Source organism: Curtobacterium sp. PhB25 (assembly GCF_004365375.1).
Taxonomy (GTDB): Bacteria; Actinomycetota; Actinomycetes; order Actinomycetales; family Microbacteriaceae; genus Curtobacterium.
The window spans coordinates 56,138-279,458 of the sequence record NZ_SODR01000004.1 but is presented as its reverse complement, the minus strand read 5'-3'; the positions used below and the strand labels follow the sequence as shown (position 1 = coordinate 279,458).

At 71.3% G+C, this 223,321-nt stretch carries 223 protein-coding genes, 3 tRNA genes and 2 pseudogenes (1 of these 228 only partly in view); 116 read left to right on the top strand and 112 right to left on the bottom strand.

Features of this window, described 5'->3' with window-relative positions:
* Nucleotides 1-109: 109 nt before the first annotated feature.
* From EDF51_RS10230 to EDF51_RS10215, 4 genes are all read left to right on the top strand, one after another.
* The gene (locus tag EDF51_RS10230) at nt 110-619 is read left to right on the top strand and encodes a hypothetical protein (protein WP_134194752.1); all 510 of its coding nucleotides are present in this window, start codon (nt 110-112) and stop codon (nt 617-619) included.
* A gap of 108 nt (nt 620-727) precedes the next feature.
* On the top strand, nt 728-1,327 hold the full coding sequence (locus EDF51_RS10225) for a DUF305 domain-containing protein (protein ID WP_134194750.1): 600 nt from the start codon (nt 728-730) through the stop codon (nt 1,325-1,327).
* A 100-nt stretch (nt 1,328-1,427) separates the two neighbouring features.
* Entirely contained in the window at nt 1,428-2,624 is a 1,197-nt protein-coding gene (locus EDF51_RS10220) for a permease (protein ID WP_208321837.1), read from the top strand.
* A 155-nt stretch (nt 2,625-2,779) separates the two neighbouring features.
* Nucleotides 2,780-3,361, top strand: coding sequence for a recombinase family protein (locus tag EDF51_RS10215; protein WP_134194747.1), 582 nt, complete (start codon nt 2,780-2,782; stop codon nt 3,359-3,361).
* Nucleotides 3,362-3,404: 43 nt separating this feature from the next.
* Here EDF51_RS10215 and EDF51_RS10210 read toward each other — a convergent pair whose 3' ends face one another.
* Complete coding sequence (locus EDF51_RS10210; protein WP_243837119.1) at nt 3,405-3,776, bottom strand: hypothetical protein; 372 nt, start codon at nt 3,774-3,776, stop codon at nt 3,405-3,407.
* Nucleotides 3,777-3,778: 2 nt separating this feature from the next.
* Nucleotides 3,779-4,516 carry a DUF433 domain-containing protein gene (locus EDF51_RS10205; RefSeq protein WP_131846574.1) on the bottom strand — a complete coding sequence of 246 codons (738 nt, stop codon included), beginning with the start codon at nt 4,514-4,516 and terminating at the stop codon, nt 3,779-3,781.
* 123 nt (nt 4,517-4,639) lie between these two features.
* On the opposite strand from EDF51_RS10205, the gene EDF51_RS10200 reads away from it, so the two are divergent.
* Entirely contained in the window at nt 4,640-5,398 is a 759-nt protein-coding gene (locus EDF51_RS10200) for a glycoside hydrolase family 16 protein (protein ID WP_134194743.1), read from the top strand.
* Nucleotides 5,399-5,409: 11 nt separating this feature from the next.
* On the opposite strand, the gene EDF51_RS10195 is transcribed toward EDF51_RS10200, so the two are convergent.
* From EDF51_RS10195 to EDF51_RS10180, 4 genes are all read right to left on the bottom strand, one after another.
* Nucleotides 5,410-5,724 carry an antibiotic biosynthesis monooxygenase family protein gene (locus tag EDF51_RS10195; RefSeq protein WP_134194741.1) on the bottom strand — a complete coding sequence of 105 codons (315 nt, stop codon included), beginning with the start codon at nt 5,722-5,724 and terminating at the stop codon, nt 5,410-5,412.
* Between the two features lie 80 nt (nt 5,725-5,804).
* Nucleotides 5,805-6,689, bottom strand: a complete 885-nt coding sequence (locus tag EDF51_RS10190; RefSeq protein ID WP_134194739.1) for a biotin-dependent carboxyltransferase family protein — start codon at nt 6,687-6,689, stop codon at nt 5,805-5,807.
* On the bottom strand, nt 6,686-7,318 hold the full coding sequence (locus EDF51_RS10185) for an allophanate hydrolase subunit 1 (protein WP_134194737.1): 633 nt from the start codon (nt 7,316-7,318) through the stop codon (nt 6,686-6,688). Before EDF51_RS10185 ends, EDF51_RS10190 begins: the two co-directional genes overlap by 4 nt.
* On the bottom strand, nt 7,315-8,076 hold the full coding sequence (locus EDF51_RS10180) for a 5-oxoprolinase subunit PxpA (protein WP_134194735.1): 762 nt from the start codon (nt 8,074-8,076) through the stop codon (nt 7,315-7,317). Before EDF51_RS10180 ends, EDF51_RS10185 begins: the two co-directional genes overlap by 4 nt.
* 172 nt (nt 8,077-8,248) lie before the next feature.
* Here EDF51_RS10180 and EDF51_RS10175 point away from each other — a divergent pair, with 172 nt between their 5' ends.
* Nucleotides 8,249-8,431: a hypothetical protein gene (locus tag EDF51_RS10175; protein ID WP_111086656.1), complete on the top strand. Its 183-nt coding sequence runs from the start codon at nt 8,249-8,251 to the stop codon at nt 8,429-8,431.
* A 178-nt stretch (nt 8,432-8,609) separates the two neighbouring features.
* On the opposite strand, the gene EDF51_RS10170 is transcribed toward EDF51_RS10175, so the two are convergent.
* Nucleotides 8,610-9,194: a TetR/AcrR family transcriptional regulator gene (locus EDF51_RS10170; RefSeq protein WP_134194733.1), complete on the bottom strand. Its 585-nt coding sequence runs from the start codon at nt 9,192-9,194 to the stop codon at nt 8,610-8,612.
* Between the two features lie 132 nt (nt 9,195-9,326).
* Here EDF51_RS10170 and EDF51_RS10165 point away from each other — a divergent pair, with 132 nt between their 5' ends.
* From EDF51_RS10165 to EDF51_RS10155, 3 genes are all read left to right on the top strand, one after another.
* A complete protein-coding gene (locus EDF51_RS10165) occupies nt 9,327-10,691 on the top strand; it encodes an MFS transporter (RefSeq protein WP_134194731.1) in 1,365 nt (454 codons plus the stop codon).
* Between the two features lie 99 nt (nt 10,692-10,790).
* On the top strand, nt 10,791-11,624 hold the full coding sequence (locus tag EDF51_RS10160) for a sugar phosphate isomerase/epimerase (RefSeq protein ID WP_134194729.1): 834 nt from the start codon (nt 10,791-10,793) through the stop codon (nt 11,622-11,624).
* Nucleotides 11,621-12,772 carry a Gfo/Idh/MocA family oxidoreductase gene (locus tag EDF51_RS10155; protein ID WP_134194727.1) on the top strand — a complete coding sequence of 384 codons (1,152 nt, stop codon included), beginning with the start codon at nt 11,621-11,623 and terminating at the stop codon, nt 12,770-12,772. Before EDF51_RS10160 ends, EDF51_RS10155 begins: the two co-directional genes overlap by 4 nt.
* A 102-nt stretch (nt 12,773-12,874) precedes the next feature.
* On the opposite strand, the pseudogene EDF51_RS20165 reads toward EDF51_RS10155, so the two are convergent.
* The 4 genes and pseudogenes from EDF51_RS20165 to EDF51_RS10140 all read right to left on the bottom strand — a co-directional run.
* A pseudogene (locus EDF51_RS20165) lies at nt 12,875-12,997 on the bottom strand (DivIVA domain-containing protein); the annotation flags it as partial.
* 36 nt (nt 12,998-13,033) lie between these two features.
* Nucleotides 13,034-13,129: pseudogene (locus EDF51_RS20160) on the bottom strand (DivIVA domain-containing protein); the annotation flags it as partial.
* Between the two features lie 75 nt (nt 13,130-13,204).
* Nucleotides 13,205-13,549 carry a hypothetical protein gene (locus EDF51_RS10145; protein WP_123939340.1) on the bottom strand — a complete coding sequence of 115 codons (345 nt, stop codon included), beginning with the start codon at nt 13,547-13,549 and terminating at the stop codon, nt 13,205-13,207.
* A gap of 146 nt (nt 13,550-13,695) precedes the next feature.
* On the bottom strand, nt 13,696-14,526 hold the full coding sequence (locus EDF51_RS10140) for an alpha/beta hydrolase fold domain-containing protein (RefSeq protein WP_134194725.1): 831 nt from the start codon (nt 14,524-14,526) through the stop codon (nt 13,696-13,698).
* A gap of 64 nt (nt 14,527-14,590) precedes the next feature.
* Here EDF51_RS10140 and EDF51_RS10135 point away from each other — a divergent pair, with 64 nt between their 5' ends.
* Nucleotides 14,591-15,199 carry an LppP/LprE family lipoprotein gene (locus EDF51_RS10135; protein WP_166673523.1) on the top strand — a complete coding sequence of 203 codons (609 nt, stop codon included), beginning with the start codon at nt 14,591-14,593 and terminating at the stop codon, nt 15,197-15,199.
* Here EDF51_RS10135 and EDF51_RS10130 read toward each other — a convergent pair.
* Together EDF51_RS10130 and EDF51_RS10125 are read right to left on the bottom strand one after the other, a co-directional pair.
* Nucleotides 15,190-15,855 carry a hypothetical protein gene (locus EDF51_RS10130; protein ID WP_134194721.1) on the bottom strand — a complete coding sequence of 222 codons (666 nt, stop codon included), beginning with the start codon at nt 15,853-15,855 and terminating at the stop codon, nt 15,190-15,192. The genes EDF51_RS10135 and EDF51_RS10130 overlap by 10 nt on opposite strands.
* The gene (locus tag EDF51_RS10125) at nt 15,852-16,535 is read right to left on the bottom strand and encodes a hypothetical protein (protein WP_134194719.1); all 684 of its coding nucleotides are present in this window, start codon (nt 16,533-16,535) and stop codon (nt 15,852-15,854) included. The genes EDF51_RS10130 and EDF51_RS10125 overlap by 4 nt, the downstream gene beginning before the upstream one ends.
* Nucleotides 16,536-16,592: 57 nt before the next feature.
* Here EDF51_RS10125 and EDF51_RS10120 point away from each other — a divergent pair, with 57 nt between their 5' ends.
* From EDF51_RS10120 to EDF51_RS10110, 3 genes are all read left to right on the top strand, one after another.
* Nucleotides 16,593-17,624 (top strand): putative sulfate exporter family transporter, encoded by a 1,032-nt coding sequence (locus EDF51_RS10120; protein WP_134194717.1) that lies wholly within the window; start codon nt 16,593-16,595, stop codon nt 17,622-17,624.
* A 93-nt stretch (nt 17,625-17,717) separates the two neighbouring features.
* Entirely contained in the window at nt 17,718-18,329 is a 612-nt protein-coding gene (locus EDF51_RS10115) for a hypothetical protein (RefSeq protein ID WP_134194715.1), read from the top strand.
* Nucleotides 18,329-18,559, top strand: coding sequence for a helix-turn-helix transcriptional regulator (locus EDF51_RS10110; protein ID WP_123291745.1), 231 nt, complete (start codon nt 18,329-18,331; stop codon nt 18,557-18,559). Before EDF51_RS10115 ends, EDF51_RS10110 begins: the two co-directional genes overlap by 1 nt.
* Nucleotides 18,560-18,637: 78 nt before the next feature.
* Here the strand turns inward: EDF51_RS10110 and EDF51_RS10105 are convergent, their stop codons facing one another.
* The 7 genes from EDF51_RS10105 to EDF51_RS10075 all read right to left on the bottom strand — a co-directional run bounded on the left by EDF51_RS10105 (nt 18,638) and on the right by EDF51_RS10075 (nt 25,226).
* A complete protein-coding gene (locus EDF51_RS10105) occupies nt 18,638-19,714 on the bottom strand; it encodes an ABC transporter permease (RefSeq protein WP_111086644.1) in 1,077 nt (358 codons plus the stop codon).
* Nucleotides 19,711-20,592 carry an ATP-binding cassette domain-containing protein gene (locus EDF51_RS10100; RefSeq protein WP_123939333.1) on the bottom strand — a complete coding sequence of 294 codons (882 nt, stop codon included), beginning with the start codon at nt 20,590-20,592 and terminating at the stop codon, nt 19,711-19,713. Before EDF51_RS10100 ends, EDF51_RS10105 begins: the two co-directional genes overlap by 4 nt.
* A 373-nt stretch (nt 20,593-20,965) precedes the next feature.
* Nucleotides 20,966-21,670 carry a response regulator transcription factor gene (locus EDF51_RS10095; RefSeq protein WP_134194713.1) on the bottom strand — a complete coding sequence of 235 codons (705 nt, stop codon included), beginning with the start codon at nt 21,668-21,670 and terminating at the stop codon, nt 20,966-20,968.
* Nucleotides 21,652-22,926 carry a sensor histidine kinase gene (locus EDF51_RS10090; protein ID WP_243834009.1) on the bottom strand — a complete coding sequence of 425 codons (1,275 nt, stop codon included), beginning with the start codon at nt 22,924-22,926 and terminating at the stop codon, nt 21,652-21,654. The genes EDF51_RS10095 and EDF51_RS10090 overlap by 19 nt, the downstream gene beginning before the upstream one ends.
* A 10-nt stretch (nt 22,927-22,936) precedes the next feature.
* On the bottom strand, nt 22,937-23,611 hold the full coding sequence (locus EDF51_RS10085) for a peroxiredoxin-like family protein (RefSeq protein WP_131880360.1): 675 nt from the start codon (nt 23,609-23,611) through the stop codon (nt 22,937-22,939).
* A 92-nt stretch (nt 23,612-23,703) separates the two neighbouring features.
* Nucleotides 23,704-24,006 (bottom strand): hypothetical protein, encoded by a 303-nt coding sequence (locus tag EDF51_RS20310; protein ID WP_243837113.1) that lies wholly within the window; start codon nt 24,004-24,006, stop codon nt 23,704-23,706.
* On the bottom strand, nt 24,003-25,226 hold the full coding sequence (locus EDF51_RS10075) for an MFS transporter (RefSeq protein ID WP_165932390.1): 1,224 nt from the start codon (nt 25,224-25,226) through the stop codon (nt 24,003-24,005). The genes EDF51_RS20310 and EDF51_RS10075 overlap by 4 nt, the downstream gene beginning before the upstream one ends.
* 53 nt (nt 25,227-25,279) lie before the next feature.
* On the opposite strand from EDF51_RS10075, the gene EDF51_RS10070 reads away from it, so the two are divergent.
* Nucleotides 25,280-25,840, top strand: a complete 561-nt coding sequence (locus tag EDF51_RS10070; protein ID WP_131880366.1) for a TetR/AcrR family transcriptional regulator — start codon at nt 25,280-25,282, stop codon at nt 25,838-25,840.
* 119 nt (nt 25,841-25,959) lie between these two features.
* Nucleotides 25,960-26,853 carry a hypothetical protein gene (locus EDF51_RS10065; RefSeq protein WP_207913263.1) on the top strand — a complete coding sequence of 298 codons (894 nt, stop codon included), beginning with the start codon at nt 25,960-25,962 and terminating at the stop codon, nt 26,851-26,853.
* A gap of 118 nt (nt 26,854-26,971) precedes the next feature.
* Here EDF51_RS10065 and EDF51_RS10060 read toward each other — a convergent pair whose 3' ends face one another.
* Genes EDF51_RS10060 through EDF51_RS10050 form a run of 3 tightly spaced genes read right to left on the bottom strand, consistent with a single transcriptional unit; the run spans nt 26,972 to nt 28,593 of the window.
* Nucleotides 26,972-27,454 (bottom strand): RimK/LysX family protein, encoded by a 483-nt coding sequence (locus tag EDF51_RS10060; RefSeq protein ID WP_123939327.1) that lies wholly within the window; start codon nt 27,452-27,454, stop codon nt 26,972-26,974.
* A 33-nt stretch (nt 27,455-27,487) separates the two neighbouring features.
* Entirely contained in the window at nt 27,488-28,120 is a 633-nt protein-coding gene (locus EDF51_RS10055) for an RES family NAD+ phosphorylase (RefSeq protein ID WP_134194711.1), read from the bottom strand.
* Nucleotides 28,117-28,593 (bottom strand): hypothetical protein, encoded by a 477-nt coding sequence (locus EDF51_RS10050; RefSeq protein WP_133937731.1) that lies wholly within the window; start codon nt 28,591-28,593, stop codon nt 28,117-28,119. The genes EDF51_RS10055 and EDF51_RS10050 overlap by 4 nt, the downstream gene beginning before the upstream one ends.
* A gap of 347 nt (nt 28,594-28,940) precedes the next feature.
* Between EDF51_RS10050 and rimK the strand changes: the two genes are divergently transcribed.
* Genes rimK through EDF51_RS10030 form a run of 4 tightly spaced genes read left to right on the top strand, consistent with a single transcriptional unit; the run spans nt 28,941 to nt 34,973 of the window.
* Nucleotides 28,941-30,119 carry a 30S ribosomal protein S6--L-glutamate ligase gene (gene rimK / locus EDF51_RS10045; RefSeq protein ID WP_123291758.1) on the top strand — a complete coding sequence of 393 codons (1,179 nt, stop codon included), beginning with the start codon at nt 28,941-28,943 and terminating at the stop codon, nt 30,117-30,119.
* 53 nt (nt 30,120-30,172) lie between these two features.
* Nucleotides 30,173-31,279, top strand: a complete 1,107-nt coding sequence (locus tag EDF51_RS10040) for a 3-oxoacyl-ACP synthase III (protein ID WP_111084764.1) — start codon at nt 30,173-30,175, stop codon at nt 31,277-31,279.
* Nucleotides 31,276-33,990 carry an alpha/beta fold hydrolase gene (locus EDF51_RS10035; RefSeq protein ID WP_243837112.1) on the top strand — a complete coding sequence of 905 codons (2,715 nt, stop codon included), beginning with the start codon at nt 31,276-31,278 and terminating at the stop codon, nt 33,988-33,990. Before EDF51_RS10040 ends, EDF51_RS10035 begins: the two co-directional genes overlap by 4 nt.
* Nucleotides 33,987-34,973, top strand: coding sequence for an NAD-dependent epimerase/dehydratase family protein (locus EDF51_RS10030; protein WP_134194709.1), 987 nt, complete (start codon nt 33,987-33,989; stop codon nt 34,971-34,973). Before EDF51_RS10035 ends, EDF51_RS10030 begins: the two co-directional genes overlap by 4 nt.
* Here EDF51_RS10030 and EDF51_RS10025 read toward each other — a convergent pair.
* The 11 genes from EDF51_RS10025 to EDF51_RS09975 all read right to left on the bottom strand — a co-directional run bounded on the left by EDF51_RS10025 (nt 34,949) and on the right by EDF51_RS09975 (nt 41,209).
* Complete coding sequence (locus EDF51_RS10025; protein WP_243837111.1) at nt 34,949-35,599, bottom strand: gamma-glutamylcyclotransferase family protein; 651 nt, start codon at nt 35,597-35,599, stop codon at nt 34,949-34,951. The two genes, EDF51_RS10030 and EDF51_RS10025, sit on opposite strands and share 25 nt — an antisense overlap.
* Before the next feature lie 73 nt (nt 35,600-35,672).
* Nucleotides 35,673-35,852, bottom strand: coding sequence for a hypothetical protein (locus tag EDF51_RS10020; RefSeq protein WP_134194707.1), 180 nt, complete (start codon nt 35,850-35,852; stop codon nt 35,673-35,675).
* A 38-nt stretch (nt 35,853-35,890) separates the two neighbouring features.
* Nucleotides 35,891-36,307, bottom strand: coding sequence for an MFS transporter permease (locus EDF51_RS10015; RefSeq protein WP_123291760.1), 417 nt, complete (start codon nt 36,305-36,307; stop codon nt 35,891-35,893).
* Nucleotides 36,304-37,374, bottom strand: a complete 1,071-nt coding sequence (locus EDF51_RS10010) for an Asp23/Gls24 family envelope stress response protein (RefSeq protein WP_134194705.1) — start codon at nt 37,372-37,374, stop codon at nt 36,304-36,306. The genes EDF51_RS10015 and EDF51_RS10010 overlap by 4 nt, the downstream gene beginning before the upstream one ends.
* 76 nt (nt 37,375-37,450) lie before the next feature.
* On the bottom strand, nt 37,451-37,624 hold the full coding sequence (locus EDF51_RS10005) for a CsbD family protein (protein ID WP_111084759.1): 174 nt from the start codon (nt 37,622-37,624) through the stop codon (nt 37,451-37,453).
* A gap of 99 nt (nt 37,625-37,723) precedes the next feature.
* On the bottom strand, nt 37,724-38,287 hold the full coding sequence (locus tag EDF51_RS10000) for a hypothetical protein (protein WP_134194703.1): 564 nt from the start codon (nt 38,285-38,287) through the stop codon (nt 37,724-37,726).
* Complete coding sequence (locus EDF51_RS09995) at nt 38,284-38,859, bottom strand: DUF6286 domain-containing protein (RefSeq protein ID WP_111084757.1); 576 nt, start codon at nt 38,857-38,859, stop codon at nt 38,284-38,286. Before EDF51_RS09995 ends, EDF51_RS10000 begins: the two co-directional genes overlap by 4 nt.
* A 9-nt stretch (nt 38,860-38,868) precedes the next feature.
* Nucleotides 38,869-39,186 carry a hypothetical protein gene (locus EDF51_RS09990; RefSeq protein WP_123291765.1) on the bottom strand — a complete coding sequence of 106 codons (318 nt, stop codon included), beginning with the start codon at nt 39,184-39,186 and terminating at the stop codon, nt 38,869-38,871.
* Complete coding sequence (locus tag EDF51_RS09985) at nt 39,183-39,374, bottom strand: DUF2273 domain-containing protein (protein ID WP_134194701.1); 192 nt, start codon at nt 39,372-39,374, stop codon at nt 39,183-39,185. Before EDF51_RS09985 ends, EDF51_RS09990 begins: the two co-directional genes overlap by 4 nt.
* On the bottom strand, nt 39,371-39,838 hold the full coding sequence (locus EDF51_RS09980; RefSeq protein ID WP_134194699.1) for an Asp23/Gls24 family envelope stress response protein: 468 nt from the start codon (nt 39,836-39,838) through the stop codon (nt 39,371-39,373). The genes EDF51_RS09985 and EDF51_RS09980 overlap by 4 nt, the downstream gene beginning before the upstream one ends.
* A gap of 162 nt (nt 39,839-40,000) precedes the next feature.
* Complete coding sequence (locus EDF51_RS09975) at nt 40,001-41,209, bottom strand: AraC family transcriptional regulator (RefSeq protein WP_134194697.1); 1,209 nt, start codon at nt 41,207-41,209, stop codon at nt 40,001-40,003.
* A 114-nt stretch (nt 41,210-41,323) separates the two neighbouring features.
* Between EDF51_RS09975 and EDF51_RS09970 the strand changes: the two genes are divergently transcribed.
* The 4 genes from EDF51_RS09970 to pgi all read left to right on the top strand — a co-directional run bounded on the left by EDF51_RS09970 (nt 41,324) and on the right by pgi (nt 45,991).
* A complete protein-coding gene (locus EDF51_RS09970) occupies nt 41,324-41,614 on the top strand; it encodes a metal-sensitive transcriptional regulator (protein WP_111084793.1) in 291 nt (96 codons plus the stop codon).
* Between the two features lie 65 nt (nt 41,615-41,679).
* Nucleotides 41,680-41,868 (top strand): heavy-metal-associated domain-containing protein, encoded by a 189-nt coding sequence (locus EDF51_RS09965; RefSeq protein ID WP_123338494.1) that lies wholly within the window; start codon nt 41,680-41,682, stop codon nt 41,866-41,868.
* Nucleotides 41,865-44,102 (top strand): heavy metal translocating P-type ATPase, encoded by a 2,238-nt coding sequence (locus EDF51_RS09960; RefSeq protein WP_134194695.1) that lies wholly within the window; start codon nt 41,865-41,867, stop codon nt 44,100-44,102. The genes EDF51_RS09965 and EDF51_RS09960 overlap by 4 nt, the downstream gene beginning before the upstream one ends.
* Before the next feature lie 167 nt (nt 44,103-44,269).
* Nucleotides 44,270-45,991: a glucose-6-phosphate isomerase gene (gene pgi, locus EDF51_RS09955; RefSeq protein WP_123938439.1), complete on the top strand. Its 1,722-nt coding sequence runs from the start codon at nt 44,270-44,272 to the stop codon at nt 45,989-45,991.
* 188 nt (nt 45,992-46,179) lie between these two features.
* Here the strand turns inward: pgi and EDF51_RS09950 are convergent, their stop codons facing one another.
* Nucleotides 46,180-47,079, bottom strand: a complete 900-nt coding sequence (locus EDF51_RS09950; RefSeq protein ID WP_134194693.1) for a LysM domain-containing protein — start codon at nt 47,077-47,079, stop codon at nt 46,180-46,182.
* Between the two features lie 140 nt (nt 47,080-47,219).
* Between EDF51_RS09950 and EDF51_RS09945 the strand changes: the two genes are divergently transcribed.
* The 4 genes from EDF51_RS09945 (at nt 47,220) to EDF51_RS09930 (ending at nt 50,764) form a co-directional block, all read left to right on the top strand.
* Nucleotides 47,220-47,774, top strand: coding sequence for a hypothetical protein (locus EDF51_RS09945; protein ID WP_131846617.1), 555 nt, complete (start codon nt 47,220-47,222; stop codon nt 47,772-47,774).
* The gene (locus EDF51_RS09940) at nt 47,771-48,574 is read left to right on the top strand and encodes a zeta toxin family protein (RefSeq protein WP_123338485.1); all 804 of its coding nucleotides are present in this window, start codon (nt 47,771-47,773) and stop codon (nt 48,572-48,574) included. The genes EDF51_RS09945 and EDF51_RS09940 overlap by 4 nt, the downstream gene beginning before the upstream one ends.
* Nucleotides 48,575-48,614: 40 nt before the next feature.
* Nucleotides 48,615-49,148: a hypothetical protein gene (locus EDF51_RS09935; protein WP_134194691.1), complete on the top strand. Its 534-nt coding sequence runs from the start codon at nt 48,615-48,617 to the stop codon at nt 49,146-49,148.
* A 158-nt stretch (nt 49,149-49,306) separates the two neighbouring features.
* On the top strand, nt 49,307-50,764 hold the full coding sequence (locus EDF51_RS09930) for a sugar porter family MFS transporter (RefSeq protein ID WP_134194689.1): 1,458 nt from the start codon (nt 49,307-49,309) through the stop codon (nt 50,762-50,764).
* A gap of 91 nt (nt 50,765-50,855) precedes the next feature.
* Here the strand turns inward: EDF51_RS09930 and EDF51_RS09925 are convergent, their stop codons facing one another.
* Genes EDF51_RS09925 through EDF51_RS09915 form a run of 3 tightly spaced genes read right to left on the bottom strand, consistent with a single transcriptional unit; the run spans nt 50,856 to nt 52,774 of the window.
* Nucleotides 50,856-51,830 (bottom strand): zinc-binding dehydrogenase, encoded by a 975-nt coding sequence (locus EDF51_RS09925; protein ID WP_166673188.1) that lies wholly within the window; start codon nt 51,828-51,830, stop codon nt 50,856-50,858.
* 26 nt (nt 51,831-51,856) lie between these two features.
* On the bottom strand, nt 51,857-52,279 hold the full coding sequence (locus EDF51_RS09920; protein ID WP_133937705.1) for an organic hydroperoxide resistance protein: 423 nt from the start codon (nt 52,277-52,279) through the stop codon (nt 51,857-51,859).
* 21 nt (nt 52,280-52,300) lie between these two features.
* A complete protein-coding gene (locus EDF51_RS09915) occupies nt 52,301-52,774 on the bottom strand; it encodes a MarR family transcriptional regulator (protein ID WP_185020884.1) in 474 nt (157 codons plus the stop codon).
* An 81-nt stretch (nt 52,775-52,855) separates the two neighbouring features.
* On the opposite strand from EDF51_RS09915, the gene mvk reads away from it, so the two are divergent.
* From mvk to EDF51_RS09890, 5 genes are read left to right on the top strand one after another with little or no spacing between them, the layout of a single operon-like run.
* Nucleotides 52,856-53,851: a mevalonate kinase gene (gene mvk, locus EDF51_RS09910; RefSeq protein WP_134194687.1), complete on the top strand. Its 996-nt coding sequence runs from the start codon at nt 52,856-52,858 to the stop codon at nt 53,849-53,851.
* Nucleotides 53,851-54,876, top strand: a complete 1,026-nt coding sequence (mvaD, locus tag EDF51_RS09905; protein ID WP_243837110.1) for a diphosphomevalonate decarboxylase — start codon at nt 53,851-53,853, stop codon at nt 54,874-54,876. Before mvk ends, mvaD begins: the two co-directional genes overlap by 1 nt.
* Nucleotides 54,873-55,955, top strand: coding sequence for a phosphomevalonate kinase (locus tag EDF51_RS09900; RefSeq protein WP_134194683.1), 1,083 nt, complete (start codon nt 54,873-54,875; stop codon nt 55,953-55,955). The genes mvaD and EDF51_RS09900 overlap by 4 nt, the downstream gene beginning before the upstream one ends.
* Nucleotides 55,948-57,012 carry a hydroxymethylglutaryl-CoA reductase gene (locus EDF51_RS09895; RefSeq protein ID WP_134194681.1) on the top strand — a complete coding sequence of 355 codons (1,065 nt, stop codon included), beginning with the start codon at nt 55,948-55,950 and terminating at the stop codon, nt 57,010-57,012. The genes EDF51_RS09900 and EDF51_RS09895 overlap by 8 nt, the downstream gene beginning before the upstream one ends.
* Complete coding sequence (locus EDF51_RS09890) at nt 57,009-58,169, top strand: hydroxymethylglutaryl-CoA synthase (protein ID WP_134194679.1); 1,161 nt, start codon at nt 57,009-57,011, stop codon at nt 58,167-58,169. Before EDF51_RS09895 ends, EDF51_RS09890 begins: the two co-directional genes overlap by 4 nt.
* A gap of 133 nt (nt 58,170-58,302) precedes the next feature.
* Here EDF51_RS09890 and EDF51_RS09885 read toward each other — a convergent pair whose 3' ends face one another.
* Nucleotides 58,303-59,286 (bottom strand): SRPBCC family protein, encoded by a 984-nt coding sequence (locus tag EDF51_RS09885; RefSeq protein ID WP_134194677.1) that lies wholly within the window; start codon nt 59,284-59,286, stop codon nt 58,303-58,305.
* A 120-nt stretch (nt 59,287-59,406) separates the two neighbouring features.
* Here EDF51_RS09885 and EDF51_RS09880 point away from each other — a divergent pair, with 120 nt between their 5' ends.
* The 4 genes from EDF51_RS09880 to EDF51_RS09865 are packed head-to-tail and all read left to right on the top strand — an operon-like array spanning nt 59,407 to nt 62,384.
* The gene (locus EDF51_RS09880) at nt 59,407-59,874 is read left to right on the top strand and encodes a hypothetical protein (RefSeq protein WP_134194675.1); all 468 of its coding nucleotides are present in this window, start codon (nt 59,407-59,409) and stop codon (nt 59,872-59,874) included.
* Nucleotides 59,874-60,779: a hypothetical protein gene (locus EDF51_RS09875; protein WP_134194673.1), complete on the top strand. Its 906-nt coding sequence runs from the start codon at nt 59,874-59,876 to the stop codon at nt 60,777-60,779. Before EDF51_RS09880 ends, EDF51_RS09875 begins: the two co-directional genes overlap by 1 nt.
* Nucleotides 60,780-60,783: 4 nt before the next feature.
* The gene (locus EDF51_RS09870; RefSeq protein WP_134194671.1) at nt 60,784-61,980 is read left to right on the top strand and encodes an alpha/beta fold hydrolase; all 1,197 of its coding nucleotides are present in this window, start codon (nt 60,784-60,786) and stop codon (nt 61,978-61,980) included.
* A gap of 8 nt (nt 61,981-61,988) precedes the next feature.
* Entirely contained in the window at nt 61,989-62,384 is a 396-nt protein-coding gene (locus tag EDF51_RS09865) for an ATP-dependent DNA ligase (protein WP_123291787.1), read from the top strand.
* Nucleotides 62,385-62,782: 398 nt separating this feature from the next.
* Here EDF51_RS09865 and EDF51_RS09860 read toward each other — a convergent pair whose 3' ends face one another.
* From EDF51_RS09860 to EDF51_RS09850, 3 genes are all read right to left on the bottom strand, one after another.
* The gene (locus EDF51_RS09860; RefSeq protein ID WP_134194669.1) at nt 62,783-64,573 is read right to left on the bottom strand and encodes a sulfite reductase subunit alpha; all 1,791 of its coding nucleotides are present in this window, start codon (nt 64,571-64,573) and stop codon (nt 62,783-62,785) included.
* The gene (locus tag EDF51_RS09855; RefSeq protein ID WP_134194667.1) at nt 64,570-70,137 is read right to left on the bottom strand and encodes a glutamate synthase-related protein; all 5,568 of its coding nucleotides are present in this window, start codon (nt 70,135-70,137) and stop codon (nt 64,570-64,572) included. The genes EDF51_RS09860 and EDF51_RS09855 overlap by 4 nt, the downstream gene beginning before the upstream one ends.
* A 341-nt stretch (nt 70,138-70,478) precedes the next feature.
* Nucleotides 70,479-71,765, bottom strand: coding sequence for a bifunctional glycosyltransferase family 2/GtrA family protein (locus tag EDF51_RS09850; protein ID WP_243837109.1), 1,287 nt, complete (start codon nt 71,763-71,765; stop codon nt 70,479-70,481).
* Between the two features lie 131 nt (nt 71,766-71,896).
* Between EDF51_RS09850 and EDF51_RS20155 the strand changes: the two genes are divergently transcribed.
* Complete coding sequence (locus tag EDF51_RS20155; RefSeq protein WP_134194663.1) at nt 71,897-72,727, top strand: helix-turn-helix transcriptional regulator; 831 nt, start codon at nt 71,897-71,899, stop codon at nt 72,725-72,727.
* Nucleotides 72,728-72,766: 39 nt separating this feature from the next.
* Here EDF51_RS20155 and EDF51_RS09840 read toward each other — a convergent pair whose 3' ends face one another.
* The 9 genes from EDF51_RS09840 to EDF51_RS09800 form a co-directional block, all read right to left on the bottom strand.
* A complete protein-coding gene (locus EDF51_RS09840; protein ID WP_111084734.1) occupies nt 72,767-73,255 on the bottom strand; it encodes a hypothetical protein in 489 nt (162 codons plus the stop codon).
* 273 nt (nt 73,256-73,528) lie between these two features.
* Nucleotides 73,529-73,798 carry a hypothetical protein gene (locus EDF51_RS09835; protein ID WP_134194661.1) on the bottom strand — a complete coding sequence of 90 codons (270 nt, stop codon included), beginning with the start codon at nt 73,796-73,798 and terminating at the stop codon, nt 73,529-73,531.
* 108 nt (nt 73,799-73,906) lie between these two features.
* Nucleotides 73,907-75,493, bottom strand: coding sequence for a HAMP domain-containing sensor histidine kinase (locus EDF51_RS09830; protein ID WP_134194659.1), 1,587 nt, complete (start codon nt 75,491-75,493; stop codon nt 73,907-73,909).
* Nucleotides 75,490-76,212: a response regulator transcription factor gene (locus EDF51_RS09825; protein ID WP_123339010.1), complete on the bottom strand. Its 723-nt coding sequence runs from the start codon at nt 76,210-76,212 to the stop codon at nt 75,490-75,492. Before EDF51_RS09825 ends, EDF51_RS09830 begins: the two co-directional genes overlap by 4 nt.
* A 35-nt stretch (nt 76,213-76,247) precedes the next feature.
* Nucleotides 76,248-78,401, bottom strand: coding sequence for a glycosyltransferase family 39 protein (locus EDF51_RS09820; RefSeq protein WP_243837108.1), 2,154 nt, complete (start codon nt 78,399-78,401; stop codon nt 76,248-76,250).
* 318 nt (nt 78,402-78,719) lie between these two features.
* Nucleotides 78,720-79,532 carry a fructosamine kinase family protein gene (locus EDF51_RS09815; RefSeq protein ID WP_131880415.1) on the bottom strand — a complete coding sequence of 271 codons (813 nt, stop codon included), beginning with the start codon at nt 79,530-79,532 and terminating at the stop codon, nt 78,720-78,722.
* A gap of 45 nt (nt 79,533-79,577) precedes the next feature.
* Nucleotides 79,578-80,144, bottom strand: coding sequence for a PIN domain-containing protein (locus EDF51_RS09810; RefSeq protein ID WP_243837118.1), 567 nt, complete (start codon nt 80,142-80,144; stop codon nt 79,578-79,580).
* Nucleotides 80,145-80,172: 28 nt separating this feature from the next.
* Entirely contained in the window at nt 80,173-80,607 is a 435-nt protein-coding gene (locus EDF51_RS20305) for an excisionase family DNA-binding protein (protein ID WP_243650073.1), read from the bottom strand.
* A gap of 74 nt (nt 80,608-80,681) precedes the next feature.
* Nucleotides 80,682-81,530, bottom strand: a complete 849-nt coding sequence (locus EDF51_RS09800; protein ID WP_131846637.1) for a LysR family transcriptional regulator — start codon at nt 81,528-81,530, stop codon at nt 80,682-80,684.
* A 71-nt stretch (nt 81,531-81,601) separates the two neighbouring features.
* Between EDF51_RS09800 and EDF51_RS09795 the strand changes: the two genes are divergently transcribed.
* Entirely contained in the window at nt 81,602-82,525 is a 924-nt protein-coding gene (locus tag EDF51_RS09795) for a DMT family transporter (protein WP_134194655.1), read from the top strand.
* A complete protein-coding gene (locus EDF51_RS09790) occupies nt 82,522-83,391 on the top strand; it encodes a UbiA family prenyltransferase (protein WP_243837107.1) in 870 nt (289 codons plus the stop codon). Before EDF51_RS09795 ends, EDF51_RS09790 begins: the two co-directional genes overlap by 4 nt.
* 30 nt (nt 83,392-83,421) lie before the next feature.
* Here the strand turns inward: EDF51_RS09790 and EDF51_RS09785 are convergent, their stop codons facing one another.
* Together EDF51_RS09785 and EDF51_RS09780 are read right to left on the bottom strand one after the other, a co-directional pair.
* Nucleotides 83,422-84,603 (bottom strand): NAD(P)/FAD-dependent oxidoreductase, encoded by a 1,182-nt coding sequence (locus EDF51_RS09785; RefSeq protein WP_131880421.1) that lies wholly within the window; start codon nt 84,601-84,603, stop codon nt 83,422-83,424.
* Between the two features lie 35 nt (nt 84,604-84,638).
* Nucleotides 84,639-85,211 carry a TetR/AcrR family transcriptional regulator gene (locus EDF51_RS09780; protein WP_131880423.1) on the bottom strand — a complete coding sequence of 191 codons (573 nt, stop codon included), beginning with the start codon at nt 85,209-85,211 and terminating at the stop codon, nt 84,639-84,641.
* Nucleotides 85,212-85,320: 109 nt separating this feature from the next.
* On the opposite strand from EDF51_RS09780, the gene EDF51_RS09775 reads away from it, so the two are divergent.
* The gene (locus EDF51_RS09775) at nt 85,321-86,226 is read left to right on the top strand and encodes an SDR family oxidoreductase (protein WP_131880425.1); all 906 of its coding nucleotides are present in this window, start codon (nt 85,321-85,323) and stop codon (nt 86,224-86,226) included.
* Between the two features lie 265 nt (nt 86,227-86,491).
* Here the strand turns inward: EDF51_RS09775 and EDF51_RS09770 are convergent, their stop codons facing one another.
* The 3 genes from EDF51_RS09770 to EDF51_RS09760 all read right to left on the bottom strand — a co-directional run bounded on the left by EDF51_RS09770 (nt 86,492) and on the right by EDF51_RS09760 (nt 88,980).
* Nucleotides 86,492-87,826 carry an NAD(P)/FAD-dependent oxidoreductase gene (locus EDF51_RS09770; protein WP_243837106.1) on the bottom strand — a complete coding sequence of 445 codons (1,335 nt, stop codon included), beginning with the start codon at nt 87,824-87,826 and terminating at the stop codon, nt 86,492-86,494.
* A 67-nt stretch (nt 87,827-87,893) separates the two neighbouring features.
* A complete protein-coding gene (locus tag EDF51_RS09765; protein ID WP_131846644.1) occupies nt 87,894-88,442 on the bottom strand; it encodes a dihydrofolate reductase family protein in 549 nt (182 codons plus the stop codon).
* A 19-nt stretch (nt 88,443-88,461) separates the two neighbouring features.
* Nucleotides 88,462-88,980 (bottom strand): hypothetical protein, encoded by a 519-nt coding sequence (locus EDF51_RS09760; RefSeq protein WP_134194653.1) that lies wholly within the window; start codon nt 88,978-88,980, stop codon nt 88,462-88,464.
* An 83-nt stretch (nt 88,981-89,063) separates the two neighbouring features.
* Here EDF51_RS09760 and EDF51_RS09755 point away from each other — a divergent pair, with 83 nt between their 5' ends.
* Nucleotides 89,064-89,837 carry an alpha/beta fold hydrolase gene (locus tag EDF51_RS09755; protein ID WP_134194651.1) on the top strand — a complete coding sequence of 258 codons (774 nt, stop codon included), beginning with the start codon at nt 89,064-89,066 and terminating at the stop codon, nt 89,835-89,837.
* On the top strand, nt 89,834-90,565 hold the full coding sequence (locus EDF51_RS09750) for an alpha/beta hydrolase (RefSeq protein ID WP_347876522.1): 732 nt from the start codon (nt 89,834-89,836) through the stop codon (nt 90,563-90,565). The genes EDF51_RS09755 and EDF51_RS09750 overlap by 4 nt, the downstream gene beginning before the upstream one ends.
* Before the next feature lie 184 nt (nt 90,566-90,749).
* On the opposite strand, the gene EDF51_RS09745 is transcribed toward EDF51_RS09750, so the two are convergent.
* Nucleotides 90,750-91,136 carry a VOC family protein gene (locus EDF51_RS09745; protein ID WP_243837105.1) on the bottom strand — a complete coding sequence of 129 codons (387 nt, stop codon included), beginning with the start codon at nt 91,134-91,136 and terminating at the stop codon, nt 90,750-90,752.
* A gap of 61 nt (nt 91,137-91,197) precedes the next feature.
* The gene (locus EDF51_RS09740) at nt 91,198-92,205 is read right to left on the bottom strand and encodes a LacI family DNA-binding transcriptional regulator (RefSeq protein WP_131846648.1); all 1,008 of its coding nucleotides are present in this window, start codon (nt 92,203-92,205) and stop codon (nt 91,198-91,200) included.
* A 164-nt stretch (nt 92,206-92,369) separates the two neighbouring features.
* Between EDF51_RS09740 and EDF51_RS09735 the strand changes: the two genes are divergently transcribed.
* Genes EDF51_RS09735 through EDF51_RS09725 form a run of 3 tightly spaced genes read left to right on the top strand, consistent with a single transcriptional unit; the run spans nt 92,370 to nt 95,910 of the window.
* Nucleotides 92,370-93,359: an ABC transporter permease subunit gene (locus EDF51_RS09735; protein ID WP_243650079.1), complete on the top strand. Its 990-nt coding sequence runs from the start codon at nt 92,370-92,372 to the stop codon at nt 93,357-93,359.
* Nucleotides 93,356-94,282, top strand: coding sequence for a carbohydrate ABC transporter permease (locus tag EDF51_RS09730; protein ID WP_123291805.1), 927 nt, complete (start codon nt 93,356-93,358; stop codon nt 94,280-94,282). Before EDF51_RS09735 ends, EDF51_RS09730 begins: the two co-directional genes overlap by 4 nt.
* Before the next feature lie 5 nt (nt 94,283-94,287).
* Nucleotides 94,288-95,910 carry a hypothetical protein gene (locus tag EDF51_RS09725; RefSeq protein WP_134194649.1) on the top strand — a complete coding sequence of 541 codons (1,623 nt, stop codon included), beginning with the start codon at nt 94,288-94,290 and terminating at the stop codon, nt 95,908-95,910.
* 157 nt (nt 95,911-96,067) lie between these two features.
* On the opposite strand, the gene EDF51_RS09720 is transcribed toward EDF51_RS09725, so the two are convergent.
* The 9 genes from EDF51_RS09720 to EDF51_RS09680 form a co-directional block, all read right to left on the bottom strand.
* Nucleotides 96,068-96,721, bottom strand: coding sequence for a CatA-like O-acetyltransferase (locus tag EDF51_RS09720; RefSeq protein ID WP_134194647.1), 654 nt, complete (start codon nt 96,719-96,721; stop codon nt 96,068-96,070).
* On the bottom strand, nt 96,718-97,410 hold the full coding sequence (locus EDF51_RS09715; protein ID WP_166673521.1) for a maleylpyruvate isomerase family mycothiol-dependent enzyme: 693 nt from the start codon (nt 97,408-97,410) through the stop codon (nt 96,718-96,720). The genes EDF51_RS09720 and EDF51_RS09715 overlap by 4 nt, the downstream gene beginning before the upstream one ends.
* A gap of 60 nt (nt 97,411-97,470) precedes the next feature.
* Nucleotides 97,471-97,839 carry a VOC family protein gene (locus tag EDF51_RS09710; protein ID WP_134194643.1) on the bottom strand — a complete coding sequence of 123 codons (369 nt, stop codon included), beginning with the start codon at nt 97,837-97,839 and terminating at the stop codon, nt 97,471-97,473.
* Between the two features lie 19 nt (nt 97,840-97,858).
* Nucleotides 97,859-101,716 (bottom strand): ATP-dependent RNA helicase HrpA, encoded by a 3,858-nt coding sequence (gene hrpA, locus EDF51_RS09705; protein WP_134194641.1) that lies wholly within the window; start codon nt 101,714-101,716, stop codon nt 97,859-97,861.
* Nucleotides 101,717-101,734: 18 nt separating this feature from the next.
* Nucleotides 101,735-103,579, bottom strand: coding sequence for a DUF255 domain-containing protein (locus EDF51_RS09700; RefSeq protein ID WP_134194639.1), 1,845 nt, complete (start codon nt 103,577-103,579; stop codon nt 101,735-101,737).
* A gap of 91 nt (nt 103,580-103,670) precedes the next feature.
* Entirely contained in the window at nt 103,671-104,201 is a 531-nt protein-coding gene (locus EDF51_RS09695; RefSeq protein ID WP_134194637.1) for an ATPase, read from the bottom strand.
* 11 nt (nt 104,202-104,212) lie between these two features.
* Complete coding sequence (locus EDF51_RS09690) at nt 104,213-105,280, bottom strand: NAD-dependent epimerase/dehydratase family protein (protein WP_134194635.1); 1,068 nt, start codon at nt 105,278-105,280, stop codon at nt 104,213-104,215.
* 58 nt (nt 105,281-105,338) lie between these two features.
* The gene (locus EDF51_RS09685; protein ID WP_166673520.1) at nt 105,339-106,211 is read right to left on the bottom strand and encodes a rhodanese-like domain-containing protein; all 873 of its coding nucleotides are present in this window, start codon (nt 106,209-106,211) and stop codon (nt 105,339-105,341) included.
* A gap of 158 nt (nt 106,212-106,369) precedes the next feature.
* Nucleotides 106,370-107,911 carry an MFS transporter gene (locus tag EDF51_RS09680; RefSeq protein ID WP_123291813.1) on the bottom strand — a complete coding sequence of 514 codons (1,542 nt, stop codon included), beginning with the start codon at nt 107,909-107,911 and terminating at the stop codon, nt 106,370-106,372.
* A 169-nt stretch (nt 107,912-108,080) separates the two neighbouring features.
* On the opposite strand from EDF51_RS09680, the gene EDF51_RS09675 reads away from it, so the two are divergent.
* Entirely contained in the window at nt 108,081-108,743 is a 663-nt protein-coding gene (locus EDF51_RS09675) for a TetR/AcrR family transcriptional regulator (protein WP_159574131.1), read from the top strand.
* A 130-nt stretch (nt 108,744-108,873) separates the two neighbouring features.
* On the opposite strand, the gene EDF51_RS09670 is transcribed toward EDF51_RS09675, so the two are convergent.
* Complete coding sequence (locus EDF51_RS09670) at nt 108,874-110,505, bottom strand: phospholipid carrier-dependent glycosyltransferase (protein ID WP_134194629.1); 1,632 nt, start codon at nt 110,503-110,505, stop codon at nt 108,874-108,876.
* 66 nt (nt 110,506-110,571) lie between these two features.
* Here EDF51_RS09670 and rsmI point away from each other — a divergent pair, with 66 nt between their 5' ends.
* From rsmI to EDF51_RS09635, 7 genes are all read left to right on the top strand, one after another.
* Nucleotides 110,572-111,393 (top strand): 16S rRNA (cytidine(1402)-2'-O)-methyltransferase, encoded by an 822-nt coding sequence (gene rsmI, locus EDF51_RS09665; protein ID WP_123292295.1) that lies wholly within the window; start codon nt 110,572-110,574, stop codon nt 111,391-111,393.
* A gap of 134 nt (nt 111,394-111,527) precedes the next feature.
* Nucleotides 111,528-113,105, top strand: coding sequence for a methionine--tRNA ligase (metG, locus tag EDF51_RS09660; RefSeq protein ID WP_134194627.1), 1,578 nt, complete (start codon nt 111,528-111,530; stop codon nt 113,103-113,105).
* On the top strand, nt 113,102-114,010 hold the full coding sequence (locus EDF51_RS09655; RefSeq protein ID WP_134194625.1) for a TatD family hydrolase: 909 nt from the start codon (nt 113,102-113,104) through the stop codon (nt 114,008-114,010). Before metG ends, EDF51_RS09655 begins: the two co-directional genes overlap by 4 nt.
* Nucleotides 114,010-114,861: a 16S rRNA (adenine(1518)-N(6)/adenine(1519)-N(6))-dimethyltransferase RsmA gene (rsmA, locus tag EDF51_RS09650; RefSeq protein ID WP_131846663.1), complete on the top strand. Its 852-nt coding sequence runs from the start codon at nt 114,010-114,012 to the stop codon at nt 114,859-114,861. The genes EDF51_RS09655 and rsmA overlap by 1 nt, the downstream gene beginning before the upstream one ends.
* Nucleotides 114,862-115,228: 367 nt before the next feature.
* Nucleotides 115,229-115,762, top strand: a complete 534-nt coding sequence (locus EDF51_RS09645; RefSeq protein ID WP_166673519.1) for a PIN domain-containing protein — start codon at nt 115,229-115,231, stop codon at nt 115,760-115,762.
* A gap of 37 nt (nt 115,763-115,799) precedes the next feature.
* Entirely contained in the window at nt 115,800-116,339 is a 540-nt protein-coding gene (locus tag EDF51_RS19855; protein WP_166673518.1) for a hypothetical protein, read from the top strand.
* Nucleotides 116,340-116,391: 52 nt separating this feature from the next.
* Nucleotides 116,392-116,829: a hypothetical protein gene (locus tag EDF51_RS09635; RefSeq protein ID WP_134194619.1), complete on the top strand. Its 438-nt coding sequence runs from the start codon at nt 116,392-116,394 to the stop codon at nt 116,827-116,829.
* A gap of 11 nt (nt 116,830-116,840) precedes the next feature.
* Here EDF51_RS09635 and EDF51_RS09630 read toward each other — a convergent pair whose 3' ends face one another.
* On the bottom strand, nt 116,841-117,581 hold the full coding sequence (locus tag EDF51_RS09630; protein ID WP_132099861.1) for an SDR family NAD(P)-dependent oxidoreductase: 741 nt from the start codon (nt 117,579-117,581) through the stop codon (nt 116,841-116,843).
* 102 nt (nt 117,582-117,683) lie between these two features.
* On the opposite strand from EDF51_RS09630, the gene EDF51_RS09625 reads away from it, so the two are divergent.
* The 5 genes from EDF51_RS09625 to EDF51_RS09605 all read left to right on the top strand — a co-directional run bounded on the left by EDF51_RS09625 (nt 117,684) and on the right by EDF51_RS09605 (nt 123,105).
* Complete coding sequence (locus EDF51_RS09625; RefSeq protein ID WP_111084701.1) at nt 117,684-118,526, top strand: helix-turn-helix transcriptional regulator; 843 nt, start codon at nt 117,684-117,686, stop codon at nt 118,524-118,526.
* Nucleotides 118,527-118,705: 179 nt separating this feature from the next.
* Nucleotides 118,706-119,695, top strand: a complete 990-nt coding sequence (locus EDF51_RS09620; RefSeq protein WP_134194617.1) for an alpha-L-glutamate ligase — start codon at nt 118,706-118,708, stop codon at nt 119,693-119,695.
* A 108-nt stretch (nt 119,696-119,803) separates the two neighbouring features.
* Nucleotides 119,804-120,856 (top strand): LLM class flavin-dependent oxidoreductase, encoded by a 1,053-nt coding sequence (locus EDF51_RS09615; protein ID WP_134194615.1) that lies wholly within the window; start codon nt 119,804-119,806, stop codon nt 120,854-120,856.
* Nucleotides 120,856-122,163 carry a PLP-dependent transferase gene (locus EDF51_RS09610; protein ID WP_134194613.1) on the top strand — a complete coding sequence of 436 codons (1,308 nt, stop codon included), beginning with the start codon at nt 120,856-120,858 and terminating at the stop codon, nt 122,161-122,163. The genes EDF51_RS09615 and EDF51_RS09610 overlap by 1 nt, the downstream gene beginning before the upstream one ends.
* 9 nt (nt 122,164-122,172) lie before the next feature.
* Complete coding sequence (locus tag EDF51_RS09605; protein WP_111084697.1) at nt 122,173-123,105, top strand: 4-(cytidine 5'-diphospho)-2-C-methyl-D-erythritol kinase; 933 nt, start codon at nt 122,173-122,175, stop codon at nt 123,103-123,105.
* A gap of 48 nt (nt 123,106-123,153) precedes the next feature.
* Here the strand turns inward: EDF51_RS09605 and EDF51_RS09600 are convergent, their stop codons facing one another.
* Complete coding sequence (locus EDF51_RS09600; RefSeq protein WP_134194611.1) at nt 123,154-124,806, bottom strand: glycosyltransferase family 39 protein; 1,653 nt, start codon at nt 124,804-124,806, stop codon at nt 123,154-123,156.
* Between the two features lie 95 nt (nt 124,807-124,901).
* Between EDF51_RS09600 and EDF51_RS09595 the strand changes: the two genes are divergently transcribed.
* From EDF51_RS09595 to EDF51_RS09570, 6 genes are read left to right on the top strand one after another with little or no spacing between them, the layout of a single operon-like run.
* Nucleotides 124,902-125,972, top strand: a complete 1,071-nt coding sequence (locus EDF51_RS09595) for a HesA/MoeB/ThiF family protein (protein ID WP_166673517.1) — start codon at nt 124,902-124,904, stop codon at nt 125,970-125,972.
* Nucleotides 125,973-126,024: 52 nt separating this feature from the next.
* A complete protein-coding gene (locus EDF51_RS09590; RefSeq protein ID WP_134194607.1) occupies nt 126,025-126,441 on the top strand; it encodes a TOBE domain-containing protein in 417 nt (138 codons plus the stop codon).
* Complete coding sequence (modA, locus tag EDF51_RS09585) at nt 126,438-127,247, top strand: molybdate ABC transporter substrate-binding protein (protein WP_132099865.1); 810 nt, start codon at nt 126,438-126,440, stop codon at nt 127,245-127,247. Before EDF51_RS09590 ends, modA begins: the two co-directional genes overlap by 4 nt.
* A 3-nt stretch (nt 127,248-127,250) precedes the next feature.
* A complete protein-coding gene (locus EDF51_RS09580; protein ID WP_134194605.1) occupies nt 127,251-128,051 on the top strand; it encodes an ABC transporter permease in 801 nt (266 codons plus the stop codon).
* Nucleotides 128,048-129,073 carry an ABC transporter ATP-binding protein gene (locus EDF51_RS09575; RefSeq protein WP_134194603.1) on the top strand — a complete coding sequence of 342 codons (1,026 nt, stop codon included), beginning with the start codon at nt 128,048-128,050 and terminating at the stop codon, nt 129,071-129,073. The genes EDF51_RS09580 and EDF51_RS09575 overlap by 4 nt, the downstream gene beginning before the upstream one ends.
* 12 nt (nt 129,074-129,085) lie before the next feature.
* The gene (locus tag EDF51_RS09570) at nt 129,086-130,186 is read left to right on the top strand and encodes an ionic transporter y4hA (protein WP_131880481.1); all 1,101 of its coding nucleotides are present in this window, start codon (nt 129,086-129,088) and stop codon (nt 130,184-130,186) included.
* 287 nt (nt 130,187-130,473) lie between these two features.
* On the opposite strand, the gene EDF51_RS09565 is transcribed toward EDF51_RS09570, so the two are convergent.
* Genes EDF51_RS09565 through EDF51_RS09555 form a run of 3 tightly spaced genes read right to left on the bottom strand, consistent with a single transcriptional unit; the run spans nt 130,474 to nt 133,208 of the window.
* On the bottom strand, nt 130,474-130,713 hold the full coding sequence (locus EDF51_RS09565) for a MoaD/ThiS family protein (protein WP_123291834.1): 240 nt from the start codon (nt 130,711-130,713) through the stop codon (nt 130,474-130,476).
* Between the two features lie 3 nt (nt 130,714-130,716).
* Nucleotides 130,717-131,763: a GTP 3',8-cyclase MoaA gene (gene moaA / locus EDF51_RS09560; protein ID WP_134194601.1), complete on the bottom strand. Its 1,047-nt coding sequence runs from the start codon at nt 131,761-131,763 to the stop codon at nt 130,717-130,719.
* Between the two features lie 5 nt (nt 131,764-131,768).
* On the bottom strand, nt 131,769-133,208 hold the full coding sequence (locus EDF51_RS09555; RefSeq protein ID WP_134194599.1) for a glycosyltransferase family 87 protein: 1,440 nt from the start codon (nt 133,206-133,208) through the stop codon (nt 131,769-131,771).
* Between the two features lie 21 nt (nt 133,209-133,229).
* Here EDF51_RS09555 and EDF51_RS09550 point away from each other — a divergent pair, with 21 nt between their 5' ends.
* The 4 genes from EDF51_RS09550 to pheA all read left to right on the top strand — a co-directional run bounded on the left by EDF51_RS09550 (nt 133,230) and on the right by pheA (nt 136,663).
* Entirely contained in the window at nt 133,230-134,621 is a 1,392-nt protein-coding gene (locus tag EDF51_RS09550) for a molybdopterin-dependent oxidoreductase (protein ID WP_208321834.1), read from the top strand.
* The gene (locus tag EDF51_RS09545) at nt 134,618-135,067 is read left to right on the top strand and encodes a hypothetical protein (protein ID WP_134194597.1); all 450 of its coding nucleotides are present in this window, start codon (nt 134,618-134,620) and stop codon (nt 135,065-135,067) included. Before EDF51_RS09550 ends, EDF51_RS09545 begins: the two co-directional genes overlap by 4 nt.
* A 28-nt stretch (nt 135,068-135,095) precedes the next feature.
* A complete protein-coding gene (locus tag EDF51_RS09540; protein WP_131921471.1) occupies nt 135,096-135,641 on the top strand; it encodes a MarR family transcriptional regulator in 546 nt (181 codons plus the stop codon).
* Nucleotides 135,642-135,706: 65 nt separating this feature from the next.
* A complete protein-coding gene (pheA, locus tag EDF51_RS09535; RefSeq protein WP_123338582.1) occupies nt 135,707-136,663 on the top strand; it encodes a prephenate dehydratase in 957 nt (318 codons plus the stop codon).
* 324 nt (nt 136,664-136,987) lie between these two features.
* Here the strand turns inward: pheA and EDF51_RS09530 are convergent, their stop codons facing one another.
* On the bottom strand, nt 136,988-138,064 hold the full coding sequence (locus tag EDF51_RS09530) for a diacylglycerol kinase family protein (protein WP_134194595.1): 1,077 nt from the start codon (nt 138,062-138,064) through the stop codon (nt 136,988-136,990).
* Nucleotides 138,065-138,136: 72 nt separating this feature from the next.
* Between EDF51_RS09530 and serS the strand changes: the two genes are divergently transcribed.
* The 5 genes from serS to EDF51_RS09505 all read left to right on the top strand — a co-directional run bounded on the left by serS (nt 138,137) and on the right by EDF51_RS09505 (nt 141,537).
* On the top strand, nt 138,137-139,399 hold the full coding sequence (gene serS / locus EDF51_RS09525) for a serine--tRNA ligase (protein WP_134194593.1): 1,263 nt from the start codon (nt 138,137-138,139) through the stop codon (nt 139,397-139,399).
* Nucleotides 139,396-140,259, top strand: coding sequence for an HAD-IIB family hydrolase (locus tag EDF51_RS09520; RefSeq protein ID WP_134194591.1), 864 nt, complete (start codon nt 139,396-139,398; stop codon nt 140,257-140,259). Before serS ends, EDF51_RS09520 begins: the two co-directional genes overlap by 4 nt.
* An 88-nt stretch (nt 140,260-140,347) precedes the next feature.
* A tRNA-Ser gene (locus EDF51_RS09515) sits at nt 140,348-140,435 on the top strand.
* A complete protein-coding gene (locus EDF51_RS09510; RefSeq protein ID WP_134194589.1) occupies nt 140,435-140,977 on the top strand; it encodes a GNAT family protein in 543 nt (180 codons plus the stop codon). The genes EDF51_RS09515 and EDF51_RS09510 overlap by 1 nt, the downstream gene beginning before the upstream one ends.
* Complete coding sequence (locus tag EDF51_RS09505; protein ID WP_134194587.1) at nt 140,974-141,537, top strand: GrpB family protein; 564 nt, start codon at nt 140,974-140,976, stop codon at nt 141,535-141,537. Before EDF51_RS09510 ends, EDF51_RS09505 begins: the two co-directional genes overlap by 4 nt.
* A 6-nt stretch (nt 141,538-141,543) precedes the next feature.
* Here the strand turns inward: EDF51_RS09505 and EDF51_RS09500 are convergent, their stop codons facing one another.
* The 3 genes from EDF51_RS09500 to EDF51_RS09490 form a co-directional block, all read right to left on the bottom strand.
* Entirely contained in the window at nt 141,544-142,125 is a 582-nt protein-coding gene (locus EDF51_RS09500) for a DUF6036 family nucleotidyltransferase (protein WP_123291845.1), read from the bottom strand.
* The gene (locus tag EDF51_RS09495) at nt 142,122-142,535 is read right to left on the bottom strand and encodes a hypothetical protein (RefSeq protein ID WP_133937657.1); all 414 of its coding nucleotides are present in this window, start codon (nt 142,533-142,535) and stop codon (nt 142,122-142,124) included. The genes EDF51_RS09500 and EDF51_RS09495 overlap by 4 nt, the downstream gene beginning before the upstream one ends.
* Before the next feature lie 101 nt (nt 142,536-142,636).
* Nucleotides 142,637-143,332: an SDR family oxidoreductase gene (locus tag EDF51_RS09490; RefSeq protein WP_134194585.1), complete on the bottom strand. Its 696-nt coding sequence runs from the start codon at nt 143,330-143,332 to the stop codon at nt 142,637-142,639.
* An 85-nt stretch (nt 143,333-143,417) separates the two neighbouring features.
* Between EDF51_RS09490 and EDF51_RS09485 the strand changes: the two genes are divergently transcribed.
* Entirely contained in the window at nt 143,418-143,873 is a 456-nt protein-coding gene (locus EDF51_RS09485) for a helix-turn-helix domain-containing protein (RefSeq protein WP_131846686.1), read from the top strand.
* Nucleotides 143,874-143,930: 57 nt separating this feature from the next.
* Here the strand turns inward: EDF51_RS09485 and EDF51_RS09480 are convergent, their stop codons facing one another.
* Entirely contained in the window at nt 143,931-144,944 is a 1,014-nt protein-coding gene (locus EDF51_RS09480; protein WP_243837104.1) for a LacI family DNA-binding transcriptional regulator, read from the bottom strand.
* Nucleotides 144,945-145,018: 74 nt separating this feature from the next.
* Nucleotides 145,019-146,254, bottom strand: coding sequence for a Gfo/Idh/MocA family oxidoreductase (locus tag EDF51_RS09475; protein ID WP_134194851.1), 1,236 nt, complete (start codon nt 146,252-146,254; stop codon nt 145,019-145,021).
* 197 nt (nt 146,255-146,451) lie between these two features.
* On the opposite strand from EDF51_RS09475, the gene EDF51_RS09470 reads away from it, so the two are divergent.
* The 4 genes from EDF51_RS09470 to EDF51_RS09455 all read left to right on the top strand — a co-directional run bounded on the left by EDF51_RS09470 (nt 146,452) and on the right by EDF51_RS09455 (nt 150,507).
* A complete protein-coding gene (locus EDF51_RS09470) occupies nt 146,452-147,429 on the top strand; it encodes a sugar ABC transporter permease (RefSeq protein WP_228506149.1) in 978 nt (325 codons plus the stop codon).
* Between the two features lie 15 nt (nt 147,430-147,444).
* On the top strand, nt 147,445-148,386 hold the full coding sequence (locus EDF51_RS09465) for a carbohydrate ABC transporter permease (RefSeq protein WP_123291849.1): 942 nt from the start codon (nt 147,445-147,447) through the stop codon (nt 148,384-148,386).
* 27 nt (nt 148,387-148,413) lie between these two features.
* The gene (locus tag EDF51_RS09460) at nt 148,414-149,787 is read left to right on the top strand and encodes a sugar ABC transporter substrate-binding protein (protein WP_134194581.1); all 1,374 of its coding nucleotides are present in this window, start codon (nt 148,414-148,416) and stop codon (nt 149,785-149,787) included.
* An 87-nt stretch (nt 149,788-149,874) separates the two neighbouring features.
* On the top strand, nt 149,875-150,507 hold the full coding sequence (locus EDF51_RS09455; RefSeq protein ID WP_134194579.1) for a ScbR family autoregulator-binding transcription factor: 633 nt from the start codon (nt 149,875-149,877) through the stop codon (nt 150,505-150,507).
* Here the strand turns inward: EDF51_RS09455 and EDF51_RS09450 are convergent.
* Nucleotides 150,470-150,898, bottom strand: coding sequence for a BLUF domain-containing protein (locus tag EDF51_RS09450; RefSeq protein ID WP_123338593.1), 429 nt, complete (start codon nt 150,896-150,898; stop codon nt 150,470-150,472). The two genes, EDF51_RS09455 and EDF51_RS09450, sit on opposite strands and share 38 nt — an antisense overlap.
* A 62-nt stretch (nt 150,899-150,960) precedes the next feature.
* Nucleotides 150,961-152,106 carry an AI-2E family transporter gene (locus EDF51_RS09445; protein WP_131846688.1) on the bottom strand — a complete coding sequence of 382 codons (1,146 nt, stop codon included), beginning with the start codon at nt 152,104-152,106 and terminating at the stop codon, nt 150,961-150,963.
* A 137-nt stretch (nt 152,107-152,243) separates the two neighbouring features.
* Here EDF51_RS09445 and EDF51_RS09440 point away from each other — a divergent pair, with 137 nt between their 5' ends.
* Entirely contained in the window at nt 152,244-152,885 is a 642-nt protein-coding gene (locus EDF51_RS09440; protein WP_131846689.1) for a hypothetical protein, read from the top strand.
* Here EDF51_RS09440 and EDF51_RS09435 read toward each other — a convergent pair.
* Complete coding sequence (locus tag EDF51_RS09435) at nt 152,814-154,106, bottom strand: MFS transporter (protein WP_131846690.1); 1,293 nt, start codon at nt 154,104-154,106, stop codon at nt 152,814-152,816. The genes EDF51_RS09440 and EDF51_RS09435 overlap by 72 nt on opposite strands.
* A gap of 80 nt (nt 154,107-154,186) precedes the next feature.
* Between EDF51_RS09435 and EDF51_RS09430 the strand changes: the two genes are divergently transcribed.
* From EDF51_RS09430 to EDF51_RS09420, 3 genes are read left to right on the top strand one after another with little or no spacing between them, the layout of a single operon-like run.
* A complete protein-coding gene (locus tag EDF51_RS09430) occupies nt 154,187-154,909 on the top strand; it encodes an MSMEG_4193 family putative phosphomutase (RefSeq protein ID WP_131846691.1) in 723 nt (240 codons plus the stop codon).
* A 33-nt stretch (nt 154,910-154,942) separates the two neighbouring features.
* Complete coding sequence (locus tag EDF51_RS09425; protein WP_123291859.1) at nt 154,943-155,470, top strand: DUF3090 domain-containing protein; 528 nt, start codon at nt 154,943-154,945, stop codon at nt 155,468-155,470.
* Nucleotides 155,467-156,225, top strand: a complete 759-nt coding sequence (locus tag EDF51_RS09420; protein ID WP_131846692.1) for an SCO1664 family protein — start codon at nt 155,467-155,469, stop codon at nt 156,223-156,225. Before EDF51_RS09425 ends, EDF51_RS09420 begins: the two co-directional genes overlap by 4 nt.
* Before the next feature lie 344 nt (nt 156,226-156,569).
* Here the strand turns inward: EDF51_RS09420 and EDF51_RS09415 are convergent, their stop codons facing one another.
* Both EDF51_RS09415 and EDF51_RS09410 read right to left on the bottom strand, forming a co-directional pair.
* The gene (locus tag EDF51_RS09415; protein ID WP_134194577.1) at nt 156,570-158,570 is read right to left on the bottom strand and encodes a VWA domain-containing protein; all 2,001 of its coding nucleotides are present in this window, start codon (nt 158,568-158,570) and stop codon (nt 156,570-156,572) included.
* Nucleotides 158,563-159,948 carry an AAA family ATPase gene (locus EDF51_RS09410; RefSeq protein WP_123291862.1) on the bottom strand — a complete coding sequence of 462 codons (1,386 nt, stop codon included), beginning with the start codon at nt 159,946-159,948 and terminating at the stop codon, nt 158,563-158,565. The genes EDF51_RS09415 and EDF51_RS09410 overlap by 8 nt, the downstream gene beginning before the upstream one ends.
* Nucleotides 159,949-160,168: 220 nt before the next feature.
* Between EDF51_RS09410 and EDF51_RS09405 the strand changes: the two genes are divergently transcribed.
* The 4 genes from EDF51_RS09405 (at nt 160,169) to EDF51_RS09390 (ending at nt 164,504) form a co-directional block, all read left to right on the top strand.
* Nucleotides 160,169-161,623: an MFS transporter gene (locus EDF51_RS09405; RefSeq protein WP_347876521.1), complete on the top strand. Its 1,455-nt coding sequence runs from the start codon at nt 160,169-160,171 to the stop codon at nt 161,621-161,623.
* 170 nt (nt 161,624-161,793) lie between these two features.
* Nucleotides 161,794-162,474: a GntR family transcriptional regulator gene (locus EDF51_RS09400; RefSeq protein WP_123938362.1), complete on the top strand. Its 681-nt coding sequence runs from the start codon at nt 161,794-161,796 to the stop codon at nt 162,472-162,474.
* A gap of 170 nt (nt 162,475-162,644) precedes the next feature.
* Nucleotides 162,645-163,958, top strand: a complete 1,314-nt coding sequence (locus EDF51_RS09395) for an LCP family protein (protein WP_134194575.1) — start codon at nt 162,645-162,647, stop codon at nt 163,956-163,958.
* Nucleotides 163,959-164,415: 457 nt separating this feature from the next.
* A tRNA-Ser gene (locus tag EDF51_RS09390) sits at nt 164,416-164,504 on the top strand.
* A 141-nt stretch (nt 164,505-164,645) separates the two neighbouring features.
* Here the strand turns inward: EDF51_RS09390 and EDF51_RS09385 are convergent.
* Entirely contained in the window at nt 164,646-165,842 is a 1,197-nt protein-coding gene (locus EDF51_RS09385) for an MFS transporter (protein WP_134194573.1), read from the bottom strand.
* Nucleotides 165,843-166,000: 158 nt separating this feature from the next.
* Between EDF51_RS09385 and EDF51_RS09380 the strand changes: the two genes are divergently transcribed.
* Nucleotides 166,001-166,450, top strand: coding sequence for a MarR family transcriptional regulator (locus EDF51_RS09380; protein WP_134194571.1), 450 nt, complete (start codon nt 166,001-166,003; stop codon nt 166,448-166,450).
* Nucleotides 166,451-166,514: 64 nt separating this feature from the next.
* On the opposite strand, the gene EDF51_RS09375 is transcribed toward EDF51_RS09380, so the two are convergent.
* A complete protein-coding gene (locus tag EDF51_RS09375) occupies nt 166,515-167,510 on the bottom strand; it encodes a LacI family DNA-binding transcriptional regulator (protein ID WP_123291869.1) in 996 nt (331 codons plus the stop codon).
* 98 nt (nt 167,511-167,608) lie between these two features.
* Between EDF51_RS09375 and EDF51_RS09370 the strand changes: the two genes are divergently transcribed.
* From EDF51_RS09370 to EDF51_RS09350, 5 genes are all read left to right on the top strand, one after another.
* Nucleotides 167,609-168,829 (top strand): Gfo/Idh/MocA family oxidoreductase, encoded by a 1,221-nt coding sequence (locus EDF51_RS09370; protein WP_123673881.1) that lies wholly within the window; start codon nt 167,609-167,611, stop codon nt 168,827-168,829.
* Nucleotides 168,826-169,830, top strand: coding sequence for a sugar phosphate isomerase/epimerase (locus EDF51_RS09365; protein ID WP_134194569.1), 1,005 nt, complete (start codon nt 168,826-168,828; stop codon nt 169,828-169,830). Before EDF51_RS09370 ends, EDF51_RS09365 begins: the two co-directional genes overlap by 4 nt.
* A 172-nt stretch (nt 169,831-170,002) precedes the next feature.
* Nucleotides 170,003-170,995, top strand: a complete 993-nt coding sequence (locus tag EDF51_RS09360) for a MoxR family ATPase (protein ID WP_235035938.1) — start codon at nt 170,003-170,005, stop codon at nt 170,993-170,995.
* A complete protein-coding gene (locus EDF51_RS09355) occupies nt 170,995-172,326 on the top strand; it encodes a DUF58 domain-containing protein (protein WP_123673877.1) in 1,332 nt (443 codons plus the stop codon). Before EDF51_RS09360 ends, EDF51_RS09355 begins: the two co-directional genes overlap by 1 nt.
* Nucleotides 172,323-174,668, top strand: coding sequence for a DUF3488 and transglutaminase-like domain-containing protein (locus tag EDF51_RS09350; protein ID WP_134194567.1), 2,346 nt, complete (start codon nt 172,323-172,325; stop codon nt 174,666-174,668). The genes EDF51_RS09355 and EDF51_RS09350 overlap by 4 nt, the downstream gene beginning before the upstream one ends.
* Nucleotides 174,669-174,799: 131 nt before the next feature.
* Here EDF51_RS09350 and EDF51_RS20150 read toward each other — a convergent pair whose 3' ends face one another.
* Nucleotides 174,800-175,408: a TetR/AcrR family transcriptional regulator gene (locus tag EDF51_RS20150; protein ID WP_159573171.1), complete on the bottom strand. Its 609-nt coding sequence runs from the start codon at nt 175,406-175,408 to the stop codon at nt 174,800-174,802.
* A 273-nt stretch (nt 175,409-175,681) separates the two neighbouring features.
* Complete coding sequence (locus tag EDF51_RS09340) at nt 175,682-176,467, bottom strand: trimeric intracellular cation channel family protein (protein ID WP_123291876.1); 786 nt, start codon at nt 176,465-176,467, stop codon at nt 175,682-175,684.
* Nucleotides 176,468-176,536: 69 nt separating this feature from the next.
* On the opposite strand from EDF51_RS09340, the gene efeU reads away from it, so the two are divergent.
* From efeU to efeB, 3 genes are read left to right on the top strand one after another with little or no spacing between them, the layout of a single operon-like run.
* Nucleotides 176,537-178,132: an iron uptake transporter permease EfeU gene (gene efeU / locus EDF51_RS09335; RefSeq protein ID WP_134194565.1), complete on the top strand. Its 1,596-nt coding sequence runs from the start codon at nt 176,537-176,539 to the stop codon at nt 178,130-178,132.
* Nucleotides 178,119-179,339, top strand: a complete 1,221-nt coding sequence (efeO, locus tag EDF51_RS09330) for an iron uptake system protein EfeO (RefSeq protein ID WP_123291878.1) — start codon at nt 178,119-178,121, stop codon at nt 179,337-179,339. Before efeU ends, efeO begins: the two co-directional genes overlap by 14 nt.
* On the top strand, nt 179,336-180,637 hold the full coding sequence (efeB, locus tag EDF51_RS09325) for an iron uptake transporter deferrochelatase/peroxidase subunit (protein WP_134194563.1): 1,302 nt from the start codon (nt 179,336-179,338) through the stop codon (nt 180,635-180,637). Before efeO ends, efeB begins: the two co-directional genes overlap by 4 nt.
* Before the next feature lie 329 nt (nt 180,638-180,966).
* Here efeB and EDF51_RS09320 read toward each other — a convergent pair whose 3' ends face one another.
* The 3 genes from EDF51_RS09320 to EDF51_RS09310 all read right to left on the bottom strand — a co-directional run bounded on the left by EDF51_RS09320 (nt 180,967) and on the right by EDF51_RS09310 (nt 185,477).
* Complete coding sequence (locus EDF51_RS09320) at nt 180,967-183,321, bottom strand: bifunctional UDP-sugar hydrolase/5'-nucleotidase (RefSeq protein ID WP_134194561.1); 2,355 nt, start codon at nt 183,319-183,321, stop codon at nt 180,967-180,969.
* Between the two features lie 66 nt (nt 183,322-183,387).
* Nucleotides 183,388-184,323 (bottom strand): sugar phosphate isomerase/epimerase, encoded by a 936-nt coding sequence (locus EDF51_RS09315; protein WP_134194559.1) that lies wholly within the window; start codon nt 184,321-184,323, stop codon nt 183,388-183,390.
* The gene (locus tag EDF51_RS09310; RefSeq protein WP_166673516.1) at nt 184,320-185,477 is read right to left on the bottom strand and encodes a Gfo/Idh/MocA family oxidoreductase; all 1,158 of its coding nucleotides are present in this window, start codon (nt 185,475-185,477) and stop codon (nt 184,320-184,322) included. Before EDF51_RS09310 ends, EDF51_RS09315 begins: the two co-directional genes overlap by 4 nt.
* A gap of 76 nt (nt 185,478-185,553) precedes the next feature.
* Between EDF51_RS09310 and EDF51_RS09305 the strand changes: the two genes are divergently transcribed.
* From EDF51_RS09305 to EDF51_RS09295, 3 genes are all read left to right on the top strand, one after another.
* Entirely contained in the window at nt 185,554-186,975 is a 1,422-nt protein-coding gene (locus tag EDF51_RS09305) for a glucose-6-phosphate dehydrogenase (protein WP_111086205.1), read from the top strand.
* A 28-nt stretch (nt 186,976-187,003) separates the two neighbouring features.
* Nucleotides 187,004-187,789, top strand: a complete 786-nt coding sequence (locus EDF51_RS09300) for a dienelactone hydrolase family protein (RefSeq protein ID WP_134194557.1) — start codon at nt 187,004-187,006, stop codon at nt 187,787-187,789.
* A 110-nt stretch (nt 187,790-187,899) separates the two neighbouring features.
* Nucleotides 187,900-187,972 (top strand) — tRNA-Arg (locus tag EDF51_RS09295).
* Between the two features lie 97 nt (nt 187,973-188,069).
* Here the strand turns inward: EDF51_RS09295 and EDF51_RS19850 are convergent.
* On the bottom strand, nt 188,070-188,228 hold the full coding sequence (locus EDF51_RS19850) for a hypothetical protein (RefSeq protein WP_166673515.1): 159 nt from the start codon (nt 188,226-188,228) through the stop codon (nt 188,070-188,072).
* A 36-nt stretch (nt 188,229-188,264) separates the two neighbouring features.
* Between EDF51_RS19850 and EDF51_RS09290 the strand changes: the two genes are divergently transcribed.
* A complete protein-coding gene (locus EDF51_RS09290; RefSeq protein WP_243837103.1) occupies nt 188,265-188,639 on the top strand; it encodes an HIT family protein in 375 nt (124 codons plus the stop codon).
* A gap of 64 nt (nt 188,640-188,703) precedes the next feature.
* Here EDF51_RS09290 and EDF51_RS09285 read toward each other — a convergent pair whose 3' ends face one another.
* From EDF51_RS09285 to EDF51_RS09255, 7 genes are all read right to left on the bottom strand, one after another.
* Nucleotides 188,704-189,027, bottom strand: coding sequence for a DUF4190 domain-containing protein (locus tag EDF51_RS09285; protein ID WP_165901079.1), 324 nt, complete (start codon nt 189,025-189,027; stop codon nt 188,704-188,706).
* Nucleotides 189,028-189,284: 257 nt separating this feature from the next.
* Nucleotides 189,285-191,411 carry an acyltransferase family protein gene (locus tag EDF51_RS09280; protein ID WP_134194553.1) on the bottom strand — a complete coding sequence of 709 codons (2,127 nt, stop codon included), beginning with the start codon at nt 191,409-191,411 and terminating at the stop codon, nt 189,285-189,287.
* Between the two features lie 238 nt (nt 191,412-191,649).
* Nucleotides 191,650-192,741, bottom strand: a complete 1,092-nt coding sequence (locus EDF51_RS09275; protein WP_131880555.1) for an alkene reductase — start codon at nt 192,739-192,741, stop codon at nt 191,650-191,652.
* A gap of 41 nt (nt 192,742-192,782) precedes the next feature.
* A complete protein-coding gene (locus EDF51_RS09270; RefSeq protein ID WP_208321833.1) occupies nt 192,783-192,995 on the bottom strand; it encodes a hypothetical protein in 213 nt (70 codons plus the stop codon).
* Nucleotides 192,996-193,047: 52 nt separating this feature from the next.
* The gene (locus tag EDF51_RS09265; protein WP_111086213.1) at nt 193,048-193,488 is read right to left on the bottom strand and encodes a MarR family transcriptional regulator; all 441 of its coding nucleotides are present in this window, start codon (nt 193,486-193,488) and stop codon (nt 193,048-193,050) included.
* A gap of 300 nt (nt 193,489-193,788) precedes the next feature.
* A complete protein-coding gene (locus EDF51_RS09260) occupies nt 193,789-196,446 on the bottom strand; it encodes an MMPL family transporter (protein WP_134194549.1) in 2,658 nt (885 codons plus the stop codon).
* A gap of 75 nt (nt 196,447-196,521) precedes the next feature.
* Nucleotides 196,522-197,160, bottom strand: coding sequence for a TetR/AcrR family transcriptional regulator (locus EDF51_RS09255; RefSeq protein WP_165901448.1), 639 nt, complete (start codon nt 197,158-197,160; stop codon nt 196,522-196,524).
* Nucleotides 197,161-197,344: 184 nt separating this feature from the next.
* On the opposite strand from EDF51_RS09255, the gene EDF51_RS09250 reads away from it, so the two are divergent.
* The 6 genes from EDF51_RS09250 to EDF51_RS19845 all read left to right on the top strand — a co-directional run bounded on the left by EDF51_RS09250 (nt 197,345) and on the right by EDF51_RS19845 (nt 202,317).
* The gene (locus EDF51_RS09250; RefSeq protein ID WP_132099921.1) at nt 197,345-198,826 is read left to right on the top strand and encodes a mannitol dehydrogenase family protein; all 1,482 of its coding nucleotides are present in this window, start codon (nt 197,345-197,347) and stop codon (nt 198,824-198,826) included.
* 108 nt (nt 198,827-198,934) lie between these two features.
* Nucleotides 198,935-199,642 carry a YafY family protein gene (locus tag EDF51_RS09245; RefSeq protein WP_132099922.1) on the top strand — a complete coding sequence of 236 codons (708 nt, stop codon included), beginning with the start codon at nt 198,935-198,937 and terminating at the stop codon, nt 199,640-199,642.
* A gap of 107 nt (nt 199,643-199,749) precedes the next feature.
* Complete coding sequence (locus EDF51_RS09240; protein ID WP_132099923.1) at nt 199,750-200,121, top strand: VOC family protein; 372 nt, start codon at nt 199,750-199,752, stop codon at nt 200,119-200,121.
* Between the two features lie 38 nt (nt 200,122-200,159).
* The gene (locus tag EDF51_RS09235; protein ID WP_132099924.1) at nt 200,160-200,888 is read left to right on the top strand and encodes an alpha/beta hydrolase; all 729 of its coding nucleotides are present in this window, start codon (nt 200,160-200,162) and stop codon (nt 200,886-200,888) included.
* Nucleotides 200,885-201,736 carry an MBL fold metallo-hydrolase gene (locus EDF51_RS09230; protein ID WP_132099925.1) on the top strand — a complete coding sequence of 284 codons (852 nt, stop codon included), beginning with the start codon at nt 200,885-200,887 and terminating at the stop codon, nt 201,734-201,736. The genes EDF51_RS09235 and EDF51_RS09230 overlap by 4 nt, the downstream gene beginning before the upstream one ends.
* Nucleotides 201,733-202,317 carry a TetR family transcriptional regulator gene (locus tag EDF51_RS19845; RefSeq protein ID WP_165918780.1) on the top strand — a complete coding sequence of 195 codons (585 nt, stop codon included), beginning with the start codon at nt 201,733-201,735 and terminating at the stop codon, nt 202,315-202,317. The genes EDF51_RS09230 and EDF51_RS19845 overlap by 4 nt, the downstream gene beginning before the upstream one ends.
* A gap of 172 nt (nt 202,318-202,489) precedes the next feature.
* Here EDF51_RS19845 and EDF51_RS09220 read toward each other — a convergent pair whose 3' ends face one another.
* Both EDF51_RS09220 and EDF51_RS09215 read right to left on the bottom strand, forming a co-directional pair.
* Nucleotides 202,490-203,056, bottom strand: coding sequence for a GNAT family N-acetyltransferase (locus tag EDF51_RS09220; protein WP_132099927.1), 567 nt, complete (start codon nt 203,054-203,056; stop codon nt 202,490-202,492).
* A gap of 9 nt (nt 203,057-203,065) precedes the next feature.
* The gene (locus tag EDF51_RS09215; protein WP_132099928.1) at nt 203,066-204,061 is read right to left on the bottom strand and encodes an alpha/beta hydrolase; all 996 of its coding nucleotides are present in this window, start codon (nt 204,059-204,061) and stop codon (nt 203,066-203,068) included.
* A gap of 113 nt (nt 204,062-204,174) precedes the next feature.
* Between EDF51_RS09215 and EDF51_RS09210 the strand changes: the two genes are divergently transcribed.
* From EDF51_RS09210 to EDF51_RS09195, 4 genes are read left to right on the top strand one after another with little or no spacing between them, the layout of a single operon-like run.
* Complete coding sequence (locus tag EDF51_RS09210) at nt 204,175-205,086, top strand: ABC transporter ATP-binding protein (RefSeq protein WP_132099929.1); 912 nt, start codon at nt 204,175-204,177, stop codon at nt 205,084-205,086.
* On the top strand, nt 205,083-205,949 hold the full coding sequence (locus tag EDF51_RS09205; RefSeq protein ID WP_166673514.1) for an ABC transporter permease subunit: 867 nt from the start codon (nt 205,083-205,085) through the stop codon (nt 205,947-205,949). The genes EDF51_RS09210 and EDF51_RS09205 overlap by 4 nt, the downstream gene beginning before the upstream one ends.
* Nucleotides 205,946-207,232 (top strand): histidine kinase, encoded by a 1,287-nt coding sequence (locus tag EDF51_RS09200; RefSeq protein WP_165918782.1) that lies wholly within the window; start codon nt 205,946-205,948, stop codon nt 207,230-207,232. The genes EDF51_RS09205 and EDF51_RS09200 overlap by 4 nt, the downstream gene beginning before the upstream one ends.
* Nucleotides 207,229-207,885: a response regulator transcription factor gene (locus tag EDF51_RS09195; protein ID WP_132099932.1), complete on the top strand. Its 657-nt coding sequence runs from the start codon at nt 207,229-207,231 to the stop codon at nt 207,883-207,885. The genes EDF51_RS09200 and EDF51_RS09195 overlap by 4 nt, the downstream gene beginning before the upstream one ends.
* Here EDF51_RS09195 and EDF51_RS09190 read toward each other — a convergent pair.
* On the bottom strand, nt 207,882-208,070 hold the full coding sequence (locus tag EDF51_RS09190) for a hypothetical protein (RefSeq protein WP_132099933.1): 189 nt from the start codon (nt 208,068-208,070) through the stop codon (nt 207,882-207,884). The genes EDF51_RS09195 and EDF51_RS09190 overlap by 4 nt on opposite strands.
* Before the next feature lie 82 nt (nt 208,071-208,152).
* Here EDF51_RS09190 and EDF51_RS09185 point away from each other — a divergent pair, with 82 nt between their 5' ends.
* Entirely contained in the window at nt 208,153-208,998 is an 846-nt protein-coding gene (locus EDF51_RS09185; RefSeq protein WP_132099934.1) for a pentapeptide repeat-containing protein, read from the top strand.
* Nucleotides 208,999-209,004: 6 nt separating this feature from the next.
* On the opposite strand, the gene EDF51_RS09180 is transcribed toward EDF51_RS09185, so the two are convergent.
* Nucleotides 209,005-209,934: an NADP-dependent oxidoreductase gene (locus EDF51_RS09180; protein ID WP_207906667.1), complete on the bottom strand. Its 930-nt coding sequence runs from the start codon at nt 209,932-209,934 to the stop codon at nt 209,005-209,007.
* 92 nt (nt 209,935-210,026) lie between these two features.
* On the opposite strand from EDF51_RS09180, the gene EDF51_RS09175 reads away from it, so the two are divergent.
* Together EDF51_RS09175 and EDF51_RS09170 are read left to right on the top strand one after the other, a co-directional pair.
* A complete protein-coding gene (locus tag EDF51_RS09175; RefSeq protein ID WP_132099935.1) occupies nt 210,027-210,533 on the top strand; it encodes a MarR family transcriptional regulator in 507 nt (168 codons plus the stop codon).
* Nucleotides 210,530-210,778 (top strand): hypothetical protein, encoded by a 249-nt coding sequence (locus tag EDF51_RS09170; RefSeq protein WP_131846747.1) that lies wholly within the window; start codon nt 210,530-210,532, stop codon nt 210,776-210,778. Before EDF51_RS09175 ends, EDF51_RS09170 begins: the two co-directional genes overlap by 4 nt.
* A gap of 4 nt (nt 210,779-210,782) precedes the next feature.
* On the opposite strand, the gene EDF51_RS09165 is transcribed toward EDF51_RS09170, so the two are convergent.
* Nucleotides 210,783-211,022: a hypothetical protein gene (locus EDF51_RS09165; protein ID WP_132099936.1), complete on the bottom strand. Its 240-nt coding sequence runs from the start codon at nt 211,020-211,022 to the stop codon at nt 210,783-210,785.
* 62 nt (nt 211,023-211,084) lie between these two features.
* Between EDF51_RS09165 and EDF51_RS09160 the strand changes: the two genes are divergently transcribed.
* Complete coding sequence (locus EDF51_RS09160; RefSeq protein WP_134194543.1) at nt 211,085-212,038, top strand: phosphotransferase; 954 nt, start codon at nt 211,085-211,087, stop codon at nt 212,036-212,038.
* Here EDF51_RS09160 and EDF51_RS09155 read toward each other — a convergent pair.
* Nucleotides 212,035-212,265 (bottom strand): hypothetical protein, encoded by a 231-nt coding sequence (locus EDF51_RS09155; RefSeq protein ID WP_131846749.1) that lies wholly within the window; start codon nt 212,263-212,265, stop codon nt 212,035-212,037. The genes EDF51_RS09160 and EDF51_RS09155 overlap by 4 nt on opposite strands.
* A 42-nt stretch (nt 212,266-212,307) precedes the next feature.
* Between EDF51_RS09155 and EDF51_RS20425 the strand changes: the two genes are divergently transcribed.
* Both EDF51_RS20425 and EDF51_RS09145 read left to right on the top strand, forming a co-directional pair.
* Complete coding sequence (locus EDF51_RS20425; protein ID WP_132099938.1) at nt 212,308-212,754, top strand: NUDIX domain-containing protein; 447 nt, start codon at nt 212,308-212,310, stop codon at nt 212,752-212,754.
* Nucleotides 212,755-212,902: 148 nt separating this feature from the next.
* Complete coding sequence (locus EDF51_RS09145; RefSeq protein WP_243837102.1) at nt 212,903-214,957, top strand: transglycosylase domain-containing protein; 2,055 nt, start codon at nt 212,903-212,905, stop codon at nt 214,955-214,957.
* A gap of 98 nt (nt 214,958-215,055) precedes the next feature.
* Here EDF51_RS09145 and EDF51_RS09140 read toward each other — a convergent pair whose 3' ends face one another.
* From EDF51_RS09140 to EDF51_RS09125, 4 genes are read right to left on the bottom strand one after another with little or no spacing between them, the layout of a single operon-like run.
* Entirely contained in the window at nt 215,056-216,066 is a 1,011-nt protein-coding gene (locus tag EDF51_RS09140; protein ID WP_134194541.1) for an ABC transporter substrate-binding protein, read from the bottom strand.
* Nucleotides 216,067-216,077: 11 nt separating this feature from the next.
* A complete protein-coding gene (locus EDF51_RS09135) occupies nt 216,078-216,947 on the bottom strand; it encodes an ABC transporter ATP-binding protein (protein WP_134194539.1) in 870 nt (289 codons plus the stop codon).
* Nucleotides 216,944-218,020, bottom strand: coding sequence for an iron chelate uptake ABC transporter family permease subunit (locus EDF51_RS09130; RefSeq protein WP_243648873.1), 1,077 nt, complete (start codon nt 218,018-218,020; stop codon nt 216,944-216,946). Before EDF51_RS09130 ends, EDF51_RS09135 begins: the two co-directional genes overlap by 4 nt.
* A complete protein-coding gene (locus EDF51_RS09125) occupies nt 218,017-219,096 on the bottom strand; it encodes an iron ABC transporter permease (RefSeq protein ID WP_243837101.1) in 1,080 nt (359 codons plus the stop codon). Before EDF51_RS09125 ends, EDF51_RS09130 begins: the two co-directional genes overlap by 4 nt.
* Before the next feature lie 28 nt (nt 219,097-219,124).
* Here EDF51_RS09125 and EDF51_RS09120 point away from each other — a divergent pair, with 28 nt between their 5' ends.
* Nucleotides 219,125-219,964 carry a siderophore-interacting protein gene (locus tag EDF51_RS09120; RefSeq protein WP_134194535.1) on the top strand — a complete coding sequence of 280 codons (840 nt, stop codon included), beginning with the start codon at nt 219,125-219,127 and terminating at the stop codon, nt 219,962-219,964.
* A gap of 183 nt (nt 219,965-220,147) precedes the next feature.
* Here the strand turns inward: EDF51_RS09120 and EDF51_RS09115 are convergent, their stop codons facing one another.
* From EDF51_RS09115 to EDF51_RS09105, 3 genes are all read right to left on the bottom strand, one after another.
* Nucleotides 220,148-221,062: a carbohydrate ABC transporter permease gene (locus EDF51_RS09115; RefSeq protein ID WP_111086243.1), complete on the bottom strand. Its 915-nt coding sequence runs from the start codon at nt 221,060-221,062 to the stop codon at nt 220,148-220,150.
* Between the two features lies 1 nt (nt 221,063).
* A complete protein-coding gene (locus EDF51_RS09110; protein WP_111086244.1) occupies nt 221,064-222,035 on the bottom strand; it encodes a sugar ABC transporter permease in 972 nt (323 codons plus the stop codon).
* Between the two features lie 114 nt (nt 222,036-222,149).
* A protein-coding gene (locus EDF51_RS09105) for an extracellular solute-binding protein (protein WP_111086245.1) crosses the window boundary here: on the bottom strand, nt 222,150-223,321 show its 3' portion. Its footprint extends 184 nt past the window's final position; the window shows 1,172 of its 1,356 coding nt (coding positions 185-1,356); its start codon lies beyond the right edge, outside the window; its stop codon occupies nt 222,150-222,152.

The following is a 223,321-nucleotide window of genomic DNA, read 5'->3' as shown; positions in this document are numbered from 1 at the left end:
CGGTACGGTCGCGCGATTCCTACCCCTGTGCTGATCGATCGGCTCGCCGCCAGAGACAGCGCATACCCCCAGGGGGTACAGTTCTGTTCGGTCGACCTCGCATCGGAACGTGCTCCCGCTGCAGCCCGACGATCCGCCACCCCTCGTCCTGATCGAAGAATCGATGCTCACCACCACCGCCTCCCCGCGTCGCCGGCTGCTGTTGCGGGTCATGGCGACGCTGGCGCTGCTGCTGCTGGTCGGGTTCACGGTCCTGATGCACACGATGGCCGGCCACACCGCCGGCCACGAGCACCCGATGGCAGCTCCCGCCGCCACCACCGGGCACGTCCATGCCGTCGGAAACCGCCACGGGGAGCATGCCGCTCCCGCGGCCGCGGTGCTGACGGTCCTCACCGACGCCGGCTGTGACAGCGGCCTGTGCGCGCTGATGTGCTCGCTGATGGGGATGGCGTGCGCGCTGACGATCGCCCTGTTCGCATGGGCGCTAGTGCGCGCACGGACCGGCGGCGTCCTCGCGCTGCTGTCGCGACTGCTTGCGCTGGCTGACCGGCTGCCGCGCCACATCGCAGCACCGAAACCACCGTCACTGACGGCACTGCAGATCATCCGCATCTGATCCTCCCCCTGCGGGACCACACCGCCGCAGGGCGGCTCCCGCATGCCCAGAACCGGGAGGCATCCGCCTGCCCGGACCAATTGACGCATACACGGGAACGGACCTTCCATGCACACGACCACGACCACGCGCATCCTCGCGATCGCCGCCTCGCTCACCCTCGGCCTGACCCTCGCGAGCTGCTCCACCAACAACAGCAGCTCCGACGCGGGCTCGTCCGCCTCGTCGAGCTCGGCCGCGTCGGCGCACAACGACCAGGACGTGATGTTCGCGCAGGTGATGCTGCCGCACCACGAGCAGGCCGTCGAGATGAGCGACGTGCTCCTCGCCAAGGGCGACGGTGTTGACCCCAACGTCGCCACCCTGGCGAAGCAGATCAAGGCCGAGCAGGGTCCGGAGATCACTCAGCTCACCAGCTGGCTGCAGGGCTGGGGTGAGCCCACGGAGTCGGAGCACCCTGGGTCGGGGCACTCCATGTCCGGGATGATGTCCGATTCCGACATGACCGACCTTGACCAGGCATCCGCGAAGGACGCCGGGAAGCTGTTCCTGCAGCAGATGGTCCAGCACCACGAGGGCGCCGTCGACATGGCCAGGAGCGAAGTCGACAAGGGCAAGAACACCGACGCGGTCGCGATGGCGAAGTCAATCGTGTCGAGCCAGACCGAGCAGATCACGCAGATGAAGGACATGCTCGCGTCCAAGTGACACCAGTCGCGGGTCGAGGCGGGCAACGCAGTCCGCCTCGACCCGAGACCGGTTCTTCCCCGTTCGTGACCACCCTGTCGCGGCAGAACATGCCCGCGACGTGAAGAAGCAGGTGTACATGTTCGTGCTCAACGCAGTCGGTGACGCCCTGGTAGCAGCCGGCTCGATGGGGTGGGAGATCCTCTGGCCCCTCATCCTCGGCTTCACCCTCTCCGGCATCATCCAAGCCGTCGTCCGCACCGACCAGATCACCAAGCTCATGCGCGACGACTCCCCCCGAGCGATCAGCGTCGCAACCGGCCTGGGCGCACTGTCCTCGTCCTGCTCCTACGCCGCCGTCGCCCTCGCACGGGCGCTCTTCCGCAAGGGCGCGAGCCTGTCGTCGGCCATGGCGTTCGAGGTCGCCTCCACGAACCTCGTCGTCGAGCTCGGCCTGATCCTCGCGTTCGTCATGGGCTGGCAGTTCACCGCAGCGGAGTTCGTCGGCGGACCGCTGATGATCATCCTCATCGCCCTCGGGTTCCGGCTCTGGATGCGCGGGAAGATCGTCGACGCCGCCCGCGAACAGGCCGACAAGGGCCTCACCGGCACGATGGAGGGCCACGCAGCCATGGACATGTCCGTGCAGGGCGACCAGGGCTTCTGGCGGCGACTGTTCTCGAGGCCCGGGCTCACGAGCGTGTCGCAGTACTTCGTCATGGACTGGGCATCCGTCATCCGCGACATCGTCATCGGCCTACTCATCGCCGGCGCCTTCGACGCCTGGGTCCCGAAGGCGTGGCTGCAAGCACTGTTCCTCGAGGGTCACCCGACGCTCGCGTTCCTGATCGACCCGCTCATCGGACCGATCCTGGCGATGGTGAGCTTCGTCTGCTCCGTCGGCAACGTCCCCCTCGCAGCGGTCCTCTGGAACGGTGGGATCAGCTTCGGCGGTGTGATCAGCTTCATCTTCGCCGACCTGATCATCATCCCGATCATCATCATCTACCGGAAGTATTACGGCTGGAAAGCAGCCCTCCGCATCACCGGGATCTTCTACGGCGCCATGGTCCTCGCCGGCTACGCCGTCGAACTGCTCTTCACCCCGCTGCACCTCATCCCCACGAACCGGCACCTCACCATCGTGACGACCTCGATCAGCTGGAACTACACCACCTGGCTCAACATCGTGTTCCTGCTCGTCGCGGCGTTCCTGCTCGTCGTCTTCACCCGCAGCGGCTCATGGCCCATGCTCCGCATGATGAGTGACCACCCCGATACCCACGACCAGGCAAACGCCAAGCACAGCCAGCCCTGACCCGACCGGCCACGCCGACAGGGCAAGCTAGGCCACACAGCATTGTCGGAATCACGCCACAAGGCGTTCCCAGCCACATACGTGGGCCCGCGATTCCCGTATGACTGTCCCGCAAAAATGCCCGGTGAAGGTGCCTTAAACGCTACAGTCGTCGCATGCTCGTCGGATACGCCCGCGTCTCGACCTCTGGCCAGGACCTCGCCGCGCAGCGTGACGGCCTCCACTCGCTCGGCGTCGACCCCGAGAACGTCCACGTCGATCACGGCATGACCGGAACAAACCGCGAACGCCCGGGACTCCGCGAGGCCCTCGCCGCCGTGCGGAAGGGCGACGTCCTCGTCGTCACCAAGCTCGACCGACTCGCAAGGTCTCTCCCGGACGCTCGTGACATCGCGGACGAGCTGACGCGGAAGGGCGTGACGTTGAACCTCGGAGGTTCCGTCTACGACCCAACCGACCCGGTGGGACGGCTGCTGTTCAACGTCCTCGGGATGGTCGCGGAGTTCGAAGCCGACCTCATCCGCGCACGCACGCGCGAAGGCATGGCGATCGCCAAGGCCGCAGGCAAGCTCCGGGGGAAGAAGCCCAAGCTCTCCGTCTCACAGGAGAAGCACCTGGTCGCGCTGCACGGCGCCGGCACGCACACCACGAGCGAAATCGCCGAGCTGTTCGGTGTCGCCCGCTCGACCGTCTACCGGGCAATCCAGCGCGGCGGAGCGAACCCGCCCGCCAGCTGACGACACGGAGCGAAGCGAGAAGGACGACACAGAGCGAAGCTGCTCACACGCTGAGGGACATCACGAACGGCGGGCTGGCCTGCACCAGCCGATGGATGGACCGCTCGTGCTCGAGACACAAGTCACCCATCACTCCAGCGGTGATCTCTCCCCGTGCAAAGGCGATGACTCTCGCGTCATTCATGTAGATCGCCTGTGCTTCGAGCGGCCGGCTGGCCACGCGGTGGTCCTCTGCCAGCAGAAGGAACCCGCCGCGAGTGCCCTCGGCAATCCACTCTTCGTCGCGCATTCGTTGTGCGCGGTCGTCGCCGTACACCTCTGCGAGCGTGCGAGCGTCCCAGCCTGCTTCGCGGAGCCTGCGGACGAGGAGTCGCCCTCCGACAGATCGGTCGAGAAGAAACTGGGCAGACAGCACGATCACGCTGCCTGAACGAGCAGTGATTGCAACTCTCGCTTCGCCAGACCGAAGTCTTCGGCGACATCCGCCATCGGTTCTCCGGCACGGACGCGGCTGACGACACTCTCGACGCTCACGCCGATCCGGTCGATCGTCGGCTGGCCCGAGTTCCGGAGCGGATCAACGACGACCTCTGCCCGCTCGTAGGTCGGGAGTCGTACGGACTGGACGAATCCGTTGCGGTAGGTGATCGTCCGGAGGTACTCCGCGACGACGTCCCGGAACACGCCCTGCTTGTTCCGGACGACGACCAGCTCGTCGTCACCATTCTCGAACAGGATTTCCGCACCGTCAGTCTTGAGGCGTTCGCTCAATAGCGCGTTCTCGATGCCGATCTCGTTCCGGAGCGCGGTGATCGCCGGACGGATCCGCGCCATGGGCAGCCCGGCTCGGCGGAAGGTCTCGACGATGTACCCCTCGGCAAGGGCGTTGAACGGGACGGTGTAGCCACGTCCTTCGCGCACTCCGGTGAGGATCGGTTCGCTCCACCCCCACTCGCCTTCGCGCCGTTGTCGGAACTTGTGCCCATGGGCCCAACGCGCGAACGAACTCGACGGCGCACGGACGATCTGCGCGGCTTCGTTCAACGCGTAGATGGGGGTGGTGTAGACACCGTCGACGACCGACGTTTGCATGCAAGATACCGCCGACGGGGGAGCTGCGCAGCCCCTGGTCGGGAGTGTGCCGCTCTGCAACATCGCGAGCAGTGAGTGTCAACCCCCTGTATCGGTTGCAGAATGCACCTACCCTCGGTGCGCAGCCGAGATCCGGCTGGGTGCCCGAGGGGAACGGGTGCCACCAGTCACACCAGGGAGTGACACATGCAGCACCGCAGGATCAGGCGGACAGCACTCATCGCCGCACTCATCGGAGCCGTCGTCGTGGCGGCACCGCTCGGAGCGGGAACCGTTGCCTACGCGGGGGTCACCGCCCCGGTCGGCAACGTCGGCAAGTTCAAGCAGACCTTCGTCGAGAACTTCAGCACGACGGCCTCGGCGAACGGCCAGTTCGCGAAGACCTACGCGAACTCGTGGCAGCCCTACCCGGACGGGACGGGCGGCACGTACTACTCGGGCTCGCAGGTCAGCGCCCGCAACGGCTACATGGACGTCACGCTCGACGGCAAGCACGGAGCCGCGGGGACCTTCGGGGCCCCGAACGGCGCCTGGTCGCACGTGGGCGGCAAGTTCAGCGTCCGCGCCAAGGCCACCGGCGGCGACGGGAACGGTGCAGCGTTCATGCTGTGGCCGTCGTCCAACGTCTGGTCGGACGGCGAGATCGACTACCCCGAGGCGAACTTCGAGGGGTCGCCGATGCTCCACCACCACTCGATGGTCGCCGGGCAGGAAGCGAACTCGACGAGCATGAGCACCGGGGTGACCTGGCGCAGCTGGCACGTCTACTCGGTCGAGTGGATCCCCGGCAAGTCGGTGCAGTACCTGCTCGACGGCAAGGTCATCAAGACGGTCACGTCGAACGTGCCGAAGACCGCGCACCGGTACATGTTCCAGGTCGGCAACTGGGGTGCCGCCGGGCACCTCGACATCGACTGGGTCAGCACCTACGCGTACACGGGCTGACCCACAGCAGGTCAGCTGATCGCGATCGTCCGGGCGATCGTCCGGGCGAACGTCCGCGCGACGGGCGGAGCGGCGACGATCGGTCCGATCGCTGCGGCACCGTCCGGGGTCGCCCGCCATGCCTCGTAGGCGTCGTGGGCGGCCCCGCTCGTCCAGGCCTCGACGACGACCATGCGCGTCGGGTCGGCGTCGTCGACCAGCACCTCGAGGGACTCGCAGCCGTCGAACGCGCGGGTCTGCGCGAGCGTCTCGCGGATCGCCGCCTCGACGGTGTCGGCGGGGACGTCGCTCCGGAACTGGACCTCGAGCAGGACGGTGATCGACATGTGGTGCACCTTTCGTCGGCAGTGTCCGACTCAACCCGCAGCGGCGCCGACCTGTTCCGGATCGGTCAGCGAGCCTGTCGTCAGTGGACGAACCGGAAGCGGATGGTGTCGCCCGGGCGGAGCTGCGCGGCACGGTCGACCGACTCCGGCGTGAGGACCGCCACGACGGGGTAGCCGCCGGTCACCGGGTGGTCGGCGAGGAACAGCACCGGGAAGCCCTCCGGCGGGACCTGCAGCGAACCGGTCTCCACCCCTTCGCTCGGCAGCTCGTGCGTCACGGCGCGGACGAGTGGCTGCGGAGCCGTGGTGCGGACCCCCACGCGGTCGCTGTCCGACCCGACGGTGAAGTCCTGAGCGGTCAGGGTGTCGCGCCAGTCCGGCGTGAACCAGTCGTCGCGGGGGCCCGCGGTGACGTCGAGGACGACCGGGTCGTCCGGCCAGTGCTCGTCGGGTTGCGGCACGGCGTCGACGATCGGCCACGAAGCGCGCGCGTCGCCGATCGGCAGGACGTCACCCGGCGACGACGGCGGAGGCCCGAGGCGTGCGAGCGAGTCCCACGAGCGACTGCCCAGTACGGGCTCGACCGCGAACCCGCCGAGGACCGCGATGTAGGAGCGCAGCCCGGCGGTGGCCGTACCGATCCGGAGCGTGTCACCCGGTGCGAGCATCAGGACCTCGTGCGAGGCCGCACCGCGGACCCGGCCGTCCGCTCGCGCGATCTCGACCGGGCAGGCGGCCCCGGCGGTGGCGACGGCCACGTACGCGTCGGTCCGCAGCGTGACGGAGCCGAGCAGGGCCTCCAGGACGGCCGCATCGGGACGGTTGCCGACCAGCCGGTTGGCCAGCGCTGCGGACCCGCGGTCGGCGGCGCCCGCCGCGCCGAGGCCCATGTCACTGAAGCCGGGGCGGCCCAGGTCCTGCGTTGCCGCGCCGTAGCCGACCTGCAGGACGGTCAGCGCGCTCATGCCACACCCGCGTCGACGAACCGGACCCGTGTGCCAGCGGGTGCCAGCGCCGGCGGTTCCCGGTCGAGCGACCACATCGGCACGTCGGTGCGGCCGATGAGCTGCCAGCCGCCAGGGGAGGCGCGGGGGTAGACGGCACTGAACTCGCCCGCCAGTGCGACGGCACCGCTCGGCACGGCGGTGCGCGACGTGCTCCGGCGAGGCAGGTCGAGTGACGGCTCGGTGCCGGTGAGGTAGCTGAAGCCCGGGGCGAAGCCGCAGAACGCGCTCGTCCAGAGCTGGCCGGTGTGCCACGCGATCACGCGGTCGCGGCGCATGCCCGTCAGGGCGACGACCTGGTCGAGGTCCTCGCCGTCGTAGACCACCGGGATGACGAGCGGGTCCGTGGCGCTCGCCGCATCGGCGTCGGCGGACGGGACGACCCGTTCGAGTGCGCTGCGGAGTCTCGCGGCGTCGGTCGTCGCCGGGTCGTAGCGGAGCAGCAGTGTCCGTGCGCCGGACACGACCTCGGTGAGGCCGGGAAGCCGAGTCGCGGTCAGCCCGGCGCGGAAGGCGGCGACCTGCGGCAGGGAGTCGAAGGTGGCGAGCAAAGCGGAGCGCCCAGCGGGCCGGAGGTCGAGGACGGTCACGGTGCGAACGGCGCGATCGCGACGCCGTGCTCGGTCAGCAGGGCTCGGATCGCGCGCGCCATCGCGACGGCACCGGGGGAGTCGCCGTGCACGCAGACGGAGTCGGCGCTGACCCGCAGCTCGGAGCCGTCGACGGCGGTCGCGACCCCGTCGGTGACCATGCGGAGGACACGAGCCGCGACCTCGTCCGGATCGTGGAGCACCGAACCCGGCGTGCTGCGGGACACCAGGGAGCCGTCGGGTTCGTAGACGCGGTCGGCGAAGGACTCCGCTACCGCGCGCAGCCCGTGGCGTTCGGCAGCGAGCAGGAGTTCGGAACCCGGCAGCGCGAGCACCGCGAGCGAGCTGTCGACGTCGGCGATCGCCCGGACCACGGCCTCGGCCTGGACCGGGTCGGCGCACGCCGTGTTGTACAGGGCGCCGTGGGGCTTGACGTAGGTGACCGCGGTGCCGGCGACCCGCGCGGTGGCGGCCATCGCGCCGAGCTGGTGCACGACGTCGGCGTGGAGTTCGTCCGGGGTGACGTGCACCGGACGGCGGCCGAAGCCGGCGAGGTCGCGGTAGGCGACGTGCGCACCGATCGCGACCCCGCGCTCGGCGGCAGCGCGGGCGGTGGCGAGCATGATCGTCGGGTCGCCGGCGTGGAATCCGCAGGCGATGTTGGCGCTCGACACGAGGTCGAGCATCGCGGCGTCGTCGCCCATCGTCCAGGCGCCGAACCCCTCGCCGAGGTCGCTGTTCAGGTCGATCGTCGTCACGGGGACTCCCTGTCGTCGCGGGTTGTTGAACAATCTACCGAGCGGCGACTCCGCTGTCGACCGATCGGGGCACGCGGCTGGTGGGTGGATTCCGAGCAGCGGCACGTAGCGTCCGAGGTCAGCACCTGCCGGGGGCGTCGCCCTCGGTTCGACCACTGCACTGGAGCAGACCATGACCGACAGCAGCAACACGCACGACGACGACGCCAAGGCCCCCGTGAACGACTCCGAGGGCACCGAGAAGCCGGGCGGGCTCGGCGACGACAACACCATCCCCAACGACCCGGACGGCCTCGCCGCTGGGCACGTCGGGGACGACTCGCATTTCAACCCGGAAGAGGACGGCGAGAAGTAGGGTCGTTCGTCGACTCGGAACGACGTCCTCGTTGTCGTACGACGACGTGGACGTCGTTCCACGTCGACCCGGTGTCGTTCCACGTCGACCCGGTATCGTTCCACGTCGACCCGGTATCGTTCCACGTCGACCCGGTATCGTTCCACGTCGCCCCCCCCCCCGACCGCCCGAAAGTCCCCTACAGCACCCGCTCCAGCAACCGCAGCGTCCCCGCGATGTCCACGTTCCGGTCCAGCAGCCACTGCACCTGCAGTCCGTCGAACGCCGCGATGATGAGCGACGCCACCTGCTCGAGGTCGGCGTTCGTGTGCCGGCCGGACGCCGCGAGCTCGTCGTGCAGCTGGGCGACCAGGTTCCCCCGTGCCTCGTCGAACCGGGCGGCGAAGAACTCCCGCGCCGTCTCGTTGCCGGACTCCACCGACGCCCCGAGGAGGGTCGTGTAGAGCGTCACGAGTGCCGGCTCGCTGACGTTCCGGTCAGCGACGAAGGCCAGCCGGGTGAAGACCCCGGCCGTGTCGCCGAGCGCCCGGTCCGAGGCGGCATCGCGTTCCCGCAGGACCTCGACCAGCAGCGCTTCGCGGGACGAGAAGTAGTGCTTCAGTGCCGCGTGCGAGACCCCGATCGCATCGCCGATGGCGCGCAGCGAGGTGCCGTCGATCCCGCGCGAGGCGACGACGTCGAGCGTCTGGTCGAGGATCTCCCGCCGACGCTGCACGCCCTTGGCGTAAGGGCCCCTGGTGCCGATTCCATCGTTGGAGGTCACGCCTGCCAATGTACCGGCGCAACAATCGGGACAAAAACTTCCGGTCGGAGGTTTCCGGTGCTACAGTCCCGATCACCTAGCAGCACTAGGTATTCGAGGGCCCCGAAGCCCCCTATGACTCGAGGAGGAGTCATGTCGACACCGACGTCGAAGGAAGAACCCACCCGCGGCATCGCCGGGACCGCATCGCCAGCGGTCACCGCAGCCGCCGGTGCCACCGCCTCGGACGCCGCGGCGCCCCGAGCGTTCTCGGTCGAGGGGATCACGCAGTCCGTCAGCACGATGCGTGTGGGCCGCGGCTACCTCTGGGGCCTCAGCTTCGCCCAGTTCGGCCTGTTCGTCGCCCTGCTCACGCCGGTCTTCGTGAGCATGTCGATCAAGGCGACCGAGCTCAACCCCACGAGCCCCGAGACCGTGGTCGGCTCCGTCCTGCCGTTCGGTGCCCTCGGTGCACTGTTCGCAAACCCGCTGTTCGGTGCGATCTCCGACCGCACCCGTAGCCGGTGGGGACGCCGACGCCCGTGGATGCTCGGTGGCGTCATCGTCTTCGTCGGTTCGCTCGCCTGGCTCGCGTTCTCGCCGAACGTCCTGCAGCTCACGCTGGCCTGGGTCCTCGCGCAGGTCACGGCGAACGCCGTCCTCGCCACGCTGACCGCGAGCTTCGCGGACAACGTGCCGGAGTTCCAGCGCGGCAAGGCCTCGAGCGTCATCGCCCTCGCGCAGAACATCGCCATCCTCGCCGGCCTGTACCTGGCCGTGTACCTGGTCGGCAACCTCCCGGTGCTCTTCATCGCCCCGGGTGTCCTGGCGATCATCGCGATCCTCGTCTACTGCTTCGTGGCCCGCGACGACCTGCCGACGACGCCGGTCAAGCCGTTCAGCTGGATCAACCTGATCAGCTCGTTCTGGACCAACCCGATCAAGCACCCGGACTTCGGCCTGGCCTGGTGGGGTCGCTTCCTCATCACGTTCGGCACGTTCATGTTCACGACGTACCGCCTGCTCTACATGGAGGACCGCATCGGCCTCCCGCAGAAGGAAGCCGTCGGGGTCGTCGCCTTCGGCGTCCTGCTGTACACGGTCGCCCTGCTCGTCAGCGCCGCCGTCTCCGGCTGGGTGTCGGACCGCGTCCAGCGCCGCAAGGTCTTCGTCTGGGGCTCCACCGCACTGACTGCGGTCGGCCTCGTGATCCTGGCCCACGTCGACACGGTCGGCGGCTTCTACTTCGCCGAGATCGTCCTCGGCTTCGCCTTCGGTATCTACGCCGCCATCGACACCGCCCTGATCGTCGACGTGCTGCCCGACCCGGAACGCCCCGGCAAGGACCTCGGCGTCATCAACATCGCGAACGCACTGCCGCAGTCGCTCGCTCCGGCCGTCGGCCTGTTCCTGCTCGGCATCGGCGGCGGTCAGAACTACACGCTCATGCTCTGGGGTGCCGGCGTCGCCGTCATCCTCGGCGCCCTCGTCATCCTGCCGATCAAGTCGGTCCGGTAGGCAACGCACCAAACCAGCGGCCGGGAGGCGCGACTCGCGTCCGCGACGCGAGTCGCGCCTCCAGGCAGTCACCTGTACCACCCCCGGAAAGGACCCGACATGGCTCCCGCCATCTCCCTGCAGCTCTACACGGTGAACGCGGCGCTGGAGCCCGACCTCGACGGCGGCGTCCGCCGCCTGGCCGAGATCGGCTTCGACACCGTCGAAGCGTTCGCCTTCGTGGACCGAGCAGCGCAGCTCAAGTCCGCGTTCGACGCCCACGGCATCACCGCGAAGACCGGCCACGCGTTCCTGGTCGAGGAGACCATCCCGCTGCCGGACGGCACCGTGATGACCGCTCCGTCGCACGCCGACACCTTCGCCGCGGCGAAGGAACTCGGCCTCGAGATCGTCATCGACCCGTTCGTCGGACCCGACGCGTGGACGACCCGCGAGGGCGTCGAGCGCGTCGCCGCACGACTGAACGCCGCCGCCGTCGAGGCCGCCGAGCACGGTCTGCGCGTCGGCTACCACAACCACGACCACGAGCTCCGGCCGCAGATCGACGGGCAGCCCGCGCTGCAGGTGCTCGCGTCGCTGCTCGACCCGGCCGTCGTGCTCGAGCTCGACCTGTACTGGGCATCGGCCGCGGGCATCGACGTCGTCGCGTTCATCGAGGAGCTCGGCGACCGCATCGTCGCCGTGCACGTCAAGGACGGTCCGATGCGCGACGACATCTCCACCGCGACGATCCCCACCGACCAGACCCCGGCCGGCCAGGGCGACGTCCGGCTCGCCGAGGCCCTCCGTGCGGCGACGGCGCTCGAGTACGCCGTGATCGAGTTCGACGGGTTCGACGGGGACGTCTTCGACGGTGTGGAGCAGTCGTACGAGTGGCTCGCGGCGCAGCTCGCGCCGGCCGGTTCGTCGTCCGCCTCGGAGGTGTCCGCATGACCCGCACCGGACGCGTCGGCATCGGCTTCATCGGCGCCGGCATGATCAGCGAGCAGTACCTGGCGAACCTCACGACGTTCCCCGACGTCGAGGTCGTCCGGATCGGCGACATCGACACGGAGCGCGCCGCGGCGTCGGCTTCGAAGTGGGGTGTCGCGGCCTCGGGCGACGGCGCATCCGTGCTCGCCGATCCCGACGTCGAGATCGTCATCAACCTGACGCTCCCCGCCACGCACGTCGCCGTCTCGATGGACGCCCTGCGTGCCGGCAAGCACGTGTGGAGCGAGAAGCCGATCGGCGTGGACCGTGCCTCGGCCGCGTCGCTCGTCGAACTCGCCGACTCCCTCGGGCTGAAGCTCGGCATCGCGCCGGACACCGTGCTCGGTCCGGGCTGGCAGGCCGCCAAGCGTGCGATCGAGGCGGGCGCGATCGGTACCCCGCTCACCGCGGTCACGAGCATGCAGTGGCAGGGGCCGGACGTGTTCCACCCGAACGCGTCGTTCCTCTACGCCAAGGGTGCGGGCCCGCTGTTCGACATCGGTCCGTACTACTTCACGGCGCTCGTGCACCTGCTCGGACCGATCGACTCCGTCGTCGCGACGGGTTCTCAGTCGCGGTCGACGCGGCAGTTGGTCGTCGGACCGAACGCGGGCGACTCGTTCCCCGTCGAGGTGCCGACCCACGTCTCCGTCCTGACCTCGTTCGAGCAGGGTGGCAACGCACAGTCGCTGCTGTCGTTCGACACCCCGCTGTTCCGGCACGGGGTCTTCGAGGTCAACGGGACCGAGGGCACGATCGTCCTGCCCGACCCGAACACGTTCGGTGGCGGGCACCCGATCCGGATCGCGCGACCGCTGACCGCCGATGCGTCCTTCCCCTTCTCGCAGGAGTGGGACGTGCTGCTCGACGAGGAGCCGACCGTCGGCCGAGGGCTCGGCGTGCTCGACATGGCGCGGGCCATCCGTGGCGGCGGCTCGCACATCGCGACCGGTGAGGTCGGCTACCACGTGCTCGACACCATGGTCGCGGTCGAGGAGTCGATCGCCGCCCGCTCGTTCATCGAGGTCGAGTCGACCGTCGCGCCGATCGCGTCGCTGCCCGAGGACTTCGACCCGCTCGCGGCGACGCTGGAGGGCGCGCAGGTCTGAGGGCTGGATCGACTGCCGGGATCGACCCGGAACGACATCCCCGTTGTCGGACGACGACGGGGATGTCGTTCTGCGTCGGTGTCGGTCTCAGCGCACCGCGTGCTGGCGGAGGGCGACGACGACCTCGTCGAGGAAATCGTCGACCTGGTCCTGGTCGTAGCCCTCGCGGAACTTCGTGGGCTGGAACCGGGCGGCGGACACCTGCTCCGGTGTGAGCGGATCCACCGGCCGCCCCTGCTCGTACCCGGCGAGGGTGGTCTGGATCCGGTCGAGGAACGCATCGACCTCGCCCTGGTCGTAGCCCTCCCGCCACTTCGTCGGTCGGAACCGCTTGTCGGACACGTCCTTCGCGAGCATCTGCTCCCCCTTCTGCATGCCCGTCATGCTCTCACGGGCCTGCGAACGGGCAGGGGCAGCGGCGGTACTGGCAGCTCAGCGCTGTGGGAGCCGGCGACCGAACACGGCGTCGAGGAACCGCGCGAAGCGGGACTCTGACGGCGGCGCGGTCGGGACCGCGCGCGTCGGCGACCGGAACGCCAGGTCGTGCAGCATGTTCCGCTTCGAGCCGTCCCAGTTCGCGAACAGGTAGGTGCCGCCGATGAACGACATGCTCCGGACCGGTGTGCGCTTCCAGGAGTCGGCAGCCACGTAGTAGCCGGTGTGGCCGGAGCGGATGTGCTGGATCACGGTGTCGACGTCGATGACGCTGGTGGTCGTCACGACGGCGGTGATGCCCGTGCGGTCACGGGCGACGTACTCGATGAGGTGTTCGGTCACAGTAGGACTCTTCGTCACAGAGGCGGGACGCCACGACGGTGAACGTGGCGAAGGGTGTTCGGAACCGCCGTTGCTTCCGACAGCAGAATACGTCCGGTTCGTCGTGGCGTCACCGGAATGTCCGACGGTCGCACACGCTCGAACGTTCAGATGGGCCGACGGACCATCCACGAAGCGATCAGGTCGACGGCAGCCGCGAAGTCGATGCTGTCCGGTCGGTTGAGGAAGGCGTGCCGGCTGTCGGGCAGGACGTGCCGTTCGAGATCGACCCCCGCGGCACCGAGTTGCCGTGCGAACCGGTCGCCGGATGCGCGCATCGTGTCCCGCTCGGCGTCGAGCACCAGGGTGCGCGGGAACGTGCTGAGGTCCTCCGGTGCCGGGAACGCTCCGGCGCCGAGTGGCCCGGCGTAGGTGCGGTTCGCGGCGTCGAGCAACAGTGGAGCGTGCGTGATCCGCCGGTGCCCGCGCACGAGACGCTGCACTGCCGGGTCGCGGGGGATCCGCGCGTGGAAGAACCCGTACGCGAGCACGGTGCCGGCCAGGGGCGGGCCAGCGGCGACCGCCGACGCCGCGAGGCATGCGCCGGCACTCGCGCCACCGAGCACCAGACCGGCAGAGCGCTCCGGCTCGAGCGCTCGGAGCACCGCCACGACCTCGTCCCGCGCGTGCGGTGCACGTCGGCGTGCTCGTGGACCCGTCCGCCCGATCCAGGGCATGCCGGGCAGCGGACCGAGGCGGTAGTCGACGGTGACGACCGGGATGCCGCGGGCGCTGAGCGCCCGGGCCACGGCGTCCGACTCGGGCAGGTCCAGGTCGCCCCGGAAGAACCCGCCGCCGTGCAGCCAGACCAGGGTCGGAGCGGCTGCGGGGTCCTGCGGTCGGTAGTGCCGGATCGGGACCGGTCCGTGCGGGCCGGGGAGCACGTCGTCCATGACGTCGATCGTCCCCACCGATGACCCGATGCCCTCTCCCCGCATGCCAGCAGACTACGGGCCGGTAACGATGCGAGCGCCGACACCGCGGTCGGTGCACCGTGGAGTGGTGCGTACCTCGAAGACTGCCCTGATCTTGACCGGCGCCGCCGTGGTCGCCCTGCTGACCGGATGCTCCGGTGGCGGGGACGGCGGCGACGCGACCCCGACCGTCACCGAGACCGTGACCGCGGCGCCGACGGACACGGCAGCCACCCCGACGTCGACGAGCACGCCGACACCGACGCCGACCCCCACCCCGACCTGTGGTCCCGCGACCGGCTCCGAGGCAGCAGCCGCCGGGATCGCTGCGCTGCCGTCACCCGCCGGCCTCGAGGACACCAAGTGGGACGCCGCGAACGCCGACTACACCGGCTACGACGCCTGCGCCTCACTGTCCTGGTCCGTCGTCGCGCCCGAGTTCGGCACCGCCGGGTCGCCGTACGCGATCCTGCTCTTCCACCAGGGCCGGTACCTCGGCACCGCGACCTCCGAGCAGTACGCGTTCGAGCCGGCCATCGAGCGGTTGGCCGACGCCTCGATCAAGGTCACCTACACGTACGCGAAGGCGAACGAGGCGAACGCTGATGCCTCCGGTCGCACCACCGCGACGTACATCTGGAACGACGGCACCGAGCGCGTCGACATGACCGGCGAGGTCCCGCCCGCTCAGGGCTGATCGGCGGCAGCGCCCCGACCGCCGAGCTCGCGCTGCAGTGCGCGGAGGACCCGAACGATCGTCGCGAGCTTGTCCGGGCCGCCCTCGAACCCGCGTCCGAGTGCTGGTCGCGGCTCCACCACGACGTCTTCGCCGACCGTCGTGCTGATCCAGACGCCGAAGTCGACCCGTTGTCCGCGTGCGTCCTTCGTGGCGACGGAGAACTTCCGGATGTGGGTCCAGGGCAGGTCGAACACCGGCTCCGCCCGCGACGGCGCCCACGCGTGCAGACCGGACGCGTCGACGGTCCAGATCTCGGGTCGGGGGCACGGCAGGTCGTCGGTCGCCCGCAACCCCGACGCGGAGACCGGCAGGTGGAACCGGGGCGCGCGGCGTTCCCGGATCCGTGCCAGGGTGCGGCGATCGGTCCGACCGGCGCTCCAGGTCACCACCGCCAGCAGCAGGCCGAACCCGGCGACGAACAGCGGCCACAGGACGAAGTTGGCCTGTGTGCGGGCGCTGTCGAGACCGCGCAGGAAGTCCGGCGACGCGAACTCGGCGACGAGCACGCCGAGCCCCGCTGCCGTCGTCACCGCGGCCGCGAGCAGGACCGGCCCCCGCTTCGGCATCTCGCCGTCACGCAGCCGCTGCACCCACTGCTCGTCGGGTGTCGTCATCGATCGGCCGGGGCTCGACCGGAGCGCCCGGTGTCGTGGCGCGGATCGAACTCGCGCCGCAGCGACCGGAGCACCTGCATCAGGATGTGGATCTTCGTCACGCTCGCGCCGAACGGCCGCCCGATGACTGCGCGCGGCAGCAGCACGAACCGACCCACCGCCTCGGTGACGATCCAGATCCCGGTGTCGGTGCGTTGTCCGCGGACGTCCGTCGAGGCCAGCTCGATCGTCCTGACGTCGTCCCACACCAGGTCGAACACGGGATCGTCGCGCTCGGGTGACCACGCGTGGAGACCCGCCGCGTCGACCGTCCACAGCTCCGGCCTCGGGTCCGGGAAGTCGTCGGCGGCGTAGGGGCCCGTGCGGAGGACGGGCAGGTGGAAGCGCGTCGAGGTCCCGTTCCGGCGGATCCGGTCCAGCACCACGCGGTCGCGCCGCCCGCGCAGCCACGACAGCACCGCGGCTACGGGCCCGAATCCCAGCAGCAGCACCGAGAACAACGGGACGGCGAACGGGCGTCGGGCGTCCGAGTGCAGGATGCCGTCGAGGTGGGTCGCCGAGAAGTACACCCCGATCCCGCCGGCCACCGTGACGATCGTGAGGCCGACCAGGAACGGCCACCGCTTCGGCATCTCGCCGTCGCGCAGCCGCTGCACCCACCGCTCGCCCGAGTACTCCACCGCACCATCCTGCCCGGCTGGACCGCACGACGGCCGCGAGCACGAGATGCTGTTCCCATGCAGTTCGCCCGCACCACCGCACCCGGTGTCGCCGTCGCCGTCGCGATCGGCCTCGTCGCGACCCTGATCGGATCGGTCGTCCCGGTCGTGGGCGGGCCCGTCCCCGCCGTCCTGATCGGCGCGGTGCTCGGTTGGCTCGTCCGTCGGCGCACCGGCGGCACCCTCGCCGTGCTCGCTCCCGGCGTGAAGTTCTCGTCGAGTCGTGTGCTGCAGTTCGCGGTGGTGCTGCTCGGCGCGCAGCTGTCGATCGGCGAGGTCCTGCGCATCGGCGGCGAGACCCTGCCGGTCATGCTGACGACCCTCGTGGTGTGCCTCGGTGCCGCCTGGGGGATCGGCCGTCTGTTGCGGGTGTCGAGCGCCCTCCGCACCCTGATCGGCGTGGGGACCGGCATCTGCGGTGCGTCCGCGATCGCGGCCGTCACACCCGTCATCGGTGCGGTCAGCGCGGACGTCGCCTACGCGATGTCGACGATCTTCCTCTGCAACATCGCCGCGGTGTTCGCCTTCCCCCTGCTCGGCCACGCCCTCGGCCTCAGCCAGCACGCCTTCGGCGTGTTCGCGGGCACTGCGGTGAACGACACGTCGTCCGTCGTCGCCACCGCGACGGTCTACGGTCGCCAGGCGACCGACACGGCGGTCGTCGTGAAGCTGGTGCGGACCCTGATGATCATCCCGATCGTCATCGGGCTGGCCGGACTGGAGGCCCGACGCGCCTCCCGCGAGCAGCTCGCGCTCGACACGGGGTCGCGCAGCGGGTTCCGCGTGTTCCGGTTGGTCCCGTGGTTCCTGATCGGGTTCCTCGTGGTGGTGCTGCTCCGGACCGTCGGGGTGCTGCCGGCTGACGCTGCCCCGGAGTTCTCGACCGCGGCGTCGTTCCTCATCACGGTGGCCCTGGCGGCGATCGGGTGCTCGACGGACTTCGCGGCGCTGCGACGTGCCGGCTTCCGTCCGATGCTGCTCGGCATCGCGCTCTGGGTGCTCGTGGCGGGCACGAGCCTCGGCGCGCAGGCGGTCTTCGGCCTGCTGTAGGTCGGAGCCGGGCGGGGGCTTGCACCGATCCGACCCATCGTTTATCGTTGTATCGAAATTCGATGGTATCGATGATCGACAGGGGAAGACGCCATGACCGCACCCGTGTACGAACCGCCCCGCGGGCGGAACTCCTACCTCGCCTACGTCGCCTGCTGCGTGATCGGCATCGCGCTCGTCGTCTGGCGGTACGTCGACCTGCTCGTCCGCTCGGTCAGCTCCGGGACGGTGTCGGTGCCCGTCCGGATGACCGCGACGAGCGAGGTCCCGCAGCCGCCCGGTGGTGCGACCGTCACCGCCGAACACCTCGTGCTCCGGGCCCCGATCGCGGACGTGCCGGCCGGGGCGATCGGGTACATCCGGGTCGGTGACGCGCTCGAGGTCCTGTTCGTCAGTGCGCTCATCGCCCTCGTCGCCGCGGTGGCGTGGAAGATCTCGCGCGGCGGGCTGTTCGACCGGTCGACGACCCGCATCCTCGACTGGCTCGCGGCTGCGGTGCTGGTGGCCGGGTTCGTGCCCCAGTTCGTCCGCCGGATGGGGTGGAACTGGGTGGTGTCGGGGCTCGGCTGGGACGGGCGCCTGCCGACGCCCGACGTCGACCACCAGTTCGTGCCGGTGTACCTCGGCCTGCTCGTCGTCATCTGCTTCCGGTTCGCCCTGACCGCCTCGCAGCGGATGGTGCGCGACCAGTCCGGGCTGGTCTGATGCCCCCGGAACAGGAGGACGGTCACGCGGTCGTCTGCCACCTCGACGAGCTGCTCGCCGCTCGGGGCATGACGCTGACCGAGCTCGCCGACCGGGTCGGGGTGACCGTGGTGAACCTGTCGGTGCTGAAGAACAACCGGGCACGCGCGATCCGGTTCTCCACGCTCACCCGGCTCTGCCAGGAGCTCGGGTGCCAGCCGGGCGACGTTTTCTCGGTGCGCGCGGACTGACGACGGGAGGCCCGGATCACGTGAGCCGATCTGCTCACGTGATCCGGGCCTCCCGTCCGATCTGCCGGGCCGGCGGCGTCAGCCGCGCAGCGCCTCCGTCAGCTTCACGCGACTGCCCGTCCGCAGCAGCGCGTTCTCGTAGACGCGGGCGCCCACCAGCACGACCACGACCACCGCGGCGACCACGATCAGGAGCGACAGGATCGGCTCCCACCACTCGGCCGTGCCGAGGAAGATCCGCATCGGCATGCCGATCGGTGCACTGAACGGCACGTACGACATGATGCCGAGCACCGTCGGGTTGTTGTACGCGACGATGATCAGGATGTACGGGATCATCACGAGCATCATCACCGGCGTGGTGACGCTGCCGACGTCCTCCTGACGCGACACCAGCACGGCCGCCGCGGCGAACAGCGACGCGATGAGCACGAAGCCGACGGCGAAGAACCCGACGAACCACAGGATGCTCGGGCCGAGCATCGAGAACATGTTGTCCTGCCCGGTGACCGCCAGGGTGACGACCGCGGCGATGGCCACGGCGACGATCTGCGCGAACGCCATCACGCTGTTGCCGAGGACCTTGCCGGCGAGCAGCGCCCTGGCCGAGATCGCGGACATCAGGATCTCGACGACCCTGGTCGACTTCTCCTCGACCACGCTCTGCGCGATGGACTGGCCGAAGGTCACGGCCGAGGCGAAGTACACGACGCCGAACGCGATGGCGATGAGGTACACGAGTCCGCCGGGCAGCGCGTCCGGGTCGAGCAGTTCGATCCGCGGTGTGACGCTCAGCGCGGAGACGACGTCGGTCGGGGCCTCGTCGAGGCCGACGACCTTGTAGCCGAGCGGGTCGTCGGACGGCACGATCGCCGCGTCGACGTCGCCGTTCTGCACGAGCCGTTCGGCGTCCGCCACCGAGGTGGAGTCCGTGACGTCGAGGCCCGCGGTGGTGGGCAGCGAGACGCCGTCGACCACGGCGACCGGCGTGGTGTCGTCGGCGGTGGCCTTGCCGACGATGCCGCCGACCACGATGGACGCGACGACCATGCCGATCAGGATGAGGGCGGAGACCACGAAGGCCTTGCTGCGGATGCGTGCCTGGATCTCGCGTGCGGAGACGAGCCGCACGGCCTGCACGAAGGAGTCGTTCATCGGATGACCTCCCGGAAGACCTCGCTGAGCCGCGGGACCCGCGGGGCGAACGACCCGACGGTGCCCTGCTGGACGGCCCGCTGCAGGACGTGTTGGGCGGTGGACGGGTCGGCCTCGAAGACGGCGTAGCCGCCGTCGAACTCGCGGACCGTCACACCGGGCTCGTCGCGGAGCCAGGCGACGTCGCCGTCGACCAGCAGCTCCCAGGCGGCGGGCCCGGCCTGCTTGCGGAGTTCGTCCTGCGGGCCGGCGGCACGGATGGTGCCGCCCGCGATCACGACGACGTCGTCGCAGAGCCGTTCGACGACGTCGAGCTGGTGGCTCGAGAACAGCACCGGGACCCCGCGCGCCGCGGTCTCGCGCAGGACGCCCAGCACCGTGTCGACGGCCATCGGGTCGAGGCCCGAGAACGGCTCGTCGAGCACCAGCACCTCGGGGTCGTGAGCCAGGGCCGCGGCGATCTGCACCCGCTGCTGGTTGCCGAGCGACAGCTTCTCGACGGGGTCGTCGGCGTGGCCGGTCAGCTCGAGTCGTTCGAGCAACTCGGTGGTCCGCGTGGTCGCCGCGCGCTTGTCGACGCCGTGCAACCGGGCCATGTAGGTGATCTGCTCGGCCACCGGCATCTTCGGGTACAGCCCGCGTTCCTCGGGCATGTAGCCGAAGCGGCGGCGGTCGGCGGGCCGGACCGCGGTGCCGTCGATCGAGACGGATCCCGCGTCGGCCTGCAGCACGCCGAGCATGATCCGCATGGTGGTCGTCTTGCCGGCGCCGTTGCCGCCGACGAACCCGGTGAGGCGGCCGTTGCCGACCGTGAACCCCACGTCGTCGAGCACCCGGCGGTCGCCGAAGTGCTTGGTCACCCCTTCGATGGTGAGCATGTCGTACCCCTCTCGCGACGGCCTGCGCCGCCTGCGTCGACGCTATTGGCCGGGAGGCACGGGGCGCCTCCGCCATCCGGCGGGACTTGGGTGGGTGGTCGGCTCCACCGCGCGGGGGAGCGGGCGGGTGGGCTGCGTCGTCCCGCGGTGCCGTGGTGTGGCTCGGTGCGGTGCGGTGCGGTGCGGTGCGGTGCGGTGCGGCGCGGTGCCGGATGCATGTGCATCTTCCGACGTTCCACGCGTCGAACGACTCACGTTCTGTCGGAACATGCACCCGCACGCAATGCGTGTGCATCTTCCGACGTTCCACGCGTCGAACGTCTCGTGGAACGTCGGACTTCGCGGCGGCGGCCGGTCGGCGAGTCGGCCTCGGTCAGCCGGCGACGCCGTGCTCGAACGCCCAGACGACGGCCTGGATGCGGTCGCGCAGCGCGAGCTTCTGCAGCACGTTCGACACGTGGGTCTTCACGGTGGCGTCACCGACGTACAGCTCGGCGGCGATCTCGGCGTTGCTGAGGCCCCGGGCGAGCAGCCGGAGCACCTCGGTCTCGCGCTCGGTGAGTCCGGCGGCTGCCAGCGCGCCGTCCGCGGTCCGCGCGCTCGCCACCGGTGCGGCGGTCGCACGGCTGATCACCCGGCGCGTGACGTCGGGCGCGAGCAGGGCGTCCCCGGCGGCGACGGTCCGGACGGCGTCGATCAGCCGTTCGGGGGAGGCGTTCTTCAGCAGGAAGCCGCTGGCACCCGCCTCGAGTGCCTTAAACAGTGCGTCGTCGCTGTCGAACGTCGTCAGGATGAGCACCGCCGGCGGGTCCGGCAACGCTGCGATCCGCCGAGCGGCCTCGAGTCCGTCGACGCCGGGCATCTGCACGTCGAGGCAGACCACGTCGGGGCGCAGGGCCCGGACGGCCTCGACCGCACGGGCACCGTCGGGGGCCTCGCCGATCACCCGGAACCCCGGCTCGGACTCCAGGATCACGCGGAACCCGGCCCGCACCAGCTCCTGATCGTCTGCGAGCACGATCGTCAGGTCGGTCGCGCCGTTCGGGTCGTTCGTCTCGTTCACGTCGTCGGCAGCCATGCCCGCACCAGGTAGCCTCCCCGGGCGCGTGGCCCGATCTCGATCCGTCCGTCCACGGCTGCGACCCGCTCCCGCATGCCGATGTGCCCGAGGCCGCTGCCCGACGGGTTCCGCGCAGCACGGTCACCGTGCCCGTCGTCGGTGACCTCGACCTCGAGCCCGTCGTCGAGGTACCTGAGCCGGACGTCGGCGCGGGCGGTGGGCCCAGCGTGCTTCAGGACGTTCGTCACGGCCTCCTGCACGATCCGGTACGCGACGGCGGCGACCGTCGGCGGCACGGGACGCTCGTTGCCCACGACCACGTACTCGGTCGGGTGACCGGCGACCCGAGCGGACTCGGCGACCTCGACGATGCGTGCGATGCCCTCGGTGCTCGGAGCGTCCCCGACACCGCGGTCATCCGTGCCGGGTTCGTCCGCCGACCGCAGGGTGCCGAGCATCCGCCGGAGTTCCTCGACAGCCGTGCGCGCGCTCTCCTCCACCACGCCGAGCGATGCCGTCGCCTGCTCGGGATCACGGTCGATGACCCGTCGGGCAGCGCCGGCCTGCACGCCCATCAGGGACACGTGGTGCGCGACGACGTCGTGCAGTTCACGGGCGATCCGGACCCGCTCGATCGTCACGGCCTGGGCAGCGCTGCGCTCCCGTTCGGCTGCCAGCTCCGCGGTGCGCTCGTCGAGCTGGTGTCGGGCGACGGCCGAGGCCCACGCCCGGTTGCCCGCGTACCAGGCAGCGCCGAAGTAGACGACGTTGATCACGATGTTCAGCAGCGAGTAGGCGATGTACGGCGGGATGAGCGAACCCTCGTCGTTCGGCAGTGCGTTCGGCACCGCCCACCCGAACGAGATCGCGAGGAACAGCCACGCGAACATCCCGCCGATGACGACCCACCGGACCGCCTCGGCACGGACCCGGTCGGAGCACCACGCGCCGACCGAGTACAGCGAGATGAACAGGGTGAAGTTCACGACGAACAGCTCGGGGACGTGCAACAGCTGGGTGGCTGCGAACGCCAGCGCGGACACCACGGCGGCCGACATCGGGAACCGGCGGCGGAACGCGATCGGGACCGCGTTCGCGACGATCATCAGCGCGGAGACCCACCAGGCCGCCTGGTCGTCGCCGTAGATGCCGGACGCCCCGTACAGGACTGTGGTGATCGTCAGGCCGGCGGCGAGCACCAGGGCGAGCACGGCGTCCTGCCGGTGCTCGCGGCGCCCCACGGGCAGCCGTGACCACTCCGCCGTCGTCCCCATGCAGCAAACGCTAGCGGGTGCCGCCCCCGTCCAGGCCGTCGAGGGTCGCGAGGACCGTCGCGACCTCGGTGCGCGTCGTGTAGTCGACGTGCACGTCCGCGAACCGGACCACACCGTGCTCGTCGATGACGAAGACCGACGGGAACGGGATCGCGGCGGTTCCGTCGGCGTTGCTGTCGGCGACGTCGAACCCGAGCTCCGTGTGGGCTGCTCGTGCCTCGGCGCTCGGCGCCGTGACGACGCCGAACCGACCGGCGAGCACGTTCTCCGGGTCGGACAGGACCGGGAACGCCAGCTCGCCGTTCGCGATCGACTGCTCGGTGCCCTCGGGTGTCTGCGGCGAGACGGCGACGAGGCGTGCCCCGCGTCCCTGCAGCGCGGGGAGCAACTCCTGCTGGTAGGTGCGGAGCGTGAGGTTGCAGTACGGGCACCAGGCGCCGCGGTAGAACACGAGCACGGTCGGCGTGTCACCACGCGCGGCGCCCAGCGACGTGGCGGCGCCGGTCGCGTCCAGCAGTGGAGCGTCCGGCGCGTCGTCCCCGACGGCGAGGACGCCGTCCGGGACACCGTCGGTACGCAGGTCGGCCTGTTCCCGGTCGAACACGGCGCTGAGGTCGGGGCCGATCTGCGCGGTGAAGCCGGCGTTGAACTCGTCGACTCGACGAGCGATGGTGTCGTGGGGCATCGGGTACTCCGTGGTCGTGGTCGGCCGGGTCGCCGTCGGAGGGAGCGTAGGCACGTCCCGGGGTTCGCGGTGCCGTCGGTCGTCACGGAGCGTCACGGAACCGGGCGGTCGCGGAGTAGCCTCCGGCCACCGAGCAGGGGAGTCGCCATGTAGTTCCTCGTCAACGTCATCGACGACGGGCAGGCCGTCGCTGCCGGTCGGACGGAGTCCGCCACCCAGGCCGAGGCCACTGCGGTCGATGCCCTGAACGAACGCCTGGGTGACGCCGTCGTGTTCGCCGCCGGGGTGTCCGCCCCCGCCGACGGCACCGTCGTCGACGCCCGCGGTGGCGGTTCGGACACCACGCCCGGACTGGTGGCCGACAGCGCCGAGTTCGTCGCGGGCTTCTGGGTCATGGAGCTGCCGGATGCCGAGACGGCGCTCCGTGTGGCGCACGAGGCGTCGCAGGCGTGCAACCGGAAGATCGAGCTGCGTCCGCTGCTGTGACGCGGGTACCGCTCCCCGGCCCGCTCCGCTTCCCGACCACGGCGGGCACGGCGCTCGCCGCCGTGACGAGCGCCCCGACCACGAACGTCGCCGCGTAGCCCGCCGTGCCGACGAGTGCGCCCGATGCCGCCGATCCCACGGCCTGGCCGAGCACGAGCGCGACGAAGAGCATCGACGTCCCGGCCGACGACCGCGCAGCGTCGAGTTCGGTCGTCCAGGCGATCAACGCGCCGGTGGCCGCTGTGTAGCCCCAACCGAACACCGCACACGCCAGCATCGCGACCGCCGTGGACTGCGGCGCGGTACCGAGTGCGACGACGGCCACCGCCACGGCGCCCGCGGTCACCGCCCAGAGCGTCCGCGCGCGGAGTCCGCTCGTCCACCGAGCCGTCACGGCGACCGCAGCACCGCCGACCCCGAGCGCGATCCACGCCGACACCGACACCGCGACGGGCGCGCCCGCGTCGACCAGCGCGGAGCGGCCGTAGGTCCACACGACCGCCGATCCGGCACCGAAGAGCAGCGCGAGCGCGATGACCCGTCGGTGCACCGCGAACCACGCCGTCCCCGGTGCGGTTGGTCGGTCACCGCCGGACCCGCTCCCACGGGACACCACCAGCAGCACGACGCCGACGACGAGTGCGAAGACCCCGGACCACGCCCAAGCCGTCCGCCAGTCCGGCAGGAGCACGAGTGCGAGCGCCCCGGCGGCGATCAGCCCCGGGCCGGTCCCCGAGTTGACGACCGCCTGCGCCGTCCCCTGCACGGACCCCGGCACCGCGCGCGACACGAGCTGCACGAGGGCTGGTGACGCGAGCCCGGCCCCGGTCGAGGCGACCACCGCAGCGATCCCGAAGGACCACGGCCCCGGCGCCGCTGCCATCGCGAGCGCACCGACCCCGGCGACCCCGGCGGCTGCGGCGACGAGCACCCGGGGGACGCGTGCGGCGACCAGGAACCCGACCACCGCGCCGACGCAGTACATCGCCGAGGCCCCCGAGGAGACCCATCCGGCGGCGTCCGGGCGCAGGCCGAGGTCGCGTTGGACGTCGGGCAGGAAGAGGCCGAACGCCAGGCGCACCAGCCCGTACGTCGCGGCGATGAGCGCCAGCCCGCTACCGAGGAACACCCACCGTCGTAACAAAAACGATCGTTTCACTTTTGAGAGCCTAGGGTGCTTGCATGGCGATGCGTCCAGGAACCGAGCAGCGGCTGCTCGACGCGGCCGAGGAGCTCTTCTTCACGCGCGGCATCGCCGCCACCCCGATCGACGCCGTGCTCGACCGTGCCGGGATCTCGAGCGCCACGCTCTACCGCGGGTACGCGAGCAAGGAAGCCCTGGTCGCCGCGGCACTGGATCGGCGGCACGACGACTGGCTCGCCACGTGGGACCGCGCGGTCAAGGCCGCTCCGGACGACCGTGGCCGCCTGCTCGCGGTGTTCGACGCGCTCGACGACTACCGGTCGACCGCCGCTGGTTCACGCTGGTGCGCGTTCCTCGGGACCGCTGCCGAGTACGCGGACGCCCCAGCCGAGGTGCACGAGGTGCTCGACCGCGAGACCGGGGCGCTCCGGACCCGGCTGACCGAACGTGCCGCGCCCGTCGTCGGCGAGCGCGCCGGGGCCCTGGCTGACCAGCTGTTGCTCGTCGTCTCCGGGTACCTGGCGATGCGCCTGCGCGATCCGTCGGTCGGCACGGCGACGGCGCGCGCGGTCGCTGCGGCGCTCGTCGCAGCAGCCTGACCGCTCGTCAGCGCCCCGGGGTTCTCCGACGCTGCGCTGGGTATCTTGCCCGGTGTGCAGCGACTCTCCCCGATCCTCGTGATGAAGCGCGTGACCTCTGACGGAACGGTGCCCCTCGGATGACCCGTTCGCGTGCGTCGACGATCACCCGTCGGTCGCTGCTGATCGGGGGAGTCGGCATCGTCGCCGCGGGGGCAGCCGCCGAGGCGGTGAACCTCGACCTGCTGCCGGGTCGGTCGACGATGTACCGCGTGCTCGGGCTCAACGGTGCCGACGGCACGATCCCCAACGTCGACCCGGTCCCCTCGGTCTCCGGCACCTTCGTGTCGACCGCGCGGAAGGGACGGACCGTCGGGTGGACCATCGCCGCTCCGGAGTCGGACACCCCGCTGCCGGTGGCCGTCGCGTTGCACGGCTACGGCGACGACCACTCGGCGTTCTTCGGGCGGGCGCTCGGCTGGGACCGGTTCCTCGCGGCGCACATCACGGGTGGCGGCGCTCCGTTCGCGATCGCCTCGATCGACGGCGGCAACCGCTACTGGCACCACCGTTCCGACGGGGATGACCCCGCAGCGATGGTCGTCGACGAGTTCCTGCCCCGGATCGCGCGGCGCGGATTCGACACCGACCGGCTCGCGCTGACCGGGTACTCGATGGGCGGGTTCGGCGCCCTCCGGCTCGGCGGGGTGCTCGGTGCGTCCCGCGTCCGCGCCGTGTCGGCGATCAGTCCGGCGCTCTGGACGTCAGCAGCGGACACCGCCCGCGGAGCCTTCGACGACGCGGCCGACTTCCGTGCGAACACGGTCCTCGGTCGGCAGCGCGCGCTCGACGGGGTCGCCGTCCGTGTCGACTGCGGCAACGGTGACGGGTTCGCTCCGGCGGCGCACGCCTACGTCGACGGTTTCGCGACGCCGCCCGCCGGGGGCTTCGAGCCCGGCGCCCACACGCACGGCTACTGGCGCCGCCTGGCACCGCAGCAACTCGCCTTCCTCGGCCGTCACCTCGGTCGCTGACCCAGCCCGCGCCCTGGGCGGTCGCCGAGGCGGACGGGAGGCCCGTGGCGTCCCCGCACCGCGCCTCCAGGCCGCCGATCGGTCGCGCCCACGGCCCGTGCCGCGTGGCGAGCAGCGCTCAGGCTCGCCCGCGGTTGCGGCGCCGGATCTCCTTCGGCGCCCGACCGGCCATGAAGGACCTCGCAGGATCGACGAGGAAGCCCTGCCGCAGGGCCTCGCGCCCGACGAGCATCCGGAACCCCATCTGGTCGCGGTTGCTCAGGGTGACCTCGGACACGACGGCGCGCCCGGCCAGGGTGATCGTGGTGAGCACGACGATGCGCTCCTGGGTGTGCCCGGTCGAGCTGCGGATGATGCGCCGGTCGTGCACGTCGCACTCGATCGTGACGGCGTCGGCATCGGTGTCCTGCCACGGGTGCACCGAGAACCGGACCCGGTCGCCCGGGAGTTCTTCGAGGTCGAACGCGTGCAGCGCCGAGCTGCGCGCACCGGTGTCGAGCTTGACCTTGATCCACGGCAGCCCGAGGTCCGGCAGGCCGGCCCACTCGCGCCAGCCGGCGACGACGAGCCCGCCGTCGGGGGACTTCGGAGCACGGGCCATGTGCCCATCCTGTCCCATGCGCGACTGTGCCGGTCAGGCGGGCGGGTTCGGCACCATCCGGACGGCGCTCTTCCGCGGCGGCCCGGGCAGCACCGAAACGCCGGCTGCCTCGGCCGCACGTGCTCCGTCGATGACCGCGGTCGCGCCGCCGAGCGACGGTGCCGGCCCCGCGGTCCCGAACAGTGCCCACGCCTCGCCCCCCGGGTCGAACCGCGAGTCGTAGCGGAGTGCATCGACCCGGTCCTTGAACAGCTCGGCCCATGCCTGCGTCACGGCGTAGTCGCCCATGGTCGTGAGTTCGCTCGTGACCCCGAAGCGTGCAGCGCCCGCGCCGCTGACGTGGGCGGAGCTCGCATCGGACGGCGGGGTGATCGTCGAGACGCGGAGGACGGCAGCGTCGGCAGCGCTCACTTCGTTGCGGCGGATCTTCGGGCCGAAGAACTCTCGGACAGCGGTCGAGGCCGCGGCTGCGAAGCAGCACGTGCCGTTCGGTTCCCGGAGGTTGAAGCGGCCGTGGGGGTGGCTGGCGAAGTACCAGGGCGCGAACTCGGCGAGGTGCGCGCGGAACACCTCGGCGGGGAGTCTGCCCCCGTCGGGGAAGCCGGTCAGGTCGAGACCGGCCGGTGGCGCGGTCTGGACGACGTCGGTGCGTGCGACGGTGGTCATCCGAGTCGGAACGCTCCGGCGAGTGCGGCGAGACGGACTGCTTCGTCCGCGCGGTCCGTCCGGAGCGCCCGGGCCGGCGTGAGTCCGTCGAGTTCGTCCGCCGGCGCGTTCAGCCACACGGCATCGCCCCAGGGGTCGACCCGGTCGGGGTCCAGGCCGGCCAGGACATCGCGCAACCGTGGGAGCAGGATGCCCCGTGCATCGAACTGGAACGACGGGTAGAGCCGGAAGCCGTCGGCCGACAGCACGCAGAGCACGTCGCCGACCTTGGCCTGCGCGTCGAGGGTCTGCCGGCTCATCTGGAACCACTTCCGCAGGCCGGCAGTGTCGTAGAACGGTCCGACGCGGTCGTCGAGCACATCGGCGCCGGGGATGCTGGCGAGCATCCGCTCCGCGACGGCGTCCATCGATCCGTTCACCCGCTCGACCTCGGCGAGGTCGATCAGGTCGACGTGCCGCAGGAGTGCGGCCACGAGGCGATCCCTGAGGTCGTCGGCCGGACCGGTGGAGGTCGTGGTCGGTGGCGCGACCGCCTCGGTCGAGGACGGTCTGCGCGATCGGACACGCCACTCGGACGACGCGGGTCGCCGCGACGTCGACCGTCCGGACCCTGCGAGTCGAGGGGTCCGGTTGCTCCGGGTCGCCCGGAGACCGTGCTGGTTCTTCGTCATTGCGCACCGTCCGATCAGTCAATCCAGCGTACCGCACACGCGTCAAAAGGGTACAACGCGCTCGCTCTGCAAGGCGGTCGGCGGCATCGCGGCGCGGGCGTGCTTGGATGGACCGTCGCCGTCGATCCCACCCCGCGGAGAACCCCTCGATGAAACTCGCCATCCTGTCCCGCGCCCCGCAGGCGTACTCGACCCAGCGCCTCCGTGCTGCGGCGCTCGACCGCGGCCACGACGTCAAGGTGCTGAACACGCTGCGCTTCGCGATCGACCTGTCCGGCGAGGACCCGGACCTGCTGTACCGCGGCAAGCTCCTGTCCGACTACGACGCGGTGCTGCCCCGGATCGGCAACTCGATCACCTACTACGGCACCGCGGTGGTGCGGCAGTTCGAGCAGATGGACGTGTACACGCCGAACACCGCGACGGGCATCACGAACTCCCGCGACAAGCTCCGGGCGAACCAGATCCTGTCCCGACACCACATCGGCATGCCGGCGACGACGTTCGTGAACAGCCGGGCCGACGTCCGCGGCGCGATCGAACGGGTCGGCGGGGCTCCGGTCGTGATCAAGCTGCTCGAGGGCACGCAGGGGATCGGCGTGATCCTGGCGCCGGAGGAGAAGGTCGCCGAGTCGATCGTCGAGACCCTGCACTCGACGAAGCAGAACGTCCTGATCCAGTCGTTCATCTCGGAGAGCCGCGGTCGTGACATCCGCGCGCTCGTCGTCGGCGACCGGGTGGTGGCCGCGATGCGCAGGACGGCGTCGGGGGACGAGTTCCGCTCCAACGTGCACCGTGGCGGCACCGTCGAGAAGGTCACGCTGTCGCCGGAGTACGAGGCGGTCGCGGTCCGGTCGGCGCAGATCATGGGGCTCAAGGTCGCCGGTGTCGACATGCTCGAGGGCAACGACGGTCCGCTCGTGATGGAGGTCAACTCGTCACCGGGGCTCGAGGGCATCGAGCGTGCGACGGGCCTGGACGTCGCCGGCGCGATCATCGACTTCATCGGCAACCAGGTGGCCTTCCCCGAGATCGACGTGCGCCAGCGGCTCAGTGTCTCGACGGGCTACGGCGTCGCCGAGCTGCTCGTGCACACCAACGCCGACCTGGTCGGGAAGACGATCAAGGAGTCCGGACTGTGGGACCGGGACATCACCGTGCTGACCCTGCACCGGGGCGCGACCGTCATCCCGAACCCGCGCAGTGGCGTCGAGCTGCAGGCCAGTGACCGGCTGCTCTGCTTCGGCAAGCTCGAGGAGATGCGCTCGATGGTGCCGGACCGTCGACGCCGTCGCAGCAAGATCCGGAAGCTCCCGAAGGACGCCTGACACCGCGCGTCCAGCCGAGCCGGACTGCACACACAGGTGAAATGAGGAAGTATGTGTCGGTGACGATCATGACGGAACGGCCGGTCGACCGGGCAGCGAGCAGTGACCGGGCGCCGAGCAGTGAACCCGAGCAGCCCGGCAACGCCACGGCGAAGCACCACAACGTCTCGCTGCTGTCCGTGGCGACGACGACCGCCGAACGCGTGACGACCTCTGCGGACATCGAAGCGCGGCTGCGCGGCGTGCTCCGCCGCCTCCGTCTGCCGATGGGACTGCTCGAGCGGGTCGCCGGTGTGATCGAGCGCCGCAACTGGGGCGAGGGCCAGACCTTCCAGGACGCCGCCATCGACGCGGGCCGTCGTGCCATGGCCGAGGCGGGGGTGCGCCCGGACGAGATCGGGCTGCTGATCAACACCTCGGTGACCCGGCCGCACCTCGAGCCGTCGGTCGCCGTGCGCCTGCACCACGGGCTCGGTCTGCCGTCGTCCGCGATCAACTTCGACATCGCGAACGCCTGCCTGGGGTTCGTCAACGCCATGAGCGTCGCCGCGGGCATGATCGACTCCGGTCAGATCAAGTACGCGCTCGTCGTCGACGGCGAGGACGCCGACCAGGTGCAGCTCAACACCATCGACCGCCTGAACCAGGGCGGTCGGAACCGCAAGGACTTCATGAGCGAGTTCGCGAGCCTGACCCTCGGGTCCGGTGCCGCGGCCGCCGTGCTCGGCCCGGCGGACCTGCACCCCGAAGGACACCGGATCGTCGGCGGCGTCACCCGCGCGGCGACCCAGTGGTACGACCTGTGCGTCGGCAGCGTGGACGGCATGTTCACGGACGCCAAGATGCTGCTCAAGGGCGGCATGGAGCTCGTCGTCGCGGCCTGGACCGAGGCCCGTGCCCACTTCGACTGGGCCGACATGGACCGCTACGTCCTGCACCAGGTCTCCGACGTGCACACCAACGCGTTCGTCGAGGCAATCGGCATCCCGCGCGACAAGGTCCCCACCACCTACCAGCGCTTCGGCAACGTCGGCCCGGCGTCGATCCCGATCACCCTGGCCGACGAGGTCGAGTCCGGCGGCATCCGTCGCGGTGACCGCGTCTTCCTGGGTGGCGTCGGTTCCGGCATCAACACGGCGATGATGGAACTCCACTGGTGAGGTCCCGGCTGCCCCGCGTCGCCGCGAGCACGGCTCCGGCGAAGCAGCCGCCCTCCCTGCCCGGACTCGACCCGGCCTGGTCGCGCCTGGTCACGGTGCCGGAATGGTCCGAGAGCCGGTCGGGAGGCACAGATCGCGCCGCGCGCACCTGGCACCTCCTCGACACGGCCGGATCCCTGGCCGCGCTCGGCGTGGAACCGGTCGGCACCATCCTGTGCGTGCACGGCAACCCCACGTGGTCGTACCTGTGGCGGTCGGTGCTCCGCACCTCGCTCGAGGTCGCCCAGGCCGGTGGCCCGGCCTGGCGCGTGGTCGCCGTCGACCAGCTCGACATGGGCTTCTCGGAGCGCACCGGGGTGGAACGGGGGCTGCCGCAGCGCGTCGCGGACCTCGGCGCCCTGACCGACGAACTCGGGCTGACCGGCCCGGTCGTCACCCTCGGCCACGACTGGGGTGGCGTGGTGTCGCTCGGCTGGGCGGTCGACCACCCCGAGGTCCTGGCAGCCGTGATGACGTGCAACACCGCCGTGCACCAGCCCGACGACGCCCCGATCCCCGCGCCGCTGCGGCTCGCCCTGGGCCCGGGGCTGCTCGGCCGTGCGACCGTCGTGACGCCGGCGTTCCTCGAGACGACGCTCGGCATCGCGCACCCGAAGCTCGACCGCGCCGTGGCCGACGGCTACCGTGCCCCCTACCGCGGTGCCGCACGTCGTGGCGGGATCGGTGGGTTCGTGGCGGACATCCCCGTCGACGACCGGCACCGGAGTGCGCCCGAGCTCGACCGGATCGCCGCCGGGGTCGCGGCGCTCGAGGTCCCGGCGCTGCTGCTCTGGGGTCCCCGCGATCCGGTGTTCCTGGAGCGCTACCTCGACGACCTGTCCAAGCGGCTGCCGCAGGCCGACGTCCACCGCTTCGAGGGTGCCGGCCACCTGCTGCCCGACGACGCCGACGTGGCGGGCGCGGTGTTCGACTGGATCGGGGACCGTCTGCCGGACGGACACGTGCCTGCTCCAGCCGAGAAGGGCCTCCCGGTCGACGCCGACCAGTCGACCGACGTGAGCCGCCCGCTCGGCGCCGCGCTCGAGGACCTGCGCGACAGCGACGAACCCGCCCTCGTCGAGATGGCCGCGGCCGGCGGTCCCCGCACGATCACGTGGCGCCTGCTCGCCCGTCGGGTGGACGAGATCGCCGCCGGGCTGGACGACCTCGGTGTCCGGAGCGGTGACCGTGTCTCGCTGCTCGTCACCCCGGGAGCCGACCTGACGGCCGTCCTGTACGCCTGCGTGCGGATCGGCGCGGTCGTCGTGGTGGCCGATGCCGGACTGGGGCTGCGCGGCCTGACCCGTGCGGTCCGCGGAGCCCGGCCCGACTGGATCATCGGCGCGCTGCCCGGACTCGGAGCCGCTCGTGCACTCGGCTGGCCGGGTCGGCGCATCGCGACCGTCCCGCTGCCCGCACCCGCACGGCGTGCGCTGCGCGTCGAGCACACGCTCGTCGACGTCGCCCGGCGGGGTGCCCGTCGGCTCGCGCACGGTTCCGTGCTGCCCACGGTGCCGGCGTCCGATGCTCCGGCCGCGATCCTGTTCACGTCCGGTTCGACCGGCCCGGCGAAGGGCGTCGTCTACACGCACGGACAGCTCGGTGCCGTCCGCGACGTCCTGGCGGCCCAGTACGACATCGGTGTCGGCACCGGCCTCGTCGCGGGCTTCGCACCCTTCGCGCTGCTCGGCCCGGCCCTCGGGGCCCGGTCGGTGGCGCCGGACATGGACGTCACCGCGCCCCGGACCCTGACGGCGCGCGCCGTCGCGGCCTCGGTGGCCGCTGCCGACGCGACCGTCGTGTTCCTGTCGCCGGCGGCGCTGGCGAACGTCGTGGCGACGGCATCGGTGCTGACCGACGCCGACCGTGCGGCACTCGCGCGCGTCCGGTTGTTCCTGTCGGCGGGCGCCCCGGTGTCGGCCGCGCTGCTGACCGCGGCGACCGAGCTGATGCCGAACGCGAGTGCGCACACCCCCTACGGCATGACCGAGGGGCTGCTCATGACCGACGTCGACCTGGACGGCGTCCGTTCGGCGGCGGCCTCGGACGACGAGGGCATCTGCGTCGGACTCCCGGCGGCGAGCGTGCGGGTGCGGATCGCGCCGCTCGACGCCGGGGGTGCTGCGACCGGTGCGCTGACCGACGCGGCGGGCGTCACCGGCGAGATCGTCGTCGTGGCACCGCACGTGCGCGACCACTACGACCGGCTCTGGCGGACGAACCGCGTCGCGCGGCTCGGCGTCGAGGACCCGCGTGGACACCGCACCGGTGACGTCGGACACCTGGACGCGTCCGGGCGCCTCTGGGTCGAGGGGCGGATGCAGCACGTGCTCACCACCCCCGACGGTGTCGTCACCCCGGTCGGACCGGAGCAGCGCGTCGAGGGCGTACCCGGAGTCGGCCGTGCCGGCGTCGCGGGGATCGGCCCGCGCGGGACGCAGCAGGTCGTGGCCGTCGTCGAGACCACCGGTGGGCGACGTGCCCGACGGCCTGCCCTGGCTCCGCCGGCGTTGGCCGCTTCGGTCCGTGCCGCGGCCGGGGTCCCGCTCGCAGCGGTGCTGACCGTGCCCGTGCTGCCGACCGACATCCGGCACAACTCGAAGGTCGACCGCGCCCGGCTGTCCCGCTGGGCGACCTCGGTGCTGTCGGGTGGACGGATGGTCCGCCCGTGACGGTCCTGGTCACCGGCGCCAGCGGGTTCCTCGGTCGGGCGACCGCCGCTGCCGTTCGGGACGCCGGAAACGAGGTCCGCACGTTCCAGCGACGGCCGTCAGGGGTCGCGGGCGTGCAGGACGTCGCCGGGTCGATGACCGATGCCGCCGCGGTGGCACGCGCGGTCGACGGGGTCGACGCCGTCGTGCACCTCGCCGCGAAGGTCTCCCTGGCCGGTGACCCGGCCGACTTCGTCCGCGTGAACGTCGACGGCACCCGAGCACTCGTCGACGCCGCACGCCGTGCCGGCGCCCGGCGGTTCGTGTTCGTCTCGTCGCCGTCGGTCGCGCACACCGGATCGTCGCTCGTCGGCGCCGCAGCGGGCGTCGCCGAACCGCAGCACGCTCGTGGCGACTACGCCCGCACGAAGGCCGCGGCCGAACTCCTCGCGCTGGACGCCGACGCTCCGGGGTTCGCCGTCGTCGCCGTCCGCCCGCACCTGGTGTGGGGGCCGGGGGACACGCAGCTGATCGGCCGGATCGTCGAGCGGGCACGGGCCGGGCGACTCCCACTGCTCGACTCCGGTGCCGCTCTGATCGACACCCTGTACGTCGACAACGCCGCGTCGGCCATGGTCGCGGCGCTCGAGCATGCGGCGGACGACGACGTGCACGGCAACGCCTACGTCGTCACGAACGGCGAACCCCGGCCCGTCGCGGACCTGCTCGCCGGGATATGCGCGGCCTCGGGGGTCGCGGCACCGCGGTGGCACATGCCGGCTGTCGTGGCCCGGGCCGCGGGGTCGCTCGTCGAGGCCGTGTGGCGGGTGCGTCCGGGGCAGGACGAGCCGCCGATGACGCGGTTCCTCGCCGAGCAGCTGTCGACGGCGCACTGGTTCGACCAGCGCCGCACCCGAGCCGACCTGCAGTGGTCCCCGTCGGTGTCGATCGACGAGGGCCTCGCGCGCTTGGCGGCGGCTCAGACCTCGTCGGCCGCGACGTAGACCCAGGCCGACAGACCCGAGGTGAGCTCGACCCGGATGCGCTGGTAGTCCGCGACCTCGTAGTCGTCGACGGCGCGGAGCTGCCACTCGTAGCCGAGGGTCAGAGCGACACCTTCGACGACGTCGTCCGGTGCACCCCGGCGGAGGATCGGGTGCAGGTCGGAACCGCTCGTCCGGACCACCTCGGGGTCGGTGATCGCCACCCAGTCGAGCCGCCACCCGGGCAGCGTGTCCGGGGTGGTCGGGACGTGGCCGCCGAACAGCGACTCCTGCACGAGCGGCTGCCGCAGCGTGCCGTACGAGAACACCCGGTGCGTGGTGCCGGGCCACGGGGCGGGGCGCCGGATCGGCTTCGGGCGGATCGTCGGGGTCGACGTCCACACGAGTGCTCCGGCGACGCCGGTCAGTCCGAGGTGGAGCAGCCCGACGACGCCGAGCACGCTTCCCCAGACGATGCCGGAGGTGTCACCGGGGCAGGCTTCCCAGAACTCGTCCTCGGACGAGCCGCACATCGCATGTCCGTTCGCGACGCCGACGGCGATCGCGATGATGCCGACGACGAGACAGACAAGCGCGAACGCGCCGAGACCGATGACCCAGCGCTGGCCGGGGGAGAGACGCTTCACGTCGCGAGGGTAGCGGACGCGGGGCCCGGATCACGCGCGCCGATCGGCGCAGGTGATCCGGGCCTCCAGGTCGTCAGCTGTGCCGCTTGGCGGCCTTGGCGATCTTCTTGCGGGCCTTGCGGGCGTGCGGGTCGTTCCAGGCCTTGCGGACGGTCTCGCCCTTGGAAGTCTTGATGACCGGGCGGTTCGCGCGGGAGCCGAACCAGAAGGCGATGAGGACGATCAGGCCGATGACGATGATGCGGTTGCGCATGGTGGGACTCCTTGGTCGGTGGTGCAGGTGCCGGCGGATCAGCCGGTGAAGCGTTGCCAGAGCTCGGTGACGATCGGCCACACGTCGCCGGCGCGGTCGGCGGACCCGACGGCCACCAGCACCACGGGGACGATCGTGACGGCGATGCTCACCAGGACGGCGAGCACGACCGAGATCGTCGCCGTCGTGGTGTGCCGACGAGTGAGGGCCATGGCGAGGAGCGCCAGCACGACGATCAGCCCGAGGACCGCGACGACCGTGACCCGCACGAACGGGAACGGCACGAGGCCAGCGGTGGTGGCGGTGACACCGCCGAGGAACCCGACCAGGGGCAGGAACGCCCCGAGCAGGACCCCGGCGACCAGGACCACGCCGATGCCACCGGCGATCCACACACCGCGCGGCCGGGGCCGACGGGTGCGGGGCCGACGACCGCCGGACCAGGCGGTGGTCACGGTCGGTCCGTGGTCGGGTCGGTCGGCTGGTCGCAGTCGCGGGCGGCTGCCCGCGCTGCCTCGCTGGCGTCGGCTGCGGCGTCGGCGGCGTCCTCGGCGGAGTCGGCGGCACGCACCGCTGCGTCGGCAGCCGTCTCGGAGGCGACGACGGGGGTGGCAGCGTCCTCGTCGACGACGGCCGCACGTGCGCTGCTGGCCGCGTCGCGCGCGGTGTCAGCGGCGTCTCGGGCACCCTCGGAAGCACGGTCGAGCGCGTCGGACGCGGCTTCGTGCACGCGGCCGGCGGTGGCGGTCGTCGCGTCCACGGCCTGTTCGGCGGCGTCCGCGGTGACGTCGGCCGCACGCTTCGTGGCATCCGCGGCCTGGTCAGCGGCCTGCTTGGTGACCTCAGCGGTGGCCGAGGCAGCACGCTTGGCGGTGTCGACCGTCGCGTCGGCGGCACGCTTGGTGGCGTCTGCGGTGACCTCGGCCGCCTGCTTCGTGACGTCGGCGGTGGCGTCGGCGGCACGCTTGGTCGCCTCGGCCGTCGCGTCGGCCGCCTGCTTCGTGGCGTCGACGGTCGCCGTCGCCACGCGCTTCGTGGTCTCGCTCGTCGCCTTGGCGGCATCCTGCACGGCATCGCCGACGGCGGTGGCCGCACGCTTGACGGGCGAGGGCTCGTCGTCGAACGGCCCGTGCACGTCGAGGACGCGGACGTCCACGGTCGTCGGCGCGGATGCGACCTGGCCGGCTGCTGCAGCGACCTGTCGTTTCACCTCGTCGGCGACCTCGCGGACGTTCTGCGGATAGGTCACGATGACGGAGACCTGCACCGCGAAGGTGCCGTCCTCGTCGTCGACCTGCACACCGGCGGTCCCGGCGGAGCGGCCGAGCCGCTTCCGCACTTCGTCGGCGGCTCGGGACACGGTCCCGCCGAGGTGGTGCACGCCGGGCACGCCGAGCGCCGTCTCCGCCGCGGTGCGCGCGATGAGCATCGCGGGGGTCGCGTCGTCGGGCAGCGGCTCCGTCAGTTCTGCGGGCAGGGCCACCTCGGTGACTTGCGTGTGCGCATGGGGGTCGTGCTGCATGGTTCCTCCTCGTTCGGGTCCGCGGAACGCATCGGGGCACTCGACGTCGCGAGTGCCCCGACACGCATCGAGCGGCCTAGTTCTTGAAGACGTCCTTGACGTCCTCGCCGGTCTTCTTGACGCTCGCGGAGGCCTGGTCCTTCTGGCCCTCGGCGACCTTGGAGTCGTCGTTCTGGGCCTTGCCCACGGCCTCCTTCGCCTTGCCGGCGATGTCCTGAGCAGCGTTCTTGATCTTGTCGTCGAGTCCCATGTCGGGGTCCTTTCGTCGGTCGGGCGTTCGCCCGGTGGTGGGTGTTGCGTTGGTCTTCGGTGGGCCGGGAGGCCCGGGGTCGCGTCCGGCTGACGGGCGTCAGTGGACGCGGGTCGACTTCGCGAGCGCCGAACGGGTCCCACCGGTGAGGTGGACCAGGACGGGCACCTGGCGGCCGAGCGTGCGGTCGAGGACCGCGACGGCGCGGTCGACGGCGTCGAGCACCGAGACGGCGTCCCCGCCGCGGCGGACCGCGACGCGGATGCGAGCGGCACGCTGCTTGCGCACCAGGTAGGTGTCGACGCGGGAGCCGACGACGTCGCGGACCCCGGCGAGCTCGTGCTCGACGACGTCGCGGACGAGTGCGACGTTCACCGTGACGGCGTCCTCACCGGAGCGCTCGCGGACGGCGACGGACGTGCCGCCCCCGCCGCGGGTGAACACCCAGACCAGGGCGAGCACGATGACGACGGCGCAGGCGACGGCGACGATCCAGAGCGAGGACGCGGGGACGTCCAGGTTGCTCGGCAGGTCGACGGTGGGCTTGATCGCGTCCTGCACAGCGGGCAGCACGCCCGCGCCGATCGTGAGACCGACGACGACGGCGACGAGGCCGAGGACGAAGAGGATGATCCGGTTCATGGTCCGGTTGCTCTTGGTCATGCGAGGGTCCCCTTCTCGTCGATGCGGACGCGGATGTTCTGGCCGAACCGCTCGTCGAGACCGCTGAGGCGGTCGCGGACGGCTGCCTGCACGGCCTGCTCGTCGACCGGGATGCCGGTGACGGGCACGATCCGGACGTCGGTGCGGCGACCGCGGGCGGTGGCCGAGGCGTTGCCCTCGGGGACCCCCGCGGCCGTCCCGGCGGCGTTGGCCGCGGTCGAGGCGACGATGCGGGTGTCGATGACGACGGCGCCACGGTCGTGCTGGACGACGGATCGGTGCTGCCGGCCCGGCTTCAGGGCCAGGACGATCAGCACGATGCCCAGGACGACGAGCACGACGGCGATGACCTCGGCGATCGTGACGAAGGCGGCGTCGGGCTGCAGTGCGGCGTCGACGGCGGTCTGTGGGTCGGCGAGGAGCGGAGGCCGCCCGATCGCCCGCAGGACCGACTCCGTGCCGATCCACGCGGCGACCAGTGCGAGGACCACCAGCGCCACCGCCACTGCGGTCGAGCGGGAGCGGTGCACGCTCCGACGACGGATGCGTCGTTCGACGGAACCGTTGCTCATGATGGTCTCCTACCGGGTTCGGGACTCGCGCTCGCGCACGATCCCGGTGAGTTCGATGTGGGCACTGCCGACGCGGCGGCCGGTGAGTTCGCTCACGCGGCGCTTGACCTCGTCGGCGACCTGGGCCGAACGGGCGACGAGGTCGTCGCCCGCGGCGATGGGGCCGGTGACGTCGAGGGCCATCGCTCCGGCCGCGTCTCCGAGACCGACCCTGACCCGCTTGGCGGGGGCGCCGAGCCGTTCGGCTGCGACGGCCCGCGCCAGCGAGGTCAGTGCACGAGCGGTGATCTCGACGCGGCCCGGGACGACGTCCGGGCCGGCGTTCACCGGGAGCTCCGGCGCCCGGTGAGCACGTCGGTCAGGGCGCCACGGTCGATCTTGCCGGTGGCGAGGGCGGCCACGAGGGCCCCGACCGCACCGAAGACGATGACCAGGACGAAGCCCCAGAACCCGAACTGCAGTGCGACGACTGCGAGGACGGCACCGATGAGGGCACCGATCAGTGTGTTGCTCATGCGACTCGCGCTTCCTTCTTCTCGTCGTTGTCGTTGTCGTCGTCGTCGCCCGGGATGAAGACGTCCTGGACGATCACGTTGACCTCGGCGACCTCCATGCCGACGATCTGCTCGAGGGCACGGGCGACGCTGCTGCGGACGCCGTCGGCGACCTGCTGGAGCGACACCGGGTACTCGGCGACGATGACGATGTCCGCGGCGACCTGCTTCTCGCCGACCTCGACCTTGACGCCCTGACCGAAGTCGCGCTGGCCGATCGCGTCGCGGAGCGCACCGATCGCACGGGCTGCGCCGCCACCGAGCGAGTGCACGCCGTTGACCTCGCGGGCGGCGATGCCAGCGACCTTCGACACGACGGTGTCGTCGATGACGGTCTTGCCGGTGACGCCGCTGTTCGAGCCGGCGTGCGAGGTGGTCCGGGCCGCGGCGGTGGTGGCCGGGGTGGTGGTGATGGAGTCAGCCATGGTTTGTTCCTTCCGATTGACCCGCCGGGCGTTCCCAGCGGTTGCTGTTCACGGATGGGACGGGCTGCACCAGAGATTCGTCACACATGACTTTCCGGATTCGGCAGAGATCCAGGAATCCGCGGGAACACGGGGATGTGGCTGTACCCCCTGGCCGTTCACTCAGGCGGTTTCGCGTGTTCCGTCCGCCGCGTTGCGTCCTGCAGCGGCGTGGATCGCCCGGGCGCACGCCATCGGGGACTCGCCTCGCTCGGCTCGGAAGAGCTGCTGCAGGCGTCGTGGCAGGACCCCGGCGGCGTCGGCGATGTCCTGCAGGGAGAGGTCCTCGTCGGCGTGCTGCTCGATGAACGCCACCGCGCGGCGGACGCGCCACGAGGACCGACCACTGTCGGGTCGTGCGGACAGCGACGTGCGGAGCGTGGCGGCGGGGTCCTCGCCGAACCGCTCGCGGTAGGCGGTGGCGAACCGGCCCGGGTTGGTGAACCCCCAGCGACGTGCGACCACGGCGACCCCGTCGGCGCCGGGGCCCCGGTCGTCGCCCGCGCGCAGGAGTTCGCTCCGGGCACGGTCGAGCCGGTGCTCGCGCAGGAAGCGGTGCGGCGTGGAGTCGAGGGTACGGGCGAACACGTCCTGCAGCCCCCGCTGACTGAGCCCGCACGCCGCGGCGATGTCCGACACCGCCGGACGTTCTGCCGCGTGCTGTTCGACGTAGCGGATCGCGTCGCGCAGGCGGTTCGCGACGGGGACGTCGTCGCCGCGGTTGCGGATCGGGAAGGTGTCGAGCACGACGATCGCCAGCCGACGGTTCAGCGCCGTCCGCATCGGACCGACCACGCGGTCGTCCACGAGCGCCGGGCCGAGCTCCCCGATGAGGTGGCGCAGCGGTTCGCGGCGGGCGATGACCTCGTCCTGCTGGTCGAAGAGCAGCGGGCCGTCCGGCAGCCGGTAGCCGAGGTCGCGCCCGACGGTCCGCAGGAACGAGTCCGCGATGTGCACGCCGTTGTAGACGGTGCCGTCGGACTCGAAGCGGTACTCCTCGGAGGCGCTCGCGATGTACGGGCTGCCGGGCTCGACCACGCGCGTGCGGTCGGGGAAGTGCATCTCGAGCCGGCCCCTGGTGAGCCAGAAGACGACGTGGTCCTCCCGCGCCCCGATCACCCCGCCGCGTCGACCGCCCTCGGCGCGCATGGTCCGCAGCGTCAGGTCGTCGTCGCCCACCACCGTGTACTCGTAGCGGGTGTCGTCGGTCGCGTAGGTGTCCGAGGCGAAGTCGGACCCGTGGTACTCCGCCTCGAAGATGTCGGAGTAGGCGGAGCCGTCGCCGTCGGCGAACCGCAGTCTGCGGAAGCCGTTCGTCGCCGGATCGGTCATGGTCGAAAGCATGACATCGACGGCAGGGCGACGTGAATACCCTCGTTCGTGTCCGCGCGTCCATCGGAGGGAATACCCTAGGGGGGTACCGTATTGAGGACCGTGGAGGCCAGCATGCACGAACACGTCGGGTACATCGGCGACAAGGACGACCTGCTCAAGCGGCTCCGTCGCGCCGAGGGCCAGGTGCGCGGCATCGCCCGCATGGTCGAGGACGAGACGTACTGCATCGACGTCCTCACCCAGATCTCGGCGGCGAACCGGGCGCTCGAACGCGTGGCGCTGTCGCTGCTCGAGGACCACCTCAAGCACTGCGTCGCCGAGGCGGTCGCCGAGGGTGGCGACGCCGCGGACGAGAAGGTCCGCGAAGCCAGCCAGGCCATCGCGCGGCTCGTGCGCTCGTGACCGCCGCCCGCACCCGAACCACAGGAGGAGACACCGTGACCACCGAACTGCTGCTCGTCGAGGGCATGACCTGCGAGCACTGCGTGCTGAGCGTGACCGAGGAACTCACCGAACTCGAGGGGGTGTCCGACGTCGCCGTCGCGCTCGTCCCCGGCGGTGCCTCGTCGGTGACGGTCACCTCGGACGCACCCGTCGACGCCGGTGCGCTCCGCGGTGCGGTCGCCGAGGCGGGGTACGAGGTCGTGCCGTCGTGACGGACGGCATCGTCGAGCTCGACATCACGGGCATGACCTGCGCCTCGTGCGCGAACCGCATCGAACGGAAGCTGGGCAAGCTCCCCGGGGTCACCGCAAACGTCAACTACGCCACCGAGAAGGCACAGGTGCAGGTCGCCGCGGACGGCCCCGCCGACCCCGCTGCCCTCATCGCCGCCGTCGAGTCCGCGGGCTACGGTGCGACCGTCCCCGCGCCGCCGGCCGACACGACGGCGCCGGACGACGACGCCGACGACCCGGCCGGTGCGCTGCGCCGACGACTCGTCGTGTCGACGGTCCTGGCCGTGCCGGTCGTCCTGCTCTCGATGGTGCCGGTCCTGCAGTTCCCGAACTGGCAGTGGCTCGCCCTGACGCTCGCCGCGCCCGTCGCGGTGTGGGGCGCGCTCCCGTTCCACCGTGCCGCGTGGGTGAACGCCCGACACGGTGCCGCGACCATGGACACCCTGGTCAGCGTGGGTGTGCTGGCGGCCTTCGGCTGGTCCCTCTACGCGCTCTTCTTCGGCGACGCCGGCACCACCGGCATGCACATGACGTTCTCGTGGATCGCGACCGACCCCGAGGCGACCGACCTGTACCTCGAGGTCGCCGCGGCCGTCACGGTGTTCATCCTGGCCGGCCGGTACATGGAGGCCCGCGCCAAGAAGCAGTCCGGCGCAGCACTCCGCGCCCTGCTCGAACTCGGCGCGAAGGAGGCCACGGTGCTGCGCGACGGCGTCGAGCAGCGTGTCGCCGCGTCGGCGCTCGTCGTCGGGGACGTCGTCGTCGTGCGGCCGGGAGAGCGGATCCCCAGCGACGGCCTCGTGCAGGACGGGTCCTCGGCCGTCGACCGCAGCATGGTCACCGGCGAATCCGTCCCCGTCGAGGTCGGACCGGGCGATCGGGTGACCGGCGCGACGATCAACGTCGGCGGCCGGCTCGTGGTCGCCGTCACCCGCGTCGGCGCCGACACCGAGCTCGCCCGGATGGGACGGCTCGTCGAGGACGCGCAGACCGGCAAGGCCGACGTCCAACGCCTGGCCGACCGGGTCTCCGGTGTCTTCGTGCCGATCGTCATCGCGCTCGCCGTGCTGGCGTTCGTCGGCTGGCTCGTGCTCGGCGGCTCGGTCACGGCGGCGTTCACCGCGGCCGTCGCCACGCTCATCATCGCCTGCCCGTGCGCCCTCGGACTCGCGACGCCGACCGCACTGCTCGTCGGCACCGGCCGCGGGTCCCAGCTCGGCATCCTGATCGGCGGCCCGCAGGTGCTCGAACGGACCCGTGGCGTCGACACCATCGTGCTCGACAAGACCGGCACCGTCACCACCGGCGAGATGACCCTGCGCGCCGTGACCTCGACGGACGCGACCCTCGACGCGGACGCCGTGCTCCGGCTCGCCGCCGCCGTCGAGCACGGATCGGAACACCCCGTGGCACGTGCGGTCGTGCGGGCCGCGACGGCCCGGCAACTCGACGTCCCGACCGCCGAGCAGTTCGACTCCACCCCCGGCGCCGGCGTGCAGGCCGTCGTGGACGGCGACGTCGTGCTCGTCGGCGGGACCCGCTGGCTCGCAGCGTCCTGGGCGGTCGTCGTGCCCGACGACGCCTCGGCCGCGGTCACCGCCGCCGAGGCCGACGGGGGCACCGCGGTCGTCGTCGCGCGGAACGGCTGCGTGCTGGGCGTCGTGGTCGTCGGCGACACCGTGAAGCCCGAGGCCGCCGACGCGGTCGCGCGCTTCGTGGCCCTCGGCCTGCACCCCGTCCTGCTCACCGGCGACAACGACGGCGCCGCACGGGCCGTCGCCGCACAGGTCGGCATCGACGAGGTGCACGCCCGCGCGACCCCGGCCGGCAAGCTCGACGCCGTCCGGGGCATGCAGGCCCAGGGACGGAGCGTCGCCATGGTCGGCGACGGGGTCAACGACGCCGCGGCGCTCGCCGCGGCCGACCTCGGCATCGCGATGGGGGCCGGCACCGACGCCGCGATCGCGGCCAGTGACATCACGGTCGTGAGCGGTCGGCTCACCGTCGTCGCCGACGCCGTCCGGCTGTCGCGCGCCACGCTCGGCATCATCAAGGGCAACCTGTTCTGGGCGTTCGCGTACAACGTGGCGGCGATCCCGCTCGCGATGGCGGGGCTGCTCAACCCGGTGCTCGCCGGCGCCGCGATGGCGCTCTCGTCGGTCTTCGTCGTGACGAACAGCCTGCGGCTGCGGCGTTTCGCACCCCGGCACTGAGGCCGACCACCCGCCGGACGTGACGCGCGCAGCGAACGCGCCCCGTGCCTCCCGTCCGGCGGTGCGCACCACGGTGCCGACGGCACTACGCTCGAAGACGGTCCGCGACGCACTGGTGCGGTGACCTGCGGGCTGTACGTCTCGAACGTGATCCCAGGAGGACCGAAGTGACCGAATCCGCTCCCGTCGACCCCACATCGACCGAAGGCTGGAAGAAGCTCGACAGCATCGCTGCCGACTTCACCCCTGACCTGCGCGGGTGGTTCGACAGCGACCCCGGCCGTGCCGAGCAGTACACGTTCCAGGCAGCCGACCTGACCGTGGACCTGTCGAAGGGCCTCGTCACCGAGGACGTCCTCGCCGCCCTGCTGCAGGTCGCGAAGGACACCGGCGTCGCCGAGCGCTTCCAGGCGATGCTCTCCGGCGAGCACATCAACGTCACCGAGGACCGCGCTGTCCTGCACACCGCGCTCCGCCGTCCGAAGGCGACCGAGGGGCTCGTCCCGGCGGCGCCGCTGACCGTCGACGGCCAGGACGTCGACGCCGACGTGCACGCCACGCTCGACAAGGTCTACGCGTTCGCGTCGCAGGTGCGTGACGGCTCGTGGACCGGTGTCACCGGCAAGCGCATCGAGACCGTCGTCAACATCGGCATCGGTGGGTCCGACCTCGGCCCCGTCATGGTCTACGAAGCACTCAAGCCGTACGTCCAGCCCGGCCTCGAAGCCCGCTTCGTGTCGAACATCGACCCGGCGGACATCTACGAGAAGACCGTGGACCTCGACCCCGAGACCACGCTGTTCATCGTCGCGTCGAAGACCTTCGGCACCCTCGAGACCCTGACGAACGCGCGACTCGCCCGCCAGTGGCTGTGGGAGCGGCTCGGCCTGACCGACGCCGCCGACGACGAGAAGAAGAACGCCGTCGCGAAGCACTTCGTCGCCGTGTCCACCGCACTCGACAAGGTCGAGGCCTTCGGCATCGACCCCGAGAACGCCTTCGGGTTCTGGGACTGGGTGGGCGGCCGCTACTCCGTCGACTCCGCGATCGGCACGAGCGTCATCGTCGCGATCGGCCAGGAGAACTGGGAGCAGTTCCTCGCCGGCTTCCACGCGATCGACGAGCACGTCCGCACCACGCCGCTCGAGCAGAACGTCCCCGTCCTGATGGGCCTGCTCAACGTCTGGTACACGAACTTCCTCGGTGCGCAGAGCCACGCGGTCCTGCCGTACACGCAGTACCTGCACCGCTTCGCCGCGTACCTGCAGCAGCTCACCATGGAGTCGAACGGCAAGCGCGTCCGCTGGGACGGCTCGCCCGTCACCACCGAGACCGGCGAGGTCTTCTGGGGCGAGCCCGGCACGAACGGCCAGCACGCGTTCTACCAGCTCATCCACCAGGGCACCCGCCTGATCCCGGCCGACTTCATCACGGTCGCGAACCCGGCCCGTCCGCTCAAGGACGAGACCGGTGACGGCAAGGGCGTCGCACCCGGCACCGACGTGCACACGCTGTTCCTGGCGAACTTCTTCGCGCAGACCAAGGCGCTGGCGTTCGGCAAGAGCGCCGACGAGGTCCGTGCCGAGGGCACCACCGACGAGGGGATCGTCGCGGCGCGCACCTTCCCGGGCAACAAGCCGACGACGTCGATCCTGGCGCCGGAGCTCACCCCGAGCGTGCTCGGCCAGCTGATCGCGCTCTACGAGCACATCGTGTTCACCGAGGGCACGATCTGGGGCATCGACTCGTTCGACCAGTGGGGCGTGGAGCTCGGCAAGCAGCTGGCGCTGCAGGTCACGCCCGCAGTCGAGGGCGACCAGGCCGCGCTCGACGCGCAGGACGCCTCGACCAAGGCGCTCATCGCGAAGTACCTGGAGCTGCGCAAGTAACGGCGCACCCACCTGCGAGACGGGAGGCCCGTGGCGGATCCGCCACGGGCCTCCCGTCCGTCTGCCGGTCGCGCTGGCCGCGGGGCGGACGCGGCCCGAGACTCGGGGTGAGCGACAGTTCTCGGGACGCGCGCGCCGAGAACTGTCGCTGAGCGCGAGTCTCGGGCCCTGCGCTCCGAGACTCGCGGTCAGCGGGCGAGCGGGTCGAGGTTGAGCGTCGTCCCCTCGTAGAGGTGCTGGTCCGTCCCGAACACCTGCACGCCCTCGTTGAGCCAGACGAGCGCTCGCACGCTGATGCCGAACCGCGCGGCGACGTCCCCGATGAGGTCGTCCGGCGCGACCGTGTACGACCGCGGTGCCCCGCCCGTCGTCGCGGTGACCGGACCGGTCGCGTTCGCCCGGGCACCGGCGTCCTCCGGGTGCACGTTCGTCTGCCGCGCCGGGACGGACCACCGCACGGTTGTCACCGCGAGCACCTTGCCGGCAGCGATCTCGACCGGGGCCTCCTGCCCCGGAGCCGCCGCGGAGTAGGTCACGAGCGTGGTGAGGTGGGACGGGTCGACGCCGGATCCGCTCAGCGGGACGTCCACCGCGGTCGCCGTGCTGGTCGGCCCACCGAGCGTCCGGTCGCCGACGCCGGGGTAGGTCAGGCCGTCGCCGACCGCGCGCGGCAGGTCGAACAGGCCGACCCCGACCGGCACCGGCAGGGTCGAGGTGAAGCCGGAGTACTGCGCGGTGAACGTGTCGTCGCCGACCGCGACCACGCGGAACCGGAAGTGCACGCTGCCCTTCGGGGACGCGACGTCACCCTGGGCGAGGACGGTCCCGGCGGGGATCGGCGTCAGCGTCGGCGCCGGAGCCGCTGACTCGGTGGGTTCCGGGGTCGGCGTGCGGGGGTGCGCCGATGACTCGAGGAGGTCACCCTCCGGGTCGGCGTCCGGCGTCGGTGTCGGCGTGGCGGACGAGGTCGGCGTCGTCGCCGGGGTGGACGGGGCGGGGAGGGCTCGGTCCGACCCGCGCAGCAGCGAGCACCCCGACAGTGCCACGGTGGCCGCGACGACGACCCCGATCGCGAGCGTCCGGTTCATGATTCCCCCTCAGCTCGATGCTAACCGCGCGGTGTCCCCGGGGCGAACGCAGCGCCTCCGTCCTGTGTCTGCAGACGTACCGCGGATCCTCCGTCGTCCACGACGAGTGATACCGTCGGTATCAACGAGAGCAGGTGGTCATGGGCGTCAGGGTGGTCCCCGGGCAGCGCGGTGGGCCGGACCCGCGTCGACCCGACACGGAAGCCGTCGTGCGCGCGTTGGCCGGTCGGACCGACAGTGCGCCCGCGACCGTCCGTGCGGCGGTCGAGCACGTCCTGCACAGTCGTGAGCAGCAACACCACGCTGAGATGGAACTGCGGCGCGGGATCTTCAAGCTCGCCGACCTCGGCGTCCCGCAGCGCGAGATCGCGAAGCTCGCCGGGATCTCCCAGCCCGAGGTCTCGCGGCGGCTCTCCCGCCGGACCCTGACCACGAAGCGGCCGTCTCCGCGTGAGGTCATCTCCCGGCGCGAGGGTGGCCAGATCGACTCGGAGACGATGCTGCGCGAGCTGTCGTCGATGGCGTTGACGCACCGCACCCCGAAGCGTGGTGCGGCGTTCGACGGTGCCGCCTCGGCCACCGGCACCACCAAGGAACTCGCGGCGGCGTTCCAGGACGGCCTCCTGTCCGAGGTCGAGTACGAGACCGTCCGCCGGGCGATCGCCGAGCGGCAGACCCGCAAGCGCACCCGGTGACGGAGCTCCGCGACCGGGTGGCCGTCGAGCTGGGCCGTGCGCTCCGGGCCGACTCGCTCGACAACCCCTGGTCGGACACTGCCGGCGCGAGCACCAGGACGATCTACGCGCCGGACGGCTTCCTGTACGAGGCGAGCCGCCTGCGGTTCCACGAGTCCGTGCTCGAGGAACACCGCGCGCTGACCCCGTCGCCGGTCACCGACGGCTCGCTCGCGGTGGTCGTGACGGCCGGGCCGCCCGGGTCGGGGAAGTCGACCGCCCTGGAGCGGATGCCCGAGCTGTGCGGGTACCGGTCGATCGACGCCGACGAGTTCAAGGACCCGCTGCTCCTGCGCGCACAGGCGGACGGTCTGGTGGACCGGTGGACGGCTCGTCGCCTGGCCGACGACCGGCCGGTGCAGCTCCGTGAGATCGCCGGGTTCGTGCACGCCGAGTCGACCACCGTTGCCGACACGCTGCGCCGCCGAGCCCTCCGCAACGGCGAGAACGTCGTCGTGCACGGCACCCTGTCGAGCGTGGACTACCTCGACGACCTCCTCGCCGAGCTCGACGACGCCGGGTACGAGAAGCTGCGCATCGTCACCGTGGAGGTCCCGCTCGAGACGGCGATCGCGCAGGCCACCGATCGGTGGTGGAGCGTGCGCGATGCCGCCACGGATCCGCTCGGTGGTCGGTTCGTCCCCGAAGCAGCCATCCGTCGCTACTACCCGACCGGGTCGACCGAGTCGGTGTGCGGCGCGAACGCCCGGGTCCTCGGTGACCGGGCCGCCGACCTCGGCTGGGACGTGTCGATCGTCTGAGCGGTCGCCGGTGTCGGTCGGAACGGCTACCGTCGAGGCCATGGAGCGTTCGGAGATCCTCGCCGCGGCTGCCGCCGCGCACGCCGCCCGCATCGCAGAAGAAGGCGGTGACGACGGTGCTGCTCGTGAACGGGCGGAGAGTGTCCGGCGCCGGGCCGACGGCCTCACCGACCGGTACGACACGGTCGAGGGCGCGAGCGAGTCCGCTGCACGCGACGCCGCGCGCCGGAGAGCGGGCGAGGCCGACCGGGCGGCCTCCCGGACCGAGGGCGTGCTGTCCGACTGGCACCGCATGGGCACCCGACGCGGTGTGACGCCGGACGCCCAGGTGCGCACGGCGTGGACGGTCACCGGGGTGCCCGAACGCGGCGACGCTCGGGCGCTGGCGAACGTCCTGCTCTCGACCGCGGGGCACGCGGGCCGGGTGGCCGATGCCGCGCGACGCAACCCGGCGCTGTCCGGTGCCGCGAGCGCAGCTGCCCGACGGACCGTCCGGCGCTACACCGACCACGGCGCGGACATCGCGTCGCTCGGTGACGTGCTGGGGGACAGCCCGGAGCCCGACGGGTCCTGATGCTCACTCGGAGTGCGTTGGAGCGCTCCCGCTCTGACCAGGCGTTATGTGGACCGATCCAATCGTCCTGACGACAGAATGTCCAATTGACAGGACATGGATTCGGGTTACCATCGGTGCACGCACTGAAGCGCGATCACCGACGAAGGAGTCACCGAATGGTCGACATCAAGCCGACAGCCCCGACTGTCGCACTGCCCCCGATCGGGACCGGGCCGCACCGCCGACGCCTCGGCGTCCTGGCCCTGGTCGCCACGTTCGGCGGCCTGCTCTTCGGGTACGACACCGGTGTCATCAACGGTGCGCTCCTCCCGATGAAGGAAGAGCTCGGCCTGACGAACCTCACCGAGGGCATCGTCACGAGCTCGCTCCTGTTCGGTGCCGCGATCGGCGCCATGCTCGGTGGCCGGATCGCCGACGGCTGGGGTCGTCGCAAGACGATCATCGCCCTCGCGGTGACGTTCTTCTTCGGCACCCTGATCTGCGTCTTCGCCCCGGTGTTCGGCGTGATGGTGGTCGGCCGAGTGCTCCTCGGCCTGGCGGTCGGTGGTGCATCGACGGTCGTCCCGGTGTTCCTCGCCGAACTCGCCCCGTACGAGATCCGCGGTTCGTTGTCCGGCCGCAACGAGCTCATGATCGTGATCGGGCAGCTCGCCGCGTTCGTGGTCAACGCCTTCATCGGGACCATCTGGGGTGAGGGCAACGGGGTCTGGCGCGTCATGCTCGCCGTCTGCGCGCTGCCCGCGATCGCCCTGTTCGTCGGCATGCTGCGGGTGCCCGAGTCGCCACGGTGGCTCGCGTCGAAGGGTCGGTACGACGAAGCCCTCTCGGTGCTGCAGCAGGTCCGCACCACGGAGCGTGCGACCGCCGAACTCGACGACATCAAGCGCACGAACGAGTTCGAGCAGAAGGTCCAGAAGGTCAGTGGCTGGCGCACCCTGCTCGGCAACAAGTGGCTCATCCGCATCGTGCTCATCGGCGCCGGCCTCGGTGTGGCCCAGCAGCTGACCGGGATCAACTCGATCATGTACTACGGGCAGACCGTGCTCATCGAGTCCGGCTTCCAGGCGTCGGCGGCCCTCATCGCGAACATCGCACCGGGTGTCATCGCCGTGGTGGGTGGCGTCATCGCCATCTACAACATGGAGAAGATCAACCGCCGGACGACCCTGATCATCGGGTTCTCGCTCACGACGCTCTGCCACTTCCTGATCGGCATCGCCTCGGTCGCCCTGCCCGACGGCAACCCGGCCCGCCCGTGGGTGATCCTGTTCCTCGTCGTCGCGTTCGTCGGCTCGATGCAGACCTTCCTCAACATCGCCGTGTGGGTGCTGCTGTCGGAGATCTTCCCGACCCAGATCCGCGCGCTCGGCATGGGCATCTCGGTGTTCTGCCTCTGGATCGCGAACGCGTTCCTCGGGCTCTACTTCCCGACGATCGTCGCCGCGACCGGCATCACCGGGACGTTCTTCGGCTTCGGCATCGTCGGTCTGCTCGCGCTGCTCTTCATCTGGAAGTTCGTGCCGGAGAGCCGCGGTCGCACCCTCGAAGAGGTGGAAGAGGGCGTCACCACCGGCAACATCTTCACGGTCCCGCAGAAGGCGTCGCGCGGCTAGGTCGCGCACGTGGCGCGGTGATCGCGCGCACGGACGGACGGGAGGCCCGGTGCCAGCTGGCACCGGGCCTCCCGTCCGTTCAGTGGTCGCGCTACGGGCGCAGGAGCACCTTGCCGACGCGGCCGGCGGTGTCCGAGGCACGCACGGCGTCGCGGACGTCCTCGAACGCGAAGGTCTCGGCGACGGGGAGCGTCAGCGAGCCGTCGAGCACGCGGGTGATGAGCTCACCGAAGAGCTGCCCCTTCGTCTCGGCCGGCATCGTCTTGCTGACGACGGAGCCCCAGAAGCCCTTCACGGTGAGCTGGCCGAAGATGACCTTGCCGGAGGGGATCTCGAGCGTGGGCGAGGCCATCGCGCCGAAGACGACGAGGGTCGCGTTCTCGCCGAGCACGCTGGCGATGTCGCCGGCGGCCTTGCCGCCGACGGACTCGACACCGGCGACGATCGGGGCGCCTCCGGTGATCGCGGTGACCTGGTCCTTCCAGTCGTCCGCGTCGGTGGCGACGATGCGCTCGATGCCCTGCTCGCGCAGCTCCTCGACACCGGCGGCGCGACGCACCAGGCCGATGACGTTGATGCCGCGGGCCGCGCCGAGCTGGGCGACCATGCGCCCGACGGCACCGTTCGCGGCGTTCTGGATGAGCCAGTCGCCCTCGTGCAGGTCGAGCGAGTGCAGCAGGCTGATGGCGCTGAACGGCATCGAGACGAGCTGTGCTGCGGCCTCGTCGGTCATGGCGTCCGGCACCGGGACGAGCCCGGCGGCGTTCGCGGTGTAGTACTCGGCCCAGACGCCGAAGGCACCGCCGGCGACGCGCTGGCCGACCGTCAGGTTCGTGACGCCCTCGCCCAGGGCCTCGACGACGCCGAGCGCCTCGGTGCCGGAGGCTGCGGGCAGCTCGGGCTTGAAGCCGTAGGTGCCGCGGACGGTCCACAGGTCGTGGTTGTGGATGGGGGAGAGCACCGTGCGGACGAGGACCTCGCCGGCGCCGGGCGTGGGGACCGGGCGCTCCTGGACGCCGAGGACCTCGGCGGGCTCGGCGAAGGTCTCGTGGACGACGGCGCGCATGGTGGTGGGGGTGGTGTCGGTCATGCTCAGTCCTCCGAGACGGTGATGGTGACGTCGATGTTGCCGCGGGTCGCGTTCGAGTACGGGCAGACCTGGTGCGCAGCGTCGGCGAGTGCCTGGGCCTGGTCGTGCTCCAGGCCGGGGATGACGACCTCGAGCATGACGGCGAGCTGGTAGCCGCCGTCGCCGTTCGGGCCGATCTGCACGCGGCCGCCGACGGACGAGTCGGTGATCTTCACCTTCTGGCTGCGGGCGACGCCCTGCAGTGCGGAGTGGAAGCAGGCGGCGTACCCGGCGGCGAAGAGCTGCTCGGGGTTGGCGCCGTTGCCGGAGCCACCCATCTCCTTCGGGATGGCGAGGTCGAACTCGACCGTGCCGTCGCTCGTGGCGACGTGGCCGTTGCGGCCTTCGCCGGTGGCCAGGGCCTCGGCGGTGTAGAGGGCTTCCATGGTGTTCCTTCCTTCGTGGGGTCAGTGGTCCGCGGCGGCGCGGTCGGGCGTCGCGGCGGTGTCGTTCGTGGCCGCGGCGTGCATCGTCTCGGTCAGCCGGTGCAGGGTCGCGATGAGCTCCGTGGCGGCCTGCTCGTCGGGGAGCCCCATGCCGGCGGCGATCGTCGCCGGGATGTGCGCGAGGTCGGCACGGATGGTGCGGCCGCGGTCGCCGAGCGTGATCGTCACGACGCGCTCGTCGGCGCTGCGGCGCTCGCGGCGGACGAGCTCGGACTGCTCCATGCGGCGGAGCAGGGGCGACAGGGTGCCGGAGTCGAGCTGCAGGTGGTCGCCGAGGCTCGAGACGGTCTGGTCACCCTCGATCCACAGGGTCACGAGCACCAGGTACTGCGGGTAGGTCAGTCCCCAGGGTTCGAGCAGCGAGCGGTACGCCTGCGTGGTCGCGCGGCTCGCTGCGTAGAGGGAGAAGCACACCATCTCGTCGGTCACGGGCATGCCACCAGGATCGCACGCAACTCGGTTGTGCACAACCCAACACGTGCTCCGGCCCGGACGGTTAGGCTGACGTGACCCACGATGACCAGCAGCGACCTCGACTCCACCACGACCCCCGGCTCCGGGACCGCGTCGTCCCACGGCAAGACGATCCTGATCGGTGAGCACGCCGTGGTCTACGGCGCACCCGCTCTCGTCCTGCCGGTGCTCGACGCCCGGGTCGTCGCGACCGTGAGCCCCGTCACCGCCGGCGTCGACCAGGCAACCGGCACGGTCGTCGGGCACACCCTCGAGTCCACGGTGCACACCGGCCCGCTCGACCTCGCGCCCGCTGCCGTGATGCCGACCGTCACCGCCGTCACCGCGACCCTGCGGCACTTCGGCGTGACCGACCGGCACTTCCACGTCCGGGTCGACAGCGAGGTCCCGACCGCCCGGGGCATGGGGTCGAGCGCAGCGGTCGCCGCCGCCGTGACGGCAGCCGTCGCGGACGCCCTCGGCGAGACCCTCGACGCCGAGACCCACCACGACCTCATCCAGGAGTGCGAGCGGGTCGCCCACGGCCGTCCGTCGGGACTCGACGCCCGCGGTGTCGTCGCCGCGGTGCCGGTCTGGTTCGAGGGCGGCCGCATCGAGCCCGTCGCCCTCGGGGCCCGCTTCGCCTTCGTCGTCGCCGACACCGGTGTCCCCGGCCACACCCGGCAGGCGGTCGCGGCCGTGCGCGAACGGCACGAGCAGGACCCGGTCGCCGTCGACGCGGTCATCGACCGGATCGGCGCGCTCGCACGGCAGGCACGGGGGACACTCGAGGCTGGCGACGCACAGGGGCTCGGTGCCACGATGGACGCCGCGCACGACCTGCTCAGCGCACTCGACGTGTCGAGTGCCGACCTGGACCGGCTCGTCGACGCCGCACGAGCTGCGGACCCCCTCGGCGCGAAGCTGACCGGCGGCGGGCGGGGCGGGTGCGTGCTCGCACTCGCCGCGGACGACGACCACGCGGACCGCATCGCGGCCGCACTCCGCGGCGCAGGGGCCGCAGCCACCTGGACCACCACGATCGGAGCCCGCGCTTGATGACCGCCACCGCCGTCGCGCACCCCAACATCGCCCTCGTCAAGTACTGGGGCAAGGCGGACGCGCAGCTCGCGCTTCCCGCCACGGGCAGCGTCTCCATGGGTCTCGACGTCTTCCCCACGACGACGACCGTCACGCTGGACGGCGGCTCCGGTGACGGCCAGGAGGCGCGTGACCGGTTCACGCTGAACGGTCACGTCGTCGACGACGGCGCCCTGGTGCGCGTGCAGCAGTTCCTCGACCTCGTGCGGGAGCTCGCCGGCAGCGACGCCCGCGCGTCCGTCGTGTCCGAGAACACCGTGCCGACCGGCGCCGGACTGGCCTCGAGCGCCTCGGGGTTCGCGGCGCTCGCCACCGCGGCCTCGGCGGCGTACGGCCTCGACCTGTCCCCGCGCGACCTGTCCCGCCTGGCCCGACGCGGCTCGGGGTCGGCCACGCGGTCGATCCCCGGCGGTGTCGCCGTGTGGCACGCCGGTGACGACCAGGGGTCCTTCGCCGAGCCGATCCCGGCGCCACCGATGGCCATGGTGGTCGTGACGATCGACGCCGGACCGAAGCCGATCGGTTCGCGCGAGGCGATGCGCCGTACCATCGCGACGTCGCCGTTCTACCCGGCCTGGGTCACGTCGACCACCGAGACCGTCGGCGACATGCTCGACGCGTGCGCAGCCGGCGACTTCACGCGCATCGGCGAGATCACCGAGAGCAACGCGCTGCGCATGCACGCCACGATCGAGGGCGCCTTCCCGCCCATCCGCTACCTCAACGCGCGCAGCGTCGCCGTGTTCGACGCCGTGGGCGAACTCCGCGCCGCCGGGCTCGAGGCCTACGCCACCGCCGACGCCGGCCCGAACGTGGTCGTGCTCTGCCGGCCCGAGGACCGCTCCGCCGTGGCCACCGCGCTGGCGTCCTTCGGCGACGTCATCGAGTCCGGCACCGGACCTGCCGCTCGGGTGCTCCGCTCCGAAGAGATCGGGGTCGCCGCAGCGAGCGACGGCCCCGACCAGAAGGAGTCCGTGCAGTGATCGAGTTCCGCGCCCACGGCAAGCTGTTCGTCGCCGGCGAGTACGCCGTCGTCGAGCCCGGCCAGCCGTCCGTCCTCATCGCCCTCGACCGCGCCATCACGGCACGCGTGTCCGAGGCGCACGGTGCGGGCAGCGTGCACTCGGAGGAGTACGGCCACCTGCCGCTGACGTGGACGCGCGACGAGGACGGTCTCGCCCTCGACCGCGAGCACCACCCCTACGACTACGTGATGGCGACGATCGACCTCGTCGAGAAGCTCCGCGCCGAGCGGGGGATCGCCCCGCGCTTCCACGACCTGCGGATCGAGAGCCAGCTCGACGACGCCAGCGGCCGGAAGTTCGGGCTCGGGTCCTCGGCGGCGGTCACCGTCGCGACCGTCGGCGCCCTCGACCGCTTCTACGGCATCGGCCTGACGCAGCGCCAGCGGTTCCAGGTCGCGATGCTCGCCACCATCCGGGTCAACCCGCGGGCATCCGGCGGCGACCTCGCCGCGAGCACGTTCGGCGGCTGGCTGCGCTACAGCGCCCCGGACCGTGACCGTCTCGCCTCGCTCGTCGACGAACGCCGGGTGACCGACATCCTCACCGACGCCGATGCGTGGGAAGGCTTCGACGTCCAGCGCCTGCCGGCCCCCGAGAACCTGCAGCTCCTGGTCGGCTGGACCGGCTCGCCGGCCTCGACCACGAAGCTCGTCGGCGTCGTGCGTCGACACCGCAACGGCGGGTACCAGGCGTTCCTCGACGAGAGCCGCAGCTGTGTCGACGACCTGACCACGGGCCTCCAGACCGGCGACGCCGAGCAGACGCTCGACGCGCTCCGACGTGCCCGGGTGCTCATGCAGCGCCTCGGCGACTCGGTCGGGTCGAAGATCGAGACCGACCGCCTGGCGACCCTGTGCGACATCGTCGAGGCCGCGGGCGGAGCGGCGAAGCCGTCCGGTGCCGGCGGCGGCGACTGTGGCATCGCGCTCGTCCCGGCGGACATCGACCCCGCCGGCATCCACCGCGCCTGGGAGGCGCACGACATCAGACACCTCAGCGTCGCGGTGCGAGCACCAGAAGGAGCCCTCGATGAGTGACCTGCTCACGCCGATCCCGACCAAGTGGGTCGGACCGATCCGCATCAGCGGCAACGCGGTCCAGGGCGAGCACGAGGTCCCGCTCGCCACGTACGAGTCGCCGCTCTGGCCGTCCGTCGGCCGCGGCGCCCGCATCTCGCGCATGGTCGACGACGGCATCGCCGCGACCGTCGTCGACGAGCGCATGACCCGCTCGGTCGTCGTCCGCGCGGCCAGTGCCGCCGCGGCGCACGTCGCTGCGGGGCAGATCCTCGCGCGACAGGACGAGCTCGAGGCGCTGGTCGCCGGGCAGAGCCGGTTCGCGAAGCTCATCGAGGTGCACCCCGAGATCGTCGGTGACCTGCTGTTCCTGCGGTTCGCCTTCACGACCGGTGACGCCTCCGGCCACAACATGGTCACGCAGGCGGCGGACAAGCTCCTGCCCGCGATCCTGGCGTGGCAGCCGGGCCTGCGCTACGTGTCCGTGTCGGGCAACTTCTGCACCGACAAGAAGGCCAGCGCGGTGAACGGCATCCGTGGTCGTGGCCGCAACACCATCGCCGAGATCGTGATCCCCGGCGAGATCGTCGAGAAGCGCCTGCGGTCGAGCACCGAGCGCATCGTCGAACTCAACATCGCGAAGAACCTCATCGGCTCGACCATCGCCGGGGCGCTCCGCTCCGCGAACGCGCACTACGCGAACATGCTGCTCGGCTTCTACCTGGCCACCGGGCAGGACGCCGCGAACATCGTCGAGGGCTCGCAGGGCATCACGAGTGCCGAGAACCGCGACGGCGACCTGTACTTCGCCACCTCGCTGCCGCACCTGATCGTCGGCACGGTCGGCAACGGCAAGGGCGGGGACCTGCCCGTCGTCGAGGACGCCCTGGTGCGCCTCGGCTGCCGCGAGGAGCGCGAGCCCGGTGCGAACGCCCGTCGTCTCGCCGCCATGTGCGCCGCCACGGTGCTGTGCGGGGAGCTCTCGCTCCTCGCCGCCCAGACGAACCCGGGTGAGCTGATGGCCGCCCACGTCGCCATGGAGCGACGCGGCACGAAGCCGGCCGGAGGCGCAGCATGACGCGCATCGGCATCCACGACATCGCCATCGCGACCGGGCACCACGTGCTCGAGCTCGACGACCTGGCCGAGCGCCTCGGCGTCGACCCGGCGAAGTACCACGTCGGCATCGGCCAGGACGCCTTCAGCGTGCCCGCCCCGGACGAGGACATCGTCACGATGGGGGCCGCCGCGGCCAAGGAGGTCATCGACCGCCACGGTGTCGAGGGCATCCGCACCGTGCTGTTCGCCACCGAGTCCGGCGTCGACCAGTCCAAGGCCGCCGGCGTCTTCGTGCACGGGCTGCTCGGCCTGCCGAAGAACGTCCGCGTCGTCGAGCTGAAGCAGGCCTGCTACGGCGGGATGGCCGCCGTACAGCTCGCCCTCGGCATCATCGCTCGGGCCCCGCACGAGCGTGTGCTCGTGATCGCCGCCGACGTCGCCCGCTACGACGTCGACACCGCCGCCGAGCCCACCCAGGGTGCCGGTGCGGCCGCGATCCTGGTGTCCGCCGACCCCGACCTGATCGAGATCGAGCCGGCCGCGGGCGTGTTCACCGCCGACGTCGACGACTTCTGGCGCCCGAACGACCGCTCCACTGCGCTGGTCGACGGTCGTCTGTCCGTCAGCGCCTACGTCGACGCGTTCGTCGGCGCCTGGGACGACCTGGCGGACCAGGGCGGACCGGCGTACGAGGACATCGTGCGCTTCGTCCACCACCAGCCGTTCACGAAGATGGCGCTCAAGGCCCACCGGAAGCTGACGCAGCACGTGGGCGTGCCGTTCGACGAGTCGGAGCTGTTCGTCGGCTTCACGTACAACAAGCAGACCGGCAACACGTACACGGCGTCGCTCTGGATCGGGCTCGCCGCGCTCCTCGACCTCGACGAGGACCTGGCGGGTGAGCGCATCGCCCTGTTCAGCTACGGCTCGGGCAGCGTCGGCGAGCTCCTCACCGGCATCGTGCAGCCGTCCTACCGTGACCACCGTCGCGTCGGCCGCGTCCGGCAGCTGCTCTCGGCCCGCGTTCCGCTGACCGTGGACGCGTACCGGGAGCTGCACGCGACCGGCGCCGCGACGAGCGAGGACGTCGAGCGTCCGCGCGTCACGGCTGGGCCGTACCGCTTCGCCGGTGTGCGCGGCGGCGCGCGCCACTACGAGGCGACCGCGCAAGCCTGACCCCTCCGCGCAGGCCTGACCCTTCCGCGAAAGCGACAGATCTGTGCGGAACGTTCGCAGGGATCTGTCGCTTCCGCGTGACGGACGGGAGGCCCGTGGCGGCCCCGCCACGGGCCTCCCGTCCGTCCGCTGGTCACGTGGCGGCCAGCACCTCGCGTTCCAGACGCTGGTAGCTGGTCTCCATGCCGTCGGTCATGCCGGTCGCCAGGATCACGTCGCGCTGCGTCCGGTCGGGGTAGGTGATGCGCAGCGTCAGCAGGGTGACGCCGTCGGCCTCGTCGAACTGCAAGTCGTTCGTGTTCGGCGGGAACGGCGCACCGGTCATCCGCTCGGTCGACACCATCCGCCGCTCCGGTTCCACGACGAGGTTCTCGCCCTCGAACCCGAACGGCTCGCCCTCGGTGTCACCCGTCGGCGCCCACGCCTGCCGGAACGTGCCACCCGGCGTCAGGTCGTTCTCGTACACCGTCATCTCCCACCCGTCCGGTCCGAGCAACCACTGCCGGACGAGCTCGGGCTCGGTGTGCGCCCGCCACAGCAGGTGGCGTGGTGCTGCGAAGGCCCGCGTGATGCGGACGTGGGTGTCGTCGACGAGCTCGGTGACGGTGCCCTTGCCCAGGGCGTCCTCGCGCAGGTCGGCGAGGACGGCGTCGAGCTGTCCGAAGGCCTGCTCGTAGCCCTCGACCATGCCCATGTCCACCATGGTCTCGAGGTCGGCGGTGGACCCGAACGACGACTGGACGGTCACACGCGACCCGGTTCCGACGGTCTCGAACGACAGGACGGTCTCGCTGGCCGGCAACGCGTCGTCGACCTCGCCGTCGGCGTCGGTGAAGAGGTCGCGGAAGACGATGCGGTGTGGCTCGTCGACCTCGGTGACCTGCCAGACCGCGTGGAACCGCTCGCCCTGTGGTGAGGTCATCCGGTAGTCGGCGCGGCCGCCGGGCCGCAGGTCGAACGACGTGAAGGTGGCGGGGAAGCCGGGTGGGCCCCAGAAGCGTTCGAGCTGACGGGGATCGGTGAAGGCGCCCCAGAGGCGCTCGACCGGGACGGGGAACTCGGCGACGAGCGTCAGCGCGAGGGCCTCGGGATCGGTGTGGACGGACGTGGTGGGCATCATCGGCTCCTGGTCGTCGGTTCGGTCGTCGGGTTCGGTCCCGGTCCCAGGCTCCGTCCGGGCGACCTCGTGCGCAAGGGGGACGTGCAGGTAGTCTGTCCGCGGAGATCGAAAGGGGCGATGTCAGTGGGCTCGAGCGCGTCGGACACCGTCAGTGCCCTCGTCGCGACCCTTCCTCCGTCGCCGAGGCTCCCGGACGTCGTCGCCGGGGTCGGGCGGTTCGTCGGCAAACCGACCCGCGTGGTCGACGTCGACGGTCCGAGCTGGGGACCGCTCACCGCGTTGGTGTCGCAGTTCGAGCACGAGAACCTCGTCCTGGTGCCGGCTGGCGCCCCCGAGCTGTACCGGATGCACTGCGTCCTGCACGAGCTCGGACACCTCGTGCACGGTGACGCCGGAGCCCCGACCACCACCTCGATCGCCGAGTTCGCCTCGGGCGGGCACGTGTGCCGCCGCGCCCTCGACGGCGACACCGGACTGGTGAGCATCTCGGACGACGACGAGCACTTCGCCGAGCGGTTCGCGTACGAGCTGGCGACCGTGCTGCTCGCCGGCAGCGCGAGCGCGGACGAGCGGGCCTACGGCTGATGGCCGTCCTGCACGCCGCCGCCTTCTGGTGCGCGGCGCTGATCTTCCTCGCCCGCACGACCTACGTGCTCCGGAACCCACGTGGCCGCGCCGCCTGGGGTGCGACCGGCGTCGGTGCGCTCGGGCTGCTGACGCTCGGCAGCGTCGTGCCGCAGACCGTGCTCGACGGCGCCCTCGGGGGCACGAACCTCATCAACCTGGTGCAGAACGTGTGCGCCACGGCGGCCTTCTGGCTGATGCTCCGGGCGAGCACGTCCGACCTGCCGAAGCGGCCGGGGTTGGCGAGCCCGCTGGCGCTCCTCGTGGTGGTCGTGGCCTTCGCCGTCCCGTTCTTCGCCGTGCGCGACCGGGGCGGCACCGACTTCCACTTCATCGTGCGGGAGATCCACCAGCCGGCGATGTGGCTCTACGGGTCGGTCTACATGGTGGGTGTCGGCGTGATCGCCGCCGCGACGCTCCGGTACGGCGTGCTGCGGAACCCGGTCGCGCTCGTGGTCTTCCGGGTGGGCCTGTCGCTCGTGGTCATCGCGAGCATCGACGAGCTGCTCTCCCTCACCGCCGACCACTTCGGGTGGTTCCCCGCCCCGCTGCGCGACGGACTCCGTCTGGGCTTCGACCCGCCGTTCTACCTGGGCATCGTCCTCATCGTCGTCGCGATGGCGTCCCTGACGTTCCGCCGGTGGTGGCGGGACGTGACGTGTCGTCGGCACCACCGACGGCTCCGTCGCATCGCACGGCGCCACGAACTGCGCGCCGTCGAACGGGACGGCGACGTGCAGGCACGGACCTACGACCTCGTCATCGCGATCCGCGACGCCGAGGTGCAGGGCCGCACCCTCGACGACGCCGAACTCGCCCAGGTGCGCTCGGCGGAACTGACCCTGACCCGCAGTCTCGGAGGCTGATGCGATGACGATCGTCTGGTGGGTGCTCGGCGTGCTCGTCGTGCTGGCGGCGGCGTTCCTGCTCGTGGTGCGGAAGGTCGTCGGCAAGATCGTGCTGCCCGGCGGCGACCGCTGGACCCCCGTGCTCGAGACGACCGACGACTCGATCCGGCTCCCGATCACCGACGACACCGTGCGCCCGGGGGAGTACGGCCTGTGGCACGACGGTACCGGGCACACCACGGTCGGACCGGTGCTCGACGTCGACGAGGCCGCCGGCACCGTGCGGCGTGCGGTGGTCCGGACGACGGGCGACGTGTCGACACGGGTGCGGTGGAGCGGGCACGTGCACCCGGACCCCGCCGCGATGGACGTCGACTGGGCGGAGGTCGACCTGGCGACGCCCGTCGGCCCTGCGCCGGCGTGGGTCATCCGGCCCGGTGGCCCCGAGGCCGAGCTCGCGCAGACCACCGCAGACGCGCCCGGCGCCGACACGCCCGGCGCCGACGCGCCCGGCGCCACCTGGGCCGTCCACGTGCACGGCATCCGCACCACCCGCGTGACGGCGCTCCGGACCGTGCCGGCGGCACTCGAGGCCGGCTGGACCTCGATCGTCCCGTCGTTCCGCGGCGACGGCGAAGCGCCCTGGCAGGGCCGTGCCTCGCACCTCGGCGCCCGGGAGTGGCCCGACGTCGAGGCCGCACTCGACCACGCCGTCGCGAACGGGGCCGAACGGCTCGTCATCGTGGGGTGGTCGATGGGCGCGACGATCACCCACGAACTGCTGGCGCGGTCGGCGCACCGCGACCGGTTCGTCGGACTGGTCCTCGTCTCGCCGGCGCTCGACTGGGCGACCACGGTGCGCTCCCAGGCCGGTCGTGCCGGGCTCCCTGGGTTCGTCGTCGGTGCCGCGCTCCGGGCGATGGCGCTGCCGCTCGTGTGCCGCCTCGTCGGGCTCCGCTCGCCCGTGGACGTCCGCGCGCTCTCCTGGTTGCACGCGCCGCGGAGCCTGCCGCCGACCCTGCTCATCCACTCGTCGGGGGACACCACCGTGCCGTTCGCCGTCAGTCGGGAGTTCGCCGACGCACACCCCGACTCCGTGACGTTGGCGGTCAGCGAGCCCGCCGAGCACGCCTGGGAGCGGAACGTCGACGCCGTCTGGTTCGACACCACGATCACGACCTGGGCGAGATCGCTCGACCACACCGGCACCATGGAGTAGAAGGGGCCATGGGTCAGCTCATCTACGACGGCCAGCCGCTCGACCTCCGCATCGACGACCGTGCCATGACACACCTGCAGATCGTGATCGTGAACATGCTCCGGCGTGATCACCGGTTCGCGTTCTCGTGGAAGGACGACGTCGTCCACGGCAACGGCCGCAGCACGATCTGGTTGAACCCCAACGTCGGCCTGCACTTCAAGTTCTCCGGCAGCCGGGTGCCGTCGATCAACCGCAGTTGGCTCGAGGACCTCTACGCCTCAGCCACGTCCGGGTCGGGGCTCGTCCTGACTCCGGAACCGCCGGACACGAGCACGGCGGCCGACTCGGCGTGGTCGCGAGCGGTCGCACCGGGGGACGCCGACGACGCTTCGGGAACACCGAGCGGTAGCACGGCTGAGTGATTCCCGTCAACGGGTTCCGAAGATCCGCCGATCGTCGTAGCGTTTCTGTACCGCGGATCAGAGTCGTCCCTTCGGGCCGGCATCCAGGGAGCCGGTGACGGCAACGAACCGCGGCAGGAGGGGGACCCGAATGACCGTGACGCAGTGCGCGCCCGGCGCCGACCAACCATCGGCGATCGAGTGGCGAGCACGACGAGAGTCCCGGATCAGGAGACTCGTCGTCCAGGAAGCCGGGTCATCGCACCCGGGTCCTTGCGTCACGCCACTGGGCTCGTCGGTCAGGTCTCACTGACCGGCACCCTTCCACAGGACGCCCCGGCTGTCGGATTCGGGTTCCGCTGCCGGGGCGTTCTGCTGCCCGGGCGTTCTGCTGCTCGCATCGGGCGGGGGCTGCTGGCTCAGTAGACGTCGCGGACGTACCGCTTCGTGCGGCGCAGGTCGGCCAGGTACGACAGCGCGTCGTCCTCGTCCCGCCCGCGGCCGGTGCGGATGACGTCGAGCAGCGCGGCCTCGACGTCCTTCGCCATCCGCGAGGCGTCGCCGCACACGTACACGTGGCCGCCGTCCTCGAGCCAGGCGAACAGCTCGGCGGACTGCTCGCGCATCCGCGTCTGCACGTAGACCTTCTCGGCCTGGTCGCGTGAGAACGCCAGGTCGAGGCGGTTCAGCACGCCCTGCTCCTGCAGCTCGGTGAGCTCGTCCTGGTAGACGAAGTCGGTGTCGCGGTGCTGGTCGCCGAAGAACAGCCAGTTGCGCCCCGTCGCACCCGCCGCAGCCCGCTCGTGCAGGAACCCACGGAACGGGGCGATGCCGGTGCCCGGACCGATCATGATCATCGGTGCGGACGCGTCGGCCGGCACGCCGAACGACGCGTTCGGCTGCAGGTAGACGTCGACCGTACCGTCGGGGGCGACCCGGTCGGCCAGGAACGTCGACGCGACACCGGCGTACATCCGGTGGGGGTCGCCGTACCGGACGGACGCGATGGTCAGGTGGATGCGGTCCGGGTGCGCCAGCGGGCTCGACGAGATCGAGTACTGGCGTGCCTGCAGCGGGCGCAGGTTCGGCAGCAGCTCGTCGAGTCCGGGAGCGGCCGGTCCGGCGTCGCGCAGCAGGTCGAGGACGTCACGGCCCCACAGCCACCGGTCCAGTTCGTGCTTGTCGCCGTGCGAGACGACCGCGGCGAGTTCGCTCGCCGGGGCGCGCTGCACCAGGTCCGCGATGAGGTCCTTCGACGGGGTCCGGACCTCGCGGTCGCTCCGCAGGACCTCGGTGATCGGTCGGCCGTCGAACGACTCGCCGCCGTTCGCGCCGACCTGCTCGAGCAGCTCCGCGACGAACACCTCGTCGTTGACCGGCACCACCGCCAGGGCGTCGCCGGCGGCGTACTCGATGCCGGAGTCGCCGAGGTCGAACTCGTAGTGCCGGATCTCCTTCGCGCTGCGCGGCGAGGAGAGCAGCCGGTTCGCAGCCAGCCGCGACGGGTACGGGTTGCGCTTGTTCCACTGCGACCCCGGTCGGGAGGCACGGCCCGCGCCCGCCACGCCGGTCGCGGTGGCACCGCCGTCGGCACCACTGCCCGTGGTCGCGCCGGGTGCGCCCGTCGCGCCGGCCTCGGCAGCGAGCCGGTCGAGCACGGCGGCGCTCCAGAGTGCGGCGGCGTCCTCGAAGTCGACGTCGCAGTCCACGCGGTCGTGCACCCGGGTCGCGCCGAGCTGCTCGAAGCGGGTGTCGAGGAGCTTGCCGGCCTGGCAGAACTCGTCGTAGCTGGTGTCCCCGAGGCCGAGGACGGCGTACTGCAGCCCCTCGAGCCGCGGCACGGTGGACGCCTGGACCGCGTCCCAGAACAGGCCGGCGTTGTCGGGCATCTCGCCCTCGCCGTACGTCGAGGTGACGACGAGCACGTGGGTCATCCCGGCGAGCTGCTCCGGGGTGACGGCGTCGAGTGCAGCGGCACGGCCACCGAGCCCGCGGGCCTTCGCCCCGGCGACGAGCTCGTCGGCCAGGAACTCCGCGTTGCCGGTCTGCGTACCGAACAGCACGTCGATCGTCGTCGTGGGGGCGGCACCGGACGCCTTCTTGCCGGCGGCGGCGATGCCCGCGATGAACCCGGCCAGCCAGGACTCCTGGGCAGCCGAGAACGGTGCGTCGACGGGGATCAGCGATCCGGTCGGGGGGAGCAGGCTCACGCGGACACCGCCTCGGTCGGCGCCTGGGGTGCACGGCGGGCGATGTCCTCGAGCGCCGCGGTGGCGAGCAGCTCGTCGAAGCGGGCCTCGCGGACGCGGCCGTCGTTCTTGGCGTTCTGGTGCATGATCCACCCCGTGGTGCCCGGTGCGTCCATGCTGCGGTTGTTCCGCTGCGTGAGCGCACGCTTGTAGTCGTCGAGCCGCTTGATGGCGATGAGCGTCGCGAGCTGGTCGTCCGCGAACCGGTCGAGCGTGCCGCGCAGGTACTTCACGACGCGCTGCTTCACCGAGAAGTCCTCGGTCAGGACGAGGTTCTTCACCGCTTCGGTGACGCGGGGGTCGTTGGGACCCGCACCGGGGACGCGCTCGAGGGCGACGTCCTGGGCGACACCGAGCACCGTGTACGACGACAGCAGCGAGAACATGTCGTCGCCCTGGTCGCCGAGCGCCGGGGCACGGCCGCCGAGGACGGTGCGCTGGTCGCGGTAGTCGACCTTGAACGCTCGGAGCTTGTCCGTGGCGATCGAGGTCGCGAGCTCGTCGAGCAGCTCGGGGCGGGTGGCCGCCGCGAGGATCTCGCCAGCGTCCTGCGAGAGCAGCAGGGCGCGCGGCATGCCGACGAAGACGTGCTGCCGGGTGGTCTCCCAATCGGCGAGCAGCCGCTCGGCCAGCGCCGACCCGGTCGCCTCGAGGTGCCACTCGAGCAGCAGGCGCGCGCCGGCCTCGTGGAACGCCCCGCGCTCGGTGTCGGTGACGGGGAACACGAGGAGCGAGTCAATGCTGGCCCGCTGGGCGACCTGACCGGACGGGTCGTACTGGTACAGGAACCCGCCGGACATGCCGTTGCCGAGGCCCTTGCCGAACGCGCCGAGGTTGAACACGGCACCGCCGGTCATGTACTCGCACCCGAAGTCGCCGACGCCCTCGACCACAGCCGTGGCGCCGGAGTTGCGCACGGCGAAGCGGTCTCCGGCCTCGCCCTCGACGAACGTGCGGCCACCGGTGGCCCCGAAGAGCGCGAAGTTGCCGATCAACACGTTCCCGCCCTGGTCGGCACTGCCGCCGCCGGGAGCGCGGACGATGATCCGACCGCCGCTCTGGCTCTTGCCGACGCCGTCGTTCGCGGTGCCGGTGTGCTCGAGCACGATGCCGTCGTTGTTGAACACGCCGTACGACTGCCCGGCCGACCCCTGGGTGCGGATCGTGACCGCACCGTCGACCAGCCGGCGGCGCCCGCGGTCGTCGGTCGCCACGGCGGGCAGCCCCTGGACGTCCTCGGCGCGGAGCTCGTGGTTGAGCAGGCGCTCGACGTCGATGCCGAGCTGACCGCCGACGGACTTGTCGCTGTTGCCGAGCAGGACCCCGTGCACGAGCACGTGCTCCTGGGCGTGGTCGACCAGCGCCGTGCGGATGCGCTCGAGCAGCGCGTCGTCGGTGTGGAAGTCCTTCTCCAGGTACTCCGGGTCCGTCACGACCTTCTCCGGCACCTGCGCGAGCAGGGCGCGGGCGTCCAGACGCCCGACGCTCGCCGGGTGGTCGAGGAGCTGCAGCAGGTCGGTGCGACCCCGTGCCTCGCGCAGCGAGCGCAGACCGAGGCGGGCGAGGATCTGCCGCACGTCGTGGGCGATGTTGAGCAGGTACTGCGCGAGTGCACGCGGGTCGCCCTCGAACGCCTCGGCGTTCGTGGTGAGGCCGGCCGGGCACTTCACGTTGCAGTTCTTCGCCATGACGCAGCCGAGCATCATGAGCGCGGTCGTGCCGAACTCGAAGCTGTCACCGCCGAGCAGGGCGCTCGTCACGACGTCGGACCCGGTCTGGTGCGCGCCCGAGCAGCGGAGCGTGACCTTGGAGCGCAGGCCGTTCGCGACGAGGGCCTGGTGGACCTCGGCGACGCCGATCTCCGCCGAACGTCCCGCGTACTTCAGGCTCGTGACGGCCGCGGCACCGGTGCCACCGGTGTTGCCCGCGACGTTGATGACGTCCGCGCCGGCCTTGGCGACGCCGACCGCGATGGTGCCGATGCCCTCGGAGGACACGAGCTTCACGATCACGCGGACACGGGCGGCCTTGCAGTCGTGGATGAGCTGCGCCAGGTCCTCGATCGAGTACGTGTCGTGGTGCGGCGGCGGCGAGATGAGCTCGACGCCGGGCGTGCCACCACGGGCCGCGGCGATGTCCACCGTGACCTTCGGCGCGGGCAGCTGACCGCCCTCGCCGGGCTTCGCGCCCTGACCGATCTTGATCTCGAGTTCCTCGAGCATGGGGTCGGCGAGGTAGCCCGCCCAGATGCCGAAGCGACCCGAGGCGAACTGCTTGATCCGCGAGCCACGGATGGTGCCGTAGCGGGAGTGGTGCTCGCCGCCCTCACCGCTGTTCGACATGCCGCCGACCATGTTCGTGCCGTGCGCCACCGCCTCGTGCGCGGTGGCGACGAGGGCGCCGTGGCTCATCGCGCCGGACGCCAGGGTCCGGGTGATCTCGTGCGCCGGCTGGACCTCGTCGAGCTCGACGCTGTCGGGCGCGCTCTCGAGCAGGGCGAGCAGCCCGACGGCCGCGCCGGTGGCGCGGAGCGTCACCTGGGTGGCGTCGACGGAGTCGACGTCGACCTGGCCCGGGTACAGCAGCGCGAGGCCGTCTGCCAGGGCCGCGTGGCGCAGTGCACCCGTCGTGCCCGTCGACGCGAGCTGCAGGCGGAACTGCTCCGTGCCTCCCGGGAGCTCGTCGGAGAACGCCGGACGCGAGCCGGACAGCCCGCGCACGGTGACGCTGGCGTTGCCGGTCGTCGAGAACCGACCCAGCTCGCGCGCGAAGTCCGAGGCTTCGTCGATGCCGGTGACGTCCGCGGGCAGCGCGAGCACGTCGCGGAGCGCAGCGGGACGGCGCGACCGTTCGTCGTGCGTGGTCTGCAGGAACGTGACGTAGCCCGGCGTGATCCGGTGCTGGTCGATCTCGGTGTCACTGAGGCGGTCGTAGCCGGTGTTGCGGTACGCCGCGTCGGTGATGCCGAAGGAGTCGTCGAGCTGGCCGAGCGTCAGCAGGCGCAGGGCGTCCGAGTCGCCGGAGCGCTCGAACGACGGACGCTCCTCGGTCATGCCGCCGAACCCGCGGACGCTCGCGACGCCGAACGAGTGGCCGGCACCGTCCGAGCGCTCCTTGAATAGGCCGAGCAGGGGGACCTGGCCCTCGGCCGCGACCGAGCGGGCACGCTCGTGCCAGTCGGTCGCCGCCTGGGCGATGCGGGCGAAGCCGACGCCGCCCACGGGGGCCTGCATGTGCGGGAACACCCGCGCCAGGACGTCGTCGCCGGTGTCCAGGTAGTTCGGCTCGAAGAACGCGCCACCGATGTAGCTCTCGGCGGTGCACAGGCCGACGCGACCCATGGTCTTCGCGAGCGCCTTCTCGGCGGCCTTGCGGAACTGCTTCAGCGCGAGGTCCGTCGCGGTGAGCTCACCGGCGGGTGCCGGCGCGGCGGGGTACTTCTCCTCGGCACGCAGGCGCGCGCTCAAGCTGTACACAGCCGAGGCGCCGAAGCCGAGGGCCGTCGCCACGTGGTGTGACGATGGCAGCTGACCGCTCTCGGCGACGACGGACACCCGCAGGCGCAGCCCGGTCTCGATGAGCCGCTGGTTCACGGCGGCCACGGCCAGGATCACGGGCAGGGGCGCACGGGTCGACGAGACCTCGCGGTCGGTCAGCACGGCGATGCCGCCGGACGTCCCCGCGAACTGCTCCACGGCGTCGCACAGGGCGTCCACGGCGTCGCGCACGGCGTCGGCGTTCGCCTGCTCGTCGCCGAGCACCGGCACGTAGAGCATGTCGAAGCGCTCGAGCGGCACGATGTCCTGGTCGCGCAGGCGCACCATGTCCAGGTGGCCGAGGATCGGCGACTGCACGACGAGCTGTCGGCTCGTCGAACCCGTGCCGTCCGGCTTCGCGCCGAGCGCCACGCGCATGCTCATGCCGTCGGCTTCACGGATCGAGTCGAGCGGCGGGTTCGTCACCTGGGCGAAGCGCTGCGAGAAGTACTTCGCCATGCCGCCCTCGGTGTCGCTCAGGGCGTTGATGGCGTTGCCGTAGCCCATCGCCGAGATCCGCTCCGAGCCGTTCTGCAGCATCGGGTCGAGCATGAACCGGAAGCTCTCCTGGTTCAGCGAGTACGCCACGTACCGGCCGGCGAGCGACAGATCGCCCTCGTAGCCCAGGGTGGTCGTCGTGCGCTCGTAGTCCGGAGCGGGCAGGTCGTCGAGGTCCACACGCGCAGCGTCGAGCAGCGTGCCGTAGTCGCGGCGGGCCGCGAGCATGCGCAGCACCTCGTCCGTGCGCATCCGGGTGCCGGTGCGGTGGTCGACGACGAGCATGCCGCCGGCCTCGATGCGGCCGCGGTGCACGACCTCGTCGGCGTCGAACGTGACCTGACCGGCCTCGGACGACACCATCAGGTACTCGGTGGTCTCGACGGTGCGCAGCGGACGCAGCCCCAGGCGGTCCAGGCGCGCGCCGACCACGTCGCCGTCGCTGAAGATCACGGCGGCGGGGCCGTCGTTCTTCTCCTCGTACAGCGAGAAGTACTCGAGCATGTCCCGCACGTCGGCGGTCAGCGTGCGGTCGTTCTCCCACGCCGGCGGCATGAGCGAGACCACGGCCTCGACGATCTCGAGCCCGTCGTCGAACACGCGGCTCTGCAGCGTCTGGTCGAGGCGGCTCGAGTCCGACTGCCCGGGCGGGCGCACGATGCTGCGGGTGCGGGCACGCGCCAGAGCCTCGTCCGACAGCCGGTTCTTCCGGTCGGTGTTCAGCTCGCCGTTGTGCGCCATCAGCCGGAACGGCTGCGCCATCGTCGGGTGCGGCTCGGTGTTCGTCGAGAACCGGGTGTGGAAGTACAGCGTCCGCACCGAGTGACGCGGGTCACGCAGGTCCGTGAAGTACCCGATGACCTCGCCCGAGTTCAGGCGGCCCTTCAGGATCTGGGTCCGGGCGCTGAGCGACAGCGGGTACAGGGCCGCGTGCTCGGCGCGCTGCTCGGCGGCCTCGCCGTAGGACACCGACTCGATCGCGAGCAGGGCACGGTTCGCCGCGGCGTCGACCTCGGTGCGGTCCCACTGCTCGGGCGCGCGGAAGACCCACTGCACGATCGGCAGCTGGTACTGCTCGGCCTCGGGCCGGGCGACGGAGTGGTCCACCGGGACGTCGCGGACGACGAGCAGCTCGAAGCCCTGCTGCTCGATGGCGTCCGTGACGGTCTGCCGCGCACGGGCGCGCTCGGCGTCCGCCGCCGCACCTGCGCCGCTCGGCACGAAGCAGTTCGCGACACCGAAGTGACCGGCGCGGAGCTCCTGGCCGGTGATGGCGCTGAAGAACTCCACCGACAGGTCGATGCTCACACCGGCGCCGTCACCGACACCCTCGGCGGACTTGCCGCCGCGGTGGGGGATGGCGCAGAGCGCTTCGTCACCCTTGCGGATGACGTCGTGGTGGGGCGTGCCGTCGAGTCGGGTGATGAAACCGACGCCGCAGTCGCTCGATTCGCGGGCAGGGTCGTAGAGACCGAAAGATGTGGGGTTCACGTGTGCGGGTCCAGTGGGGCGTTGCCGGCAGCGGACGGCCAGGCTGCATCGATGGAGCGCTCGCCGCGGGCAGACCGGTGTTGGCAGTCGGGCCCTGTGGGGTTGTGGTGCGGTACGGCGATGCTACGGCGCGGTATACCGCCCACGCAACACCGCGGGTCCGGGCGTGTGATGGTGTCGCACCGTGCGCGCCTGTCCGGCTGGTGCGAGGTTGCCCGCTCGGTGCGCTGTTGTTGCGCTGCACGGAGCATGCAACCTCGCACGGGATGGGCCACACCGCACGGTGCGACGGGCCGCGCGGGCCGAACGACCCCGCACCGAGTGGCCAGCCCCGCACGGTGTCAGGCCGCGCGCTCGCCGGTCCGTTCGTCGACGGTGATCGGCTCCGTCACCGCCGTGCTGGCGTCGGCGGCGGGGGTCGTGCCGGGGCGGATGAGCTCCGGGCGACGGCGGCCGCTGCGGAACACCCACGCCTTGAACAGCACGAACCGAACGCAGGTCGCGACCAGGTTGGCGGCCGTCAGTACCAGGATCTCGGCACCGTGCGACGCTCCCGGTGTCGTGCTGTGCAGCACCACGAGCGACCCCGACGTGATCGCCCAGGCGACGCCGAAGACCACCAGCCCCTGCACGTGGTGTCGCCCGGCTCCGGCACGCCCCCGCACACCGAACGTGAACCGCCGGTTGAGCGCGGTGTTGCCGATCGCCGTCAGCAACAGGGCGGTGAAGTCCGCCGTCTGCGCCCCGATCGCCGGACGGAACAGCGCGTACAGCACCGCGAACGCGACGGTCGACAGCACCCCGATGGCGCCGAAGCGCAGCACCTGCCCGAGGAACCCGACGTGCGGTGGCGTGAACGGACGGCGGCCGATGGTTTCGTACACGGCGCCCACCGGCACCCGCCCGCTGGCGATGCCCCGCGAGACGCGCCACATGCCCTTGAGGTCCTCGGTGGCCGTCGAGGCGATCTGCACGGACGAGTTCACGTCGTCGACCCAGTCCACCGGGACCTCGTGGATGCGCAGTCCCGCGTGCTCGGCGAGGACGAGCATCTCGGTGTCGAAGAACCACGCGTCGTCCTCGCACAGCGGCAGCAGCTGGTCGGCCGCCCGTTTCGTGACCGCCTTGAACCCGCACTGCGCGTCCGAGAACGACACCCCCATCGTCGTGCGGAGCAGCAGGTTGTACGAGCGGGAGATGAACTCGCGCTTGCTGCCCCGAACCACCCGCGACGAGTCCGCCAACCGCGTGCCGATCGCCAGGTCGGAGTGCCCGGAGAGCAGCGGCGCCACGAGCGGCTCGAGTGCCGCGAGGTCCGTCGACAGGTCCTCGTCGACGTACACGAGCACGGTCGCCGGAGATGCACCCCACACGGCCTTGAGCGCCCGCCCACGACCCTTCTCGGGCAGGTGGACCGCGTGCACGCCGGGCAGCATGGCGGCCAGGTCGTCGGCGATCCGCGCGGTGTCGTCGGTCGAGGCGTTGTCGGCGATCGTGATCCGCCAGGTGTGGTGCAACGACGTCCGGCAGAACGTGTGCAGGCGTCGCACGTGGGCCGCGAGCGTGTCCTGCTCGTTGTAGCAGGGGACGACGATGTCGATGTCGAGGGTCTGGTTCGTCTCCGTCATGCCGCTCATGCTCGGCAGCGGGCACATGCGGACCGAGGCAGTGCGCTGTGCTCCCGGTAAGAACGGCGTTCGGCGACCGTTCACGTCACGGCCGAACACGACAGGTGTCGCGCGGATACGGTCGACGGACGATGACGACCGAGCACGACGACGCACACCGATCGGCGGTGCTGCTCCCGGGGGAGCGGCTCGGCCTGGCGCTCGACGAGCGGTGTCCGGAGTTCGAGGAGCTCCTGCTCACGCCTCCGCTGCACGGCATCCGACCGGACGGCCACGACTGGCTGCGACGCCGGTACGCCGAGATCGTCCCGCTCGTGCTCCCCGCCGCGCTGCGTGCCGTCGAGCGCGGTGAACCCGTCGACCGCGAGTGCCTCGCCCAGCTGCGCGCGGTGGCGGCCGCGAGCGCCGAGGACCCCCGCGTCGACGTGTCGGTCGTGCTCCGCGGGGCCCTGCCGGCGATCCGGGTCTTCGCCCTCGTCATGCACACGGCCACCCGCGACCACGCCGTCACGCTCGACCACGCCGGCCGGACGATGCTCGCGATGAGCCGCGCCTCGCTCGTCGCCCACGAACTCGGCTCGTGCTGGGCCGAGGCCTGGGCCCAGCAGCGACGGCGATCGGCGGGCGAGTCCGCGGCGGCGGTCACCACCGGGGAGATCGACCTCGTCGCCCGTGCGCCCGGCCTCGACGAGACCGAGGAACAGATGCTCGCGCTCGCCGCGCAGGGGCTCTCCAACGACGAGATCGCCAAGGAGACGGCCTACAGCCGCCAGGCCGTCGCGTGGCACCTCGGACGGCTGATGAAGTCGTGGAAGGCGCCGAACCGGACGGCGCTGGTGTCGGTCGCCTTCGTGAAGGGGTGGATCCGTGCACGGCGCGAGGTCCGCGGTGCAGCACGGACCTGGCCCCCGGCGATCGAGCCCCCCGCCGAGCGTCCCGCCACACACGACGACGCCCCCTGAGACCGTGGTCCCCGGGGGCGTCGGTGCGGCGTCGGCGGATCAGCCGCCGTTCACGTGGATGACGTTGTCGATGCGCTCGATGTTGCCGAACGCACCCCAGTTCAGCCAGCCACCGTCACCGTTGTTCGTGATCGAGCCGGGGCCCTTGAACCAGTAGATGACGTAGTTGCCGCCCTTGATGTCGATCGACTGCGCGTCCGCGACGTCGCCGGACACCGTGATGTCCTGGTTCTTGTTGACCACCGCGACGGTGAGGCGGTCGGGGTTGCCCGCGTTCCAGTAGCCGACGTCGAGCGCGGCCTGCACGGCGCCGCCGCGGTCGCTCTGGTCGTTCACGGCGTCCTTGATCGCGTTGACGATCGCGACCGGGTCGAGGTTCACGTTGACGTTGCCGCCGACGGAGGCCGAGGTGCTCGGTGCGGGCTCAGCGGCCTGTGCCGGTGCCGCGACGAACGCCCCGGCGATGACGGCGCCACCGAGTGCGGTGCCGGCGAGGAGCTTGACGGACTTGCGCTTGAACGAGTTCATGATCGTGTTCCCATCTCTGCGGTGGTGACCCGTGTGGGTCGTCCAGCTCGGACAGGACCCAGCCTGCGTCGCCGGGTGCCGGCTTGCACGCGTTCGGCCCGGACGTTGGACGATCGTCTGATGATGCGGACGGTTGCGCCGGGCGCGTGCCATCCTCCGGCGCGGGCCCCATCCGGACGGTTGGGCGCTCGGGTCTCGCGCTTTCTCGGCGAGTTCTGCGGATCAGACGTCGACGACCGTGACGACTGACCCGCAACGAGCACGCGGGTACCGTCAGGGTTGCAGCAGGATCTGCACGATCGCGATGACCGCGAGGACCGCGATCGGCACGCCCGCGATCCACAACCCTGCGCGGACCTGGGTCCGGCGGATCGTCGGCGGCTCGTGGGAACTCCGGGCGAACTCGGTCGCTGCGACGAGCTCCGGTGCGGCCGCCGGCGGTGCAGGTTCGGGCTGCGGACGGTCGTCTTCGAACGCGGGCACTTCGACCACGAGTTCCGACGGGTCCGGGCGGCCCGGCAGCTCGCCGTACTCCTTCGTCATGCGACCAGTATGCGTCGCCGTCGGGGTCGGCGTCCTTGGTGAGCAGCAATGGTCGAGTCGCGCCAGAGGACTCGACCATTTCTGCTCACGAAGCGGGCGAGGCGGACGTCACGAAGCGGGCACAGACGCCACGTCCGGCAAGTCCACCGTGAACGCCGTCCGACCGGGGCCGGAGGCCACCCGCACGCTCCCGCCGTGCGCCGACACCACGGCCTGCACGATCGCCAGCCCGAGGCCGCTCGTCCCCTGTCCCTGCGCACGGGTCCGCGAGGCCTCACCCCGGGTGAACCGGTCGAACAGGGTCGGCAGGGCCTCCGACGGGATCGGCGGCCCGTCGTTGGCCACGACGAGGCGAGCGGCCGCACCAGCACCGGACGGCCCCATCCGCTGCAACGACACCACCACCGCGGTGCCGGTCGGGGTGTGCGTCCGGGCGTTCGCGAGCAGGTTCGTCACGATGCGGCGCAGCTGCTCCGCGTCGCCTGTCACGGTCAGCGGGTGGTCGTCGACGATCTGCAGGGTCCACCGGTGCCCGGGCGCGGTGGCCCGGGCGTCCATCGTCGCCTCGACCACGATCGAGGTCAGGTCGACGGGTTCGCGCACGATCGGGGACACCCGAGCCCCGGACGCCAGGGCCGTCGCGTCGAGCCGTGCGAGCAGCAGGAGCTCCTCGACGAGGTCGCCCATCCGCACGGCCTCCCGGCCGATCCGGTCGACGTTCCGGTGGATCGCGTCGAGGTCCGACGAGCGCGCGGTCAGCTCGGCATAGGCCCGGACGGTCGCGATCGGCGTCCGCAGCTCGTGCGAGGCGTCGGCGACGAAGGTCCGCATGCCGGCCTCGGCGTCGCGGCGCACCGTCAGGGCTCGGGCGACGTGCCCGAGCAGCCGGTTCAGTGCGGTGCCGACCTGTCCGACCTCGCGGTTCGCGGTGAGGTCGGCGTCGGCGACCCGCACCGGGATGTCGGTGTCGCCGCGTTCCAGGTCGAGGTCGGTCACCCCGGAGGCGACCGCGGCGACGCGTTCGAGCGGTCGGAGGGACCGCCGCACGAGCAGTGCGAGGGCCCACGCGGCGACGACGAGGCCCAGCACCGTGACGATCCCGATGACGAGCAACAGGCGGGCGATGGCGGCGTTCAGGTCACCGAGGGGGAGTGCGGTGACGAACACGTCGCCGTCGTCCCCGACCGCCTGCACCCGGTAGATGCCGAGCGAGCCGAGGTCGATCGTCGCCGGGTCGGCGCCGCTGTCGACCGCGGTGAGCGTCCGCCGTTGCGCCGACGACAGCCCGTGCTGGTCGCCGTCGCTGTCGGTGTACCCGCCGAGCACCACGGTGCCGTCGCGGACGATCGCGACGACGGTGCCGGCGGACTGCCCCGGCGCCCCAATGAAGGCGTTGTCCGGATCCGGACGGTCCGACGACGATCCCGACGACGATCCCGACGACGACCCGGGCGGCGGGCCGGTGGGTGCGTCTGCATCGTCCCGGCCACCGACGGTCCGGTTCGCCGCCGTCGACAGCTCCGCGTCGAGGCGGTCGACCAGGTACCCCCGGAACGCGACGACGGTCACCGCTCCGACGACGACGTTCGTCGCGACGAGCAGGAGCGCGACGGCAGCCACGACCCGCCACCGCAACGACGGCACCCGTCCGGCGCGAGTCGGACGGGCCCGGATCGCCTTCGTCGATCGGCTCACGTCGTCGGCCGCAAGACGTACCCAGCCCCGCGCACGGTCTGCAGCATCGGCTCGCGTCCGGCGTCGAGCTTCTTCCGCAGGTACGACACGTACATGTCGACCAGGTTCGACGACGACCCGAAGTCCATGCCCCAGACGCCCGCGAGCAGCTGTTCCCGCGAGAGCACCCGGTTGGCGTTCCGCGCCAGGTGCCGCAGCAGCTCGTACTCGGTCGGTGTGAGCTCGATCGGTTCGCCGGCACGGCTGACGGCGCGGGCGTCCTCGTCGAGGCGGAGGTCACCGACCACCACCTCGGCGCTCCCGCCCACCGCTGCGACCCGAGCGGAGGTCCGTGCGAGGATCCGCGCCCGGACGAGCAGCTCGTCGATGCCGAAGGGCTTCGTCAGGTAGTCGTCCCCGCCGCCGGTGAGTCCGGCGAGCCGGTCCTCGGGGGCGTCGCGCGCGGTGAGGAAGAGCACACGGACGGCGTCGCGGGAGTCGCGGAGCCGCTCGAGCACCTCGAACCCGTCGATGTCCGGCAGCATCACGTCGAGGACGATGACGTCGGGTTGGAACTCCCGCGCGGCGAACAGGACGTCGCGTCCTCGGTGCACCGCCCGCACGGCCCAGCCGTCCCCCTCGAACGCGAGGGCGACGGCGTCGGCCAGGGCGTGCTCGTCGTCGACGACGAGGGCGCGGACGGGGGTGCCGTCGGTGCGCTGCAGCGGTTGGCCGGTCACGTCCGCGAGCCTATCCACCGCGCCCTCGTCGTCGATCACTTGGCGGTGCTCAGGTCGTAGACGGTCTGCCCGCCGACCGTCGTCGACTCGTAGTTCGCCGCGACCCACTCCTGGATCGCCGATGCGGTGGACGAACCGCCGCCCATGCCACCGCCACCGGAGCCGGAGGAGACGTAGTACCCGATGTCCCCGTCGGCGACGTACGCCTTGAACTGCGCGAGCGTGGGTGCCGGGTCGCTCGACCAGCCACCGATCGCCATGACGGCGGTGTCGGTGTCGAGTTCGAGCTGCGCGGCCGACTGCGATCCGTTGACGGCGGCCGCCCACTTCGCGTCGGACGCCTCGAGCAGCTTCTGCAGGGCCGACGAGGTCGACGCACCTTCGCCACCACCCCCGGTCTGGAGGCCCGTCCCCGACCCACCCTCGGAGGTCGCGTCGTCCGTGCGGTCCTGGCCACTGCCCGGTGCCGTGCCGGACGTGCCGTCCGGCATCTCCGGCGCCTCGCCGGACGCGCCCTCCGGCGGGGTCCCGCCGGGACCCTGCTGGGAGTCGGACGTGCTGTCGGAGCCGCCGTCGTCGGAGCCGGAGGTCGACCCACCCGGTCCGCCCGTGCCTCCCGGGAAGCCACCGGTGCCGCCGCCCATCCCACCGGAGCTGCTGCCCGCCGGACCGACGCTCGGGATCGAACCGGAGTGCGCGACGGTCGTCGTGGCGAGGGCGTAGGCCGTGGTGCCGCTGAGCCCGAACAGGGTGCCCGCGAGGACGCCGACCGTGACGAGCCTGCGCAGTGACGGCACACTGCCGATGACGATCAGCGCTGCGGACAGCAGCCCACCGGCGAGCATCACCCAGCGCAGCCAGGGCAGCCACGTCGGGTTCTCGTTGAGCAGGCACCAGCCCCAGAAGGCGGTGGTGCCGATCATCGCGGCCAGGCCGATCCGGCCGACGAACCGCGCTCGTGCGTGCCAGAGCAGCGCGCCACCGGTGCCGACGAGTCCGGCGATCGCCGGTGCCAACGCGACCGTGTAGTACGGGTGGATCGTGCCGGACATGTACGAGAACACCAGGCCGGTGACCAGGAGCCAGCCGCCCCACAGGACGAGTCCGGCGCGGGCCGGGTCGGCCAGGTGACGGCGTCCGACGACGACCAGACCGACCACCAGTGCGATGAGCGCTGCGGGCAGGAGCCACGAGATCTCGAGCCCCATCTCGGACGAGAACAGCCGGTTCAGGCCCGTCGAACCACCGAAGGAGCCACCCGCGGTGCCGCCGGTCATGCCGCCGCCTCCGCCGCCGTTGCCCGATCCGCCGAAGATCCGACCGAGGCCGTTGTAGCCGAACACCAGGTCGAGGACGGTGTTGTTCGTCGAACCGCCGATGTACGGGCGGGATTCGGCCGGCCACAGCCACACGGCGACGACCCACCAGCCGGCCGACACCACGAGGGACCCCGCGGCGATGAGCAGCCCGATGACGCGCTTGCCCCAGGTGGTGCGGGCGGCGAACAGGTAGACGAGGCCGAAGGCCGGCAGGACGAGCAGCCCCTGCAGCATCTTCGTCAGGAACGCGAAGCCGAGGGCGACCCCGGCCAGTGCGATCCACTTCCAGCTGCCTCGCGGCAGCGCCCGCACGGTGCAGTACGCGCCGGCGGTCATCAGGAACACGAGCATCGCGTCCGGGTTGTCGAAGCGGAACATCAGGGCCGCCGCCGGCGTGGCCGCGACGACGAAGCCGGCGAGCAGCGCGCCCACGTTCGCGGTGGTGGTGCCGACGCGGGCGAGAGTGCGGCGAACCGTGCCCCACACCAGTGCGACCGAGCCCACGGCCATGAGCGCCTGCGGGAGCAGCAGGCTGAAGCTCGAGAAGCCGAACAGCCGCGCGGACAACACCATCACCCAGAGCGACGCCGGGGGTTTGTCGACCGTGATGAAGTTCGACGAGTCGAGGGAGCCGAAGAAGAACGCCTCCCACGACTTCGTGCCGGCCTGCACTGCGGCGGCGTAGAAGCTGTTGGCGTACCCCGAGACGCTCAGGTCCCAGAGGTACACCACGGCGGTCACGGCGAGGAGCGCCCAGAACGCCGGCCGGAGCCAGCGGGCGTCCTCGCGCTCGCCGAGGAACAGGCGGGCGAGCGGCTTGCGACGCCGATCCTGCGCGTCGGTCTGCGCGGGGCCCCTTCGATCGGTCACGGGTATCGGGTACGTGGTCATGTCGATGAGCATCCGGGGCGTTCCCCGAGCGCGGCACTGCGCCGGCTGTGCGCGGCCTAAGGATGCACGGTGCGAGGTTGGCTGACTCGGCGCCGGCGGGGCTGGCGGGGCTGGCGGGGCTGGGGCGGCGCACGGTGCGCTGTCGTCCGGCCCGTGCGGGGTTGCCTGCTCGGTGCGCGGTTGTAGCGCTGCACGGAGCGGGCAACCTCGCACGGAGTGAGCGAGCCCGCACGGTGCGGCGCCGGTCCCCGGTCGGGCAACCTCGCACGGAGTGAACGAACCCGCACCGTGCGCGGGTCAGGCGTACCGCTGCGCCGCGTGCAGGGCCGCCCCCGTGTACGACCCGCCGAACAGGAACACGTGCAGCAGCAGCGGCGCGAGCTGGTGGAGCTCGACGCGCTCCTGCCAGCCGTCGGCGAGCCGCGACTCCCGGTCGTAGGCGGCGAGCACCGTCTCCAACCGCGGCAGCCCGAACAGTCCGAGCAGCGCCAGGTCGGTCTCGGCATGCCCGCCGTGCGCGATCGGGTCGATGAGCACCGCGCCGGTCGGTTCGGACGCGTCCGTCGGCCAGAGCACGTTGCCGGCCCACAGGTCGCCGTGCAGCCGCGCGGGCCGGTCCCCGACGAGTGCGGGCTGCGGCGACCCGAGCGTGCCGTCCTGCACCCGGTCGGCGACCCGCTCGAACACGGCCGCCTGGGCGTGGTCGAACCCGCCGGCGTCGACGATTCGGCGGACGAAGTCGCGGATCCGGTACTCGGCGAAGAACGCGCCCCAGGTACTCGGTGCATGCGCAGCGTCGACGAACGGGGTGCGGGAGCGTCCCATCCGGAGCGCGGAACCCGTCGTCCAGCCCGCGGGCGGTGCGCCCCAGTGGTCGGCGCCGGCGGCGTGGGTGTGCGCGAGGGAGCGTCCGAAGCGCTCGGCCTGTGCGGCGGTGGGGGAGCCGTCAGTGATCAGCTCGAGGTCGAGCACGGTCGTGGCCGGCCGGTCCAGCACCCGCGCGATCCTGGTGCCGCCAGCGTCTTCGGCCTCGGCGAGCCAGCCGAGGCCGGCGGCTTCGGCTGCCGCTTCGTCCGGGGTGGTGAAGGTCTTCACGTGCGTCTCGGCCATCGGTCCATCCTGCCGAGGGGTCCCCGTCGTCCGTTCAGCGCACGGTCATCCGGCGAGGAACCGCAGATGTCGTTCCACCCGCCCGGCGAATGTCGGACAATCGGCGTCACGGAGCGCCCCGGGCAGGCTCTTCCGTGCGCCGCGGGGACGGCTAGACCAGTACCGCGCCTGCTCGCGCACGACGTCGCGCACGATCCACGGCGCCGAGTCGTCGACCAGGCTGAAGAACTCGTCACAGCGGTACACCTCGTACATCGCTGCATCCGTCGCGCGGAGACCACGGTCCTGCGTGAGGAGGACGTGCGCCCCGCAGGCGATCGCGGCGGCGTGCACGTGCCGGTCGTCGGGATCGGTTCCGTGGTCCTCGACCGTGGCGTCGAAGTCGTCGACGAGCTCGTCGATCGAGTCGAGGATCGCTGCTCGCAGCCGGGAGACGGCCGACCCGGGCCTGTCGGGGTGCAGTCGGCGGAGGGTGTGCGTGGTCTCGGCCAGTACGTCCTCGGTCGTGTGGAGCTGGAACATGCCGTCCGTGTGCAGTCGGAGCAGGCACGTCCAGTCTCGCAACGTCCGGCTGCAGAAGACGTTCGCATCGACGAAGACCCGCTGAAGCATCACATATCAAGCCTAGTGCGACCGGGTGTCAGTCGAAGGCCTCACCGGACTCGAGCAGTTCGCGAGCTGCCGCTGCGCGGGCGACCCGTCGTGTGTCTCGGGCTGCGAGGACGTCCGCGCGCCGGAGCCGGTGGTGGGTCCCGACGGTGTGTGCAGCGATCTCACCTCGGCCGATGGCCTTCATCAAGGTGGGCCGGGAGATCCCGATGACGTCGGCGGCGACGGTCGTCGTCATCTCGTCGGGGAGGATGCTCGTCGAGATGCCAGCCCCGTCGGCCATGCTGCGGACGAGGTTCGCGACGAAGCCCCCGAGTCGCTCCGGGAGCACGAGTTCCGTGCCGTCGTCGAGGTGGAGCTCGACGGTCGCGACCTGTCGATCGCCGGCGCGCTCGACGAGGTCGACGGCCTCGGCGCGAGCGACCTCGTCGACGCGGAGGGGTCGTCGTGTCGTCGTCTGGCGCATCGGGTCTCCGTCTCGCGTCCGTTGGTGGGCAACTGGCTCAACGGTACCGGGGTTGCACTTGCAAGTGCAACCTGTCAGACCGCGTCGACCAACGCCCTCGCCAGCGGGTGCCACTCGCGCGACGACGGGCCGCTCAGCACCAGGGTCCGCTCGAGTCGCCGGGCCATCGGCACCATCACGAGGTCCGGCGGCAGCATCACCCGGCCGAGCGTCGGCACGATCGAGACGCCCTCGCCCCGTTCGATCATCCCGAACATGGTGCTCATCTCCCGCACCCGGTGGGCGTACCGGAAGGGGCGTCCGTCGAGCTCGTGCAGCTTCTGGATCTGGTACTCGCACCCGCCGCCGCCCGCGACCAGGCCGTCCTCGTGCAGGTCGTCGAGCGTGAGCGCGGGCAGCTCGGCGAGCGGGTGGTCGCGCCGGACGACGGCGGCCATCTCGTCCCGGGCGACGACGACGCCCCCGGCCGGCACCGGCGCGGGGTCGACGAGCACGGCAGCGTCCACTGTGCCGCTCTCGAGCCACTCGGGCATCTCGTCGTCGTCGCCCTCGTAGACCTGCACGTCGACGTCGGGCAACGTCACCGCCCACAGCTCGCGGAGCCGCGGCAGCAGGCCCTGGCAGACGGTGGGGACGGCCGCGAGTCGCACGGTGCCGCGCGCCGTGGCGGGCCGGACCACTGCCTCCAGGGCATCGACCGAGGCGAGCACGCTGCGGGCGTGGGCGAGCAGGCGGTCGCCCAGGGGTGTCGGGACGGCGACCGCGCCGCGCCGGACGACCGGCCCGCCGACCTCGCGCTCGAGCCCGGCGACGGCGTGCGAGACGGCCGACTGGCCGACGCCGAGCACGGAGGCCGCAGACGTGAACGACCCGGCGTCGAGCGTGGCGACGAACGCACGGAGCTGGGGGACCGAGACGGCCATGCGTGCTCCTCATGTCGGCATGAACCCCATGCGTTTGCCGCATGGGCGTTGGTGGTTCGACACTAGGCCACATGAACGCCCTCCTCTACGGTCTCGTCGCCCTCACCTGGGGCTCGAGCTTCCTCTTCGCGAAGATCGGCCTCGACGGACTCGCACCGCAGCAGGTCGCCACCGTGCGGACCGTCCTGGGCGGCGTGACGCTCGTCGTCCTGTTGCTCGCGACCCGACGACGCTGGCCGCGGGAGCCCCGCGTGTGGGCGCACCTGGCGATCGTCGCGTTCTTCCTGAACGCCCTGCCGTCGTCGCTGATGGCGTGGGCCGAGCAGACCGTGCCGTCCGGGCTCGCGAGCATCTACAACGCGACGACCCCGATCATGACGCTGGCGGCGCTCGCGGTGCTCGTGCCCTCCGAGCGGCTGCGGGGCCGGCAGGTGGCCGGGATCGTGGTCGGCATCGTCGGCGTGCTGGTGCTCGTCGGTCCGTGGGACCTGCTCGGCGACCCGGCCGTCCTGGCGAGCGTCCCGGGGCAGGTGGCGTTGCTCGGCATGACCGCGTCCTACGGCATCGGCCTCGCTTACCTGCGCCGCGTGGCGGTGGGCAGCGCGTACGACCCGGTCACGATCGCGACGGTGCAGCTCACGCTGGCGTCGGGCATGCTCCTGCTGGTCGCGCCCGCCATCGCCACCGGCCCGGTACAGCTGGACGGGAGGATCGTGGCCGCGATGGTCGCGCTCGGTTGCGTCGGCACGGGGCTGGCCTACGCGTGGAACACGCGCCTGGTCCAGGCGTGGGGCGCCGGTCGGGCGTCGACGGTCACCTACCTGACGCCGGTGGTCGGCGTGGCGCTCGGCGTGCTCGTGCTCGGTGAGCGCGTGCGGTGGAACGAGCCGGTGGGCGGACTGGTCGTGCTGCTCGGCATCGCGCTGGCCTCGGGGGTGCTCGGCCGTCGGAGTCTGCGTCGCCCGGCACGCCCCGCCCGTACGCTGGCCGGGTGACCTCCGGCCAGGACCCCCACGTGGTGCGACTGCTGTTTGCCTCGTCCCACCCCGGCCCGACCGTCACGGTCACGGTGCTCGCCGCCGTCATCGCCGCGGCCGTCGGACACCCGGTGTGGCTCGTGGTCCTGGTCGCGCTGACGGTGGTCGCCGGCCAGCTGTCGATCGGCCTGGCGAACGACTGGATCGACGCCGACCGCGACAGTGCCGTCGGCCGGAGCGACAAACCCGTCGCCCGCGGACTCATCGCGGTGGAGACGGTCCGCACGGCGGCGTTCGTGACCGCCGGGGTCGCCGTGGTCCTCTCGCTGTTCCTCGGGCCCGTCGCCGCCGTCGCGCACCTGGTGCTCGTCGCCGCGGGGTGGGCCTACGACGCCGGGCTCAAGCGCACCGTGTGGTCGGTCGTGCCGTTCGTCGTCGCGTTCGGGCTGCTGCCCGTGGTCGCGGTGTCCGCCGGTCCCGAGCAGCTGTGGCCGGCGTGGTGGGCGATCGCCACCGGCGCGGTGTTCGGCGTCGCGATCCACTGCACGAACGTCCTGCCCGACCTGGTCGACGACGCCGCCACCGGCGTCCGCGGGTTCCCGCACCGCCTCGGGCTCCGGGGAGCCGGGATCGTCGCGTTCGGGTCGCTCGTCGTCGCGGCCGGCCTGGTGCTCGGCGGACAGGTGCTCGGTGACGACCCGGTCCGCGGCGGCGGGGTCGTGCTGGCCGTGGTCGGAGCGGTCGTCGTACTGGCGCTCGCCGTGGTGGGGGTCCGGCTGGTGCTGGCGGGACGGGCGTCGCGGACCCTGTTCCGGCTCGTCATCGCGTCGTCCCTGGTGCTCGTCGTCGAGCTCGGTGTCGCCGGGGCGCGACTCGTCGCCTGACGCGAGCCGGCCGCGCGCCGACGCGAGCCGTCAGGCCCAGCGCATGGCGTAGAGCCGAGCCAGGCCGTGCGCGGTCGGCAGCGACAGGACCGTCCGGAGCAGCGCCTCCCGTCCGATGGTGGAGGCGGCACCGAGCGGACGACCGAGCCCCATGTTCGCCTCGGCCTGCCGGGCCGCACGGCGGGCGGCTGCCTGGCGGCGGGCGGCGTAGCCGGGCCACGGTCCGGCCACGCCGGTCCGGACCGCACCGGCGAGCAACGGCGCGAGCTCGGCCGCGTCGAGCCAGCCGAGGTTCATGCCCTGCCCGCCGATCGGGCTGATCTCGTGGGCGGCATCGCCGACGAGCACGACCCGGCCGACCCCGACGCGGTCGGCGACGCGGCGCCGCGCCCGGAAGCCGCTGAGCATCGTGCAGGAGGACGGATCCGGGACGACGCCGGTGCGTGCGGCGACGATCGCGGCCAGTCGTGCGGCCGTCTCCGGGTCGGGGGTCGCGCCGCTCGGGGCGAACGCCAGCGAGTCCGGCACCAGGGCGACGTACCGGCGCCGACTGTGCGGCAGGGGGAAGGACTCGACGACGCCTCCGGGGCCGACGTCCACCAGGGCCGCGGTCCGGGCGTCGGCGCCTTCGGGGTCGGCGAAGTCGCCCATCACGTAGCGGTCGGGGTAGTCGCGTCCGGTGGTGCCGATGCCGAGCAGGTCACGGACGATGCTCCGTGCGCCGTCGGCCCCGACGACGAACGCCGCTCGGACGGTGACCGGTGCGCCGTCTGGGCCGGAGCCGACCGCGTCGACGTGGTCACAGTGCCGGGACAGGGCGGTCACCGTCGTCCCGGTGCGCAGCGCTGCCCCATCGGCAGTGGCCAGCCGATCCCGCAGCAGGGACTCGGTGCGGTGCTGGTCGAGCGTCGCGACGTACGGGTGGGTGTCCGAGGCGCGGTCGAAGGTCAGCGTGCCGAGCGTCCGCCCGCGGCTCCGCGCGACGCCGGTGCGCACGAGAGTGGCCTCGGCGAGCACCGGGACGTCGAGCCCGATCGCGGCGAAGGCGTCGAGGGACGGCGGGTGGATGCCGATGGCGCGCGACCCCTCGGGTGGACCGGGGCGACGCTCCCACACCTGCACGGCGATGCCCTGCGCAGCCAGCAGCGCGGCGAGGAAGAGGCCGACGGGACCACCGCCGACGACGAGGACGTCGGTGCGCTCCGTGGTCACGGGCCGAGCCTACGGTCGGGCGTGCTCCGGGGCACTCAGCGAGCGGGGTGCACCAGCGTCGCCAGCGCGTCCAGCCGTTCGTGCACGATCGCAGCGAACGGACGCTCCTCACCCGGAGCGATCCACTGGGCGAAGGACAGGTGGAACACCGTCACGGCGGTCTCGGCGGCCATCGTCGCCGCTGGTTCGGGGACGCCGCGCTCGCGCATGACCTCGCCCAGGCGCGCCTTCAGGGTGGCGAGCTTGCCGAGCTCCCGTTCGCCGAGCGCTGCGTTCGCGTCGATGATCGTCTGCCGGGCCCGCGACCACGACCGGCGGTCCTCGGGGAAGAACCCGGCGGCGGCGTCGAGGGCGCGTCCGACCAGGTCGAAGGGCGCCGCGTCGGCCGGGGCGGCCGTGATCGGGTCGACGAACATCGCGAGGAAGTCGTCCTGGCCGGCGAACAGGACCTCGCGCTTGTCCGCGAAGTGCCGGAAGAAGGTGCGCTCGGTGACCTGGGCCTCGGCGGCGATCCGCGCGACCGTGGTGCCGTCGTAGCCCTCGGACGCGAAGAGCTGCAGCGCGACCGCCTGCAGTCGTTCACGCGTTCCGGGTTGCCAGCGAGCCATGTGGAGAGTCTACTGATCAGAACAACTTGATGACAGCGGCTGACATCGAGTGCTACGGTGATGTCAGTTCATGACATCACCGCCGTGGACGCCTGCGAAAGGACCACTCATGCACGTGTTCGTCACCGGGGCCTCCGGCTGGATCGGCTCCCACACCGTCGACGACCTGCTCGCCGCCGGACACACCGTCACCGGACTCGCCCGGTCCGACGCCTCGGCCGCAGCGCTCGACGCGAAGGGCGTCGACGTCGTCCGGGGCGACCTCGACGACCTGGACGCCATCCGCCGCGGCGCTTCCGAGGCCGAGGGCGTGCTGCACCTCGCCAACAAGCACGACTGGGCGAACGCCGCCGCCACCAATGCCAGCGAGCGGGCCGCCGTCGAGACCATCGGTGCAGCGCTCGTCGGCACCGACCGCCCGTTCGTCCTCGCATCGGGCGTCGCCGGGCTCGCCCAGGGCCGCCCCTCGACCGAAGGGGACGCCAACCCGTTCGTCGGCCCGGACAGCATGCGCGGCGGCAGCGAGAACCGCGGCTTCGACTTCGTCGGCCAGGGGGTACGCACGATCGCTGCCCGGTTCAGCCCCACCACGCACGGCACCGGTGACCACGGCTTCATCGCCGCGATCGTCGGCGCCGCCCGGCAGCGCGGCGTCTCCGGCTACGTCGGCGACGGCACCAACAGCTGGTCCGCCGTGCACGTCACCGACGCCGCCCGGCTCGTCCGCCTCGGTCTGGAGCAGGCGCCGGCCGGCACTCGGATGCACGCCGTCGCCGAGACCGCGATCCCGACCCGGGCGATCGCCGAGGCCATCGGCGAGGTCCTCGGGCTGCCGGTGACCTCGATCGACCCGGCGGACGCGGACGCGCACTTCGGGTTCATCGGCCGGTTCTTCGGCATGGAGATGTCCGCCACGTCCGACGCCACCCGCGAGCTCCTCGGGTGGGAGCCCACCGGCCCCGGACTGCTCGAGGACATCGCCGCCGGCGCCTACTCCGGCGTGCGGGTCGCGTAGGCGACCGGTCCCTGCGAGACTCCGAACGACGAGTTCGATGTCGCACGACGTCGACATGGTCGTTCCGAGTCGGCGCCAGCCCCACGCGCCCCGGCAACGGACGGGAGGCCCGTGGCGGCCCCGCCCCGCGCCTCCCGGCCGTCGCCGGTCCGAACCACGGCGCATGGTGAGCAGAAATGGTCGGGTTCAGTCACCGGACCCGACCATTTCTACTCACGAAGCGAACCGCGAAGCGACGCGCGACGCGCGAGCGCGTCGGCGCCGACTACTCGGACTTCTGCATCTGCCACGGCTCCGGCTCGCGGTCGCCGTTCGGGCGCACGGGCCGGACGTCGCCGACGATCGGGATCGCACGCTTCCGCATGAACCACAGGTAGCGGACGAAGAAGTGCGACAGCGTCGACAGCCGGTTGCCGTTGCCGAGCAGCGACGCGATGTGCACGGCCACCCACGCCAGCCACGCGACGGGCCCGACGAGCGTGATGCCACCCCGCAGCTGCGCGACCGCGGCGTTCGTGCCGATGGTCGCCATCGTGCCCTTGTCGAAGTACTTGAAGTGCTCGGTGGGCTTGCCCTCGAGCAGACGCTTGATCTGCTTCGCGACGTGCCGTCCACCCTGCAGCGCCGGCTGGGCCAGCTGCGCGAGGGCTTCGGACTGCGCCGCGATGTCGCCGGCCGAGAAGATCCGCTCGGCGCCGTTGACGCGCAGGTCGTCGCCGACCTGGATGCGTCCGCCGCTGGTCTGCGGCAGGCCCCAGCCCGACACCTCTTTGTGGGCGGCGACGCCGGTGGCCCAGATCACCTGCGAGGCGGGGATGAACTCGCCGTCGGCCGTCATCACGCCGTCGGTCTTGACCTCGGAGACGCCGGTGTTCAGCCGGAGGACGACGCCGCGCTTCCGCAGGACCTTGGCCGCGTACCGGCGCAGGCGCGGGGCGAACGGTTTGAGCAGCTCGCCACTGCGGTGCACGAGGGTGATCGTGATGGCACCCTTGTCCAGCTCGGGGTACGCCCCCTCGAGTGCCTGGTCGCGGAGCTCCGCGAGTGCGCCGGCCATCTCGACGCCGGTCGCGCCGCCGCCGACGATGACGATCTTGATCTCGTCGGGGCCCTGGTTCGCGGCGGCTTCTTCCAGCCGGGTGAACAGCTCGTCGCGGATCCGCAGGGCCTGCGAGCGGGAGTACATCGAGTACGCGTACTCGTAGGCGCCCGGGGTGCCGAAGTAGCTCGTGTTCACACCGTTCGCGAGCACCAGGTAGTCGTAGTGCAGGTGCTCGCCGTCGGACATCTCGGCGATGCGTTCGTCGGTCCGGATGCCGGTGAGCAGGCCGTGCCGGAACTCGGCGTTGTGCTGCTTGGCGCGCAGGCTGCGGAGGAAGTACGTCACGTCGCCGGCGTTCAGTCCGCCCGTCGCCACCTGGTACATGAGGGGCTGGAACATGTTGTAGACGTGCCGGTCGACGAGCGTCACCCGGACGGGAGCGTCCGCCAGCTCGCGCATGGCAGCGACACCGGCGAATCCACCGCCGACGATGACGACGTGCGGGCGGGTGTCCTGGGGCATGCTGATCCGGCTTTCTTCGGTTCGTGAGGTGGTCACCCACGAGGGTACGCGCGCTGTGGACCGCTCCCGTCCACTGCCGACCGGGAGGCCCGGGTCGGCTCCGTCAGGCGTCGAGCCGTGTGTAGGTGCTCACGACGTTCCCCTTGCTCGTCACGGTGCTGTCGACCAGCCGCAGGCGCGTGGCCGGGTCGGTCGGCTCGAACAGCTTCCGGCCGGAGCCGGCGATCGCCGGGTGCACCATCAGCTGGAGCTCGTCCAGGAGCCCCGCGAACAGCAGGTGCCGGACGACGCTCACGCTGCCGCACACCGCGATGTCGGCGCCGTCGCGTTCCTTGAGCTCGCGGACGAAGGTGTCGAGGTCGCCCGGGATCCTGGTGGTGTTCTGCCACGTCAGGTCGTCGCCGAGCGTCGTGGAGGCCACGTACTTCTCGATCGGGTTGATCCACTGCCCGAAGCCGTCGTCGGGGTGTGCCGGCCACCACTCGGACCACTCGAGGTAGCTGTTCCTGCCGAGCAGGACGGTGTCGGTGCGGGCCATGAACGCGCCCATCCCGGCCCCGAGCTCGTCGTCGAAGCTGTCGTACTGGAACTCGTACGGGTCCTGCACGACGCCGTCGACCGACGTGAACAGCCCTGCGGTGACCTTGCGCATGGCCGGAGCGTACTGCGGATCAGCTGCCGGTGCCGGTGCCGGTGCCGGTGCCGGTGCCGCTGTCGCTGCTGCTGCCGTCCGTGCCGCTGCCGGATCCGTACCCGGGGAGCTGCCCGGTGCCGTTGCCCGGGAACTGGTTCGTGCCGCCGTTGGTCCCGCCGTTCGTGCCGGGCACCTGCGTCGTCGACTGGGACTGGTCCCCACCGATCGCATGCCCGATGGCGAAGCCGATGCCGCCCCCGACGAGCAGTGCTGCGAGTCCGACGATCGCAGCCAGGACGGGCCAGAACCACGGCGGCTTCGGTGTGCTCTTCCGGCTCGTCGGGGCCGAGGCGCCGTACCACGGGGTGGCGCCGTTCGGGTCGCCGGCGTTCCAGGATCCGGCGTCGGAGCGGTAGGGCTGCTGGGCGTACTGGTTCGGTGCGGGTGCGTCGAGGGTCGGCGTCGGGGCCGAACCCCAGCCGGCCGGTGCCGCTGCCGAGGGAGTGCGGGCGGCGTTGCCCGGCTCGTGGCCGTTCGTGGGAGTGGTGTCGCTCATGGAAGGCAGTGCACACCGCGCCCCTATGGGTGCCCGATGACGACGCTGACCCGGTGCTGCGAACCGCCGCGTACCCTCGGTTCGTGCGCGCCAAGGTGGAGACGGTCCGGATCGACGGCCTTCCGGTGCGCCTGCACACCGCGGCACCCGCCGGTCGGCTGCGCAGCGACCTCGCCCCCACGGTCGTGCTGGTCCACGGCATCGGGATGTCCCATCGCTCGTTCGCCCGGTCGCAGCGTGCGCTCGCCACGACCCACCGCACCGTCAGTGTCGACCTGCCCGGCTTCGGTGGGCTGCCCGGTGCCGGCCGGACCCTGTCGATGGGCGAACTCGGCGACCTGGTCGTCCGGGCTGTCCGTTCGCGGGGTGCCGACGACCTCGTGCTCGTCGGGCAGTCGATGGGTGCGCAGGTCGTGACGGAGGCAGCCCGGCAGCACCCCGGGTCCGTCGGCTCCGTCGTCCTGGTCAGCCCGGTGATCCCGGTGGAACGCCGGTCCCTGCCGCTGGTGGCGTCCGACCTGTTCCGCGACGGAGCGGGTGAGGGGTTCCGGATGAACGGCGTGCTCGTCACCGACTACCTGCGGAGCGTCCGGCAGTACGTCCGTGAGCTGCGCCCGATGCTCCGGTACCGGCTGGAGGACACGATCGCCGAGGTACGCCGACCCGTCCTCGTCGTCCGGGGCACCGAGGATCCGATCGTGCGCCGCGACTGGGCCGTCCGCGTCGCCGCAAACGCTCCGCGGGGATCGTTCGTCGAACTCCCGGGGCCGCACCACGCGCAGGAGCGGCACCCCGTCGCGTTCGCCCGACTCGTCGGCGAGTTCCGACGCTCGCACGCGTCGGAGGGCATTCGATGACCGAGCCGACCACCTCGGCGACGGGATCGGCGCGCACGGGCCGACCCGTGCCTCCCGGCATCCCGCTGGTGCGACGCGCGAGGTGGGCCGCACTCGACTGGTGGTACGCGATCTCGTGGCAGGTGCGGAGCCTCGGGCCCACCACCGCTGACGACTACCGGACCGGCGACGGCCAGCCCATCGTGGTGATCCCCGGCGTCTACGAGACCTGGCACTTCATGCGGCCGCTCATGGACGCCCTGCACGACCGCGGGCACCCGGTGCACGTGCTGCCGGTGCTGCGGCACAACCTGCGTCCGGTGCCGGACTCGGCGCGCGACGTGTTCGCGTACCTCGAGGAGCACGACCTGCGGAACGTGCTCGTGCTCGCGCACAGCAAGGGCGGGCTCATCGGGAAGTACGCGATGACCCAGCTCGACGACCACGGCCGCATCGACCGCATGGTCGCCGTGTCGACGCCGTTCGCCGGGTCGGGCTACGCGCGACTGGCTCCGGTGCGGCACCTGCGGGTGTTCCGGGCGGCCGACCCCGTGCTGGCCGGACTGGCGCGGGAGCTCGACGCGAACGCCCGCATCACCTCGGTCTACGGGGTGTTCGACACGCTCATCCCCGAGGGCAGTGAACTGTCCGGGGCGACGAACGTGCGGCTGCCGGTGGGCGGGCACTTCCGGATCCTCGGTGACGCCCGCACGCGCGCCGCGGTGCTGGCGGCCGCCGACCCGGCCTGAGGCGCGCCCGTCCCGTCCCCGCGCCCGTCCCCGCGCCCGTCCCGTCCCGTGTCGTGTCGTCCCGTCTCGTCTCGTCCCCGAGGTTCCGAAATCTCGGCATGTCGGCGCTCGGATCGCCGCAGTTCGGAACCTCGGCGGTGATCACCCGGCGTGTTGTGGAACCTCGGGAGGCGGCCAGCCCGCCTCAGGCCCCGGGCAGGAACAGGCAGAACGGGTGCCCGTCGGGGTCGAGCAGCACCCGGACGTCGTCCTGCGGTTGGAACGCGGCCTGTGTGGCACCGAGCTCCTCGGCGCGGGCGACGGCTGCCGGCAGGTCCTCCACCTGGAAGTCGAGGTGCAGCTGCATGCCGGGGGCGTCGGCGGTGCCGGGCCAGGTCGGCGCGACGTACTCGGGCTCGTACTGCACGGACAGACCGGGGCCCTCGGCGGGGCGGATGCGGGCCCAGGTCGGGTCGTCCTCGTACACGGTCCACCCGGTCAGGGCGCCGTAGAACCGGGCGAGGGTGATCGGCTCCGGGGACTGCAGGACGGTCGCGGCGAGCGTCGGCATCGAGGCGTCTTCGCTGGTCATGCCGCGGAGCGTACGCCGATCAGCGATCAGCGATCAGCGATCAGCGATCGGCGACCAGCGATTAGCGGTCGGCGACGCTCGCGCGCTCGACGATGCGGTGCGGCACCACCACGGTCTCGGGCGGCAGGCTCCGGTCCTCGATCCGTCGGGTCAGCAGGTCGAGTGCTGCCGTCGCGAACGCCCGCCGGTCGAACGACACCGTGCTGAGCGCGGGGATCGCGTACGCCGCACCGTCGATGTCGTCGAACCCGATGACGCTGACGTCTTCAGGGACGCTGACGCCTCGTGCGGCCAGGACGTGCAGCACGCCGAAGGCGATCGAGTCCGTGAACGCGAACACGGCGTCGGGCAGGGGGTGCTCGTCGAGCCAGGCCGCGAACGCCGTCGCTGCCGAGCTCGTCGTCCAGGACGGCAGCGGCACCCGCAGTGCGGGGTCCGGTTCGATCCCGGCGGTGGCGAGTGCGGCGAGGTACCCGCGCTCCCGCAGCTCGCTGGTGGCGGTGGGCTCGGACGCCCGGGCGGCACCGACGACCGCGATCCGGCGGTGGCCCCGGGACACCAGGTAGGCGGTGACCTGCTCGGCGGCGGCCCGGCTGTCGACGTGCACCTGGTCGACGTGCTCGGGTTCGACCTCGCCGATCACGACGGTCGGCGGCAGCCCCTCGGTCGAGGCCAGGACGCTCGCGCTGAGCGACACCGGGTTGAGCACGAGGCCGTCGACGAGGTGGGCGCGGGCTCGTGAGACGAGTTCGCGCTCGCGGGCCGGGTCGTTGCCGGTCTGGTCGAGCTGGACGACCCATCCGCGCTCGCGGGCGAGTTCGACGAACCACTGCGCGAGTTCGGCGGAGTAGGCGCTGCCCATCTCGGGAAGGGTCAGGGCGATCGCACCGGAGCGGCCGTTCCGCAGCCCGCGGGCGGACAGGTTCGGCACGTAGTCGAGTTCGGCGACGGCCCGCTCGACGCGCTCGCGGGTCTCCGGGCGCACCACCACGCCGCCGTTGATGACGTTGGAGACGGTCTTCGGCGACACCCCGGCGAGGGTGGCCACGTCCCGCACGGTTGCGCGCATCGGGACGAGCGTAGCGCGGCCGGTCTCCGGTGGAGTCGTCGTGCGGGGCTGCGGGTGTGCGCTCACTGGAGCGTTACAACGATGGAAACGTTTGGCAACGGATTGCCACGTTGTAACTCCGCACGCCAGGGTCGCTGCAGGAATCCAACGGAGGAGGCCACCGAGTGACGAAGCTCGACGTCCGCGCGACGACCACCGCGCACACCGCATCACCGCCCGACCCCGGGCTCCGCCGACGGAGCACGTGGCAGCGGATCCGCCGCGACCGGGTGCTGCTGTTGATGGGCCTGCCGGGAGTCGCCCTGCTGATCGGGTTCCACTACCTGCCGCTGCTCGGGAACCTCATCGCGTTCCAGGAGTACCTGCCGTTCGTCCCGCTCGGCCGCAGCCCCTGGGTCGGGTTCGAGAACTTCTCGGTGGTGTTCGACGGCAACGGCGAGTTCCTCGGCGCGCTCCGGAACACCCTCGTGATCACCCTCGTGCAGGTCGTGTTCGTGTTCCCCGCGCCGATCATCCTGGCGCTCATGCTCAACTCGCTGCTGTCCGAGCGGATCAAGGGCGTCGTGCAGTCGATCCTGTACCTGCCGCACTTCTTGTCGTGGGTGATCGTCGTCGCGGTGTTCCAGCAGATCCTCGGCGGCTCCGGGCTCGTGAACAACGCGATCCGTGCCGCCGGCGGCGACGCGATCGACTTCCTCGGCAACCCCGACGGGTTCATCGCGCTGCTCACCAGCCAGGTGATCTGGAAGGACACCGGCTGGGCGACGATCCTGTTCCTCGCCGTCCTCAGCTCGATCGACGCCAGCCTGTACGAGGCGGCGAAGATGGACGGCGCCTCGCGCTGGCGGCAGCTGTGGCACGTCACCCTGCCCGGCATGCGCGGCATCATCATCCTGCTGCTCATCCTGCGGCTCGGTGACTCGCTCACCGTCGGCTTCGAGCAGATCATCCTGCAGCAGCAGGCCGTCGGTCGTGCCGCGAGCGAGGTCCTCGACACCTACGTCTACAACAACGGCGTGCTCGGTGGGCAGTGGGGTGTCGCCGCGGCCGTCGGACTCGTCAAGGGCGTCGTGGGCGTGCTGCTCGTGCTCGGCGCCAACAAGCTCGCGCACGTCTTCGGTGAAGCGGGCGTCTACCAGAAGGAGTCGCGATGACCGCCACGCACACGGTGACCGTCCCACGGGCGAAGAAGCGCAAGCGCGGTGGCCCGGACGCGGCTCCGCTACCCGGACGGCTGCTCACCGGAGCGGTCCTGCTCGTGATCTGCCTCGTGGTGATCCTGCCGTTCGTCGGCATCGTGTCGACGAGCCTCGCACCTACCAGCCAGGTGAACGACGCCGGCGGGTTCGTGATGTGGCCGAAGGGCTTCGACCTCAGTGCCTACGAGAGCATCTTCGCCGGCGGTGTCGTCACCCGGGCCCTGGTCGTGAGCATCGGCATCACCACCGTCGGCACGCTCATCAGCCTGTTCGTGAGCGCGATGCTCGCCTACGCCCTCAGCCGTCCGGGCTCCTACGGGTCGGGCGCCGTGCTCGGCCTCGTGCTCGTCAGCCTGCTGTTCGCGCCCGGTCTCATCCCGAACTACCTCGTCGTCAAGCAGTTCGGGCTGCTCGACTCGTACTGGGCGCTCATCCTGCCCACCGCCCTGAGCGCCTTCAACGTCATCGTGATGCGGTCGTTCTTCATGGCGATCCCGCAGGAGCTCCTCGAGTCGGCACGCATCGACGGCGCCGGTGACTTCGCGGTGTTCTGGCGGATCGTGCTGCCGCTGTCGAAGGCCGTCCTCGCCGTCATCGGCCTGTTCTACGCCGTCGGCTACTGGAACGCGTTCTTCAACGCGCTGCTCTACATCAACGACACCGCGAAGTGGCCCCTGCAGCTGGTGCTCCGCACCTACGTGATCAACAACGCGCAGCTCGGCGGCGCCGACCTCGGGGCGTCCGCCGATGCCCTCCCACCGCAGGCCTCGATCCAGATGGCGATCCTCGTCGTCTCGATCGTGCCGATCCTCATCGTCTACCCGTTCCTGCAGCGGCACTTCGCCAAGGGTGTCCTGACCGGTGCGGTGAAGGGCTGACCAGCGTGACGAACAACGGAATCACCCGCCGCGCGCTCATCGCGGGCGGTCTCGGGGTCGCAGCCACGGGCCTCCTGGCCAGCTGCTCCACCGTGACCCGCTCGACCGACGTCAAGGCGATCAACCAGGCGGTCACGCTGCCGGACTACGTGCCGTGGGCCGGCGGGCCGGAGCCGGCGTTCCCGAAGACGAGCGCCCTCATGCCGAGCGCCTTCCGGAAGATCCCGGCGTCGCTCGTGCCCACCGACGGCAAGCCCGGCGACGGCTCGACCGTGCACGGCAGCGTCCCGACGAACTCGCCCGTGCCGCCCTCGAAGGGCAGCAACCCGTACTGGCAGGGGCTCGACCGGCGGATGGGGATCGACCTCGACCTCACCATCACGCCGAACGCCGACTTCGGCAACAAGTTCGCCACGCAGGTCGCGGGCGACACCCTCGGCGACGTGTTCACGGTGTTCGGGTCGTTCCCGTACCTGCCGCAGTTCCTCGAGGCCAAGGCCGCCGACCTCAGTCCGCACCTGTCCGGCAGCGGCGTCCGCGACTACCCCTACCTCGCCAACCTGCCGACCGCGTCGTGGCGCGGCACCGTCTTCTCCGGCGGCATCTACGGCGTCCCCGTCCCGCGCGGACCGTTGACGTCGCAGGCCCTGTACCGCCGGCAGGACCGGTTCGAAGCCCTCGGCGTCGACCCCGCGTTCTCGAGCGTCGACGAGTTCGTCCAGGTCTGCCGCGACGTCTCGGACCCGCACAGCAACCGGTGGGCGCTCGCCTCGGTGCCGACGAACATCCTCGGTCCGATGCTCGGGCTGCCGAACCAGTGGCAGGTCGAGGGTGGCCGGTTCACCCACATGTACGAGCTGGACGAGTACCAGGACCTGCTCGAGGTGTCGCGGAAGCTCATCGCCGAGGACCTCGTCCACCCGGACAGCATCACCGCCTACAACGGCAAGGTCTGGTTCGTGCAGGGCTCCGCCCTCATGCTCTCCGACACGTACAGCGCCATCCCCGGACTGCTGCAGCAGGCCACCCCGGGCAGCGGGTTCGAGCTGACCATCGCCCCCTTCGTCGGACCGTCCGGAGCGGAGTCGAAGCCGTGGCTCGGCGACCCGAACAACGCGATCGCGGCCGTCGCCGCCGGCGGTGAGGAGCGCGTGAAGATGCTCCTCGAGGTCCTGAACTGGTGCGCGTCGCCCTTCGGCACCGAGGCCTGGATGTACCGCAAGTTCGGCATCGAGGGCCGCGACTTCGAGTACCGCGACGGATCCCCGGTCCTGACGAAGACGGGCAACAGCGAGACCGCGCTCGGCGAGTTCCCGTTGCAGTACTTCACCGAGTGCCCGCTGCCGCTGTACTACTCGGGCAACCCGACGATGACGGACACCGTCTACGAGTCGCTGTCGTCGTGGGTCGACCGCGGGCTGCCGAACCCCGCCTACGGCCTGTACTCGCCGACGAACTCGACGACCGGGCCGGCCCTCGGCACCTTCGCGACGAACGCCATCAACGACGTGCTGCTCGGGCGGGCGAAGGTGTCGTCGTGGAAGGGGACCGTGCGGGAGTGGCGTCGCCGGGGCGGCGACGCGATCCGCCGCGAGAACCAGCAGGCGTTGGCGGCGCGGTCGTCCTGACGCGATCGTCGTCGCGTGGTGTGGCGCCCAGACGCCGCGCCGTTTCTCGGCGTCTCGCGCACACGACGGCGTCCTGCGCGGCCCTGGACTCGGGGCGAGCGGACGGGAGGCCCGTGGCGGGTCCGCCACGGGCCTCCCGTCCGTCAGCGTGGCGCGCTCACACCAGCCACGACGGATCGGCGAGCAGGTCCTCGAGCTCCTGGACCAACCGCGAGCTGTGGAAACCGTCGGCTGCCGCGTGGTTGATCTGCAGCGCCAGCGGCATCACGATGCGGTCACCCTCCGTCCGGTACCTGCCGAGCGTGATGATCGGCAACAGGTGGTCGTACCCGTCGCGGACGTGCAGCGCGAACCCGGTGAACGACGTGCGGGGGAAGGTCGAGACGTCGAACACGTTCCGGGGCCGGTCGTCCTGCGGGAACATCCGGACGTCGTCCCGGTACCGATCCATCGTCTCGACCGCGGCGGCGTGGAACCGGCCGGGGTCCTCGTCGTAGGGCACGACCAGCGCCGAGAAGGTCTCCGTGTCCGGGTGGAACACCGTGAACATCGGGTGCACGACGTCCCAGACGCCGGGGGAGCCGTCGTCGAGCAGCTGCATCCGGAACTCGGCGTGACGGTTGACCACGGTCGCGATCGCCCAGATCTGGGACGCGTAGGTCTTCGCCGCGCTCGTGCGGACCGCCGCGACGAACGTGGTCACGTCGACGTCGACGGTCACCTCGTAGGAGCACTGCACACGCTGCCGGTAGTGCTCGAAGTGCTCACGGCGGGGCCAGGTGTCCAGGTCGATCGGCCGGAGCTCCGTCATGGCACCAGTCTGGTCGCGAGTGCGGCGTCGAGTGCTGCCCGCTCGCCGTCGATCGTCAAGGCGACCTCGACGAGCGCCCGTCGCTTCCACAGGAGGAGCAGCACGTCCTCCGCCCGACCGGTGACGATGACGGCGGCGTCGCCACCGTCCGCGCCGTCGAGCGTGGCCTCGCCGGGTGCGTCTGAGAACGCGAACACGACGGTCCGCGCCAGCGGCGCGATGCGGCCGAGCCGCACCTGACGCGGGTACAGGTCACCGACGACCTCACGAACGCCGTCGGTCGCCAGCTCGACCGGGAGGCCCGGCTCGGCTCCCAGCGCCTGCTGCGCGTCCCACAGGTGGATCGCGGTCTCGAGCGCCTGGCGACGTGCCCAGGTCGCCGCCGTGTCCGGCGGGTAGATCGCCGAGCACGGGGTGTCCGAGGCGCGGGCTCGGAGCGCTGCGACGAGTTCGTCGGCGCCCGTGCGGAAGCGGTCCGCGAGGTCGTCGTGCGCGAGCTGTGCGGGCTCCGAACCGGTCAGCTGCCCGAGCGCCCACCGGTGCACGTCGGCCAGGTGGGTACCGAGGTCTCCGACGGACCAACCAGGGCACGACGGCACCGGTGCCGCGCGGTCGCCGGACCGCAGGACGTCGTCGAACCGTCGCGCTGCTCCGGCGAGGGCGGTGAGGTGGGTGTCGTACGTCGACATGGAGCCAGCATGGTCACGAGGTGCTCCGTCGAGTGGAGCCATGCCGACGCTCGATCGGGTTCAGTCATTCGGGCGGATGAGGCAGAACGGGTGGCCCGCCGGGTCGAGGTACACGCGGAACGTCTCGGTCGCCGATCCCGTCGCGGTCGCACCGATGGCCAGGACCGCGGCCTCGCCGTCGTCGAGGTCCTCGACCTTCACGTCGAGGTGGCTCTGCTGCGGGACGAGCTGCCCGGGCCACTCCGGGGCGCGGTAGTCCTCGACCTGCTGGAACGCCAGGAGCGGCCGCTGGTCGGTGAAGGGGAGCGCGACCTCGGCCCAGTCCTCGTCGAAGCCGACGATCTCGCCGCCGAGCAGCTCCCCGTAGAAGCGCGCCAGGCCGCGAGGGTCTGCGCAGTCCAGGACGACCATGTCGAGTGTGCCGATCATGGCCGTCACGGTAGACCGATCAGCGCGCCGCGGTCAGGGCCTTCGTGATCCGCTGCAACGACACCGTCTCAGCGGTGCCGAGTTCCTGCGCGAACAGGCTGAGGCGGAACTCCTCGAGCATCCACCGCGCGTGCACGAGCTCGGGGTGCGAACCGACTGTCGGAGGGAAGGCTCCGCCGGCGTCGACGTAGCGGTCGGTGGCGACGGTGACCTCGCGCATCCAGGTGGCATCGCGCCCGGGGTTCTGCAGCAGCTTCTGCACGCGTGCCTCGATGCCCTGCAGGTAGACCCGGATGCGTCGGAGCCGGTCGAGCCCGGCAACCGAGACGAACCCCGGGTACACGAGTCGCTCCATCTGCTGGCGCATGTCCGTCAGCGCACCGAGCAGGGACATCGAGTTCGCCTGCTTGAGTGCTCGTTCGGCGGACCGTTGGGCGAGGAGCACGGCAGCGAGCTCGGACACCGCCGTGAACATCGTGTCGACGACCGTCGCCGACACGGCGTCACGAACCGCTTCGAACGCGGCCTTCGTGAACACGAGCCCGTCCGGGTGAGCGCGACGGATCACCGCGTCGACGACGGCCGCGAGCACGTCGTCGAAGAGTGCGTTCGTGGAGGCGTACGGGCTCGCCGCGAGTGCGAGCTTCTCCTGCGCGGTCAGGTGCGACTGGATGTACGACACCGGCGACGGCACCGCGAGCATCACCAGGCGACGGACCCCGGCGGGCATGCGCACCTGCCGGTCGGACGGCGTCGCGAGCAACTGCACGCCGACGGTCGCCTTCGGGCCGGAGCCCTCTTCCACCAGGGACGGGTAGGCGCGGATGACACCACCGGCCTGCTTGGTGTCGAGGGTCTGCGGCAGGTCCTGGGCCGGCCACGTGGTGAGGCCGGACTGTTCCACCCCGGCTCCGCCACCGGCGGCGGCGACGCGAGCCGCGCCTCCCGGTCGTCCCGCACCTCGCACCGTGGCGGAGGCGACGCTCTGCTGGGTGCGGTCCTTGAGCTTCGTCTGCAGGACCGACAGGTCCTTGCCGGCCTCGACGCGCCGACCACGTTCGTCGACGACTGCCCAGGTCGGCAGCAGGTGTGACGGCACGCGGGCCAGGTCGAAGTCGGACTCCGACACCGGGACGTAGGTCATGCGCTGGATCGCCTTGGCCAGGGTCGCGCGGAACGACTCGGTCGGCTCGGTCGGGGCGTCGTCCGGCAGTTCGGCGACGATCTTCTCGGCCCAGTCGGCGGCGGGTACGACGTTCTTGCGGATCTGCTTCGGCAGCGACTTGATGAGGGCGGTCACGAGCTCCTTGCGCAGGCCGCGGACCTGCCAGTCGAAGCCCTCTTCGCGCATGCGGGGGAGCAGCGCGAGCGGCACCTGCACGCTGACGCCGTCGTCCTGCGCGCCCGGCTCGAAGCGGTACTGGATCGCGAGTCGCTGGTCGCCGCTCCGCCACTGCGTCGGGTACTCGACGTCGTCCTCCGCCGCCTCGGCAGCGGATTCGTCCAGGAGGTCCGCCCGGCGCATCGTGAGCAGGTCCGGCTGGTCGCGGCGCGTCGTCCGCCACCACCCCTCGAAGTCGCGGGTCGTCGCGATGTCGGCTGGGATGCGGGCGTCGTAGAACTCGTAGACGTTCTCGTCGTCGAGCAGGATGTCGCGCCGGCGCGTGCGCTCCTCGAGCTGCTCGAGTTCCTTGCGGAGCTTCCGGTTGGCACGGTCGAACGCCTGCTGCGACTCCCACTCGCCCTCGACCAGGGCGTGGCGGATGAAGAGCTCGCGCGAGTGCTCCGGGTCGATCCGGGCGTACTGCACGCGGCGCCGCTGCACGATCGGGACGCCGAACAGGGTCACCCGCTCGTAGGCGACGACCGCGCCCTGCTTCTTCTCCCAGTGCGGTTCGCCGTAGGTGCGCTTCAGCAGGTCACCGGCGAGGGGCTCGACCCAGGCGGGGTCGATCCGGCCGACGGTCCGTGCGAACAGTCGACTGGTCTCGACGAGTTCGGCCGCCATCACCGCGTCGGGCTGCTTCTTCGCGAGCACACTGCCCGGGAACACCACGAAGCGGGTGTTCCGCGAGCCGAGGTAGTCGCGCTTCTCGCGGTCGCGCAGTCCGATCTGGCTGAGCAGACCGGCGAGCAGGGATCGGTGCACCGCGTCGCCGTCGTCGGAGCGGGACTGCCCGACCCGGACGTCGACCTGCTTCGCGGCGCGGGAGAGCTGGCGGTAGAGGTCCTGCCACTCGCGGATGCGCAGGTAGTTGAGGAACTCGGCCTTGCAGAGCCGGCGGAACGCGCTCGACGACAGCTCGTCTTGCTTGTCCTCGATGTAGTTCCACAGCGCGAGCAGGGTGAGGAAGTCGCTCGTCGGGTCGGCGAAGCGGGCGTGCATCTGGTCGGCGTGGGCGCGCTTCTCGAGCGGGCGTTCGCGGGGGTCCTGGATGCTCAGGGCGCTGACGACCGCGACGACCTCGCGACCGACGCCCTGCCGCCCGGCTTCGAGCACCATCCGGCCGAGCCGCGGGTCGATCGGCAGCCGGGTGAGCTGTCGTCCGGACTTGGTGATCCGGCCGTCCTTGTCGACGGCGCGGAGTTCGCGCAGCAGGTCGAGGCCGTCCTTCACGCCGCGGGAGTCCGGTGGCTGCAGGAACGGGAACGACTCGATGTCGCCGAACCCGAGCGAGATCATCTGCAGGATCACCGCGGCGAGGTTCGTCCGCAGGATCTCGGGGTCGGTGAACTCGTCTCGACGCTCGAAGTCGTCTTCGGAGTAGAGCCGGATCGCGATGCCGGAACTCGTGCGGCCCGCTCGACCCGAACGCTGGTTCGCGCTGGCCTGCGAGATCGCCTCGATCGGCAGCCGCTGCACCTTGGCGCGCGGGGAGTACCGCGAGATGCGGGCGGTCCCGGTGTCGATGACGTACTTGATGCCGGGCACCGTCAGCGAGGTCTCGGCGACGTTCGTGGCGAGCACCACGCGTCGGCGGATCCCCGGCGTGGTGCGTCGGTCGAAGACGCGGTGCTGGTCGGCGGCGGAGAGCCGGCCGTACAGGGGCAGGACCTCGGTGCCCTGGTAGCGCTTGCCCTCGATCGCGTCCTGCGCGTCGCGGATCTCGTTCTCGCCGGACAGGAACACGAGCACGTCGCCGGGTTCTTCCCGCGCGAGTTCGTCCAACGCGTCGGTGATCCCCTGCAGGGTGTCGCGGTCGTCGGCGCCGTTCGCCCCGCCGCGGTCGGCCGTGCGCGAATCGGTCTCGTCGTCCTCATCGGTGTCGTCGGCGTCCTCGGACACGAGCGGGCGGTACCGGATCTCGACGGGGTAGGTCCGCCCGGAGACCTCGATGATCGGGGCGTCGCCGAAGTGCTTCGAGAAGGACTCGGGGTCGATCGTCGCGCTCGTGATGATCAGCTTGAGGTCGGGTCGCCGGACCAGGAGCCGCTTGAGGTAGCCGAGCAGGAAGTCGATCGTGAGCGACCGCTCGTGCGCCTCGTCGATGATGATCGTGTCGTACCGCTTCAGGTCGCGGTCGAAGTGGATCTCGTTCAGCAGGATGCCGTCGGTCATCAGCTTGATGCGGGTGTTCGACGACACCTTGTCGGTGAACCGGACCTGGTAGCCGACGAGGTCGCCGAGCTCGCTGCCGAGCTCTTCTGACACGCGCTCGGCGATGGTGCGAGCGGCGATCCGGCGGGGCTGGGTGTGCCCGATGTGCTCACGCCCCAGCTCGAGGCAGATCTTCGGCAGCTGGGTGGTCTTGCCCGAGCCGGTGGCACCCGCGACGATGACGACCTGGTTGTCACGGATGGCGGCCGCGATGTCGTCCCGCCGCTGCGAGACCGGCAGTTCGGGCGGGTACGTGATGACTGGCGGCGTGGGAGACATGAGCATTCCAGGATACCGTCACGCCGCCGGTGCTGCGAGTCCGGCGACCAGGTCCGCCGCGGATCGAGCGGGCAGGGCGCACACGCGGTGGTGGCAGACGTACGCAGCCGGGTCGAGGGCGTCCCGGGCCTCGAACAGCTCGAACCCCGCAGCCGCCCACTCCGCAGCCTGCGTCGGGGTCACGCGAGCGATGACCGTGCCGGGTCGGCGCGCGGCGCGGACGGCATCGCGGAGTGGGTCGTGCGGGTCCGACGTCACGACCACGACCTCGCGCGAGGGCCGATGCAGGCCGAGTGCGACACCGAGGGCGTCGGCGTGCCCGAGCGGTCGCTCGGTACCCGTCGTCGCGCGGTCGGCCACCAACCGCGCCGCCGCCGTCCGGTACGCGGAGTCGCCGGTCAACGCCGCGAGGCCGGCTGCCGCTGCGGCCAGCGCCACCGTACCGGAGCGCATCGCGGTCTGCGGCTGTTCCCCGGTCGCCGTGCCCGCTCCTGCGAGCACGGCGTCGACGTCGAACCGGTTCGCCAGGCCGTCGTCGACCAGGGAACGAGCCGTCACGGCGTAGGTGACCTCGCCGGTCACCAGGGCGAGCTCGAGCAGACCCTCGGCCAGCAGCCCGACGTCCTCGATGGTCGCCGGTGCTGCTGACGCACCGCGAGGCGTGCTCGAGCGGACCAGGACGTGCCCGTCGCGCACGTGCGACCGCAGCAGTGCATCGGCTGCATCCCGGGCGAGGCCGATCATCTCGGGGTCGTCGTGACGGTCACCGGCGATCGCGAGTCCGCGGATCGCCAGGCCGTTCCACCCGGTCAGGACCTGGCCGTCGAGTGGTGGCGGGTCGAGGAGCACGCGCTCCGACAGCGGCCGTCGGTACCACTCGCCCTCCACTCGCTGGCCGTCGATCGTGGACTCGCTGTCCTGCGCGGCGACGAACGCTCCGTCGTCTTGCCGCAGGGTGTCGCGCAGGAAGTCCGCGATGCCGCGTGCCTGTTCGGCCCCGGCGACCGCGAGCAGGCCGGCGTTGTCGTAGAGCATCCGTTCGTAGTGCGGCACGCTCCAGTCGCGCTTGGTGGCGTACCGGAACACGCCGCCGTCGGCATCGGTCAGCTCGGAGGCCCGGATCGCGTGCAGCGACCGGTCGAGCAGACCGTCGGCCTCGGCATCGCCGTCGCGTGCTGCGTCGGCGAGGAACTCCAGCAACGGTGTGCTCGGGAACTTCGGCGCGCCGCCGAAACCCCCGTAGGTGGTGTCTTCTGCCTGCGACAGCTGACCGGTGACGGCCCGGATGCTGTCGACGGACGGGAGGCGCGGGTCGGCTCCGCCAGGACCGTCGCCGGCGCGGGCGGTCGCGTCCGCCTCGGCCCCCTGCCGGATCGCCGTCGCGATGGCCGCGGCGTTCGCGTCGACCTCGTGCCGCCGCTCGGTCCACGCATCGAGCACCGCCGCCAGGATCTGCCGGAACGCGGGCACCTGACCGACGGGGGTCGGCGGGAAGTACGTGCCGGCGAAGAACACGTGGCCCTCGGGCGTCAGGAACGTCGTCAGGGGCCAGCCGAGCTGCTGCGTGAACGCGCTCGCCGAGGCCATCAGGCTGGCGTCGACGTCGGGACGCTCTTCGCGGTCGACCTTGACCGCGACGAAGTCCTGGCGGAGCAGTGAACCGATCTCCGGGTCGGCGAAGCTCTCACGCGCCATGACGTGGCACCAGTGGCACGTGGCGTAGCCGACCGACACCAGGACCGGCACGCCGCGCTCACGTGCCTCGGCGAAGGCCTCGGGGCCCCACTCGCGCCAGTCCACGGGGTTGTCGGCGTGCAGCCGGAGGTACGGGCTGACCGAGGTGCCGAGTCGGTTGTCGTTCATGCCTCCAGCGTGCCCCGTGGCGACTGGGCGGACCAACGATCGCCGCGATCTGTGGACGGATCGTCGGTCTCCACAGCCCTCGTCCGAGCGGTCAGCGGGGGAGCCACCCCGTCAACGCGGCGAGACGCTGCGCGACCTGGGCGGGGGCGAGATCGTCCGTGTCCAGCCGGGCGACCGTGTCCCCGGAAGCCGCGTCGAGCCTCCCGGCCGTCCGCGTGCTGTGCGCGAGCTGCGCCTCAGGGACCTCGCCACCTGCCCGCCGAGCGAGGCGCTCGGCGGTGGGACCGTCTGCCGCGCGCAGCAGGACCGTCGTGACCATGGGGTCGTCGCCCATGGCGGCGGCCAGACGCTCGTGCTCGAGCACGGACACCGTGTTCGTGTAGACCAGCCGGTGGTGGCCGAGCTCGCGGTAGGCCTGCCACATCGCGGCGAGGTTCCGCTCGGCCAGGTGCGCCTCGGGGTGCTCGACGTGCGGCGCCGGGTGCGCGAGGTCCAGCAGGTCGCCCTCGATCACCGCGTGACGGACGTCCGCTGCGACGAGCAGGTCGTGCAGCGCCTCGGCGGCCGTGGACTTGCCCACGCCGGACCGCCCGCCGACGAACAGGACCTCGGAGCGGGGCACGCTCGGCACCGTCACCCGAGGCCGAGCGACAGGAGCGCGAGGGCGGCGTCCTCGGGGCCGTAGTCGAACAAGCGCTCCCAGAACGGGTCGTCAGCCCACGGCACGTCGCCGTCGACCGGCGTACTCTGCGCGGTCTCCATCAGCCAGTCGAGTTCGGGCAGGACCGCCGTGGCGAAGGTCGGCGGCTGCCACCCGAGCGCCCGCGCCGCCGTCGTGTCGAGGACGAACGGTGACGGCGACGACCACGGGGTGGTCCCGACGAAGGCGGGGGCGTCCGCGTCGAGCAGGACCTCGTCGAACCGGTGGTCGAGGTGCCCGGCGATGGTCCGCACGATCTCGAGCGCCGTCGGAGCGGTGTCGTCGGCGACGTTGAGGATGCGCCGGTCAGGAGCATCGGCGACCAGGCGGACGAGCGAGCCGATCCCGCTCGCGGCCGTCGTGTGGTCGACGCCGCGGCCGTGGTCGGCGAGCAGGATCCGTTCGCGCCCGTCGAGCACCCGTCGCACCACGAACCACTCGCGCGGACGGCCGATGCCGACGCCGTACACCTTCGACGGTCGCAGGACCGTGACCGGGGCGCCGTGGTCGAGGAGGACCTGCTCCGACGCCACCTTCGCGGCGCCGTAGCCGTCGCGGCTGGTCGGGTCGCCGTCGCCCGCGGTGACGGTCGGCTGGATCTCGGTGACCGCGCCGCCGAAGACCGGCTTGTCGGTCGAGTTCGCATGCCGCCCCTGCTCGTCGGCGTAGACCGCGCGCGAGGAGACGAAGACGGTGGAACCGACGTCGTCGAGGAACGGCAGGAGCTGCGTCGCGTCGTCGCGGGTCAGCCCCACGGTGTCGACGAGCAGGTCCGCGCCGGGGCGGAGGAGGTCACGCACGGTGCTCGTGTCGCGGCGGTCACCGGCGGTGAAGCTCGCGCCCGATGCGCTCAGGGCGTCGGCCGCCGGGCCCCCACGACGGGCGAGGACGTCGACTTGCCAGTCGTCGCCGCCTCGGCCGGAGGCGTCGAGCAGCTCACGGGCGACGGCCGAACCGATCCCGCCCGTGCCACCGAGGATGACCGCGCGTCTGGAGCTCATGCGCCAACGCTAGCCGTGCCATGGGCGGTCCTCGGGACGGGACCGGCGGGCGTCGGTGTCAGGACGCCAGCGCCTCGGGCTCGTGTCGCCACCAGTCCAGCAGCGAGCCGTCGTAGACGGTGACCTTGTCGTGGCCGAGCACGGTCAGTGCCAGGGCGTCCACGCACGCGGCGCTCCCGACCCCGCAGTACGTCACGATCTCGTCCTCGCCGACGACGGCGGCGAACGCCTCGGCGAGCTTCGGCCCCCGCAGGTAGGCGTTCGTCTCCGGGTCCACCAGGGTGTCCGCCGTGATGGGGGTGCTGCCCGGGATGATCGGCGGGTGGTCGTCGCCGAGGGCCACTTCGGGCGCCGCGAACACCAGCGCCGCGGGCTGCTCACCGGTCACGGCTCGGCGGACACGGGCGTGGTCGGCCCAGAGCGGGCGCTCTTCACCGGCGAGGAAGGCACGGTCGTCGTCGGATGCCTTCGCCGCACCGGACGCTTGGCGCAGTGCTCCGACGCGGACCGGACGGCCCTCGTCGCGCCACTTCGTGAAGCCGCCGTCGAGGACCGCGACCGAGTCGAAGCCGAACGAACGGAAGATCCACCACAGTCGTGCCGACCACTCGCCGACGCTGTCGTCGTAGACCACGACCGTCGAGGTGTTCGTGACACCCAGGTCGCCGGCCGCAGCCTCGAACCGTTCGGCACTCGGGCGGGTGAAGGGGACCTCGGCGCCCGGCGTCGAGAACGCGTCGACGAGGTCGGCGAAGCGGGCGCCGGGGACGTGCCCGCGCTGCTCGTAGGAGTCGACTGCGGAGTGCCACATCGTCTCGAGGCCGGTCCCCACCGTGTGCACGGAGGCGTCGAGGACGACGAGCTCGTCACCACCGAGGTGGTCGGCGAGCCACTGCGTCGACACGAGCGGCGAGGTCAGGACGGGGGCCATGCCGCACACGATAATGCGGACCACTGACGGGTGACAGGGAAACCGACACACTGCGCAACCGGGGCGCGTGTGGTGGCTGGTGCGTCGACTCGGAACGACACGGTGGTCGTCGTACGACATCGCGATCGTCGTTCCGAGTCGGCAGCCCCGCTGACGCGTCAGTGTGCGGCGGCGGGGATGCTCCCGGTCGTCGTGGACGCGGCGTGGGCGAGCCGGTCGAGCCGCACCGACTGCCGGTTGATGAGCAGGCCACCCGCCAGGGCGACGAGTACGAGCACACCGGCCGAGATGCCGAACGCCACGTGGTAGCCGTCGAGCGTGGCCTGCGCCTGCTGCAGCTTCGTGGGCGCCGCCGACAGCCCGGTCAGGCTGTTCTTCACGACGTCGGCGAAGATCGTCGACAGCAGCGCCGTGCCGATCGAGCCACCGATCTGCTGCATGGTGTTCACCGTCGCCGAGGCCACACCGGCGTCGGCTCGGGCCACCCCGGTGGTCGCGGTGTTCATCGCGGACGAGAAGATCGTGCCCATGCCGAGCCCGATGACGATCAGCGCCGGCAGGACGGTGCCCGCGTAGGAGCTGTCCAGGTCGGTGCGCAGCAGCAGGAGCAGGCCGATCGCGGCGACGAGGCCACCGGCGAAGATCAGGATCTTCGGGCCGATGCGGGGCAGCAGTCGCCCACCGATCTGCGTCGCCGAGATCATGATCGACAGCGGCATCGGCAGGAAGGCCAGACCGGTCTGCAGCGAGCTGAACCCGAGGGTCTGCTCGAGGTAGTAGGTCAGGAACAGGAAGATGCCGAACATGCCGATCGCCACCAGGCCGATCGCGATGAACGACCCGCCGCGGTCACGGTCGAGCACGACCCGCAGGGGCAGCAGCGGGTGCGCCACACGTGTCTCGATGAACACGAACGCGGCGATCAGGACGACGCCGCCGGCGAGCATCGCGATGGTGACGGGGGAGTCCCAGCCGTTGGTCTCGGCGTTCGAGAACCCGTAGACGACGCCGACCAGACCGGCGGTGATGGTGATGACGCCGGCGACGTCGATGCGCGGCCGGTCGACCTTCGGCGGCTTCTCCATGAACACGAGCGCGCCGATCACGCCGAGCACGGCGAAGACGACGTTGACGTAGAGGCACCAGCGCCACGACGCGTACTCGGTGAGCACGCCGCCCAGGAGCAGGCCGATGGCCGCACCGGAACCGGCGATCGAGCCGAAGATGCCGAACGCACGACCGCGCTCCTTCGGGTCGCGGAACGTGGTGGTCAGCATGCCGAGCGCGGACGGTGCGAGCAGGGCGCCGAAGACACCCTGCAGGGCACGGGCCGCGACGAGCAGGCCGAACGAGTCGGCGAGGCCGCCGAGCACGGACGCGACCGCGAAGCCGACCAGGCCGATGATGAAGGTGTTCTTGCGGCCGAACAGGTCGCCGAGGCGCCCGCCGAGCAGCAGGAGCGAGCCGAACGCCAGCGAGTACGCGGTGACGATCCACTGGCGCTGGTCGGTGCCGAACCCCAGGTCGGCCTGGGCCGACGGGAGCGCGATGTTCACGATCGTTGCGTCGAGCACGACCATCAGCTGGGCGAGGGCGATGACCGCCAGGGCGATCCAGCGGTGGTTGCTCTTGGCGGGGGTGGTGCCAGAAGTCGTGGGTGCTGCCCCGGTGGGGGTCGGCACGGTGTGTTCTGCCGTCACGGCAGCCTCCTTCGAGAAGGTTGGAGGGGGAGCACGAAGCGCGCACCGTCGGGCGTTTCGAAGAGGAGAGGTGTCAAACGGATGCACGGCATCCGTTTGTCGACAGTGTAGACCGAAACGGAAGGTTCGCATCCACTTATTCCCAGAAAGTTCAACTAGGTTCGGCATCGTGAGCACCACCGAGTCCGCGCCCGACCTCGAGCGCCCGCTGCGCGCCGATGCGGCACGCAACCGCGAGCTGATCCTGCAGACCGCTCGCAAGTGCTTCGCGGAGCGCGGGCTGTCGGTCACCCTGAACGACATCGCGCACGAAGCGGGGGTCGGTGTCGGCACCGTGTACCGGCGCTTCGCCGACAAGGACTCCCTGATCGAGGCGCTGCTCGCCACCAAGTTCGAGGCGATGAACGACGCAGCAGCCCGCGCCGCCGACGTCGTCGACCCGCGCGAGGCTCTGCGGGTCTACCTGACCGGCGTGTTCGAGTTCCGTGCCCGCGACCGTGCGCTCGCCGACGCCATCGTGCGTGCCGGCAAGGCGCGTCCGTCGATCGTGCAGGAGCGTGACCGGCTGGAACGCCAGGTCTCCGCGATCATCGGTCGGGCCGAGACCGCCGGGGTGGTCCGCGCCGGCTTCGACTACCGCGACCTGCCGATGCTCACCGCCATGGTGGGCGCCGTCGCGGACGCCACCCGCGAGCACGACCCGAACGCCTGGCGCCGGTACGCCGAACTCCTCATCGAGGGCGTCCTGCCGCAGACCCGGACCGCGCCGAGCATGGTCGGCGACCCGCTCGACCGCGAGTCCATCGAGCGCGCGCTGCACGCGCAGTCCTGACGCGTCCCCGCGGACCGCGCGCGGCTCCGGTGCCAACCGACTGCGGACTGGAGGCCCGTGGCGGAGTCGACCCGTGCCTCCCGTCCGGCGGTCTGGTCGCGACCAGTGCGCCGGGCCGACCCGACGCGCGCTACAGCCAGCTCGGCAGCCAGTAGTGCGACCGGATGAAGTCCCACGGCACCTGGATCGCGGTCCACATCGGGTACCAGTACGCCGACGCGAGCACCACCACGACCAGGTACACGCCGACCCACACGATCGCCCGGGTCCGTCGGGGCCGTGGATCGGTCCGTGACCCGAGCACCAACCCGATCGCCGCCGCCAGCGCCATCACCATGAAGGGCTCGAAGGCGATCGTGTAGAACTGGAAGACCGTCCGGTTGACGTACATCAGCCACGGCAGGTAGCCCGCGGCGACGCCGAGCAGGACGAAGCCGTACTGCCACTGTCGGCGCAGGATCCAGAGCACGAGCAGCGCCACGGTCGCGATGACCGCCGCGTACCAGATGAACGGGTTCGCGACGCCGGTGATCGCCTCGCCGCAGCGGCTCGCCGAGCAGCCGTCCTGGCCGGCATCGGTACCGACGTAGAACATCGACGTGGGCCGCTGCATCACGAGCCAGAGCAGCGGGTTCGCCTGGTACGAGTGCGGCGTGTGCAGCCCGATGTTGAAGTTGTAGATCTCCGACTGGTAGTGCCACCAGTTCTGCAGGCTGTCCGGCACCCAGCGGAGCAATCCGGTCCACCGCTCGCCACCGGAGGCCAGCCAGTTCCGGTCCCAGCCGTCCTTCGACACGAACCAGCCGGTCCACGACGCGACGTAGGTGACGGCGGCGATCGGCACGGTGAGCAGGAACGACACCGGGGCCTGCTGCAGCAGCGCACTCGACGACCAGAACTCGACCCCCGCACGGCGGCGCATCATCATGTCGCTCAGCACGGAGTACACGGCGAAGAACGCCAGGAAGTACATCCCCGACCACTTCGTCGCGGTGGCCAACCCCATCGTCAGCCCCATCGCGAACAGCCACGGACGCCACCAGAGCACGGGCCCCCACAGGGTGTCCCGGCCGGCGGCGACGCGCTCGGCGACCCAGTCGTCGAGCCGCCGCTGACTCCGGCGCCGGTCGAGCAGGAGCGCCCCGAACCCGAGCACGACGAAGAACGTCAGGATGCCGTCGAGCAGCGTCACGCGGGACATCACGATGGCCTGGCCGTCGATCGCGAGCAGGCCGCCGGCGAGCGTGCCGACCAGGGTGGAGCGGAACAGCGACCGGGCGATCACCGCGGTGAGGAACACCGTCGCGATGCCGAGCACGGCGACGGCGAACCGCCAGCCGAACGAGTTGTCCGCCCCGAACAGGAGCATGCCGAGCCCGATCAGGTACTTGCCGAGCGGCGGGTGCGCGATGAACTCCGCGGCGCTGGTGAAGATGTCCGTCTCACCACTCGAGAACCGGTCGTCGGTCGTCGGGGCGGAGTCGCTGCTCGGGTTCGCCGGCCAGGTGCCCTCGTAGCCGAGGTGGACGATCGACCAGCCGTCCTTGACGTAGTAGGTCTCGTCGAAGACCAGCGAGTGCGGGTTCCCCAGGTTCGCCAGGCGCAGCACGGCGGCGAGCAGCGTCACCGCGATCGGTCCGGCCCAGCGCCACACCGCGACGCGCTGGGCGGTGGAGAGCACCCGCCCCCACCAGTCGTCGAGGCGCGAGCCGACCGGCCCGTCGGGCACGGCCGTGCGGTCGTCGGTCAGCTCGCTGGTCATCGCTGAGCATCCTACGGATCGACCGCATGTCCGCGCTGCGACCGTGCTGCGACGACAATGGGTGGCGTGATCGTCCTCGCAGCAACCCCCATCGGCAACCTCGGGGACGCCTCGCGCCGTCTCGTCGAGACCCTCTCCAACGCCACGGTGGTCGCGGCGGAGGACACCAGGACCGCCATCCACCTCATGCGCGCCCTCGGCATCGAGAACCGTCCGCGGCTCATCGCCCTGCACGAGCACAACGAGCGGGCGAAGGCGTCCGAGGTCGTCGAGCTCGCCCGCGACGAGGACGTCGTGGTCCTCACCGACGCCGGCATGCCCGCGATCAGCGACCCCGGCTTCCCGCTCGTCGAGGCCGCGGCCGCGGCGGGCGTCACGGTCACGGCACTGCCCGGCCCGTCGGCGGTGCTCATGGCGCTCGCCGTCTCCGGACTGCCGACGGACCGCTTCACGTTCGAGGGGTTCCCGACGCGCAAGGGCGGCGAGCGTCGCCGTGCGTTCCAGGCGCTCGCGGGGGAGCAGCGCACGATGGTCTTCTTCGAGTCGCCGCACCGGTTGGCCGAGACGCTCGCCGACATGGCCGTCGGGTTCGGGGGCGACCGTCGTGCCGCGGTCTGCCGTGAGCTCACGAAGCTGTACGAAGAGGTCCGTCGTGGGCCGCTCGACGAGCTCGTCACGTGGGCATCAGAGGGGGTCCGGGGCGAGATCTGCATCGTCGTCGCCGGTGCCGCCGAGGCCACCGAGGAGGCAACGCTCGACGACGGGGTCCGCCTCGTGCTCGAGCGGGTGGCCGCCGGCATGCGCATGAAGGAGGCCGCAGCGGCGGTCGCGGACGCGACCGGGCTGTCGAAGCGGGACCTGTACGAAGGGGCGCTCGCGGCGCGCTGAGCGGGGCTCGTCACGTTCGCGTCGGCCGGTCTGGAGGCGCGGGGCGGGCCCGCCACGGGCCTCCCGGATCCGGTTTTCCACAGTCCACCGCCGCGCGCGTCATCCGGGTTCCGCGCGCCCGTAGGATGGTCCGCATGTCCGACGGGTCCTCGTTCAGCATCACCACGCCGATCTTCTACGTGAACGACGTGCCCCACATCGGGCACGCCTACACCGAGGTCGCCGCGGACGTCCTCGCGCGCTGGCACCGGCAGCGGGGTGACGACACCTGGCTGCTCACCGGCACCGACGAGCACGGCCAGAAGATCCTGCGCACCGCCTCGGCGAACGAGGTCACGCCCCAGGAATGGGCCGACCGACTCGTGACCGAGGCGTGGAAGCCGCTGCTCGACACCGTCGACGTGGCCAACGACGACTTCATCCGCACCACCGACGAGCGCCACGAGCGCGGTGTGACGGCGTTCCTGCAGAAGCTCTACGACGACGGCTTCATCTACGCCGGTGAGTTCGAGGGCTTCTACTGCGTGGGCTGCGAGGAGTACAAGCAGCCGAGCGACCTGGTCCCCGGCACCGGTGCGTACGAGGGGCAGCAGGTCTGTGCCATCCACTCGATCCCGGTCGAGGTGCTGTCCGAGCGCAACTACTTCTTCCGCATGTCGGACTTCGAGCAGCGCCTGCTCGACCTGTACGAGTCGAACCCGCTGTTCATCCAGCCGGAGAGCGTCCGCAACGAGATCATCTCGTTCGTGAAGCAGGGCCTCCGCGACCTGTCGATCTCGCGGTCCAGCTTCGACTGGGGCATCAAGATCCCGTGGGACAGCGACCACGTCCTGTACGTGTGGTTCGACGCCCTGCTCAACTACGTCACGGCGCTGGGCTACGGCACCGAGGACGACGAGGCCTTCAAGCGCCTGTGGCCGAGCGTGCACATCGTCGGCAAGGACATCGCCCGCTTCCACGCGGTCATCTGGCCGGCGATGCTCATGGCTGCCGGCCTGCCCGTGCCGGAGCGCGTCTTCGGTCACGGCTGGCTGCTCGTCGGCGGCGAGAAGATGTCCAAGTCGAAGCTGACCGGCATCGCGCCGTCGGAGATCACCGACACCTTCGGGTCCGACGCCTTCCGCTACTACTTCCTCCGCGCCATCACCTTCGGGCAGGACGGCAACTTCAGCTGGGAAGACATCTCGGCGCGGTACCAGGCCGAGCTCGCGAACGGCTTCGGCAACCTGGCCTCCCGCCTGGTCGCGATGCTGCAGAAGTACTTCGACGGCGCAGTGCCGGCACGCGGCTCGCTGACCGAGTCGGACCAGGCGATCGATGCCCTGGCGGTCTCGGTCACCGAGCGTGCCGACGCCGCCATCGCCGCGTTCGCCCCGCACGAGGCGATCGCTGCCGTCTGGGAGCTCGTCGACGCCCTGAACGGGTACATCACCGAGCAGCAGCCCTGGGCCCTGGCGAAGGACGACGCGAACCGCGAGCGTCTCGGTACCGTCCTGACCACGGCACTCCGTGGGCTCGGCACCGTCGCGGTGCTGCTCTCCCCGGTGATGCCGAAGGCCACCGAGAAGCTGTGGGCGTCGATCGGTGCCGGCGGCTCGATCGCCGAGCAGCGAGTCGACCGTGCCTTCGAGTGGCAGGGTGCTTCGCACGTCGTGGCGCTCGAGAGCGGGCTCTTCCCGCGCATCGAGCAGGCGGAGCAGGGCGCCGCGTGACCGACGCGCACCTCCGCTCCCGCGGCGACGGTGACGGCTCCAAGCGTGATCTGACCTACCCGCCGTTGCCCGAGGCGCTCGTGGTCCCGGTCTACGACAACCACACCCACATGGAGATCGCCGACGGTGGCGACGGGGCGCTCGACTACCGCGAGCACCTCGGCCGTGCCTCGAGCGTCGGCGTCCGCGGTGTCGTGCAGGTCGGCACCGACCTCGCCACTTCGCAGTGGTCCGCATCGATCGCCGCCCGTGAACCCCGCGTGCTCGCAGCGGTCGCACTGCACCCGAACGAGGCGCCGGCGCTGCAGGAGCAGGGACGGCTCGACGAGCACCTCGCCGGGATCGAGGCCCTCGCAGCGCTGCCCCGCGTCCGGGCGATCGGCGAGACCGGACTCGACTTCTTCCGCACCGGTGAGGACGGCCGCGACGCCCAGATCCGATCGTTCGAGGAGCACATCCGCATCGCGAAGGAGCACGGCCTCGCGCTGACCATCCACGACCGCGACGCGCACGACGCCGTGGTCGAGGTGCTCGACCGCGTCGGGGCTCCGGAGCGCACGGTGTTCCACTGCTTCTCCGGCGGACCCGACCTGGCTCGGCTCTGTGCCGAGCGCGGTTGGTACATGTCGTTCGCCGGCACCGTGACGTTCAAGAACGCGGCACCGCTCCGCGAAGCCCTCGTCGTCGCGCCGCGGCACCTGATCATGGTCGAGACGGACGCGCCGTTCCTGACCCCGACGCCGTACCGCGGCCGGCCGAACGCCCCGTACCTGATCCCGATCACCCTGCGGTCGATGGCGGAGACCCTCGGCACCGATGCCTCGATGCTCGCCGCGCAGATCGCGTCGAACACCGAGCTCGTCTACGGTGCGTGGGACGCCGAGCCCGTGACGGTGGACGAGTAGTGGGCGCGCTGCTCGGCCCGGCCGAGATCCGGGAGCTCGCCGCCGAACTCGACGTGACCCCGACGAAGAAGCTCGGGCAGAACTTCGTGCACGACGCCAACACCGTCCGGCGCATCGTGTCGGTCGCCGGCGTGACGCCGTCGTCCCGGGTGCTCGAGATCGGACCCGGCCTCGGTTCCCTGACCCTCGGGCTCACCGAGACCGGCGCGCCCGTCACCGCCGTCGAGATCGACAAGCGGCTCGCGGCGAAGCTGCCGTCGACGGTCAGCGCGCTGCAGCCGGCGGCGACGTTGACGGTCGTGCAGCAGGACGCGATGACCGTCGCCGCATCGGACCTCGACACCGAACCGACGCACCTCGTCGCGAACCTGCCGTACAACATCTCGGTGCCCGTGCTGCTGCACCTGCTCGCCACCTTCCCGTCGATCGAGCGGTCGCTCGTGATGGTGCAGGCCGAGGTCGGGTACCGTCTCGCGGCGGGCCCGGGCAGCAAGGTCTACGGGTCGCCGAGCGTCAAGGCCGCCTGGTACGGCTCGTGGAGCACGGCCGGGCTCGTCAGCCGACAGGTGTTCTGGCCCGTCCCGAACGTCGACAGTGTGCTCGTGGCGTTCGACCGGCACGAGCCCCCGGGGGACGAGCGGCTGCGGTCGCGGGTCTTCACCCTGGTCGATGCGGCGTTCCAGCAGCGTCGGAAGATGCTGCGGCAGAGCCTGTCCGGTGTGCTCGGCGGCAGTGCCCACGCCTCCGAGGTCCTGACGGCGGCGGGCATCGACCCGACGGCGCGGGGCGAGGCGATCGGGGTCGACGACTTCGTGCGGCTCGGTCGGACGGTCCTGGCTGCTGCGGAGTAGCTCGTCTCCCGCCTCGGATCGGCGAAATACGGAATGTTTGGTACCGTCCGTTCGGTGCTCCTACGGTTGATCACATCGACCAAGGAGACACCATGCAGCCGACCGAACCACGCCGACCGAACCGCCGCGGTCTGACCGAGGAACAGCTCACAGCGGGACGTCGTCGTGCCCTGCTCAGCGCGGACCCCGGTCGGCAGCGGGGGCCGAGGATCTTCACCGAAGCCGAACGGCAAGCGCTGTTCGCTCGGACGCCGCGACCTGAAGGCACGTTCGAAGAACGCCGCGAGCGCCGACGGCGCGCGATCGAGTCGATCGATCCGGACTTCTGGGTCGAGCCGACCGTCTCATTCCACACGCATCCCTGACCGTGTTCGAGCGACTCAAGCCCGAGCATTTCGACGAGCACCGGGTCCTCGAGTTCAACGACTGCGCCGCCCGCCCGGACGCCGTCCTCGTCGAGTCGAGCTTCATCCGGAGCGCGCTGCGCCGGACCGATCGTCACAAGGTGGAGGCGGTCGCGTTCCTCGACCACCTCGACCTCGCCGGTACAGAGATGATGTACAGCGCCTACACGGAGTTCGAGGTTCTGCGAGCTGCTCACGGCATGGCCACGGAAGCCGCTCGTCGCCATGTCACCGCATGGCGAGAATTGTTGCGGTCGACGCAACTGCACTGGGTCGGGGTCGATGCCGTCAGCGATGAGGTCCCAGCCCTCATGGAAGAGTTCGGCCTGACCGTCTCGGGTGCATTGCACGTCGCAACAGCTCGGCATCGGGAAGTCGACGGCTTCGTGACGGTCGATCCCGAGTTCGGCGTCGTCGACAAGGAGCGCCTCCCGCTGATCATCGACGCCGAGGGTGCTCAGCTGGCGCGTCGCCTGCGGGCGGGTTCCCAGCCCTGATCCGCGATGGCGGTGTCCTCCGGCCTACGATGACGGCATGACCGACGGAACGGTTCGCTCGCACGCGCAGGGGATGGCGCCGGACCGTGTCCTCGCGGCGACGGGCAAGTCACCGGACGAGTGGCACGCGCTGATCGACACGGCGGACGGAGCCACCATCGGGCACGCTGCGATCGCGTCGTGGATCGTGGATCAGGGCGTCGAGCCATGGTGGGCGCAGGGCATCACCATCGGGTACGAACAGGCTCGTGGGCTCCGCGTCCCCGGGCAGCGCTCGGACGGCACCTTCGCGGTTTCGGCCTCACGGCAGGTCCCCGGTGAGCGCGAGGCGGTGCTCGATCGGATCGTGCCGGTGTTCGCGGCCGCACTCGGGTCCACGCCGACGTCCGGGCGCCGCGGCGGCCAGCGTCCGTCGGCCCGGTGGACCTTCCCCGACCGCGAATCCGTGCTGCTGAACACCGAGGACGGTCCCAAGCCCGACACCGTCCGCATCTCGGTGCAGCGGGAACGGCTCACCGGCCCCGAGCGGATGCCCGACGCCAAGGCCGAACTGCAGCAACTGCTCGCAGGCCTCTGACGCCGCGAACGGGGGAGCGCGCGCACGGTCGTCCCGCCCCTACGATCGGCGGGTGCCTCGCATCACCCTCCCCGGCTGGATCACGATCATCGCCGTGCTCGGCGGGCTCGCCATCGACTGCTTCGCAGTGTCGGTCATCGTCCGCGATCCGTCCAGCGACGGGGCGTGGGCCGCGGTGGTGCTCGGTCTGAGCATCGTTTTGTGGGGGGTCGCGTTCGCGTACTTGGACGACGGTCCGGACACCGACGAGCCCGGCACGACAGCGGTCGGGTCCGTTCCGCGCATGCACCGTGACCGAGCGCATCGTCTGCTCAGCACAGCACTGACGGTGATGGTGTTCACCGCGATCTACGCGGGCACCCGCTGGCAACAGGTGCCGGTCGGCTGGGCGCTCGGTGGAGCGGTGATCGCGACGGGACTCCCCATGCTGAACCGCGCCCTCGACCGGCGGATCGCTCGCAACGAGCAGGCCGAGGGCGCAGCCGACTGACGTGCCGCGCGTCAGTGCGCGCGCGACGCCATCGCCTCGAAGATCTGCTGGTGCGTGCCGTCGCGCTCGGCGAACCGGAGCGGCAGCACGTTCTGCACCAGGATCTCGGGCGAATCGCCGGCGGACAGCAGCCCGATGACCTCGTCGGCGAAGGCGTCGAGCGGCATGCCACCGAAGTCCGCTCCGCCCATCAGATCGGTCGACACCGCCGGCGGAGCGAGTTCGAGAACCGACACCGGGGTGCCGAGCAGCTGCTGACGGAGCGACTGCGTGTACGAGTGGATGCCGGCCTTGGTGGCGTTGTACGTCGGCGTCGCGGTGAGCGGGACGAACGCGAGGCCGGACGAGACCGTGACGATGGTCGAGGCGGGCTGCGCCAGCAGATGCGGCAGGAACGCGTCGATGAGGCGGATCGTGCCGACCAGGTTGGTCTGGATGATCTCGAGCGCGTCGTGGATGTGGTCGGGGGAGCGCAGGTCCTCGTTGCGCATGATCCCCGACATGGTGACGAGGGCGTCGAGCGACGGGTACGCCTCGAGGACGGAGGCGGCGGCCTTCTCGATCGATGCGGCGTCGCTCACGTCGATCTGCACGGTGCCGAAGCCGTGCTCGGCGGCGAGCGAGTCGAGGAGCGACTGGCGACGCCCGCCGATGACGACGGTGCTGCCGGCGGCCTGCAGGCGCTGGGCCAGGGCGAGGCCGATGCCCGAGGTCGCGCCGGGGATGAAGACGGTGGAGTTCGTGATGTCCATGTCCACCACCATGCGCTGTCGTCGGCAACCCATCCAGACCTCGGTCATCGGGGGATCGGCGATCCCTGGCACGGCGGCGCGAACCGGACGACAATCGGGACCATGGACCGAGCTGCACTCGCCGACTTCCTCCGCCGTCGCCGCGAACTGCTGCGCCCCGAGGACGTCGGTCTCGGTCAGGGACCACGACGCCGGACGCCTGGGCTCCGGCGCGAAGAAGTCGCTGCGCTCGCGGGCATGTCGGTCGACTACTACACACGGCTGGAGCAGCAGCGCGGACCGCAGCCGTCGGAGCAGATGATCGCCGCGATCGCCCGGGCGCTCCGCTGCAGCCTCGACGAACGCGACCACCTGTTCCACCTGGCCGGACAGAACGCGCCGACCCGGTTGCACCGCGCCGACCACGTCGACCCCGCGATCCTGCGGGTGCTCGACCGGCTCGAGGACACCCCCGCGATCGTGGTCAGCCACCTGGGCGAGACGCTGGTCGAGAACCGGCTCGCGGCGGCGCTGCTCGGGTCGTCCGTCAGCCTGCCCGGCAACGAGCGCTACCAGGCGTGGCGGTGGTTCGTGACCGGCGATGAGCTCGCGAAGTACGCGCCGGAGCAACACGAGCGACTGGCCCGGGTCGTGGTGGCGTCGCTGCGGGCGGCGGTGGGGCTGGCCGGACCGGGGGACCGTCGGGCCACCGAGCTGATCGCCGAGCTCGAGACCCGCAGCCCCGAGTTCCGCGAGCTCTGGGCACTGCACGAGGTGACGAGTCGCTGGTCCGACAACAAGACGATCGTGCAGCCGCAGCTCGGCCGGATCACCGTCGACTGCCAGGTCCTGCACACCGACGACCAAGCCCAGGCGCTGTTGCTGTTCACCGCGCCCCCAGGGTCCGAGGACGCGCAGAAGCTCGAGCTCCTCGGCGTCGTCGGTCAGCAGGCCTTCGCGGGCTGACGCCCCGCACGGTGCGCGTCCGTCCGGCTCGTGCGAGGTTGACCACTCGGTGCCGCCCTACAGGCCGGCACCGAGTGACCAACCTCGCACCACGCGAAGACGCACCCGGACGCACCGCACGAAGCAACCGCGCGTCACACACTTGGCCGCGTGCGGTATACCGTGCCTAGGGTGGGCGGGTGAGCACTCCCCGCGTGTACGTCATCCACGAGAACCCCGAGTGGTTCCCGCCGCTCGCCGCAGCCTTCGAGGCTGAGGGCGTCCCGGTGCAGGAGATCCTGCTGACCGAGGGACAGATCGACCTCGGTGCCGAGCCGGAGCCCGGTGTGTACTGGTCGCGCATGTCGGCGTCGAGCCACACCCGCGGCCACGAGCACAGCAAGGAGTACACCCGCGCGGTCCTCGGCTGGCTCGAACGAGCGGGTCGCCAGGTCGTCGGCGGCAGCCACGTGCTCGAGCTCGAGGTCTCCAAGGTCGCCCAGCACGGGCTGCTGCAGAACGCCGGGTTCGACGTGCCCCGCACCACCGCCGTGTTCGGCACGACGACGCTCAAGCAGGCCGCGCGTACCTTCACGAACGGCCAGGACGTCCCGTTCATCACGAAGCACAACCAGGGCGGCAAGGGCCTGGGCGTCCGCCGGTTCGACTCACTCGCCGAGTTCGACGCCTACGTCGACTCGCCGGAGTTCGAGGCGCCGGTCGACGGCATCACGCTGCTGCAGGAGTTCCTGACGGCCCGTGAGCCCTTCATCACCCGCGTCGAGTTCGTCGGCGGCGAGTTCGTGTACGCCGTCCGCGTCGACACGAGCGCCGGCAGCTTCGAGCTGTGCCCGGCCGACGCGTGCGAGGTCCCCCAGGTCATCGCGGGAGCGGTCTGCGACGTGCCGGGAGCCGAACAGCCGAGCGCGTTCAGCGTCCGGACCGAGGTCACCGCCGAGCACCCGCTCGTCCAGCAGCTCCGCACGTTCCTCGCCGACCAGCGCATCACGATCGCGGGCGTCGAGTTCATGGAGACCACGGACGGCCGCACGGTCGTCTACGACATCAACACGAACACGAACTACAACCCCGCCGTCGAGGAGTCCGCGCCGGCCTCCGGCCCGCGTTCCATCGCGCGCTACCTCGGTGGCCTGCTGGAGACGCAGTACGCGGCGCAACTCACGGCCTGAGCACGCAAGAACCACCGGACAGGAGGCCCGTGGCGGGCCCGCCACGGGCCTCCCGTCCGTTCCGCGCCCCTTCCCGGGCACTCCCCACCTCCCCAAGGAACTCACCCCGTGCGATTCGGATACTGGACCCCGCTCTTCGGCGGCTGGCTGCGCAACGTCGACAACGAGAACATGCCGGTCACCTTCGACTACGTGAAGCGGCTGGCGCAGCGCGCCGAGCGGATCGGCTTCGACCTGACGCTCGTGCCGGAGCTCAACCTCAACGACATCAAGGGCACGGCGGCGCCGTCGCTCGAGGCCTGGTCACTCGCCGCGGCCATCGCGGCGACGACCGAGCGCCTCGAGATCATGGCGGCCATGCGCCCCGGCTACCACCTGCCCGCGGTGACGGCGAAGCAGGCGGCGACGATCGACGACATCTCGTGCGGCCGATTCACGTTCAACGTGGTGAGCGCGTGGTGGGCGGAGGAGGCCAAGCAGTACGGCGGCATCTTCTCGGAGCACGACGACCGCTACAAGCGGACGGCGGAGTTCGTCGAGGTCATGAAGGGGATGTGGCGGGAGACGCCGTACTCGTTCTCGGGCGAGTACTACGACATCGAGAACGCGCACCTCGAGCCGAAGCCCCGCGTGACCCCGCGCATCTACGCCGGCGGCGAGAGCGAGGCGGGCAAGGCCGCGATCACCGGGTACGCCGACGCCTACGTGACCCACGGCGGCACGGTCGAGGAACTCCGCACGAAGATCGCCGAGATGAAGCAGCGCCGGGTCGACGCCGGACTGCCGCCGTTCGAGGCGTTCGGCATGGCCGCGTACGTCATCGTCCGCGAGACCGAGGAAGAGGCGCAGGCCGAGCTCGCGCGGATCACCGACGTGCAGCACGGCAACGCGTACGAGTCGTACCAGGACTTCATCTCGAAGTCGCAGCTCGAGCACATCCCCTCGCTCGAGGACTACTCGGTGTCGAACCGCGGCCTGCGCCCCGGGTTCGTCGGCACGCCGGCGCAGGTCGCTGCCCGGATCAAGGAGTTCGAGGACGCCGGGGTGGACACGCTGCTGCTGCAGTTCTCGCCGCAGCTCGAGGAGATGGACCGCTTCGGCGAACAGGTCATCCCGCTCGTCCGCCCGTCGGTGGTCGCGGCGTCCGAGGCGGTCGTCTGATGGGCACGACCGAGGAGGAGTGGGCGTTCGAGACCCGGCAGATCCGCGCGGGCTTCAAGGCCGACCCCGGGTTTGGCGGCAACGTCCCGCCGATCGCCCAGACCGCGGCCTTCGTCTACCCGTCCGGTGAGGACGCGGCGGACCGCTTCATGCTCAACGCCCCGGGGCACACGTACTCGCGCGTGAACAACCCGTCGGCGGCGGCGCTCGAGCGTCGGATCGCGGACCTCGAGGGCGGTGTCGGCGCCCTTGCGCTTGCGTCCGGCCAGGCGGCCACGTCGTTGGCCGTCCTCGGCGTCGCGCGGGCCGGTGACCACGTCGTGTCGAGTGCCTCGCTGTACGGCGCGACGTACACGCTGTTCGCGTCGACGCTGCACGACCTCGGCATCGCGTTCACCTTCGTGCAGGACCCCACGGACCTGGACGAGTGGGCTGCCGCGGTGCGTCCGGAGACGAAGACGTTCTTCGGGGAGTCGATCCCGAACCCGCGCGGTGACGTCCTGGACTTCGCCGGGGTGGCCGGGGTCGCGCACGACGCCGGCGTCCCGCTCATCGTCGACAACACGATCGCGACGCCGTACCTGGTCCGGCCGATCGAGCACGGCGCGGACATCGTCGTGCACTCGGCGACGAAGTACCTGGCCGGGCACGGCAGCGCCATCGCCGGGCTCATCGTGGACAGCGGCAACTTCGACTGGGCGGCCCACGCCGAAAAGTTCCCGCAGCTCGCGACCACCGAACAGTCCGGGTTCGCGAACACGGACTTCGCGTCGAAGTTCGGGCGGCGCGCGTTCATCCAGCGCACCCGGTCGAAGCTCTCCGCCGACCTCGGTCCGGCGATCGCCCCCTTCAACGCCTTCCTGGTGCTGCAAGGCATCCAGACGCTCTCCCTGCGGATGGAGCGGCACGTGTCGAACGCCGCCGCCGTCGCGTCGTGGCTGGACGCGCACGACCAGGTGCTCGGCGTGCACTACGCGGGACTGCCGTCGTCGCCGTGGCACCACCTGCAGCAGCGGTACGTGCCGAAGGGGCCGTCGGCGGTCCTGGCGTTCGACCTGGACGGCGGGGTCGAGGCCGGACGGCGGTTCGTGGCCGCCCTCGAGCTGTTCGACCACGTGTCGAACATCGGTGACGTCCGGTCGCTCGTCGTGCACCCGGCGTCGACGACCCACGTGCAGATGACGTCGTCGGAGCGGGCTGCGGCCGGTGTCGGCGACGGGCTCATCCGGCTGTCGATCGGCCTCGAGCACATCGACGACGTCCTCGCCGACCTGGCGCGGGGCTTCGCGGCAGCCGCAGCGGGATAGGTTGGGGGCATGACCACGTTGGCCGCCCCGACCCGCGTGCGGACGCGCGCCCCCGGCAAGATCAACGTGTTCCTGTCCGTCGGTGCGCTGCAGGACGACGGCTACCACGACGTGGCGACCGCGTACCAGGCCGTGTCGCTGTACGAGGACGTCACGGCCGAGCACGCCGACGACTTCTCGGTGACCTTCACCGGCCCGATCGACACGTCGAACGTGCCGGTCGACGAGTCGAACCTGGCGATCCGTGCGGCCCGGCTGGTGGCCGACGCCGCTGGGCACCGGGGCGGAGTCCGGTTGACGATCGACAAGCAGGTGCCGGTGGCCGGCGGCATGGGTGGTGGCTCGGCGGACGCCGCGGCCACGCTGCTCGCCGTGGACACGCTCTGGGGCACCGCCCTCGGGCGTGAGGAACTGCTCCGTCTCGCCGCGCAGCTCGGCGCGGACGTGCCGTTCGCCTTCGCTGGTGGCACGGCCGTGGGCACCGGCCGCGGCGACGAACTCAGCCCCGCACTGGCGAAGGGCGAGTTCCACTGGGTCCTCGCGCTGAGTGACGACGGCCTGTCGACCCCGGCGGTGTACCGTGCGCTCGACGAGCACCGGGAGCGCTACCGCGCCGACATCGCACCGGCGCCGTCCCACCCGGTGGTGGAGTCGAACGTGCTGCAGGCGCTGCGTGCCGGCGACCCCGACCTGCTCGCCGACTGCGTCCACAACGACCTGCAGGCCCCGGCCATGCGGCTGCAGCCCGGACTCGCGTCGACCCTCGAACTCGGCGAGAAGGCCGGAGCGCTCGCGGGTCTGGTGTCGGGCAGTGGCCCGACGGTGGCGTTCCTGGTCGGTGACCGTGACGCCGCGCTCGAACTGCAGGTCGAGCTCAGCGCTGCCGGCCTGGTCGCGCTCCGTGCCACCGGACCGGTGCACGGCGCCCGCCTCGTGCACTGACCGTACGACAGACGCTGACCGTCCGACGAACGCTGATCGGCCGTCAGCTCAGCGGCTGTACTTCCACAGGATGACCGTGTCCGTGTGCCAGTACCGCACCACGTGGAAGCCCTGGTCCTTGAGCGTCTCGGAGACCTCTGGGCGGATGTTCCGCGACTTGGCGCCGACGAACCAGACGGTGTCGATGTCGGCCAGGCGTGCCGGCACGGTCGTGGCGATGTCGCCGTTCACGTTCCACAGCTGACCGCGCTGCGCACCCGTGCTCGCCACCGCCAGGTCCCGCATGCCGCTGAAGGCCTCGGGGTAGGCGTCGGCGATGACCTGCGCCGTCGCGGTCGGGTGCTCCCACACGCTGCCGTAGATCACTCCTTCGTCGGCGTCGGTGGTCACGTTCCGCTCGCGTTCGATGATCGCCGCCGCGTTCGCCCAGTGCGAGGACTGCTTGGCGTGCGGCAGCCGCACGATCGTCGACGTCGGCACGGACACCAGGACCATGGCCACGACGGCCATCGCGATCCAGCGCCGCGGACGGATGGCCGTGATCGCGAGTCCGATCAGGAGCGCCACGAACGGCAGGCTGATGCTCGCGTACTTGGGGGAGTACAGGTGCTCGCCGGCGGCGGTCGCGGCGACCAGCAGCGCGGTGGGCACGATCGTCAGGGGCACGGCGACCCGGACGGCCTGCATGCGGAGCACGTCGCGGGCGGCCGGCGACGGGCGTCGGGCCGCGCGCACCGCCAGCACGACGGCGACGATCATGAGCAGCCACCCGAGGGCGGCGTACGGGTAGACGACCCCGAACCACGCGGTCGCGAACACCTGGCGCAGGGTGGCCCACCCGATGCCGGTGATCCAGCCGACCTGCTTGGCCTGACCGGCGGCGAGTCCGATGAACGGCAGGACCACGACGGCCGCGGCGGAGGCGGCGACGGCCCAGCGGACGACGACGGCGCGGTCCACCATCGCCGAGGGCACCGTGCCGCTGCGATCGGTCACCGAGGCCTGCCGTCGGGCCGCCCGGTCGGCGACGCCGGTCCATGCGAGCACGACGCCGTGCGCCACGACGGCGAGGGACAGGTACACGTTGAACAGGACGGCCACGGCCGCCAGCACGCTGTAGACGACCCACCACCGCGTCGCGTGGTGCCGCACCCGGGTGCGACGGACCGCGGTCAAGCCGACGAGTGTGAGCAGCGCGGCGAAGGTGGTGACGGTCGCGTACGGGCGGCCCTCGGTGCCGGCCCAGGCGACGCGGGGCAGCAGCAGGAAGACCAGACCGGAGACGACCCCGAGCCGGACACCGCCGAGCCGCCGGCCGAGCGCCACCACGAGGGCGGCGGCGATCCCGATCGCCAGGGCACTCGGGAAGCGGAGCGTGAACGGGGAGTAGCCGACCAGCGCGAGCCAGACGTGCATGAGCGCGTAGTACAGACCGTGCACGGCGTCGACGTTCTGCAGCTCCGCCCAGAGCGCCGGCCAACTGCGCTGCGCACTCGTCAGGGTGGCGGCTTCGTCGTACCAGACCGACGGCACCCACGTGAAGGCGGCAGCGACGACCACACCGACCACACCGACGGTGATCTCCGGCGCACGCACCAGGGTCCGCACGGTCGACAGGGCGAGTGCCCGGAGCCGTGCGCGCGTCGACGTGTCCGACGTCGTGCGTCGGACCGTGACGGTGCCGGTGCGGGGAGAACTCACGCCCGCGACCGTACCGAGCGGCACTGAGCATCCGCCGCGTCCACCCGCTGAGCATTCACATGCAGGGATTCGGCGCGACCGGCCAGAATGACGGGATGGACCCCCTCGTCGCCCCCGTCGCAGCGCTCTCCCCGTGGCGGACACGGCTCGGCTCGCGGACCGCTGCCCTGTCCGACGTCGGCGACGTCGGGCTCCGGCGTCTGGCCGCTTCACGCGTCCTGGTGGTCGGCGCCGGCGGGCTCGGGGCTCCCGTCGTCGCGTACCTCGCGGGCGTCGGACGGCTCACGGTGGTCGACCCCGACGTCGTCGACGCCTCGAACCTCGCGCGCCAGACGCTCTTCACCGCTGCCGACGTCGGATCGTCGAAGGCCGGGGTCGCCGTCGCCCGGGCCCGCGCCGTCGACCCGGAACTCGACGCCGTCGCCGTGGTCGGGTCCTTCACCCCGGAGCTCGTCGCCGGGCACGACGTGGTCGTCGACGCGGCGGACTCCGTCCTGGTCACCCGAGCGGTCTCGGACGCCTGCGCCGACGCCGGCGTGCCGTTCGTCTGGGGCACGGTGCTCGGTCACGACGGCCAGGTCAGCGTGTTCCGCGACGCCGGACCGGACGGCGTCGACTTCCACGACCTGCACCCCGAGGCCCTGCCCGACGAGGGCTCCTGCGCCCTGGACGGCGTCGTGCCGGCACTGTGCGGCGCCGTCGGAGCGGTGATGGCCGGACAGGTGCTGGCCCTGGTCACCGGCACCGGCGAACCGCTGCTCGGGCGCGTCCTGACCGTCGACGCACGCCGCTGGCGGTGGAGCGAGAGCCCCGTCCGGCGCGGACCGGCATCACACCGACCCGTCGTGGTCGCTCCCGCGCGGACCGACCGCATCGCCCCGTCGGCGCTCGCCGCGCGCCTGGCCGACCCGGCGGACCCGGTGGTCGTCGTCGACGTGCGCACCGACGCCGAACGGGCGGACGGCGTCGTCGCCGGAGCCGTTCCGGACGACGCGGTCACTGGCGACGCCGAGGCGGCGGACGTGGTCGTCTACTGCGCCCGTGGCCCGCGTGCGGACGCGTGGGCTGCCGCACAACCGGCCTGGAGGCACGTGGCGGTCCTCGACGGCGGGTTCGAGGCCTGGCGCCGCGAAGGGTTGCCCGTGGCGGTCGGGCACGGGTCCTGATCCGACACGATCGGGTCCAGAGCGCCGCTTCCGCGGCTAGGATCGTCGCATCATGACGCAACTGCGGATCCGCGATGCTGCTGCCTTCCTCGGGGTGAGCGACGACACCGTGCGCCGACTCGTCGACGGGGGCACCTTCGACCGGGCCACCGACGACGCCGGTCGCGCCGTCGTCGACGGTCGACAGGTGGCCGAGTTCGCCCGGGCGCGGAGCACCGAGCTGGCCGCCCCGGACACCGGCGTGAAGAGCTCGGCACGGAACCGCTTCGTCGGCATCGTCACCGACCTGGTCGTCGACACCGTGATGGCGCAGGTCGAACTGCAGTGCGGCCCGCACCGCGTGGTCTCGCTCATGAGCGCCGAGGCGGTGCGCGACCTCGGGCTCGAGGTCGGGTCCGTCGCCGTGGCGTCCGTCAAGGCCACGATGGTCACCGTCGAGGCGCCCACCCACCAGGAGGACCCCCGATGACCCGTCGACCCCGCTCGCTGCTCGTGCCCCTCGCCGTCGTCGCGGCGCTCGGCCTGGCGTCGTGTTCCACCGCCGACGCTCCGGCCGGGTCGTCGTCGCCGTCATCGTCGTCGAGCGCGGACGCAGGCGTGTCGGGCTCGATCACGGTGTTCGCGGCGGCGTCGCTCCAGAAGACCTTCACCACGCTCGGCAAGGACTTCGAGCTCGCGAACCCCGGCGCCTCGATCGAGTTCTCGTTCGCGGGGTCGAGCGACCTGGTCACTCAGATCCAGAACGGCGCCCCCGCCGACGTGTTCGCCTCCGCCGACGAGGCGAACATGGCGAAGCTGTCCGCGACCGACCTGGCGAGCGGGTCACCGGAGGACTTCGCGACGAACGTCCTCGAGATCGCCGTCGCGCCGGGCAACCCGAAGGGCATCACGAGCCTCGACGACCTGACCGGCTCCGACGTCCAGCTCGTCACGTGCGCCGCCCCGGTGCCGTGCGGCGCCGCGACGGCGAAGGTCGAGTCCGCCTCGGGCGTCGACCTGCAGCCCGTCAGCGAGGAGCAGTCCGTCACCGACGTGCTCGGCAAGGTCGAGTCCGGTCAGGCCGACGCCGGGCTGGTCTACGTGACCGACGTGCAGGGTGCCGACGGCAAGGTCGACGGTGTCCCGTTCGACGAGTCGAGCAAGGCCGTCAACACGTACCCGATCGGCGTGCTCAAGGCGTCCGAGGACCCGGAGCTCGCGCAGGCGTTCTCCGACTACGTCCGGTCCGCCACCGGCCAGAAGGTGCTCACCGCCGCCGGGTTCGGGAAGCCGTGACCCGTGGCCTCGCGGGCTGACGGACGGCCGCCGGTCGCCTGGTGGCTCCCGCTGCCCGCGGTGCTGGGCGGCCTGTTCGTCGTCGTCCCCGTGCTCGCGATGCTCGGTCGGGTCGACTGGTCGTCGTTCGTCGCCCTCGTCACCTCGACGGCGTCGCTCATGGCCCTCGGGCTCAGCCTCGGCACCGCGCTGACCGCCACGGCCGTCGCGTTCGTGCTCGGGTACCCGCTCGCCGTGCTGTTCGCCCGGTCCCGGTCACGGTGGGTGGGTGTCGCCCGCGCCGTCGTGCTGCTGCCGCTCGTGCTGCCGCCCGTCGTCGGCGGGCTCGCGCTGCTGGCGGCGTTCGGTCGCCTCGGGGTGGTCGGGGCGTTCCTCGACGACCACGGGCTGCACATCGCGTTCACCACGACAGCGGTCGTCATCGCGCAGACGTTCGTCGCCATGCCGTTCCTGGTCTCCTCGATCGAGGGCGCGCTCCGCGTCGAGGGGGACCGGTACGAGCGGGTCGCCGCGACCCTCGGCGCCGGTCCCACCCGCACGTTCCTCACCGTCACGACCCCGAGGGTCCTGCCCGGCATCGTCTCCGGACTGGTGCTCTGCTTCGCGCGAGCACTCGGCGAGTTCGGTGCGACCCTGACGTTCGCGGGCAGCCTGCAGGGGGTCACCCGGACCCTGCCATTGGAGATCTACCTGCAGCGCGAGGTCGACCCGGACACCGCCGTGGCACTGGCGGTCGTGCTCGTCGTGGTCGCCGTCGTGGTCATCGGTGCCTCGTCGCTCCGGACCCGAGGCGTGGCAGCGTGAGCGGGGTCACCGCACGCATCGTCGTCGAGCGACGCGGGGTCGACGTCGCCCTCGAGGTCGCGACGGGGGAGTGCGTGGCGGTCATCGGGCCGAACGGCGCGGGCAAGTCCACCGTGGTCGAGGCCCTCGCCGGCCTGCTGCCGATCGACGCCGGACAGGTGGTCCTCGGCGGCACCGTCGTGTCGGACCAGCGGCGGACCGTCCCCGCCCACCGCCGCCGCATCGGACTCGTCGCCCAGCGGCCCGACCTGTTCCCATTCCTCGACGTGGTCGGCAACGTGGCGTTCGGCCCGCGCGCCGCCGGTGTCCGACGGGCCGCGGCCCGTGCCCGCGCGCTCCGTGCCCTGGCGGCCCTCGGCATCGACGACCTGGCGGGACGGAGCCCCGATGCGCTGTCCGGCGGGCAGGCCCAGCGCGTCGCCATCGCCCGGGCGCTCGCCACCGACCCGGCGGTCCTGCTGCTCGACGAACCGACGTCGGCGCTCGACGTCGCCGCGCGCGACGAGGTCCGTGCAGCCCTCCGCACCGCGATCGGCGGGCGCCCGAGCGTCCTGGTCACGCACGACCCGGTCGAGGTCGTCGCCCTGGCCGACCGGGTCGTCGTCGTCGAGCACGGCCGGGTCGTCGAGGACGGCACCCCAGCGGCCGTGCTCGGACGGCCCACGAGTGCCTTCGCGGCGGCGTTCTCCGGACTCGCACTGGTGCGCGGGACCGCCACCGCGGGTGGGATCGCCACCGACGGCGGGGGCGAGCTGGTGTCCAGGACGCACGCCGTGCCTCCCGGTCGCCCCGCCCTGGGCGCCTTCCACCCGACGGCCGCCGTGCTCACGCGGGACGGCGCCGGACCGGCGCGCACCGTCACGTCGCTCGAACCGCGGGACGGTCTGGTGCGGGTCCGCGCCGGCGACCTGGTCGCGGACCTGACCCTGTCGCGCGTCACGGCACTCGGCATCGGGCCTGGCGACGCGGTCCACGTGGCCGTTCCCGCGTCCGAACTGGCGGTGTACGCGCCGCGCGGTTGAGACAATGGACGGATGACCTCCTGGTTCCCCAAGGCGTGGCCCGTGGCCATCCCGATCCTGGCGGCCGTCGTGCTCGCGTTCTCGTACGGCCGCTACGGACTCGGCACCGTGGTCGTGGCGATCGTCGCGGTCGTGCTCGCCGCCACCGTGCTCGCGGCGGTGCACCACGCCGAGGTCGTCGCGCACCGGGTCGGGGAACCCTTCGGCTCACTCGTGCTCGCCGTCGCGGTCACGATCATCGAGGTCGCGCTGATCATCTCGCTGTCGAGCTCCGGCGGCGCCCAGGCCGAGACCCTGGCGCGCGACACGGTGTTCTCGGCCGTGATGATCACGATGAACGGGCTGGTCGGCCTCGCGATCCTGATCGGGACGCTCCGGCACAACACCGTGCGCTTCAACCAGGAGGGCGCGAGCGCCGCGACGATGACGGTGGCCGCGCTCGCCGTGCTGACCCTGGTGCTGCCGACGTTCACCACCGGCACCGACGACGCGTCCTTCACCGGGACGCAGCTCGTCTTCGTGGCGGTGGCGTCGATCGTGCTCTACGGCCTGTTCGTGGTGACGCAGACCGTGGCCCACCGCGACTTCTTCCTGCCCGTGAACCGGTCAGGGGGTGTGCTCGCCGAGTCCGAGGACGCCCACGCTGCCCGGCCGACCGGTCGCGCGACGATGATCTCGCTCGCACTGCTCGTCGTCGCCCTGGTCGCCGTGGTCGGGCTCGCCAAGGTGGAGTCGCCCGCGATCGAGGCCGGCGTCGCCGCGGTCGGCTTCCCGCCGTCGTTCGTCGGTGTCGTGATCGCGCTGCTCATCCTGCTGCCCGAGGGCATCGCGGCGTCGAAGGCCGCCGCCCGCAACCGGATCCAGACGAGCCTGAACCTGGCGATGGGGTCGGCGATGGCGTCGATCGGTCTGACGATCCCCTCCATCGCGGTGGCGTCGCTGTTCATGCCGGGCACGCTGCTGCTCGGGCTCGGGTCGTCGCAGATCGTGCTGCTCGCGCTGACGATCGTCGCCGCGGTGCTCACGGTGCTGCCGGGTCGGGCGACGCGGCTGCAGGGCGGGGTGCACCTGGTGATCTTCGCCGCGTTCATCGTGCTGTCCGTCTCGCCGTAGCGGGTGGCGGCGCGGCGGCGGCGAGGCCGGCGGCCGGGCGGCGTACCTGGTCGGATCGGGCGTACCTGGTAGGAAGTTCTGACCCGGTATGCCCGGAAACACCAGGCATCGCGGGCGTTCTGGGAAGGAACGGACACAGGGCGCGCAGGCACGGGGTCGATTCGGGAGTACCAGGTCGTTCCGGGCGTACCTGGTCGGATCGGGCGTACCTGGTCGGAAGTTTCGACCCGGTATGCCCGGAAACACCAGGCATCGCGGGCGTTCTGGGAAAGAACGGGCGGGGGCGCTCAGCCGCCGGCGAAAGGGGGCATGACGTCGACGACCGCGACCCCGGACAGCGCGGTGGCCCGGTCGCGGGTGGTCACGCCGTCGACCAAGTACGAGCACCGCTCCTGCAGCGCACTCCAGCGCGATGGGTCGGTGGCGGTGACCTCGCGCAGCGCCTCGTCGAGCGTGCCGGCCGCGGTGGTCAGCGTGTCCGCGCCGACCGCCGCCCGGGCAGCGGCGAAGAACCGGATCGTGGTCATGTCTCAGCCGCCGATCGCGCTCATGCCGCGCGTCGGGTGCACGAGCTCGTCGCTGTCGTCGCCGTGGTCGCGCGGCTTCGCCCACATCGCCCGGCGCCACAGCTCGGCCAGGTCGTCGTCGGAGACCCCCGCGCGCATCGGGCCGAGCACGTCGGTCTCCGCGTCGGAGAACAGGCAGCTCCGGACGTTGCCGTCGGCGGTCAACCGGGTGCGGGTGCAGTCGGCGCAGAAGGACTCGGTGATGCTCGCGATGATGCCCACGGTGCCCAGTGACGCACCGGAGTGTGCGTCCTGCACCCGGTACCGCTCGGCCGGGGCGCCGTCACGCGGTGCCTCGTCCGGCGTCAGCACGAACGACGACGCCAGCAACGCCCGGGTCTCGGCAGCGGTCACCATCTCGGTGCGGTCCCAGGCGTGGTCGGGATCGAGCGGCATCTGCTCGATGAACCGCAGCTCGTAGCCGCGGTCGAGGCACCAGCGCAGCAGCTCCGGCGCGGCCTCGTCGTTGATCCCGCGCAGCAGCACCGCGTTGACCTTGATGTCGAGGCCGGCGTCGTGGGCGGCGGACAGCCCGGCGATGACCTTGTCGAGGAACGGGCGGCGGGTCACGGTGGTGAACACGTCCGGGTCGACGGTGTCGAGCGACACGTTCACGCGCCGCAGCCCGGCGTCGTACAGGGCCTGGGCGCGGTGGGCGAGGCCGATGGCGTTCGTGGTGAGCGACAGTTCCGGGGCGTCGGGCAGCGCGGCGCACCGGGCGATCACGTCGACCAGGTCGTGCCGGAGCATCGGCTCGCCGCCGGTGAACCGCACCTTGCGCACGCCGAAGCGCGACGACCCGATCCGGACCAGCCGCTCGATCTCGGCGGCGGTCATCAGGGCGTCGTCGGGGGCGAAGGGCAGCCCGGCGGCCGGCATGCAGTAGGTGCAGCGCAGGTTGCACCGTTCGGTCAGGGACACCCGCAGGTCGATCGCACGACGCCCGAAGCGGTCGACGAGCCCGGCGGACGCCGGGTCCACGGTCGTGCCGAGCAGGGTCGCGGGTGCCATGCGGCTCAGCGTACGTGTTCGACGCTCCGGAACGACAGCCGTTCCCACCAGCGCCGCCAGTCCGACCGGCTCGTGCGCAGGAGCGTCACCACCACGATGACGGCCACGGCGGCGAGCAGCCACCACCGGTAGGCGTCCGTCGACGGCCACACCCCGCGCAGCGCGATGGCGAGCCCGATCGACAGCCACTCCCACCGCCCCGACAGCACCACGAACGGGATGAGCAGCAGCGCGTACCAGGGGTAGCGCGGGGTCACGGCGAGGAACGTGACGCCGATCATCAGGACCTCGCCGGACCACGGCCGCGACGGGTCGGACAGCCGCCAGGCCACGAAGGCGGCGAGCAGCACGGCGAGCCCGACCACGACGGTCGCGGCGTCGCCCCGGAAGACCAGCGACACCAGGGCGAAGCGCGAGCCGTCCTCGTAGCCCTCCTCGCTCAGGTAGCCGGGCAGGTACCCGAGCACGTCGAGCCCCGTCGTCAGCACGTAGGGCACGTAGAGCAGGCCGAACACGGCGATGCCGACCGGGATCGCCCACCAGGAACGCCACCGGCCGAGCAACGGCGGGTACACGATCGCGGGGATGAGTTTGGTGGCCGTGGCCGCTCCGAGCGCGATCCCGCCCCAGATCGGTCGACCGAACGCGACGAGGACGGCACCCGCGGTCGCGAGCGCCGCGCCGAGGGCGTCGACGTGCGAGTTCGTCACGGCCTCGGACGCCACGAGCGGCGACCAGGCCCAGAGCGCTGCCCACCACGTCGGGCGACCCGTCTTCCGCAGCACCACGACGAGGGCGACGGTCACGACCAGCGAGAGGAGCAGGCCCGCCACCTGGAACGGCATGTACTGGGCGGTGGCCGGCACGAAGGCGCGGACCGCGGCGAACCAGAGCTGCGCCATCGGCGGGTAGATCGTCGTCACGTCCGGCCGGTTGATCGCGGTGCAGTGGCCGTCCGCGCCGTCGCCCAGGCCGCGGAACCGGGGCTTGATGTCGTCGCACGTGCCGTTCACCTTGTCCGGGAACAGCCAGTCCGGCCGCAGACCGGACAGTGCCGTGGACTGGGGGGTGTGCGCGTACGGTGAGACTCCGGCATGCTGGACGATGCCGTCCCACGCGTACCGCGCCGAGTCGGTGCTCGTGCTCGGGGGCCCGGCCAACGCCGCGAGACCGACCACCACCGCCCCGACCATGACCACGGCGGTCATCCACCGGGCGGGCACGAACCGCAGCGCGAGCACGGCGATCACGAACACCGTCCAAGCGATCAGCGTCCACGCAACGAATGACGAACGAGTGTCGGATCGGAGGAACCCCAGATGCGTGACGCCGAAGGCGATGACGCCCGCGAGGGCCAGTACCCCGACGACCGCGCCCACGACGGCGAGGCGGGCACCGGGTCCGACGGCGGAGGACGGTCGGACGGCACGCAGTCGGTCGCTCATGGTCCGTCGAGGCTAGCGGGCGTGCGGCACCTGCTGTTCGAGGCGCGGGCCGCACTGGCCTCGCCGAACCGGAACGCGCGCTCCGCGGTGGTGCTCGGACGACTGCTCGGCATCGCCTTCGTGGTCTGCTTCGGCACCGGTATCTACAGTCACCTGTTGCAGGAGCCCCTCGGCTGGATGCGGTTCCCGACCCGACCGACGCAGCTCTACCAGTTCACCCAGGGCCTGCACATCACCACCGGCATCGCGATCATCCCGCTGCTGCTGGCCAAGCTCAACACCGTCATGCCCGCGCTGGTGCAGGTCCCGCCGGTGCGCGGCGTGCTGCACCTGTTCGAGCGGCTGTCGATCGCCGTGCTCGTGTCGGCCTCGATCATCCAGGTCACGACCGGCCTGCTCAACACGTACCAGTGGTACCCGTGGCCGTTCCCGTTCCGCCAGGTCCACAACGCGATGGCGTACGTGATCATCGGGTCGCTGATCATCCACATCGCGTCGAAGCTGCCGGTGATCGCCCGCTACTGGCGGAAGCGCGACTCCTACGACGAGCAAGGCCGGTTCATCGCGGACCCCGCGTCCGGCAGTGAGTTGCTCCCACCCGTCCGGGAGGCCCGGGGTGCGTCCGCCCCGCCGGCTGCGGTTGCCGAGACGGCCGGTTCCACGGCCCCCGGCCTGCTCGGCCGCGTGTTCCGCTGGATCGACGGCGTCGACGCGGTCAAGGCGGTCGACGCAGCCACCGAGGAACCGGTGGCCGATGCGCCGGAGCCGACCCGGGCCTCCCGGTCGGTCGAGGAGCGCGCACAGGGCCGACGCCAGCGGATCGCACGACGCGGGTTCTTCGGTGGCGTGACGGCCGCGGTCGTCGGCGTCGTCGCCCTGACGGCGGGGCAGTCCTCGAAGCTCGCCGAACCGTTCAACGTGTTCGGCGCGCGCCAGCGCGGTCTCGGCGCGAACGGCCTGCCGGTCAACCGCACCGCCCGCGCGGCGGGGGTGCTCGCCAGCGCGACCGCCGCGGACTGGACGCTGACCGTCGTCGGACCCGACGTGACCCGGACCTTCGTGCGCGCGGAACTCGTCGCGCTCGGCACCACCGAGGTGGACCTGCCGATCTCGTGCGTCGAGGGGTGGAGCCAGATGGGCAGCTGGAAGGGCGTGCGGATGCGCGACCTGCTCGGCGCCGTGCAGGCCGAACCCGGATCGCACGTGCGCGTCACGAGCCTGGAACGGCACGGCGGCTACCGGATCATGGACATGGGGCCGGAGTACGCCGAGGACCCGACCACCCTGGTCGCGCTCGAGCTGAACGGTTCGACGCTCGACCTGGACCACGGGTTCCCGGCGCGGATCATCGCTCCGGGACGACCGGGCGTGCTGCAGACCAAGTGGATCGAGAAGATCGAGGTGCTGCGGTGAAGGCCGCGCGGATCGTGCTCGTCGTGCTCGGCGTGCTGGTGATCGCGTTCGGCGCCTACGTCCTGGTGACGTCGGTCAAGCCGAACCGGATCGGCGGGCTGGCGACCTGGCTGCTCGGCGCGGTGATCCTGCACGACGCGATCCTGTCGCCGTTCGTCGTCGGCGCCGGACTGCTCCTGCGTCGCGCGGGGCGGTCGCTCCGGGCGTGGGTGCTCGTCGTGGTGCAGACGGTGATCGTGCTCGGCAGTGTGCTCGCCCTCGTGGTGCTGCCCGAGATCGCGGCGAAGCGGCACGGGCAGAAGAACCCGACGATCCTGCCGTTCGACTACGGCACGCGGTTGCTGATCGTCGAGGGGGTGCTGCTGCTCGTGGTGGTGGCGGTGCTCGTCGTCGGGGTGGTCCGTGCGCGGCGGACGGGTCCCGGGGGCGCGCGCGCCACTGGTTAAACCGACAACCATTCGGTAGGATGCAGACATGACCGACGAGACCCCGTGGCTCACCCGCGAGCAGCTGCGCGCGTGGATGAAGCTCGTGGCCGTCATGGAACTCCTGCCGGCGGCGCTCGACCAGCAGCTGCAGCGTGACGCGGACCTGACGCACTTCGACTACATGGTCATCGCGATGCTCTCCGAGACCGACGGCCGCACGCTGCGCATGTCGGCGCTGGCCTCGGCGACGAACGCCTCGCTGCCCCGGCTGTCGCACGTGGTGTCCCGGCTCGAGAAGCGCGGACTCGTGACGCGCTGCCCCTCGACCTCGGACCGCCGCGCGACCGACGTCCAGCTCACCGACGCCGGGTACGCCACGATCGTCGAGGCCGCTCCGGACCACGTCCGCACCGCACGCCACGTCGTGATCGACGCCCTGAGTGACGAGCAGGTCGTCCAGCTCGACGGCATCGCGGCCGCACTGCTCACACGGCTCGACCCCGAAGGGCGGTTCGCTGCCCTGACGTACCCGCGGGACGACGACGACACCGCGATCTGCGAGGCCCGGCTGACCGGTGCCAGCACCGACTGAACGGCGCTGTGGGCCCGCGTCTGCGCCCGCGTCTGCGGGCTCGGTCGTTGCAATAGGCTCGGCCCATGACCGACCCCGCCGCGCCGTCCGACACCTACTCCTACCTCGGACCCGCCGGCACCTTCACCGAGGCGGCCCTCAAGCTCGTCGAGGCCGCGGCCGGCAAGCCCTGGCGGAGCGTCAACAACGTCGGTGAAGCGCTCGACGACGTCATGTCCGGCCGCTCGGTCGGCGCGGTCATCGCGATCGAGAACAGCGTCGACGGCGGCGTCAGCGCAACGCAGGACGCCCTCGCCCGGATCCCCGGCGTACGGATCGTGGGGGAGTACCTCGTGCCGGTCGACTTCGTGCTCGTCGCGCGCCCCGGCACCGTGCTCGCCGACGTCCGCACGGTGAACGCGCACCCGGTGGCGTACGCGCAGACCCACAACTGGCTCGAGGCGAACCTGCCCGGTCACGGCCACATCCCGGCGTCGTCGAACGTCGCCGCCGCGCTCGCCCTGCTCGAGGCGAACCCCACCGCCGACGCCGCCGTCGCACCGCCCGGCATCACCGACCACCACGACGTCGTCGTGCTCGCGTCGTCGATCGGCGACAACGCCTCGGCCGTGACCCGCTTCGTGCTCGTGTCCAAGACCTTGGCGCTGCCCGAGCCGACCGGTGCCGACAAGACGAGCGTCATCGTCGAGCTGCCCGCCGACCACCCCGGCGCCCTGGTCGACATGCTCGAGCAGTTCGCGACCCGCGGCATCAACATGGGGCTGCTGTCGTCGCGGCCGATCGGCGACGAGCTCGGCCGCTACCGGTTCGTCATCGACCTGGACGGGCACGTGCAGGACGAGCGCGTGGCCGACGCCCTGCTCGGTCTCCGTCGGTTCAGCCCCCGCGTGACGTTCCTCGGGTCGTACCCGCGTGCCGACGGCGCGCAGCCCGAGGTGCCGGCGCGCTACTCGGACGCCGCGTTCGTCGAGGCCCGGGACTGGCTGCGCGCGATCGTGTCCGGCGAGCCCGACGCGGGCTGACGCGCGGCGGTGGCTCGTCGGTCGGCGCTGTGCTGTCGGCCGGTGCTGTGCTGTCGGCCAGTGCTGTGCTCGTCGGTCGGCGCGTCTGGCGCACGGTGCGGCTCTTGTCGGCCGGTGCGAGGTTGCCCGCTCCGTGCGCCGCTACAACCTCGCACCGAGCACGCAACCGCGCACCAGTCGACCGAGCCCGCACGGTGCGTGATCACCCCGGTCCGCACAGCCGCGCACGTGCTGAACAAACCCGCACGGTGCGTGATCGCCCGGCCCGCGCAACCGCGCACAGGCCGAACAACCCCGCACGGTGCAGCGCGGGCACCTCCCGGCTCAGCGCTTGCGGCCGCGCACCCAGCTCGGCCGCGGCTCCACCGTCGGCACCTTGACGGTCAGCGAACCGGGGTCGATCCGCGCACGGAACGCCGTGATCTCGCCCACCGGGTCGCCGTCGATCTCGAACTCGTCGGGCTTCTCGAGTCGCAGTGTGAACTCCTCGCCGCGCATGTACCGCAGCGGACGTTCCTGCTTCGCCGCCGTGGTGATGCGTCGACCGATCAGCGTCTCGGACAGCGCCGAACGCCGGAACCAGCGCAGGATCCCGTTCTCCCAGAACACGCGGGCACCGATCCGCACCCAGCCGAAGAAGCCGCGCGGTCGCATCACGACGATGTCGAACACGCCGTCGTCGATCTCGGCGTCGGGCAGCAGCATCGCGTTCGCCTGCAGCATGCCGCAGTTGCCGACGATGACCGAGTGCGCGCGCACTGAACCGTTGCGGGCCGACTCGTCGAGCCGGTACTTGAACTCGAAGCCGTCGGTGTCCCGCACGGAGCGGAGCAGCGAGTCGAGGTACGCGAGCCACCCGACGCGCTTCTTCAGCTCGGGCCGGGTGTTCGCGATCATCCGGGCGTCGAGCCCGAGGCCCGCCATCACGACGAAGCCGAACTGCTCGCGGGCACCGTCGGGCCGCTCGATGCCGATGAGGCCGAAGTCGATCGCCCGCTCGTGGCCGGAGAAGATGGTGTGCGCGCTGCTCGCCAGGTCGTCGAGGGGGAGCTTCATGTTGCGGGCGAGCAGGTTGCCCGTCCCGCTCGGCAGCAGTGCGAGCGAGGCACCGGAGCCGTGCACGACCTCGGCGACCGCGCGCACGGTGCCGTCGCCACCCGCGGCGGCGACGACGTCGGCTCCCGCGTCGAGCGCTGCGCGGGCCATGCCCCCGCCCGGGTCTTCCTCGGTGGTCTCGAACCAGAGCGTCTCGGCCCAGCCGGCTTCCTGCTGGTGCCGTTCCACGGTGGCCTTGAGGGTCGGCAGGTGGACCTTGACCGGGTTGTAGACCACGGCAGCCGTCCGGTGCTCGGTGGGGAGGGCGTCCTGGTCCGCGGGCGCGGTCTCCGAAGGGGTCGACATGGGATCAACGGTACCGATCGGGCGCTGCGAGCGGCGGGTTCCTCCCCATGTCGCCGCCTCTAGGATGGAGCGGTGATCGATCCCCAGCTGCTTCGTGACAACCCGGACGTCATCAAGGCCTCGCAGGAGTCCCGCCGCGCATCCGTCGCCGTGGTCGACGAGGCCGTCGCTGCCGACGCCGCCCGACGCAGCGCGATCACCGCGTTCGAGTCGCTCCGCGCCGAGCAGAACGCCTTCGGCAAGACCGTCGCCAAGGCCCCGAAGGACGAGAAGGCCGCGCTCGTGCAGCAGGCCCAGGCGCTCTCGGCCCAGGTGAAGGAAGCCCAGGCGACCGTCACCGCGGCCGAGGAGACCTTCAACTCCGTCGTGCGCGCCATCCCGAACGTCGTGCTGCCCGGCGTCCCCGCCGGTGGCGAAGAGGACTTCGTCACCCTCCGCACCGTCGGCACGAAGCCCGAGTTCGACTTCGAGCCGAAGGACCACGCCGACCTCGGCGAGCACCTCGGCATCATCGACATCCCGCGCGGCGTCAAGGTCTCCGGCTCGCGCTTCTACTTCCTGCGCGGCCTCGGCGCCCGGCTCGAGATCGCGCTCATGTCGCTCGGCCTCGACCGCGCCATCGCCGCCGGCTTCGAACCGCTCATCACCCCGACGCTCGTCCGCCCCGAGACGATGGCGGGCACCGGCTTCCTCGGCGAGCACGCGGCCGAGGTCTACCGGCTCGAGGCCGACGACCTGTACCTGACCGGCACGAGCGAGGTCGCACTCGCCGGCTTCCACGCCGACGAGATCCTCGACATCGAGAACACCGCGCACCGCTACGCCGGCTGGTCGACCTGCTACCGGCGCGAGGCCGGTTCGGCGGGCAAGGACAACCGCGGCATCCTGCGCGTGCACCAGTTCAACAAGCTCGAGATGTTCGCCTACGTCCACCCGGACCAGGCCGAGGCCGAGCACGAGAAGCTGGTGTCGTACCAGGAGCAGATGCTGCAGGACCTCGGGCTGCACTACCGCGTGATCGACGTCGCCGCGGGTGACCTCGGCACGAGCGCGGCGAAGAAGTACGACATCGAGGCCTGGGTCCCGACGCAGGGCACGTTCCGCGAGCTCACCTCGACGTCGAACTGCACGACGTTCCAGGCCCGTCGCCTCGACATCCGGTACCGCACCGAGAGCGGCAAGACGGCCCCGGTCGCCACCCTGAACGGCACCCTCGCGACCACCCGTTGGATCGTCGCGATCCTCGAGACCCACCAGCAGGCCGACGGCTCCGTCGTCGTGCCCGAGGTGCTGCGCCCCTACCTCGGTGGCGTCGAGGTGATCGAGCCCCGATGAGCACGCAGGGGCGGTTCGTGGACGGCGCCGCGCAGGGCGCGGGCGCCGGTGCTCCCGCCCGCACGAAGCGGTGGCTGGTGGCGCTCGACATCGACGGCACCACGATGCGCGAGGACGGTGTCGTCACCGAGGCCGTGGTCGCCGCCGTGCGCGATGCCGAGGCCGCCGGGCACGAGGTCATGCTCTCCACGGGCCGCAGCGAGGGCATGACGGTGCCGCTGCTCGAGACGCTCGGCATCGAGCCGAAGTACCTCGTCTGCGCCAACGGCGCGCTGACCCTGGCCCGTCGTCCGGGCGGGTCCTACGAGCGTGTCCACGTCGAGCACTTCGACCCGAGCGACGTGCTGCAGACCATCCGTGGCGCCCTGGAGAACGCGGCCTTCGGCGTCGAGGACGAGACCGGCCACTTCCGGTTGTCCGAGAACTTCCCCGCTGACACCATGACCAACGCCGGCGAGCTGGTGCCGTTCGAGCAGCTGCTCACGGTCGAGGCCACCCGCGTCGTCGTGATCTCGCCGGAGCACGGGCTCGAGGAGTTCCTGCAGATCGTCGAGGACATGGGGCTGCACAAGGTCTCGTACACGGTCGGGTGGACCGCGTGGCTCGACATCGCACCAGAGGGCGTGACGAAGGCCACCGCGATGGAACGCGTGCGCGAGTGGCTCGACATCCCGCGCTCCCGCGTCTTCGCCGCGGGGGACGGCCGCAACGACATCGACATGCTCCGGTGGGCTTCGACCTCCGGTCGCGGCGTCGTGATGGGCCAGGCGCCCGACGACGTCGTCGACGCCGGCAACGAACTCACCGGTGGCGTGTCCGACGACGGCCTGGCAGCGGCGCTCGACTCCCTGCCGCGCTGACCCCGGCATGCGCTGACGCGCACGGCGGACGGGAGGCCCGTTAGACTTCCCGGGACGCGGTCACGTCTCGCCACGTGGTCGCGTCACTGGAGGGTTGTCCGAGCGGCCGATGGAGCCTGTCTTGAAAACAGGTGGGCAGAGATGTCTCGTGGGTTCGAATCCCACACCCTCCGCCATGGACACCCGGTTGCGCCTGCTCCGCGTCGACGACGCGGCGACGCTCGCCGCCGTCATCACCGCGAGCGCCGAGCACCTACGCCCGTGGGAGCCGTCCCGGACCCCGGCGTACTTCACCGAGCAGGGCCAGCACGACGTCATCGTGCAGTCGCTCGCCGCAGAGCGCGCCGGCACCGCGGTCCCGTTCGTGATCGAGTCGACCGACGGTGAACTCCTCGGGCGCATCACGCTGAGCGGCATCACCCGCGGAGCCCTGCAGTCGTGTGCCATGGGGTACTGGATCCGCGCTGACCGGCTGCGCCAGGGCCACGCCTCCCGCGCCGTCGCCGCCGCTGCCGTCCACGCGTTCGACGTCCTCCGACTCCACCGGGTGCAGGCCGAGACGCTTCCGGAGAACGTGGGGTCTCAGCGTGCCCTCGAGTCCGCGGGGTTCAAGCGCTACGGGTTCGCGCCGGAGTACATCACGATCAACGGAGCCTGGCGCGACCACGTCATGTTCCAGCTCCTCGCACCCCCTCCCGCCACACGGCGCACTCGATGATCGAGGTCGTCGAGTACCAGCCGTCGTGGCCCGAGCGGTTCGCGGTGTTGCGGGACGCGTACGCCGCAGCCCTCGACGCCGACCATGCGCCCTACCGCAGCATCGAGCACGTCGGCAGCACATCAGTGCCCGGTCTCGCGGCGAAGCCCGTGATCGACGTCGACATCGTCGTCGATGCCAGCGACGTCACGGCGGCGGTCGCAGCGCTGGCCGTGATCGGCTTCGAGCCACGGGGAGACCTCGGCGTCCCCGACCGGCAGGCCTTCCGGACTCCGGAGCACTTCGCCCCGAGCAACACCTACGTCGCCACGGCCGGATCGCTCTCGCTCCGGAACCACCTCGCCGTCCGCGACGTGCTGCGCGCCGACCCGGGGCTGCGCGACCAGTACGCCTCCGTGAAGCGCCGAGCGGCCGCCGAAGCCGAGGACATTGACGACTACATCGAGCGCAAGAGCGGCGTGCTCGGTCGTGTCCTGGCTGCCGCAGGCATCTCCGTCGAGGAGCGCGCCGCGATCACCGCCGTCAACCGCGACATCACCGATCGCGGTGCCCGCGGTTGAGTTCGCTCACTCCGCCGTGTGCGTTCGTCGTCTCCAAGCGTCAGCCCGACGGAGCGCCTCCTCGGCGATCAGCTGGACCTCGGCTGGGTCGTCCGGAAGCGTCATGCTGTGCTCGCCGTACGCTTCGCGCGCGATCGCCACGAGTTCGTCGGCGGTCCTCACGTCGAGGTCGATGATCAGACGGTTGAGGTCCGTCCGGTCCTTCGGGCGGGACGCCGCGAGCTTCATCGCCAAGAGCCGTCGTTTCGAGGCCACGACGACCGGGCGACCGTTGATGGTGGTGTGCAGCGCTTCGGTGTCGTCATTCGGCGAGAACTCCATGAACGAGAACGCGCGGGAGTTGATCCACTCGGGGTCGAGTCGGTGTTCGGCCGCCATGGCTCGCGCTTCGACGAGCACCTCGTCCATCGGTTGGAACAGTCCGTCGATGTCGGGGGTCACCTCGTCGCGGCCGAGGTGCACAGCGACAGCGGCGCCTCCGACGATGTAGGTCTCGACCTCGACGCCGCGGCCAGCCAGGCGCTCCAACAGCTCACCGAGGAGGTCGACGACCTCAGCGCCACTGAGGAGACGGTAATCCTCGGTCATGCGGCCTCGAGGTCGCCTTCGCGAAGCAAGATGTTCTTCCGCAGGAAGAGATCGGGCGTCCGTTGCTTGATGAACGAACGCCACTCGAGCGAAGCCTCGGCATCCCCGTCCCAGAGCCATTCGCGATCGAGCGGACGGAGCTCGAGCATCCACGTCGGCGGCTGGGTCCCGTGCCGGAGGAGCGCGTACGCGTACGCCGTGGTCAGGAGCGCGTCGTAGTGCTCATCGCCGACCGACGGAGCGCGCTCCGTCACACCCGGATCGACCGGTGTGTCGGGAGCGGCGTGCAGAATGCGGCTGACTGCATCGGTCAGAGCCCGGTCGGCGGCGGCGACGTGGCCGATTCGGAGCGCGTCGCGGATCAGCTCCGCTGCCCTCGACAGTGGGATCAACAGTGCGTTCCCGGCCATGGTCGAATCCTACGGGTCCGTCCGGTCGCGCCGGCCCTCGATCTTGCGGGCGGTTCCGGTTCGTGAACCGCGGAGGTCCTGAACCGGAGCCGCCGAACCGATCAAGCGGTCGCGAGCGCCGGGTACAGCGCCGTCAGCGGCGCACTGAGTCCGGCGCGGACGTCACGGCTGACCTGGTCCGCCAGGACCTCGTGCTCACCGGCCTCGACCGCGTCCCAGATGAGCCGGACGATGTCGGCCGGGTCGGACTTCTCGACGTCGAGCCCCGCCGTCATGCCGGTGTCGGTGTAGCCGAGGTGTGCGCCGACGACCTGGGTGCCCTGGGGTGCGAGCTCGAGGCGGAGCGAGTTCGTGATCGACCAGAACGCTGCCTTCGACGCCGAGTACGCGCCGGCGAGCGCGACCCAGCTCAGGGCCGAGTGCACGTCGATCAGCGCGCCGCCGCCGATCGAGGGGGCGAAGACCTTGGCGACACGGAGCGCGCCGAAGACGTCCGTCGCGAAGATGCGCTCGACCTCCGCGACGGAGGTGTCGACGAGCGGGTCGGCGCCGGCGATCCCGGCGTTGTTCACCACGACGGTCACGTCGGCTGCGGCACGGGCTGCGGCATCGACGCTCTCCTGGCTGGTGACGTCGAGGGCGAGCGGCACGATGCGTTCGTCGTCCCACGTGCGCGGGGTGCGGGCGGTCGCGTAGACCTTGGTGGCGCCGCGGTCCAGGGCCTGCTGGACGAACTCGGCGCCGAGGCCGCCGTTCGCTCCGGTGACGAGGACGATGGCGTTGGTGAGGTCGGTCATGAGGGGCTCCAGACGAGAGAAGTTGAGTACGGAAACCGAACCTAGCACGTTGTGTCCGGAAATCGAACCCAGCTAGGATGAACGCATGCTCGGCATCCTCGGCGGCGACGAGCGCTGCCCCATCGCACGGTCCCTCGACGTCCTCGGCGAGAAGTGGACGCTCATGATCGTGCGTGACGCCCTCGCCGGTTCCACGCGCTTCAGTCAGTTCCAGCAGAGCCTCGGCGTCCCGCGCGAAGTCCTGACCGCACGACTGGCCTCCCTCGTCGACGGGGGAGTGCTCGAGCGCACGACCTACAAGCCGGAGGGTGCCCGGGCGCGCGAGGAGTACGTGCTCACCGACGCCGGCCGCGATCTCTCGCTGGTCCTCCTGGCACTCGGCGGCTGGGCGGATCGGTACCGCCCCACGGAGCTGACGTCGGACCTGCGCTTCGTCGACACCGATTCCGGCGAGCCGGTCGAAGCGGTCGCGGTGACGCAGGAGTCCCAGCAGCGTGTGCCGCTCCAGCGGCTCACCGCCGTCATGGACCCGGCCAACTGACGGACGGGAGGCCCGTGGCGGCCCCGCCCCGCGCCTCCAGGACGGTTTGGTGGTGCGTCAGCGACGCACGTCGCACCCGCAACTCGCGCCCAGGACCAACTCGGCGGGCACCAGATCGCGGTGCCACTGGTTGTCCGCGTCGAGCCCGAGCACACGGTCGACGGCGGCGGTGGCCATCGTCTCGATCGGCTGCCGGACCGTCGTGAGCTGCGGGTTCGTGTAGTCCGCCTCGGCACCGCCGTCGAACGACACGATCGCGACGTCCTCCGGTGCGCGCAGCCCGAGTTCCCACAGTGCCCGCAGTACACCGACGGCCTGCATGTCCGAGCTGACGAAGACGGCGCGGGGTCCGGTCCCGTCCGCGAACATGCGGAGGCCGGCCTCGTACCCGCCCCGCCGGGTGAAGTCGCAGCGCACGATCGGGCCGTCCGGCAGCCCGGCGTCGCGCAGTGCTCGCATCCAACCCTGTTCGCGGAGTTCCATGGAGCCGGCGTGCCCCATGACCAGGCCGATCGACCCGTAGCCGTGCTCGACCAGGTGCTGGGTGCCGTCGTACGCGCCCCGCAGGGCGTCGACGCCGATGCTGGCGTACTCGGGCACCTCGAAGAAGGTGTTGAGCAGGACCATCGGGATGCCCGGGTCTGACACGGTGGACAGGTCCGGGTGGGTCATGATGCTCGTGACGATGATCCCGTCGACCTGGCGGGCGGACAGGCTGCGGAGCCGCTCGCGCTCCTGGCTGGCATCGCCGTCGCTGTTGGCGAGCAGGACGTCGTAGCCGCGGGCTGCTGCGGCGTGGGTGACCTCGACGGCGAGCTCCGACCAGAAGGGGTTGTCGAGCTCGGGGACGATGAGCCCGAGCATCTTCGACGACCCGGTGCGCAGGGCCTGGGCGCTGGCGTTCGGCCGGTACCCGAGGACCCGGATGGCGTCACGGACCCGGGCTGCGGTGGCCGCCGCGACGGGGCGGGGGCCGTCGTGCACGACGTAGCTGACGACGGAGGTGCTCACGCCGGCGTACCGGGCGACGTCGGCGCGGGTGACCGCCCTCGGGGTCGTCGGGACGCTCACGGGTGCCACCTTCGTCGGCTCGGAAGTCGCGTTCGGGTGCCGGCCCGTGCGGACCGACACCCGAACACCACTTGCTATTCGCTGGCGATACTAGACGAGGGCACCGCGGTGGTCGTCTGAGGGGCGTCCCCGAAGTCCGGCACCTCGAGGCGTGCGCCGCCCTGCAGAGCCGACTGGTGGGCGATGATGCCGGGCAGCGTGAAGCGTGCGGCGGTCCAGGCGTTCACCGGCGGCAGGGTCCGGTCGACGACGGCGCGGACGAAGTCGTCGGCCAGGAACTGGTGCGAGCCCTCGTGCCCGGTCGGCACGCCGGCGTACTCGGCGGGCAGGCGGTCGGTGTCGTGCACCTCGGCGTACCCGGACACGAACGCGTCGCGCAGCGAGGGGTCGACGCCGGCGAGACGCGGGTCGTCGAGGTCCATCGTCGCCTGCGTGTTGATCTTGTCGCTGATGTCGTGCGAGTCCTCCTTGTCCTGCCAGACGCTGGTCTTCGCGAGCTGCTCGAAGCTCGCCTCGGTGCCGAAGTAGCGGAAGCGGGACTCGCGGATGTGCGACGGGTAGCCGACACGGCGCATCTCGTTGATGCGCATGACGCCGCCGTTGTCGAGCTCGAACAGGGCGGTGGCGTTCGAGAAGTCGTTGTCGAACTGGCTGACGTCCTTGTCGAAGACGCCGTCGCCCCGGTCGTCCTTGACGCCGATGCAGCTGACGCTGACCGCGTGTCCGGGGATGGCGCCGAGGACGCCGCCGACCGAGTGGGTCGGGTACAGCATGGGCGGGTAGCTGGCGGTGCGCTTCCAGTCCTCGCCACCGCTGAACTGGTACGCGGCGTAGAACCCGAGGTCCATGTCGTGCACGTAGTCGCCCTCGGAGTAGAAGACCCGGCCGAAGGCGCCGTCGGCGACCTGCTTGCGGGCGAACACCGTCGCGGGGTTGTAGTAGCTCGTCTCGCCCATCATGTAGGTGAGCCCGGTCTCGCGGACGGCCTCGATGATGTCGCGGATCTCGTCGACCGAGATCGCCATCGGCACCGCCGAGTAGACGTGCTTGCCGGCGCGGAGCGCCTTGACGACGAGCGGACCGTGCGTCCAGCGCTGCGTGAAGATCGCGACGGCGTCGACGTCCGAGGCGAGCACGGCGTCGAAGTCGGCGAACGTGCCGTCGAGGTGCTGCGACTCGACGAGCTCCGACGCGCGGTCGTCGACGAGGTCGGTCACGAAGACGCGGTCGACGTCCGGGTGGAGCTTGAACAGCTTGGCGAACTGGGGGGCGAACTGGCCCGCGCCGACCATTCCGACAGAGATCATCAGTGACCTTTCCAGGGTGAGGGATGCGTCGCCGGGCAGGTCGCGCCGATGCGATCGACCGCCATCCTGACACGATTGTCTACACGTGACAACCCCGGATTCAGAGCGTGAAAGAGCCTCTTGCCACCCGGTGTCACCACGTGTAGATTCCCGGCTCACGGACTGCTGCACGTCAGTCCACCGCAGACGAAGGAGTCGCGATGGCCACCGAGAGCCCTGTGTCGTCACCCTTGACGACCGCCAGCACGAGACGGAGGAGTCGGGCAGCCGACCTCCCGCTCGCCCGTACCACCGTCCCACGCCGCCGCCGTCCCCGGAACGACCTGTGGCTCGCGCTGCTGTTCATCGCGCCGGCCGCGATCGGCTTCGTGGTGTTCCTCGCCTGGCCGACCGTGCGGGGCATCTACCTGAGCTTCACGTCCTACAACCTGCTCACCGAGCCGGAGTTCACCGGGCTGCAGAACTACGCGCGGCTCGTGCAGGACTCGATCTTCTGGCACTCGATGGTCGTCACGATCGAGTACGTGCTCATCAACATCGTCATCCAGACGGTCGTCGCCCTGTTCATCGCCGTGATGATGCACCGCCTGACGAAGTCGACCTTCGTGCGCGGCATCGTCCTGGCGCCCTACCTGGTGTCGAACGTCGTCGCGGCGCTCGTCTGGCTGTGGATCCTCGACACTCAGCTCGGCATCGGCAACGAGATGCTCGCGGCCCTCGGCCTGGACCGCATCCCGTTCCTGCAGAGCGACGTCTGGGGCATCCCGTCGATCGCGCTCATCAACGTGTGGCGGCACGTCGGCTACACGGCGCTCCTGATCTTCGCCGGTCTGCAGTCGCTGCCCGAGACGGTGTACGAAGCCGGCCGCATCGACGGTGCGAGCGAGTGGAAGATGTTCTGGCGCATCACGGTGCCGCTGCTCCGCCCGATCCTGTCGCTGGTGCTCATCATCACGGTGATCGGGTCGTTCCAGGTGTTCGACACCGTCGCCGTCACCACGCAGGGCGGCCCCGCGAACGCCACGAACGTCGTGCAGAACTACATCTACAACCTGGCGTTCGGCCGGTTCCAGTTCGGCTACGCGTCCGCGGTCTCGGTCGCGCTCCTCATCGTCCTCAGCATCATCACGATCATCCAGTACCGCCTCACCCGCTCGGGTGAGTCGGACCTGGACTGAACGGAGCGCCGCACCATGACCACGACCCTCACCCGTTCCGTCACCACGAAGCGTCCGCCCCGACCCGGAGCCGGCCACCGTCGCCGTCCGTCGGTCGGCCGCGTCCTCGCCTGGGTCGCGATGATCATCGTCATCGTCGTCACCCTGTTCCCGTTCTACTGGATCCTGCGCACCGCCCTGTCGTCGAACGGTGCGATCAACTCCGACCCCACGTCATTGCTGCCCGTCGGGTTCAGCCTGGGTGGGTTCGAGCGCGTCCTCGGCCTGCAGTCCACCGAGGAGGCCCTCGCCCAGGGTGGCTCCGGCGCTGCCCTGAACTTCTGGCGGTACCTGCTCAACTCCGTGATCGTGTCGACGCTCGTCACGGTCGGCCAGGTGTTCTTCTCGGCCGCCGCCGCGTACGCCTTCGCCCGGCTGCGCTGGCCCGGACGCGACAAGGTCTTCGGGGTGTTCCTCGCCGGCCTGATGGTGCCCGCGATCTTCACGCTGCTGCCGAACTTCACGCTCATCAAGCAGCTCGGGCTCGTCGACAACCTGCTCGGCATCGCGTTGCCGACGATGTTCATGACCCCGTTCGCGGTGTTCTTCCTGCGGCAGTTCTTCCTCGGCATCTCGAAGGAGGTCGAGGAGGCCGCGCTGATCGACGGCGCGGGCAAGGTCCGGGTGTTCTTCCGGCTCGTCATCCCGATGGCCGCTGCACCGATCGCGACGCTCGCCGTACTGACGTACATCACGAGCTGGAACGACTACTTCTGGCCGCTCATGGTGTCGTACACGGACAGCTCGCGGGTGCTCACCGTCGCACTCGGCGTCTTCAAGTCGCAGTCCCCACAGTCCGGCACCGACTGGGCCGGGCTGATGTCCGCGACCCTCGTGGCGGCGCTCCCGATGATCGTGCTGTTCGGCGTCTTCGCCAAGCGGATCGTCAACTCCATCGGCTTCTCCGGGATCAAGTAGCCCCGGCTCGGACAGGACCACCACACCATGACGAACAACCTCTCCCGCCGCGCACTGTTCGCGGGCGGCGCTTCAGCCCTCGCCCTCGGTGCGCTCGCCGCCTGCTCGTCCCCGAGCCGGGGGACCGCCTCGAAGAGCGGCGCCCGCACCGTGAGCTACTGGCTCTGGGACTCCAACCAGCTGCCCGCCTACCAGCAGGTCGCGAAGGCCTTCCACCGCGAGAACCCCGACATCACGGTGCAGATCACCCAGCTCGGGTGGGCGGACTACTGGACCAAGCTGACGGCAGGGTTCATCGCCGGCACCGCGCCGGACGTCTTCACCGACCACCTGACGAAGTTCCCGCAGTTCTCCGACCTCGACGTCCTCTACAAGCTCGACGAGCTCGACGCGACGAAGTCCATCAGCGACGACGACTACCAGTCCGGCCTCGCCGAGCTGTGGAAGGGCCAGGACGGCCACCGCTACGGCTCGCCGAAGGACTGGGACACCATCGGGATGTTCTACGACCGGAAGGCGATGCAGAAGGCCGGCGTCTCCGACGACGAGCTCGCCACGCTCGAGTGGAACCCCGACGACGGCGGCTCGTTCGAACGGATGCTCGCGCACCTGACCATCGACTCCAAGGGTCGGCGGGGTGACGAGCCCGGCTTCGACAAGGAGAACGTCGAGGTCTACGGCATCTCGTCGAACGGGTCTGGCGGCGACGGCTTCGGCCAGACGCAGTGGTCGCCCTTCACCGGGTCGACCGACTGGTTCTACACGAACGAGAACCCGTGGGGCGACAAGTTCCGCTACGACGAGAAGACCGTGCAGGACACCCTCGCCTGGTACTACCGCCTGGCCGACAAGGGCTACATGGCGAAGTACGGCGTCTTCTCGACGACGACCGGTCCGGACGTGCAGCTCGGCGCGGGCAAGTGCGCGCTGTCGTTCAACGGTTCGTGGATGATCGGCACGTACCTGAACATGAAGGACCTCGACATCGCCGTCGCCCCGACGCCGATCGGGCCGACGGGCAAGCGGGCGTCGATGTTCAACGGGCTCGGCGACTCGATCACGAAGCAGGCGAAGGACCTGGAGGCGGCGGCGAAGTGGGTCGCGTTCCTCGGCAGCGACACCGCCCAGGAGATCGTCGGCCGCGCAGGCGTCGTGTTCCCGGCCCGTCCCGCCGGTACCGAGGCGGCGGTCGCGTCGTTCCGGAAGCGCGGGCTGGACGTGTCGGCGTTCACCCGGCAGGTCGAGGAGAAGACCACGTTCCTGTTCCCCGTCACCCGCAACCCGGCGGACGTGCAGGCGCTGCTGCAGCCGGCCTTCGACAACGTCTACGCGAACGGCAAGCCGATCTCGACGTTGACCGGCATCAACGAGCAGGTCAACAACCTGCTGGCGCTCACCTGAGCGCGCGGGTCGCCTGACGCGACCACCCCTCGGTCTGGAGGCACGGGGCACGCCCGCCCCGCGCCTCCAGACCGTCAGACTGGTCACGTGGAACGACGTGAGCAGATCCTGGTGGCCGCTGCGGAGGAGTTCGACCGCGTCGGCTTCGCCGCCGCGACGATCGCGGCCATCGCCCGCGGGGCGGGCGTCTCGCAGGGGGCGCTGCACTTCCACTTCCCGACCAAGCTGGCCCTCGCGCTCGGTGTGATCGACGAGCAGAACGTCCGGACCTTCGACGTCGTGAGCCACACCGAGCAGTCACCAGCAGCTGCCCTGGTCGGCGCCTCGCGAGCCATCGCGGACCTGCTGCGGACCGACCCGATCGTGCGGGCGGGCATCCGGTTGTCACTGGAGCGCGGCGAGTTCCACGCGGCCACGGTCAGCTTCTACGAGCAGTGGATCGGCGGGATCGTCGACGTGTTCCGGCTGGCGATCGCGAGCGGCGAGCTCCGCACCGACCTGACCGCGGAACAGCTCGGCGCCACCGTCGTGCCGTACTTCACGGGCGTGCAACTGGTGTCCGACGTCCGCACCGGGCGGGCCGATCTGTTCCCCGCGGTCGCGACGATGTGGCGGGTGGTCCTGACGGCCACGGCGGACCCGGCGCACCGCGACCGGCTGCTCGGGGTCGTCGACGAGGCGTTCAGCGGTCGTGGAGTTCGCGGTCGCGGAACCACTTGAGCAGCCACGCCGCGCTCGTGCGGTCGAACGACCGCGGGAAGTCCGTCTCGCCGGACAGGAACGGACTGAATCCCGGCTCCGCCTGGACGTCCGCGTCGTCGAGCGAGCGGTAGGCCATCGACCAGCCGTCGAAGCGTCGCCGCTCGATGTCCTCGCGGATGAGCGACTTCACCTCGCCGTGCCGCGGATCACGGCTGATGGCGGCGAACCGGTCGTCGACGCTCCACGCGGGGCCCTCGAGCAACTGCATGAAGCGGCCACCCTTCACGACGAGCAGCCCGGAGACACCGAGCGCCTCGTTGCGGAGCCGTGAGCCGTCCAGCAGCGTCGCGAGGTCGCCGTCGTCGAAGGGGACGACGGCGCGACTCATGTAGACGATGGAGACGAGCACGGGTCCATCTTCGTGCGACGGCCCCGATTGCGCGAAACGGATGTCCGCAGAACGTTCTCGGCTCAGTCGGCGGGGAGTTCGTGGGCCGTGACGTCCTCGTTGCGCTTCTTGCGCCACGGACGCGCGGGGGTGTTCGGGCCGTCCCAGACCAGGATCGCGCCCCACGCGGCGGCCAGCAGCGGCACCGAGATGATGGCACCGGTGATGCCCGCCAGGACGGTGCCCGCGGTCAGGCCGATCAGGATGACGAGGCCGTGCAGCTTCAGGGTGCGTCCCATCAGCACCGGCTGGAGCAGGTTGCCCTCGAGCTGGTTCACGAGGATCACGATCCCGACGACGATGAGCGCCTGGACTGGACCGAGTGCGACGAGCGCGACCAGGGCGGCGAGGATGCCGGCTGCCGTCGCACCGACGATCGGGATGAAGGCCGTGATGAACACGACGACGGCCAGGGGGAGTGCCAGCGGGACGCCGACGATCGCGATGCCGACACCGATGCCGATGGCGTCGACAGCGGCGACCGTGGCGGTGCCGCGGACGTACCCGCCGAGGGTCGAGACCACCCGGTCGCCCACCCGACGTGCACGGTCGTAGCGCTCACCGGTGAACGGGCGGAGCAGGAACTCCCAGATGCTCGGGCCGTCCTTGAGGAAGAAGAACAGCACCACGATCATCAGCACGAGGCCGGTCAGGAAGTTCGCGGTGGCCGAGGCACCGGCCAGGGCGCCGGAGCCGAACTGCGCACTCGTGATGAAGTCGGTGACGGACGCCACGGCGTCGTCGACCTGCTTGTCCGAGATCGAGATCGGCAGGTTCTTCGCGAAGTCCTGCAACTGCTGGAACCCGTCGACGGCCGACTTCTGCAACTGCGACCACTGGTTCTCGACGGCGACGACGATGAGCCACCCGATGAGCCCGAGCACCGCGAGGACGCCGATGAGCACCGCGAGGGTCGCGAGGACCGACGGCACCTTGTGCTTGCGCAACCAGGACACGATCGGGTGCATGGCCGAAGCGATGATGAGCGCGAGGAGCACCGGGATGGTGACGACGCTCAGCACGCTGCCGGCGTAGACGACGCCGGCGATGACCACGACGACGATGATCACCTGCAGGCACCGCGTCGCCAGGCGGCCCGTCGAGTCGGACCACGCCGCCTGGATCTTCGAGGGAGAGGTCGGCTGGGGGCTGTCGCGGAAGAACGGCATGGGATCGACCGTACTTATCCGCGGGGCGGCGCGCCCGGACCCGCGCTCCGTGCCGCGTTCGTCGGGGTCCTGGCCGTCCTCCGGGTTGCTGCGGTCGACGCCGACCTGGCACGCTGGCGGCGGACCGAGGGGGAACGGTGGCGGATCGGAAGCGCGCGGGGTGGCGGACCGGACTGGGGTGTCTCGGGGCCGCGCTCGTGCCGGTCGGCAGCGTGGTCGTCGTCCTCGTCATCGCGGGAGTCGTCGGCGCGGCGACCCGGAACGCCGACCCAGGCACGACCGAGTCGGGCACGCTGTCGCGCGACTCGGACACCCGCATCGCGGTCACCTACCGCACGACCGCTCGGGCGTCCGAGGCGCAGGCGGAGCAGTGGGGCCGCAGCGTCCTCGGCACGAACGACCCGTCCGAGGGCACCCCGTACGTGGTCGTCGCTGACCTGGAACTGCCCGACGGCGGCCGGGTGACCGAGGACGATCTCCGGGCCTTCACCATCGCGGTCGAGCACGACGACGAACGCAGCGGGTCGAACGTCGAACCGACGTCCTCGGCCGAGCCGGTCGACGGGTGCGTGACGACCGCCGGGGCGCTCGCTGAGGCGCTGTCGGACGGCGGCTCGGTGCGCTCCTGCAGCCTGGTGCGGCTGACGGCGACGCCCGAGGTGGTGAGCGCCGGACAGCTCTACCGGCAGGAGCGCGTGCGCCGGACGTCACACACCCGGGTGTTCCGGGCGCACTGGCAGGTCGGCGACATCGGCGTCTGGTCGGGCCGGGTCGACTGACGCATCGGCGGTGTGTGCGTCGCGAACGTCTCGGGTGTCGCGGGAGTCCCGTGCGGCGGGCGCGACGACGAAGGCGGCGACGAGCAGCACGAGGGGCACCAGCATCGCCGCCTGCAGCCCGAGGTGCTCGCCGACGAAGCCGAGCAGGGGCGGTCCGACCAGGAACGCGATGTACCCGGCGGTCGCGACGACCGACACCCTGCGGTCCCCGTCGGTCGGGTGGTCACCCGCTGCCGAGATCGCGAGCGGGAACCCGAGCGCGATGCCGAGCCCCCAGACGGCGGCGGCGATCGCCGTGACGACCGGACTCGGCGAGACGACCACGAGCAGGACCCCGATCCCGCCGACCGCGGCACAGAGCCGGACGACCGGGCCCCGCCCGAGCCGCGTGACGAGCGGGGTGCCGGCCGACCGGCCGATGAGCATGGCGAGCGCGAACCCGGTGAAGACCAGCGAGCCGACCGCTTCCGGGGCGTCGTGGTCGGTCGTCATCAGGAGCGGAAGCCAGTCGCTGGCAGCACCCTCGGCGAAGGCCATCGCAAGCGTGATCACCGCGATGAGCGCGAGCTGCACGGTGCTGACGGAGCGGCGGGTGGCCGTGGTGACGCGGGACGCGCCTGCGGCGTCCTCGGTGTCGGCCCCGTCCGTCTGCGCCGCCGCACGCGGCAGCGGCTGCAGGTTGAGCGCCGCGAACGCCGCGAGCGCCGCCATCACCGCAGCCCCCACCAGCAGGTGCACGACCACCGGTGTCCGGGCAGCCGTCATCGCGATGCCGACGACCCCACCGACGACGGTCCCCAGGCTGAAGCAGGCGTGCAGCACGGGCACCACCGGGCGGCCGATGCGCCGTTCGACCGCGGCGGCCTCGACGTTCAGCCCGATCTCGGCGACCCCCGACCCGAACCCGATCAGGAACAGCCCCGCCCAGACACCCGCCGGCACCTGCGCAGGGGCGAGCAGGGCGACGAGGACCATCCCGACCACGGGCAGCGCGCCACCGAGCAGGATCAAGGGTCGTGTCCCGAGCCGTCGGACGAGCGCACCGGCACCGAGGATCCCGATCATCGACCCGATCGACAGCCCGAGGAGCACGAGCCCCATCGCCTCGATCGACGCCCCGAGTTCGTCGCGGATGGCGGGCGTCCTGGTCACCCATGTGGCGATGCCGAAGCCGGTCATCGTCGACGTGGCGAACAGGGCCCCTCGAGGGTGCCGGGTCATGTGACCATCTGATCGGTCCGCCGACGGCCCGTCAAGGGCGGGAGCGCTCGCCGCGGTCGGTGCCGCCTAGGATCGGGCACATGGCGACCGTCCTCCTCGTCCGACACGGACGCACCACCGCGAACGCCACGGGCGTGCTCGCCGGACGCACCGCCGGCGTGCGACTCGACGCCGTCGGCCGGAAGCAGGCCGACCGCACCGCGGAGCGCATCGCGGCCGTGCCGGTCGTCGCCGTCGTGTCGAGTCCGCTCGAGCGGTGCCGGCAGACGGCCAAGGCGATCCTGGAGCGACAGTCGGGCGACCCCGCGTCGGCCATCGAGCGGGCGATCACCGAAGCGGACTACGGCGAGTGGCAGGGGCGGAAGCTCGCCGACCTGGCGAAGGAGCCGCTCTGGCGGACGGTGCAGGCGAACCCGAGCGCCGTGGTGTTCCCCGGCGGTGAGTCCATGCAGACCATGCAGTCCCGGGCGGTGTCGGCCGTCCGGCGCATCGACGCCGAGGTCGAGGCGGAACACGGGCCCGGAGCGGTCTGGGTCGCGGTGAGCCACGGCGACATCATCAAGTCCGTCCTGGCCGACGCGTTCGGCATGCACCTCGACCTGTTCCAGCGCATCGGCGTCGGGCCGGCGTCGGTGTCGGTCGTGCGGTACGGCGAGCACCGGCCCGAGGTGGTCGCGACGAACACCGAGTCCGGCGATCTGTCGTGGCTCGCGACCGCTCCGGCGCCCAGCGGGGACGCAGCGGTCGGCGGCGGGGCCGGACATCCGGAGGCCCCGTCCGAGGCAGGCCCTGCCAGACCCTGAACGGGCGCAGGCCCGCACTCCTACAATGCGGGTATGCCCTCCATCGTCCACGGCTTCGACTGGCCGGACCGCCTCGTCGTCGGCACCATCGGCCGTCCGGGCGAGCGCGCCTTCTACCTGCAGGCCCGCTCCGGCAAGCGCGTCACGAGCGTCGCCCTCGAGAAGGAGCAGACCGCCGTGCTCGCCGAAAAGATCGACGAGCTGCTGGACGAGGTCGCCACGGTCGAGGCGAACCGCTTCAGCGTGCCGGACACGGCCCCCGTGGAGCTCCGCGACCCGGAACCGCTCGACCAGCCGGTGGAGCCCGAGTTCCGTGCCGGTGCCCTGAGCCTGGGCTTCGACCCGTCGACAGCGCAGGTGGTCATCGAGGCCTACCCGATCGATGACGACGTCGAGATCGTGTCCGAGGAGAGCGAGGACGGCCTCGAGATCGAGGCGGTCGTCGAGATCCCCGAACCCGACGAGCTCTTCCAGGTCAAGATCCCGGTCGGCACCGCACGCGCGTTCGTCGAGCGCACCCGCGAGATCGTCGCCGCCGGCCGTCCGCCCGGCGACGCATGAGCGACGGCTCACTGAGCATCACGGCGCGGATCCGTGAGGCCTCGAACGCGACGTTCCTGGCCGAGCTGGACGGCGAGGCGGTCGTCTACAAGCCGATCGAGGGGGAGCGCCCGCTCTGGGACTTCCCGGACGGCACGCTCGCCGGCCGCGAGGTCGCTGCGCACCTGGTGTCCGAGGCGTTCGGCTGGGGCATCGTGCCACCGACGTGGCTCGGTGACGGACCGTTCGGACCCGGCATGGTGCAGCGCTGGCAGACCGTCGACCCGGACCAGGACGCCGTCGACCTCGTCACCCCCGAGGCCGCCGAGGCGGACGGTTCGCCGTGGCTGCCCGTCCTCGAGGCGATCGACGAGCACGACCAGCCGGTGACGCTCGTGCACGAGGACTCCGAGGCGTTGCGCCGCATGGCCGTCTTCGACGTCGTGGTGAACAACGCCGACCGCAAGGGCGGGCACGTGCTGGCGATGCCCGACGGACACCGGTTCGGTGTCGACCACGGGCTGGCCTTCCACGTCGAGCACAAGCTCCGCACGGTGCTGTGGGGGTGGATCGGGGAGCCGCTCGGGCCGGACGAACTCGAGGGGCTCGACCGGGTGTCGGAGGCGCTCCGCGGTGCCCTGGGCGACGAACTCGCCGAGCACCTGACGCCGGAGGAAGTCGACACGGTGCGCGCGCGGTGTGCGGCGCTGCGGGCCGTCGGCATCTTCCCGCCACCGCCGGGGCACGGCCCCGCGGTGCCGTGGCCCTTGTTCTGACGCACCCGTCGTGAGCCGGCGGCCCGGCCCGGCCAGCCGTGGCGACTCCGGTCCGGGACGGTGGGGCCCGTCGGGTCCGGACCCCACCGACCGGTCCGCGTCCGTGATCCGTGGACGCGGAGAACCGTGGCGTCCGGTGGCGTGCGCCGTTGCACTCCGGGACCCCGCGGGAGTCGACCGGTCGAGAACGGATCAGGTGCACTCGGCCGACCGCTTCCGGCACGCCGACGAGGTCAGCGCGGGAAGAACGATCACGGCGGCCGGGGTCTGGGGCAACTGTGGTGGCGCTCAGCATACGACCATGGAACCCCGCGCAACAGCCCCTGTCGGGATCGACCCGGCGGCTAGTCGAACAACGACTGCCCGCCGCGGCGCGACCCCAGGTACGACCCCACGACGGCGACACCGAGGTCGTCGTTCTCCGGAGCGACGACCGAGCCGTCCACCCGCTTCGCCATCGCGTCGATGAACCGTGCGAGCCCCGGGTCGTCGCCGAGCCGGAAGAACGTCGTCTGGGCGCCGAGCCGACCGGCGTTCTCGAGCTCCCGAACGGTCAGTGCGATCGTCACGGGGTCCGGCGGGTAGTCGAACCACACCTGTCCGTTCGGCTCGAGGTGCGACGTCGGTTCCCCGTCGGTGACGATGAGCAGCACGGGTTGCGCGGTCGGGTGCTTCCGGAAGTGCCGGTTGGCGAGGAGCAGCGCGTGGTGCAGGTTCGTGCCCTTGTCCCACATCGCGTCGAGACCCACGAGCTGCTCGATGTCCACGACCTCGGCCTCGCGTCCGAACGCGATGAGCTGCAGGTCGTCGCCGCGGAACCGCGTCGAAACGAGCGTGTGCAGCGCCAGGGCCGTGCGCTTCATCGGCACCCAGCGGTCCTCCATCGCCATCGAGAACGACGTGTCGACGAGCAGCGCCACGCAGGCCTGTGTGCGGGACTCGGTCTCCTGCACCTCGACGTCGTCGATGGTCAGGCGGACGCCCGGGCCGACCCGCCCGTCGGCCGCGGACCGGGTCAGCGCGTTGGTGATCGACCGGGTGACGTCCCACGGCTCGGTGTCGCCGTACGCCCACTGCCGGGTCGCGCCCGAGGGTTCGCCGGCCGCGCCGGACTGCCGGATGTCGCGGGCACCCTGTCGGCCGGACATCCGCTCGGCGACGTCACGGAGCAGGCTCTTGCCGAGCTGCCGCATGGCCTTCGGGGTGAGCCGGAGCTGCCCGTCCGCTCCGCGGCGCATCGCCCCGGAGTTCCGCAGGGCCTTCTCGAGCTGCTGCAGGGTCCTGGCGTCCACGGCGGCCTCGGCACCGAGTTGCCGGGTCAGGGCGTCGAGGTCCAGGTCGTCGAGCTCGGAGCCCGGTCCGGACTGGGCGAGTTGGTCGGCGAGGGCGTCGAGGTCGGCGATGTCCTGGAAGACCCCGGTCCCGTCGCCGAGCCCGAGCCCCTGGTCGCCCTCCATGCGCTCGGATCCGCCCCAGTCCTCACCGGGGCGCAGGGACCGCAGGTTGCCGTCGAGCTGGGACAGCTGCCCCATCAGGTCGGGGGAGCCGAAGGCCTGCTGGGCGAGGGCGTCGAGTTCGTCGCGCTGCTCCTCGGTCATCGAGTTCCGCATGCGCTGGGCGGCGGCGGCCCGTGCCGCGAGGTCGTCGAGCAGCTCGTCGACGTTCGCGGGGTTCGACGGGAAGTACTGCCCGTGCTCCGCCATGAACGCGTCGAACTGCTCCTGCGAGTCGGTGCCGGCGCGGTGGTCCTCGAGCAGCTGGTTGAGGTCCTGCATCATCGCGCTGACCGCGGCACGGTCCTCGTCCGTGGCCCCCTCGAGCGCCTGCTTCATGCCCGCGAAGCGCTGGTCGAGCACCTCGCGACCGAGCAGGTCCTTGATCTCGTCGTACTTCTGCCGGGCCTCGCGGCTCGTCCAGTCGTACCCGCCGAGCTCCTGCACCGCGGCGGCCGGCGACGGGGACAGGCTGTCGAGCTGCATCTCGGCCAGGGCGCGGTCGCCGTCGTCGAGCTCGACGTTGCGGGCGAGTTCGCCGCGTTCGGCGCGGAGCGCCTGGTCGAGCAGCTCGCGGACCTGCTGCAGGGTGCCGTCGAGGTTGTTCTTCGCGGTGAGGTCGCGGCGCCGTTCCGCGACCTTGCGCGCGAGGTCGTCGAGTCCGCGCTGCGTCCGGCCGCCTCGGCGCAGGAACTCCCGCATGGCACGCTCCGGTGAGGTGCCGGCCATCACGTCCTGCCCGATGGCGTCGAGCGCTTCGGCCAGGTCAGCGGGCGGGGCGAGCGGATCCGGTCCGTCGGTGTATGCCCCGTACCGGGTGTCCCGCGTCAGTCGTCGGTTCTGCCTAGCCATAGACGGCTTCGCCCCCGCCGGACTCCTTGCTGATGCGGCGGGCGAGGAAGAGCCCCTCGAGCGCGAGTTCGATCGCACCCGCGCGCTCGCCGTCGTTCGTGGCGCCGAGACGCTCGCAGACCTGGTCGTACAGGTCGGACTCGCCGATCGACGGCAGCCCCTCGAGGAACGCCCGTGCGCCGACTTGTTCGCCCGTCGTCACCATCGTCCCGCCGTCGAGCGCCTCGACGAGCACCCCGAAGTCGAGTCCGCGGAAACGGGCGCGCACCGTCTCGGCCGTGGCGGTCCGCAACAGGTGCTCGAGGACCTCGTCCGCGCGGTCCTCTTCGCCGTTCTCGAACTCGATCTTGCCGCCGAGCACGTCGACCGCGGTCTCGAGGTCGATCGGTCGCGCGACGGCCTCCGGCTCACCCTGGCGTGCTGCACGGTGCACGGCCGCCGCGGCGACCGTCTCGGCGCCGGCGATCGCGAACCGGGCGCTGACACCGCTGCGCTGGTCGACCGCGCTCGACCCGCGCAGGGCACGGGTGAAGCGGGCGAGGATCTCGACGATCGCGTCCGGCACCTCGGCGGTGAGCTGCGCCTCCTGCCGGATGACCGCGATCTCGTCCTCGAGTTCGATCGGGTAGTGGGTGCGGATCTCCGCGCCGAAGCGGTCCTTCAGCGGCGTGATGATCCGGCCGCGGTTCGTGTAGTCCTCCGGGTTCGCGCTGGCCACCACGAGCACGTCGAGGGGGAGCCGGAGCACGTAGCCACGGATCTGGACGTCGCGTTCCTCCATCACGTTGAGCATCGCCACCTGGATGCGTTCGGCGAGGTCCGGCAGCTCGTTGATCGCGACGATGCCGCGGTGGCCGCGGGGGACGAGTCCGAAGTGGATGGTCTCCGGGTCGCCCAGGCTGCGCCCTTCGGCGACCTTCATCGGGTCGACGTCGCCGATCAGGTCGGCGACGCTCGTGTCCGGCGTCGCGAGCTTCTCGACGTAGCGGTCGTCGCGGTGCCGCCACGAGATCGGCAGGGCGTCGCCGAGGTCGTCGGCTCGGCGGGCGCTCGCGGTGGTGATGGGCTCGTAGGGGTGCTCGCCGAGCTCGGAGCCGGTGATCACCGGGGTCCACTCGTCGAGCAAGCCCTGCAGGGTGCGGAGCAGGCGGGTCTTGCCCTGGCCGCGCTCACCGAGCAGGACGACGTCGTGTCCGGCGATCAGGGCACGTTCGAGTTGCGGGATCACGGTCGTCTCGAACCCGTGCAGGCCGGGCCAGGGGTCGTCTCCCGCGCGCAGCGCGGTGAGCAGGTTGTCGCGGATCTCGGCGCGGACCGTCTTCTGGACGTGGCCAGAAGTGCGGAGCTCGCCGACCGTGCGGATGTCGGGTCGGGTCACCTCTTCGACGCTACGCCGCGATCGCGAAAGCGACCGGAAGGCGGACGGGAGGCCCGTGGCGGGCCCGCCCCGCGCCTCCCGTCTTGTGGGTTTCCATAGCAACCGCAATGATTGGAGTTCCGGCATCGGAGCCGGATTCGATAGGGGGATCCGGCTCCGAGCCGGCCCCGTCGTACCGAATGTGAACCATCTCGCCGATCTCGGCGTAGGTTCCCCTCTCGTGAGCAGCACGAACGGGGCGATCAAGAGCCTGGTCCCCGCCAGGATGGACAGACTGCCGTGGACGAGGTTCCACTGGAGTGTCGTCGTCGGACTCGGGGTCTCCTGGATCCTGGACGGTCTGGAGATCCAGATCGTCTCCAACGCCGGCTTCCAGGCCGACCTGAACCTGTCGACGCAACAGGTGACCTCCCTCGGCACGATCTACCTGGTCGGCCAGGTGGTCGGAGCGCTGGTGTTCGGGCGCATGTCCGACCGGCTCGGGCGGCGCAAGCTCTTCATCCTGACGCTCGCGATCTACCTGATCGGCTCGGGCGTCGCCGGTCTCGCCCAGGACTTCTGGTTCCTGGCCGCGTTCCGGTTCGTCGCCGGCCTCGGCATCGGCGGCGAGTACGCGGCGATCAACTCGGCGATCGACGAACTGATCCCCGCGAAGTACCGCGGACACGTCGACATCGCCATCAACGGCACCTACTGGGGCGGCGCCGCGCTCGGTGCCTTCGCGAACATCTACCTGCTCGACACGGCCAACTTCTCGGAGAGCATCGGCTGGCGCATCGGCTTCTTCCTCGGCCCGGTGCTCGGCATCGCGATCATCTTCCTGCGGCGGCACATCCCCGAGAGTCCGCGCTGGCTCATGACCCACGGGCGCGAGGAAGAGGCAGAAGCGACCGTCACCCAGATCGAGGAGGCGGTCGAGAAGTCCACCGGCAAGCGGCTGCCGGACGTCGACGAGTCGAAGGCCATGACCGTCACGCCGACGGACCGCGTCGGGTTCCTGACCATCGCGCGCGTGCTGCTCAAGCAGTACCCGACGCGCACCCTGGTCGGGGCGTCGATGATGATCACGCAGGCGTTCCTCTACAACGCGATCTTCTTCACCTACGCGCTCGTCCTGACGAACTTCTTCGGCCTGAAGACCGCGCAGACGTCGATCTACTTCTTCCCGTTCGCGATCGGGAACCTGCTCGGACCGATCATCCTCGGTCGGTTCTTCGACACGTGGGGCCGTCGGCAGATGATCTTCCTGACGTACCTGGTGTCGGGGCTCGTCCTGGCGACCTCGGCGTTCCTGTTCCGCGCCGACGCGATCTCGGCGACGGTCCAGGTGGGCTTCTGGTGCGTGTCGTTCTTCTTCGCCTCCGCCGGTGCCTCGAGCGCGTACCTGACGGTCAGCGAGATCTTCCCCCTCGAGCTGCGGTCGCAGGCCATCTCGTACTTCTTCGCCCTCGCGCAGGTCTTCGGTGCCGTCGCACCGCTGATCTACGGTGCCTTCATCGGGGACGGGTCCTCGCGTGAACCGCTCTTCTGGGGGTACCTGCTCGGGTCCGCGGTGATGATCGGCGGTGGGGTGATAGCCCTGGTCTTCGGGGTCGATGCCGCACGGAAGGGGCTCGAGGACGTCACCCAGCCCCTGTCCGTCCTGACCGGGGACGCGGAACAGCAGCGGCGCTGAACAGCAACGGCGGCCATGCAACATTCTGTATTCAGAGTGTTTAGCACGGCCGTCGTCGTGGTGTCACGGTGCTGGCATGGCACTCCTCCACAGCGCGACACCCACCACGACGATCCACGACGGTGCCGGTGCGGTCGGCCAGGGTGACCGCCGTGCGTGAGGCTGGCGCGATGGAGCAGTCACCGATGCGTGTCGGCCGGGGCGACCGCGACCCCCACGGCCTCCGGCGCAGTCTGTTGCGCGACGCGGTCTTCCTCCGCCTGCTCGACAGCGTGCTGCGCGGCGAGTACCGCCGCGGGCAGCGCCTGCGCCTCGACACCATCGCCGAGGACATGCGGGTCTCCCGCACGCCGGTGCGCGAAGCCCTCGTCTCCCTCGAGTCCCATCAGCTCGTCACCGTGCAGCGGTACGTCGGCGTGGTGATCACGCAGTGGTCCGTCGGGCAGATGACCGAGCGCCTGCGCATCGCCCGGGCGCTGGTCGTCGACCCGCCGGTGAGCGGCACGGGCCACGACGACCGCTTCGACCCGGCCTGGCTCCGCGAGTGCTGGACCGAAGCCGGGGCCTTCGTCGAACTCGCCGCGTGGTTCCTCCGGCGGCGCGGCGCCTCGGTCAGCGCCGACTGGATGCTGTCGCAGCGCACCGTGCTCGACACGTTCTTCACCGACGACATCGCACTGGCCAACGGGATCGACGCCGTGGTCGACCGGGCGCGGCGACTCGACCTCGTCGACCAGGCCGTGCGGGCAGCGGAGCGTGACGCGCTCGACGACTGCGCCGTGGTGCTGCTCGAGCTCGCGGCGGCACTCATCGCCCTGCCGGACCGGTTCCGGGTGGCCGTGGCCTCCTGAGCCGTCCCGGCTGCGGGTTCGTACAGGTCGGCGCCACGGCGCACGGATCCGGGGGTCGACGGTGGCCCGGTGGGCTGGCTCCGACGTCGTTCGCACTGGATCGCCAGGGACCTCCGTGGCAGCCTTGACCGGTTGCCACCCCGGCGCGTCCACCGACGACAGGAGAGCCCGTGAACGACGTCCGCGATCGCTCCCACCGTCTCAACCGAGCCGACGGGATCGCACGGCACGGACGTCTCCGTCGGTCCGGACCCTTCCGGACCGTCGCTGCGCTGGTCGCGAGCGTGGCCGCAGTCGCGCTCGTCAGCACCGCCTCGGTCGCCGCGATCGCCGCGAAGCAGGTGACCGACGACCTCGGTGACGGCGTGCAGATCGAGGGGCAGCCCGCGCCGCGGTCGAACGGCACCAAGGCGCCGTCGCTCAGCGCGTACAAGGGTGGCTTCAACATGCTCGTCGTCGGGACGGACAACGACCCGGACCAGTCCGCGGAGTTCGGGGAGCGCGACGCGACGCTCAACGACGTCAACATCCTGCTCCACGTCTCGGCCGACCACACCAACGCGACCGCGGTGAGCATCCCCCGCGACCTCGTCACCCCGATCCCCGCGTGCAAGAAGACCGACGGCTCCGGCACCGCGCCGGCCATGGCCGCGCGGCCGATCAACACCTCGTTCAGCGACGGCGGGCTGAACTGCGTGACCCAGACCGTGCAGGGGCTCACCGGCCTGGACATCCAGTACTCGGCCGCGGTCTCGTTCAACGGCGTCATCGAGATGTCGAACGCGATCGGTGGTGTGCCGGTCTGTGTGGCGCAGCCGATCGAGGACCCCTACACCGGGCTCGACCTGCCCGCCGGTACCTCGACCCTGCAGGGCGACGAAGCACTCGCGTTCCTCCGGACCCGGCACGGCGTCGGTGACGGTTCCGACCTCGGCCGGATCTCGAGCCAGCAGGTGTTCCTGTCGTCGCTGCTCCGGACCGTGAAGTCGAACGACACCCTCACGTCGCCGACCACCCTGTACAAGCTGGCCCGCGCCGCGGCGTCGAACATGCAGCTGTCCCAGAGCCTGAACGACATCGGGACGATGGTGCAGATGGGTCGGGCGCTGCAGGACCTCCCGCTGTCGCAGGTGAACTTCGTGCAGTACCCGGGCACGACTGGCGGGACCGGGGTCTACGAGGGCAAGGTCCAGCCGACGACGTACCTGGCGGACCAGTTGTTCGCGAAGATCAAGGCGGACCAGTCGTTCTCCCTGGGGGAGGACAGCACGGGCATCGGGTCCGAGGCGAACGCGGCACCGTCGGAAGCGGCCTCGGCGCCGGCTGCTGCGGCGCCGTCGGCTCCGGCGTCCGCACCCGCGGCTGCTGCGCCGTCGTCGCCTGCCGCCGCTGCTCCGACGGCATCCGCGACGCCGGAGACCATCGACGGGCTCGAGGGGCAGTCCGCCGACCAGGAAACGTGCTCCAAGGCCTTCGGCTACTGACCCGGCGGCTCAGGCCCCCACCCCGCGTCTCGCGAAAGCGACAGTCTGCCGCCGAACATCCGCGGCACACTGTCGCGCTGACGGCACAGACCACGGGCCGTGCTGGGGCACTGTCGCTTTCGCGTACTGGTCGGCCGCCATGCTCGGACGCAGAAACGGGGGCGCGGTGGTGGACCGCGCCCCCGGAAGCCGCTCCCCGAGCGGGCGCCAGACAACCGGGCGCGCCGGGCCCGGCTCGGAGAGCGACGTCGGTGCTGTGTCGCGACTACGGGGACGAGCCCCGGAATGTGATCGCCGCGTCTCGATGATGCTATTCACCGGGGTACGTCGGGACAACCCCGAGGTGTCCCCACTTCGGGGGACCCGCGTTCTGCGACCGTGCCACGCGCGGGGTGCGGTCGGGTCGAGAGTGGCCCGGTCCTCCTGTATGGTGGTCGGAGCGCTCGCGAGAGTGCTTGGAGACGTCGCATAGTCCGGCCGAGTGCACCACCCTGCTAAGGTGGAGTCCCCTTTAGGGGACCGAGGGTTCAAATCCCTCCGTCTCCGCACTCCATGAAACCCCGGTCCGATCGGACCGGGGTTTCGTCGTCTCCGTGCTGGTCTGCACGCCGCGTGAACCAGGTTGCGGACACGGCACCGCGGAACGGCGTGGTGCTGTGTCCGGAATCTGGTTCCGCCGGGCTGCCGTCAGGCCGTCGCGATGCTCCCTGTCGAGGTCAGCTCGCCAGCGCCGCGCGAACGCCCACGCCGCACGGCACCCATGGCGACGAGCGTCAGGGCCACGGCGGCGAGGGTGATCCCGGCGCCCGCCCAGATCGGCGAGGTGTAGCCGAGCCCGGCGGCGATGGTGAGCCCACCGATCCAGGCACCGAGCGCGTTCCCGAGGTTGAACGCCGCGATGTTCGCCCCGCTCGCCAGGGTCGGCGCGTGGTCCGCGTACTGCATCACGCGCGTCTGCAGGGCCGGCACGGTCGCGAACCCGAAGGCGCCCATGAGCACGAGTGCGATGACGGTCAGCACGGGCGAGGTCGCGACGAGGGCGAACAGCCCGAGCACCACGGTGAGGGCGACGAGCACGACGAGCAGGGTCCGGTCGATCGAGCGTGCGGCGAGCTTGCCGCCGACGAAGTTCCCGACGAACAGCCCGACGCCGAACACCACGAGCAGCCACGGCACCGCTGACGACGGGAACCCGGACACCGAGGTCAGCGTGTACGCGATGTAGGTGAACGCCCCGAACATCCCGCCGTAGCCGAGCACGGTCATGCCGAGCGACAGCCACACCTGGCCGGAGCGGAAGACGCCGAGCTCGCGGGCCAGTGACGGCGTCTCGGCCTGGCGGACGGCGGGGACGAGCACGAGGACGCCGACCAGGGCGACGACACCGATCGCGACGATGGCCCAGAAGGTCGAACGCCAGCCGAGCGCCTGGCCGAGGAACGTGCCGAACGGCACCCCGAGCACGTTCGACGCTGTCAGCCCCGTGAACATCAGGGCGACGGCCGAGGCGCGCTTCGAGCGCTCGACCATGTTCGCGGCGACGACGGAGCCGATGCCGAAGAACGCTCCGTGGCAGAGTGCCGCGATGACGCGTCCGGACATCATCACCTCGTAGGTCGGTGCGATCGCCGACAGCGTGTTGCCGGTGATGAAGAGCACGAGCAGCCCGAGCAGGACGGGCTTGCGGGGGAGCCGGGTGGTGGCTGCGGTCAGGCCGAGGGCGCCGACGATGACGGCGAGTGCGTAGCCGGTGACGAGCCAGCCGGCCGTGGTCTCGGTGACGCCGTAGTCGGCGGCGACCTCGGGCAGCAGGCCGGTGATGACGAACTCGGTCAGTCCGATGCCGAATCCGCCGAGTGCGAGGGCGATGAGTCCCGCGGGCATGGGGGTTCCTTCCGTTGTGCGGTGGCGCTGTGCCGCGTACGCTGGTTGTTGCAGACGCGCGGTATTGATAGCTGCACACGCGGGGTATCCGCGCAAGCAATTGCGTGCGCCCGCAACGACCGCGGCGACCGACCGCGCAGCCGACCAGAAGGAGCCCGATGTCCGTCGACGACACCTCCACCGCTGTCCGTGCCCACGGCTGGCGCACCCTGGCGGCACTGCACGGCCTGATCGAGACGCGACTCGAGCGCGCGCTGCGCGACGTCGACCTCTCCGTGGTCGAGTACACCGTGCTCGATGCCCTGCGCCGGCAGGGCGGCTTCCACATGCGCATGCAGCAGCTCGCCCGCGCAGCTGCCCTCAGCCCGAGTGCCACGACCCGGCTGGTCAACCGACTCGAGGAGCGTGCGCTCCTCACCCGCGTGCTCTGCGCCGACGACCGCCGCGGGCTCTACACCGAGCTCACCCACGCCGGTCAGCGGCTGCTCGACGCGGCCACGCCGATCCACGCCGCTGCGCTCGAGGGGGCGCTCGCCGAAGCGCGCGAGGTCCCGGAACTCGAAGAACTCGCGGTCGCGGTCGACCGGCTCGAGGGTGCCACGGTCTGATCCGTCGGCCGGGAGGCCCGGATCACCGCCGCCCCGCGCGCTGCGGTCGCGGGGTGGTGGCGTCTCAGGCCCGCGGCGGCGCCGTCGTGGACCGCACGACGAGCGACGGCGGCACCAGGACCCGGCTCGGAGCGGGTCGTTCGGCCGCGCCGACGAGCTCCACGAGCCGGTTCGCCGCGAGCCGCCCGACCTCGTCGTTGTGCGGGTCGACCGTGGTCAGGCGCAGCAGGGGTGAGGCGGCGAGCGGGGTCTCGTCGTTGCCGACCACCGAGACGTCCTCGGGGACCCGGAGTCCGGCTTCGCGCACGGCGGCGATCGCGCCCATCGCCATGACGTCGTTCGCGGCGAACACCGCCGTCAGGTCCGGGTGGTCCCGCAGTGCGCGGCGGGTGCCCTCGTACCCGGTCGTCTCGGACGTCGGGCCGTCGCCGTAGACCAGCGGTGCGATGCCGGACGCGACCATCCGCGCGACGGTGCCCTCGCGGCGGACCGCAGCCGGGCCTCCCGAACCCGTGACGTGGACGATGCGGCGGTGACCGAGTCCGATCAGGTGATCCGCTGCCAACCGGCCGCCGGCGGCCTCGTCCGAGGCGACGACGTCGAGTCCGCCGGGAACGTCGGCCCGGGCGCCGGCGACGACGACGGGGGTGTCGGCCGGCACGACGAGGTCGGGGAAGCCCTCGGCGGCGAGGACGACGCCGTCGACCCGCAGTGAGACGAGGTCGTCGAACGGCGAGGAGTCGAGGTGGGCGTTCGCACGGGTGTCCGCCAGGGTGAGCCGCAGGCCGTGCGGTGCGAGCGCGTCGCGGATGCCGTCGAGCAGGGGGACGAACCACGGGTTGCGGAAGTCGTCGACGATGACGCCGACGGTGCGGGTCCGGGTGCCGGCGAGGATCGCGGCGGCGCGGTTGGGGCGGTAGCCGAGCTCGGCGGCGGCCGCGAGCACGGCCGAGCGGCGTGCGTCGGAGACGCCCGGGTCGTCGCGGAGCACCATCGAGACGAGTGACTTCGAGACGCCGGCACGGGTCGCGACGTCGATGATCGTCGGGGGTCGTGACACGCGGCTCCTTGACAGGACATGGGGTGGTCGGGCTACAGTCTACCGACACGTTCTGGAACGTTCCAGAATCGGCACCGGACTTCTCGAAGGAGAGAACCATGAGCGACAGCATCGGCGTCGCCGTCATCGGGGCGGGCATGGCGGGCAAGGCCCACATGGCCGCGTGGCGGAACGCACCCTCACTCTTCGCCCCGACGCTGCCGCCCGTGCGGCTCGTGTCGATCGGCGACGTGTACGAGCCGTTGGCGGCCGAGGCTGCACAGCGGTTCGGCTACGCCCGCCACGACACGGACTGGCGAGCCATCGCCGAGGCCGACGACATCGACGTCGTGAGCGTCGTCGTCGCGAACAAGCTCCACCGCGAGATCGTCGAGGGGCTGCTGGCCGCCGGCAAGCACGTCCTGTGCGAGAAGCCGCTGTCGGACTCGCTCGAGGACGCACGGGCGATGGCCACCGCGGCCACCGAGGCATCGCAGCGCGGGCTCGTCGCCCGCGTCGGCTTCACCTACCGCCGCGCCCCGGGCCTCGCCGCGATCAAGCAGCTCGTCGAGGACGGCACGCTCGGCCGCGTCCTGCACGTCTCCGCCCGCTACTGGACCGACTACGGCTCGTCGCCCGACGTGCCCTTCTCGTGGCGCTTCGCGGGTGCCCCCGGCACCGGAGCCCTCGCCGACGTCGGCTCGCACCTGGCGTACGTCGCCGAGTTCCTGGCCGGCGAGGTGCAGAGCGTCAACGGCGGCATGTTCACCACCGCGATCACGAAGCGCCCGATCGCCGCCGGGTTCGCCCTGCGCGGCCAGGCCGTCCCGCTGACCGGTGAGTTCGCCGACGTCGAGAACGACGACTACGCCACCTTCAACGCACGCTTCGGCGACGGCTCCGTGGTGGGCTCGCTCGAGGTGTCCCGGGTCGCCACGGCGCACCCGAACGGCCTGGTCATCGAGGTCTTCTGCGAGAACGGCGCAGCGCGCTGGGACCAGGAGCGCGCCTCGGAGATCGGCCTCGCGCTGCAGTCCGACGGCTCCCGCCTCGGTGGGTACCGCCAGGTCGTCCTCGGCCCGGACCACCCCTACGTCGCCGGTGGCATGGCGATGGACGCGCCCGGTGTCGGCTGGGGACAGAACCAGATGTTCGAGTACCAGGCACGCGCGTTCCTCGACGAGGTCGCCGGCGTCGCGGACCCGCTGCCGGCCAACGCCACGTTCGACGACGGCGTGCACAACATGGAGATCCTCGACGCGGTGGCACGGTCCGCCGGGGCCGGTGGGGCCTCCCTCGACGTGCCGTCCGTCCGCACCACCGAAGGAGCGCACGCATGAAGCTGGGCCTGTACAACGCGATCTTCCACGACCGACCGCTCGCCGAGGCCCTGACCGCCATCGCGGGCAACGGCCTGACCGGCATCGAGCTGAACACCGGCGGGTTCCTGCCGCCGGTGCACGTGCCGGACGTCGACGCGATCCTCGAGGACGACGCAGCACGTGACGCCTTCCTCGCGCAGTTCGAGGGCACCGGGGTGTCCATCGCCGGCCTGAACTGCAACGGCAACCCGCTGCACCCGGACCGAGCGATCGGCCAGGCCCACGCCGAGGACATCCGGCGCAGCATCCGCCTCGCCGCACGCCTCGGCCAGGACCGCGTCGTCACGATGTCCGGGCTGCCGGCGGGCGAGCCCGGCGGCACCCGACCGAACTGGATCGTGAACGCCTGGAACTCCGCCGCGCTCGACGTCATCGAGTACCAGTGGAGCGTCGCGGTGCCGTTCTGGCAGGAGATCGACGCCCTGGCGCGGGAGCACGGGGTCAAGGTCGCACTCGAGCTGCACCCGCAGAACGTGGTGTTCAACCCGGCGACGATCCGCGAGCTCGTGCAGCGCGGTGGCCTGACGAACATCGGCGTCGAACTCGACGCGAGTCACCTGTTCTGGCAGCAGATGGACCCGGTGGCGGTCGTCCGCGACCTCGGCGACCTGGTCTTCCACGCCGCCGCGAAGGACGTCCGGATCAACCCGCACGCGGCGATCAACGGCGTGCTCGACAACTCGTTCCGTCGGCTGTCGCCGGACGAGCCGCGCACGAACCTCGGTGGCGACGAGTGGGCCAACGAGTGGCCGAAGCCGTCCGCGTGGGACTTCGTCGCGCTCGGCAAGGGCCACGACGAGGCGTACTGGTCGGCGTTCCTCGAGGCCCTGCGCGAGGTGGACCCGGACATGTGGGTCAACATCGAGCACGAGGACACCGAGCTCGGTCGCGAAGAAGGGGTCGCGGTCGCCGCGAAGGTCCTGCTCGCAGCCGACACGGCGCTCACGACGCGCGCGTGAGTCGCGTCTGAGACGCACCACGCGATCCGGACGGGAGGCCCGTGGGACGTGCGCTGATCGGCGCACGCTCCACGGGCCTCCCGTCCAGTGCGCATCGGTGACACGCCCACCGGGCGCTGTCACCGGACCGATGTAGCATGCACGACACCTGTCCCGAGACGAGGAGCCCTGCGTGCCGGAGCCGACCGACCCCGCCTTCCCCCTCGAGCGCATCCGAGAGGTCGGCGACGCCATCGTCGCGTCCGTCTCGACGGTGATCGACGGCAAGACCGAGGCGATCCGCACCGCCCTCACCGTGATGCTGGCCGAGGGGCACCTGCTCGTCGAGGACGTCCCCGGCGTCGGCAAGACGGTCCTGGCGAAGGCACTCGGCGCCTCGGTGGGCGGCTCGGTGAACCGCATCCAGTTCACGTCCGACATGCTGCCGTCGGACGTCACCGGGGTGAACATCTTCGACCAGTCCTCGGGCACGTTCCGGTTCTCACCGGGGCCGGTGTTCGCGAACGTCGTCATCGGTGACGAGATCAACCGCACCAGCCCGAAGACCCAGTCCGCCCTGCTCGAGGCGATGGCGGAGTCGCAGGTCACGGTCGACGGCGTGACCCGGCTGCTCGACCGCCCCTTCATGATCGTGGCGACGCAGAACCCGATCGACATGGAGGGCACCTACCCGTTGCCCGAGGCCCAGCGTGACCGTTTCATGGCGCGCATCACGATGGGGTACCCGAGCGTCGACGCCGAACGGCAGATGCTCGCGAACCGCGGCGGCGGCGACCCGCTGTCGCACCTGCGACCGATCGTCGACGTGACCACGCTGCGCGGGATCATCGAGGCCGTGGCGAACGTCCACATCGCCCCCGACGTCGAGGCGTACGTCATCGCGATCGTCCGCTCCACCCGCACCCACCCCGACCTGGTGCTCGGCGCCAGCCCCCGCGCGACGCTGCACCTGGCCCAGGCGGCCCGTGCCCACGCGGCGTTGCTCGGCCGGCCGTTCGTCACGCCGGACGACGTCGCCGCCCTGGCACCGATCGTGCTCGCCCACCGGCTCGTGCCGGTGGCGCGCGGACTCGGTGGCACGGGCGAGGACACCGTGCGCGAGATCGTCGTCCGCATCGTCTCCGACACCGCCGTGCCGTTCACGGCGACCCCCGTCCGCTCCTGATGCCCGGCCGATCGGCACCGTCGTCGCTGCTGCGGCGCACCGGTGCCGCGCGCTCGACGCTCGGGCGCTTCGGCCGCCGCGGGCTGTCCCTGCTCCGGCGCACGCCGTTCCCCCGTCCGACCGTGCGCGGCTGGACCGTCATCGCGATCGGCATCGGGCTGATCGGGGGCGGACTCGTGGGCACCACCAGCGTCGCCGTCTCGGCCGGGCTGCTGCTGCTCGTGCTCGTCGTGCTCGGCATCGTGATGGCGTTCGTGGTCGCCGCACCGCTCCGGGGCAGCCGGAGCACGGCCCGCGCGATCGTGCAGGTCGGCGAGGTGTACCGCGAGCGGATCACCCTCGGCAGCACCAGTCTGCCGATCGGCCCGCGGTCGACCCTGCTCGTCCGCGAACAGCTCGAAGACGCCTTCGCGAGTGCGTCCGAGGCGGAGACCTACGCGCTCGTCGGCCCGGGCCTGCCGCCAGCGGTGCTCGACGTCGAGGCGCTCGCGATGCACCGGGGCCGCACGCTCGTCGGACCCGTCACCATCCGGGTCGAGGACCCCTTCGGCCTGCTCCGCATCGACCGCCCGGTGGTGCCGGCGGAAGAGGTCGTCGTCGTCCCCGCGAGCGCACCCCTCGCCGCGATCGACACCGGCGCCCTCGCCGGGGCCGTCTCCGCCGACGAAGGGCGGGTCGGGCAGGGCGGGTCCGCCGACGACAGCGAACTCCGGCCGTACCGTCCCGGCGACCCCATCCGTCGGGTGCACTGGGCGCAGAGTGCTCGACGCGGCGAACTGCACGTCCGGCAGACCACGCAGGCGCAACCACCCGAGGCCGTCATCGCGCTCGACGTCCGGCGCGAGTCCTACCAGGGCCTCGGGCGTGAGGACCTGGCGGAGCTCTCCGACCTGGGCGGTGACCAGGCCTTCGAGCACGCCGTCGTCGTCGCCGCCAGCGTCGCCCGCGCCCTCGCCGCCCGGACCTCGCGCGTCGTGCTCGTGAGCGACGGGCCGTCCGGCAGCACCCGGCACGCCGGTGACGTCGGCGGCCTCACCGACGTGCTCGTCGGACTCGCGGACGTCCGGCTCCGCAGCGACGCTCGTCCGGTCACCGAGGTCCTGCCCGAGGTGCGTGGGCGGGACGTGCACGGCATGACCGCGGTGGTCACCGGCAACTGCACCGCCGAGCAAGCGGCTGAACTCGTGACGGCGACGAGCGGATCGAGCCGCGGGATCATGGCGACGATCGTGCCGCCGGACCCGGTGGTCCGCGGGATCCTCGACCGCGGTGGTTGGCGCACCCTCGTGGTGCCGGTCGCCGGGGCGACCGCGTCCGGAGCCGCACGGTGAGCGGCGCCGCTGCGTCGTCGCGCCGGCCCGTCGACGTGCGCGAGGTCCTGGACCGCGACGACGACACCCGTGACACCCCGAGCACCTGGGTCGTCGCGCTCGCCCCGGTGCCCGTGCTCATCGCCGCGCTCGCGATCCGCCCGCTCGTGCAGGGCACCGCCTGGTGGGTGTCCGGCGTCGTGGTCGTCGCGGTGCTCGTGGCCGTCATGCTCGCGGTGCGTCGCCGGGCCCCCGGGGTCCGGTTCGTGGCACTCGTCGCCACCCTCGTGCTGTGCTCGTGCGCCGCCGCCCTGGTCAACGACGTGCAACCCCTCGGCTGGCTCGACGCCGACGGAGCGTTGGGCGAGACGCTCGCCGCCATCCGCCTGAACCCCGCGCCGCTGCCGCAGACCGACGCCATCCGACTGGTCGTGACCGTGTCGATCGCCTGGGTGGCGGGCGTCTCGTTGTTCCTCGCCGCGATCGCCCGGATCCCGTCGCTCGCCGCCGCGCCCGCCCTCGTCATCCTCATCGTGCCGGGGATCATCACCGGACAGCCGGCGGGCACCGCACTCGTGATCACCACGGCCGTCGCCTTCCTCGCCCTGCTGTGGCTGTCGGTCCGACCCGTGCAGCGAGCGGTCCCGGCCGCGGTCGTCGGTGCGATCGGGCTCGTCGTCGCGATCGGCCTGCCCGCGATCGTGCCGCTCAACGCGAGCTGGCTGTCCGGCGTCACCGGGGCCATCCAGTCGCCGATCCAGCCCGGGCGACCCGGCACCCTGCTCGAGCTCGGCAACGACCTGCGGCAGCCGAGCGAACTCGAGGTGCTCCGGTACCGGTCGTCCGACGGCCAGCCCGAGTACCTCAAGCTCGCCGACCTGGACGAGTTCGGCACCGGGGACTGGGTGCCGACGGTGACGAACGCCGCTGAGGCCGACACCGCCGACCAACAGCAGTGGGCCGAGGGCGTGAACCCCCGCCTGGCGACGCGCGGTGACGTCACGGTCCGGATCACCGGGCTGTCGAGCACGTACCTACCGGTGCCGTCCGGGGCGGTGTCGATCGAGTCGCGTTCCACCAACCTCGACCTGTCGCAGTGGCGCTGGATGGGGTCCTCGAGCACCGTGCGGTCCACCGGTCCGGCCACGCCGCGCGGTGCGACGTACGAGGTCTACGGTGCCTCGACCTTCGCGAACGCGTACCTCGACGCCGTCGCGGCCTCGGGTGTCCTGTCCCGTGCCGACGGCCGGGGGTTCCGCGAGCCGAGCGGTGACCAGCTGCAGACCGACCTGACGCTGCCGAAGGACCTGCCCGCGAACATCACGTCGACCGCGGAGCGGGTGGCCGGGGCCGCGTCCGACGACTACGCCCAGGCCCGCGCCCTCGAGCAGTGGTTCCGCAGCGACCTGTTCACCTACTCCGAGACGGCCCCCGTCGAGCAGGGCTACGACGGCGACAGCATGGACGTCGTCTCGACCTTCCTGCAGGTGCGCGAGGGCTACTGCGTCCACTTCTCGTCGGCGATGGCCGTGATGGCCCGGACGCTCGGCATCCCGTCCCGCATCGCGGTGGGGTACCGGGCCGGGGCGGCGCAGCCAGACGGTGAGTACGCGGTGTCGAACCGGCAGCTGCACTCCTGGCCCGAGCTGTACATCAAGGGGGCCGGGTGGGTCGCGTTCGAGCCGACGCCGGACTCCGACGCGGCAGCGCAGCCCTCGACCGAACCCACGGAGACCCCGACCGCCGCGACGCCCGAGTCCCCGCTGCCCGCGCCCGAGCAGTCCGCCCCTGCCGAGTCCTCGGCGACACCGACCCCCTCGGCGTCGGCGCAGCCGGGTGCGGCCGGTGCCTCTGGCGGCAGCGGTCCGGCCGGCCTGCTGTTCGGCGCGGCACTCGTCCTCGCGTTGCTCATCGCACCCGGACTCGTCCGAGCGCTCCGACGGCGGTCGCGGTTGTCGGCCGTGGCCGCTGGTCGCTCACCCGCGGTGACCGCCTGGCGTGAGGCCCTCGACGACGTCGCCGACCACGGCTACGCCCCGGGGCTGGCACCACCCGGTGACGCAGGGGCTGCGGCCCGGACTGCCCGAGCCGTCCTCGGGCGACTCCGTCAGGTGCTGCCGCCGTCGGCACTCCCGCACCTCGACGCCGTGGTCGACGCCGTCGACCGTGAACGGTTCGCGGCCGGCGGGGTCGCAGCGGTCGACGGCGAGGCGCTCGTGCAGCACGTGCAGCAGGCGCGGGAGGCGCTCGACGCCTCGGTCTCCGGTGGACGGGTGCTGCGGTCGCGCCTGCTGCCGCCGAGCCTGCTGCCGTCGTCCGCGTGGTCGCACGAGGGCCGTCGGCGCTCCCGTCGCCCTGCTTGACCGCGGAGTCTCGGCTGGTGCGAGGTTGGCCACTCGGTGCGGCGCAACAAGCTCGCACCGAGTGGTCAACGCCGCACCACGCCGCAGCAACACGCCAGAGCGCCACGCCGCAGCACCATGCCGCCGCTCGGTCAGCGGCGGCGGACGACCGCCTCGACCAGGGCGGCGATGACCTCGCCGGGGTCGACCCCCGGCAGCGCGGGCCCGTCGAACACGACCCCGACGTTGGCGGCGACGAGCGCCGTGGCGAAGGCGTCGAGCGGCATGCCGGCGTCGACCTCCGGGTGCGCCCCGAACCACAGTCGCACCAGCTCGTGCACGCCGTCCTGCAGCACCCGTCGCTGCCGCACGAACTCGGGCAGCAGATCGGTGTGTCGGATCGCGTAGGCGCGGAACTCCGACAGCAGGGCGAACTGCGCGCGCTGGTCGTGCCGTCCGAAGGCTGCCCGCACGACGTCCGCGATGTCCGCCGCGGCGATGTCGGCACGGATGAGCTCCTGCAGCGACCCGAGCACCAGGTTCGTCCCGCGCTGCATGACCTGCGCGAGCAGGTCCTCCTTCGACGAGAAGTTCGAGTAGACCGCGCCCTTGCTGAACCCGGCGCGTGCGGCGACCTCGTCGAGACGGGCTCCGTGCACGCCCTGTTCGGCGAAGACGGCAGCGCCGGCGATGAGGAGACGTTCTCGGACCTCGGCCCGTGGTGTCCGCGGCGTGGGAGAGTCGGAGACGTCGTCGTTCATCGTTCCTGCCGGGGCGGGGCACCGGGGCTGGAACCCGGGCGGGCGAGCTGGGGGCGTGCGAGCTTGGGGTGGGAGAGCTTGGGGTGGGAGAGCTTGGGGTGGGAGACCTGCCGCGCCGCGCGTCTGATCACGCGCGGCATCAGCGAAGCCCCCATCACCACGTCTGCGCGGAACCGGCGCGTTCGGGTCGCGTCGGTTCGGTGCGGACGACATGAGCCGGGTCGATACCCGACGGTAGGGATGCTACGCCGGAGCACTGACAGATGACACCCCTCAGTCGTCGAACGAGGAATCCGTTGCCGTGTCGTGTTCTTCGCGCACACTGCCCGCTCCCGTGCGCCGTCCGGGGCGTCGGAGCAGCCGGAGTGCGTCGGGTCGCAGGCTCCGCCCGCGCCGCAGCAGCGAGCCGAGCGTCGACTTCGGCTGCCAGTCACGACCGTTGGGCAGTCCCCAGCCGCGGCGGACCGCACCCCAGCGCAGACCGAGCGACAGCGCGATCGCGGCCACGATCCCGATCGACGGCGACCCGAGGGCGGACGCGACGACCATGACCACCGACGCCGCGACGGCCACGGTGGCGTACAGCGCGTTCCCGCCGAACACCGCGGGCACCCGGCGGAGCAGCAGGTCACGCATCGCGCCGCCGCCGACCGCCGTGATCGTGCCCATGATGATCGCGGCTGGCCACTCCAGGCCGGCGTCGTAGGTGCGCTGTACCCCGACCACCGCCCAGAACCCGATCACCGCGGCGTCGAGCACGGTGAACAACCGGTCCCAGGTGATCTCGGAGAACGACACGAAGAAGGCGATGAGTGCCCCGGCCAGGGCGACCGGCACGTAGAGCGGGTCGACGAGTGCGACCGGGGGGCCGTTCTGCAGCAGGGTGTCGCGCAGCATGCCGCCGCCGAGCCCCGAGACGAAGCCGACGACCAGGAACCCGAACAGGTCGAAGTCCATCGCGCGGGCGATCGATCCACCGAGCAGGGCGGACGCGAACACCCCGGCGAGGTCGAGCACGTTCGTGACCGACGCCAGGCCATCGACGGACAGCAGGTTCATGAGAACCATCAAACCCCACGCCGGACGACTGGCGGGCCGAACGGCGGTTAGGTTAGCCTCACCTACGTCATGCTCGCCACTCTCGTCATCGGCCTCCGTGAAGGCCTCGAAGCGACGCTCATCGTCGGCATCATCGCCGCCTTCCTGCGTCGCAACCGTGTCCCCCTCGACCCCATGTGGTTCGGCGTCGGGGTCGCCGTCGTGCTCAGCATCGGCGTCGGGTTCGGCCTGCAGGTCGTCGAGCAGGCCCTGCCGCAGGCGCAGCAGGAGGGCATGGAGGCGATCATCGGCATCGTCGCCGTGGTCTTCGTCACCGGCATGATCGTCTGGATGCGCACCCACGCGCGCACCCTGACCAAGGAACTCGAGGCGAGCGCGACCGAGGCGCTCGGCCGCGGCACCGCGTGGGCACTGGCCGGCATGGCCTTCCTCGCCGTGCTCAAGGAGGGCTTCGAGACCGCGGTCTTCCTCCTCGCGACCTTCCAGGCGTCGTCGGACACCGGTCTCGCCGCCCTCGGCGCGGTCAGCGGCATCGCGGGCGCCGTCGTCATCGGCTACGGCATCTACACCGGAGGCGTCCGGCTGAACCTGTCGAAGTTCTTCACCGGCACCGGCGTCTTCCTGGTGTTCGTCGCCGGCGGGCTCGTGCTGACGGTGCTCCGGCGCGCGCACGAGGCCGGGTGGATCGTCATCGGGCAGCAGCGGACCGTCGACCTGTCCTGGCTCGCCCCAAACGGGTCGGTGCAGGGTGCGCTCGTCACGGGCGTGCTCGGCATCCCGCCGGATCCCCGGGTGATCGAGGTGCTCGGCTGGGTCCTGTACGTCGTGCCCGTGCTCGCCCTGACGCTCTGGCCCCGCGCCTGGCGTCCGTCGGCGGCACGCGTCCCGATGGTCCGCGCCACCGTCGCCGGAGCCCTCGCGGTGGCCGCAGCCGCGCTGGCGATCGCCGTCCCGACGGGCGGCGTCGACCTGCCCGGCTCCGCCACCGTCCGCGGCGACGCCACGTCCGTCTCGGCGGACGTCCACGGTGCGTCCGGCGTCCTCCGCGTCGCCGGCACCACCACCGGCCAGGAGGCACGGCTCACGTTGCCGACGTCGGCCCACCGCCGCGTGACCCGCGCGGGCGTGGCCGCCGACCGGTGGCGGATCCGCACGTCGGCCACCGCCGCGGACCGCCCGGCGACGCTGACGCTCGACGACCTCGTCGACCTGTTCGGCCGGATCCCCGTCGGCGTCTCGCCGTCGACGAACCCCGGCCCGTTCACCGCCCGCTGGGCGGTGCGCGACACCGTGACCCTCTGGACGGTCCGTGGTGGGGTCCTGGACGCCACCCGCGACGAACGCACCGTGCTGACGCTGAGCGGTGGGGGCCTCCCGTCCGCGCGCACCACGACCCTGGACCGCTCCGTGTGGTCCGTCCCCGACTCCCGCGTCGAGCAGGCAGCCACCTCGGTGGCGGCCGCGGACACGCGGGCTGCCGAGCTGCTGCTCTGGAAGGCCTGGTTGCCGATCGCCCTCGGCGTCGCAGCTGCCGCCCAGGCGCTGCTCGCGCTCCGTGACCGCCGTCGTCGGACCGTACCCGTGAACCCCACCCCCGAAACCGTCCCGACGCGCGGCCCACCCGCCGGGGACCCTGCAAGGAGCAACGACTATGCCGTTCGGTAAGCCCGTTCGACCCCTGATCACCCTCGGCGCCCTCGGCGTCGTCACCGCCCTCGCACTGACCGGTTGCGCGAGCTCCGACGGTGCCTCCGACAGCTCCACCGACGCCGCGAAGGTCTCGCGCGTCACCATCACCCTGACGAACGACGGCTCGGACCAGTGCAAGGTCTCCGAGACGAAGGTCCCCGCCGGGCCGGTCACGTTCTCGGTGAAGAACGAGTCCTCGACCGCCATCACCGAGGTCGAACTGCTGCAGGACCAGCGGATCCTGGGCGAGAAGGAGAACCTCGCACCCGGCCTCGACGCCGTGCAGTTCACCGCGACCCTGACCGGTGGGGAGTACCAGGTGTACTGCCCCGGAGCCGACACCGAGCTCACCGACTTCACGGTCACGGGCAAGGTCACCTCGACCGCGAACAGCAGCGCCGCCACCCTGCTCGACGAGGGCACGAAGGGCTACGCCGACTACGTCGACGGCCAGGTCACCGACATGGTCACCGCGGTCGAACTGCTGCAGAAGGACATCGACGCCGGCGACCTCGACGCCGCGAAGACCGACTACGCGAACGCCCGCCCGTTCTACGAGCACGTCGAGAGCGACGTCGACGGCTTCGTCAAGAAGGGCCACAAGGCGACCGACAACGCCGGCAACCTCGACTACCTGATCGACATGCGCGCCTCGAACCTCGACCCGGCCGTCGGCTGGAGCGGGTTCCACGCCGTCGAGAAGGACCTGTTCCAGGCGGGGGAGATCACCGCGTCGACCAAGAAGACGGCGGCCGACCTGACCGAGAACGTGCAGCTGCTCGCGAAGCTCGTCCCGACGCTCGACTACAAGCCCGAGGACCTGGCGAACGGCGCCGCCGGCCTGCTCGAGGAGGTCCAGTCGAACAAGGTCACCGGTGAGGAAGAGGCGTACAGCCACATCGACCTCGTCGACCTCGCCGCCAACGTCGAGGGTGCCCGTCAGGCCTTCGCGTACCTCAAGCCGGGCCTGACGAAGCTCGACCCGACCCTGACGAAGCAGATCGCGAAGCAGTTCGACGCGACGAACACGATGATGGACGGCTACCGCAACGCCGACGACCTCGGCGGCTTCGACACGTGGGACGCAGCGACCAAGAAGTCCGACGCGAACCGCATCTCGCAGCAGATCCAGGCCCTGCAGGACCCGCTGTCCCGCCTCGCCGAGAAGGTCGCCACCGCGTGACGCAGCCCGACGACGACCGCGCAGCCCGCACCGGGGTCTCCCGGCGCGGGCTGTTCGGCGCGGGACTCGCCGCGGCCGGAGCCGGGGCGGGCGCCGCGGTCGGCATCGGCGGCGCGACGGCCGCGACGGGGGTCAACCCGTTCACGGCGGCCGCCAACGGTGACGAGTCCATCGACCTGTCCCAGAGCCACCCGTTCTACGCGACCGCCGCACGGCAGCCGCAGGGCGGGGTGCAGACCGCACCCCAGCGGTACTGCGTGTTCATGACCTTCGACCTGTCCACCAGCGTCGCGACCGAGCTGCAGGTGCTCCTCGCCCGCTGGTCAGCGGCGATCGCGCAGCTGCAGGCGGGGAAGACCGTCGGCAGCGTCGAGCCCGCGCACGGTGACGGCGTCGGCGCGGACACCGGTGAGGCGCTCGACCTCGGCCCGGCGTCCCTGACGGTCACGGTGGGGTTCGGCCCCGGCGTGTTCGACGAGCGCTTCGGGTTGGCCGACAAGCGTCCGGCGGACCTCGCCGACGTGCCCCGGCTGCCGAGCGACAACCTGCAGGCCGGACTGACCGGCGGCGACCTGTCGTTGCAGGCCTGCGCCGACGACCCGCAGGTGGCGTACCACGCCGTCCGCGACCTGGCCCGGATGGCGCGGGGGACGGCGACCGTGCGGTGGACCGTGCTCGGCTTCGGTCGTGCGTCGGCCGGCCCGCACCAGACGACGCCGCGCAACCTGATGGGCTTCAAGGACGGCACCAGGAACATCACGACGGACGAGGACCACGACCGCTTCGTGTGGGTCGACGACCCGGGCGACGGTGCGGCGTGGATGACCGGCGGCACCTACCAGGTTGTGCGGAAGATCCGGATGAACATCGAGATCTGGGACGCCGACGTCGTCAGCGACCAGCAGCGCGTGTTCGGTCGGTCCAAGATCGAGGGCGCACCGCTGTCCGGCGGGACCGAGCACACGACGCCGGACTTCGCGGCGACCGACGGCGACGGTGCCACGAAGATCGACGCGACGTCCCACATCGCCCTGGCTGCCCACGAGGCGAACGGCGGGGTGAAGATCCTCCGCCGTCCGTACAACTACACCGACGGCCTCAACGAGTACGGCCAGCTCGACGCCGGGCTGCTGTTCCTGGCGTACATGAACGACCCGGAGCACTTCACCCGGCTGCAGCGGAAGCTCGGCGCCTCGGACCGGTTGAACGAGTACGTCTCGCACATCGGGTCCGCGGTGTTCGCGATCCCGCCGGCACCGCGCAAGGGGTCGTACATCGGCGAGCAGCTGTTCCGCTGACCGTGTCCGGAGCGCGCTGACGCCGCTGGGGGAGAGGGCGCCCTCCGCCGTTTCCCTGGAGGCGGAGGGCACCCGCGCCGCGGGGTCTCGTCGAACGGAACCACCGCCGACCTGAGAGGCGACCCGGCGCGACGCGTCGCGATGCGACAAGCCCGACAGTACCCTGCCGATCCCCGGATCCGCAGTGCGAGCGCTGCTATGGGACAGGGAGCGCGGCAGCGGATCCGCGCGCGGTGCGCGCCGGACGCGATCCGTGCCTCCCGGCGTGACGGAACGGGCCGTCTCACGGTGGTGAGACGGCCCGTTCGTGTCGGACAGGAGGCCCGGTGTCAGTCCGTCTGGACGCTCGCGTCGGTCCGTGCTCGCTTCCGGCGCACGGCGACGAGTGCGGTGATGCCCGCCAGCAGGAGCAGGCCCGCTGCGATCCCCGGCGCCGTCAGGTCCGCGCCCGTGTAGGCGAGGTCGCCGCCGGCGTTCGTCGAGTCGGACGGGTCGCCCGCCAGGTCCGTGCCGGTGCCCGTGTCCGTTCCCGGAGCGTTGCCGTTGCCGTTGCCGGCACCCGGGGCGTCCCCGTTGCCCGCGCCAGGGTCAGCCGGGTCCGTGGGGTCGGTCGGGTCCGTGGGCTCCGTCGGGTCCGTCGGGTCGACGGCTGCGGCGAGCGGGATGGTCACGGCGAGCGTGATCGTCTGGCCGCCCGGCAGGGTGACGACGAGCGGCTCGTCCGTCGTCGCGGCGGCACGGGCAGCCGTCCGGACCGTCGCTGCGTCGGCCGACGACTCGACGGTCGGCACGGCGAAGGTCAGCGTCGCACGACCCTGCTCGTCGTTCGTGTCGACGATCGTCGGGTCGATCTCGGCGGTGGCGAGCTCGACGTCACCGGCGCTCACCGACACGGTGCCGGCCGCAGCGGGGTCGTCGCTGCTGAACACGAGCGACGACAGGTCGATCGTGATCTCGTCGCCGGGCTGGAACCCGCCCTCGGGGGTCGGCGTGACCGTGGTGCCGACGGCACGCTGGTCGGACGGCGGGGTGACCGTCGGGTTGTCCAGGAAGTAGTCCACCTGCGCCTGCAGGTCGACCTGGCCCGAGTCGGCGATGTTCGCGCCGGTCGCGAAGGCGGCGAAGTTGTCGCCACCGGTCGACAGGAACGAGTTGACCGTCACCTTGAGGGTGTCGTCGAGGGCGATCGACTCGCCGTTCAAGGTCATGCCGGTGATGCGCTCGCCACGGCCCTTCGCGGGGTCGTAGGTGTACGCGAAGCCGTCCGAGACGCCGAGCTTGAGGAACGGACGCGGCAGGCCGTCCGGCTGCCACTGCTGCTCGAGGGCGTCCTTGATCTGCTGGCCGGTCATGTCCTCGGTGACCAGGGTGTTCGCGAACGGCTGGACGAGCGCGGCCTCCTTGTAGGTCACCGTGCCGTCCGGGTCGCCGGCGCCGCTCGACGCGTAGACCATGTCCGTGCGCAGCCCGCCGGGGTTCATGAAGGCGATCTGCGAGCCGTTGCGCTCGGTCGCGGAGCGCTGCACTTCGGCGATGTAGTTGCCCAGGACGGACTCGCCGCCGCGGTTCTCGGTCGTGCGGTCCGACTGCACAGCACGACGCAGGTCGCCGGTGATCTCGCCGAGCTTCTTGCTGCCCTCGACGTCGGCGACGGCCTTCGCAGCCGTCACGATGTCGGCCACCGCGTCCACCGAGGTGGAGTCAGCCGGCACGCGGGTCTCACCGTTGACCGACTTGACCTCGGACGTGATGCCGGTGAGCTGCTTGTCGGCGTCGACGGTGAGCTGCAGGTGCCCGAAGTTCACGCCGTAGGAACCGGTCTGGATCACCGGGCGGGTCGTACCGTCGGGACCCGCGATCTGGTGGTTGTAGGTCGCGTGGGTGTGTGCGGAGACGATCGCGGACACCTTCGACGAGACGCCCGAGGTGATCGTGCCGAACACGCCGGACCCGGTCGCGTCGGCGAGGGCGTTCGTGGGAGCACCCTCGTGCACCAGCAGGACGAGCACGTCGGCCTCGCCGTTGCTGTCGACACCGTCGGTGAGCTGGTCGGCATACTTGTTGACCTGGCTGACGATCGGGGCCATCGCGAGGCCCTCGACACCGCCGGGGCTGACGAGCCCCGGGATGAGGTCCTCGGTGGTCGCGCCGATGAAGCCGACCTTCACGCCGCCCTTCTCCACGATGGAGTACGGCTCGAACGCGGGGTCGGTCGTGCCCTGCTTGACGATGTTCGCCGAGACGTAGGGCCAGTCGGCCCGGTCCTCGATGCGCCCGGTCAGGTCGTCCTGGCCCTTGTCGAGCTCGTGGTTGCCGATCGCGCTGACGTCGAGGTCCATGGCGTTGAGCGCATCGATCGTCGGGGCGTCCTGCTGGATCAGCGAGGTGAACGTCGAGGCACCGACGTTGTCGCCGACGCTGGCGAAGATCGTGTTCGGGTTGGCCTCGCGGTACGACTGCACGACACCGGCGAGCTTGGCGGCACCGGCAGCCTTGTCGACGGCGGTGCCCTCGGACTCGATGCGGCCGTGGAAGTCGTTGACGTCGATGATGTCGATCGTCGTGTCGCCCTCGGCGGCGACGGCGGTGGAGGGGACGGACAGTGCGACGAGCACACCCGCGGTGGCGAAGGCCGCGCCGCTGATGATGCGCCGTCGGCGGCGCGGAGAGGAGTGGAGGTTCATCGTCGGAGAACCTATGAGGACGCACAGCCGACCCGCCAGTGTCGGGTCGAAGTCGTCACACGACGTTCACATGAGCTGGGGTTCCTGTGCGATGAGGGGACGGAGCGTGCGGTGGGCGATGCGCAGCCCTTCGAGGACCTTCTCGTCGGTGCCGCCCCAGAGCGGGTCCTCGTGCTCGACCGACAGGGTGCCGTCGAACCCCGCTTCGTACAGGCGGTCGACGACGTGCGGCCAGTCCACGACGCCACGGCCCGGCACCCGGAAGCGCCACCAGCCCATGTCCCACGGGTCGTCACCCTTGTCGACCTTGCCGAAGAACCCGTACGCGTCGCGCTTCGCCGGGAAGAGCTCGAGGTCCTTCGCCTGGGCGTGCACGATGTGCTCGGCGAACGGCAGGATCGTCTCGACCGGGTCGATGCCGATCCAGGTCAGGTGCGACGGGTCCCAGTTCAGGCCGAAGCCGAGGCCGGTGACCCAACCCCAGAGCTCGGGGGAGTACGCCAGGTTGCCGGGGTAGCCGTCCGGGTGCCAGCCCTCCATCACGCAGTTCTCGATGATCAACCGCACGCCGCGCTCGCCGGCGTAGTCGACGAGCTCGGGGAGGACCCGGTTCCCTTCTGCCATGTTCTCCCGCACCGACCTGCTGTTGTCGCGGCCGATGAACGTGCCGACGTACGGCACGCCGAGCACCTGCGCGGCATCGATCGCGTGCTTGAGGTGGGTGCGGATCTCCTCGCGGCGGTCGAGGTCCTGGTGCAGGTTGTTCTCGTAGTATGCGAGCGCCGAGATCTCGAGGCCGGTGCGGTCGAGCAGGTCACGGGTCGCAGCGGCGTCCTCGTCGGTGAACGTCGCCACCGGCAGGTGCGCCGCCTCGAAGTCGCGGCCACCGGTGCCGGGCCACACGCCGACCTCGAGCCGCTCGTACCGTTGCTCGGCGGCGAAGTCCGCGATGCGGTCGAGGGTCCAGCCGGGCAGGCAGGCCGTCAGCATGCCGAGCTTCACCGGATCTCCCGCCACGTGGTCTCGGCCGCGCTGGTGATCACGGCGTCGATGATGTCGGCGGAACGTGCGCCGTCCGCGAAGGTCGGCAGGCCGTCGGGGGCCACACCGGTGCGGACCGCCGTGTACGTGTCGGCGACGAACGCGGCGAAGGCGTCGAGGTAGCCCTGCGGGTGCCCGGACGGCACGATCGCCAGACGCCGCTGGTCCGGGTACCCCTGCGACGGGTCGCGCACGACGATCTGCGCACCACGCTCGTTGCCGAACCACGCGGAATCGGGCTGTTCCTGGTCGAAGGCGGCGCTGCCCCGGGTGCCGTCGACCTCGAACCACAGGCGGTTCTTCCGACCGGACGCCACCTGCGAGATCACCACGTTGCCGATGCGGCCGGTGCCGGTGCGGAACGTCGCGACCGCGGTGTCCTCGGTGGTGACCTCGGCCCGTTCCGCGGCGTCGGCGACCGGGTCGGGGTCCGGCGAGCCGGAGAACGACGGCCCCGAGGCCGCGGGGCGGGTCGGGTAGACGATGTCGGTCGCCGCGGACACCGAGGCGAAGCGCTCGCCGGTGACGAACTCGACCAGGTCGCACCAGTGCGAGCCGATGTCGGCGAACGCGCGGGACAACCCGCTCGAGGTCGGGTCGACCCGCCAGCTCGAGGCGTCCTCGTCGAGCATCCAGTCCTGCAGGTAGTGGCCGTGCACGGCGAGGAGTCGACCGAGGTCGCCGTCGGCGATGCGCGCGCGGATCTCACGGATCATCGGGTGGTAGCGGTACACGAACGGCACCGTGGCGACGACACCGGCGTCCGCTGCCGCTGCGACGAGTTCGGCGGCCTGCGCCGGGTCGATCGCGAGGGGCTTCTCGCACACCACGTGGATGCCCGCGGCGATGACCGCCATCGCCTGCGGGTGGTGCTGGTCGTTCGGCGTGCAGATGTGCACGACGTCGGGGGCGTCCGCGATGACGTCGTCGAGCGAGGCGTACCCACGAGGCAGGTCGAGTTGCGCCGCGACCTGCTCGGAGCGCGATGCGTTCCGGCCGAGCACCCCGAGCACCTCGGCACCGGCGGCCCGGGCCGCGCGGGCGTGGACCCCCGCGATCATGCCGGTGCCGATCACGACGACGCGGAGGCGTCGTCCTTCGTACCCACTGCTCATGGTGCTCCCTCGCGCCGAACTGTCACCACCGTAGCGGCCCGGCCGTCCACCGGGGCCGATGAGTACGGTCGGAGGCATGTCGAGCCTCCAGACCAGCCTGCTCATCCTCGGAGCCAGCGGCGACCTGTCCAAGCGCCTGCTCCTGCCGGGTCTCGCGACCCTGCTCGAGGTCAAGGACGACTGGGACGTCCAGCTCATCGGGGCGGGTGTCGAGGACCTCTCCGACGCCGACTGGAAGGCGCAGGTGCGCGAGTCCTTCGAGAACGCGCAGGCGTCGAAGAACGAGGGCGACGAAGGGGCGGAGGGCGACTCGTCGCTGTCGGAGCGGCTGCAGGCCGTGATCGACGCGTCCTCGTACCGGAAGGCCGACGTCACGAGCGCCGACGACCTGCGCGCGCTGCTCGGAGCCTGCGACCACGACCCCGCGATCTACTTCGCGCTGCCCCCGGCCGTGACCGAGAAGAGCTGCGAACAGCTCGCCCACCTCGACCTGCCGAAGCGCACCCGCCTGGCGCTCGAGAAGCCGTTCGGTACCGACGCCGCCAGCGCCGAGCACCTGAACGACCTGCTGCACTCGTTCATCCCCGAGGAGCGGATCCACCGGGTCGACCACTTCCTCGGGCGTTCGACGGTGCTCAACCTGATCGGGCTGCGCTTCGCGAACCGCATCATCGAGCCCCTGCTGTCCTCGCAGCACGTCGAACGCGTCGACATCGTGTACGACGAGACCCTCGGGCTCGAGGGCCGCGCCCGCTACTACGACAAGGCCGGCGCCCTCACCGACATGATCCAGAGCCACCTGCTCCAGGTCATGGCCGTCGTGGCCATGGAGGCGCCGGCGTCGATCGACGCCGACGACCTGCGGACCCAGAAGGAACTCGTGCTGCGCGCCGTGCGGCCGTGGGGCGGGGACGTCGTCGCCGCCGGCAAGCGCGCCCGGTACACCGCGGGCACGGTCGGCGACCGCAAGCTGCCGTCGTACGCCGACGAGGACGGGGTCGACCCGTCGCTCGGCACCGAGACCCTGGCCCAGCTGACCCTCGAGATCGCGAACTGGCGATGGGCCGGCGTCCCCTTCACGCTGCGTTCCGGCAAGGCGCTCGCGAAGCAGCGCCGCGAGATCGTCATCACGTTCAAGGACTCCCCGCAGGTGCCCGTCGGTCTGTCCGGCGCCGCCCAGCCGGACCGGCTCCGGATCTGGATCGCCCCGGACGAGATGCAGCTCGAGCTGAACGTCAACGGGCCCGGCGACCCGTACACGATCGACCGCACCAGCCTCGAGACGACGTTCAACCCCGGACGGCTCAGCGCCTACGGCGAGGTCCTGGCCGGTGTGCTCGAGGGCGACGCGACCCTGTCGGTCCGCGGTGACAGCGCCGTGCAGGGCTGGAAGGTCGTCGGACCGTTCCTTGAGGCGTGGAAGGCCGGCACGACGCCGCTCGACGAGTACCCGGCCGGGTCGAGCGGTCCTGAGGACTGGGACAACATCGACGCCTGAGCCGGACGGCGGCGTAGCGTCGGACGACGTGACCACCATCGACGACGTCCTGCAGACCGTTCCCGAACCCGCCGGTGCCGACATCCGTGTCGAGCCCGTCCACTACGACCACGAGGGCACCGACCTGCTCGGCGTGCTCGCGAAGGACGCGGCCGTCGCCGGTCCTCGCCCGGCCGTCCTGGTCGTGCACGACTGGCACGGCGTGAACGAGCACGTCGAAGCGCGCGTGACGATGCTCGCCCGCCTGGGCTACGTCGCCTTCGGTGCGGACATCTACGGTGCCGGCGTGCGGCCCGGTGACGACACCGCCGGCCAGGTCGCCGGGTCGTACTACCAGGACCTGCCGTTGCTCCGGGCACGTGCGACCGCCGGCCTCGACCGGCTGCGACAGGACCCCGACGTCGATCCGGCCCGCATCGTCGTCATCGGCTACTGCTTCGGCGGCTCCACCGCGATCGAGCTCGCGCGCACCGGAGCGGACCTCGTCGGTGCGGTGTCGTTCCACGGCGGGCTCATCACGCACGACCCCGCCGACGCCTCGGCGATCCAGGCGAAGCTGCTCGTGCTGACCGGGGGAGCAGACCCCGTCGTGCCCGACGACGCCGTGCACGCCTGGCAGGACGAGATGCGCACCGAGCCCGGCGTCGACTGGCAGGTCGTCACCTACGCCGGGGCCATGCACGCGTTCGCCGTGCCCGGGACCGACGCGCCCGACCACGGCGCCCAGTACCAGGAGCGCGCCGACCACCGATCGTGGCAGGCGCTGCGGGTGTTCCTGGCCGAGGTCTTCGACGAGGAGGCCGCAGCGCTGTGACGTCGGGGGCTCGGCTGTCGCCTCGCGACACGCCGGGCGGAGCGGTCGGGTGGCCTCGATTGGCGCCCGGGCCGGAGCTGTTGTAGAGTCTTCCACGGCCGCAAGGCCACGCGCTCGTAGCTCAATGGATAGAGCATCTGACTACGGATCAGAAGGTTGGGGGTTCGAGTCCCTTCGAGCGCACAGTGCCGGTTGAACGGCATGACACCGAACAGACGAAGGGCCCCGGCGGATTCCGCCGGGGCCCTTCGTCGTTGGTGGTTCGTGCGCGAGTCGTTTTTCACCGACGCTGACGCCCGAGCAGCGCGATCCCCAGCACGACCAGCGCCACGACGACGAGCCCGACGACGACGAGCAGGGGGCGCAGGTCGATCGACGCGGTGTCGTGGCACTCGACGGTTCCCACGGCACAGGAGGCGAGGACGGTCGTCGTGGTCATGGTCCGAGTGAAGCACGGCGAGGTTGGATGGGGAACATGACGACGACGTCCGTGTTCGAACTGGTACCACGCACGCAGTGGGTCGCGGACGACGAGCTCGTCTTCGCGATCCTCGATGCACACCCGGTGTCACCTGGCCACACGCTCGTCATCCCGAAGCGGCGGATCACCAGCTGGTTCGATGCGACCGAGGGAGAGCTCGCCGCGATGACCCGGATGGTGGCGCTGCTGAAGGCCCGGCTCGACGAGCAGCACCACCCCGACGGCTACAACGTCGGGTTCAACGACGGATCGGCCGCTGGCCAGACCGTCTTCCACGCCCACCTGCACGTCATCCCGCGCTTCGACGGCGATGTCGCGGCGCCGGCTGGCGGGGTGCGGCACGCCGTCATCGGGCGCGGCCACTCCTGAGCGCGGTGGTCAGTGGCCAGTGGCCAGTGGCCAGTGGCCAGTGGCCGGAGGACGGGGCGACGAGTCAGCCCCAGAGGTGGATCGTCGAGTCGATGACGCCGGACAGCGCGAGGGCTCCGGGGACGAGCACGCCGAACAGGGTGAGCGTCGCGCCGATCAGGATGGCCGCGAACGCCAGTCCGTCTCCACGCTCGCCGGTCCGTCGGACCTCGTGCCGCGCGATGAACCCGACGACGACGCCGCCGATCGGGGCGACGAAGGCGAGCGCGATCGCCACGACGGCGAGCAGGCTCAGCGGCGCGAGTCCGGGTGTCCCGTCCGTGCTCGGGGCGGAGGCGGCCGGGGCGGAGGCGGCCGGCGCGGAACGCTCGGGGGCGAGGTCGGTCACGGGTGTCTTCCGTTCAGTCGGCGCACGTGGCGAGCTGCGGGCGTGCGAGGTCCGCTCAAGAGTAGAGCGACGGCGCCCGGAGCGGAGGCCCGCATTCGGGGTCCAGCTGCCCGGTCGGGCGACTTCGTGAGCAGAAATGGTCGGGTTCATCGACGGGACTCGACCATTTGTGCTCACGAAGCGCACGCGCTCACGAAGCGCATGGCTCACGAAGCGCACGCGCTCACGAAGCGCACGCGCTCACGAAGCGCACGCGTTCAGCGCCCGAGCGCCGTGAGCTGCTTCTGCAACCCGCGCTCGAGGTACGGCTCCAACGACGTCGCCCACGTCGCCGTGATGTGCGTGGTGTCCCGGTAGACCAGCACGCCGCCGATCACCGCGGGGCAGGTCGTGTCGGTGCAGTAGTAGTCGGTCAGGTCGATCACCCCGGCTCGTCCTCCGGCGGCCTTGAACGCCCGCACGGCCTCGATCGACGAGTCGGTCTGGGCGAGCGCCTCGGAGCGGGGCCGGTCGCACGACGGGTTCGTCGGCCCGGACATCTTGCTCACGCAGGCGATGACGTCGGGCCGGGGGACCGGGTTGTCGCGGATCGCGATGACGGGGAGTTCGTCGCCGGCGGCCTGCTCCCAGGCGTCGACGAGGCCGTTGCGGGTCGCGATGTCACGCGAGGCTCCGGCCGGCAGGCTGACGGGCATCTGCGTGGCGGAGTGGGTGACGACCAGCGCGTCGGCGTCGCGGTGGGCGCGGACGTAGTCGATGGCCGCGTGCTTCCAGGCGTTGCAGCCGCGCAGCGCACCGGCGTTCACCGAGTTCTGCTGCGCCGTGGTGAGGTAGCAGCCGCCGATGCCGGCGAGGTCGATGCGCCACCCGTTGTCGTCGGCGATCTTCTCGTAGGCGCCGAGCAGGGCGTTGCTGTGCGAGTCGCCGATGACGATCAGGTGCTTCGACCAGCCGGTCGCCTTGCCGAGCACGCAGGTGCGGAAGGTGCCGCTCCAGCACTCGGGGCGGTTCGCGTCGTCGTCCTCGGCAGCGGCGGGGTCGGGGACGCGCGTGTCGGCCAGCGCCGGGTCGACGCAGGGGTCGGCGGAGCTGATCCGTGCGGCTGCGCCGATGCAGGACTCGTCGTCCTGTGCCCGTTCGGTCGCGAGCCGCTTCGTGAGCTGCTCGGTGGCGCCTTCGGCGTGGACCTCCTGCACGTAGACGGCGGTCAGGGTCGAGGCGCCGAGGGTCACGACCGTGAAGGTGCAGATGACGCCGAGGGCGACGACCCCGCGGGGCCGCAGGTCGCGCAGCCAGGTCGAGAAGCGGACGGGTTCCTCGAACCAGATGGTCGTGACGGCGGCGAGTCCGACCGACACCAGGAGCACCGAGGTGCTGGTCGCCCAGTCGAGCGGGCGTCCGAGCATGATCGGCAGGATCACGACGAGCGGCCAGTGCCAGAGGTACAGCGCGTAGGAGATCCGTCCGGTGAACGCGACCGGTCCGAGCGCGCCGATCGACTCGAACACGGTGCGTCCGCCGAACAGCACCACAAGGGTCGCACCGGCGACGGGGAGCAGCGCGGCGATCCCGGGGAACGGCGTCTCCGCCCCGATGACGAACAGGGACAGGACGAGGGCCACGGCGCCGATGCTCGTCAGGATCATGCGCACCCGCCGGGCGACCTCGGTGCGGACCTCGGGCAGGTGCACGGTCGCGGCGAGGCCGCCCAGTGCGAACTCCCACGCGCGGGTGCCGGTGGAGAAGTACGCGACGCCGGGGTTCGTGCTGGTCTGCACGATGCTCCACACCAGGGACAGCACGACGACCGCGCCGAGCAGCAGGCGTGCGGTGGTCAGCGTCGAGAGGCGCCCGCGCACGGCCACGGCCAACCCGATCAACAGCAGCGGCAGGACGATGTAGAACTGCTCCTCGACCGACAGCGACCAGAAGTGCTGGAACGGCGAGGGGTCGTCCGCCGAGGCCAGGTAGTCGACCGAGTTCGCCGCCAGCTCCCAGTTCTGCAGGTAGACGGTCGACGCGATGAGCTCGCGGCCGTACTGCCCCCACAGTGCGCTCGGCACGGCGACGAGCACCGCTGCGCCGGTGGTGGTGATGGTGAGGAACGCGGCCGGCAGCAGGCGTTTGGCCCGGCGGGACCAGAACCGACCGAGGTGGATCGTGCCGGTGGCGAGCTGTTCGCGCAGCAGGAGTCCGGTGATGAGGAACCCGGAGATCACGAAGAAGACGTCGACCCCGACGAACCCGCCCCGCAGGGCGTGCGGCCACAGGTGGTACACGACGACGGCCAGCACCGCGAACGCGCGGAGAGCCTGGATGTCCCACCGCGTCGTGTCGCGCGCGCGGTGCGCGGGGCCCCGCTCGCCCGGCGTTGCAGTGTTCACTGCGACGATCCTACGAGAAGCGCGTCACGCCCTGGGACGGCACGCGAGAAGACGGGAGGCCCGTGGCGGTCTCGCCACGGGCCTCCCGTCCGTCGTTCGCTCGCCCCCACCCCGTGGGGTTCCGAGACCTCGGAACCTCGCGGGCACGCACCGTCCTGATCGGAACCTCGACGGAACGCACGCGGGGTGTCGTGGAACCTCGACGCAGCGCGCGTCGCGTGTCGATCCGCGCGCAGCGTCAGACGCTCGCGCGCACCTCGGCGAGCGACGGGTAGTCGGTGTAGCCCTCGGCGCCCGCGCCGTAGAAGAGCTCGGGGCGGGGCTCGTTCAGCTCCGCGTCCTGCTCCCAGCGGTGGGCGAGGTCCGGGTTCGCGATGGCGGGACGACCGACCGCGATCGCGTCGGCGATGTCCTGGTCGTGGACGACGGTGATCGCTTCCTCACGCGTCGTCATCGCGCTGAAGCCCGAGTTGACGATGAAGGGTGCGCCCGCGGTGCGGCGGACGTGCTGCACGAGGTCGCCGGTCGGCTCGGCGTGCAGGACGTCGATGAAGGCGAGTCCGAGCGGCGCGAGGCCCTCGGCGACCGCGGTGTAGGTCGCGCGGACGTCGGCCGCGTCGTCCTCGATGACGCCCTGGATGCCGTGCTCGGGCGACAGGCGGATGCCGGTGCGGTCCGCGCCGACGGCCTCGGCGACGGCGGTCGTGACCTCGATCGCGAAGCGGGCGCGGTTCTCGGGGGAGCCGCCGTACTGGTCGGTGCGGGTGTTGGACACCGGGGACATGAACTCGTGCACCAGGTAGCCGTTGGCGCCGTGGACCTCGACGCCGTCGAGTCCGGCGGCGATCGCGTTGCGGGCAGCCTGCGCGAAGCCCTGCACGGCGTCCTGCACCTCGGCGGTGGTCAGCTCGTGGGGGACGGGCATGTCGGCCTTGCCGGTCGCGGTGTGGGTCTGACCGGGAGCGGCGATGGCGCTCGGGGCGACGATGCGCGGCGTCTGCGAGATGTCGGGGTGCGAGACACGGCCACCGTGCATGAGCTGCATCACGATGGTGCCGCCCTCGGCGTGCACGGCGTCGGCGACGCGGCGCCAGCCGGCGATCTGCTCGTCGGTCTCGATGCCGGGCTGCCCGGGGTAGGAGCGGCCTTCCTGCACGGGCCAGGTGCCCTCGGTGATGATCATGCCGAGGCCCGCACGCTGACGGTAGTGCTCGACGAGCAGGTCGTTCGGGATGCCGTGCTCACCGGCGCGGGTGCGCGTGAGCGGGGCCATGACGACGCGGTTCGACAGGCGCAGGGCGCCGAAGGAGGTGGGTTCGAAGAGCTTCACGAGGGAGTGGAACGTCGTGTTGCTCGGTGCAATTCCCGCCGTCAGTCGCGCGGGCAGACCAGGGTCGACGAACGGACCTGGCCCTCGGGGCGGATCACCTGGTGCAGGGAGAGGGGCTTGCCGCAGATCGGGCAGCCGCGGTCCACTGACCGGTCGTCGATCCCCTCGGGGTGTCCGGCGCCGATCTGCGACGGTCCCATCTTGTTGATGAGCGTCGTGTTCCACCGTTCGTACCACTTGCCGAAGCGCCCCACGGTGTGTCCTTTCGTTCGTGCACGAACCATTATGGCACCATCGGCCCCGGGATCACACCTGGTCGACCCGCTCCAGCAGTTCCGTCAGGTCGTCCTTGAGCGCTTCGAGGCGTTCCAGTGGCCACCCGAGCCGGTCCGCGACCGCCAGGGGGACCGCTCGTGCGCGGTCGCGCAGGGCCCGCCCGGCCGTGGTGAGCGAGACCTCGAGCTGCCGTTCGTCGGCGGCGCTGCGGGTCCGGCGGACGTAGCCGGAGGCCTCGAGTCGCTTGAGCAATGGGCTGAGGGTGGCTGAGTCGAGCCGCAGTTCGCCGGCGATCTCGCGCACCGACCGGGGATCCTGCTCCCAGAGTGCGAGCATCACGAGGTACTGCGGATGCGTCAGGCCCATCGGCTCGAGCAGGTCGCGGTACAGCCCGATGACGCTCCGGCTCGTGGCCGCGAGGGCGAAGCAGAGCTGCCGGTCGAGCGCGAGCGGGTCGGGTGCGGAGGTCATGCGCCCACGATACCGTTCGCCCACGAAGTGTTCCGGGGTCCTCTCACGATGCCGCGCGGGCGCTTCCATGCGTGAGCAGGATCCGACAGAACACCAGTCGATCAACGCGTGTTCTGTCGCACCATGCGGACACATCAGGTGCGTGCGCATGTTCCGACGTTCCACGCGTCGATCAACGGGTGGATCGTCGGAAGGTGCGGACGCATGCGTCCGGCCGCCGGGCGCGGGGTGGGCGCACGCACGGGAGGCCCGGTGCCGGTCTCGTGGACCGGCCCCGGGCCTCCAGGCTGGGTGCGTCGACTACGCGCGGTGCGCGGGCGGGTGCCCCGACTCGTGCGCGTTGGCGTCCGGCGCCACGGGGAGGGCGTGCGACCCCGTGTGGGTCTCCTCGTGGCCGGGCTGACCGGCGACCGGGTGCGACCGCTCGAGCTTCGCGCCCTCGACGTCGACGTCCGGCACGATCCGGTCGAGCCACTTCGGGAACCACCACGCGCTCTGGCCGAGCAGGTGCATCGCAGCCGGGATCAGCAGCATGCGGACGACGAACGCGTCGATGAGCACACCGAACGCCAGCCCGAAGCCGATCGGCTTGATGGTGGAGGAGTCCGAGAAGATGAAGCCCGCGAACACCGAGATCATGATGATCGCCGCTGCCGTGACCACCGCGCGACCGGCGTGCAGCCCGCGCTGGACCGCGACCTTCGCCGAGGCGCCGTGGGCGTAAGCCTCACGCATGCCGGACACCAGGAACAGCTGGTAGTCCATCGCCAGACCGAACAGGATGCCGATCTCGATGATGGGCAGGAAGCTCAGGATCGGCGCCGGGTCGTGCACGCCGAACACGGAGCCGAGCCAGCCCCACTGGTAGATCGCGGTCAGGCCACCGAAGGACGCCATCACGGACAGGATGAAGCCCGCCGTCGCCGTGATCGGGACCAGGAAGGACCGGAACACGATGATCAGGATGATGAGCGACAGGCCGACGACCACCACGAGGTAGAGCGGCAGGACGTTCGACAGCTTCTCGGACACGTCGATGTTGGCGGACGCGTTGCCCGCGACTCCGAGCGTGACCGTGCCGTCGTCGGTCGTGACGGTCTGCTCGCGCAGGTCCTTGACCAGGTTCTCGGTGGAGATGCTGTCGGGACCGCCGCCGGGCTTCACCTGGAACGCGATGATGTCGCGGTCCGACGAGGTGCCGATCGGCAGGACGGCCTTGACGTCGTCGTTCTTCGCCAGGGCCTCGCCGATGGTGACCTCGGTCGCGGTGACGTCGGACTTGCTGATCGACTCCGGCAGGGTCGCGACGACGAGCAGCGGGCCGTTCTGGCCGGCACCGAACTCCTCGTCGAGGGCCTTGTACGCCTTGTACTGGCTCGAGTCGACGGACTCGGACGCACCGGTCGGCAGGCCGAGGCGCATCTGCGTCGCGGGGAGTGCGATGACACCGAGCACGGCGACACCGGCGACGAGCGTGACGATCGCGCGCCAGGTCTTCATCGGCTTGTTCGGCACCCGGGTCGAGCCGGTGTTGCCGATCTTCGCGCGCTCCTTCTTCCGCAGGATCCTCATCCCGATCAGGGAGAGCAGCGCCGGGGTGAACGAAGTGGCGATGAGGATCGCGAAGAACACCGCGACCGCACCGACCGTGCCCATCAGCCCGAGGAACGGGATGCCGGTGATGTTCAGCGCGAGCAGCGCGACGATGACGGTCGCACCGGCGAACACCACGGCGTTGCCCGAGGTGCCGTTCGCGAGGCCGATGGACTCGTGCACCTGCATGCCCTGCTTCAGCTGGGTGCGGTGTCGGTTCAGGATGAAGAGCGAGTAGTCGATGCCGACCGCCAGGCCCAACATCACCCCCAGCACCGGCGTGACCGAGATGAACTCGACCAGGCCGGAGAACGACAGCGATGCGAGTGACGCCACGCCCACTCCGAGCACGGCGCTGACGAGCGGGATCGCCGCACCGATGACGGTGCGGAGCATCAGGAAGAGCACGAGCGCGGCGATGATGACGCCGACGATCTCGCCCGGGCCGAGGATCGACGGCACGCCCTGCGCGATGTCGTTCGACACGTAGACGTTCACGCCGCTGATGTCGGCCGAATCGGCGTCGTCCGCGATGGCGGTCTTCGTGTCGGCGGGGACCTCGTAGGTCGACTTCGTGAACTGGACGGTGCCGATGACGGCGCTGCCGTTCGACGACACGAAGCGGACGTCCTTCGACAGGTCGAGGAGCTTCGAGCCCTGCTCCAGCTCCTCGGAGCTGTCGTCGAGCTTCTTCGTGTTGGCGTCGATCGTCTTCTGTGCGTCGGCGATCTGCTGCTCGCCGGCATCGATCTGCGCCTGCTGGGCGTCGATCTGCGCCTGGGCCTGCTGGAGCTGCGCCGCCGCAGCCTGCGCCTGCGCTGCGGGGAGCGCTGCGCCGGCGGCCTCGGCCTGGGCCTTCTGGGCGTCGAGCTGCGCCTGGGCGTCCTTGATCTGCTGCTTGCCGGAGGTCAGCTGCGCCTTCTGAGCGTCGAGCTGGTCCTGGCCGGTCTCGAGCTTCGCGCGGCCGTCGGTGATCTCCTTGCGGCCGTCGACGATCTTCTGGCGCTGCTCGTCGAGCTGGTCCTGGGTGTCGAAGCCGCTCGTCGCGCCCTTGACGCCGTCGAGCTTCTCGACCTTGGTCAGGAAGTCCGCGACCTCCGACTTCTGCGCGTCGGTGAACGCCTTGCCGTTCTTCGTCTCGAAGACGATCGTGCCGTTGCCGCCGTTCGCGGACGGGAACTTGTCGGCGAGCTCGTCCTGCACCTGACTGGTCTTGGTGTTCGGGATCGAGATCGCAGATGAGATCGTGCCCGAGAACAGGCTGTAGGTGACGCCGGCGACGGCCATGATCACCACCCAGGTGATGATCACGAGCCAGTGGCGTCGTGCGGAGAACCGTCCGAGACGGTAGAGGAGACCGGCCATGCGGTTGCCCCGTTCCTTTCGTTGCAGGTGCTGTGTGGAGCGGGGTGCGCCGGTGGACCCCTGGGGAGGGAAGTGTCAGTCGGTGGGCATGTAGCCGCTGCGGACGCTGTGCACGAGTCGTGCCAGCAGGGCGTCCCAGTCGGCGACGGACTGCTCGTCGATCGCGGGGCCGGAGGTGGCCAGCCAGTGTTCCGCGATCACGACGATGCCGCTCATGAGCGACTCGACGAGCAGGGCGGCGTCGAGGGGATCCGCCGCCGGGTAGCGGCGTGCCACCTCGTCGCGGAGTCGTTCGGTGACCCGTGAGAACGCCGTCTGGGTGAGGACCGCGGCCTTCGGGTCGTCCTTGCCTGGGTCACCGAGGATCCGGTACATGCTCGAGATCGCGGCTGCCAGGTCGGCTCCGCGTGCGGCGGACTCGAGCTCGTCGAACATCGAGGCCCGGCTGCCGTCGCCGACCGGGGTGCGTGCCATGTCGGCGAGGAACCGGTCGATGATCACGGACAGTTCCTGCTCGCACACGGCCAGCAGGACCTCGTCGAGCGAGGCGAAGTGGTTGAACACCGTCCGCCGCGCGATGTCGGCCCGTGCTGCCAGGTCGTCGACGCTGAACTCGCGGCCGCCGCGTTCGTCGACCAGGTCGCGTGCGGCCTGCAGGATCGCCGCACGGTGCTTCGCCTTGAGGGCGGCGCGGCGGTCGGTCGTGAGGGTCACGAATGAGAACACTAGGTGCATCGATGCACTCGGTGCAACGACTACGAGTGCATCCTCAGGTTCGTACCCCGGGATGGAAACTCGGTTCTGAACAGATGTGCGCATGGTTGACTGCACCCAGCACGACCGCCGGTGCGACCGGTGGCACGACCACCAGAACGACCGCCGTACGAAGGAGTACCCGATGCCCGTCCGCCTGTCCCCGGAGACCCTCGACGAGATCGCCGCGAGCGGTGTCGCCGTCCCGACCTACGACCGCAGCGGGATCACCGCCGGCATCGTGCACTTCGGCGTCGGCGGCTTCCACCGCGCGCACCAGGCGATGGTGATCGACCGGCTGCTCCAGCAGGGCGAGGCGCGCGAGTACGGCATCTGCGGCGTCGGTGTCCTCGAGCAGGACCGCCGGATGGCCACGGCCATGGCGGAGCAGGGCGGGCTCTACACGCTCGTCCTCAAGCACCCCGACGGCACCCGCGAGTCCCGCGTCGTCGGCAGCATCGTCGACTACCTGCTCGCCGTCGACGACCCGGACGCCGTCGTCGAGAAGATGGCGCACCCGGACACCAGGATCGTCAGCCTGACCATCACCGAGGGTGGCTACAACTTCGACCACGTCACCGGCGAGTTCGTCGCGGACGAGCCCGGCGTCGCGGCCGACCTGCGCGGCGACGGACCGCCCCGCACGGTGTTCGGCCTGGTCGTCGAAGCCCTGCGCCGACGGCGTGACCGCGGCGAGCAGCCGTTCACCGTGATGTCCTGCGACAACATCCAGGGCAACGGCCACGTCGCCCGCGACATGTTCACCGCCTACGCACGCCTGCAGGACCCGACGTTCGCCGACTGGATGGACGAGCACGTGTCGTTCCCGAACTCGATGGTCGACCGCATCACCCCGGTCACCGCCGACGAGGACCGTGCCTGGGTCCGCGACGAGCTCGGTATCGAGGATGCCTGGCCCGTCGTCGCCGAACCGTTCTTCCAGTGGGTGCTCGAGGACGACCACCCCGCCGGACGTCCGCCGTACCAGGACGCCGACGTGCAGATCGTCGAGGACGTCGAGCCGTACGAGCTGATGAAGCTCCGGTTGCTCAACGCCTCGCACCAGGGCCTGTGCTACTTCGGGTACCTCTCGGGGTACCGCTACGCGCACGAGGCCACGCAGGACCCCGCGATCGCCACGTTCCTGCGCCGCTACATGGACGAAGAGGGCTCGCCGACCCTGCACCCCGTGCCCGGCATCGACCTCGAGGACTACAAGTCCACCCTCATCGAGCGCTTCCAGAACCCCGAGGTCCGCGACACCCTGGCCCGGCTCTGTGCCGAGTCGAGCGACCGGATCCCGAAGTGGCTGCTGCCGGTGGTCCGCGACAACCTCGCCGCCGGCCGGCCCGTCACGCTGTCCGCCGGCATCGTCGCGTCGTGGGCGCGCTACGACGAGGGCACGGACGAGTCCGGCGAGCCGATCCAGATCGTCGACCGCCTGGCCGAACCGCTGCACCGCATCGCCCTCACCCAGCGCGACGACCGGCTCGCCTTCATCGCGAACCGGCAGGTCTTCGGCGACCTGATCGACGACGAACGGTTCGTCGCGGCGTACCGCGACGCCCTCGACGGGCTCATCGCCGACGGCGCCCACGCCACGGTCGAACGCTTGTCGCGTTCTTGACGCGAGTCGCGCCCTGCGCGTGACCGGGCACCGGACGGGAGGCCCGGTGCCAGCTGGCGCCGCGCCTCCCGTCCGGTGCCCGGTAGCGTCACGGGCTATGGTCGCGTCGTGAACCGGACCGACCGCCTGTACGCGCTCGTCGAGGAGCTCCGCGCCGCTGCGCCCGCGCTGCGGAGCGCGCGCCGACTCGCCGAGCGGTTCGGGGTCAGTGTGCGCACGGTGGAGCGGGACCTGCTCTCCCTGCAGCAGGCCGGCGTGCCGATCTGGGCCGAGCCAGGGCGGACCGGCGGGTACACGATCGACGCCCGTGCGACGCTCCCGCCGCTCGGGCTGACCGTCGACGAGGCGCTCGCGGTGGCGATCGGCCTCGGCACGCTCGGTACCAGCCCGTTCCGCGACGCGGCTCGCAGCGCTGCCCGGAAAGTCACGGCCGTGCTCGCCGAGGACGACGCCCGACGGGCAGCGCGACTCGCGAGCCGCGTGCACCTGCTCGAGTCGGGGGAGCGCACACCTGCTCCCACGGCGCTCGCCGGTGCGCTGACGGGCGGGCGCGTCGTCCGGATGCGGTACCGCGACGCAGCGGGCGCGGAGACCGATCGCGTCGTCGAACCGCTCGGCTACATCGGGAAAGGCGAGGACTGGTACCTCGTCGCGTGGTGCCGGTTGCGCGACGGCGTCCGTGCCTTCCGCGGAGACCGGGTGCTGGCGGTCGAGGAGACCGACGAACCGGCCACGCCCCGGGTCGTCCACCTCGACGAACTCGACATCCCGCACGGCGTCCTGCGCCCCGTGCTCGGAGACCTGCTCGGGGACTGAACCGCCAGATCCGCCTTGTGGTTCGCCGAAACACCGACAGGACGGTGTCGCGGTGGTCGCGCATGCTCGACGAGTCCGGTCACGGTGGCCGGCCAGGAGGGCTTCCCATGCAGTTCGCATCCATCCGGATCATCACCGACGACCTCGACGGGATGGTGCGGTTCTACGAACGCGTCACCGGGACCGAGGCGCGGCGGCCCGCACCCGTCTTCGCCGAGATCGTGACCGGCGGCGCCGTGCTCGCCCTCGCGACCCCGGTGACCGTGGCGATGCTCGGACCGGCCGCGCCGGAGCCCCGCACGAACGGCGGCATGTTCCTCGAGTTCGTGGTGGACGACGTCGACGCCGCGTTCGCGGGGTTGCGTGGTGCCATCGACGACGTGGTGCTGCCGCCGACGACGATGCCCTGGGGAAACCGGTCGGCGCTGTTCCGTGACCCGGACGGCAACCTCGTGAACCTCTTCAGCCGCCCCGCTTGACCGTGTATTCTGTCAGTCACTGACAGAATCGAGTGCACATGCAGCTCCACGTCGAGACCCACGGTCACGGCCCGGTCCGGGTCGGACTCGTGCACGGCGTCCTCGGTTCGGCGCTGGTGTGGCGCGACCTCGTGTCCCACGCCGACCCGGACCGGTACACGTTCCTCGTGCCGGACCTGCGGGGTCACGGCGAGAGCGACCGCGCGGCGTCGTACACGCTCGCCGCGTTCGCCGACGACCTCGCCGAGACGCTGCCGCAAGGGCTCGACGCCGTCGTCGGACACTCGCTCGGCGGGCGGGTGCTGTTCGACGCCGTCGACCGGTTGCGCCCTGCGCGGGCGGTGTACCTCGACCCCGGCTTCCACCTGCGGGCACCGGGGCGGGGCGTGCTCGGTCGGGCGTTCTGGGCGCTGCCCGGGCTGCAGCCGCTGCTCGTGAAGGCGTACGACCGCACCGATCCGCGGTGGGGTCCGGCGAACGTCGCCCGGGCCGAGGAGAGCCATCGGCACTGGGACCGCACGACGCTGCGCGACGTCCTGCGAGCGGTCGCGACGACACCGGTCGCTCCGGCGGCCCCGTTCGTGCCGTCGACGCTCGTGCTCACCGACGACGGTCGACACGTCGTGCCCGCGGCCGAGGTACCGGTCTACGAGCACCTCGGGTGGGACGTCGAACGGGTGCGCGGCGTGCACCACGACCTCGCGATGGAGGACGCCGCGCGCACGATGCGGCTCCTCGACGACGTGCTCGGCGGGGCGCACGCATGAGCGTCACCACGGTGTTCGGCGGGGTGTCCAACGTCCTCGTCTCCGACGGCACGACCTCGCTGCTCGTGGACGGCTTCTTCAGTCGTCCCTCGTTCCCGCGGCTGATGCTCGGCCGGCTCCGACCGGACGTCACCCGGATCGAGGACGCACTCGCACGGTTCGACGTCGACCACCTCGATGCCGTGCTCGTCTCGCACTCGCACGCCGACCACGCCCTCGACGCCCCCGTGGTCGCGGACCGGACCGGGGCCGAACTCGGCGGCTCGACGTCCACCCGGATGATCGCCACCGGGTACGGGCTCGACCGCGTGCCCTTCCGGGAGCTCCACGACCGCGAGTCGTTCGCGGTGGGGGCCTTCACGGTCACGCCGCTGCACGCCCTGCACAGTGACGGCGACGTGGTCCCGGGCGAGATCACCGAGCCGGTCACCCTGCCGGCCCGGATGCGCGACTTCCGTACCGGCGGGTGCTCCTCGTTCCTGTTCGAGCACCCGGACGGATCGGTGCTGGTCCACCCGACGGCGAACTTCATCCCCGGAACGTTCGCGGGGCTCCACGCCGACACCGTCTACCTGGGTGCGGGTGCCGCCGGTGCGAAGCCGACGGCCTGGATCGAGCAGTACTGGCAGGAGACCGTCGGCGCCCTGCACCCGAGCGTCGTCCGACCGGTGCACTGGGACGCGTTCTGGCGTCCGCTGGACCGTCCGCTCAGGCCGCTGCCGAAGAAGCTCGACCGCCTCGACGTCACGATGCGCGCGTTCGCACGCCTGGCGGACGCCGACGGTGTCGACCTCCGGCTGCCGGAGCTCTGGCAGCGCGAGACCGTCTCCGCGCGGTCGGCGTCGTGACCGGGGTCCGGGCGCAGAACCGCCGGGCGCAGAACCGCCGGGCGACGGAGTGTGCCGTCGAGGATGCCGCGGTCGCGCTGGTCGGCGCGCGCGGGTTCGACGTCGTCACCGGGGCCGAGATCGCGACCGCGGCCGGCATCACCGAGCGCACGTTCTTCCGGTACTGCGCCGCGAAGGTGGACGCGTTCCTGTTCGTCTCGCGCGACGTCCACGACGCCGTCACCGCCGCCGTCACCGCCGCCGTGACCGCCCCGGTGACGTTCGATGCGTTGACCGAGGTGATCGCGGAGGTGCTCGCGACGTTCGAACGCGACCGCCCCGACGACCTCGACCGCCTGGTCCGGGTGCGCGCGCTGCTCGTCGCCGATCCGGCACTGCTGTCCGCCGTGCTCGAGCGGGACGCCGCGCAGACGCTGGAGCTGCAGTCGGCGTGGCAGGGCGCCGACCGGTTCGCGGTGCCGTTGGCGCTGCTCGCGCTGCGCGCCGCGTTCGACGAGTGGGCGGAGCGCCCCGCGGGGGAGTCGCTCAGCGTGGCGTTCCGTCGGACCTGCGCCGCGCTGCAGAGGGCCACCGGCGGCTGATCGCGCGTCACGCCCTGGACGCGTCCACCTGGCTGGAGGGAGGCCCGTGGCGGGCGTGACCCGCGCCTCCCGTCCGCTCTGGACCGTGACGCGAGACGCGCCGGGCGAAGACGTTCGTCTCGTGCGGTGACGGTTCTGGTTCACGTTCCCCGTGGATCACGAACCAGAACCGTCAGTCGTCAGAAAGCACGTCGTCGTCCCACGGCACCGGCGTCGTCTCGCCCGTCTCCCAGTCGTGGCGCAGGATCCCGTACCCGACCGACGCGACCGCGCGGCCGCCTTCGATCGGCCACCCCTCGCGGTAGTGCGCCTCCTTGACCCACCCGGCACGCACGAAGACCCGGCGCATCGCCGTGTTGTCCTCGCGGGTCTGGCCCTCGAAGCGGGTCACCGACGGCAGGGTGCCGAAGACGTGGTCGGTGACCGCGCGCAGTGTGGGGACGCCGAGTCCGCGGCCGCGGAACGCGCCGGCGATGCGCAGGTCGAACAGCGGGACCGGGTCTTCCAGATCCTCCAGCCGGACGAACCCGATGCGGCCGTGCTCCGTGTGGTCGACCCAGTACGAGTCGTGCTCGTCGTCGCGGTAGGAGCCGGATGCCACGGCCTCGACGGCCTCCGCACGGGTCCACGACCGCCGCACGTGGAAGGGGAAGTCCTCGGTCGACAGGAAGTCGACGAGGGCATCGTGGTCGATCCCGATCGGGTCGAGCCGGGTCAGCCGGACGGAGCGGTCGGTCATCCCGCCACGCTAGCGGGGGTGCAGCGTGGTGGCCCAGCGTCCGATCGCGTCGTACGCCTGCTCGCGCACGTCGGGCGCGGACAGCACCACGTCGTGCACGGCTCCCGGCAGCCGGCGGACCGTCACCTCGTTGCCGAGTGACAGGGCTCGGTGGGCCACCGTGTCGACGTTCAGCGCGACGTCGGCGTGTGCCATGCCGGGGTCCCACCGGGGTTGCAACATGCTCTTGTCGCTGAGCATGACCAGGACGGGGACCTGGATGTCGAGCCCGTGCTCGACCGTCTCCTGCCCCGCGAAGACCGCCGCGAGCCAACCGGGGTGCAGGGGGAACCCGCGTTCCGGCCGCCACTGCTGGTCGTACGTCCAGGAGCCCTCGCCCGCGGCCGACACGGTGCGCGTGTAGAAGCCCGGGTCGACGGCAGGCATCGGGGCGAGGGGGTTCCGCTTCGCGCCGAGCTTGATGACGGGCGCGACGATCGCCCGGCCCACGGCGGTCGCCTGGAACTCGAGCCAGGGACTGTTCAGGATGATCCCGTCGACGAGTTCCGGGTGCCGCGCAGCCCACAGCGACAGCGTCAGACCGCCGGTGGAGTGCCCCATCAGCACGAGTCGCCGCTCACCGGGGCCGGGGTGCTCGGCGGACACCGCGTCGAGCGCTGCGGCGATGTCCTCGTCGTACACCGCCAGGTCGTCGACGTTCCCCGGGGTCTGCTGGGGGCGGAGGCTCCGGCCGTACTTCCGCAGGTCCAGTGCGTGGAAGCGGGCACCGAGCCGTTCGACGCGCTCGGCGAGCTCCGTCTGGAAGAAGTAGTCCGACCACCCGTGCACGTACAGCACGTCAGCGCCGTGCAGCGGCCCGCGCCCGTGCAGCAGCAGGTCCGTCGGGGTGTGCCGACGACGGACGAGGGTGGCGACGACCGGCCCCTCGGAGTCGGAGCCGAGCGGCAGTTCGAGTCGCTCGTAGGGCGCCCCGAGGACGTCCTCGTGCCACCGCTGGACGACCATGACCCCACCGTATCCGGCACCGATGCGGGTGGTACCGGGGTACCACGGTCGCTCCGCGGAGATCGTCTGCGACGGCGATGTGGTGGACCCGGTGGTCTCCGTACCGTTGCCGCATGATCGAGATCCAGAACCTCTCCAAGCGCTACGGCGAGAAGGTCGCCGTCGACGACGTGTCCTTCACGGTGCGCCCCGGCGTCGTCACCGGCTTCCTCGGTCCGAACGGCGCGGGCAAGTCCACCACGATGCGCGCCGTCGTCGGACTCGACCGGCCGACCTCGGGCACCGCCCACGTCGACGGACGCCCCTACCGCGAGCTGCGCGACCCGCTGCGTCGCGTCGGCGCACTGCTCGAGGCCAAGGCGGTCCACAGGGGACGCAGCGCCTTCGACCACCTGTCGGCGCTCGCCGCGACGCACCGGATCCCGACGGCCCGGGTGCACGAGGTCATCGGGATGACCGGTCTCGAGAACGTCGCGAAGAAGCGCGTCGGCGGGTTCTCGCTCGGCATGGGGCAGCGGCTCGGGATCGCGGCGGCACTGCTCGGTGATCCGCAGACGCTGATCCTCGACGAGCCCGTCAACGGCCTCGACCCCGAGGGCGTCGTGTGGGTGCGTCGACTCGCCCGCAGCCTGGCCGCCGAGGGGCGTGCGGTGTTCATCTCGAGCCACCTGATGAGCGAGATGGCCCTGACCGCCGACCGCATCGTCGTGATGGGTCGCGGGCGGGTGCTCGCGGACATGGACATCGCGGACCTGGTCGCCGCCGCCACGGAGCGGTCGGTCACCGTGCGGACGCCGGAGCCCGAGCGGCTCCTCGACGCGATCGCCGGACCGGACGTCACCATCGGCTACGAGGGCGACGGGTCGCTGCAGGTCCGTGGCCTCGGCGCCGAGCAGATCGGCGAGGCGGCGGGTGCTGCGGGGATCGTCCTGCACCAGCTGGCCACCACCGAGGCGAGCCTGGAGCAGGCCTACCTCGAACTCACGCACGACCAGGTCGAGTACCGATCGGAGGTGGCCCGGTGAGCGCGGTCACGAGCGACACCCTGCCCCGGCACGACGGAGCCGGCAGCCACACGTCCGGCGTCCACTTCTCCGGCGTCCTGCGCTCGGAGTGGATCAAGCTCCGCTCGCTGCGGTCGACGGTGTGGAGCTTCCTGCTGGTGCTCGTCCTGCCGATCGGCATCGGTGTGCTCCTGGCGGCCTTCGCGGACAACGGCGGTCAGGGGCTCACGGGTGACGCGGCCCGGAACGCCCTCGTCCTCTACAGCACGAGCGGCACGATGCTCTCGTCGCTGATCGTCGCGGTGATCGGCGCCCTCGTCGTCACCGGCGAGTACGGCACCGGCATGATCCGCTCGTCGTTCGCGGCGGTCCCACGGCGGTCGGTCGCACTGGCGGCGAAGGCGATCGTCCTCGCCGTGGCCGTCTTCGTCACGAGTGCCGTGAGCGTCTGGGCCACCGCGTTCACCACCCTGCCGATCGCCGCGGGACGGAACGTCGAGGCGTCGCTGGACGCGAGCGTCGCGATGCCGCTGCTCGGCGCCTCGGTCTACCTGACGCTCATCGCGCTGCTCGCCTTCGCGGTCGGTGTGGTCCTGCGTTCCACAGCCGGCGCGATCGCCGGGGTCCTCGGCCTGATGCTGGTCGCCCCGGTCGTCGTGCAGCTGGTGCAGTCGTTCACGGGAGCGGACTGGCTCGGCACGCTGACCAACCTGCTGCCGCAGAACGCCGGGCAGCCGCTCATGCAGTTCGGCACCGAGGTGACGTCGGGGTGGCACGACGGCGTCCTAGCCTTGGGGGGATGGAGCGGATTCGCGGTACTGCTGGCCTGGGTGGTCGTCGCCTCGGTGACGGCGCTCGCCCTGGTCGAGAAGTGGGACGCGTGACCCCTGCCGACCTCGCCCCCGGTGCCGTCCAGGACGGTGCCGGGGGCATCGCCCTGCCCGACGCACCCGGCCGGCTCCGGCGGCTCTGGGCGCGCCACCCGGTCATGACCGACGCGCTGCTCATGGTCTTCTGGGGTGCGATCGAGGTCGTCGTCGCGTTCCGGAGTGCGTGGCAGGTCGACGGGAGCCCCGCCGCGCGGGTCACGGTCGTCGTCCTCGTGGTCATCGCCGTCTCCGGCATCCCGCTCCGGCGCACGCACCCCGCGGTGACGGCGGTGCTCGGGCTCGCGTCCGTCGTCGCGATGACGTGGACCCAGGCCGGGTACTCGCCGGTGCTCTTCACCGTCTATGCCGCGACCGTGTGGTGGTCGCGTGCCGCCGGGTGGTGGACGGCCGCGGTCGCCGTCGTGCTGGCCGCGGGGGCGACGGCGCTGCGCGTCTTCGTGGTCGCGCCGGGGTCCGGAGGACTCGCGGACGTCCTGTACCCGCAGCCCACGACGTTCCTGCTGGCAGCGGTCCTGATCGGGGTCAACGTGTCGAACCGCCGTCGCTACACGCAGGCGCTGATCGACCGCGCGCACCAGCTGGCCCGGGAGCGCGACCAGCAGGCGCAGCTCGCCACCGCCGCGGAGCGGGCCCGGATCGCGCGGGAGATGCACGACATCGTGTCGCACTCGCTCACGGTGATGGTGCGGCTGGCCGAGGGCGCGGCGGCCGGGTCGGCAGCCGGTGCACCCACCGGTTCGGCGGGGTCCGCTGCCGCTGCCATGCGCGGTGTCGCCGACGTCGGCCGTGGCGCGATGGGCGACATGCGCCGCATGCTCGGGGTGCTCGGAGGCGACGGCGAACCCGCGCTCGCGCCGCAACCGGGCATCCACGACGTCCCGCAGCTCGTCGACCGGTTCCGCGCGCTGGGCACCCCCGTCGCCCTCGAACGCATCGGCGTCGTCCCCGACGACGATGCCCTGCAGCTCGCCGTGTACCGGGTCGTGCAGGAGGGCCTCACCAACACCGCCCGGCACGCGCAGCGCGTCCGATCCGTCGACGTCCGCGTGGCAGCGTCCGCCACCGAGGTCACCGTGGTCGTCACCGACGACGGACGGACAGGAGGCCCGACTCGGCCGGGCGGATCGGCCCACGCCCCAGCGGGGTCGGGTCGAGGGCTCATCGGGATCGACGAGCGCATCCGCGCGCTGGGTGGGCAGGTGCGCGCGGGCTCCCGCGACGGCACCGACGGTTGGCAGATCCGGGCGACGATCCCGGTCAGGACGGAGGACCGGTGATCCGCGTGGCGATCGTCGACGACCAGCAGCTCATCCGGACGGGGTTCCGACTGCTGCTCGAGGCACAGTCCGACATCGAGGTCGTCGGCGAAGCCGGCGACGGCGGTGCGGGAGTTCGGCTCGTGCGTGCTCTGCGTCCGGATGTCGTGCTCATGGACGTCCGGATGCCCCACGTCGACGGCGTCACGGCGACGGCCGCGATCGTCGAACAGGTCCCCGAGACCCGGGTGCTCGTGCTGACCACCTTCGACCTGGACGAGTACGCGTTCGGTGGCCTGCGTGCCGGGGCGAGCGGGTTCCTGCTCAAGGACGTCAGCGCCGCGCAGCTCCTCGACGCCGTCCGGTCCGTGGCAGCGGGGGAGGCCGCGGTCTCACCGCGGGTGACGCAGCGGATGCTCGAGCTGTTCGGTTCCGTGCTCCCCTACGAGCGGCCGGCGGGTCCGGACCCGCTGGAGCCCCTGACCCCGCGGGAGCGCGAGGTGCTGCTCGCGATGGCCCGCGGGTTGTCGAACCCCGAGATCGCCGCACACCTGGTGACGAGCGAGTCCACGGTCAAGACCCACGTCGGGCGGGTGCTCGGCAAGCTCGGGCTGCGTGACCGGGTGCACGCGGTGATCTTCGCCTACGAGCACGGTCTCGTGCCGCGGTCCTAGCTGCGCGGGGCCCTCGCGAAGAACAGGGTGATCGCGCCGAGGGCGATGGACGCGACGATCAGCACCCAGGCGAGCACGGGGATCAAGCCGTCCCACGGTGTGAACAGGAGCACGATGCCGATCACCAGCACGACGGCGGCGGCGATCAGCACGAGGCGGTGCGGTCTTGCCGGGGTTCTGGTCACAGGTGCACCGTACGCGTCGGGACTGCGGACGGGCGCAGTCGCGCGCCGCTAGCCTGGCCGCAGTGACACGTTCTCCCGCTCTGTGACCCAGACCCCACCCAGTTCCGCCGACCGCTCGGGGCTCCGCGCTTCGTGCGGTGACTGCTTCGCCCTCTGCTGCACCGCCTTCGGGTTCCAGCGGTCCAGCGACTTCCCGATCGACAAGCCCGCAGGGAGCCCGTGCCGGAACCTGGCCGACGACTTCTCCTGCACGATCCACCAGGCGCTTCGTCCGCGGGGCTTCACCGGGTGCACCACCTTCGACTGCTTCGGGGCTGGCCAGTACGTCTCGCAGGTCCTGTTCGACGGCACGAGCTGGGTCGACGAGCCGGACTCGAAGCCCGAGATGTTCCGGGCCTTCGCCGTCGCCCGGCAGCTCCACGAGATGCTCTGGTACCTGGTCGAGGCGGTGTCTCGCTCGACCGCTCTGGGGTCAGCGGAAGCACCGACCGTGCTCCGGCTCCGCATCCAGCAGGTCCTCGACGGCGAGCTGTCCGGCGTCCTCGCGGTGGACGTCGAGTCGCTCCGGTCCGAGGTCCGTTCCGTCCTGATCGACGTCAGCGCGGAGGCCCGAGGTGGGTACCCCGCCGCCGGCGACTCGGCCGGTGACCTGCACCCGTCGGCTGACCTGGCCGGCCGCGACCTGCGATCTCGCGTCCTGGTCGGCGCCGATCTGCGCGGTGCGGTCCTGATCGCCGCGGACCTGCGGGGATGCGACCTGTCGGGCGTGGACCTGCTCGGGGCGGACCTGCGCGATGCCCGGCTCGGGGGAGCGGACCTGTCGAACGCGCTGTTCTTGACTCAACCCCAGGTGAACGCCGCGCAGGGCGATGCGTCAACGGTGCTGCCCGACGACCTCGATCGTCCAGGGCACTGGCCGCTCCGGTGATCCGGGTCAGGGCAGGACGATGACCTTGCCGACGATCCTCCCGGCTGCGCCCTCGGCGTGCAGTGCGGGCAGATCGGCGAGCGGGATGCGCCGCGTGACCTCGACCGTCAGGGCCCCGGCGTCCACGAGCGCGACGAGCTCCGTCAGGCGTTCGCGGTTCGGCAGGACGAACACAGTCGCTGCACGAACGCCTCGCGACTCGTCACCCGGCGTGGCCATGAACGCCGTCGTGCTCACGACGACCCCGCCGTCACGGACCGCTGCGACGTCCGCCGCGAACTGCTCGGGCTCGATCGGCGCCAGGTTGAGCAGCACGTCGACCTGACCGTCGAGGGCGTCGAGCAGGTCGACGTCGGTGTGGTCGATGACCTGGTCGGCACCGGCCGCGCGCACGGCATCGGCACTGCGGGGGCTGGCGGTCGCGATGACGTGTGCTCCGGCGCGCTTGGCGAGCTGGACGGCGTACTTGCCGACGACCCCGCCGGCACCCACGACGAGCAGACGCTGCCCGGCGGTGAGCCGGCCGTCGTCGAACAGGGCCTGCCATGCCGTCAGCGCGACGGACGGCAGGGCGGCGGCATCGGCCAGTGGGATGCTCGTGGGTGCTGCCACGACGGCCTCAGCGGGTGCGACGACGGACTCGGCTGCCCCGCCGTCCCGGTCCATCGGCAGGAACGCGATGACCGCGTCGCCCACGGTCAACTCGGTCACCCCCTCGCCGATCGCGTCGACCGTGCCGGAGACGTCGTAGCCGGGGATGTGCGGCAGCTGGATCGGGATCGGCAGGAAGCCGGCCCGCATGCCGTTGTCCGCAGCGTTGTACGCGGAGGCCGCGACGCGGAGCCGCACCTGACCGGCTGCCGGGGTCGGCTGCTCGACCTCGCCGTACTGGAGGACCTCGGGTCCGCCGACTTCGTGGAACTGCACTGCCTTCATGGTGATGTCCTCTCGGAGTTGCTTCGAATTCGAAGCGCTTATCGGAGACGCTAGCACTGCTTCGAACTCGAAGCAACAGGTAGGATGGCTCCATGAGCGACACCCCCACCGCACTGACCCCGACACAGCTCGGGGCCTACTTCGCGCTGACCGAGGTGAGTGCGCTCCTGCGCCCTGCGGTCGAGAAGCAGCTCCGCGACGTCGGCGGGCTGAGCACCGTGCAGTTCCAGCTCCTGGCGCGGTTGGGGGACGCTCCGGAGGGGCACCTGCGCATGACGGACCTGGCCGACGGCGTCGTTTACAGCCGCAGCGGGCTGACCTACCAGGCGCAACTGCTCGAACAGCGCGGCCTCGTCACGAGGTCACCGTCGCCGGACGACGAACGCAGCACCGTCGTCGCGATCACCGACGCGGGGCGCGAAGTCCTTGCCGACGTGTTCCCCGGCCACATCGGCACCGTGCACGGACTCCTGTTCGCACCGATCACGGACGACGACTCGAGTGACCTCGCCCGGATCCTCGGACGCATCAGCGAACACCTGCGAGCGAACCCACCGCGGTCAGCGTCGCGACGATCCGTGAAGGGGGCGTCCGCGTGACCGTCGGAGCGCGCGCCGCTCGGTGGATCATCGTCGGCTCGGTCGTCGTCGGACTGGCGCTGACCGTCTACGCGACGTCCTACTGGCTGTTCCCGACGTCGTTCCAACTCCAGGAGCGGTTGCCCGACGGATCGATCAACCCGCGCGCATGGGCCGACCTGCTCGTCTCGTACATCCTCGCGCTCGGCTGCTTCGCGGTCGCCGGATGGGTGGGCGTGCAGCGGCTCCGCACCCGCCGCCGCTGAGGCGTCAGCTGCGCGTGCGTGACCGTCGCCGCGACACGGTGGCGACGACGAGCGTGGCGACGCCGAGCGCGATCCCGATCAGACCGAGCAGGTAGCCGAACAGCATCAGGATTCCGCCGCCGATGTTCGCACCGCCCCCGGTGTCGTTCGCGAGCGACCACCCACCGATCCCGACCGACAGGAAAGCACCCAACAGGAACACCGTGCACATCACGTGCAGGACCCTCGTGCTCTGGGAGGTCATGGCGACTCGCTTCCGTGCGTGGACCGGTACCGGATTGTAGCGCGACCTGCGAGGGTGGAGCGATGACGCTCGAGATGCTCTGGGAACGAGCCGATCCAGACCAGGTGCTGCGGAGCCGCTTCGGGTTCACCGACGTCGCCGCTGCCGAGGACTGGCTCATCCGGACGCTCGAGCGGTGGTGGAACGTGCGCGTCATCGCCTGCGAGCGCATTGTGATGAGCGACCACAACGCACTCGCCTGGGTCTCGACCGCTGGCGGCCGGATGCTCCTGAAGTGGTCGATCGCACCGGAGGGGTTCGAGCGCTTGGCGTTCGCGGCGGACCTCACGACGTGGCTCTCGGAGCGCGGCCTGCCCGTTTCCGCCCCGGTGCCGACGCCCGACGGACGGGTACAGGTCGAGGAAGACGGGGTCTCGATGGGGCTCCAGCACGTCATCGGCGGAACCCTGCTGGACGTCCGCGATCCGGCACAGGTCCACGCGGCCGGTGCGACGCTGGCCCGCTTCCACGACGCCCTGCGCGACAGCCCCGATCGGGCGCGCGCCGCCGGTGTGCGCCCGCCGCCGACCCCGCTCCTGCAGCAGATCGCAGGCTGGCTCGACGGTGCGACGCACGTGCCGGACCGTGCCCGGGTGGCGCTGCGACGGCTGCTGGCGGCAGCGCCGTCCGACGACCTGCCGGTCCAGATCGTGCACGGGGACTACCGGGCGGCGAACGTCCTGTGCGCTGACGCGGACGTCGTCGCCGTCATCGACTTCGAGGACCTGCGGCTCGACCACCGCATCGTCGAACTGGCGCGGTCGGCCGTCCTGCTCGGGACGCTCTTCCACGACTGGGGGCCGGTCCCCGAAGCCGTCCATCGGCAGCTGCTCGACGGCTACCGCTCGGTGAGCGCGCTCACTGCCGACGAGCTCGCGTGGTGGGACGTCCTGGTGCTCTGGAACACGATGCTGTTCGTCCCGCCGGGGGACGACCCCACCGGGTGGGGCGCTGCCGCCGGGGCGCTCGCCGGTTAGCGGACGACGCGCTTCGCCGCCCGGGCGACGGCCACGAGCGCCGCGACCCCGAGTGCGATCCCGGCGATGCCGACGACCATGCCGCCCATGTACATGAACCCCGCGGCGAAGTTCACGCCGGTGCCGTCCGGAGTGAGGATCGTCCAGACGGAACCACCGGCGGTGAGCAGGAAGCCCAGACCGAGGAAGACGATCGCGAGGGTGACGATCGAGCGGATGTGGTGCACGGTCTGAACCTACCGAACCCGCGCCGGTGGCAGAGTGGCGTGATGGGGAGCATCCGGAACATCTCGGTCGGGCTGCCGACCAAGGACGGCCACGTGCTGCTGTCCGAGTCGTTCGACCAGATGCGCTGCCTGCGCTTTCACCGTGCAGTCGGCGGCGGCATCGAGTTCGGCGAGACCGCGGTCCAGGCGCTCCGTCGCGAGTTCCGCGAGGAGCTCGACGTCGCCCTCGACGAGGTCCGGCTGCTCGGTGTCCTCGAGAACCTGTTCGAGTACGAGGGGCAGCCCGGGCACGAGTACGTCCACGTGTTCGCCGTCCGGTCGGCGGAGCTGGACGCGGTGCCGCTGGACGCTGAACTCGTGGTGCTGGACGAGGGCGGCCCGGTGCGCTGGGTACCCGTCGACACGGACGTCCCGGTGTTCCCGGACGGCGTGCTCGACCTGCTCGCAGGCACCATCCCGGCGACGCAAGGTGACCACTCGACCCACTGACGTCACGATCCCGTCACGACGGGCGCATTCCCAGCGGACACGGCGGTGTTCCGCGGCGAAGTCCCGGCGACCGCCCGAGAACGGCTGGGACGCTCCCGAACTACCGCGCCAGATCGGTGCGGTGATGCACCACGGGGGATCCAGAGCGATGACGATGAGACGTGCAGGGGGAGCCGCGCTCGGCTTCGTGGGCGGCAGTGTGCTCGCCGGGTTGATGATCGGGGTCGGCGTGACGCCGATGATCGCGGTCGCCGGGGTGAGCACGACGTCGGCGATCGGGGTGTTCGAGTCGCTGCCGGAGCACATCGAGATCGGGGACCTGCCGCAGCGCAACCAGGTCTGGGCCTACCGCGGTGGCGAACCGGTGCACCTGGCGAACGTGTGGGCGCAGGACCGGCCGGAGCTGTCGTTCGACCAGATCAGCGACCAGCTGAAGCACGCCGCGGTCGACGGCGAGGACAAGCGGTTCTACGAGACCGGTGGTGTGGACGCGACGTCGATGGTCCGCTCCCTGGTGAGCGTCGCCGCGTCGCAGGGCGAGGGCGGTTCGGGTGGCTCGACGCTCACGATGCAGCTCGTGCGCAACATCAAGATCCAGCGGGCGAGCGAGCTGCCGACGCTCGAGGAGCAGGAGGCCGGCTACAAGGAGGCGACGAAGCGGTCGCCGCAGCGGAAGCTCGCCGAGATGAAGCTCGCGATCGGCCTGGCGAAGAAGTACACCAAGGAGCAGATCCTGACGGCGTACCTGAACATCGCCTACTTCGGCGACCAGACCTACGGCGTGCAGTCGGCCGCGCAGCACTACTACGGCAAGTCCGCCACCGACCTGACCCCGGCCGAGGCGGCATCGCTCATCGCGATCGTGCAGTGGCCGGAGCGCCGCGACCTGTCCACGCCGGACCACTACCGCGACAACGCCGCGCGGCGGAACGTGATCCTCCGCTCGATGCACGAGCAGGGACACCTGACGACCGACGAGTACCGCACGGCACGGTTGTCGCGGCTGGCCGACTACGTCCGGATCACCGCGCCGCAGCAGGGGTGCGAGGCCGTCGAGACCGGGGCGGAGTTCTTCTGCGACTACGCCAAGCGCGTCGCCGCACGTCTGCCGCAGCTCGGAGCGACGAAGCAGCAGCGCGCCGACGCCTGGCGGACGGGTGGGTACCGCATCCAGACGACGCTCGACCTCGACCTGAACGCGAAGCAGAAGGAACTGCTCGACCGGTACGACCCGAAGACCGAGACTCGTCTCGCGTTGGGCGCGACGCTGAACACCGTCGAGGCGGGCACCGGCCGGGTGCTCACGATGGCGCAGAACACCGATTACGACCGGTCTGAGCAGGCGCCACCGACGGCGACGTCGCTGAACTACGCCGTCGACCAGGCCGACGGCGACGCGACGGGCTTCCAGACCGGCTCGACGTACAAGATGTTCACGCTGCTGGCGTGGCTCGAGGCCGGCCGCAGCCCGGATACGGTCGTGAACGGCACCCCGCACCCGCAGAGCACGTGGACGGCGTGCGGCGAGCAGACGACGGCCTTCTGGCAGCCGAAGAACGACTCGCCCGGCCAGAAGGGGCCGTACTCGGTCCGCTCGGCCACGGCCCAGTCCGTGAACGCCGCCTACCAGTCGATGGCCGCGCAGCTCGACCTGTGCGACATCCGCGACGTCGCGAAGCGCCTCGGTGTGCACCTGGCCGCCGGCGGCGAGCTGCCGTGGAACCCCGCGTCGCTGCTCGGCACCGAGAGCATCGCGCCGCTGACGATGGCGGCGGCGTACGCGGGCGTCGCGAACGGTGGTCGCTACTGCGCGCCGGTCGTCATCGACCAGGTGACCGCACCGGACGGCACGGAGCTCGGCGGGCAGCCGCGCACCTGCTCGCAGGCCGTCTCGCCGCAGACCGCGGCGACGGCCTTCGAGGTCATGCAGGGCGCGTTCCGGGGCGGCACGGCGAGCGGCGGCCAGACCCCGGACGGCACCACGCTGTTCGGCAAGACCGGTACGGCCGACGCCGCCGACCAGGTGTGGTTGGTCGGCGGGAGCTCGCGCGCTGTGACCGCGTACTGGCAGGGCAACACCGACGGCGGGAAGCACAACCTGCGGTACTACTCGAACGGTCAGGGCAGCACCTACGCGGGGTCCCGCGCAGCGGTCTGGCGCGATGCGCAGACCGCGGTGAACGCCGCCTTGCCAGTGGGCTGACGACACCAGGCGGGGCACGTGTTAGAGAACGCACCACGGACAGACGGGAGGCCCGTTGCCAGCTGGCAACGGGCCTCCCGTCTGCTTTCCGGTTGCGTCTAGGACAGCTTCTTGCTGTCCTCGAGCCAGCCCGCGAGCTCCGTCATGTAGCCGGCCTGCGAGGCGTAGTCGAGCGCCGGGAAGGTGAAGCTGTGCACCTGGCCGGCCTCGAGCGCCGCGTTGTCGGCGAAGGTCGGCTGCTTCTCGAGGTCCGCGACCTGGTAGCCCTGCTGCGACAGCAGCAGCACGTCGGCCTTGATCTGGCCCGCGTTCTCCCACGAGTAGATGCCCCAGTAGAAGCCCTTCGGCTTCGGGTTCACGAAGTCGACGCCGAACGACGAGTACATCTGCAGCAGCGGCTCGTCGGTCGGGCGGGTGACGTAGGCGCCGTCACCGTCGGCGTACATGGAGACGACCGAAAGGTCCTGCTCCTTCGCGACCTTCTCGAGCTCGTCGCCGGCGGTGTCGAAGCGCTTCTCGGCGGCCTCGATCGTCGACTCCTTGGCACCGAGGGACTCGCTCAGGTCGGCGATCTTCTCGATGACGTCCTCGCCCTTGCCGCCCCACTTGACCTGGACGACCGGCGCGATGGCCTCGATCTGCTTCTCCTGCTCGTTGTCCTTGAAGCCGTAGCCGGGCTGCGTGTCGTCGAGCGTGCCCTTCTCGTCGGTCGGGTACACCGAGGTCACGACCAGGTCGGGCTTCAGTGCGGCGAGCTTCTCGAGGTCGATGTCGCCGTACCCGGTGCCGAGCTGCGTGATGCCGTCGGTGTCCAGGTCGTCGAACCGGGCGTCCTTCGCCATGGTCAGCTGGCCGAAGGTGCCGACCGGCTTCAGGCCGTACTCGATGAACGAGATCGCGATGTCGTTCAGCACGACGACGCGCTTCGGCGTGTGGTCGACCTTGACGGTCGTGCCGGTGGCGTCCTCGTAGGACCAGGCCTTCGACGCCGAGGTGTCACCGTCGGAGTCGTTCGAGTCGGTGCTCGAGCAGCCGGCGAGGAGGAGGGCCGAGACGGCCACAGAGGTCAGGAGGGTGGCTCGGAGGGAGCCGCGTCGGGAGAGCTTCACGTTAGGAGAGGCTAACCTAAGTCTGACGCGCCCGCCAGCACGGTGTCGCGTTCACGGTGCAGCGACGGGTCGTGCTCGTCGGCCTCGGGCACGATCATCGGGGCGCCGGTCACGGGGTCCGGGAACACGCGCGCGTGCAGCCCGAAGGCGCGCTCGAGCAACCCGGGGGTCAGCACCTCGTGCGGTGCACCGTCGGCGGCGACGCCGCCGTCGTGCAGGACGACGAGCCGGTCGGAGAACCGGGCCGCGAGCGACAGGTCGTGCAGGACCATCACGATGGTGGAGCCCTGCTCGCGGTTGAGTCGGCGCACCAGGCGCAGGACCTCGAGCTGGTGTGCGAGGTCCAGGTAGGTCGTCGGCTCGTCGAGCAGCAGCGTGTCGGCCTGCTGCGCGACCACCAGGGCGATCCACGCACGCTGGCGCTGCCCGCCCGACAGGCTCGCGACGTCGCGGTGCGCGACGTCGGTCAGCCCGGTCGCCGCGATGGCCTGCTCCGCCACGTCGGCGTCGTCCGCGGTCCAGGGCTTCGCCCACGACTGGTGCGGGTTGCGGCCGCGCATCACCAGGTCGAGCACGCTCGTGCCCGCAGGAGCGACGGGGGACTGCGGCAGGATCGCGAGCTTCCGCGCGACCTGGCGGTTCGGTTCCTTGCGGATCGGGGCACCGTCGAGCAGGACTTCGCCGGACTGCGGTTTCAGCACTCGCCCGAAGGCCTTGAGCAGGGTCGACTTGCCGCAGCCGTTCGCGCCGAGGAACGTCGTCACGGTGCCGCGCTCGATGCGCAGGTCGAGGTCGGTCAGCACGGGGTGTCGGTCGTAGCCGACGGACAGGCCGCGGGCTTCGAGGACCGGGGTGGACGGGGGTGTCGACGGGGGAGTCATCGGGACATCTCCTTGCGGTGACGGATGAGGAGCCAGATCAGGTACGGGGCACCGATCACGGTCGTGATGATGCCGACGGGCACCTGCCACGGGAACGCCGATCGGGACAGCAGGTCCGCGGCGAGGACGAGCGCTGCGCCGAGCAGACCGGCGAGCAGCAGGGGCGGACGGTTCGTGCCGGCCAGCCGGAGTCCGACCTGCGGTACCACGAACGCGACGAAACCGACCGGTCCCGCAGCGGCGACGGCGGCGGCGGTGAGCACGACGGCCAGGGCGATCACGAGCAGGCGGTGCCGCTGGACGGCGAGCCCCACCCCGGTCGCGACCTCGTCACCGAGCTGTCCGATGCCGAGCGCCGCACTCGTCGCCAGGGCGATCGGCACCGCGACCGCGGCGACGATCAGCAGCGGCCAGACGCTCGACCACGAGGTGCTCGACAGGCTGCCGACGAGCCATTGCGACGCCGCGGTCGCGATGGTGATCTTGGCGCGGACGAGCAGGTAGCTCGTCACGGCGTCGAGGGTCGCGCTCACGCCGATGCCGACCAGGATGAGCCGGTAGCTCTGCACCCCGCCGCGCCAGCCGAGCCCGTAGACGACGGCGGCTGCGACGAGCGCACCGATCGTCGCGGCCACCGGGATCCCGCCGCTGAGCACGATCGAGGACACCGAGTACGTGCCCCCGCCGAGCACGATGGCCGCCACGGCGCCGACGCTCGCGCCCGACGTCACGCCGATGATGTCCGGGGTGCCCAGGGGGTTCCGCGTGAAGGTCTGGGTCAGTGCGCCGGCGATGCCGAGGGTCAGCCCGACGAGCGCTCCGGTGAGGACACGGGGCAGCCGGAGTGTGGTGATGATGAAGCCGTCCGGGCCGGTCTCGAGCCCGACCAGGGAGCGGAGCACGATGCCCGGGGCGATCCAGGTCGAGCCGATCGCCACACCGAGGACGACGAGCGCCAGGACCAGACCGAGCGAGGCCACCGTGTACCAGAACACCCGCGGGCGCCAGGCGAGGCCGATCGGACCGATGCGGACACCGGAACGGCCGGGCGCGCGGACCGCAGCGCCCGTCACAGGGACACCAGCGATCGGCGACGGGCGACGGCGACGAACACGGGGCCGCCGATGACGGCCAGGACGATGCCGACCTCGACCTCCGAGAACCCGCCGATCAGGCGTCCGACGACGTCGGCGAGCAGCACGAGCGCCGCTCCGACGAGCCCGGAGACCGGCAGGGTCCACCGGTGACCGGTGCCGACGAGGGCTCGGGCGACGTGCGGCACGGTCAGGCCGACGAAGCCGATCGGCCCGGCGGCGGCGGTCGCACCGGCTGCGAGCAACGTGATGGCCCCGAGCCCGACGAGCCGCGCGACGAGCACGTTCTCGCCCAGGCCCTTGGCCAGGTCCGAGCCGAGCCCGAGCGCATCGAGTGCCCGGACGTTCAGGATCGCGAGCACCAGCCCGGCGACCAGGAACGGCCACACTGCCCCGAGGATGTCGAGCTGTCGTGCGGCGAGGGAACCGACGACCCACAGCCGGTACGCGTCGAGCGAGTCCTGGTCGGTCAGGACGACGAACGAGGTCAGCGCGCCCAACAGGGCCGAGACGGCGGCGCCCGCGAGGGCGAGGGGCACCGGGCTCGCCGTCCCGCTGCCCGCGATGGTCACCGAGAACACCACGACGCTCGCGACCAGCGCACCGCCGAGGGCGAACCACACCGTCGCGCCGGTGCTCGTGACCCCGAACACGTAGACGCCGAGGACGACGGCGAGCCCGGCGCCCGACGAGACCCCGAACAGTCCGGGGTCGGCGAGCGGGTTGCGCGTGTGTCCCTGCATCAGGAGTCCCGCGATCCCCAGCGCCGCACCGACCGCGGCACCGATGAGCGTGCGCGGGATCCGGGAGCCCCAGACGATCGCCTCGTCGGTGGTCGACCCGGTCCGGAACAGGCCGTCGAGCACCCGGTCGACGCCGATCCGGTTGCTGCCGAGGAGCATGCTCGCGACCGCCACCAGGACCAGCACGACGACCAGTCCGGCGATCACCAGGACGCGGCGACGGACGGCGGTGCGGTGGACACCGAGGGCTGCTGACGCATCGGCGGTGCGGGCCTCCGAGACGGAAGCCAGGGCAGGGGAGGGGGCTGGCACGGAGAACATCTTAGGTTAGCCTTGCCTCATGGCGAAGACTCCGCGGCTCCTGCCCGAGAATCCCCGGCTCTTCCGTGCCCGGGTCCTGCGGACCGAGCGCACGACGCCGTCGATGCAGCGCGTCACCGTCACCGGCGGCGACCTGCACGAGTTCCCGTTCCTCGGCTTCGACCACTGGTTCCGCCTGTTCACCGGGCGTCCGGACCAGGACGCGTTCCGGATGCCGGACCTCGACGGCAAGAAGTGGTGGCCGACGTTCCTGGCCATCCCCGAGGACGTCCGCCCGCACTGCGCGAACTACACCGTCGCCGCGTTCCGCCCGATGCCCGACGGCACCGCCGAGATGGACATCGACTTCGTCGTGCACACCGACGCCGACGGCGAGCCCGAGGGCCGTGCCGCGATCTGGGCCTGCGGTGCCCGCCCCGGCGACCAGCTGGCGATGCTCGACCAGGGCTGCATCTTCGACTACCCGGACGACACCAGCGAGATCGTCATCGCGGCCGAGGAGACCGGGCTGCCCGGCGTGCTCGGCATCGCCGCGTCACTGCCCCGGGACGCCGTCGGCCGCATCATCCAAGAGGTCCCCACCGCCGGCGACGTCCGCGAGATCGACGCACCGGCCGGGGTCACGGTCACGTGGATCGTCCGCGACCAAGTCGACCACCACGCCGTCCCGGGCCGCGCGGCGCTCGCCGAACTGCAGCGGCACGTGCCCGTCGACGACCGCGGGTACGCCTTCGTGGTCGGCGAGTCGACCCTCGCCACCGAGGGCCGCCGGCACCTGCACCGTGCGGGTCTGCCGAAGGCGCGCATCACGTTCTCGGGCTTCTGGAAGCACGAGGCCAAGGAGTCCGTCTCCGCCTGAGCGGTGCCCGTTCCTTCCCATGACGCGTGCGATGCCTGGTGCTTCCGGGCGTACCGTCACGAAACTTCTCGCCAGGTACGCCCGTTTCCGCCAGCTACGCCCGCGCCTGAGACGCGACCAGCACGACGGACGGGAGGCCCGGTGCCAGCTGGCACCGGGCCTCCCGTCCGTCGTGGGGTGGCGTCAGCCCTTGAGGCCGGAACCCGTCACGCCCTCCACAATCTGCCGCTGGAAGATCAGGTAGAGGATGATCAGCGGCAACGCCGCCAGGATCGCTCCGGCCTGGATGTCCGCGTAGCGCTGACCGAAGCTGCCCTGGACCGTGGCGAGCCCGACCGGGATCGTCATGAGGTCCGGGTTCGACAGCACGAACAGCGGCAGCAGCAGGTTGTTCCAGACACCGACGAAGGTCAGGATCGTCACCGCGGCGATCACCGGACGCGACAGCGGCAGGATGACCGACCAGTAGATCTTCCAGATGTTGGCACCGTCGATGCGTGCCGCTTCCTCCAGCTCCTTCGGGATCCCGTCGAAGAACTGCTTGAAGATGAACACCGCGATCACGGCGGGCACCTGCGGGAAGATGACCGACCAGTAGGTGTTCAGCAGGCCGACGGCGTTGAGCTCCTGGAAGATCGGGATGATCAGGACCTGCGTCGGGATCATGATGCCGAGGATGATGAGCAGGAACGCGATGTTCCGACCGCGGAACACCAGGCGGGACAGCGCGAACGCCGCCATCGAGGCGAACATGACCGTCAGGACGGCCGTGATGACGCTCGTGATGGCGCTGGCGAGGTACCAGTTCCAGATGTCGCCGGCCTGGAACAGCGACGCGTACGAGTGCAGCGTCGGGTTCCAGTTCGACAGGATCGAGTTCGCGCCGAGGGCGGCGACGCCGTTGTCGGACAGCGACGTCTTCAGGGCGAACAGGCTGGGGATGAGCCAGATGATCGCGAAGACGATCAGGATGATCCCGGCGACCAGGTTGAAGCCCTTGCCGGAGACGCCGATCTTGGCGGCGTTCGCGGGGGCGGCGGCCGAGACGCCGGTGCGGAGCTTGGCGCGGCCGGTGGTGATGCTCTCGGTGGCGGTCATGTCAGGCCCCGATCTCTCGCTTGGCGGCAGCGCGCTCGACGAGCTGCCGGATGACCGCGATCGCGACGATCACGATGAACAGGAGCACCGACGCTGCCGAGGCGGCACCGAGTCGGTTGTCGGTGAAGCCGACGCCCGTGATGAGCTGCAGCGAGACCTGGGTGGAGATGCCCGGTCCGCCGTTCGTCATCAGGTACACCTGGTCGAAGATCTTCAGGCTCGCGATGATCTGCAACAGGATGACCAGCGTCGTGGTGCGGCCGAGCAGCGGCAGCGTGATCGACTTGATCTGCTGCCAGTTCGACGCACCGTCGACGGCGGCCGCTTCGTACAGTTCGCGCGGGATCTCCTGCAGGCCGGCCAGGTAGAGCACGAAGTTGAAGCCGAGGGTCCACCAGACGGTGGCGATCGCGACACCGATCATCGCGGTGTTCGGGCTGGACAGCATGCCGGAGCCCGGGGTGAGGCCGATGGCCGACTGCATGCTCGCCCACAGGCCGGTCGCCGGCGTGAAGATGAACACCCAGATGAGCGAGATCGTCGCCGACGGCAGGATGAACGGCAGGAAGAACGCCAGTCGGAAGAACCACTGGCCGCGGTTCATCCGGTTCGTCAGGACGGCGAAGACGAACGCGAGGATGACGAGCGGCGGCGTCGTGTAGAGCGTGAACTGCAGCGTGTGCCAGAGCGACGACCAGAAGTCGGAGCGTCCGAGCATCTCGGCGTAGTTCGCGAACCCGGCGAAGCTGCCGAGGCCCGTGCGCACGGTCGAGGTGTTGAAGAAGCTCGAGACGATCATCCAGACCGTCGGGCCGAGCAGGAAGGCCGCGTAGAACAGGCCGAACGGGGCGAGGAAGAGCCAGCCGCTGCGGCCCTGGCCACGGGTGAGGCTGGTGCCGTAGGTGCGGTTCCGGCGCGGACGCGACGCGGTGGCCGCGTCCGTGGGCCGGTCGAGGACAGGTGCTGTGGTCACGTCATCGTGCCTTTCGCGCGGTGTTCACGGCGATCGCGTGGGTCGTGTGCCCGGAGCGTACGAGCCGGGCGGTCGTGTGCCCGGAGCGTACGAGCCGGGCGGTCGTGTGCCCGGTCACAGCGGGCTCGGGGTGTTCAGGTAGGTTGCGAGCTGCGACTTGATGGCACTGAGCGCCTGTGCGGGCGACGAGCTGCCCTGCTGCACGAGTGCCAGCTGGGCGCCGACGGTGCCCTCGAAGGTCGAGCCGGAGCCGCCGTACCAGGCGGGGTCGTCGAACACGGCGGTCTCGGCTGCGGCCGCGTAGTTCGACTGTGGCTTGAGCTCCTTGTAGGCGCTGCTGTCGAAGGTCGGGATGTAGGCGGGGACGTGCCCACCCTCGGCCCAGGTCAGGCTCTGCTCGAGCATCTGCTTGATGAAGAGCATGTGCTGCTTGCGCTGCTCCGGCGTGCGGTCCTTCTTCGGCAGCACGAAGGTGTGCGAGTCCGCCTGCGTCGCGGGCTTGTCGTAGAGCTGCGGGATCGGGGCCATGCCGAACTTCAGTCCCTTGATGGACTGCGCCGTGCTGATCTCCCACTCGCCCTGCATGAAGAAGCCGGCCTTGCCGTCGAACATCAGGGACTGTGCCGTGGCGTAGTCGAGCGCCTTGTTCATCCAACCCTGCTTGACCCACTTCTGGGTGCGGCTGGTGACCTCGTTGTAGGCGTCCTCGTTGACGGTGAGCTTCGCGCCGCCGTCGCTGATGAACGGGGTCGCGTCGTTGATCTGGTTGTACATCGTCCAGAAGAAGCGCCACGGGGTGGCGGTCTCCGGCACGACGTTGGCGACGTTGAGCGCGGTGCCGCCGGTGACCTTCGCGACCGCGGCGAGGGCACTCTCGAACGTGTCCATGCCGGACAGGTCCTTGAGGTTGCCGTCGCTGTCGAGCAGGCCCGCCTTCTTGCACACATCAACGTTGTAGAAGAGCACGAAGGGGTGGGTGTCGAGCGGGATGGCGATGTTGTTGCCGTCGGTCTTCTGCGCGGTCCACGCCTTCTGGTTGAAGTCGGCGGCACTGAGGCCGACGCTCGCCAGGTCCTCGGACGTGATCGGGTCGAGCAGGTCGCCGTCCCACAGTGGCTTCGCGCGGGTCAGGTGGGCGACCGCGACGTCCGGCGGCTTGTTCCCGACGGTGGCCAGTGTCAGCTTCGAGTAGTACGGGTTGCCCCACGCGAACGTGGTGGCCTGTAGCGAGCTCGATCCGCCGTGCTGCTTCGCGTAGCCGTCCTCCATCGCCTGCATGCGGAGGC

Coding starts and splice junctions, on each gene's coding strand:
- EDF51_RS10200 (WP_134194743.1), top strand. CDS start 4,640: ATGCAGCACCGCAGGATCAGGCGGACAGCACTCATCGCCGCACTCATC.
- EDF51_RS09815 (WP_131880415.1), bottom strand. CDS start 79,532: ATGGCCGAGACGCACGTGAAGACCTTCACCACCCCGGACGAAGCGGCA.
- EDF51_RS10020 (WP_134194707.1), bottom strand. CDS start 35,852: ATGCGCAACCGCATCATCGTCATCGGCCTGATCGTCCTCATCGCCTTC.
- EDF51_RS09760 (WP_134194653.1), bottom strand. CDS start 88,980: ATGAGCGACACCACTCCCACGAACGGCCACGAGCCGGGCAACGCCGCC.
- EDF51_RS10060 (WP_123939327.1), bottom strand. CDS start 27,454: ATGGCCCGTGCTCCGAAGTCCCCCGACGGCGGGCTCGTCGTCGCCGGC.
- EDF51_RS09850 (WP_243837109.1), bottom strand. CDS start 71,765: ATGACGGAGACGAACCAGACCCTCGACATCGACATCGTCGTCCCCTGC.
- EDF51_RS09165 (WP_132099936.1), bottom strand. CDS start 211,022: ATGACCTCCCAGAGCACGAGGGTCCTGCACGTGATGTGCACGGTGTTC.
- EDF51_RS09385 (WP_134194573.1), bottom strand. CDS start 165,842: ATGCCCGCGGGACTCATCGCCCTCGCACTCGGCGGATTCGGCATCGGA.
- EDF51_RS10225 (WP_134194750.1), top strand. CDS start 728: ATGCACACGACCACGACCACGCGCATCCTCGCGATCGCCGCCTCGCTC.
- EDF51_RS09120 (WP_134194535.1), top strand. CDS start 219,125: ATGGCGAAGACTCCGCGGCTCCTGCCCGAGAATCCCCGGCTCTTCCGT.
- EDF51_RS09970 (WP_111084793.1), top strand. CDS start 41,324: ATGCACGAACACGTCGGGTACATCGGCGACAAGGACGACCTGCTCAAG.
- EDF51_RS10165 (WP_134194731.1), top strand. CDS start 9,327: ATGTCGACACCGACGTCGAAGGAAGAACCCACCCGCGGCATCGCCGGG.
- EDF51_RS09700 (WP_134194639.1), bottom strand. CDS start 103,579: ATGAACGACAACCGACTCGGCACCTCGGTCAGCCCGTACCTCCGGCTG.
- EDF51_RS09265 (WP_111086213.1), bottom strand. CDS start 193,488: ATGACCTCCGCACCCGACCCGCTCGCGCTCGACCGGCAGCTCTGCTTC.
- EDF51_RS09925 (WP_166673188.1), bottom strand. CDS start 51,830: ATGCGCGCCGTCGTCCACGAGACCTTCGCCGAGCCCGCCGAGGTCCTC.
- EDF51_RS10195 (WP_134194741.1), bottom strand. CDS start 5,724: ATGTCGATCACCGTCCTGCTCGAGGTCCAGTTCCGGAGCGACGTCCCC.
- EDF51_RS09950 (WP_134194693.1), bottom strand. CDS start 47,079: ATGAACCGGACGCTCGCGATCGGGGTCGTCGTCGCGGCCACCGTGGCA.
- EDF51_RS09625 (WP_111084701.1), top strand. CDS start 117,684: ATGGACCGAGCTGCACTCGCCGACTTCCTCCGCCGTCGCCGCGAACTG.
- EDF51_RS20310 (WP_243837113.1), bottom strand. CDS start 24,006: ATGACCCAGAAGCCCGCGACGAACTCGGCGCTGTCGGCCACCAGTCCG.
- EDF51_RS09445 (WP_131846688.1), bottom strand. CDS start 152,106: ATGCCGTTCTTCCGCGACAGCCCCCAGCCGACCTCTCCCTCGAAGATC.
- EDF51_RS09690 (WP_134194635.1), bottom strand. CDS start 105,280: ATGAGCTCCAGACGCGCGGTCATCCTCGGTGGCACGGGCGGGATCGGT.
- EDF51_RS09810 (WP_243837118.1), bottom strand. CDS start 80,144: ATGCTTCAGCGGGTCTTCGTCGATGCGAACGTCTTCTGCAGCCGGACG.
- EDF51_RS10120 (WP_134194717.1), top strand. CDS start 16,593: ATGCAGTTCGCCCGCACCACCGCACCCGGTGTCGCCGTCGCCGTCGCG.
- EDF51_RS10115 (WP_134194715.1), top strand. CDS start 17,718: ATGACCGCACCCGTGTACGAACCGCCCCGCGGGCGGAACTCCTACCTC.
- EDF51_RS10190 (WP_134194739.1), bottom strand. CDS start 6,689: ATGAGCGCGCTGACCGTCCTGCAGGTCGGCTACGGCGCGGCAACGCAG.
- EDF51_RS09720 (WP_134194647.1), bottom strand. CDS start 96,721: ATGACGGAGCTCCGGCCGATCGACCTGGACACCTGGCCCCGCCGTGAG.
- EDF51_RS09495 (WP_133937657.1), bottom strand. CDS start 142,535: ATGGCCGGGAACGCACTGTTGATCCCACTGTCGAGGGCAGCGGAGCTG.
- EDF51_RS09340 (WP_123291876.1), bottom strand. CDS start 176,467: ATGAACCTGCTGTCCGTCGATGGCCTGGCGTCGGTCACGAACGTGCTC.
- EDF51_RS09250 (WP_132099921.1), top strand. CDS start 197,345: ATGCCCGTCCGCCTGTCCCCGGAGACCCTCGACGAGATCGCCGCGAGC.
- EDF51_RS09420 (WP_131846692.1), top strand. CDS start 155,467: ATGAGCGACGGCTCACTGAGCATCACGGCGCGGATCCGTGAGGCCTCG.
- EDF51_RS09980 (WP_134194699.1), bottom strand. CDS start 39,838: ATGGCTGACTCCATCACCACCACCCCGGCCACCACCGCCGCGGCCCGG.
- EDF51_RS09305 (WP_111086205.1), top strand. CDS start 185,554: ATGTCGAGCCTCCAGACCAGCCTGCTCATCCTCGGAGCCAGCGGCGAC.
- EDF51_RS09610 (WP_134194613.1), top strand. CDS start 120,856: ATGGGCACGACCGAGGAGGAGTGGGCGTTCGAGACCCGGCAGATCCGC.
- EDF51_RS10010 (WP_134194705.1), bottom strand. CDS start 37,374: ATGCAGCACGACCCCCATGCGCACACGCAAGTCACCGAGGTGGCCCTG.
- EDF51_RS09230 (WP_132099925.1), top strand. CDS start 200,885: ATGAGCGTCACCACGGTGTTCGGCGGGGTGTCCAACGTCCTCGTCTCC.
- EDF51_RS09430 (WP_131846691.1), top strand. CDS start 154,187: ATGGCGACCGTCCTCCTCGTCCGACACGGACGCACCACCGCGAACGCC.
- EDF51_RS09145 (WP_243837102.1), top strand. CDS start 212,903: ATGACGATGAGACGTGCAGGGGGAGCCGCGCTCGGCTTCGTGGGCGGC.
- EDF51_RS09920 (WP_133937705.1), bottom strand. CDS start 52,279: ATGGAAGCCCTCTACACCGCCGAGGCCCTGGCCACCGGCGAAGGCCGC.
- EDF51_RS09775 (WP_131880425.1), top strand. CDS start 85,321: ATGCACGTGTTCGTCACCGGGGCCTCCGGCTGGATCGGCTCCCACACC.
- EDF51_RS10055 (WP_134194711.1), bottom strand. CDS start 28,120: ATGACCACCGTCGCACGCACCGACGTCGTCCAGACCGCGCCACCGGCC.
- EDF51_RS10110 (WP_123291745.1), top strand. CDS start 18,329: ATGCCCCCGGAACAGGAGGACGGTCACGCGGTCGTCTGCCACCTCGAC.
- EDF51_RS10155 (WP_134194727.1), top strand. CDS start 11,621: ATGACCCGCACCGGACGCGTCGGCATCGGCTTCATCGGCGCCGGCATG.
- EDF51_RS09750 (WP_347876522.1), top strand. CDS start 89,834: ATGACCGAGCCGACCACCTCGGCGACGGGATCGGCGCGCACGGGCCGA.
- EDF51_RS09795 (WP_134194655.1), top strand. CDS start 81,602: ATGAACGCCCTCCTCTACGGTCTCGTCGCCCTCACCTGGGGCTCGAGC.
- EDF51_RS09235 (WP_132099924.1), top strand. CDS start 200,160: ATGCAGCTCCACGTCGAGACCCACGGTCACGGCCCGGTCCGGGTCGGA.
- EDF51_RS09730 (WP_123291805.1), top strand. CDS start 93,356: ATGACCGCCACGCACACGGTGACCGTCCCACGGGCGAAGAAGCGCAAG.
- metG (WP_134194627.1), top strand. CDS start 111,528: ATGTCCGACGGGTCCTCGTTCAGCATCACCACGCCGATCTTCTACGTG.
- EDF51_RS09210 (WP_132099929.1), top strand. CDS start 204,175: ATGATCGAGATCCAGAACCTCTCCAAGCGCTACGGCGAGAAGGTCGCC.
- EDF51_RS10070 (WP_131880366.1), top strand. CDS start 25,280: ATGGCGATGCGTCCAGGAACCGAGCAGCGGCTGCTCGACGCGGCCGAG.
- EDF51_RS09355 (WP_123673877.1), top strand. CDS start 170,995: ATGCCCGGCCGATCGGCACCGTCGTCGCTGCTGCGGCGCACCGGTGCC.
- rimK (WP_123291758.1), top strand. CDS start 28,941: ATGAAACTCGCCATCCTGTCCCGCGCCCCGCAGGCGTACTCGACCCAG.
- EDF51_RS09565 (WP_123291834.1), bottom strand. CDS start 130,713: ATGACCACGATCCGGTTCTTCGCCGCTGCCCGGGCGGCGGTCGGCGCG.
- modA (WP_132099865.1), top strand. CDS start 126,438: ATGACCCGTCGACCCCGCTCGCTGCTCGTGCCCCTCGCCGTCGTCGCG.
- EDF51_RS09570 (WP_131880481.1), top strand. CDS start 129,086: ATGACCTCCTGGTTCCCCAAGGCGTGGCCCGTGGCCATCCCGATCCTG.
- EDF51_RS09895 (WP_134194681.1), top strand. CDS start 55,948: ATGAGTGACCTGCTCACGCCGATCCCGACCAAGTGGGTCGGACCGATC.
- EDF51_RS09505 (WP_134194587.1), top strand. CDS start 140,974: ATGATCGAGGTCGTCGAGTACCAGCCGTCGTGGCCCGAGCGGTTCGCG.
- hrpA (WP_134194641.1), bottom strand. CDS start 101,716: ATGTCTCCCACGCCGCCAGTCATCACGTACCCGCCCGAACTGCCGGTC.
- EDF51_RS09930 (WP_134194689.1), top strand. CDS start 49,307: ATGGTCGACATCAAGCCGACAGCCCCGACTGTCGCACTGCCCCCGATC.
- EDF51_RS20155 (WP_134194663.1), top strand. CDS start 71,897: ATGACGACCGAGCACGACGACGCACACCGATCGGCGGTGCTGCTCCCG.
- EDF51_RS09240 (WP_132099923.1), top strand. CDS start 199,750: ATGCAGTTCGCATCCATCCGGATCATCACCGACGACCTCGACGGGATG.
- EDF51_RS09415 (WP_134194577.1), bottom strand. CDS start 158,570: ATGGCTAGGCAGAACCGACGACTGACGCGGGACACCCGGTACGGGGCA.
- EDF51_RS19850 (WP_166673515.1), bottom strand. CDS start 188,228: ATGACCACGACGACCGTCCTCGCCTCCTGTGCCGTGGGAACCGTCGAG.
- EDF51_RS09975 (WP_134194697.1), bottom strand. CDS start 41,209: ATGACCGATCCGGCGACGAACGGCTTCCGCAGACTGCGGTTCGCCGAC.
- EDF51_RS09630 (WP_132099861.1), bottom strand. CDS start 117,581: ATGGACATCACGAACTCCACCGTCTTCATCCCCGGCGCGACCTCGGGC.
- EDF51_RS19855 (WP_166673518.1), top strand. CDS start 115,800: ATGACCGACGGAACGGTTCGCTCGCACGCGCAGGGGATGGCGCCGGAC.
- EDF51_RS09765 (WP_131846644.1), bottom strand. CDS start 88,442: ATGCGCAAGGTCACCGCAGGGCTGTTCACGTCGGTCGACGGCGTCGTG.
- EDF51_RS09890 (WP_134194679.1), top strand. CDS start 57,009: ATGACGCGCATCGGCATCCACGACATCGCCATCGCGACCGGGCACCAC.
- EDF51_RS09380 (WP_134194571.1), top strand. CDS start 166,001: ATGTCCGTCGACGACACCTCCACCGCTGTCCGTGCCCACGGCTGGCGC.
- EDF51_RS09485 (WP_131846686.1), top strand. CDS start 143,418: ATGCTCGGCATCCTCGGCGGCGACGAGCGCTGCCCCATCGCACGGTCC.
- EDF51_RS09875 (WP_134194673.1), top strand. CDS start 59,874: ATGGCCGTCCTGCACGCCGCCGCCTTCTGGTGCGCGGCGCTGATCTTC.
- EDF51_RS09865 (WP_123291787.1), top strand. CDS start 61,989: ATGGGTCAGCTCATCTACGACGGCCAGCCGCTCGACCTCCGCATCGAC.
- EDF51_RS09670 (WP_134194629.1), bottom strand. CDS start 110,505: ATGACCAGCGAGCTGACCGACGACCGCACGGCCGTGCCCGACGGGCCG.
- EDF51_RS10090 (WP_243834009.1), bottom strand. CDS start 22,926: ATGGGGACGACGGCGGAGTGGTCACGGCTGCCCGTGGGGCGCCGCGAG.
- EDF51_RS09160 (WP_134194543.1), top strand. CDS start 211,085: ATGACGCTCGAGATGCTCTGGGAACGAGCCGATCCAGACCAGGTGCTG.
- EDF51_RS09520 (WP_134194591.1), top strand. CDS start 139,396: ATGAGCACGCAGGGGCGGTTCGTGGACGGCGCCGCGCAGGGCGCGGGC.
- EDF51_RS09780 (WP_131880423.1), bottom strand. CDS start 85,211: ATGGCTCGCTGGCAACCCGGAACGCGTGAACGACTGCAGGCGGTCGCG.
- EDF51_RS09370 (WP_123673881.1), top strand. CDS start 167,609: ATGAGCGACAGCATCGGCGTCGCCGTCATCGGGGCGGGCATGGCGGGC.
- EDF51_RS10085 (WP_131880360.1), bottom strand. CDS start 23,611: ATGCCCCACGACACCATCGCTCGTCGAGTCGACGAGTTCAACGCCGGC.
- EDF51_RS10100 (WP_123939333.1), bottom strand. CDS start 20,592: ATGCTCACCATCGAAGGGGTGACCAAGCACTTCGGCGACCGCCGGGTG.
- EDF51_RS09365 (WP_134194569.1), top strand. CDS start 168,826: ATGAAGCTGGGCCTGTACAACGCGATCTTCCACGACCGACCGCTCGCC.
- mvaD (WP_243837110.1), top strand. CDS start 53,851: ATGACCGCCACCGCCGTCGCGCACCCCAACATCGCCCTCGTCAAGTAC.
- mvk (WP_134194687.1), top strand. CDS start 52,856: ATGACCAGCAGCGACCTCGACTCCACCACGACCCCCGGCTCCGGGACC.
- EDF51_RS09840 (WP_111084734.1), bottom strand. CDS start 73,255: ATGAACTCGTTCAAGCGCAAGTCCGTCAAGCTCCTCGCCGGCACCGCA.
- EDF51_RS09470 (WP_228506149.1), top strand. CDS start 146,452: ATGGCCACCGAGAGCCCTGTGTCGTCACCCTTGACGACCGCCAGCACG.
- EDF51_RS09425 (WP_123291859.1), top strand. CDS start 154,943: ATGCCCTCCATCGTCCACGGCTTCGACTGGCCGGACCGCCTCGTCGTC.
- EDF51_RS09800 (WP_131846637.1), bottom strand. CDS start 81,530: ATGGCCGTCTCGGTCCCCCAGCTCCGTGCGTTCGTCGCCACGCTCGAC.
- EDF51_RS09310 (WP_166673516.1), bottom strand. CDS start 185,477: ATGAGCAGTGGGTACGAAGGACGACGCCTCCGCGTCGTCGTGATCGGC.
- EDF51_RS10000 (WP_134194703.1), bottom strand. CDS start 38,287: ATGACCAAGAGCAACCGGACCATGAACCGGATCATCCTCTTCGTCCTC.
- EDF51_RS09880 (WP_134194675.1), top strand. CDS start 59,407: ATGTCAGTGGGCTCGAGCGCGTCGGACACCGTCAGTGCCCTCGTCGCG.
- EDF51_RS09935 (WP_134194691.1), top strand. CDS start 48,615: ATGGAGCGTTCGGAGATCCTCGCCGCGGCTGCCGCCGCGCACGCCGCC.
- EDF51_RS09555 (WP_134194599.1), bottom strand. CDS start 133,208: ATGAGCGACCGACTGCGTGCCGTCCGACCGTCCTCCGCCGTCGGACCC.
- EDF51_RS10140 (WP_134194725.1), bottom strand. CDS start 14,526: ATGCGGGGAGAGGGCATCGGGTCATCGGTGGGGACGATCGACGTCATG.
- EDF51_RS09175 (WP_132099935.1), top strand. CDS start 210,027: ATGAGCGACACCCCCACCGCACTGACCCCGACACAGCTCGGGGCCTAC.
- EDF51_RS09715 (WP_166673521.1), bottom strand. CDS start 97,410: ATGTCGACGTACGACACCCACCTCACCGCCCTCGCCGGAGCAGCGCGA.
- EDF51_RS09685 (WP_166673520.1), bottom strand. CDS start 106,211: ATGGCCCCCGTCCTGACCTCGCCGCTCGTGTCGACGCAGTGGCTCGCC.
- EDF51_RS09180 (WP_207906667.1), bottom strand. CDS start 209,934: ATGAAGGCAGTGCAGTTCCACGAAGTCGGCGGACCCGAGGTCCTCCAG.
- EDF51_RS09510 (WP_134194589.1), top strand. CDS start 140,435: ATGGACACCCGGTTGCGCCTGCTCCGCGTCGACGACGCGGCGACGCTC.
- EDF51_RS09595 (WP_166673517.1), top strand. CDS start 124,902: ATGGACCCCCTCGTCGCCCCCGTCGCAGCGCTCTCCCCGTGGCGGACA.
- EDF51_RS09465 (WP_123291849.1), top strand. CDS start 147,445: ATGACCACGACCCTCACCCGTTCCGTCACCACGAAGCGTCCGCCCCGA.
- EDF51_RS09745 (WP_243837105.1), bottom strand. CDS start 91,136: ATGACCAGCGAAGACGCCTCGATGCCGACGCTCGCCGCGACCGTCCTG.
- EDF51_RS09540 (WP_131921471.1), top strand. CDS start 135,096: ATGACCGACGAGACCCCGTGGCTCACCCGCGAGCAGCTGCGCGCGTGG.
- pheA (WP_123338582.1), top strand. CDS start 135,707: ATGACCGACCCCGCCGCGCCGTCCGACACCTACTCCTACCTCGGACCC.
- EDF51_RS20425 (WP_132099938.1), top strand. CDS start 212,308: ATGGGGAGCATCCGGAACATCTCGGTCGGGCTGCCGACCAAGGACGGC.
- EDF51_RS10175 (WP_111086656.1), top strand. CDS start 8,249: ATGACCGACAGCAGCAACACGCACGACGACGACGCCAAGGCCCCCGTG.
- EDF51_RS09260 (WP_134194549.1), bottom strand. CDS start 196,446: ATGGCCGGTCTCCTCTACCGTCTCGGACGGTTCTCCGCACGACGCCAC.
- EDF51_RS20150 (WP_159573171.1), bottom strand. CDS start 175,408: ATGAACGACGACGTCTCCGACTCTCCCACGCCGCGGACACCACGGGCC.
- EDF51_RS10005 (WP_111084759.1), bottom strand. CDS start 37,624: ATGGGACTCGACGACAAGATCAAGAACGCTGCTCAGGACATCGCCGGC.
- EDF51_RS20305 (WP_243650073.1), bottom strand. CDS start 80,607: ATGCGCCAGACGACGACACGACGACCCCTCCGCGTCGACGAGGTCGCT.
- EDF51_RS10105 (WP_111086644.1), bottom strand. CDS start 19,714: ATGAACGACTCCTTCGTGCAGGCCGTGCGGCTCGTCTCCGCACGCGAG.
- EDF51_RS09320 (WP_134194561.1), bottom strand. CDS start 183,321: ATGAACCTCCACTCCTCTCCGCGCCGCCGACGGCGCATCATCAGCGGC.
- EDF51_RS09135 (WP_134194539.1), bottom strand. CDS start 216,947: ATGACTCCCCCGTCGACACCCCCGTCCACCCCGGTCCTCGAAGCCCGC.
- EDF51_RS09710 (WP_134194643.1), bottom strand. CDS start 97,839: ATGATCGGCACACTCGACATGGTCGTCCTGGACTGCGCAGACCCTCGC.
- EDF51_RS09460 (WP_134194581.1), top strand. CDS start 148,414: ATGACGAACAACCTCTCCCGCCGCGCACTGTTCGCGGGCGGCGCTTCA.
- EDF51_RS09290 (WP_243837103.1), top strand. CDS start 188,265: ATGACGACGACGTCCGTGTTCGAACTGGTACCACGCACGCAGTGGGTC.
- EDF51_RS10095 (WP_134194713.1), bottom strand. CDS start 21,670: ATGGCTGCCGACGACGTGAACGAGACGAACGACCCGAACGGCGCGACC.
- EDF51_RS09965 (WP_123338494.1), top strand. CDS start 41,680: ATGACCTGCGAGCACTGCGTGCTGAGCGTGACCGAGGAACTCACCGAA.
- efeU (WP_134194565.1), top strand. CDS start 176,537: ATGCTCGCCACTCTCGTCATCGGCCTCCGTGAAGGCCTCGAAGCGACG.
- EDF51_RS09870 (WP_134194671.1), top strand. CDS start 60,784: ATGACGATCGTCTGGTGGGTGCTCGGCGTGCTCGTCGTGCTGGCGGCG.
- EDF51_RS09530 (WP_134194595.1), bottom strand. CDS start 138,064: ATGTCGACCCCTTCGGAGACCGCGCCCGCGGACCAGGACGCCCTCCCC.
- EDF51_RS10205 (WP_131846574.1), bottom strand. CDS start 4,516: ATGTTGCAGAGCGGCACACTCCCGACCAGGGGCTGCGCAGCTCCCCCG.
- EDF51_RS10130 (WP_134194721.1), bottom strand. CDS start 15,855: ATGACGACACCCGACGAGCAGTGGGTGCAGCGGCTGCGTGACGGCGAG.
- EDF51_RS09590 (WP_134194607.1), top strand. CDS start 126,025: ATGACGCAACTGCGGATCCGCGATGCTGCTGCCTTCCTCGGGGTGAGC.
- EDF51_RS09740 (WP_131846648.1), bottom strand. CDS start 92,205: ATGCGCGCAACCGTGCGGGACGTGGCCACCCTCGCCGGGGTGTCGCCG.
- EDF51_RS10215 (WP_134194747.1), top strand. CDS start 2,780: ATGCTCGTCGGATACGCCCGCGTCTCGACCTCTGGCCAGGACCTCGCC.
- EDF51_RS09835 (WP_134194661.1), bottom strand. CDS start 73,798: ATGACGAAGGAGTACGGCGAGCTGCCGGGCCGCCCGGACCCGTCGGAA.
- EDF51_RS09500 (WP_123291845.1), bottom strand. CDS start 142,125: ATGACCGAGGATTACCGTCTCCTCAGTGGCGCTGAGGTCGTCGACCTC.
- EDF51_RS09435 (WP_131846690.1), bottom strand. CDS start 154,106: ATGACCCGGCACCCTCGAGGGGCCCTGTTCGCCACGTCGACGATGACC.
- EDF51_RS10160 (WP_134194729.1), top strand. CDS start 10,791: ATGGCTCCCGCCATCTCCCTGCAGCTCTACACGGTGAACGCGGCGCTG.
- EDF51_RS09220 (WP_132099927.1), bottom strand. CDS start 203,056: ATGACCGACCGCTCCGTCCGGCTGACCCGGCTCGACCCGATCGGGATC.
- EDF51_RS09605 (WP_111084697.1), top strand. CDS start 122,173: ATGACCACGTTGGCCGCCCCGACCCGCGTGCGGACGCGCGCCCCCGGC.
- EDF51_RS09115 (WP_111086243.1), bottom strand. CDS start 221,062: ATGACCGCCACCGAGAGCATCACCACCGGCCGCGCCAAGCTCCGCACC.
- EDF51_RS09885 (WP_134194677.1), bottom strand. CDS start 59,286: ATGCCCACCACGTCCGTCCACACCGATCCCGAGGCCCTCGCGCTGACG.
- EDF51_RS09915 (WP_185020884.1), bottom strand. CDS start 52,774: ATGCCCGTGACCGACGAGATGGTGTGCTTCTCCCTCTACGCAGCGAGC.
- EDF51_RS10065 (WP_207913263.1), top strand. CDS start 25,960: ATGACCCGTTCGCGTGCGTCGACGATCACCCGTCGGTCGCTGCTGATC.
- EDF51_RS09400 (WP_123938362.1), top strand. CDS start 161,794: ATGGAGCAGTCACCGATGCGTGTCGGCCGGGGCGACCGCGACCCCCAC.
- efeO (WP_123291878.1), top strand. CDS start 178,119: ATGCCGTTCGGTAAGCCCGTTCGACCCCTGATCACCCTCGGCGCCCTC.
- EDF51_RS09215 (WP_132099928.1), bottom strand. CDS start 204,061: ATGGTCGTCCAGCGGTGGCACGAGGACGTCCTCGGGGCGCCCTACGAG.
- moaA (WP_134194601.1), bottom strand. CDS start 131,763: ATGGCACCCGCGACCCTGCTCGGCACGACCGTGGACCCGGCGTCCGCC.
- EDF51_RS09985 (WP_134194701.1), bottom strand. CDS start 39,374: ATGAGCAACACACTGATCGGTGCCCTCATCGGTGCCGTCCTCGCAGTC.
- EDF51_RS09995 (WP_111084757.1), bottom strand. CDS start 38,859: ATGAGCAACGGTTCCGTCGAACGACGCATCCGTCGTCGGAGCGTGCAC.
- EDF51_RS09490 (WP_134194585.1), bottom strand. CDS start 143,332: ATGACCGACCTCACCAACGCCATCGTCCTCGTCACCGGAGCGAACGGC.
- EDF51_RS09945 (WP_131846617.1), top strand. CDS start 47,220: ATGGGCGTCAGGGTGGTCCCCGGGCAGCGCGGTGGGCCGGACCCGCGT.